A 223655-nucleotide genomic window follows, 5' to 3' on the forward strand; every position below is an offset into this window, starting at 1 on the left:
GGGCCAATGCCAAGGGTGTGGTTGTCGCCACCAGCGTGGCCGACCTGCACAGCGCCAACGCCAAGCTGGGCAAGGACACCTCGCTGACCGAGAAGGGCGAAGTCGTTTCGGGCTTTGGTGATCCGGTCAACCGCCACGACATCCTCACCGGCTCGCGCGCCGACGGCACGCTGGCCGTGGCCGAGCCCGGCAAGGACACCACCTGCGGCAATTGGACCAGGAGCGAGGGCGGCTCCGCCATGGTGGGACACCACGACCACAAGGGCACCAACCCCGACCCGGTTGCCAACGCTTCCTGGAACGCCTCGCATGGCACGCGCGGCTGCAGCCTCGACCAGCTCAAGATGAGCGGCAGCGCCGGCCTCATGTACTGCTTCGCGGCCAACTGAGCGGACTGAAGGCGGGGGCTGAACCATGGGGCGGGGGCCCTCGCCCGCAGATCCATGCCAATCATTGCTGGCGCAGGCAAAGGCGCGGTTGCACGGCTGAGTCACCACCAGGCAAAATTGCCGGCTCAATCACTGGAGCCTGCATGCTGTTTGCCGTCCTGTTCAATGATTTCCCTGGAATGGCCGAGGTTCGCGCGCAGAACCTGGCTGCCCATCTGGCGTGGCTGGAGAAACACCAGGCCGTCATCCCCGTGGGCGGCTCGCTAAGGCGTGAACTGAACGAAACGCCCAAAGGCGGACTCTGGATAGCGGACGCGCAAAGCAAGGAAGAGCTGGACGCATTGCTCAGGACTGATCCATTCTTCACGGCGGGCTTGCGAAAAGACTACGAAATACTCCATTGGTCAAAAGCAAACCCGGCGCGGAAAGCCTCCTTTTAAAGGCCGGATAACGGATCGATGGGTGCGTGGTGTCAGGCATGGCTCAACGGTAAGCCGGAAAAGAATGGCTGCTAGTCAATGACATACATCGGCCAAGAGCAGCCATGGAAATACTTTAATCGCCCTAGGCACCGCCCCTATTCAGGCTATTGATTGATGCTCGACTGCTCTGAAACCTAGGCTTTGTGTGAACCGTAGTAAATAGCCATCTGGATCAAGCACCAAGAAATTAAGCTCGCCGTGCAGGCGCTCATTGTCTCGATACCAACATTCTTCAATAGGCCTGCGCAATGCGATACCAGCGTCTCCGAGGGACTTGGCCAAGGCTTTGGAATCAGAGCATTGAATCGAGAGATTCATTCCTCGACCATATGGAGAGACCAGGGGGCCTACGCGCCATGGAGACTCTTCCTGGTCATCCTGTTCCAGCATCAATTGGCTCCCTTGAAAGGACAGAAAGGTGAATTTGTCTTCTGGGCGTTCGTATTCGATTTGAAATCCCAGGATCAGGCAGTAAAAATCCAAGCTTCGTTTTAAATCAGAAACAATCATCTCTGGAACCAAATTATTCATTTTCACAAACGGACTCCTTGTCGTTGATAACACACACGATAGCGGTGGGATTCTCTGATGATCTCTGCTTGGCAGGGATTTTTTTACCACGCCATTCACTCGCGGTCGCGATTTGCGCCTGTCTGCTATGGGTCGGGAGGAGACGTGCGTGAGGTCTGCGGAGACCACAAGCAGTCATCTTGAAACCGGAGGGTACCATGCAGTTTTTCCAACTGGAGACCACGTGCGCGAACTAGAGACAGAGAGGCTTTTGCTGCGTCAGTGGAAGGATGTCGACTATCCAGCCTTTGCGCTCATGAGCTCTGACGCCGAGACCATGCGTTATTTCCCAAGTGTTCTCACGGAAGAACAGAGTCGAGCCATAGCCGACCGTTGCCGCGCGCTGATCCATCAGCTTGGCTGGGGGTTTTGGGCGGTTGAAGTCAAAGCAAGCAATGAATTTGCGGGTTTCATAGGGCTGCATGTGCCTTCTGCTGATTTGCCATTCTCACCGTGCGTGGAAGTAGGCTGGAGGCTGGCGAGAGATTTCTGGGGGAAAGGGTTTGCCACCGAAGGGGCTCAAGCTGCACTGGATTTCGCTTTTCAGGAATTAGCCCTCGCAGAAGTGGTTTCCTTTACCGCGCTCAGCAACAAGCGCTCTGAAAAGGTCATGCAAAGGCTTGGCATGGTTCGTGATGAGAATACGTTTGACCATCCAGCGCTTCCTGAAGGCCATGCACTTCGACAGCACGTTCTCTACCGGAAAAAGCAGCCAGATAGATGAGTTGCTGTGCGTGGGCTGAATGTCAAAGATGGCATTCCGATCCAATGCGGCGCAGCAGGCAGTCGGATAGGTCCTGCTGCCCGGCAAACGAATCTTTCACGCGCTTGGGTCTTTAGTTCGACGCAACCCATTCCGGCCATTTTTCCGGGCCGTGAAAAAGCTCGAGCATGGTGGCCTTGACCTTTTGCACGGCGTTGCTCTGCAATGCCGTGTCGCGCCAGCATAGCGACAGGTCGCGCGAGAACAGGCGGTGGTCCACCCTGGCCAGCTTGAGCTTGCGCTCGCTGAGTTCGATGTGCGCGGCGCTCCAGGGCAGGATGGTCACGCCCAGCTGCGCCATCACGGCGGCAAACAGCAGCGCCGTTGAACTGGCCTCGAAGCGGATTTCACAGCGCAGGCCGGCTTCGCGCATCGCCCATTCGACATGGCTGCGAATTGTGTTCGGCGCGCTGGGCAGCAGCAGCGGCATGCGCGCCAGGTCTGCAATCGAGACCGGGCCGTCCGGCATGGGAAATTCCGGCCAGGCAATCAGGTGTAAGGCCTCGGTCAGCAAGTGCTGCCTGGCGATGCTGCGCGTTTCAACGGCGTCGACAATCACCGCGAGATCGACCCGCCCGCTGGTGAGCAGATTGGCGAGTTCCGCGCTGGGGGCTTCGACCAATTCCAGCGCGATGCCGGGGAAGCGGTCGCGCACCATGCGCGCCAGCGGAATGGCGACCATGCGCGCCGTGCTGGACGGCAGGGCCACCGACACCCGGCCTTGCGGCAGCTCGGCGTCCTGGCGCAGCAGTTCGCGCGTGCTGTCGGCCTGGCGCAGCAGCTCCAGCGCGTGGCGGTAAAGCGTCTGTCCGGCCGCGGTCGGGGCGACGCCATGCACGCTGCGCTCGAGCAGGCGCATTTCCAGGTCGCGCTCCAGATTGCGCATCTGCTGGCTCACGGCCGGCTGCGCGATGTGCAGTGCCTCGCTGGCGCGCGTGACATTGCCGCATTCCACCACCTTGACGAAATACCGCAGCTGGCGCAGATCCATGTTCGTTGCTCTTCATAAGTAAATCAGATCGAACAATAAAAATATCATATTTTTAAATTATTCCGACCCCTCCTACATTGGAAGCACAAAAAAGAAGCGTGCCCGGCACCGCTTCAAGAACTCCGGCGTCCAACAGCCGGAGACAAGGATGTTCAAGGCGATCGCTGCAGGGCGCTCGAGATTCAATCCAAGGAGACAAGACATGTTCAAGAAAGCATTGCTGGCCGCGCTGGCCGCTGCCGCAGGCACGGTGGCGCTGGCGGATACCTATCCATCGCGGCCCATCACGCTGGTCGTGGGTTTTCCGGCCGGCGGGGGGGCGGATGCCGTGGCCCGCATCGTGGGAGAAAAGCTCGGCCGCGTGCTGTCCCAGGCCGTGGTGGTCGACAACCGCCCGGGTGCGGGCACCACGCTGGCTTCGGAGCTGGTCTCGCGTGCCCAGCCCGACGGCTATACGCTGCTGCTGGGCACGGCCAACCTCTACGGCTCCGATCAGCTGCTTTACAAGAGTGCGCGCTACGACGGCGTGAAAAGTTTCACGCCGATTGCGCGCTGGAGCAATTCGCCCATGCTGCTGGCTGTCAGAAAGGAGTTTGCGGAAAAAAGCGTCAAGGGGCTGATGGAGCAGGCGCGCAGGAACCCGGGCAAGCTGACCTATGCGTCTTCGGGTGCCGGCGTGGTGACCCATCTGGCCGGCGCTGCCTTTGCCCACGCGGCGGCAATCGACATGCTGCATGTGCCGTACAAGGGCGGGGCGCCTTCCATCCAGGCGGTGGCCGCGGGCGATGTCGACATGACCTTCGGCACGCCGCCTTCGGTGATGCCCATGGTTCAGGCGGGCAAGCTTCGGCTGCTGGCGGTGACCACGGCCGAGCGCTCGCCGCTGTTTCCCGACCTGCCGGGAATGGGCGAGTCGGGCATCAAGGACTACGACTTCAACATCTGGTTCGGCATCTATGGTCCGGCCAAGCTGCCGCCGGAAGTGGTCGGCAAGCTGTTTGATGCCAGCGCCCAGGTGCTGCGCGATCCCGACGTCAAGGCCAGGCTGGAGAAACAGGGCAACGTGGCCTGGCCTTCGGCCTCGCCCGAGGAGTTCAGGGACTGGGCGATCAGCGACGGCGCCCGGCACAAGGCCAGCACCCAGCGCTCGGGCGCCGGCGCAGACAACAAGTGAAGGAATGAACACCGTGGAATTCACCACCGCATCCGTTGCGCAGCGGCTTGACGCGCTGTTTGACGCCGGCTCCCAGAGCCCGCTGCCGGCCGGCTCGGGCCTGCACCTGGCCCGCGCCACGGTTGGCGCTCGCCAGGTGCTGGCCGCCGCCACCGATCCGGCAAAGGACAAAGGGGTGCTCGGCAGCGCCGAATGCGCCGATCTTTGCCGCATCGTGCGCCTGGCGCGCATGACGCACACGCCGCTGGTGCTGCTGATCGACTCCGCAGGCGCAAGGCTGGACGCGGGGCTGGCCATCCAGGGCGCGCTGCGCGCGCTGATGACCGAGCTGCTGGATGCCAGCCTGGCGGGCCTGCCGATGATCGCCTTGCTCGGGCGCAATGTCTTTGGCGGGGCCAGCATGCTGGCTTTCGCCGCCGCACAGCGCTGCTACGCGCCCGACACCGTGCTGGCGATGTCGGGCCCGCGGGTGCTGGAAAGCGCGGGCGGCGGCTCGCTGGCAGCCGTGCGCGCCGCGATCGGCGGCGCTGCCCGCTGCCGCCATGGAGGCGGCGAGCGCCTCGTCGATGATGCCTTGCCGGCCTATGCGGCGGCGCTGCGCGAGTGGCTGCAGGCGCTGGCCGGCGGCCCCTTGCCCGATACCCTGGACGACGAGCGCCGCATGCTGGCGCTGCGCCTGGGGGCTGCAGCGCCGGCCGCTGCGGCCGCATCGGCGCGGTTTGCGCTGGGACCCGGCCCCGGCGGCCTGCGCTGCAGCGGACAGACCAGCATGGGCGCAGCCGATGCACTGGAATTCGCCACGCTGGCCGACCAGCTCGGCCCGCCCCTCGATCTGCTGATCGACTGCGCCGGCCATAGCCTGCACATGGGCGACGAGCGCCTGATCCTGAGCCAATACCTGGTGCACCTGGCGCGCACGCTGCGACGCCGCGTGCACCTGGGGCAGCAGGTGAGACTGCGCATTGGCGGCGCGACCTCGGGCGGAATCTATATCGCCACGGCGGGTGCGGCGTCCTCGGTGGACATCGCGCCCGGCGGCAGCGTGCGAACCCTGCCCCAGGCTTCGCTGAGCAGCATCCTGAGCCGCCCGGCGGCCGCGATTTCCAATGCCGGCGCCGAGTTTTCCCATTACGTCGAACTGGGCGTGGCGGACAGCGTCAGCGCGCTTTCCTGAGCCGCCCCCGGCAGCCACCTTTTCCATTCATGCCATGAACGCCAATATCTTTGCCACATTTGCAGCCATCGCACGCGAGGCCGGCGACGCGGCCTTTCTCGAAACCGACGACGGCCAGGTCATCAGCTATGCCCGCATGCTGGCCAGCACCGCGCGCTACGCCCATGCCCTGGTCAGCCTGGGCGTTCGCCCCGGCGACCGGGTGGCGGTGCAGGTCGACAAGTCGGCGCGCAACTATTGCCTTTACCTCGCAACGCTGCGCATGGGCGCCATCTACCTGCCGCTGAACACCGCCTATCGACCCGACGAGCTCGCGTATTTCCTGGCCGACGCCGAGCCCCGGGTTTTCGTCTGCGAGCCGGCCGACCTCGCGTCCCGCAGCGAGCTGGCGCGGGCCCATGGCGTGGCCCATGTGATGACGCTGACCGAGGAGGGCGGCGGAACGCTGGACCGGATGGCCGATGCGCAGCCGGAGACGTTCGCCACGGCGCAGGTGGCGGGCGAGGACGTGGCCCTCATCATCTATACCTCGGGCACCACCGGTCGCCCCAAGGGCGCCATGCTGACCCATGCCGGTCTGCTGAGCAACGGCCTGGCGCTGACAAAGCTCTGGGGTTTCGGCCGCAACGACGTGCTGCTGCATGCGCTGCCGCTGTTCCATGCGCATGGACTGTTCATTTCCGGGCACTGCGCCTTGCTTTCGGGCAGCAGGCTGCTGTTTCTGAAGAAATTCAACGCGCAGCAGGTGCTTTCCTTGCTGCCCAGGGCCACGGTGATGATGGGCGTGCCCACGTTCTACACCCGCCTGCTGGACGAGCCCGGCTTCACGGCCGCCCGCAGCGCCAACATGCGGCTGTTCGTTTCGGGATCGGCGCCGCTGCTGGCCGACACCAACCGCGATTTCCAGCAGCGCACCGGCCAGATCGTGCTCGAGCGCTATGGGATGACGGAGTCGGCAATCATCACTTCCAACCCCTTGGTGGGCGAGCGGCGCATAGGCTGCGTGGGCCAGGCGATAGACGGCGTCGAGGTGCGCATTGCCGACGACCATGACCAGCTGCTGCCCGCCGACCGGATCGGCGGCATCCAGATACGCGGCAGTGGCGTGATGAAGGGCTACTGGCGCAAGCCGGAAAAGACCGCCGAGGAGTTCACCGCCGATGGCTGGTTCCGCACGGGCGACCAGGGAATCCGCAGCAGCGACGGCTACCTGACCATTGTCGGCCGCGCCAAGGATCTGGTGATCTCGGGCGGCTACAACGTCTATCCCAAGGAGGTGGAGATGGCGATCGACGCCTTGGCGGGCGTGGGCGAGTCCGCCGTGATCGGCATTCCCGACAGGGACTTCGGCGAGGCGGTGACCGCCGTGGTGGTGCGCCAGGACCCGGGCCTCACCGGCGAGCAGATCATCCAGGCGCTCAAAGGCCGGATGGCGAACTACAAGGTGCCCAAGCATGTGCATTTCGTGCCTGAACTGCCGCGCAACGCCATGGGCAAGGTGATGAAGAACACATTGCGCGAGACCTATGCCAGGCCGCTGACCCTGGCCTGACGCGCTGCGCCGGCCCCGTCCCCGTCCCCTTCCCTGCAAGGCCGGTGTCAGCGGCTCAGCCCAGCACCGTCCTGGCAATCAAGCCCAGCTGCACCTCGGCCGCGCCGCCAAAAATGGTGAAGGCGCGGCTGTTGCAATACTCGGGCACCAGCACGCTGGGCCGCAGCGCGCTGTCCGCTGGATCGCTGCGCCAGCGCAAGCCCGCCTGGCCCAGCACATCGACACCGAGCTCGGCAATCGCCTGCTTGAGCCGGCTGGCGCGCAGCTTGAGAATCGACGACACCGGGCCGGGGTTGGCGCCGGGCGCCAGGCCGCCCATGGTGCGCAGTTCCAGCCATTCGAAGGTGTCGATGTCGGCAACGACTTCGCCCAGGCGGCGCAGCAGTTCGTCGGGCAGATCGGGCTGGACGGCAAAGGCGTCGACCACGCGCTTGAGCTGGGAGCGCAGGCGCGGGCTGAAGATGCCCGCGCCGCGTTCGAATTCCAGCAGGTACTTGGCGCATTCCCAGCCTGCGTTCTCCTCGCCTATGCGCTCGGCCTGGGGCACGCGCACGTTCTCGAAATGCACTTCGTTGACATCGTGGTCGCCGCCAATGGTCACTATGGGACGCACCGTGATGCCGGGCAGGGCCATGTCGATCAGCAGGAAACTGATGCCCTGCTGGCGCTTGCCTTCGCTGCTGGTGCGCACCAGCGCGAACATGCGGTTGGCGTGGTGGGCATGGGTGGTCCAGATCTTTGTGCCGTTGAGCACATAGTCGCTGCCGTCGGCCACGGCACGCAGCTGCAGCGCGGCGAGATCGGAGCCCGCGTTGGGCTCGGAAAAGCCCTGGCACCAGTAGTCGGCGCCCGACAGAATGCGCGGCAGATAAAAGTGCTTTTGCGCCTCGGTGCCGTAGCGCAGTATCACCGGGCCGACCAGGCGCGCGCCCATGGGGTGGACCAGCGGCGCGCCGGCAAGCGCGCATTCGGTCTCGAAGATGAAGCGCTGCAGCGCGCTCCAGCCGGTGCCGCCCCACTCGCGCGGCCACAGCGGCACCAGCCAGCCGCGCGCCTGCAGCGCCTGCTGCCAGGGGCCGGAGACTTCGGGTTCGGGGTACATGGCGCTGGTCGCGGCCTGGCCGGCGCGCAGCGCGTCGGTGAGGTGGGTGGCCAGAAAAGCGCGCACTTCGGCGCGAAAGGCCTGGTCGGCCGGGCTCAGTTCGAGGTTCATGCGACGGTCTCGGGTTCTTGGGTCGTGCGGCGAGCGGGCGCGGGTCCCAGCGTGCGGCTGTGCGCGAAGCGGCCATCGGCCAGCAGCGCGCGGCCCGCGGCCAGCGCGTGGCTGGCGCCGTCGCCGCCCCATTGGGCAAAGGCCATCAGCGCGCGAAACGCGCTGGCAATCGGCAACTCCTCGCATACGCCCATGGCGCCGTGCAGCTGCACGCCCTCCTGGGCCACATAGCGGGCGCAGCGGCCGACCTTGTTCTTGAGCAGGCCGGCAATGGCGCGGCACTGCGCGCCGTCGGCATCGGCCAGCGACAGCGCCGCGAGTTCGCAGGCCGCCTGGGCTTCGGCGCACAGCACGGCCATTTCAGCGAGCCGGTGCTGCACCACCTGAAAGCGCGCCAGCGGCTGGCCGAACTGCTGGCGCTGCTGCACGTACTCGCTGGTCTGCGCCAGCATGGCCTGCATGCAGCCCGTGGCCGACCAGCAGCGCGCGACCAGGCTTTCGGCGAGCACGCGCTGCAACGCCGACTGCGCGTCGCCGGCGTGCAGGCGGCTGGCGGCGTCCACTTGCACCGCGGCAAACGCGATGTCGGCGGCCCGAGCCCCGTCGCTGGTGTCGTAGGCGTCGATGCGTATGCCGGCGGCCTGCGGATCGAGCAGAAACAGTGCCGCCTGGCCGTCGTCCAGCGTTGCCGAAACCAGCCAGCGCGCCGCGCCGGGCGCCGAGGCAATGCAGCGCTTTTGGCCGTCCAGCAGCCAGCCCGTGCCCTGGGCGCGCGCGCGCAGCTGCGGCGCATCCCAGGGCAGGCGGCCGCCTTCGGCATGGGCCAGCGCCAGGCGCTGGGTGCCCGCGATCAGCCCGGGCAGCCATTGGGCCTGCTGCACGGCCGAGCCGGTGAGCGCCAGCAGCCGCCCGGCCTCGAGGCTGCTTTCCAACCATGGCTCGACCACCAGATGCCGGCCCAGCGCCTGGGCCAGCAGGCCGGCTTCCAGCGCGCCCAGCTCCATGCCGCCCGCATCGGCCGGCAGCACCAGGCCCAGCCAGCCGAGTTCGGCCATGGCCTGCCAGACGGCGGGGTTGCCGCCGTCGCGCTGCAGGCTGGCCGCGCGCTGGCGGAAATCGTAGTGGTGCGCCAGCCAGTCGTTGGCGCTGTCGGCGATCATCTGCTGCTCTTGGGTAAGTACAAACTCCATGCCGTGCTCAATCCGCCTTGATGTTGGCGCTCTTGATCACGCGGTCCCACTGGGCGATGTCCCTGCGCAGGAAGGTCGCGAACTCCGCGGGCGTGTTGCCTATGATGTCCAGCCCCCAGGTCTTGAACTTCTCCTGCATCTCGGGTTCCTTGAGGATTTCGGCGACTTCGCGGTGGATGCGGTTGACGACCGGCGCGGGCGTGCCGGCCGGCGCCATCAGGCCCAGCCAGGGCATGGCTTCGTAGCCTTTGAGGCCGGACTCGGCGACCGTGGGTAGATCGGGCAGGGCCGCCGAACGCTGGGCCGTGGTCACAGCCAGCGCGCGCAGCTTGCCCGACTTGACGAACGGGCCCGACGAGCCCCAGGCGTCAAACATCACATCGAGCTGGCCCGCGACCATGTCGATCAGCGCCGGGCCGCTGCCCTTGTACGGGATGTGCACCAGGAAGGCATTGCCCATGTTCTTGAACAATTCCATCTCCAGATGGGTCGAGGTACCCATGCCCGTGGAGCCGTAGTTGAGCTTGCCCGGGTTCTGGCGCGCATAGGCCAGCAGCTCGCCGACGTTCTTCACCGGCAGCTTGGGGTTCACCGCCAGGATGTGCACCACCGAAGCCACCTGGGTCACGGGCGCGAAGCTCTTGATGGCGTCGTAGTTGACCTTGTCGTAGAGCAGGGGCGCCGTGCCTATCGACGACGCCGCGAGCAGCAGCGTATGGCCGTCGGCCGGCGCGCGCGCCACCGTGTCGGAGGCCAGCACCGTGCCGGCGCCGGGGCGGTTGTCGACAATCACCGGCTGGCCCAGGCGAACCGCCATTTTCTCGGCCAGCGCGCGCGCCAGCAGGTCGGTCACGCCGCCCGGAGGAAAGGGCAGGACCATGCGCACCGGCTTGGTCGGATAGTCCTGGGCCAGTGCCAGGCCAGGCGCCAGGCTGGCGATGGTGGCCGTGGCCAGCATGGCGGTGACCAGGCGGCGGCTTGTCGAAACGGTGGTTTTCATGCTGTCTCCTCTTGTGGATGGGATTGTCCGGCCGGCGCGGCGGCCGGTTGGGGCTGTGGCTTCACCAGTACCAGCGCATCGAGCGCGTCGGCGCCCTCGCCCTGAGCGCGCACCTGCAGCGGGTTGATCTCGGCTTCGAGCACCTGCTCGCCCAGGGCCGTGACGGCGCCGGCCAGCGCGGCAACGGCCTGGCAGGCCGCGTCCACGTCGGCCACGGGCCGGCCGCGAAAGCCGTCAAGCAGCGGCCAGGCCTTGAGCGATGCCAGCATCTCGCCCACCATGGCCGCGTCCACGGGCAGCAGGCGGTGGGCGACATCGCGGTAGATTTCGGTCAGCACCCCGCCCAGGCCCACGGTCAGCGCGGCGCCAAACACCGGGTCGCGCGTGACGCCCGCAATCAGCTCGGCGACGCCGCCGCTTGCCATGGGCTGTACCAGCAGGCCGTCGATGTGCGCACTCGCGTCATAGGCCTGGGCCGATGCCAGAATGCCGGCGGCCGCAGCGCGCACCTGGGCCTCGTCCTGCAGCGCGAGACGCACCCCGCCGGCCTCGGTCTTGTGGGCGATGTCGGCGCTGAGGATCTTGAGTACCACCGGGTAGCCGATCTGCGCGGCGGCGGCCACGGCGGCGTCGGCATCGCGCGCCACCAGGCCCGTGAGCGCGGGCACGCCATGGCCGGCGAGCAGCTGCTTGGTGTCGAATTCGTTGAGGCGCGCGGGCAGGGCAGCGGCCGCGACGCTGGCTTGGGGCCGCTGGCGCATTGCGGCCCAGCGTGTCGTCGCCGCCTGGCGCGACAGCCAGAGGCAAAACGGCGCCAGCGCCTGGGTGCAGCGCGCGAGGTCGTCAAACACCGGCACGCCGGCGTCGGCCAGGCGCTGGCGGCATTGGGCCTCGCCGGTGTCGAGCGCGACAAACAGCCGCGGGTACTGCGCGCAGACTTCGAGCAGCGGCTCGGCCATGCGGTCCAGAAGATAACCGGGCGCGGCGACGACCACCGTGTCTATGCCTTCGCAGCGCGCCAGCGCCTCGAACACCGTGCGTACGAAGTCGGGGGCGTTGACGATGTTGCCGGTCACGTCCACCGGATTGCTGACCATGCCGTAGTCGGGCACGCCGGCGCGCAGCAGCGCCTGCAGATCGGCCGGCAGCGTGGGCACCTCGAGGCCTGCCAGCGTGAACTTGTCGGCGAGAATCGCGCCGACCGCGCCCGACATGGTGACAATCGCCACGCGCTTGCCGCCCTGGCGCTGGCGAAAGCCGCTCAGATAGCCGAGATCGGCCATATGGGCGAAGTCCTGGCCGCGGATCACGTTGAGCTGATCGAAGCCCGCGCGGTAGATGGCCAGATCGCCGGCCAGCGCCGACGTGTGCGACTGCACGGCTTCCGAGCCCTTGTCGGTTTCACCGGCCTTGTAGATGACCAGCGGCTTGCCCTGGGCGGCAAACGCCAGCGCGGCGTCGATGAAGCGCGCGCCATCGCGCAGCTGCTCCACATAGCCCAGCACGCAGTCGGTCTGCGGGTCCTGGGCCAGGTATTCGAGGTATTGCGCGTATTCCAGCGTGGCCTCGTTGCCGGTGTTGATGAAGTGGCTCACCGGCACGCCGCGCCGGCGCACCAGGCCAAACACCGCCGAGCAGACATTGCCGCTTTGCGTCAGTATGCTCACGCGCCCGGGCGCGGTCTGCGGCGGCACGTTGACGAAGATCGAGGCAAATGCCGTGTAGGCATGCAGGTTCAGATTGGCAAAGCCCATGCAGTTGGGCCCGGCCACCACCATTCCGCTGCGCCGCACAAAGGCTTCCAGCGTGCGCTGCAGCGCCGCGCCCTCGTCGCCGGCCTCGGCAAAGCCCGCGGCGTAGACAATGGCCGCGCCAATGCCGCGCGCATGGCAGCGCTCGAGCATGGGCACGACTTCCTGGGCACCGATGGCCAGCACCGCGAGATCGGGCGCTTCGGGCAGGGCCTCGACATCCGGGTAGCAGCGGTTGCCGAAGATCTCGCTGTATTTGGGGTTGATGGGAAACACCTTGCCCGCATAACCGAAGCGCTGCAGCAGATCGAGCGGCATGCCGCCGATGCGCCCGGCGTTGCTGCTGGCGCCTATCAGCGCGATCGAACGCGGCGCGAGAAGGGGAGTCAGGGCGTGGCTCATGCCTTGGCTCCCTGGATGGCGCTCGCCAGGCCGGCTTCCTTGGTGCGCCGGTATTCCTCGGTCACATGGCTCAGCTGGTGCACATCGAAATGCGCCGACAGCGCCTGGCGCATGCCTTGCACGTCCATCGAGCGGTTCAGCGATTTCTTCAGCAGCTGCATGGCAAACGGCGGCGCCTTGGCAATGCGCTGGGCCAGCGCCAGCGTGTCCTCGCCCAGCCTGTCGTTGGCCACGACACGGTTGACCATGCCGAACTCCCTGGCCTGCTGGGCGCTGATGCGCTCGCCCGTGAACAGCATTTCCTTGGCCTGGCGCAGGCCCAGCACCCAGGGATGTATCAGCACTTCGAGCGACGCCGCGCCCATGGTGTGCGTCACGGGGTCGGAGAAGAACGCGTCTTCTGAGGCGACGATCAGATCGCACATGTTGGCCAGCATCAGCCCGGCGGCAATGCAGCCGCCCTGGACCTGGGCAATCGTCGGCTTGGGGAAGTCCCAGATGCGCATGCAGTAGCCGAAGTAGCGCTGCTCTTCATAGGCCCAGCGCTCCTCGACCGTGAACTCGGCGCGCTCGGCCTGGGCCTGCTTGAGGTCATGGCCGGCCGAGAAATGCGGGCCGTTGGCCGCAAGCACCACCACGCGCGTGGCGCTGTCCAGGCGCGCGGCCTCGAACGCCGTGTCGAGTTCGTCAAGCATCTGCTGGCTCTGGGCGTTGCGCATCTCGGCGCGATTCAGGGTGATGCGGCGGACCGGGCCAATTTGTTCGGTCAAAAGGGTGGTGGTGCTCATTGCGGATCCTGCTAGTGGAGCCGCGATGATCTCGATAAGATGTCCACGTTGCGAGATTAATCACCAGGAAATCCTACATTGTGAGCAAAATCAGTGAAACCCCGGGGGCGCAGAACATGCGCCGCTCCCTGCTGGTGCTGCGCGTGCTGGGCCGGCATCAGGAAGACGGCATCAGCGTCACCGATGTCATTGCCGAAACGCAGCTCGAGCGCTCGACCGCCCACCGTCTGCTGACCTGCCTGGTCGAGGAGCGTTTTGCCGAGCGCGACCCGCTCACGCGCCGCTACCGGCTGGGAATCGACGCCATGCAGATGGGCCTGGCCTCGCTGCGGCGCGCGCCGCTGGTCGCCTCGTACCAGGCGCTGATGCAGCGCCTGGCGCGCACATCGGGCGACACCGTCTATCTGCTGGTGCGCCAGGGCGACTACACCATCTGCCTGCAGCGCGAAGACGGGCCGTATCCCGTGAAGGTGTTCAGCACGCGGGTCGGCGACGCGCGCGTGCTGGGCATAGGCGTGGGCGGCATGGCGATTCTCGCGGGCCTGGCCGATGAAGACGTGCAGCGCATCCATGGCCAGCATGCCGAAGCCTTTGAAGCCGCGGGCCTGGGGCCGGCAGCGTTTGCGCGCGCCGTGGCACGCACGCGGCGCAGCGGGTATTCGGAGCTGCTCGACACCATCACCGCGGGCGTGGGCGGCGTGGGCATGGCGATTCCCCACCCCGACGGCACGCCGTTCGCGGCGATATCGATTGCCTCGATACAGCCGCGCATGCTGCCCGCGCGGCGCGCCGAGCTGGCGGCGCTGCTGGCGCGCGAACTGCGTGCGGGCGGGGCGGGCTGAAGACCGGGCCAGCGGATACCAACGGTCACAAGCTTGCGCCGGAAGCTCGCTTGCGCGGGCTTAGACTTGGCAGCATGCAATTGGACTACAACCCCGCCGATATCGAGGTCAAGATATCCGAGCTGCTGGTGGCCACCAGCGACGGCGCGGACCCGGATCTTCCTGCGGCCGTGCTCGAAGTCTTGCGGCTGATCCGCACGAAACTGAGCATGGACGTGGCATTTGTTTCGGAGATCACCGATGGGCGTCGCATGTTCAAGTGCGTTGACAGTGCCGCGGGTTTCACGCCGCGGCTCGCCGCGGGCATGTCCGATCCGGTCGAAGAAAGCTGGTGCCAGCGCGTGGTCGAAGGCCGCCTGCCCCAGGTGATGCACGACGCCGCGCCATACATTGCGTCCGGCCAGGCGCCCGATCCGGGGTTTCCGATTGGCACGCACCTGAGCACGCCGGTGCGCCTGTCCGATGGATCGGTCTACGGCACCCTGTGCTGCTTCAGCAAGGGTGTTCAGCCCCAGGCGGATATCGAACTGCTGCGCCGCACGGCCAATTTGCTGGCCGCGAAGCTGGGCACGCCGCCCGCCGCGGCCAAGGCCTAGTTCAGAGCAGCGCGACCAGGGTCAGCCAGAAGTTCCAGCCTTCGGCGCGGTTCTTCGCGCCCCACTCCTTATAAGCCTTGGCGTTCACGTAGTACTTGAGCCCGCCGAATTCCAGAAAGCTGCCCGCTTGCGGGCCTATGGCGTTGATGCGCGACTTCGCATGACCCAGCGTGGCGCCGCTACCGGAATCGCCTTCGAGCTGGCGGTGCAGATAGCCCACGAGGCCTACGTGGGCGTAGGGCGTGACCAGATAGGAGGCGGTCCAGTCGAGGTGGGCGGTCTTGCCGGTGCGGAAATCGGTCGCCGGATTGCTGCCGTAATGCGTCACGCCGCCGACCAGCGAGAATTCGGCGCGCCGGGCCGCATTGAAGTAGGTGTAGCCGCCGCCCAGGTCGAGCCCGCGGCGGTTCTGGCTCACGTTGGCGAGCCGGCCCGCGTAGTAGGAGCCCGCGGGCAGCACGCCCGACGCATAGGCCATGGAATTGTGGACGCCGTTGTTCCACTTGAGGAAAGCGCTAGGGTAGATGTCGGCACCGCCCGAGTGCGCGTCACTGGCCGAGCCCGACGACGTGAAGCCGCCCGGCAGGGCGTAGCTCACGTCGATTGCCGAACGCGAGCGCCCCGCCCCCACGCCCAGCCGGATCGAGGGCTGGCCGCCCAGCAGAGGGCGCTCGAAGGTATAGGTGGGCATGAACAGCAGCACATTGGTCGCGCCTTTGGCCCGCGTGGTGAGGCGCGTGTCCGGCGCGAGTTCGCGCGTGTCCGTGGCATTGACGTCGAGGCGCACATAGACCAGCGGCAGGGTCCAGCCCGGCTCGCCGGGAACGGCCGCCATGCTGCCCATCTGGCCCGGCCGCCAGAAGCTCAGGCCTATTTCGTTGGCATGGGCGCAGGGGGCGATGGCCCCCAGGACGATGGTGCCCCAAAGGCAGGCACGTTGCTTCATGCAGATCTCCTTTTGCGATCGTGGATTGCGCCCGGCGCCTGTGGCGGCCCTTGGACGTTGGTTTTTACTGCCGCGCGACAGCGTAGCAGGGTTTGTAACGTCGAGATACAAGATGACGTAAAAGCCAACAAGTACCTCAGTCGCGCCTGGCGTCAGGCCGGCGGTGATTTCGCGAGCTGAGCGGGAGCGGCGCGGCACGCATGTGTGGGTCGGCGGCTGCCATGACATGTTCCACGTCAGCGGGCCCAACCGATGCACGGTCAGTGGGCGCGAGAGCCTGCGCTCTGGTGGTCAGGCGCTAGGACGGACATCCTTGGTCGGTGAAAGTGATCTGCAGTTTTGCCTTGTGCCGCGCACGCAGCTCTTTCTCGAACTGCATGATCCTGGCAGGGGGCACGGGAAGGCACACCACCAGCAGAACGGTCTTGGGATTGACGCGCACCGCCTCGTCGACGGCGGGCGTGGCAAGCGCCGACTTGACGGCGTTGACCTGGTACGCATCGGGCGTGATGCGCACTTCCAGTGTCTGATACCAATCGGAACAGCCCGAAAGCGCCAACAGTCCGACCAAGGCCAGGCTTGCGACCACTTTCATCGGTCTTTGATCGCCGCTGATCTGCAGGTTCAACGGCTGCCTTCGTTGCTCTGCTTTCCCATAGCGACGGACATCACCAGTTCAACCACGGTGGCCAAGGCCAGCACAAGGCCCGCTATTTTGCTGAAATCAGCGAACAGCAGACCGATCGCGACGATGACGCCGGTAAACGACAAATAGTGAACGATCTTCAAGGTGCAACTCGACTTTCAGGGGCGCAGCGCGCCGGCAGGTTGTTGTGGCGACCACATCGATCACGGCGCGGGCATAGGCAGGCGGCGACCGATAGCGTAATCGAAGTGAATGATAGCAATAAATTATTAATATTTAAAATCAATGTGCTATTGCTATTCTCTTGAAGGCTGCCGACTACGCCCATGATCACGAGAATAGCCGATGCCCGCCACCTGCTGGGGCACCGGCCTGAAGATGCACCAGCGCGGGCCTAGAACTGGCCGCGCAAGGTGAGCACCGCATTGCGCGGTGTGCCATACCAGTTGCCGCCCGACGCCGTACCCACGCGTTCGTAGTACACCTTATCGAGCAGATTGTTGAGGTTCAGCGACACCGTCCACTTGGGATCGATGCGGTACTGCACCAGGGCATTCAATACCGCGTAGCCGCCTTCGGCGAAGGCATAGGGCGAGGCATTGAAGTTGGCGTCATACAGCGCGCCATTGACCCATGTCTTGCTCTGGATATGGGTCGAGCCTCCGAGTTGCCAGCTCGACCATTCCCCCGGCAGACGATAGGCGGTCGACAGCTTGAGCAGATGCTTGGGCGTGATGGTGCTGTAGTTGGTGGCCGTGCTGCGGTCCTTGGTCTGGTTGAAGGTGTAGCCGGCCGCAAGCTGCCAGCCGGGCTGCACTTCGCCGCCGATTTCGGCGTCGAAGCCGCGGCTGCTCACCTTGCCCTGGGGCAGATAGCAGCAGTTGCCGGCCCAGGGATCGCTACTGGTGGGATAGCGCGCATCGACCACGCCCGTGCCCGTGCGCTCGACATTGAACACGCTGAACGTGGCGTTAAGACGGCCGTCGAGCAATTCTCCCTTGAAGCCGGCTTCATAGCTCTTGCCCTTGACTGGATCGAGTGAAGTGCCGGGCAGCGGGCCGGCCTTGAGCAGCGCCTGGGGCTTGAAGATCGACGCGTAGCTGACATAGGCCGACCAATGCGGGTTCAGGTCATAGATCACGCCTCCATAGGGCGAGACCTTGGTGGGTTCGGAAAATTCGGTGCGCGAGGTGACAGTGCGGTTGCCGGCTGCATCTGCGTTGGACACCTGCTGCAGGAAGTCATAGCGGCTGAGCCGGGCGCCGGCAATCACATGCAGGCGATCCGTGGGGTGCAGGCGCAGCACGCCGTAGGCGCCTTTTTGCTGCTGGTTCCAGGGAGCGTAGATGTAATTCAGCGGAACGTTCATGTCGGGATTCCAGGCATTGCCCGCGAACAGGTCGGCAGGAACCGACCAGTTGTCGACCGGCTTGCCCGTGGCCCAGGTGCCCTGGGCGCGCTGCCAGTCGGCCCCCAGCAGCAACTCATGGGTGCGGCCCAGAAGGCCGAAGGTGCCGCTCAGATTGACATCCACGAGGTCCTGGTGGTTGGACGTCGCATATCGGCCGCCGCCCCAGTACGCCCCTTCGCGTGTCTGCGGATCGACGGCGCCATCGACGAAGGCCGTAAGTGACTTGCCATCGGTTTTCACTTGCGTCAGGTTGGTCTTGAGCTTCCAGCCGTTGACAAAGCGGTGTTCAAGCTGGGCAAACAGTTCCGTGGTCTTGGTGTCGGAAAAGCCCCAAGGCTGCGTCAGGCTGGCGCTGCGCGGCAGGTCCAGCGCCTGCCCATTGGTGTAGCGGGGCATGCCATCGCCAATGCCGTTCTCATGCCGTTTGCCGAAACTGCCGCCCAAGGTCAGCAGCGTGTCTGGCGTGAGATCGGCTTCGAGCACGCCATAGATTGCGGGTTTTTCCTGGCTACGATCCTGCAGATGGAAGTCGCGGTTCTCGTATGCCGCGACCGCGCGCCCACGCAGGCGGCCGTCAAAGCCCAGCGCCCCGGTGGCGTCGAGCATGGTGCGCTGGCTGTCCCAGCGGCCCACGGATTGCTCGAACACCACCTGACGCTCGGCCAGAGGTTTCTTGCGCGCCAGATTGACCACGCCGCCCGGGTCGCCCATGCCTGCCAGCAGGCCGGAGGCTCCGCGCATCACTTCGACACGGTCATAGAACGCCATATCCTGCTGCGGTTCGTAGGTATAGGCGCCCAGGGCCAGCGGCGCGCCGCCGTCGATCTGCATGCTGGTCACCTGGAAGCCACGCGAGAAAAAGTTGAACGAGCCGAAGTTGGCGCGATTGACCGTGATGCCCGGCATCTGCTTGAGCGCGTCGTTGACGCTGAGCAGCAACTGGTCATCGAGCTGCTGGCGCGTGACCACCGACACCGACTGCGGAATTTCGCGAAACGATTGATCGGTCTTGGAGGCAATGCTGGTCACGCGGCTGGTGTAGGCGCCCGTGCCTTCGGTCGTGCCGTCGCCGGCGCGGCGCGCGGCGACGCGCACTTCGGCCAGCGAGGCCGCGGGACCGGCGCGCTCTACAACCAGCGTCGAACCATTGACATGGGCCGCAAGGCCGCTGCCTTGCAGCAGGCGTTGCACGGCCGCCGCCGGCGTGAGCGTGCCGCGCAGGGCCATTGCATTGCGGCCTTGGACCAGCTCGGCCGGGGCCAGCAATTGCAGGCCGGCCTGGCGCGCAAGTTCCGACAGCGCCGCATCGAGCGGCTGAGCGGCAATGTCGAAAGTGCGCGTTGCCGTCGCGGCGGGCGCGGCCACTGCTGGCTGGGCCCAGGCAGCGGGCGCGGCCAGGGCCAGGATGGCGGCGGCGATCAGGTGATGGCGGGCTTGGAGTGATGGCATAGGGAGAACAACCTTGGAAATGAAAGCGAAGCGGCTGCAGTGCGGCTTCCAAGGTAGAAACGAACGAGGGCGCGACTTCCCTCACGCTTTTTCAAATATCTTTGGCGTGGCCCGGCGACGCCGGCCCATTGCCTCAGCGCCGTGCGATCAGCAGCGCGCGCTCGGCGCCTTGTCCCTCTTCGCGCACCGTCACCGGCAGGCTGCGCGGCAGCAGCCTGAGCCAGGCGCCGGCCTCGGCGATGCGCACGCGGCCAAAGACCGTGAGATCCGCCGCGTCGGGCGCGACGCGCAGCGCGACCGGGCTGTAGCGCGCCAGGCGCTGCACCGCCTGCTGCAGCGGCACATGGCGAAAGTCCAGCCAGCCGCTGCGCCAGGGCGCGACTTCGCCCGAGGCCGGCACGCGCTGCGCGCCTGCGTCGGCCGACCAGCGCAGCGCATCGCCCGCATGCAGGTCGATCTGCGCCTCACCCGGCGGCTGCACCCGCACATGGCCTTGCTCCACCGCCACGCGCAGATCGCCGGCGTCGCCCACGGCCACTTCGAAGCGTGTGCCCACCACGGTGATGCGCGCGCCCAGCGCCTCGACGATGAAAGGTCGCGCGGCATCGGCGGCGACACTGAAGAAGGCCGAGCCCGCGCGCAGCGCGACCGCGCGCCGCGCCGCGTAGTAACGGATTTCGGCGCGGCCTTGGGCATCGAGCGCAATGTGGCTGCCATCGGGCAAGTCCTTATCCAACTGCTGGCCGCGCCGGGTCGCGAGCGCCATCTGCCATTCGGGAACGAACTGTCGCCAGGCCTGCCAGGCCACGCCGCCGGCCAGGCCCAGGCCGCCCACGCCCAGCAGCGTCGACAGCGCGCGCCGCCGGCCGCGCCGCTGCACTGCGGTATCGCCGCGCCAGCGCAGCAGCGCGGCTTCGACGGCGTCGAGCGCATGCCTGACTTCGCGCTCTATGGTCTTGACAGAAACGCCGTGCTGCCGGGCGAGTACCGCATGCGACGTGCCTTCAAGTCTGTCGGCCAGAAAGACCGTGCGGCAACGCTCGGGCAGGGCTGCGAGCGCTGCATCGACGGCGGCCAGCGCCTCGCGGTGCAGATGGCCGTCGGCGATATCGCGCACCGCGGCCGCGGCGGGCATGTCGATGTTGCCGCTGGCGTCGAAGCGCTCGGCCGTGCGCCCCGCGCGGCGCAGGTGATCGATGGCCAGGTTGTCGGCCACCGCATAGAGATAGGCGCGCGTCACGCCCTGATGGCTCTCATCCGCACTTGGCCCGCGCTCTGCCAGGCGCAGCCAGGCGTCATGCACCAGATCCTGCGCGGTCTGCCGATTGCCGGTGCGCCTGGCCACGAAGCCGATCAGCGCGGAGTAGCTGTCGCAAAAGACATCGGAGATCAGGGAGTGGGACATGGCGGGCAGGGAAAGGGAAGACAGGAGGCAGGCGGCTATTTTAGAGAATAGTTCTCATTACCATCAAAGCTAGCGCGAAATGACGGAAAGCAAGCCTCGCCTTGACCGACAAGCGCGCCGTGGGCACTCCATCAGACTCAAACTTTCGACCCAAGGAGTGTGTTGGATGAACCCCTTGAATGCCGTTTGCGCCCTGGTCGCCGCCTGTGGTCCCAAATACGGTGAACCGGCCTCGCCGGCCGCGGTGCAACACCCCGAGAATTCACTCAACGGTTCGATCCGCTGACGGTGATCATGGACGAGATGCTGCGGCCCTCTTGGGGGGCACCTGCGCGATTGCCGTCAGATGCGCGTCCTTGGGTATGCGCTGAAATGCCCATTTGCTGTTAGCCTGTCATGTGAGGCAAGGCTTGGCCCATGCCCGCCACCACCCGCATTCCCACGTCAAAGAGAACCCCCATGACCAGTCCGCTGTATACCGCTTCCGTTCCCGTCCTGCTGCAGATGCTGCGCGCCCTGTCCGATGTGCTCAAGAAGGCCGAAGAGCACGCTGCGCAAAAGAACATCGACCCCAACGCGCTGCTGCAGGCGCGGCTGTTCCCCGACATGTTCCCGCTGCTGCGCCAGGTGCAGATCGCTGCGGACTTCTCCAAGGGCATCACATCGCGCCTGGCGGGTGCCGAAGTGCCATCGTGGCCCGACACCGAGACGAGCTTCGCCGACCTGCAGGCGTTGATCGCCAAGGCCCTGGCCCATGTCGAATCGTTCCAGCCCGAACAATTCGACGCGAGCGAAAGCCGCGAGATCGTGCTGCGCCCGGGCACTCCCAAGGAAAAGAAGCTTGGCGCCAGCGCTTACCTGCTGCATTACGGTCTGCCGCAGTTCTTTTTCCACGTGACTACGGCCTATGCCATCCTGCGCCACAACGGCGTGGAAATCGGCAAGCGCGACTACATGGGCGCGTACTGAGACTGACACGGGTCGCCACGCGCTGCGGCGCCCCATCTCAGGCGTGGCGCACGACCACAAAGCCTTCCTGGTCCGTGGGCGCCACGAAATGGCGCGTGATCAAATCGAACTGGGCGTCGGAAGTCTCGAACGGATGTTCGCCCGAGGCATTTCTGGCGCGCAGGCGCGCCCTGCACAGCTCGTCGGAGATATCCAGGAAGTGCAGCCGGTGCGCTGCGCCGGCAGGCTCGAAAATGCCGCGCGCCCAACTGCGTGTATCCGGCGTGTTGGCCGGGAAGTCGAGCACCACCGAGACGCCGGATCGCAGCAGCGCGGTGATGTGCGGCGCCATGGCGGCGCGCAGCCGGGCAGCGCAGCGCGCGTAATCGGCCAGGGCGTGAATCTCGCCGGGGTAGAGGCTGGACAGCCAGTCGTCCTCGTTGATGCGCACCGTGCGCGGTGCGGCGGCAAGTTGCCGGGCCAGCGTCGATTTTCCGGCGGCGATCTTTCCGCACAGCATGTGCAGCACGGCGGGCGAGGTTTCCAATGGGTTCATGCGATCTCCTGGGAGCTGAAAACCCCGGAGACAGAAAAAACCCGCCTCCAGGGGCGGGTTGCTTGGTGCTGTTCAGTCCGTGCGCCAACCCACCATCCCATGGATGGTGCGAATAATGGACACGGTATGCGAGCAGGCCATACACCCAGCATAGCGGCATCGGGCAACGCAGGCAAGCGCCGTTGCGGCGTGTCCTGGCGCTAGCGCGCCACCGGTGGTCTTTGCAGATGCCAGTCCGTGGACGCCTGATAGAAACAGCCCATGTCGATCAGCCGCTGCTCCTGAAGATGCGGCGCTATCAGCTGCATTCCCAGGGGCAGTGCATTTTCGGGGCTGAAGCCCACCGGCAGCGTGAGCGTGGGCAGGCCCAGATTCGTGAACGGCAAATTGAACACCGGCGAGCCCGTGGCGCCTATGCCCGCGGGCGCCGTGCCCAGCGCCGTGGGCGTCACCAGGATGTCGGCTTCGGTGAAGGCCTGGGCAAACGCCATCCGGTAGTCGTTGCGCACCGACTGCGCCTGCAGATACTGGTCGGCGCTGATCTTCAGACCTTCGGCGATGAAGGCCTGCAGCGAAGGGTCGAACAGTTCGCCGCGCGTCCTGAAGGTTTCGGCGTGGTAGCTCGCGACTTCCGCCTGCATGGTCACATGCTGGGCCCTGGCCGATTCGGCCAGGCCGCGCGGCGCCTTCACCGCGACCACGCGCACGCCGCTGGCGCGCAGATGATCCAGTGCCTGCATCATCGCGGCGACGCCGGCTTGGTCCGCCGCGGCGAAATAGGCGTCCTCCAGAATGCCAAGGGTGTAGTCCTTGTGGCTGCGTATGCTCAGCGGCTGATAGGGCAGGTAGCGCGTGGCTTCATCCGTGGGGTCCGGGCCCGACAGGGCATTGAAGACCAGCGCGCTGTCTTCGACGCTGTGGGTGAAAGCGCCCACATGGTCCAGGCTGCGGCCGCAGGGGTAGACGCCGGTCTTGCTGATGCGGCCGAACGTGGCCTTGAGGGCGGTCACGCCATTGAAGGCCGCGGGGCGCGAGATCGAGCCCGCGGTCTGCGTTCCCAGCGTGAACAAGGCCATGCGCGCGCCCATGGCCGCGGCCGAGCCGCTGCTCGAGCCTCCCGGCGTGTGACCGGCGTTCCAGGCATTGGTCGTGGGCGGCGGGTTGCCGAGGTTGGCGAACTCGGTCGTGGTGGTCTTGCCCAGCAGCACGGCATCCTGGCCCTTCAGGATCTTGATGACCGTGGCGTCTTCATCAGGGATATGGCCCTGCAGGACCCTGGAGCCGGCTTCGGTGGGAATGCCCTGGGTGCAGATGATGTCCTTGGCGCCATACGGAATGCCAAACAGCAGCGGCAATTGCTGCAGCGTCGAGATCTTCCGGTCCAGGGCCCGGGCCTGCTCCCGGGCTTCGTCGAGCCGCAGGACCTTCCAGGCCTTGACCTGCGGCTCGGCGGCTTCGATGTTGCGCACGTATTCCTGCAGCAGCTCCGAAGGGCTGATGCTGCGGGATTCAAGCAATGCCCGGGCGGCCGTGAGCGTGTCGGGTGATGTCATGGGTGGATATTCCTTGGACTGGGCGCCGTGTTCACTTCGCTGCGATCACGCTTTGCGTGAAAGAGCCCTGGACGATGTCGGCGTAGTTCATGTCGGTCTTGATGTTGCCGACGAACTTCTGCATGTCGATCGCCGTCCTGAACGCCTTCTCGGTGATCTGCACGTTGGCCGGGTAGACGTTGCTGTCGAGCATGCGCTGCACGGCCGCATTGACGACTGCGCCGTCAAGCGCGGCAAACTCCTTGCGCGCCACGGCCTTGGCCTTGTCGGGATTGGCATGCATGAATTTCAGCGAGTCATTGATGGCCTGCACGAAGCGGCCGACCAGCGCCGGGTTCTTGTCTATCAGCTGCTGCGAGGTGTTGATGGTCGAGAACGCGTATTCGGGGTATTCGGTGGTGAACGCATGGACCACTTTCATGCCCTGGGCAATGCCTTGCTCGACCTGGGGCTGGTAGGCCACGCTGAAGTCGGATTGGCCGGCCAGCACCGGGCCCAGTTCGGAGCCGTTCTGGACTTCGGTGACGCTGACGTCGGTCTTGTCCTTGAGGTTGTTGGCCAGCAGGAACCGCTTGAGCAGCGTGTTGGAGGTGCCGGGCGCCAGGCCCACCGTGACCTTCTTGCCTTTCATGTCCGCAGGCTTGTCGTAGGCCACGTCCTTGCGCGCCAGTATCCATACCGGCGCGCTGTTGGCCACGGCGCTCACGGCCTTGGCCTTGCCGCCGCGCTCCTGCGCGAAGCCCACATGCTCGGGACCGTGCACCGAGAACTGGGCTTCGCCCGCGAGCACCGATGCCAGGGCCGTGGGGCCCGAGCCCGCGGAGCGCACGACCGGGACGTCGATGTTGTGTTTCTTGAACATGCCTTCGTGCTTGGCGACATAGACGGGCAGGTACAGCAGGCTGTGGAAGGCTTCGGTCACCAGCACCTTGTCCTGCGCCATTGCCGAATGGGAGATTCCAAAACCAATCAAGGAGCTGACGACGATTTTTGCCAGAGCTTTCATTTTCAACCTTTCAGTGCTTGTTTACTTGGAATTCCACGGAAGAATGCTTTTCTCGATTTTCGAGACGACCACGTAGAGCACCACGGCCACGACCATGAGCATCATGATTCCCACCCATACGGCATTGAGATTGAACAGGTTGCCGGAGACGAAAATCATGCGGCCCAGGCCCTTGTCCGACGCAATGAATTCACCGCCGATCTCGGCAATCAGCGCAAAGCCGATATTCAGACGGAAGGAGGCGATGATCCACGGCAAGGTCGACGGAATGACCAGCTTGAGGAAGATCAGGCGTTTGGTGGCGCCCAGCGAGCGCATCAGATTTACCAGGCTGGTGTCGATCTGGTGCGTGCCCTGATAGGCCGACAGCAGCGAGACGATGAAGGTGGCGACAAATGCCAGTGCCACCTTGGACAGCATTCCCGAGCCGAACCAGATGATGATCATTGGCGCCAGCGCGATTTTTGGCAGGCCGTTCAAGGCGACAAAGAACGGGTCCAGAATGCGTGCCACATAAGGGAAGCACCACAGCAGCAGGCCGCAGAATGCGCCCGACAGACTGCCCACCAGAAAACCAATGAGCGTCGCCTCCACGGTGGCGTAGCTGTCCTGCCAAAGCTGGCCTGTGCCTATGAGGCGCATGGCTTCCTGGTAGATCCCGGCGGGCGAGCCCATCAGAAAGGCGTTGATCGCGCCCTGGTCGGCGGCGATCTGCCAGGCCGCGAGCACGCCGGCAATCATGGCGATGCGCAGCAGATTGGCGATCCAGAAGCTGTTTTTCCAGTGAAAGGGCTTGCGTTTCCTGACCGGGGTTTTGACGACTTGCGCCTTGCCGGCTGGCGCTGCGGCGGGCAGGGCGACGGAGTGGGTGGCTGTTGACATCGAATCACCGTCCAATCTGAATGTCGAGATCGGCCCAGATCGCATCGAAGAATTTCGAGTACATGGGGTCGTTGCGTGCCTTGAGGCAGGAGCCGTGCTTGCGTGCCAGGCCCACGTCATAGACCTTCTTCACGGACGTGGGGCGCTGCGTCATGACGGCCACGCGGTCCGACATGGCAATGGCTTCGCCGATGTCGTGGGTGATCAGCACCACGGTCTTGCCCGATTCGCGCAATATCGAGACGATTTCCTCTTCGAGCACCAGCCGGGTCTGGTAATCCAGCGCGGAAAATGGCTCGTCCAGCAAAATGATGTCCGGGTCGGTGATCAAGGTCCGGATCAGCGCCACGCGTTGGCGCATGCCGCCCGACAGCGTATGCGGATAGGCCTTGGCGAAATCGGCAAGGCCGTATTTCTGCAGGTAATCCATGGCCTTCTGTTTGCGCAGATCTGCGGGTATGCCTTCGATTTCCAGGCCCAGCACCACGTTTTCCAGAATCGTGCGCCAGGGGAACAGAAGATCGCGCTGCAGCATGTAGCCGATATTCGTGCCCACGCGCTTGTAGTTCATCTTGCGGTGAACGATGTCGCCGCTGGTGGGTGGCAGCAGGTTGGAGATGATGTTGAACATCGTCGTTTTGCCGCAGCCACTGGGCCCAACGATGCTGATGAATTCCGATTCCCTGACATCTAAAGTGATGTCCTTGATGACTTCGACTTCATTGCCTTGCGCATCCTCGAAAGTCTTTTTGACTTTCTGCAACGAGAAGGCGACCGGCGCCTGTGCAAGCGCCACATCCTTGTCCAGAGTTTCCATGTGCTCTCCCGGGTAAGCGTCAGATTCACAATCAGCCCGGGAACATATGAGCAATTGACGTGCCAGTTGTTTTCCTGAAAATGCGCTGGATTCTCCTGGTGTTTGCACCAATTTCGCTCAGGACGGGATTGGTGTCGCTCGCATGTTGTGCAGAATCCGGGGCGAACGCCGCCCCGGCCTTTCATTGCCCAAGCACGGTGCCCAGCTGCGCCACCACCGGCTTCCACTTGGCGGCTTCGGCCTTGACATAGGCCGATGCCGCCGCGTCGCCGATATGCAGATCGGCGGAGATTCCCTGCTCGGCCAGCGTGGTTGCCATGGCCGGGGTGTTCATGACGGCCTTGGACGCATCGGCCAGGGCCTTCTTCACGGCAGGCGGCGTGCCGCGCGGCACGGCCACGACGTTCCACAGCATGGCGTCGAACGGCGCGGCCAGGTCGGCGGATTCGGCAATGGTGGGAATGTCGGGCGCCAATGCCAGGCGCTGCGCGGTGGCCACGCCGACGATATGCATGCGCCCGCTGCGGTGGAAGGGCAGCATCACGCCCAGCGTGCCCACGCACATTTCAATCGCGCCGCCCATCAGGTCCTGCATGGCCGGGCCCGCGCCCTTGTAGGGAATGTGCATCATGGGTGCGCCGGTCTGCTGCTTGAAGCGTTCCACGGACACATGCATCAAGGTGCCGGTGCCCGGCGAGCCGTAGTTGTATTTGCCGGGCTTGTGCCTGGCGGCAATGGCCAGCGTCTTGAGCGTCTTGGGCATGGACGGTCCCACGGCAAAGGCAATCGGCGCGCCGCCGAGCACGGCAATGTAGTCGAAGTCATCGGCGGCGCTGTAGCGCGGCTTGGCTTCGGTGAGGTTGTAGAGGGCGTGGGTCGAGGCCGTGGCAAACAGCAGCGAGTAGCCGTCGGCCGGGCTGTTCTTCACATCGAGGCTGCCAAGCGCGCCCGAGGCGCCGCCCTTGTTCTCGACAATCACGCTCTGGCCCAGCTGCTTGCCCAGGGCCTCGGCGTAGAAGCGCGCAAAGCTGTCGACCGGCCCGCCGGGCGGAAAGGGCACGACCAGGCGCAGCGTTCGGGCCGGGTAGGCCTGGGCGCGTGCCGGCAAGGTGGTGGCGATGGTCGCAGCGCTGCAAGCCTGCAGAAAGTGTCTACGTTGCATGGTGACTCCTCGGATCGCCAGCCGCCGGGCGCTGGTCGGGGTGGCAGGAAAAGGGCGTGGAATCAGCGCCCGCGTTCGCGCAGCGCCTGGTCCTGGCGCGCGATCAGGCGGCCGAGTTCGGCCAGGTCGATGGCGTTGAGCACCGGGCCGGGGCGGCGCACATAGGCCGAGCGGATCGCTCCGCGGCGCATCAGGGTTTCCTTGCGCAGCGCCAGGCCCAGGCCGTACTGGAATTCATGGCGCAGCAACGGCAGGTAGAGGTTGAACAGGTCTTCGGCTTCGTCGCCGCGGCCCTGCTCGAACAGCGCGCAGGCCTGGACCAGCATCTCGGGGTAGGCAAAGCCGGTCATCGCGCCGTCGGCGCCGCGCAGCATTTCCTGGGGCAGGAACAGCCCGCCATTGCCCACCAGCACGCTGATGCGCCGTATGCCGTCGGCCAGGCTTTGGCTGCGGACCTCGCTGAGCTTGCGCATGCCGGGGAAGTCCTCGTGCTTGAGCATCACGATCTGCGGGAAGTCATCGATGAGTTGCAGGATCACCGCCACCGACATGTGCACGCCGGTCACCTGCGGGAAGTCCTGCAGGCAGATCGGAATGTCCGGGCCCAGCAGCTGGGCCATGGCGGCGAAGTAGTTGTAGATCTGCTCGTCGGTCTTGAGATTGGCGACGGGCGCGAGCATCACGCCGGCCGCGCCCTGCTCCATGGCCGTCTTGGCCAGCCGCTCCACATGGCGGTTGGACGCATGGCTCACGCCGACCACCACCGGCACGCGGCCTTCGATGCGCCGCAGCACGCGGTCCATCACCGCCAGCGTTTCCTGCTCGGTGAGCTTGGGCGCCTCGCCCATCATGCCCAGGATGGTGAAGCCCGTGACGCCCTTTTCAAGGTAGAAGTCGGTCAGGCTGTCGGTGCTTTCAAGGTCGAGTGCGCCGTCGTCGGTGAACGGCGTGGCGGCAATGATGTAGACGCCCTTGGTGGTCTCGCTGATCTTTTCGGCAGTCATCGGTTTCCTTTGGAGAGAGGTTCTAGGAGGAGTGGTGCTCAGCGGCGCGCGCGGCGCTGCTCGAGCCGGCCCAGCCAGCGGGTCAGCGGCCACAGCAGCGCGAGGTACATCAGCGCGGCCAGCATCACGGGCGAGGGGTTGTAGACCAGCGACTGCGCGTCGCGCGCGGCGCGCATCAGCTCGGGCATGGCGACCACGCTGGCAATGCTGGTGAGCTTGACGATTTCGATGCCATTGCCCACCAGGTCGGGAAACACGTTGCGCACGGCCTGGGGAATCAGCACCAGGCGTATGGCCTGCAGCTGCGTGAGCCCGGTGCAGCGCGCGGCTTCCATCTGGCCCTTGGCCACGCCCTGCAGGCCGGCGCGAAACACTTCGGCGTAGTAGCTGGCGTTGTTGAGCACGAAGGCCAGCGCCACGGCCGTGACCTTGCCCAATTCGAGCCCCAGGAACGGGCCGCCGAAATACACCAGGATCAGCAGCACCAGCGGCGGAAACGCGCGAAAGAAGTCGATGTAGGCAATGATGGTCCAGCGCAGCCAGCGCCGGCGCGATTGCGTCAGCCCCAGCGCCAGCAGCAGCCCGGCGGCCGCGCCCAGCGGAATCACCAGCGCCGACAGCCAGATGGTGGTCCACAGGCCGGCCAGCAGGTGCGGCAGCACCGCGGCATAGACTTCGAGATTGAAGAAGTTTTGCATCAGGCTGTCCACGGTCTACCTCTGCTGCCAGTGTTGTTCGAGCCAGCGCGAGAAAACCACCAGCGGCAAGAAGACGACCAGGTAGGCAAACGCGGCCATCATCAGCGGCGTGGGGTTGCCCGAATGACTGCTTGCGCCCTGGGCGTTGTTGAGGATTTCGTTGAGCGCCACCACCGAGCCCAGCGCGGTGTTCTTGGTGATAGAGATCACGCGGTTGGTCAGCGGCGGCAGCGCGCGGCGCAGCGCCTGGGGCAGCACCACCAGGCGCATGGCCTGCCACCAGCGCATTCCCGTGGAGCGCGCGGCTTCAAGCTGGCCGCGCGGCACGGCCGAGATCCCGGCCCAGATGCTTTCCTCGGCATAGGCGGCCAGCACCAGCGACAGCGACAGCCAGGTGACGGCAAACGCCGACAGCGGCAGGCCCAGCGCGGGCAGGCCGAAATACAGCACGATCAGCACCACCAGCGGCGGCAGCGAACGCATGATGTCGGCAAAGGCAATGATGGGCAGCGTGAGCAGCCGGCTGCCCAGCGCGCGCGCCAGCGCCAGCAGCAGGCCCAGCAGCGTGCCGGTCACGACCACCGCCAGGCCCACACCCACGGTCATCAGCGCGCCCGAGGCAATGACCGGCCAGTACTGCCGGGCCACCTCCGCGTTGAAGAAGGTGAACAGGAAACCGCTGTCTGCGCCCGTCATGTGAGCCGGCTCCCGTAGCGCGCCAGAAAGCTCTGGGTGCGCGGCTCACGCGGATGCTCGAACATCTCGGCGGCCGTGCCTTGTTCCACCACCACGCCGCCGTCCATGAAGACCACGCGGTCGGCCGCCGCATGGGCAAAGGCCATCTCGTGGGTCACGACCAGCATGGTCATGCCGCGCCCGCGCAGGTCGCGCATCACGTTGAGCACGTCCTCGACAAGTTCGGGATCGAGCGCGCTGGTGGGCTCGTCAAACAGAATCACCTTGGGCTTGAGCGCCACGGCGCGCGCAATGCCCACGCGCTGCTGCTGTCCGCCCGAGAGTTCTCCGGGGAAGGCCTGGGCCTTGGCGCCCAGGCCCACCTGCTCCAGCGCCGCGCGCGCCAGTGCCTGGGCCTCGGCCTTGGTGCGGCGCTGCACATTGCGCAGCGCCAGCGCGACGTTGTCGAGCGCGTTGAGGTGCGGATACAGATTGAACTGCTGGAACACCATGCCCACGTCCTGGCGCAGGCGGTTGATGTCGACCAGGGCCGAGGTCACCTGGTGGCCGTTGGCCAGGATGGTGCCGCCGGTGGGTGTTTCCAGCAGGTTGCAGCAGCGCAGCATGGTGCTCTTGCCCGAGCCCGAAGGCCCGATCACGCAGACCAGCTCGCCGGCGTTGACTTCGAGGTCGACGCCGCGCAGCACCACGTTGTCGCCATAGGACTTGTGCAGCCCGGAAATTTCAAGAATCGGCATCAGGCGCACTTGGGGGTGACAGGGGTGGCGTCGTAGCCTTCGGTGCCGGGCACGCCCGTGCCCGGGGCGATCTTCACGGCCGCGTCGTCGGCGCCGGGCTGAAAGCCAAACCACTTCACGGCCAGCTTGGCGACGGTGCCGTCCTTCTTCATGCACTTGAGGGCGTTGGAGGCCGCGTCGCGCCCGGCCTTGTCGTCGGCGCGAAACGGCAGCGCCCAGACCAGGCCGGTCTTGATGGTGTAGCTGGTCTTGAGATTCGGGTTCTGCTTGGCGGCCCAGGCCACCACCGTGGTGCCGGCCAGGTTGTAGTCGGCGCGGCCCGACTGCACGGCCTGCACCGCGTCGGCATTGGCGCCATAGACGTCGAACTTGAAGCCGTATCTGGCGGCGTTGTCGCGCGCCCAGCCTTCGTAGTTCGAGCCCTTGTTGACCGCCACGGTCTTGCCCTTGAGGTCTTCGAGCTTGGCAATCGGCGGCGTGGCCTTGGTGCCCAGGAAGGTGTAGTCGGTGTCGAGATAGCCTTCGGTGAACAGCAGCGACTTGGCGCGTTCTGGCGTCACCGTGACGGGAGCGACCAGGAAGTCGTAGCGCTTGCTGTTGAGGCCGGGCACCAGGCCCGAGAACTCGGCGCCCTCGATCTCTATCTTGCGGCCCAGGCGCCTGGCGAGTTCCTCGCCCAGATCGACGTTGAAGCCCTGCACGCCGCCGCCGAGCTTGGCCATGGCGTGCGGTGCAAACGTGGCATCGACCGCGGTGCGCAGCGGTGCCTGCGCCATGGCGGCGGTGGCGGCCACGCTCAGCAGCGCGGCGGAAAGGGCGCGAAGGGCGCGAAGGCCCGAAAGAGGGGAAATGGACGGCATGGTGCTGCTCCTGGAGAAATCGAAGAAGGGAGAGGGAAGTGAAGCGTCAGTCGCGGCGCTGCAGGCCCACGAGTTCGCTGAAGCGCCCGCGTTCCAGCGACGGCGCGGGCCGGTTGGCCAGCGGGTCGGGCCGGCCGCGCGCGATGTACTGGCCGCTGCCGCGTTCCACCTGCAAGGCGTTGTCCCGCACCACGCAGCGGCCGCGGCTGAACACCGTCTCGGGCCAGCCCTGGATCTGGCGGCCTTCGTAGGGCGTGTAGCCCACGTTGTCGTGCAGCATTGCGCTGCAGACCTGCACGCTGCGCTCGGGGTTCCACAGCACGATGTCGGCGTCGGCGCCGACGGCAATCGATCCCTTGCGCGGCGCCAGGCCGTACATGCGCGCATGGTTGGTGGCGCTGAGCGCGACGAATTCCTCTATGCTGATGCGGCCCTGCATCACGCCTTCGGAAAACAGCAGCGGCAGGCGCAGCTCTATGCCCGGCACGCCGTTGGCCATCTCCTTGAACGTGGTGGCCTCGCCCTTGGGCAGCTTGCCGGTTGCGTCGAAGCGGTAGGGCGCGTGGTCCGACGAGTAGACGCCCAGCGTGCCGTCCTTCAGACCCTGCCACACCGCCTGCTGCGAATCGGCGTCGCGCGGCGGCGGGCTGCAGCAGAACTTCGCGCCTTCGACGCCCGGCAGATCGGCGTCGTCGGCTTCAAGAAACAGATACTGTGGGCAGCTTTCGGCATAGACCGCGGCGCCCAGCTGGCGCGCCTGGCGAATCACCTCGACGGTCTCGCGCCCGGCCACATGCACGATCAGCACCGGCACATCGGCCAGGCGGGCCAGCGCGATCGCGCGGTGCGTGGCTTCGGACTCGGCCAGCCTGTCGTGCGCCACCGCGTGGAACTTGGGCGCGACATGGCCGCGCTCGAGCAGGCGGTGGGCGATCCAGCGGATCATGTCGTGGTTCTCGGCGTGCATCATGATCAGCGCGCCTTGCTCGCCGGCGACGGCCATCACTTCAAGCAGCTGGTAGTCGTCTAGCTTGAGCTTGTCGTAGGTCATGTAGACCTTGAGCGAGGTGATGCCGTCCCTTATCACCTGGGGCAGGTGCTCGCGCAGCGCGGTCTCGTCGGGGTTGGTGAGAATCAGGTGAAAGCCGTAGTCGATCACCGCCTTCTCGCGCGCGAGCCGGGCATAGGCCTGCACCACTTCGGGGATGGAGTCGTTGCGGTGCTGGGCGGCAAACGACAAGATGGTGGTCGTGCCGCCAAACGCCGCCGAGACCGTGCCCGAATAGAAGTCGTCGGCGCACATCACGCCCATGCCCGAGAGCTGCTCGATGTGGCAGTGGCTGTCTATGCCGCCGGGCAGCACCCAGCGGCCGCTGGCGTCCACGTCCCGGGTGCCGGGCGGCAGATCGGGGGCGATGGCGACGATCACCCCGTCGCGCACGCCTATGTCGGCGTGGAAGCTGCGATCGGCATTGCTGATGCGGCCGTTGCGTATCGTGAGGTCGAAGGTATCTGGGGTCATGGCGTGCGGGCTAGAAAGTGCCGGGGTAGGAACCACCGTCAAGCAGCAAGTTCTGGGCCGTGATGAAGCCGGCCTGGGCGCTGCACAGGAACGCGCAGGCGTCGCCGAACTCCTGCGGCTGGCCGAAGCGCCCGGCCGGATTGGCCGCGCGGCGCTGCGCCAGCACCTGGGCTTCGGGCTGGCCGTTGTCCTTGGCCCACTGGCGCGCGGTCTCGAGCAGGCGGTCGGTCTCGAACGGGCCGGGCAGCAGGTTGTTGATGGTCACGTTGTGCGCCACGTTCTTGCGCGCGATGCCGGCGACAAAGCCGGTCAGGCCCGAACGCGCGCCGTTGGACAGCCCCAGGATGTCGATGGGCGCCTTCACGGCCGACGAGGTGATGTTGACGATGCGGCCAAAGCGCCGCGCAACCATGCCGTCCAGCGTGGCGCGGATCATCTCTATGGGAGCGAGCATGTTGGCGTCGAGCGCGGCAATCCAGGTGGCGCGGTCCCAGTCCTGGAAATGCCCGGGCTTGGGGCCGCCGGCGTTGTTCACCAGGATGTCGGGCGCGGGGTGGGCGGCGAGCGCCGCGGCGCGTCCTTCGGGCGTGGTGATGTCGGCCACCACCGCGTGCACGCGCACGCCATAGGTACGGCGGATATGTTCTGCCGTCTCTTCCAAAGTGTCACGGCCGCGCGCCAGCAGCGTGAGGCTGACACCCTCGGCGGCCAGGGATTCGGCGCAGGCCCGGCCCAGGCCCTTGCTGGACGCGCAGACCAGTGCGTGGCGGCCTTCGAGTCCGAGCTTCATGCGGCCACCTCGCGATGGCTGCCCAGGGTTTCAGCGGGGTGGGAAGCAGCGGCGCAAGGCGCGCTGTGAAGGCGGGGACAAAGCATGGGGAACGGCCTTGGATGCGTTGAAGTTGCATCCATTATTCCGAGCGCCCGCACGCATGTCGCGTGACACTTTGACCGTCGTCATTAACATCGTGTTAATGGTCGTCGGCAGAAACCCGGAAGCCCTCGCGCTCCATCACGCGCTGCAGCACCTCGACAAACGCCTGCGCGGGCTGCGACATCGGCTCGGTGCGCAGCCTCACCAGCGTGGCCTTGAGCACCGGCGCGTTGAGCACCGGGCGCACCACGAACTTGCTGGCCGTCCAGCTGTTGGCCGAGAACTCGTCGACCAGCGCAATGCCCGCGCCGGCCTGCACCAGCGCGCAGGCGTTCTGCGGCGAGCCGGCCTCGATGGCCGCGCGCGCGGTCTCGCCCTCGGCCGCAAACAGCGCATGCACCATGGCGCCAAACGGCGACTCGCGGTCGTAGCCGATCAGTGGAAACGGCAGCAGATCGGCCACCGATAGCGTGGCGCGCCGCGCCAGCGGGTGGTTGTACGGGCAGATGCAGACCAGGCGCCCGCTGCCCAGCTCCTCCATCTCGAGATTGGGGTGGTTCACGGGGAGAATCGTCAGCGCCAGATCGGCCTGGCGGTTGAGCAGGCGCTCGGTCAGCGGCGCATGGCCCAGGTACTGGAAGGTCAGCTTGACCTGCGGATTGCTGTGGCGGAACTCGGCCATGGCCAGCGGCACCAGCGCCTGGCCCACGCTGGGGCTGGCGACGAGATTCAGGATGCCTTCCTGGTGCTCGCCGAGTTCGCGCGCCAGTTCGTTGACGCGCTTGACGCCCGCATACACCAGCTCGACTTCATGGAACAGCTTCTTGGCCTCGGGCGTGGCGAACAGCCGTCCGCGAATGCGCTCGAACAGCGCAAAGCCCACGCGCGCCTCGGTATGCGACAGCAGCCGGCTGACCGCGGGCTGCGAAACGAACAGCAGCTGCGCCGCGCCGCGTATCGAGCCGGTGATCATGACGGCGCGGAAAACTTCGATCTGGCGGAGATTGAATGCCATGGGGAAATGCGCTGTTGAATAACAAGGTGTTAATGATGACGCATGAATTGGCAAGTGTTCAAGTGGCTTGGCGCTTCTACACTCGCAACAGTTTCTCCACGCTTGCACAAGGCAGCCCATGCGCGACACGCTTTACGTCATCAATCCCAACAGCAGCCAGGCGGTCACCGCTGGCATAGACATTGCGATGGCGCCGCTGCGCCGCGCGGGCGGGCCGCGCATCGAATGCGTGACGCTGGCCGACGGTCCGCCGGGCGTGCAGACCCAGCAGGACGTGGACCGCGCCGCGCTGTCGGTGCTGCGCTTCGCGCAGGAGCACCAGCAAAGCGCCGCGGGCTTCATCACCGCCTGCTTCAGCGACCCGGGACTGCACATGCTGCGCGAGCTGCCGCGCACGCTGGCGCTGGGCATCAGCGAATGCGGCGCGCTCACGGCCATGACGCTGGGCCAGCGCTTTGGCGTGATTGCCATCTTGCAGGGCTCGATTGCGCGCCACTGGCGCAACTGGGGCGCAATGGGCATCACGCAGCGCGTGGCCGGCGAAGTCGCCATAGGACGCGGCGTCACGGCGCTGGCCGACCATGACGCGACGCTGGCGGCGATGGTCGCCGCGGGCTTGCGGCTGCGCGACGAACACGGCGCGAACGTGCTGCTGATGGGCTGCGCCGGCATGGCCGCGTTTCGCGCGCCGCTGGAAGACGCCGTCGGCCTGCCCGTGGTCGAGCCCACGCAGGCGGCGGTTGCCATGGCGCTGGGCCGCATCCAGCTGGGCTGGTGAGCGCCATGGGCAATCTGCACCCCCAACTGCTGCGCCGCCTGCATGCGGCCGTCGGCGACGCCGGCCTGGTGGTCGACAGCGCGGCCAAGACCCCCTATGAAAGCGACTGGCTCGGCAAGTGGAGCGGGCGCAGCAGCATCGTCGTGCGCCCGGCCGACACCGCCCAGACCGCGGCCGTGATGTGCATCTGCCACGAGACGCATACGCCGGTCGTGACCCAGGGCGGCAACACCGGCATGAGCGGCGGCGCCACGCCCGATGCCAGCGGCGCCCAGGTGGTGCTGAGCATGGTGCGCATGAACGCCATCCGCGCCGTCGACCCGCTGAACAACACGCTCACTTGCGAGGCCGGCGCGCTGCTGGCCCATGTCCAGGCCGCGGCGCAGGAAGTCGATCGCTTTTTTCCGCTGAGCCTGGGCTCCGAAGGCAGCTGCACCATTGGCGGCAATCTCGCGACCAATGCCGGCGGCATTGCCGTGCTACGTTACGGCAATGCGCGCGCGCTGTGCCTGGGCCTGGAAGTCGTGCTGCCTGACGGGCGCGTCTGGCATGGCCTGCGCGCGCTGCGCAAGGACAACACCGGTTATGACCTGCGCGATCTGTTCATAGGCTCGGAAGGCACGCTGGGCGTGATCACCGCCGCCGTGCTCAAGCTCTCGCCGCGGCCCGTGGCGCGTGCCACGGCCTGGGTAGGCGCGCGCGATATCCAGGCGCTGGTGGGCTTGCTCGCGCAGCTGCAGGCGCGCTGCGGCGAGCGGCTGGTGGCCTTCGAGATGATCTCGGCGCCGTCGCTGGCGCTGATCCTGGAGCATGTCAGCGAGGTGCGCGCGCCGCTGGCGGGCGGGCACGCGTTTCACGCGCTGATCGAGCTGGCCGACACCCAGGGCGAAGGCCTGTCGGCGCTGCTGGAAACCAGCCTCGAGCAGGCGCTGGCCGAGGGCAGCGTGCAGGACGCGGTGCTGAGCGCCAGCGGCGCCCAGACCCAGGCCTTGTGGAAGATCCGCGAAGGCATCTCGCAGGCGCAGCTGCGCGCCGGCAAGGCCATCAAGCATGACATTGCGCTGCCGATCTCGGCGATTGCGGACTTCGTTCAGGCCGCCGACGCCGCGCTGCGCGCGCAGCAGCCCGCAGTGCGCATCATCAACTTCGGCCATCTGGGCGACGGCAATCTGCACTACAACGTGCTGCTGCCGCGGGACACGCCGGCCGAATCGCTGGCCGAGGCGACGGCGCAGTGCAATCGCCTCGTGCATGACCTGGTCGCGGCCGCCAATGGCTCCATCAGCGCCGAGCACGGCGTGGGCCAGCTGCGGCGCGACGAGATGCGCCACTACAAGTCGCCAGTCGAGTTCGATCTGATGATGCGCATCAAGCAGTCGCTGGACCCCAACCAGATCATGAATCCGGGCAAGTTGGTCTGAGCGCTGCGGGCCGCGGCCATCCGTTCTATCCTATGCGCTCAACTGAAGGAACAACGCATGGAACACAAGCCCGCCGAAAAGGTCTGGACCCCGCCGCCCGCACTGGGTGGACGCTTCGGCAACATCAACCGGCCCACGGCCGGCGCCCAGTTCACCCAGGAACTCGCGCGCGGCGACAAGCCCTTGCAGCTGTATTCGATGGAGACGCCCAACGGCGTCAAGGTGGCCATAATGCTGGAGGAGCTCGCGGCGCTGGGAGTTGCCGGCGCGGCCTACGATGCCCACCGCATCGACATCATGAAAGGCGAGCAGTTCGGCAGCGGCTTTGTCGCGATCAACCCCAACTCCAAGATTCCGGCGCTGGTCGACCAGAGCGAGACGCCCGCGCTGCCGATCTTCGAATCGGGCGCGATCCTGCTGTATCTGGCCGAGAAGTTCGGGCATTTCCTGCCCGCCGGCGCGCAGCGCGCGCAGTGCCTGTCGTGGCTGTTCTGGCAGATGGGCAGCGCGCCGTATCTGGGCGGCGGCTTCGGGCATTTCTATGTCTACGCACCCGAGAAGATCCAGTACGCGATCGACCGTTTCACCATGGAGACCAAGCGCCAGCTGAGCGTGCTCGACAACCAGTTGCAGGACAACGAGTACCTCTGCGGCAGCGAATACTCGATTGCCGACATCGCAATCTGGCCCTGGTATGCCGGGGTGGCGCTGGGCCGGGTCTACAACGCGGCCGAATTCCTCGACGCCCAGGCCTACCCCCATCTGTTGCGCTGGGCGCATCAGGTCGATGCGCGGCCCGCGGTGCAGGCCGGGCGCGCGCTGTTCAAGTAGGCGCAGCTGGCGGCGGCGCGCAGCGACAAGGCCGGAAGAACCTGGCGGCTTTGCGGCCGCCTGTGGGGATCAAAGCCCCAGCGCGCTCAGCCCCGGGTGGTCGTCGGGCCGGCGTCCCAGTGGCCAGTGGAATTTACGCTCCGATTCCAGGATGGGCAGGTCGTTGATGCAGGCGTAACGCCGGCGCATCAGGCCGTCGGCCGCAAACTCCCAGTTTTCGTTCCCATACGAGCGCGACCAGTTGCCGGCGTCGTCATGCCACTCATAGGCGTAGCGAACGGCTATGCGATTTTCTCCATGCAGCCAGAGCTCCTTGATGAGCCGGTAGTCCAGTTCCTTCTTCCACTTCCTCTCCAGCAGAGCCTGGGCTTCGGCTCGATTGTTGGCGAATTCGGCACGGTTGCGCCACTGCGTATCCAGGGTATAGGCCAGCGCGACCTTGGCCGCGTCGCGCGTGTTCCAGCCGTCTTCGGCCAGACGAACCTTCTGGATGGCGGTTTCAACAGTGAATGGGGGCAGGGGTGGGCGTGTTTCCATGATGAACCTCTATACAAGCATGTAGAACGATCTGTCTACATGACGGATGCTAGTCGATGTAGAACGATCTGTCTACAATGCCTGCATGAATTCCGACACACAATCTCTTGACTCACTGCCGCCGCGCGAGCGCATCCTGGTGGCGGCCCATGGGCTTTTTTACCGCGATGGAATACGGGCGACGGGTGTGGACCGAATCATCGATCGGTCGATGGTCAGCAAGGTCACGTTCTACCGGCAGTACGCCAGCAAAGACGAGTTGATCAAGGCTTACCTGGATTACCGGCACCAGGGCTGGATGTCCTGGTTCAACAGCAGCTTGATGCAACATTCCCGCGACGGCGCTGGCGCGGCCGCGGCGCTGGCGCGCACTCTCGGCGACTGGTTTGGGCAGTCGGGCTTTCGCGGCTGCGCTTTCCTCAATGCGGCGGCGGAATTGGGGTCTGCGGATCCTGCGATCCTGGAGATGGTGCGCAGGCACAAGAACGAGATGGCAGGCGTTCTGGATGCGTTGTTCGCGCGCGACGCGGTCTGCGCCGGCCAGCGGCTTTCACTGGCCGTGGACGGCGCCATCGTCCATGCACAGATGGGCCAGCCGCGGGATGAAGTGCTGGAGAACTTCAAGGCCGTAGTCGAAAGAATCGTCGGCAGTTAACGGTCTGCGGCGCCGTTGAGACAGGCTTGCTTGACCACTTCGCGCACCGCCGACTCCAGATCGGAGCCGGCAAAGCCGTCCTACAGCCCGACCAGCTGCGTCATCAGCGCTTAGGGCGCGGGCTGCTTGAGTCCGCGGCGGATGTAGATGTTGATGATCTCGCGGCGCTACTCGCGCGTGGCCAGGTCGACAAAGAACAGCTCGTCAAAGCGCCCGCGGCGCAGCAGCTCGGAGGCATCGTTGGCCGTGGCGACGACAAACACGCGTGCGCGCCTGCTGCAGCCAGCACAGGAACTGGCCCACCAGACGCGTCGACGTGCCGCCGTCGCAAGCCTGAAGTCGGACTTATTTGTCCTTTTCGTGGCCTGCGGGCGGGATAAACGCCGCTTGCCTGGCTCAGGCTATAGTGAATGTCGGCCGCCCGGCGGCCCCCACTCCATCCCGTCGCGCGACATCGGCGCAATACATCACCTCAGCCAATACCAGACATCATGCGGTTTGAAGGCATCATCAAGTCCTGGAACGACGACCGAGGCTTTGGCTTCATACAGCCCACGCAAGGCGGGCAGGAAATCTTCGTTCACATCAAGGCGTTCAGCGCATTGCGCGGCCGGCCGCAGCCCGCGCAGCGCGTGCGTTTTCAGGTCGAGGTTGGCCCTCAAGGCAAGAAGCGCGCGGTCCATGTGGAACTGCTCCAGGCGCCCAGCCAGGCCGCGCCCAGGACCCAGCGCGCCGCCCCCTGGGGCGCGGCCAGCGTGCTGGCAATCCCCTTTGGGCTGGTGGTGATGGCGGCCGGCTATCTTTGGGGTCAGCCGCCACGCTGGGCCCCGTGGCTCTATCTGGGCGCCAGCGTGGTGACGTTCATTGTCTATGCGTTGGACAAGTCAGCCGCCCGGCAAGGCGCCTGGCGCACCTCCGAAAACACGCTGCACCTGCTGGCCCTGGCCGGAGGCTGGCCCGGGGCGCTGCTGGCGCAGCAGTGGCTGCGGCACAAATCATCGAAGCCCGCGTTCCGTGCGCTGTTCTGGTGTACCGTGGTGCTCAATATCCTGGCCTTCATTTTTCTGGCAAGCCCTTATGGGCAGTCACTGGCAGGCAGCCCATGGCCCCAACTCTCCCGCTAGTTCCCAAATCCCGGCAGATCCGCATTGCCGCGCTGGGCGAGTCGGACGCGCTCAGCTACCGCGCATTGATGCTGCATGCCTACGAGGCGGCGGCCGATGCGTTCACCTCGACGCCGCAGGAGCGCGCGGCCGAGCCGCTGTCGTGGTGGGTCGCACGCCTCGCCGATCCCCAGGGCTTGAGCCATGCATTCGGTGCATTTCTTGGCGACGAATTGCTCGGCACGGTGACGCTGGAGTTCTCCGCCAAGCCCAAGACCCGGCACAAGGCGCATCTGATAGGCATGTTCGTGGCGCAAGCGGCGCGCGGCCAGGGCGCGGGCCGGGCGCTGCTGCAGGCCGCGATGCGCCTGGCCGGCGATAGGCCCGGCGTGCGCGTGGTGACGCTCACGGTCACCGAAGGCAATGCGCCCGCGATCGCCCTGTACGAAGCCTTGGGTTTTGAGCGCTTCGGCCTCGAGCCCATGGCCATTGCGACGCCGCAAGGCTTCAAGGCCAAGGTCCATATGTGGCGGGACATGCGGCCGGCCCCGGCGATCGGCGGCGCGGCCTAATCTGCGGTCTGCAGCGCTTGCGCCACGGCCTGATCCGCAGGCTGCGCCGGGTCCGGGCGAGCGGGCTGGGCGGATTCGATGCGGTTGCGTCCGCCGGCCTTGCCGCGGTAGAGCGCCGCATCGGCTTGCTGCATTGCGTCCTCCAGGGACTGCGCGCTCGTGAAGTGGAGCGACACTCCTATGGTGGCGGTCAGGCGCAGCGCATGGTCGCAGTCCGCGATGTCGATCGCCTGGGCTTCAATGGCCGCGCGCAGGCGCTGCGCAAGGCGCAGAATGCCCGCTGCGTCGGTGTCCAGGCAGATGGCCACGAACTCCTCGCCGCCTATGCGGCCCGCGAGATCGCCACGGCGCACCGTGGTGCGCAATACCTCGGCCACATGGCACAGCACGGCATCGCCGGCCTGGTGGCCATAGGTGTCGTTGATGCGCTTGAAATGGTCGATGTCCAGCAGCAGCAGGTAGGCAGGCGAGGCATGGCGCGCGTTGAAATGCAGCGCCAGCGCGTCGGACAGGCCGCGGCGGTTGAGCAGCTGCGTCATCGGGTCGCGCGCCGCCATGTTGCGCAGATCATCGGTCAGGCGGCGCAGCACCAGCCAGATGATGGACGGCGGCAGCACGGTGCCCAGGGACGACATGTAGATGTAGAACGCCAGCTGGAAGCTGCTGTCCATCTGCAGTGCGTCCAGACCGCCGGTGATGATCTTCACGAACTTGATCGCGTTGAGCACGCAGATGCCGCCTATCATCAGCGCGAAGAAAACCATCTCCCGGTGCAGGTCCTTGGCAAAGGTGCGCACGCCAAAGACCACCGTGAGTGTCATGACCAGAAACAGCAGCGCCGACATGCCCGAGAGCATGGCGTAGCGCGCCACCGGCCCCAGGCCCCATTGCACCAGTGCCTGGGCGGTGGCATAGGCCAGCGAAAACGCCAGCATCGGTCGCCACACCGGCACGGCCTGGCCAAAAAAGCGCATCGCACCCAGCCAATAGGCCACGGGCGCGGCCAAAGTGAGGGTGTGATTGAGCACACTCACCGCGCTCCACGCTGGTTGGCCCTCCGCCAGCTGCAGCACATAGGCCAGGCCCAGCAGGAAGTTGCCCAGCGCAAAAAGATCCATGCCCATCTTCTTGCCGGGCAGGCGTTTGCTGAAGAGCAGGAACATGACCGTGAAGCACAGCAGGTGTGCACACAGCATGCCGACAAGAATCGTTGCAACCATGGTGGCGAAAAAAATGAAAGGCGGCTGCGCGGCCGGGTCATCAAGATGAACGGCGCAGTCTAATGACTTTCTGCGGCGCGCGGCCTGGTGGATGGCCACGCCGGCCCAGGAGTGTGGAGCCTGCGCCACGCCGGCCGGCGCCTCGTGCCCGCTGGTTCCTGCCGTGCAGCTCCCTTGACTTGATCCAGCGCAAGGTTTTTGTCAGCCTGCAAGCACTCCGGGTAAACCCGTGGCAAAATACTTTGCATGCAAACTAATTCCCCGGTCAGTGCCTGCGACGCGCCTGAACTTTCTCAGGCGCGTTCGCGTTTCGGCCTGCTGATCGGCAGCGTCTACCGGCAGTGGCGCCGCCAGGTCGACTTGAGTTTCAAGGACCTGGGCCTGTCGGATGCCACGCGCGTCCCCTTGCTGGTGCTTTACGAGCAGGGCGGGCCGCTGCGGCAAAAGGATCTGGCCGATGCGCTGTATCTCGACAGCTCCTCGCTGGTGCGCGTGCTGGCGCAGTTGCGCGAGGCGCGGCTGGTGGACTGGGATTGCGACCCTGCGGACCGGCGCACCAAGTGCATTGCGCTGACCGACAAGGGCCGCGAGACCGCGGCGCTGATTCTCGCCAAGAGCCTGGACATAGAGCGCACGCTGCTCGCCGATCTGTCCGAGCAGGAGCAGCAGGTGACGCGCGCCGTGCTGGTGAAGATCTCGCAACGCTTCGCGTCGTTCTGACGCCTCTCGCATGCCAAGAACAAGGCCTGGGTTCTTACCCTCGACCAGGCCCAGCAGAAGAAAAACGGTAGAAAAATGAAATTGAAAGCATCGCCCTTTGCCTGGGTGAGTTTTGCGATGATCGTCGGCGTGATGGGCACGGCGCTGATCAGCCCGCTGTACGCACTCTACAAGGAAGCCTGGGATCTGCAGGCCAGCGACATTTCGCGCATCTATGTGATCTACATGGGCGGCGCGCTGTGCACGCTGCTGTTCCTCGGGCGCCTGCCCGACCGCGTGGGCTTCCGGCCGGTGATGATGTTCGGCCTGGGCATGGCCATCATCGGCACGTTCATCAGCCTGATTGCCTGGGATGTGACCAGCCTCAGCGTGGGCCGGTTGATCGTTGGGGTGGCGTCGAGCATGGTGACCACGAGCGCGACGCTGGGCCTGGCCAAGCTGTCGCCTCCGGGCAATGTGCAGCGCGTGGCGATGATGAGCGGTTTCCTGATCGCGCTGGGCTTTGGCGTGGGCCCGCTGGTCGGCGGCGTGATCGGCCAATGGGCGCCGTATCCGCTGGTGACCACCTATGTTCCTACGCTGGTGCTGGCCGCGCTGGGCCTGCTGGCGCTGGCCAAGCTCGAGCTGCCCGACAACGCTTCTCCCAAGGACCAGCAGCCGCTGCAGTGGAGTGATGTGCTGCCCAAGCTGACCTGGCCCACGGGTGAGGCGTCCAAGGCGTTCGCCTTGACCAGCAGCCTGCCGTTTCTCGCCTTCGGTGTGTTCGGCCTCTACGCCGCGATGTCGCCGCTGTTTCTCGACAAGCTCGTGCCCTGGCACGGCCCGGCCGTGAGCGGCACGGCGATTGCGCTGATCCTGCTGATGTCGGCCTGCACGCAGATTCTCGCCGGCCGCATGCCCACGCATTGGTGCGGGGCCCTGGGCCTGGTGGGCCTGGCGGTGAGCAACGCCCTGCTGATGATCAACCTCTGGGCCGGCTCGGCCACGCTGTTCGCGCTGGGCGTGCTGTTCACGGCTGCGGGCCACGGCATGAGCATGCTCGCGGGCATGAGCATGGTCAACCGCATCGCCACGCCGGCCAACCGCTCTGGCCTGCTGTCCACCTATCTGGTGATAGGCTACATCGGCAGCATGGTGCCCATGCTGGGCATTGGCTGGATCGCCGACAACTGGGGCATGGATGCGGCCGTGCGCATCTTCTGCGCCATCGTCATCGTTCTGGGCTCCACGGCCGCAGTGTTCTTCCAGCGCCACCCGCGCATGCAGCCCGTGCTGCTGCCTGCATGACCCAGCAGACCCGGGTTCCGCTGTGGCTGCTGGTACTGGTCACGCTCAGCGGCACCATGGCGATGCACATTTTCGTGCCGGCCCTGCCCGTGGCCGGCGAGGCGCTGGGTGCATCGCCCGCGAGCATGCAGCAGACCATCACGCTCTATGTGGTCGGGCTGGCGCTGGGTCAGCTTATCTATGGTCCGGTGTCCGACGCGCTGGGCCGGCGCCCCGCGCTGCTGCTGGGCCTGTCGATCTATTTCAGTGCGGGCCTGATGGCCTTGTTCGCACCTTCGCTTGAATGGTTGGTCGCCGCGCGACTGCTGCAGGCGCTGGGCGGCGCCGCGGGCATTGCGCTGGGCCGGGCGATCGTGCGCGACACGGCGCATCCCCTGCGCGTGACCAAGGACCTGGCGCTGCTCAATCTGCTGACGCTGGTCGGTCCCGGCCTGTCGCCGATTGTCGGTGCCTATCTTGCGGACCACTTCGGCTGGCGCGCGATCTATGTCTTTCTGGTGCTGGGCGGCAGTGCGATGCTGCTGTTCACCTACCGGCTGCTGCCCGAAACCAATCGGCATCTGCGCGCGCTCAAAATCGGCTCCATCCTGCGCGACTACCGCCAGCTTGTCACCCACCCGGGCTTTGCGGGCTATATGCTGGGCGGCGCCTGCATCACTTCGGCGCTCTATCCCTATCTGGCTTCGGTGCCCTACATAGTGCACGGCCAGATGGGGCTGCCGATCAGCGCGATCGGCTGGTTCGCGGCCAGCACCATTGTGGGCGCGAGCCTGGGCACGTTTCTCACGCGCCGGCTGTCTGGGCGCTGGCCGGCCGACCGCTTTTTGCTGCTGGGCGCGGGGCTGGGCCTGGTCATGGCGGCGACGCTGCTGATCTTCCATCTGCTCGGCTGGCTCACGCCCGCCTGGCTGCTGGCCATCACCGTCACCATGACGTTTGGCGCGGGCTTCGCCAGTCCCGCGGCGCTGGGCTGCGCGCTGTCGGCCGTGCCCGCGCTCGTGGGTTCGGGCGCCGGCCTTTACGGCTTCGGCCAGATGGCGATGGGTGCCCTGGGAACGCTGTTGGTGGGCCATGGCGACGACCCGGTGATCTCCTGCGCGGTGACCCAGATCTGCATCACCGCGCTGGCGCTGGCGAGCTTTCGCCTTGCCCGGGCGCACGGCATCTATTCGAGGCGCTAGGCCTGCGATCCTGGCCTGGGCGACATGCCGCGGCACATGCAGCAGGTTGGTGGATGTCCTACAAAATAAATAGCTTTTATCTATTTATATTTAAACAAACATAGTTAAAGTATTGCTTTTTGCCGCGCGAAGCAGGTTGGCGACACGCCGATGGCGGCCAGCGCGTTTGAGCCTTTGCGCAAAAGCTGGTTCCCTGATGCCGGCGGGCGCGAGCTCCGCCGGCCGGGTTCTCGCACTTTGTGTTCGTGGTAGCAAAGTGTGATTCAAAAGGTCGGTCCGTTCCTGGACCGGCCTTTCTTTTTGATGGACGACGCACGCGCTGCAGGAGGGCGTATGGACACACTCACTTTCATCGCCGAGATGATCAAGGCCGCGGCCTGGCCCTTGGCCGTCGTGGCGATGGCGCTGATCTTTCGCCAGCAGTTGGGTACCTTGCTCACGCGTCTGAGCAAAGGCAAGCTGGGGGCGGCCGAGTTCGAGTTCGAGCAGCAACTCAAGTTGCTGGCTGCGGGCATTCCCGCGGGCGCGGACAGCATGGCCGCCGCCGTGATGCCCGCGGCGGGCGCGTCGCGCCAGGCGATTTTGGCGGCCTGGCGCAATCTGGAGCACCGCACCCAGGCCGGCGGGCAGTCGCTGTGTGCCCAGGATCGTGCGCTCTATCAGCAGTTGCGCGGCTTGCGCGACCAGGCCAGTCATAGCGTGGAGTTCAACCCTTCGCCCGAAGCCGTGGGGCTCTTCTTGCAATTGGCCCGCGGCCTGCAGGCGCGCGTTGAGCAGGCGCCTGGCGCCTAGCGCCGGGGCCGGGCCGCGGCGGGCGCGCCCAGGCTCAGCTCGACCTGGCGCGCCGCGGCGCGCACGCGTTCCGAGATGCTGCGCACCCGGCCCGGCGGCATGCGCTGGCTCAGCGCGGCGACGCTGATCGCGCCTATGGGCTGGCCCATGGAGTTGCAAAAATGCGCGCCCACGGCCGTGACGCCCAGGCTCACGCGGTTCTGTATGACCGCGACGCCGGCTTCCACGGTCTGCGCGCAGGCCTCGGCCAGCGCCGTCGGCGTCAGCTTGCCGAACAGCGGCAAGGCGGGCGCGACGCGCTCGATGATCTGCTGGCGTTCGTCGCCCGCGATCGCCGCCAGAATGGCCAGACCGCCCGCGCCCACGCCCAGCGGCCGGCGGCTGCCGACCTCCAGCACCAGCGTGCGGATGGGAAACGAGCCTTCGCAGCGGTGCATGCACACCGCCTCGAAACTGCTGCGCAGCACCAGATAGACGGTGTCTTCGGTCGCGCGCTCGAGCTCGGCCATCGCGGGCTCGCACAGGTCGCGCACGTCATACATGGTCGAACCGGCAATGCCCAGCTCGAACGCCAGCGGTCCCAGCCGGTAGCGGTGGGTCTCGCGGTTGTGCGCGACCAGACGCTCGGCCATCAGCTGCTTGAGTATGCGGTGCGCCGAAGGATGGGGCATGCCCGACTTTTCAGACAGTTCGGTTAACGGACAGCCGCGTGCGCCCCCGGTCGCCAGCAGTTTGAGCAGGACCACGCCGCGCTTGAGCGAGCCGGCTTCGGTAGTGTTTTTCGTGTTCATTTAACGGACAGGCCTGGGACTGATGCCGCTTGATTAGAAAACAATCAAAGTCATTCAACAACCTGACATCCAACTATTGGACATGCCCATGTCGGAACACCAGCATTCCCCCCTGCGCGGCAAGATCGCGCTCGTCACCGGCGGCAGCAACGGCATAGGCGCGGCCACGGTGCGTGCATTGGCCGGCGCCGGCGCCACCGTGGTGATCGGCTACCACCAGAGCCTGGAGCGCGCGCAGGCGCTGTGCCGCGAGCTGCCCGGCGCGCACCATGCGCTGCGCATCGGGCTTGAAGACCAGGCCAGCCACGCCGCGGCCGCGCAATGGCTTGCGCAGACATTCGATCAAGTGGACATACTCGTGAACTCCGCGGGCTTCACGCAGCGCATTGCGCATGCCGACACCGACACGCTCGATCCCGACCTGTTCAACAGCATTCTCTGCGCCAATGTCGGCGGCACCTATGCGGTCACGCGCGCGCTGCTGCCGCTGCTGCGCCGGTCCGACAGCGCGGTCGTGGTCAACCTGTCCTCGGTCTCGGCGTTCACTGGCCTGGGCAGCAACCTGGCCTACTGCGCGGCCAAGGCGGGCCTGGACACGCTGACCATGTCGATGGCGCGCGCCTTTGCCCCGGTGCGCTTTCTGTGCGTGTCGCCGGCTTCGGTGGACACCGATTTCGTCGGCGGTCGCAGCCGCGCCGAGCTCGAGAAGAAAGCCGCGCAGACGCCGCTGGGCCGCGTGGTCGTGCCCGACGATGTGGCCCAGGCCGTGCTGGCCTGCGCCACGCATCTGCGCACCGCCACGGGCGCGCGCATCGTCATCGATGGAGGGCATTCGCTGTGAACCCTTCGCTGATCAATGCCACCCACGACCCCGCGCTGCGCAGCTGGGTCGAGAGCGCCAACCTGCCCGGCGCCGATTTCCCCATCCAGAACCTGCCGTTCGCGGTGTTCAGCATGCGCGGCGCTGCGGCCGCGCGGCGCTGCGGCGTGGGCATTGGCGACCGGATTCTCGATGTCGCGGCCTGCGCGCCGCTGCTCCACGGTCTGGCCGCCGAAGCCGCCCAGGCCTGCGCGGCGACTACGCTCAATGCGCTGATGGCGCTGGGCCAGGCCCATGCCGCGGCGCTGCGCGCCGAACTCTCGCGCCTGCTGAGCGCGGGCCAGTCGCAGCACCGCGACGCGATCGCCCAGGCGCTGCACCCGCTGGCCGATGTGGAGCTGCATCTGCCCGTGAAGGTCGGCGGCTACACCGATTTCTTTGCGTCGGTGCACCACGCGACGAATGCGGGCCGGCTGTTTCGCCCCGATGCGCCGCTGCTGCCGAACTACAAATATGTGCCCGTGGCCTATAGCGGCCGCGCCAACAGCGTGCGCGTGGGCGGCGCTCCGGTGCAGCGGCCCTGGGGCCAGCTCAAGGCCGCGGAGCAGGCTGCACCGGTGTTCGCGCCGGCCCAGCGCCTGGATTACGAAGTGGAGCTGGCCATCTACATTGGCGCGCCCTCGCAGACCGGGCGCCCGCTGGCCGTGGACAGTGCCTGGGAGCATGTGTTCGGCTTCTCGCTGCTCAATGACTGGTCGGCGCGCGATATCCAGGCCTGGGAATACCAGCCGCTGGGGCCGTTTCTCGCCAAGAGCTTTGCGACCAGCGTCGCGCCCTGGGTGGTGACGGCCCAGGCGCTGGCACCGTTTCGCCAGGCCATGGCGCAGCGCGCTCCCGGCGATCCCGCGCCCCTGCCGCATCTGTTCGATGCCGCCGACCAGGCGCTGGGCGGCGTGAATGTGGCGATCGAGGCCTTGCTGCGCAGTGCGCGCATGCGCGAGCAGCAGCTGCCCGCGCAGCGGCTGTCGCGCTCGAACGCCGCGACGCTCTACTGGAGCTTTGCGCAGATGCTTGCCCACCACACGAGCAACGGCAGCGCGCTCGATACCGGCGATCTGCTGGGCTCGGGAACGATCTCGGGCAGCAGCGCCGACGCGCTGGGCAGCCTGCTGGAGCTCACGCGCGGCGGCGCCCAGCCGCTGACGCTGGCCGCGACGCAGGAGCAGCGCACTTTCCTGCAGGATGGCGACGAAGTGAGCCTGCGCGCGCGCAGCGAGCGCCCGGGTTTTGTCGGCATAGGCTGGGGCGACTGCACGGCCACGCTGGGCGCGGCCACGGCCACGCCCCTGGGCTGAAGGAGAAACCCATGCTTGTCGAACAACGCACCTATACCGCCCACCCCGGCAAGTGGCGCGACTACCTCGCGCTGTACGAAGCCGAAGGTCTGGAGGTGCAGCAGCGCATCCTGGGCCGCATGGTCGGCTACTACACCACCGAATCCGGCCCGCTCAACCAGATCGTGCATCTGTGGGCCTATGTCGATCTCAACGAACGCGCGGCGCGGCGCGCGCGCCTGATGGCCGAGCCCCGCTGGCTGGCCTATGTGGCGCGCATGCTGCCGCTGCTGCAGAGCCAGGAATCGAAGTTCCTCACGCCCGCGCCGTTCTTCACGCCGCTGTGGCAAGCCCCTTGCGTCACCCCCATTCAACAGGAGACCCCCGATGCTATGTAAGAAACTCCACCATGCGGCCTTTCGCTGCAAGGACGCGGCCCAGACCGTGCAGTTCTATACCGAAGTGCTGGGCCTGAAGTTCGCCCACGCGATGGGCGAGGACCATGTGCCGTCCACGGGCAAGTACAGCCCGCACATCCATATCTTTTTCGAGATGGAGGACGGCAGCAACATTGCGTTCTTCGAATGCCCGCAGGATGCGGGCGAAGCCTCGGGGCGCGACGCGCATACGCCGGGCTGGATTCAGCATTTCGCGTTCGAAGTCGACAGCCTCGAGACGCTGGAGCAGGCGCGGCGCGACCTGCTGGCCAAGGGCCTGCAGGTCGTGGGCCCGACCAACCACGACGACTTCATCACCTCGATCTATTTCTTCGACCCCTCGGGCCACAGATTGGAGCTCACGGTGCGCACCTGCGATCCGCAGCGCTATGCGCAGTTCGAGGCGCAGGCGCCCGAAGTGCTGGCGCTGTGGAATGAGACCCACGACTGGTCGCAGCGCGAGAAGGTGTTCGGCGCCCAGACCGGCTACGTGCGCGCGCCGGCCTGAGACGCGGCGCGCCATTTTTCCAACCAAGAAGAGAAGGAGACAAAAAAATGACCGCCCCCATTTCCCGCCGCAGCGCGCTGCTTGCCGGCGCCGCTTCGCTGGCGCCGTTCACGTCCTGGGCCCAGGGCGCGTATCCCAACCGGCCCATACAGCTGATCCACGGTTTCGGCGCGGGCGGCAATGCCGATGTCGTCGCCCGCCTCGTGGGCCAGAAGCTGCAGGAAAGCCTCAAGCAGCCCGTGGTCGTGGAAATCAAGAGCGGCGCGGGCGGCTCCATTGCCAGCAACGCCGTGGCCAAGGCCGCGCCTGACGGCTACAGCCTGGTGATGCTCACGGGCGCGCACACCGTGTCGGCGGCGCTGCGCAAGTCCATGCCTTATGACGCGGTCAAGGACTTCGCTTTCCTGTCCACGGTGTCGTCGTTTCCCTTCGTTGTCGCGGTGCGCGCCGAGCATCCGGCGAAGAACCTGGCCGAACTGCTGGCCATGGCGCGCAAGGATTCGGACAAGATCAGCTTCACCTCGGTGGGCGTGGGCTCGACGCAGCACATGGTCGGTGAGCTGCTGGGCGCGAGCGCCCAGGTCAAGCTGCTGCACATACCCTATCGCGGCGGCGGCGCGCCGGTGCAGGCGGTGATCGCCGGCGACGTCGACGTGCTCACCGACACGCTCACCGTGGCCGCGCCGCACATCAAGTCGGGCCGGCTGCGCGCGCTGGCCGTGACCAGTGCCGAGGCCTGGCCGTCGGCGCCGGGCGTGCCCACGGTCGCCGCGGTGCTGCCGGGCTTCGAGGTGCGCTCCTGGCTGGGCCTGGCCGCGCCCGCGGGAACGCCCGCGGACGTGGTGCAAAAGCTCGCCGCCGAAATCCACAAGGCGCTCAAGGCGCCCGATCTGCAGCAGGCCCTGGCCCAGGCCGGCAGCGCCGCGACGCCGAGTTCGCCCGAGCAGATGCGCGCCATGGTCAGCAGCGAAATCGCGCGCTGGCGCGATGTCATCCAGCAGGTCGGCATTCCGCTGCAGACCTGATTTCACGCGACAATCGCGGGGCTGCGCCGCAGGCTTGCGGACGCAGCCCTTTTTTTGTGACCTTCAAGGAAATTTTCATGGACATCGTCGGAATCTGTGGCAGCCTGCGCGGCCAATCCATCAACCGCATGCTGCTCAATCTCGCGGGCGACTGCCTGCCCGAAGGCACGACCTTGGAGGTCTGCGAATGGGGTGACGTGCCGGCATTCAACTCCGACGTGATGGCCAAAGGGCTGCCCGCATCGGTGTCGGCGCTGCGCGAACGCATACGCAAGGCCGATGCCGTCATCATCGCCACGCCCGAGTACAACTTCTCGATTCCGGGAATGCTCAAGAATGCGATCGACTGGGTCTCGCGCGGCGACGACCAGCCGCTGCTCGACAAGCCCGTGGCCATTCTGTCGGCAACTCCCGGCCCGTTGGGCGGCGCACGCGTGCAGTATGACCTGCGCAAGGTGCTGCTGTTCATGAATGCCGCCGTGCTGGTCAAGCCCGAAGTGTTCGTCGGTTTCGCCAACCAGAAGTTCGACGCCGACGGCCAGTGCACCGACTCCACGACGCGCGGCTTCGTGCAGTCGCAGATGGACGCGCTGGTGCGCCATGCCAAGCGCCAGCAGCAGCTGCAGGCGCTGGGCTGAGCCCCGGGGGCGCGCGCGCCCTTTTTTTAGCCGCTAAAGTTTCAGGCGCGCGCGCAGCCAGGGCAGGGCGGTCTTGAATGGTCTGCGTGCTCGCCATGGGACAATGCTGCCTGTTCCAGGAGTGCGCCCCCTTGCAGATCACCCGCCGCGTCGATCCCTACAGCCTGCGCCTTTTTGTCGCCGCCGCCCAGGCCGGCTCCATCGTGCGCGCGGCGGCGCAAGAGCATATCGCGGCCTCGGCGCTGAGCCGGCGGCTTGCCGACCTGGAGCATGCGTTCGGCCGGCCGCTGCTGGTGCGCTCGACCCGCGGCGTGTCCTTGACCGATGCCGGGCGCGTGGTGCTCGCGCGCGGCCTGCAGATAGACGAAGACCTGCAGGCGCTGGTGCGCGAAGTGCAGTCCGAAGGCGACGAGGTGCGCGGCACGGTGCGGCTGTACGCCAACATGTCGTCGGTCATAGGCTTTCTGCCCGAGCGCCTCAAGCGCTTCATGGCGGCCTATCCGCAGGTGCGCGTGGCGCTGCATGAAATGGACACCTCAGACGTGCTGCGCGCCTGCCTCGACGACCGCGCCGATGTCGGCGTGGGCGTGCAGGTGGACGCGCCCGCGGGCCTGGACGCCTGGCATTTCGCGCAGGATCCCTTGTATGTGGTGGTGCCCGCTGCGCATGCGCTCGCGGCCCAGGCCAGCGTCGATTTCGGCCAGGCGCTGGACCATGCGCTGATAGGCATCCACCAGGGCGGGGCGCTGGACCGCGAACTCACGGCGCGTGCGCTCGCGCTGGGCCGGGTGTTCGCGCCCACGGTGTCGGTCAGCAGCTTCGATGCCGTATGCCGCATGGTCGAAGCCGGCATGGGCGTGGCGGTGGTGCCGCACAGCGCGGCCGCGGCCTATGCGGGTGCCGCGCATTTCGCGCGCCGTCCACTGGCTGCGTCCTGGGCCGCGCGCAGCCTGCACCTCTACGCCTTGCACCGTTCGCCGCAGCCGCGCGCCACGCAGGCGCTGATCGACAGCCTCAAGCAGCCAGCCCCGGGGTAAGTCCCGATCGCGCATTTCGCGCGACCCCCCTTGCCGTGTTGGCGCTTGGCCTGCAGGCCCCGGCGCGCCAGCATGGCGCATGGCTGACAAACCCCATTCCCCACCCATCCACACACCCGCCGCATTGCGCTTCAATGCGCGCATTCTGTTCCTGAGCCAGTCGCCGGCAGCGGTCGAGGCCGTGCTGCGCAGCGAAACCCGGGCGCTGGCCCAGGCCATGCCGCTGCGCGATGACGTATCGACCGACGAGATCACGCCGCTGCCGATTCTCACGCACTACGACGAGCAGCTGGGCCGCTACCCCTACACCGGCTTCAAGGCCGGCGACAGCCTGCCGATTGGCGCGGACGCGGTGCGCGCCGCGGGCATCGAAGTCGTGGTCGCGGGCAAGCGTTACGGCAAGGGCTCGTCGCGCGAGCACAGCCCCACGGCAGAGAAGCTGGCCGGCGTGCGACTGGTGATTGCCGAAAGCTTCGAGCGCATCTACCGGCAGAACGCCGACAACATCGGGCTGTTCACGTCCACCGATCTGGGCCTGGTCGAGCGCATTGCGGCGGGAGAAGCCATCCCGTTGGAGGAATTGCTCGCGGGGCGCGATGCGCTGGCCGCGGCCGTCCTGCGCAGCGGCGGGCTGCTGCGCTTTGGCCAGGCGCACATGCGCGCCATCAAGGAGAGCGCCTGTGACGCGGCGCCCGGTCCGCAGACGCTGTTCGAGAAGATCGTCGCGCGCCATGCGCTGGCGACGGCGCTGACGCCCGCGTCGCCGCTCGTGGGCGCAGGAATCTTCGTGCGCGCCGACTGGCGTTTCATTCACGAGTACTACACCGGCATGGCCGCGCACATGCTGCATGCCAGCCTGGGCCGGCCGCTGGCGCTGCAGGACCCGGGCTCGGTGATCGTCTTCGAGGACCATACCTCGTATGTCGAGGAAAGCCCGGCCCATGTGCGCGCCGGTCTGGTGCCCAACGTGCAGCGCATGGTCCAGGCCCAGCGCGCCTTCGTTGCCGAATACGGCCTGCGCTCGCACCGCACGCTGACCGAGGCCGAAGCCTTGGACGACCAGGCCAGCGATGCGGCCGGCATCTCGCATGCCATGGTCGCCGAGCACTACGCGCTGCCGGGCCAGCTGGTCGTGGGCACCGATTCGCATACGCCGCACAGCGGCGCGCTGGGCTGCGTGGCGTTCGGCGTGGGCACGACCGACATGGCCAATGCGCTGGTCACGGGCGCGGTGCGGCTCACGGTGCCGGCCTCGCTGCTGGTGCGCTGCAACGGCCGGCTGGCCGCGGGCGTCACCGCCAAGGACCTGGTGCTGCACCTGCTGGCCCAGCCGTTCATCCGCGCCGGCGGCGGCGTGGGCAAGGTGTTTGAATTTGTCGGCGAGGGCGTGCAGGCGCTGTCGATCGACGAGCGCGCGACGCTGACCAACATGACGGCCGAGCTCGGCGGCCTGACAGGAATCGTCGCGCCCGATCAGGAGACGCTGCGCTTTTTGCGCGAGCGCCGCGGCGTCGACTTCAGGCTCGAAGACTGGATGCAAAGCGATGCCGGCGCCGAGTACGCCCAGGTGCTGGAGATCGACTGCGCGGGTGTGCCGCCCATGGTCGCGGCGCCCGGCGATCCGGGCAACGGCCTGGCGCTGGCGGATGTCGCCGCGCCGCTGCGCATAGACATCGCCTACGGCGGCTCGTGCACCGCGGGCAAGCGCGAGGATTTCGTGCATTACCACGCCGTGCTGCGCTGGGCTGCGGACCGCGGGCTGCGCGTCGCTCCCGGCGTGGCGCTGTACCTGCAGTTCGGCACCACGGCGGTGCGCGATCACTGCATCGCCGCGGGCTACATGGACGCATTCGAGCGCGTGGGCGCGCGCATTCTGCAGCCCTCGTGCGGCGCCTGCGGCAACTGCGGGCCCGGGGGCTCGCAGCGCGCCGACCAGGTCACGGTCAGCGCGATCAACCGCAACTTCCCCGGCCGCGGCGGCCCCGGCAGCGTATGGCTCGCGAGCCCGCCGACGGTGGCGGCCAGCGCGATTGCCGGAGAACTGCTGTCGTTCGAGCAGCTGCAGGCGCGCCACCGCTGAGCGCAGCGCGCGCTCCATGGCGAGGGCCGGCGCAGACCGGCACCGTCCACCCATAAAACCAAGGAGACAAGACGATGAAACACACTACATTCATGGCGCGGCGCGCGCTGCTGGCCACGGCCTTGCTTGCGGCCTGCGCGGCGCCGGTCGGCGCATTGGCACAGCCAGTCAACAGCGCCCGGCCGATACGGCTGATCGTGCCGCTGGCCGCGGGCTCGACCGTGGACGCGATTGCGCGCGCGGCGGCGCCGGGCTTTGGCCGCGCCACCGGCCACGCCGTGGTGGTCGAGAACCTGACCGGCGCCGGCGGCATCACCGGCACGGCCCAACTGGTCAAGGCGCCCAGGGACGGCATGACGCTGGGAATGATCTCATCCAACCACGTGATCAATCCCGGCATCTACAAGTCGATTCCCTTTGACAGCCTCAAGGACATCACGCCGATCGCGGTGCTGGCAACGGTGCCGCTGGTGCTGGCCGTGAACCCGGCCCTGCCCGTGAAGTCGGTGGCCGAACTGCTGGCCCATGCCAAGGCCCACCCGGGAAGCCTCAACTTCGGCTCGGCAGGCAACGGCAGCACCTTGCACCTCGCGGGCGAATTGCTGGTCAGCGAAACCGGCATCGACATCAAGCATGTGCCCTACCGCGGCACCGGTCCGCTGATCACCGACCTGATAGGCGGTCAGGTGCAGCTGGGCTTTGTGTCGATCTCGCAGGTGGCGGCCCAGATCAAGGCCGGCACGCTGCGCGCGCTGGCCGTGAGCACCAGCCAGCGCTCGGCGGCCCTGCCCGACGTGCCCACGCTGGCCGAGGCCGGCGTGCCCAAATACGCGTTTGACGCCTGGGTCGCGCTGATCGCGCCCGCGGGCCTGCCCAGGGGCCAGGTCGATGGATATGCGGCGGCGATCGCCAAGGCCATGGCCTCGCCCGAAGCCCATGCGGCCGTGGTCGGCCAAGGGCTGTCGCTGCTGTCCATAGGCCCGGAAGCCGCGCCGGCCTTCTTCCAGGCCGAGCTGCTCAAGCACCAGAAGCTGGTGAAGCAATCGGGAGCCACGCTTGACTGACGGCGCGCCGACTCCCATTCTCCCGGGCGAAGCCACGGCCGATCTGTGCGATCGGCTGGGCGAGCAGGCCCGGGTCTGCCATCTGCCCTGGCGCTCCTATGGCGGTCTGCAGGCCGCGGGCGCGCCGATGGCCTGCGTGCAGGCGTTCGAGGACGCAGGTCCGCTGCGCGCGCTGCTCGACACGCCGGGCCAAGGACGCATTCTGGTGGCCGACGCCGACGCCGGCGGCGGCCTGCGCGTGGCGGTGCTGGGCGAACGCATGGCGCGGCTGGGCCTGGCCAACGGCTGGCGCGGAGTGATCGTGCACGGCGCGGTGCGCGACGTTGCGGCGCTGGCCGGGCTGGATTTCGCGGTGCTGGCGCTGGGCGCGGTGCCGCGGCGTGCGCCGGCCCAGTCGCACGCCGCAACGCGGCACGGCGCGCTGGCGCTGGGCGGCGTGGCGATCGCCGATGGCGATTGGGTGGCGCTGGACGCGGACGGCGTGGTGTTTGTGCGCTCGGCCTGATGCGGGCCGGCGGTCTGCGCCACAAGGGAGCTTCGCCCTGCAGCGCAACAGCAATCTCGGCGTGACGCTCGCGGACCCGGCCATCGCGTATCAAACGTCGCGCTGGCCGGCGGCGCGCAGTCATCGAATAAATTCATGAGCTTTGAATTTATCTAATGAAAAAGCTATTTATCGGTCTCCCACATTCACAGGGCCAGCTATCCTACATTTAAAATTTCATCCAGGGCAATAATGGAAAGTCAGTTTGAGCATATCAAGCGCTATCCGTTATTAAAAATGAAATTGATTATTGTCTCGAACCGGGTCTGTCATGACGAAAGTCCACAACCAGGCGGGCTCGCGACTGCGGTGCAGGATACGTTCGAGACGGTGCAGGGGACATGGATAGGCTGGAGCGGAGCGATATCAGCAGACTGCCAGAGGCAATCCGGCGCCGTTGGGAATATAGATTACAGTGTTTTCTCGCTGACCGAGCAGGAATATTCTGATTATTATCTGGGGTTTTCAAATTCCGTGATATGGCCTGTTTGCCATTCGCGTCCTGATTATCTGGATTTTTCCGAGAAATATTTTGCGGTCTACCGGCAGGTCAATCGCAGATTTGCCGATGAAGTGCTGGCCTGCGCCGTGGACGACGATTTCGTCTGGGTGCATGACTACCATCTGCTGCTGACCGCTCAGGCCATGCGCGACAGCGGCTTTTCGGGTGCAATCGGCTACTTTCACCATATTCCCATTGCGCCGCCCGACCTGCTGCGCGCGATTCCCCGCCATGCGGAGCTGTTTGCGGGGCTGCTGGACTATGACATCGTGGGCCTGCAAACCCGCAATGACCTGAAGAATCTGCTCGATTATTTCCAGGCGGCGCGCAGCCGCCAGGCGGAGATGCAGATCACCCTGGCGGGTGACGATTGCTTTCATGTGCATTGGCGCGGCCGCAGCAGCCAGTTCGGCGTCTACCCGATTTCCATCGACACGCAGCGCATCGAAGACGATGCGCCCACGGCCTTCGCCCAATCTTCGGTGCAGGAGCTGCGGCAGTCGCTGGGCACGCGGGCGCTGGTGCTGGGCGTGGACCGGCTCGATTACAGCAAGGGGCTGGAGCACAAGCTGCGTGCTTTCGACGCTTATCTAGGCGCCGGCGTCGATGCGGCATCGCCGGTGCTGCTGCAGATGGCCAGCCGCAGCCGCAGCGAACTGGCCAGCTATCAGCAGCTGTGCACGGCGCTCGAAGCCCGCACCTCGCAGATCAATGGCAGGCACGGCACTCCCAGCTATACGCCGGTGCGCTATGTCAACACCGTGTGCGACCAGGGCCTGCTCACGGGCTTCTACCGGCTCGCGCGCGTGGCGCTGGTCACACCGATGCGTGACGGAATGAACCTGGTGGCCAAGGAGTATGTGGCCGCGCAGGACCCCGATGATCCCGGCGTGCTGGTGCTGTCTGAGTTCGCCGGGGCGGCGCAGGAGCTGGGCGAAGCCTTGCTGGTCAACCCCTTCGACATTCGCGGCGTGGCCCAGGCGCTGGAACGCGCGCTGCAGATGCCGCTGCTCGAACGCGTTCAGCGCCACCGCGCCATGCTCAAGCGCCTGCGCAGCCACGACATCCAGTGGTGGCACCAGCGCTTTCTGTTCGATCTGTTCGCCTGCCATCGCCAGGCTTTCGAGAGAACCGGCTCATGAGCGCGCAGAGCAGCGCGCTGTTCCAGCGCGCACTGCACGCCACGCCGCAGCTGCCCGCACCCGGAGCAGCCGCGGGCGCGACGCTGCAGCGCTGGCGCGCGCTGGCCGCGCTGGCCGCGCAGGATCTCGCGGCCTGCAAGCTCGCCGAAGCCCATTGGGATGCGCTGACCATACTGCAGGAGCTGAAAGTCTCGCCGCCGCAGCAGGCGCGTACCTGGAGCGTCTGGGCCGCGGAAAACCCCAGGGCGCCGCTGCAGCTGCAGGGCAGCGGCGCCGAGCGCGTGCTGGTCGGCAGCAAGTCCTGGTGCTCGGGCGCCGACATCACCACCCACGCGCTGCTCACCTGCGAGGATGCGCAAGGCGAGCCCGGCTTCGCCATGGTCGACATGCGCGCGCCGGGCATCACGCTGCAAGGCCAGGACTGGCAGGCGCTGGGCATGCGCCATGTGGCGACGCCCACGGTGCAGTTCGAGCGCACGCCGGCCACCTGGATTGGCGCGCGCTGCGTCTATCTGCAGCGCCCGGGCTTCTGGCATGGCGGCGCGGGCATAGCGGCCTGCTGGTATGGCGCGGCCTGCGAGATCGCGCAGCTGCTGCGCCAGCGGCTGCACCCCGACCAGCCGCATGCGGCCGCGCATCTGGGCGCGATGTTCACCCAGCTGCGCGCGGCGCGCGCCATGCTGCACCAGCTCGCCCAGCGCATCGATGCCGCGCCGCAGCAGCCCTGGGTGGAGGAAGTCCAGGCGCTGCGCGCTTTCATGCGCGGCCTGGCGACGGAAATCATAGAGCGCAGCGCGCGCGCCATGGGCCCTGGCCCGCTGTGCAGCCACGCCGAACATGCGCAGCGCTGCGCCGATCTGGCGGTCTGGTGCACGCAGCAGCATGCCGAAAAGGACGAAGAGGGCCTGGGCCGGCTGTCACAGGCCGCGGCCGTGGTCTGGGAGCTCTAGCCATGCTGCCCGTGCCCGTTGAAATGCTGCTGCGCGGGTTTCGCACCCTCACCGTGCTGGCCCCCCATCCCGATGACGAGGTCTTCGGCTGCTTCGGCCTGATACGCTGCGCCCAGCGGCTGGGCCTGAGCGTCGAAGTGCATATCGTGACCGATGGCGAGCGCTGCTTTGGCGCCTTGCCGGTCGACGAAGAGCTGGCCTTGCGCGCCGCGCGCCAGCAGGAGTCGCTCCAGGCCGCGGCCCTGCTTGGCTATCCGCCGCCCACGTTCTGGGGCCTGGGCGATTCGCAGCTCATGGAGCAGCCGGCGCTGGTCGAGCGCGCGCTGCAAAACCATTGCCGCGCCGATGCGCTGTGCGTCGCCCCCTGGTGGAACGACGGCCATCCCGACCACGAAATGGTGGCCCACGGCCTGCGCCAGGTCAGTGCCGCGGGGCAAAGCATCTTCTACCCCGTCTGGGCGCTGATCGACCGCGCGCGCCGCACCCAGTTCTTTGCCCAGGAGGGCGTGGCCGCCATCACGCTGGCGCCCGCCGAACGCGCGTTGAAGCAGCGCGCCGCGGCGCTGTTCCAGACCCAGTTCAGCCGCGACGCCACGCCCGCCGGCGCCATCATCCGCGACGAATTCCTTGCCGAGTTCACCACCGACCACGAGTACTACGTCCATGGCCATTGACTTTGACGCGCCCCACGAGGAGCCCGATCCCTGGGGCTATGAGACGCACTGGTACGAAAAGCGCCGGCGCGCGCTGATTGCCGCGCTGCTGCCCGATGAAAAGCTCGGCCGGGTGCTGGAAATCGGCTGCTCCACCGGCCTGATCACGCAGATGCTGGCGCCGCGCGCGCGCCATGTGCTGGCCATCGACGTCTCGCCGAAAGCCGTTTCGCTGGCGCGTGAGCGCCTGCAGGGCCTGGCCCATGTCGAGATCGTGCAGGCCGACATCACCCAGGACTGGCCGGCGCGCAGCTTCGACCAGATCCTGCTGTGCGATGTCGCCTACTACCTGAGCGAGGCGCAGCTCAGCCAGCTGGCGCGCAATATCCGCATCCAGGCCTCGGCCGACTGCGTGCTGCTGCTGGCGCACTGGCGCCACCCCTTTGCCCAGGTCATCACGCCGGCGCCGGCTGCCCATGACTTGCTGGCCGAAGTCACGGGTTTTGCGCGCCTGGCCGGCTACCAGGACCATGATTTGTTGATTGACGTATTGAGCGCCAGCAGCGTCAGCGTGGCGCAGAAGGACGGACTTCTATGATGGGCATTGTCATTCCCGCGCACAACGAGGAGCAGCGCCTGCTGGCCTGCCTGCAGTCGGTGCGCGCCAGCATGCGGCATCTCGCAGGCCATGGCGTCGAATCGCTGCTGGTGGTGGTGCTCGATGCCTGCGATGACGGCTCGGCGCGCATCGCGCGCGCGCATGCCGACCAGGTACTGGAGATCGATGCGCGCGACGTCGGCCGGGCAAGGTGCGCGGGCGCGCAGCGCGCCCTCGAACGCGGCGCCGACTGGATTGCCTGCACCGACGCCGACACCCAGGTGCCCGAGGACTGGCTGCACGCGCAGTGGAACTGCGGCGCCGAGGTGTTCTGCGGCATTGTGCGCGTCGACGACTGGGGCGATTACGCACCCGAGGTGGTGCGCGCGTTTCACGCCACGGTGCCGCGCGACGGCCACCCGCATGTGCATGGCGCCAACCTGGGGCTGACGCGCCAGGCCTATCTGCAGGTCGGCGGTTTTCTTCCGGGCAAGGCGCACGAAGACGTGAGCCTGGTGCGGCGCTGCGAGCAGGCGGGACTGCGCATTGCGCGGCGCATCGCGCCCTGCGTGGTGACCAGCGCGCGGCGCGATCCGCGCGCGCGCGAAGGCTTTGGCGATTTCCTGCTGCAGCTCGAACGCGGCGTTCAGGAGACGCAGCGCGGCGCGGGGGCCGGCCTTGGCTGAGCCGATAGCGCTGTTTGTCGATTTCGACGGCACGCTGATCGATATCGCGCCCACGCCGGCCGCGGTGCAGGTCAGTGCGCTGCTGCTGCAGACCCTGGCCGCGCTGGCGCCGCGGCTCAACGGCGCTCTGGCCTGCATCAGCGGGCGGGCGTATGCCGACCTGGCGCCGCTGCTGCAAGGCGCGGGCATCGCGCTGGTCGGCAGCCACGGCGCCGAGATCCTGCAGGCCGCGCCGGCCGATGCCCGGCTGGCGGCGCTGGCGCAGCGCTGCCGCCAGGCACTGCAGCCCTGGCCCGGCGCCCTGGTCGAGGAAAAGCCTTGCGGCCTGGCGCTGCACTGGCGCCAGGCGCCCGCGGCCGAAGCCATGATTCGCGAACTCGGCGCGCAGCTGGCCGCTGCAATGCCCACCCATGGGCTGTGCGAAGGCAGAAAAGTGATTGAATGGCTGCCCGCGCATATCGACAAGGGGGCGGCCTTGCAGCAGCTGATGCAGCAGGCACCGTATTGCGGCAGGATGCCGGTGTTCATAGGCGACGACACCAGCGATATCAGCGCCATGCAGGCCGCGCGGGCGCTAGGGGGATTGGCGTTTGCGGTCGGCGAGCGCGTCGCGGACCATGCCGATGGGGTGTTTGCGCGGCCGGCCAATGTGCTAGCCTGGCTGCAGCTGCAGGTGCGCATACGCCCGGCCTGAGCCGGAAACATCCAGGCACTGAGCCGGCACTGAGCCGAAAATTCACCGGAAATGCGCCGGCGCAGGGCCGATGGCCAACCCTGCGCCGGGCATTTACCCGCTGCGCGTCAGGCGCGCTTCATCCAGTCGGACAGCTCGTCGGCGTGCTCCTGCTCCTGCTCCAGGATCTGCTCGATCAGGCGGCGCGTCGTGTGGTCCTTGTCGCCGATCAGCTCGATCATCTGCGTGTAGGCCTCGATGGCCACGCGCTCGGCAATCAGATTGGCGCGGATCATGGCGTGCAGGTCTTCCTGCTCGTCGTAGTCGGCGTGGCTGCGGCTGGTCAGCGTGTCGGGATTCAGATCGGGCTTGCCGCCCAGCTGCACGATGCGCTTGGCGATCTTGTCGGCATGCGCCTGCTCCTCGTTGGCGTGCACCAGGAACTCATCGGCAATGGCCGGCGATTCCAGGCCGGTGGCCGTGAAGTGGTGGCGCTTGTAGCGCAGCACGCAGACGATTTCGGTCGCCAGCGAATCATTGAGCAGCTTGATGATGGCTTCGCGCCATTGCTCGGCCTCGGGCGTCACCGCCCCCTGGTCCAGGCTTTGCTTTGCCGCTTCGAGTCGTTGGTTGTCGAGTGTCAGCTGACGTGGTTGTTGCTCGTTATTGTTCATTGCACACCTCGTGGGATTGGAATGGGATATCTGGCATGGGGAAACACCAGCACTTGCTACCGTAACGGATGAAATCCGGGCGCGGTGTGGGAGTGGAGCTTGTGTTGACATGGGCGGTTGGCGGCAAGCGCGCGTTGGCCGCCGCGTACACGCGCCAATGGCCTAGGACATACCCTTGATTGCGCATGCGGGTGCCGGGCTTTTGTGCCGCTCTCGCGGGTTCATCCCAGGCCCGCATGCATGCCCGCGCGGCACTTTTGCGCCGGCTTGAATGCCGGAAAAAACAGGAGCGCGGCCCGCAGCCGGCACGCGGATTTCCCGGTGTTCCCGCGCCCCGTCTTCAGCCTTTCACTGCACCCGCCCAGGTCTTCAAGACTGGCATTTGCGCCTGCAATTGAGCCCTTTGGTTTTGCTTACTTTTGTCTATAGACAAATAGAAGTCGTATTTGACAAAAGCAGCCAGCGGGAGAAAACTGCATTCAACCCCTCACTGACGTTGGATGCCGCCATGAAATCACTGACCGACTACCAGAGCTACGCCGATGCGCAGATCCAGTTTTCCCCCGAACGGCTCTGGGACCTGTTTGACGGAAACCGCGATGCGCTGAACATTGCCCATGAATGCGTGGACCGCCATGCGGCCTCGGGCCGGGACGCGCTGATCGTGGTCCAGGCCGGCGGCGGCGAGGAAGTCATCAGCTTTGCCCAGCTGTCCGAAGACTCGTCGCGGCTGGCGCACTGGCTGGAGGCCAGCGGCGTGCAGGCCGGCGACCGGGTGGCGATCATGCTCGAGCCTTCGCGCGCCTTCTACACCGCGATGTTCGGCGTGATCAAGCGCGGCGCGATTGCCGTGCCGCTGTTCACGCTGTTCGGCCCCGACGGCATACGGCTGCGGGTGCAGGACTGCCAGCCCGCGCTGCTGATCACCAATGCCGAGAAGCAGGACGCCGCGCGCTTTCCCGGCCACCCGCCGGTGCAGGTGTTCGACGCCGGGTTCGCGCAATCCCTCACGGCTTTTCCCGCCCGCTACCAGACGCAGTCCAGGGCAGCGGACCTGGCGGTGTTCCAGTACACCTCGGGCACGACACGCGAGCTGCCCGAAGCCGTCAAGCATTCGCACAAGGCGCTGGTGACGCTGATGGTGGCTGCGCTTTACGGCACGGGCATACGCCCGGGCGAGCGCTACTTCTGCCCGTCGTCGCCGGCCTGGGGCCATGGGCTGTGGCATGGCACGCTGGCGCCGCTGGCGCTGGGCCTCACGGTGGGCGCATACAGCGGGCGCTTCAACGCCGAGCGCCTGCTGCAGGGCCTGGCCGAGCACCGCTTCACCAACATGTCGGCGGCCGCCACCCACTACCGCATGATGAAGAACTGCGGCAAGGCCGGCGACTACCGCTTTGCGCTGCAGAAGCTGTCGTTCACCGGCGAGCCCATAGACGACGACACCGCCGACTTCGTGCGCGCCACCTTCGGCCTGGAAGTCTGCAGCATGTACGGCACGACCGAGATCGGCGTGGTGCTGGCCAGCTACCCCGGCGCGCCCGATTTTCCGGTCAAGAAAGGCGCGCTCGGCAAGGCCGTGCCGGGCACCGAGGTGCAGGTGCAGGGCGATGACGGCAAGCCCTGCGCGCCCGGCGTCACGGGTCAGCTGATGGTGCTGCGCCGCGGCCAGTGGCTGCCGACCAAGGATTTGGGCCGCATCGACGCCGACGGCTACTTCTATCACGGCGGCCGCGCCGACGACGTGATCATTTCCGCGGGCTGGACCATGAGCGCCGTCGAGATCGAGAATGTGATCCTGATGCACCCCGACGCGCTCGAGGCCGCGGTGATCGGTGTGCCCGACGCGCTGCGCGGCCAGGTCGTCAAGGCCTTCATCGTCAGCACCCGCCCGGCGGCTGACATCGCCGCCTTCACCGGCGAAATCCAGGAGCTGGTCAAGACCAAGCTGAGCCAGCACGAATACCCGCGCCATGTGGCCCTGGTCGACGAGCTGCCCAAGACGCCCGCCGGCAAGGTGCATCGCAAGGTGCTGCGCGAGCGCGAGCTGGCAGGGCAAGGCCGTTCATCCTTCGACGGGCTCAGGACGAACGGTTCGGCGCCCGGGCCCTTGCCCGTTCGCCCCGAGCCGCTTCCCGTTCGCCCTGAGCCGCCCCCCGTTCGCGCTGAGCCGCCCCCCGTTCGCCCTGAGCTTGTCGAAGGGCCGTCCAGCACTGCCGGCTGAATGCGTCACCGCGCCATTTCCCCATTCCCCATTTCTCAACCAGGAGCCATCACCATGGACATGAAAGCCCAGCGCAATTTCCCCAAGATCACCGAAAGCGGACTCGACGAATTGCGCCAGCGCATAGGCGTCAAGATAGGCCACACCGTCGAGCCCTGGTGTCACGAGGCAACGCGCGACAACATACGCCATTACGCCCATGGCATTGGCGACGACAACCCGCTGTGGTGCGACCCCGACTACGCGGCCAAGTCGCATTACGGTGGCATCGTCGCGCTGCCCAGCTTCCTGTTCTCGACCAGCCGCATCGTCTCGGGCTATGTCGGCGGCCTGCCGGGCGTGCATGCGATGTGGTCGGGTGCCGACTGGACCTGGCACAAGCCCGTGCGGCGCAACGACGAGATCCACACCGAGGCCTATCTCAAGGACCTGATCGAACACCAGACGCGTTTTGCCGGCCGCGCCGTGCAGCAGATCTACCACGTGGATTTCTTCAACCAGGACGGCGACAAGGTGGCCGAGGCCGACAGCTGGTGCTTTCGCACCGAGCGCGACCATGCGCGTGAAGTCGGCACCAAGTACGATGCGGCGCGCGAGCGCGGCCAGCGCAGCTACACCGACGAGGAGCTGGCCGCGGCCTTCGACCTCTACCGCAAGGAGGAAGTGCGCGGCGCCGTGCCGCGCTACTGGGAGGATGTGAAGGAGGGCGAGGCCCTGCCGACGATGTTCAAGGGTCCGATGACCGTGACCGGCTTCATTGCCTATGCCCAGGGCTGGGGCGGCCTCTACATCCGCGCCAACAAGCTGGCCTGGAAGCTGATCGACGCCCACCCGGGCGTGGGCATCAAGAACCGCTTCGGCATTCCCGACGTGCCCGAGCGCGTGCATTGGGAAGAGGACTTCGCGCTGGAAGTCGGCGCGCCCGGTGCCTACGACTACGGTCCCGAGCGCACCTCGTGGCTGACCCACCACCTGACCAACTGGATGGGCGACAGCGGCTTCCTGCACAAGGCCAGCTGCAAGATCCGCCGCCACAATCCCGAAGGCGACATGGTGTTCATCACCGGCAAGGTGGTGCGCAAGTTTGTCGAGGACGGCAAGCACATGGTCGAGATCGAGCAGATCGCGCACAACCAGGACAACGAGCTGTCGGTGCTTGGCGGCGGCGTCGTGGTCCTGCCCAGCCGCGGAGCCTGAGCCATGGAACGCGCAGGCGCCTTGCAGGGGCTCAGGGTCGTCGACCTGACCAGGGTCCTGGCCGGGCCCCTGTGTACGCAGATTCTCGCCGACCATGGCGCCGAGGTGACCAAGGTCGAGCCGCCCGCGGGCGACGAGACCCGCCGGCTGGGCCCGCCCTATACGCCCAGCCAGCAGGCCGCATACTTTTCCGCGCTCAACCGCGGCAAGCAGTCGATCAGCCTGGACCTGTCCACGCCCGACGGCCAGCAGGTGCTGCACGGCCTGCTGGCAAACGCCGACGTGCTGGTCGAGAACTTCGTTCCCGGCACGCTGGAGCGCTGGGGCCTGGGTTACGAGGAAGTGCTGGCCGCGCGCTACCCGCGGCTGGTGCTGTGCAGCATCAGCGGCTTTGGCGCCGACGGTCCGCTGGGCGGGCTGCCCGGCTACGACGCCGTGCTGCAGGCGGCCTGCGGCATCATGAGCATCAACGGCAGCGAAGGCAGCGGCGCGACCAAGGTGGGCATTCCCGTGGTCGATCACCTCACGGGCTATGTCGCGCTCAGCGGCATCCTGATGGCGCTGCAGGCGCGCGCGCGCGACGGCCTGGGCCAGCGCGTCGAGGCCACGCTCTACGACACCGCGATCAGCCTGCTGCTGCCGCATGGCGCGAACTGGCTTTGTTCGGGCGAAGTGCCCGCGCCGCTGGGCAGCGCCCACCCGAACATCGTGCCCTACGACAAGTTCCGCGCGGCCGACGGCGAGCTGTTCATAGGCATTCTCAACGACGCGCAGTTCGCGCGCTTTTGCGCCGCGCTGGGCGAGCCCGCGCTGGCCACCGACCCGCGCTTTGCCAGCAACGCCCAGCGCCTGGGCCAGCGCGACGCGCTGTACGCGGCCATCGAGGCGGCGATTTCCACCCGGCCGGCGCAAGTCTGGGCCGAGGCGCTGATGGCCCAGGGCGTTCCGGCCGCGGCCGTCAACAGCGTGGCCGCCGCGCTCGAGCATCCGCATACCCAGCATCGGCAGCTGCTGGTGCGGCGCGGCGACTACCAGGGCATACGCTCACCGGTGCGGCTCATGGGCACGCCCGGGGTGCCTGGAGCGGCGCCGCCGCGGCTCGACCAGGACCGGGCCGCCGTGCTGGCGCGCAGCCGGCAGGGGCAAGGTCAAGAGCAGGCCGAGGGTTTGGCACAGGCGCAGCCCCAGGCGCCGGCCCGCAGAATGCAGGAGGGCCATGCCACCCCCCAACACTGATCCACAGAAGAAAAGCCGCTGCGCGGGGCCAGGCCCCGCGCAGGAAAAACAGTTGGCATCACAAGGAGACAGACATGAAACGCATCGTATCGGGATGGGCCGCGATCATCGGCCTGGTGGCTTCGGCCGCGCTGCAGGCGCAGACCTATCCATCGAAACCCATCAAGATCATCGTCGCCTATCCGGCGGGCCAGGGCACGGACATCGCCACGCGCTATCTCGCCGACCAGATCTCGCGCGATCTGGGCCAGCCCATCATCATCGACAACCGCCCCGGCGCCGGCGGCAACGTGGGCACCGAGGCCACGGCCAAGGCCCATCCCGACGGCTATACGCTGACCATGGGCACCAACGCCACCCATGTGCTCAACGAGTTCCTCTACACCAAGATTCCTTTCAACGCCGGCCATGACTTCGAGCCGGTGGTCATGGTCGGCACCTTTCCCATGGTGCTGGCCGTGGCCAGCAGCTCGCCGCTGACCACGGCCAGGCAGCTGGTCGACGCGGTCAAGACCGCGCCGCGCAGCGCCGACATCGCCCTGCCCAGCACCAGCGCGCGCCTGGTCGTAGAGCTGCTCAAGGAGCGTTCGGCCGTGCCGCTGTTCGGCGTTCCCTACAAGGGCGCGAGCATTGCGATCACCGATCTGATCGGCGGCCAGCTCACGGCGATTGTCGACACCCCGACCAGCCTGCGTCCGCACCTGCAGTCGGGCAAGCTGCGGGCGATTGCCGTGACATCGCGCCAGCCGAGCTCGCTGGTGCCCGGCGTGTCGTCGGTGGCCGAGCAGGGCTTTCCCGACTTCGACGTGATTGCCTGGAATGCGCTGTACGCGCCCAGGGGCACGCCCGCGCAGATCATCCAGACGCTCAACACCGCGTTCAACAAGGCGCTGCAGCGCCCCGAAACGCGCCAGCGCCTGCTGGAGCTGGGCTTCGAGCCCGCGGGCGGCACGCCGGAATCCCTGCAGGCTTTTGGCCGCAGCGAACGCCAGAAGTGGCAGGTGGTGATTTCCACGGCGGGCTTGAAGGCTGATTGAGGGCGTAGCGATGCAAGCGCAGGCCCAAGGCTGGAAACCGCACGAACTGCCCGGCTTCATGGGCCTGGCCGGCCCGCTGTGGAGCCGGCGCGAGGGCGATGACTGGGCCTATGGCCTGCAGGTGCGGGCCGAGCACCTCAATCCGGCGCGCATGCTGCATGGCGGCGCCTTGCTGACGCTGGTCGACCATGCGCTGAGCACCGTTGCCTGGCAGGCCGCGGGCCGCGTGCCCTGCCTGACGCTGCAGCTCGACAGCCATTTCCTGGCCGGCGTGGCCGAAGGTGGCTTTGTCGAAGTGCGCGCCCGCATCACGCAGCGCACGCGCAGTCTGTTGTTCCTGCAGGGCCTGGCCAGCGTGGACGGCGCGCCGGTGCTGCAGGCCCAGGCCATCATGAAGGCCGCCCCACCCAGGAGCGCACCATGATTTCGCTGGACATGGCCTGGACGCCGTTGGCGCGCGCCGCATCGGGTAAGCTGGACAGCCCGACATTGCGTCGCAGCCCGCAGAAAACCCGCAGCATGGTCAGTGAACCGAGTCAACCCAAGGCCCAGCGCGTGCGGCCCGTGCCCGCCGTCAGCCGATCGATTGCCATCTTGCGCCTGCTGGGCGAAAGCCAGCCCGGGCTGGGCGTCAAGGCCATAGCCGACCAGCTGGGCCTGGTGCCCAGCACCTGCCTGCATATCCTGCGCGTGCTGGTCAGCGAGGATCTGGTGCAGATGGACAGCGCGACCAAGCGCTATACGCTGGCCGGCGGAATGATCAGCCTGGCGCGCAGCGTGCTCGAAGGCGGCAGCTTTGCCCAGCGCGTGCAGCCCGGCCTGGACCGGCTTGCGGCCGCGCATGGCGTCACCGCCATGGGTGTCGAAGTCACCCAGCACCAGAGCGTGGTGGTGCTGGCGCTGTCGAAGTCCAATCAGCCGTTTCGCCTGCACACCGATGTCGGCAGCCAGTTCTCCAGCCTGGTCAGCGCCACGGGCCGGCTGATTGCCGCCGAACTCGATGCCAGCCCGGCACAGCTCAAGAAGATCTATGCCGCCATTGCCTGGGACGACGCGCCCGGCTTCACCATCTGGCGCAACGAAGTCGATCTCGCCAAGCGCCAGGGCTGGGCGCTGGACCGCGACCATTTCGTGCGCGGCCTCACGGTGGTGGCGCTGCCGGTGTTCAATGCGCGCCGGCAGCTCACGCACACCGTCGTGGCCGTGGGCATGAGCAGCCTGCTGGACGGCGCCGCGGTGCAGCGCCTGGTGCAGGACATGCGCACGGAAGTCGATCTGCTGGACGGCCGGCCCTGATTCAGCAAGCCGCCGCAAGGGCCGCGCCCTGGGAGCGCAGCAGCTCGACAATGCGCTGCGCCGCGGGCGACAGCTCGCCCGCGCGGCGCACGGTCACGCCCAGCTTGCGCCGCAGCGTCGTGGCTTCCAGCCGCACTTCCTCGAGATGGTCGCCGCCGGGCAGTTCCAAGGTGTGGCGCGAGACAAAGCTCAGCAGATGGGTGCGCGCAATCATGCGCGGCAGCAGGGCAATGGAACTCGCCTCGATCTGCACGCTGGGCGGCGCCAGGCCCTGGTTCGCAAACGCCATGTCCAGCCACAGGCGGCTGGGAATGGCCGGCGCGGGCAGGGCCCAGGGGTAGGTCAGCAGCGCCTGCATGGTGATCTTCGGCGTGGCGAACACCGGGTGGCTGCGGCTCGCGGCCACGACCACCACGTCCTCGACTATCGGGTAGGAGATGGTGGTCGGGTCGCCGTCTATGGTCAGGCCTATCAGCAGATCGATCTTGCCTTCGCGCAGCTGCTCGCGCAGCTCCCAGCTCGGGCCGACAACGATGCTGATCGTGGTCTTGTGGCCGCCCTCCAGTGCCAGGCTGCAGACCTCGGGCAGCAGGTGATCGGCCGCGACCGGGCCGCTGCCTATGCGCACATGGCCGGCCAGGCCCTGGGCGAACTCCTGCACCTGGCGCACCACTTCCTCGGCGGTGTTGCGCAGCATGCGCGCCCGGCCCAGCAGCATCTGGCCCACGGGCGTGAGCCGTATGCCCCGGCCTTCGCGCTCGAACAGCGGGCTGCCGAACGCCTCTTCCAGCCGCTGAATGCACTTGGTCAGCGCCGGCTGGCTGCGCGCGAGCTGCTCGGCCGCCTGGCCGAAGTGGCCCATTTCAGCCGCGGCTTCAAAGTAGCGCAGATCGCGCAGATGCAGGTCCATGGGGCGCTTTCATCAATTACCAAAAGAAATGGGTCAATCACCATTATTCAATAGACCGAATGAATTGCGCTGCGCAGAATCCACTTCCAACAGGATTCACCTCCCCAACAAGAGACAACATGGCCTTCACGATTTTCATCACCGCGCCCAAGCTTGCCCCCGCGGGCCAGCGCATTCTCGAGGACGCGGGCTGCCGCCTGCTGTTCATGCGCGACGGCAACGACGCCGCCGAAGTCGCGCAGATCCTGGCCAGCGAGCCGGTGGACGCCGTCATCTCGCGCACCGTCGCGCTGTCGGGCGACGCCATCCGTTCCTGCCCGACGCTGAAAGTCATCTCCAAGCATGGCGTGGGCGTGCCCAACATCGACGTCGCCGCGGCCAGCGAGCGCGGCATTCCGGTCTATGTGACGCCGGGCGCGAACGCGCAGTCGGTGGCCGAACTCACGCTGGGCCTGATGCTGGCCGCGGCGCGCAAGGTCGCGCTGCTGGACGCCGAGCTGCGCGCCGGCCGCTGGACGCGCGCCCAGGACGGCGTGCAGCTCGCGGGCCGGCGCCTGGGCCTGGTCGGCTTTGGCCAGGTGGGCCAGCGCGTCGCCAAGGTGGCGCTGGCGCTGGGCATGGAAGTCGAAGCCTTCGATCCCGGACTGCGCGGCGCCAGCCCGGTCGAGGGTGTGGCGCTGCACGCCGCGCTGGACAGCCTGCTGCCGCGCGCCGATGTGCTGAGCCTGCACATTCCGCTGAACGCGCAAACGCGCGGCCTGTTTGACGCCGCGCGCCTGGCCCTGCTGCCGCGCGGCGCGATCGTGGTCAACACCGCGCGCGGCGAAGTCATTGACGAGCCGGCGCTGATCGCGGCGCTGCGCTCGGGCGCGCTGTTTGCCGCCGGCCTGGACACCATGGCCGTCGAGCCCCTGCCGGCCGGCAGCGCGCTGGCCGCCTTGCCCAACGTCGTGCTCACGCCCCATGTGGGCGGCTCGACCGCGGCGGCGCTCGAAGGCATGGCGACGGGGGCGGCGCGCAACGTGCTGGGCTTTCTCCGCGGCCAATCCCCCGATCTTTGCGCCTGCGTGAACCCGCAGGTGTTTTCCCAAGACCACCAGAGCATCCGATGAGCACTACCCCTTCGTGGCCCGCAGGCTACCGCATCAACCCCCGCGCCGCCGGCCCCGACGCCGAAACCGTGGCCGCGTTTCGCGACATGCCGGTGGCGGCGATTGGCGACTCCATGAGCCGCAACGTCGGCACCCTGGGCCTGCGCCAATACCACCGCCGGCTCGAGACCGTGCTGTGCGGCCCGGCCGTGACCGTGCGCGTGCGCCCCGGCGACAACCTGATGATCCACAAGGCGCTGATGATGGTCGAGCCCGGCGATGTGCTGGTCATCGACGGCGGCGGAGATGTCTCGCAGGCCCTGGTCGGCGGCCTGATGCGCACCACCTGCGTGGCCAAGCAGCTCGGCGGCCTGGTGATAGACGGCGCGGTGCGCGATCTGTGCGAATGGGCCGAAGACGGCATGCCTATCTTCGCCAAGGGCCATACCCACCGCGGCCCGAGCAAGGACGGCCCGGGCGAAGTCAATGTGCCGGTGTCCTGCGCCGGCCTGGTGGTCATGCCCGGCGATCTGATCATCGGCGACGCCGACGGCGTGATTGCCGTGCCGGCCGCTGAGGCCGCGAGCGTTCTCGCCAGGACCCGCGCCCATCTGCTCAAGGAAGCCAAGATCCGCGAGACCAACCGCACGGGCACGGCCGATCCCGAACGTTTCGACGCGGTGCTGCGCGAAAAGGGCTTGCCGATCTAAAGCGGCTTGCGGTCAATTTATGAGGATAGGGCGTTCATGGTTCGACAAGCTCACCACGAACGGGGAGGCGTCGCAGCGGCTTCTCTTGAAAGGCATGACGCCCTCCGGTCGTCCTGAGCTTGCCTCGCCGGCCGCGTCGAAGGATGAACGGCCCTTCGACAAGCTCAGGACGAACGGTTCTATCAGGAGTTGCGCCCGCTCCATAGTGGCCTGCGCATAGAAACAAGAAATAAACCAAAGGAGACAAACCATGCAACGACGTACTTTTCTTCACACCGGCGCGCTGGCGCTGGCCGCGGGCACGACGGGCGCTTTCGCCCAGAGCAGCTGGCCGGCCAAGCCCATCAAGCTGATCGTGCCGTTTCCCCCGGGCGGCGGCACCGATGCCACCTCGCGGCTGATTGCCGAGAAGTTCACCGTGCTCAACCAATGGACGGTGATTGTCGAGAACCGCCCCGGCGCGGCCGGCAACATCGGCCTGGACGCCGTGGCCAAGGCCCAGCCCGACGGCTACACCATAGGCATGGGCCAGGCCTCGAATCTGTCGATCAATCCCGCGCTCTACGCGAAGATGCCTTTCGATCCGCTCAAGGACTTCACGCCCATCGTCGAGATCGCGGTGCAACCCGTGGTGCTGGTGGTGCGCGCCGACTCGCCGTTTCGCACGCTGGCCGATTTCATCAAGGCCGCCAAGGCCAAGCCCGGCGAGTACAGCATTGCGCATGCGGGCAACGGCACGGTGGGCCATCTTGCGGGTGAGATGCTCACGCGCCGCGCGGGCATCCAGGTGCTGCAAGTGCCCTACAAGGGCGCGGGCCCGGCAATGAACGAGCTGCTCGGCGGCCAGGTGCAGCTGTATTTCGGCAACAGCGTCTCGGTGATGTCGCAGATGACGGCCGGCAAGGTGCGCGCGCTGGCCGTGAGCTCGGCCCAGCGCCTGCCGGTGATAGGCCAGGTGCCCACGGTGGCCGAGCAGGGCTATCCCGGTTTCGACGCCACCACCTGGCTGGGCCTGGTCGGCCCCGCGGGCCTGCCGGCCGAGGTCGTGGCGCGCGTCAACAAGGAAGTCGGTGCCATGCTGGCGCGCAAGGACGTGCAGGACAAGCTGGCCTTCGAAGGCAATATTCCGGTGACCGGCACGCCCCAGCAGTTTGCGGCCTTCATCAAGGCCGAACACACAAAGTGGGGCAATCTGATCCGCGAGGCCAACATCAAGCTCGAATGAAGCTTTGGGTCTGCAGCGAAAGACGCCGGCAGCGCTGCCGGCGTCTTGCCGTTCAGGGGCGCGAAAAGAGATGTTCACGGCCCAGCTCGGCCGGAGCGTTAACGCCTATCAGCGCCATGTTGCGCAGCATTTCCGAGGCCAGTATGCCTATCGCATGGCGCACGCCGGCTTCGCCGGCCACCGCGCCCGCGTAGTTGAAGGGCCGGCCGACAAACACGAACTTCGCGCCCAGCGCCAGCGCCAGCAGCACATCGTTGCCGCGGCGAAAGCCGCTGTCCATCATCACCGGGTAGTCGGGTCCCAGCGCCTGGACCACGCCCGGCAGCACCTGCAGCGGCGAGACCGCGCCGTCAAGCTGGCGCCCGCCGTGGTTGGAGAGAATGATGCCGTCGGCGCCATGCTCGCGCGCGCGCAGCGCGTCGTCCTGGTGCAGGATGCCCTTGAGCACCAGCTGGCCTTTCCAGCGGCGGCGAATCAGATCGAAATGCTCCCAGTTCAGATGGTCGCGCGCGCCGAAGTCGCGCGTCACCGTCGATGACAGGATGGGCGCGCCGCGAGTGGCCTGCGAGTTCTCGAAATGCGGCATGCCGTGCTGGACCAGCGTGCGCAGCGCCGTGCCGAACAGCCAGCCCGGATGCGTGATGCCGTCCCAGGCCAGGCGCAGGCTGGGGCGCAGCGGCGTCGAGAAGCCGGCGCGCAGATTGTTCTCGCGGTTGCCCGAGACCGGCGTGTCGGCCGTGACCACCAGCGTGCCGAAGCCCGCGCGCTCGACGCGCTCCAGCAGCAGCGCAATGCGTTCGGGCTCGCCGGGCACATAGGCCTGGAACCAGGCCCTGGGGTTGGCGCGCACCACCTCCTCCATGGGAATCAGCGAGGTGCCGCTGAGGATCATGGGAATGTTTGCCGCCGCCGCGGCCTGGGCCTGCACCAGATCGCCGCGGTAGGCCGACAGCGCGCTGATGCCCATGGGCGCGATGCCGAACGGCGCCGCCCAGTCCTCGCCCAGCAGCGTAGTGCCCAGCGTGCGCGCCGCGGTGTTCTTCAGGATGCGCGTCTGCCAGCCGTAGTCGGCGAAGGCGCTGCGGTTGCCCTGCAGCGAGCGGTTGGTCTCGCAGCCGCCCGAGACATAGGCAAAGATGGGGCGGGGCAGGAAGGCGCGCGCCGCGTGCTCGAAGTCGTCGAGCGACAGCATCTTGCGCAGGCGGCGCGGCAGCGCGGGCGTGCCCGCGCGCGCCGGCGATGCCGAGTTCGGCGCGGCAAAGTCTTCAAGGCGGAAAGTGGAGGTCATGGCCTGGCGAAATCGATTGAACAAGCCTGCATGCTAGAAGACAATGATCAATTGTTGTTTGATCATTCGTCGTTCGATACACGAGGAAAACTCATGAAAATGCAGTTGCTGGCGACCTTGTCCGCCGTTGTGCAGCAGGGCAGCTTTGCCCAGGCTGCCGAGCAGGTGAACCTCACGCCCAGCGCCGTGAGCCTGCAGATGAAGCAGCTCGAGCAGTACTTCGGCCAGCCGCTGTTCGACCGCTCGGCGCGCAATGCGCGGCCCACGCCGTTCGCGCTGCAGCTGGCGGCCGTCGTCAACCGCAGCCTGGCCGAGCTCGAGTCGCTGCGCCACACCGCCGATGCCGCGCCCGCGGGCCATGTGCGCCTGGGCATCACCGAGTCGGCGCTGACCACCTTGCTGCCCCAGGCCTTTGCCGCGCTGCAGCGCCAGGCGCCGAAAATCGCGCTGCAGATCGATCGCGGCACCACGCCCGATTTGCTGCAAAGCCTCAAGGCCGGGCGCGTCGACGCAGCCGTCGTGGTGCGGCCGGTCTCGGGCGGCTCGAGCCGGCTGCTGTGGACGCCGCTGCTGCGCGAGCCCTTTGTGCTGGTCGTACCCGCGAACATGGCGCCCGGCACCGTCAAGCAGATCCTGGGCCAATCGCCCTGGATACGGCTGGACCGCGGCGTCGTCGCCGGCCAGATGGCCGCGCGTTTCGTCAACCAGCTGCTGCCGCAGCGCCAGCCGCTGCTCGATGTGCCGGGCATGGATGCGATTGTCGCCATGGTGGCCGCGGGCATAGGCGTGTCGGTGCTGCCCAAGATCCGCTACCAGCTGCGCGATGCCTATGGCGTGCGCGAGATCGCGCTGGGCAGAAACGCACCCGTGCGCCAGATCTGCCTGGTGCGGCGCAGCGCGGACGCGGGCCTGCAGCGGCTCGATGCCGTGGAGCAGGCTTTCGTGGCGGCAGCCGCAATGCCGTGATCATCGGTGCCGACTGGCATGAAGTGCCGGCCCGCGTGGGCATACGGATGGCAGTGAAGTGGTGGTGTTTGCTGACATCCTGCCGGCGCCGGGCAGCGCATACTGACGCTAGCGCATGGGTCTTTCGGCCATCCAGCATGCGTTGCGCGAAGGTGTGCAGTCGCTGGCGCAGGAATTCTCCTTGTCATTCTGGTAGCCCACGACAACCATGATCAGACTTCAACTCCAAATCGAGTTGTCCTATACGGTGTTCGCACCGGGAGCCGATTTCTTTTTCTATATCCATGCCGCGCACACCGCCCACCAGGCAGTGTCCGGCGAAAAACTGGTGATCAGCCAGCCAGACGCTTACCGCGAGCTGCAGCAAAGTCCCGATATGGGACAGCGCTGCCTGCGGCTGAGCGCGCTGCCCGGCCCGCTCACCGTGCAATACGGTGCCACGGTGGACATCTCCCACCACACGGCGGACCCGGCGCAGATCGGCGAAGTGCCGGTGCGCCAGCTGCCGCTCGAGGTGCTGCCCTATATCTACCCCAGCCGCTATTGCCAGTCGGACCGGCTGTCGAATTTCGCCATGGGCCAGTTCGGCTATCTGCCGCAAGGCTATGCGCGCGTCCAGGCGATCTGCAACTGGGTGAGCCAGCATGTGACGTTTCGCTCGAACAGCTCCAGCGGCACGACATCGGCGGTGGACACGCTGATCGAACGCGTGGGCGTGTGCCGCGACTTCGCGCATCTGATGATCGCGCTGTGCCGCGCGCTCAATCTGCCGGCGCGCTTTGTCACCGGCACCGACTACGGCGCCGACCCGGCCCTGGGTCCGCCGGACTTCCATGCCTATGTCGAGGTCTACCTGGGCGATCGCTGGTACCAGTTCGATCCTTCGGGCACGGCGATTCCCATGGGCATGATGCGCCTGGCAACGGGACGCGACGCGGCCGACGTGGCGTTTGCGACCATCTTTGGCGGCGTGATGAGCGAGCAGCCGCATATCCATGTGGTGGCGCTCGAAGATGCGGCAGCCGGCTTGCAAATGCCGGTGCACACCTCACTGGCGCTGTCGACGGCCTAGGCGCAGCAGCGCCTGCGGCGCCCAGGTGGCGACACCGACGACGGCAAACGCACAGGCGCTGAGCAGCACCAGCCATAGCAGCGCGCCCATTCCGGGCCCCTGGCTCACGGTGCACAGCGCGAAGGCGGCCAGGGCCAGCAGCAGCGCTGCCATCTTGCATGTGGCCGGACGGGGCGCGGTATCGCCGAGTTTGCTGCGCGTTCCTGCGCTGGCGAAATACAGCAGCGTCCAGCCAGCGAACAGGCACAGCGCGGCCAGCAGTGTATTCATGTCGCCAATCCCCGCGCCTTCAGGCGGCGCGCGGCATAGATCGCGGTGGCGGCCAGCGCCAGCAGCGCCGCATCGACACCCCACACCGCCCAGGGCGTCGTGACCCGCGTGTAGGCATCGGTAGTCACGGCATTGAGCAGCAGCGCCGATGCCGCCAGCGCGGCAATCGCCCAGGCCTGTTCGCGCCAGGCCTGCATTGCGCGGCCCAGGCCATGCGCCAGGGCCAGGCTCCAGAGCACGAAGAACGCCAGCAGCTCGAGTCCGGGCCGGTCCGTCGCGCCCCATTGCGCGTGCTGTGGCAGCAGCCGGTTGGCGCACAGAAAGCCAAGCGTTGCCGCGATCAGTCCCGTGGTGCTGGCCACGGCCAAGGCCTCGACCAGGCGCCAGCGTGCATCCGGCGCCGCGGCCTTGCGCCGCGCCGCCAGCCAGAACACCTGGCCGGTGGCAATCAGCACGCAGCCCGACAAGCCCAAGGCAAAATACAGCCCGCGCAGCAGCGGGTGCTCGAACTGGATGAAATGCAGGCCGGAGAAAAAGCGCTGCACGGCCATCGCGGGCGCGGCCTGGAACTGGTGCAGGAACTGTCCGGTCGCGGCATCGAAATACAGCTGGTCCAGGTTCATCGAGACTTCGCTGGCGTAGGACCGGCGCAGCTCGACATAGCTGTCCGCCAGGCCCGGTTTCCAGACGCGCACGAAGTAGGGCTCGGCGCCAGGGCCCCAGCGCGCGCGCGCCTGATCGGCCATGGCGTCCAGCGAAGCCAGGGGCCGGCCCGGCGCGGCGGGCGCGGCGTTCGGGCGGAAGCGTCCATAGCCTTCGGCCTGTACCGCGGCCTTGGCCTTGGCGCCGCTGCCGTAGACGCCTTGGTGCGCCTGGGGAAAGTAGACCGCCCAGAAGATCACCAGCCCCGACAGCGTGATCAGGAAATGGAAAGGCAGGCCGAGCACGCCCGTGACATTGTGCAGATCGAGGCTGCTGCGCGGCAGGCGCTTGCGCGGGCGGAAGGTGAAGAAATCGGCAAACAGCTTGCGGTGTATGACCACGCCGCTGACCAGCAGCACCAGCATGGCCATGCCGGCCAGCCCCACCAGCCACTTGCCCAGGTCGTTCCAGGAGAGCATCAGGCCGTAGTGGAAGGGAAAGAAAAAGCCGCTGGCGCCCAGCGTGCCCGGATCGGCCATCGGCGCCAATGTCGCGGGGTCGAGGTAGCGCAGTTCGCGCTGCCCGTCCCGGGTCTGCCAGGACAGCCGCAGAACGGGCGTGCGCGGCGTGGCCCAGTCCACGCGCCACTGGCGCGCGCCCGCGGGCACCAGGCTTTGCGCCAGCGGCGCGATCGCGTCCAGCCGCGGCGGGCCGGCGGGCGACGCGAGCCGCGTCGGACCGGCAGGCGACGCGAGCCGCGTCGCGGGCATCATCCAGCGGTCGATCTCGCGATCGAACACGCTGAGCGTTCCCATCCAGAAGACCGCAAACAGCAAGCCGCCCAGCACAATGCCCACCCAGGTGTGGACTGGGCCCAGGCGCTGGCGCCAGGGTTTTGGCGGCGCGGCGCTCATGCCTTCGCTCCCAGCCAGCCCAGCAGTGCGAACACCAGGCAGCCCAGGCCCAGCACCCAGGCCAGGCGCGCGCCGCTGGGGCAGGCCAGGCCCCACAGCAGCACGCCGAGGTAAGCCGGAAAGCCCAGCATGGCCGCGCTCACCACCGCGTCCGAAGGCAGCTGCCCGGCGCGTGCGAGCAGCGCCGCAAGCGCATTGACGGCCAGCGCGACCAGCACATAGCCGCCGCCGGTCGCGACCAGCGCGCGCCAGGCGCCGGCGAGGGCAGGGTGGCGCATCAGAAGTCCAGCGAGTAGCCCACGGTCAGCGTGCGACCGCGTCCCGCGAAATAGCGCAGCGGCTCGACCAGCGCGCTTTGCGAGTAGTAGCTGATGTAGTCGCGGTTGAACACATTCGCCACGGCCAGGCGCAGCGTGCCCTGGGGCAGCTTGTAGTTGAGGCTCGCGTCGACCAGCGTATAGCCCTTGAAGCGCTTGGCCGGGTCGTCGAAATGCCGGCTGATCGCATGCTGCACCTGCACGAAGGACGACAGATTGCCGTTCCATTGCGCGTTCCAGCCGGCAATCACGCGGTCGGGCGCGACGTTGAGGCCGTCCAGGCGCGCGTCCAGGCTGCCGTTGCCGTCGCTGTCATACCGGCCCTTGGTGCGCGCATAGGACAGCTTGGCCTTGTGCGCGCGGTTGATTCGGTAGCCCAGGCTGGTTTCCACGCCTTCGATGCGGTTCTTCTCGCGCGCCAGCATGAAGGCGTCGTTGACGCGCACCACGCGCGTGCCGTAGTCGGAGCTGGAACGGAACCAGCTGGCTTCGGCGTCCCAGTCGCCGCGCTTGTAGCGCGTGCCCAGCTCCACGCTGTGGGTGACGATGGGGCTGAGGCTGCGCATCTCGTCGACGTTCTGGCCCGGCGTGTTGATCGCGCGCAGTACCCGGCCGACATCGGGCATGCCCAGGCCTTCGGAATAACTGCTGTAGATGTTCCAGTGCTCGGTGGGCGAGAACACCAGGCCCGCGTTGTAGAGCGTCTCGTCGAACTTGAGCGTGCCGCCGGCGACCGCGACGCGGTTGTAGCGCGCCAGGGTGCGGTAGCTGTCGATTTCCAGCTCGGCATGCTCCCGGCGCACCCCGGCGTGCAGCGCGAGCTTTTCATGCAGCTGGTAGTCGCCCTGCAGGAACAGCGACAGATTGCGGTAGGTGGACTCGGGCACATAGGTGCGGCCCGTGCCGTAGAGGTCCTGCTTGCCCTTGTCGGCCAGCGTGTCGAAGCCGCCGGTGAGCTTGAGCTTGCTGTCCAGCAGGTCGGACTTGGTCAGCGTGACCTTGCTGCCGAGCTTGGCCGAGGTGGCGCGCGACTGGTCGTAGAGCCGGCCCACGGGCGCGATGGCCGCGTCCTGGAAGGTGGCGGAGTTGTCCGCGCCGAACAGCGCCTCGAAGTCCTGGTGGAAGACCATGGCCGACAGCTCCATGCCGGCCAGGTCGTAGTGGTTGTAGCTGACGCTGGACGTCCAGACATCGTTCCACGGCGCCGTGCCTTCGGGCGTACCGCGCACCGAGGTGGTGGGCAGGCCCGTGGCGCGGTTGCCGGCCACGGCCAGGTAGTTGGCCTCGCCCTTGATGCGGTAGCGGTTCAGCGAGAACTGCAGGCGCTGCTCGTCGTCCAGCCAATAGCCTATCTTGCCCAGCATGTCGTAGCTGCGCGAGTCCATCAGATCGCCCTGGGTGGTGTCGGTGCCAATCGAGCGGCCGCGCGCGTCGCGGTACAGGCCCTGGTCCTCGGCGGCAATCGCAAACAGGTAGTCGAGCTGGTCCTTGCGGCCGCTGACGCGGTAGCTGGTCTTGTAGCCCATGGTCTCGCTGCCGGGGCTGGAGCCGGGCATGGTGGCCTGCACGTCCACATGCTGGTTGAACGCGCCGTTTTCCGGGCGCTTGGTGATGATATTGATCGTGCCGCCGGTCGCGCCCAGGCCGTTGATCGCATTGGCGCCATGCACGACTTCGATGCGCTCGACCATGGCGAAGTCAATGGTGTGCGATTCGCGGCCCGTGGGGCGGATAGGGTTGGACTGGGGCACGCCGTCAATCAGTATCAGCGGCGTGCGTCCGCGCAGCGTCTCGCCGCTGCCGTTCATCTTGCCGCGGCTGGGCGTGTACGAAGGAATCAGATTGCTCAGCACATCCGAGGAATTGGTCGACAGCGCCATCTGGCGTTCGATATCGGCCTGGCCAATGATCTGCACGCTTTGCGGCGCCTTCTGCGCGTCCATGTTGGAGCGCGATGCCTGGACGATCACGGCTTGCAGCGGCTGGTCCTGGCCGGCCTCGGGGACCGGTGCGGCTTCAGGCAAGGCATAGGCCGACTGCGCCGCAGGCGCTGTCGTCGCTGCGGCGACAGCCGCGGGCGTCAGCAGATAGCCGGCGTCCGATTTCTGTATGGCCTGGCCCGTGCCCTTGAGCAGTTGCGCAAATCCGTCCTGCACGCTGTAGCTGCCGTTGAGGCCTTGGGTGCGCAGGCCCGCAACGCGGCCCGCGTCCATGACCAGGGCCACGCCGGCTTGCTGGGCAAAGCGGTTGAGCGCGGGCGCGAGCGGGCCGGCCGCAATGCTGAAGCGCTGGGCCGATGGGCTGCTGGCTGCAGTCTGGGCCTGGGCGGTGGTGGCCAGGCTTGCCAGAGCCAGCGTCAGGGAAAGCGCCAGCGGCGAAAGGCAGCCGCGCGGGCTGGGGCGTTGTCCGTCACGCATGTGAAGAGTCCTTGTTGGTGGTGTTCACAGGCATTGACGGATGAGATCGGGAAAGTGGAACCTCAATGGCAAAATATTTGCACATGGTTTTTCTGCGGGCAGGGCGTTCATCCTTCGACGCGGCCGGCGAGGCAGGCTCAGGACGAACGGTCTACAGAAAGCGGCGCTGCCACTAATCCGTTCGTGGTGAGCCTCCCTGGCCGGGCGCGTCTAACCATGAACGGCCCGTCCTCATGACTTGAGCGCAGGCCGTTCATCCTTCGACAAGCTCAGGACGAACGGGGAGTTGAGGCCTGCTGTTTTTCCTAGTGCGTTGCGCGACCTTGGCTCGCTTACCCCGCTCAGGACGAACGGTCTACAGAAAGCGGCGCTGCCACTAATCCGTTCGTGGTGAGCCTCCCTGGCCGGGCGCGTCTAACCATGAATGCCCTGTCCTCAAGCCAAGTAACGCAACGTTCAGAACCCCACCGGCTGCAAATCCACCCACACCCAGCGCGAAGCCAAGAACCGCATGCGCAATTGAGGAAACGAGCGCTGCAGCAGCCGCAGCGTCTGCGCGGTGTCGTCCAGCGGCAGCACGCCCGAGACGCGGATGTCGGCCAGCGCCGCGCGGTCGAAGCGTATCGGGCCCGGGTGGTGGCGCGCGAGCTGGTCCAGCACTTCGGGCAGGGGCCGGTCCTGCACCACCAGCTCGTGGCGGCGCCAGCCTTGTTCCACGCCTTGCGCGTCCATGTCTTCGACCGCGGCCACGCCTTCGGCACCCAGGCGCAGGCGCTGGCCGGCCTGCACCACCAGGGCTGCATCGCTGCCGCTTTGCCACTGCTGCGGCGTCTGCACCGCCACGCGCGACTCGAGCATTTCCAGCGTCACCTGGCCGTTGTCATAGCTCACGGCAAAACGCGTGCCCAGCGCGCGAATGCGGCCCAGCGGCGTCTGCACATAGAACGGCCGCGCCGCGTCCCTGGCGACTTCGACCAGGATGCTGCCGCGCACCAGCTCCAGCACGCGGCTCTCGTCGCTGACCCGCCAGTTGACCGCGCTCACGCCGCTGAGCGTGAGCTGCGAGCCGTCGCTGAGCCGGCGCTCGCGCCATTGGCCGCTGCTGGCATGCATGTCGCTCCACAGCAGCGCGGGCGGGTGGTTGTGCAGCGTGAGCCAGGCGGGCAGGGCCAGCAGCACGACCAGGGCCAGCGCGCCGCCGACACGCGCCGTAAGGCGGCGGCGGGCGGCTGTCCGCTGCGTGTGCACGGCATCGAGCGCGGCCTGCGCAGCGCGCGCCTCGCCCGGGCCGCTGCCCAGCTGCTGCACCTGGGCGACAAAGGCCTGCAGCCGCGCCGCGGCCTGGGCATGGCGCGGATCCTGTGCCTGCCATTGCGCAAAGCCCTGCTGCGCCTGCCTGCGCTGCGCGGCGTCGTCGCTGCCGAGTTGCACTATCCAGGCCGCGGCCTCTCGCGCGATCTCCGCGCTGCTGGGTACCTCGCCCGACATCTCAGCCTTCGAGCGCCAGATGGCAATGCGTGAGCGCCTGGATCAGGTATTTCTGCACCATCTTGGTCGACACGCCCAGGTGCTGCGCGATCTGCGCCTGGGTCTGGCCTTCGAGATAGCACAGCAAGAACGCCTGGCGCGCCTTGGCCGACAGGCCGGCGAGCGCGGCTTCGATCTGCACCAGCGCCTGCACGGCTTCCAGCAGCTCCTGTGCCGAAGGCGCGCCCTGGTTCGCAGACATCGCCAGCGCGAGTTCCTGCAGATAGGCTTTTTCGATCAGCGCGCGCCGCGCCTGGTCGATCATCAGCCGCTTGGCCGTGGTCACGAGGTAAGCGCGCGGCTCCTGCACTCCCAGCAGGCCATTGCGCGAGGCGAGAATGCGCACAAAGGTGTCCTGGGCGACATCGGCCGCATGGTGGCCGCAGCCCAGCTTGCGGCGCAGCCAGCCGAATAGCCAGCCATGGTGCGCGCTGTAGAGCGCATGCATCTGCTGCTGAAAGGCCGTTTCCACGGCGGCGGGCGGACCTTCCTGTAGGCAATGCACGGTGAATGGATTCAATATATGAGAATGGTTCCCATTCTAATGCGTGCCTGCGCCGACCGCGCACGCGCACCGCAGGCACCGAAGGGCTTTGTGCTCAGGCGCGCTGCAGCAGCGGGTTCTGCGCGAAGAGTTCGGCGGCCCAGTCGACAAAGGCGCGCACCTTGGCGCTCAGATGGCGGTTGGGCGGATAGACCACGTAGACCGGCAGCGCGGGCTGGGGCCAGTCGGGCAGCAGTGCCACCAGCTCGCCGCGTTCCAGATGCGGCTGGGCCTGGAAGGTGGTGATCTGGCCCACGCCCTGGCCGGCAACGATGGCGAACACATAGGCATTGCTTTCGTTCACCGTGAGGTGGGGGTTGTTGGCAATCTCCACGACTTCGCCGTCGCGGTGGAATTCCAGCGGATAGCGGCGCTGCGAGACCGGCGAGAAATAGGTCACGATGCGGTGGCCCGATTCCAGGTCCAGCGGGTGGGCGGGCCTGCCGTGTTTCGCCACATAGCCGGGCGTGGCGACGGTGATGAACTCCAGGTTGCCTATGCGCCGCGCGACCAGCGACTGGTCGCTGAGTTCGCCGCCGCGTATCACGCAGTCGACGTTGTCGCTGATCAGATCGATGGTGCGGTCGCTGACACCCAGATCGATCTGGATGTCGGGGTAGCGCTGCTGGAATTCGGCCAGGCGCGGAATGATCAGCATGCGCGCCACCGAAGTGCCGATGTCTATGCGCAGCCGGCCGCGCGGGTTGGCGCGCGCCTGGGTCATGCTGGCTTCCATGTCGTCGAAATCGGCGAGCAGGCGCACGGCGCGGTCGTAGTAGGCGGCGCCGTCGGTGGTCACGGTGACGCGGCGCGTCGTGCGGTTGAGCAGCTTCACGCGCAGGCGCTCCTCGAGCGCCTGCACATGCTTGGTCACGGTGGCCTTGGGCAGCTGCAGCGAATCGGCTGCATGGGTGAAGGTGCCGGCCTCCACCACACGCGCAAACGTGCGCATGGCTTGTATCTGATCCATGGGCTCTCCTTGGGGCGTGGTGGTCGGTCAGTGGGGTGGCGAATTCTGACATGCGCGCTGCATGGCCATTGTTCAGGATTTGGAAACAGTGCGGCAACGTTTATCGGGTTTATGGGGGAGGCGCGAACGTTTACATTTGTGTCTCCACGGTTCCGCCCGGATCACACCATGACTTCACCTTCGTCAGACCGCCCATCGCCATCGCTCCATACCGACGCCGCCATTGCGCTGGCGTCCGGTGAGGAGGTGGTGGTGCGCACCTATGGCAGCAAGAAGGCCGGTGAGACCCTGCCACTGGTCGTGCATTTCCACGGCGGGGCCTTCATCTCCGGCACGCTGGACAACGGCTGCACCGTGGCCCATCTGCTTGAAGCGGCAGGCGCGCGCGTGGTGTCGGTGGCCTATCCGCTGTCGCCCCAACATCCGTTTCCGCGTCCGCTGGAGATCGGCTTCGAAGTGCTGCAGTGGGCGTTCAAGCACCGCACGCGGCTTGCAGGCAAGGGCGCCCAGGTCTACCTGGCGGGCGAGGAGGCCGGTGGCAATCTGGCGGCCGGCGTATGCATGATGGCGCGCGATCAGCGCCATCCGCCGCTGGCCGGACAGATCCTGCTGTCTCCCATGCTCGACCCCTGCGTGGGCACGCCTTCGCTGCGCGCCGCCACGGGCACGGCGACCGACTGCAAATGGGCCAGAGGCTGGCTGCAGTTCCTGCGCTCGGCCTGCGATGCGGTCCACCCCTATGCCGTGCCCAGCACCGCCCATCGGCTGGCCGGCCTGCCGCCCACCTTGATGCTGGTCGGCCAGGACGATCCCATGCGCGACGAAGCCCTGGCCTATGCGGCCCGGCTCGAAGCCGCGGGCCTGGCCGTGACGCGCCATGTGTTCGACAAGGCCCAGCAGTGGCCCGATGCGCTGCTCATTCCCGATCCCCGGCCATGCCCTTGTGCACAGGAAGTGCAGGACCAGTTCCAGCAGTTCTTCAGCACCACCCGATGTCGGCCGCCCGACCCGGCCTGATTCACTCTGAGCTCCTGACGCCTGCTGCCTGACAGCTGCGTGCCCTGGCCGACGCCGGGACGCGCTGGCGCAGCCGTTGCCGCACGGCCGCCCCCGATTTTCCTTTTGTTGTCCGACCTTTGCGCCGGAAGGGAGCGTTGCGCCCGCAAAACGCCGACTTCCAGCTTTCACCACCTTTCAAGACCAAGACCGACCATGAAGCAACAATTCTTCTCCTCCCTGCCCCAGCGCTGGCGCACCGCGGCGATTGCCGCCGCCGCGATTGCCGTCGTCGGCGGCGCGGCCTTCGGCCTGCAGGCTTCGGCCCAGGCTCCGGCAGAGCCCGCCGCGCCGCCAGCGATTCCCGTGTCCGTCGCCCAGGTGGTGCAGCAGGACGTCGCGCTGTGGGATGAATTCTCCGGCCGCCTCGAAGCCGTGCAGCGCGTGGACATCCGCCCGCGCGTCGCCGGCGCCGTGCAGGCCGTGCATTTCCGCGAAGGCGCGCTGATCAAGCAGGGCGACCTGCTGTTCACGCTGGACGCCGCGCCGTTCAACGCCGAGGTCGATCGCGCCCAGGCCCAGGTGGTCGCGGCCCAGGCCCGGCTGTCGTATACCCACAGCGAAATGGAGCGCTCCACCCGCCTGTGGGAAGAGCGCGCGATTGCCCAGCGCGAACACGACGAGCGCGTCAACGCCCAGCGCGAGGCCGACGCCAACCTGCGTGCCGTCCAGGCCGCGCTGCAGACCGCGCGCCTGAATCTGGGTTACACCCAGGTGCGCGCCCCGATTGCCGGGCGCGTGGGCCGCATCGAAGTCACGGTCGGCAACCTCGTGGCCTCGGGCGCGGGCGCGCCGGTGCTGACCACCATGGTCTCGGTCAGCCCGATCTACGCGAGCTTCGACAGCGACGAGCAGGTGGTGGTGCGCGCGCTGGGCAGCGAGAACGCTCGCGCGCGCCTGGAGCGCATTCCCGTGCAGATGGGCACGGGCACGGCCGGCGGCACGCCGCATGCCGGCCATCTGCAGCTGATCGACAACCAGGTCGATGCGCAAAGCGGCACGGTGCGCGTGCGCGCGGTGTTCGAGAACCAGGACGGCGCGCTGATGCCCGGCCAGTTCGCGCGCATCCGCATGGGCCAGTCCGGCGCCACCTCCGCGGTGCTGGTCAACGAGCGCGCGGTCGGCACCGACCAGAGCAAGAAATACGTGATGGTTGTCGGCGCCGGTGAAGTCGCCGAGTACCGCGAAGTGCAGCTGGGCGCGCCGGTCAACGGCCTGCGCATCGTCACTTCGGGCCTCAAGGCCGGCGAGCGCATTGTCGTCAACGGCCTGCAGCGCGTGCGCCCCGGCGCGCGCATCGAGGCCCAGGACGTGCCCATGGCGAACAAGCCAGAAATCGCGGCCAAGGACGCGAAACAGCCCGCCGCCTGAGCGAGCTGACTGAAAAGAACAATATATGAACCTCTCCCGCTTTTTCATTGACCGCCCGATCTTTGCCGGGGTGCTGTCGGTGCTGATCTTCCTGGCCGGCCTGATCGCCTTGCGCGCGCTGCCGATCTCGGAGTATCCCGACGTCGCTCCGCCCTCGGTCGTGGTGCGCGCCCAGTATCCTGGCGCCAATCCCAAGGTGATCGCCGAAACCGTGGCCACGCCGCTGGAGGAATCGATCAACGGCGTCGAAGGCATGCTCTACATGGGCAGCCAGGCGACGACCGACGGCGTGATGACGCTCACGGTGACTTTTGCGCTGGGCACCGACCCCGACAAGGCCCAGCAGCTGGTGCAAAACCGCGTCTCGCAGGCCGAGCCGCGCCTGCCCGAGGAAGTGCGCCGCCTGGGCATCACCACCATCAAGAGCGCGCCCGACCTGACCATGGTCGTGCACATGGTCTCGCCCAATGACCGCTACGACATCGACTACCTGCGCAACTACGCGGTGCTCAACGTCAAGGACCGACTGGCGCGCATCCAGGGCGTGGGCCAGGTGCAGATTTTCGGCGGCGGCGACTACGCCATGCGCGCCTGGCTCGACCCGCAGAAGGTCGCCCAGCGCGGCCTGTCGGCGGCCGACGTCGTGGCCGCGATCCGCGGCCAGAACGTGCAGGCCGCGGCCGGCGTGGTCGGCGCTTCGCCCGGCCTGCCCGGCGTCGACATGCAACTGTCGATCAACGCCCAGGGGCGTCTGCAGACCGAAGAAGAGTTCGGCGACATCATCGTCAAGTCGGGCGCCGACGGCGCGGTGACGCGGCTGCGCGATGTCGCGCGCCTGGAGCTGGGTGCGGCCGACTACGCGCTGCGCTCGCTGCTCAACAACGAGCCCGCCGTGGGCATGGGCGTGTTCCAGGCCCCGGGCTCGAACGCGCTTGACATCTCGGCCAATGTGCGCGCCACCATGGCCGAGCTGCAGAAGAACATGCCCGAAGGCGTGGAGTTCCGCATCGCCTACGACCCCACGCAGTTCGTGCGCGCCTCGATCAAGTCCGTGATCACCACGCTGCTTGAAGCCGTGGCGCTGGTGGTGCTGGTCGTGGTGCTGTTCCTGCAGACCTGGCGCGCGTCCATCATTCCGCTGCTGGCCGTGCCGGTCTCGGTGGTGGGCACGTTTGCCGTGCTGCACCTGCTGGGCTTCTCGATCAACGCGCTGAGCCTGTTCGGGCTGGTGCTGGCCATCGGTATCGTCGTTGATGACGCCATCGTGGTGGTGGAGAACGTGGAGCGCAACATCGAGATGGGGCTGTCGCCGCGCGAAGCCACGTATCGCGCGATGCGCGAAGTCTCGGGGCCCATCATCGCGATTGCGCTGGTGCTGGTCGCGGTGTTCGTGCCGCTGGCCTTCATCAGCGGGCTCACCGGCCAGTTCTACCGCCAGTTCGCGGTGACCATCGCGATCTCCACCGTGATCTCGGCGATCAACTCGCTGACGCTGGCGCCCGCGCTCAGCGCACTGCTGCTCAAGGGCCATGACGCGCCCAAGGATGCGCTGACGCGCGGCATGGATCGCGTGCTGGGCGGCTTTTTCCGCCGCTTCAACCGCCTGTTCCAGCGCGGCTCCGACGCCTACAGCGGCGGCGTGCAGCGCGTGATCGGCCGCAAGGCGCTGATGCTGGTCATCTACCTGGCGCTGGTCGGCGCGACCTGGGGCCTGTTCAAGATCGTTCCCGGCGGCTTCGTTCCCGCCCAGGACAAGCAGTATCTGGTGGGCTTTGCCCAGCTGCCCGACGGCGCGACGCTGGACCGCACCGACGAAGTGATTCGCCGCATGGGCGAGATCGTCAAGCAGAACCCCAACGTCGAGGACGCGCTGGCCTTCACCGGCCTGTCGATCAACGGCTTCACCAACAGCTCGAATTCGGGCGTGGTGTTCGTCACGCTCAAGCCGTTTGCCGAGCGCACCCGGGCCGACCAGAGCGGCGCGGCCGTGGCCGGCCAGCTCAACCAGGCGTTCGGCGGCATCCAGGAAGCCTTCATCGCGCTGTTCCCGCCGCCACCCGTGGCCGGCCTGGGAACGACCGGCGGCTTCAAGCTGCAGATCGAGGACCGCGCATCGCTGGGCTATGACGCCATGGACGCGGCCGTCAAGGCCTTCATGGCCAAGGCCTACCAGACGCCCGAACTTGCGGGACTGTTCACCAGCTGGCAGGTCAACGTGCCGCAGCTGTACGCCAACATCGACCGCACCAAGGCGCGCCAGCTGGGCGTTCCCGTCACCGACATCTTCGAGACGCTGCAGATCTATCTGGGCAGCCTGTACGCCAACGACTTCAACCAGTTCGGCCGGACCTACAGCGTGCGCGTGCAGGCCGACGCCGCCTACCGCGCGCGCGCCGAGGACGTGGGCCTGCTGCAGGTGCGCTCGACGACCGGCCAGATGGTGCCGCTGTCGGCGCTGATGAAGCTCGAGCCCAGCTTCGGTCCCGAGCGTGCGATGCGCTACAACGGCTTCCTGTCGGCCGATGTGAGCGGCGGGCCCGCGCCCGGCTTCTCGTCGGGCCAGGCCCAGGCGGCAATCGAGCGCGTGGCAGCCGAAACCCTGCCCCAGGGCATTGGCTTTGAGTGGACCGAGCTGACCTACCAGGAAATCCTGGCCGGCAATTCCGCGCTGCTGGTGTTTCCGCTGGCCATCCTGCTGGTGTTCCTGGTGCTGGCCGCGCAGTATGAAAGCCTCACGCTGCCCATTGCCATCATCCTGATCGTTCCCATGGGCCTGCTCGCGGCAATGACCGGTGTCTGGCTCAGCGGCGGCGACAACAACGTGTTCACGCAGATCGGGCTGATCGTGCTGGTCGGGCTGTCGGCGAAGAACGCCATCCTGATCGTGGAATTCGCGCGCGAGCTGGAGTTTGCCGGGCGCACGCCCATACAGGCCGCGATCGAGGCCAGCCGCCTGCGGCTGCGCCCCATTCTGATGACCTCGCTGGCTTTCGTCATGGGCGTGCTGCCCCTGGTGCTGGCCACGGGCGCAGGCGCCGAGATGCGCAGCGCCATGGGCGTGGCGGTGTTCTTCGGAATGATTGGCGTGACGGCCTTCGGCCTGTTCCTGACGCCGGTGTTCTATGTGGTGCTGCGCCGCATGGCGGGCAACCGGCCGCTGCTGCAGCACCCCAGCCCGGACGCTCCTGCCGCAGCTTCGGCTGCGCATGGTTCCGGCGCCGTGGCCCATCCCGTGCTGGCCGCGCCGCGCGCTCATGATGAATAAGAAGAGGAGTCACTCCATGAAAACCATTGCCTTGTTGACGCGACAACCCCTGGCGCGCCTGGCGCCGCTGTTTGCCGCGCTGGTGCTGGCCGGCTGCGCCAGCGCCTTGCCGCCCCCGGCCGAGCATGCAGGCATCGACCTGCCGACCACGTTCAGCAGCGCCGAAGGCGGCGAAGCGCCGGTCGGCACGGCGTCGGCCGTCCCCGCCGAATCCCAGCCGCGCGGCGCCTGGTGGCTGGCATTTGCCGACCCGCAACTGAGCGCACTGGTAGAGCGCGCGGGCGACGCCAACACCGATATCCAGGCCGCGGCCGCGCGCCTGGCCGAAGCGCGCTCGCTGCTGCGCTCGGCCGACGCCCAGCGCCTGCCGCAGATCGGCGCCTCGGCGGGCGTGGCGCGCCAGGCCGGCCTGCAGTCCACGGGCAGCAGCGCGCCGGCCACGGTGGGCACGGCGGGACTGAACCTGTCGTATGAAGTCGATCTGTTCGGCAAGCTGTCGCAGACCAGCGCCGCCGCGCTGCAGGACACGCAGGCGCGCGCCGCGCTGCTGCAGAGCACGCGGCTGATGGTCCAGGCCGATGTCGCCCAGACCTATCTGCAACTGCGCTCGGTGCAGACCGAGCGCGCGCTGGTGGTGCAAAGCCTGGACATCTACCGCGACAGCCTGCGGCTGACGACGCGGCGCTTCCAGGCCGGCGACGCGGCCGAGCTCGACGTGGCGCGCATGCAGACCGAAGTCTCGGCCACCGAGTTCGAAGTGCTGGCGCTCGAGCGCCAGCAGGCGCTGCTGGTGCATGCGCTGGCGGTGCTGACCGGCGAAGTCGCGGGCCGCTTCACGCTGGCCGACAGCCAGGCCCAGGCGACGCTGCCGGTGATTCCGGCCGGCGTGCCGGCCACGGTGCTGGCGCGCCGCCCCGATGTCTCGGCCGCCCAGGCCAATGTGCAGGCCGCGCTGGCGCGCGTGGGCGTGGCCCAGACCGCGTGGTTTCCCTCGATCATGCTGACCGCCAACGGCGGCTATGCCTCGCCCGAACTGGGCGACCTGCTGCGCTGGTCGGCGCGCTCCTGGGGCCTGAACGCCCTGCTGTCGCTGCCCATCTTCGACGGCGGCCAGCGCGCGGCGCAGGAAGAGGGCGCCAAGGCCAGGCTGGAAGCGGCCGTTGCCGCGCAGCGCGGCCAGGTGCTCACGGCGTTTCGCGATGTCGAGGACCAGCTGAGCACGCTGCGTCTGCTGGCGGGCCAGTCCGAAGTGCTGGCCCAGGCCGTGCAGTCGGCCGAGCGCGCCAGCCACCTGTCGGACGTGCGCTACCGCAACGGCTATGTGAGCCAGCTTGAACTGCTGGATGCGCGCCGCAACGCGCTGCGCCAGCGGCGCAATGCACTGCAGGTCAGCACCGCGCAGTACACCACGACGGTGATGCTGATTCGCGCCATTGGCGGGAGCTGGGAGCAGGGGGCGGTCTAGAGAAGGGCCCTTGGGTTCGGGCGGATTGTTGGATGAGGGCTATCCTTTCGCAGGTTCGTCCTGAGCGGGGGTAAGCAAGCCGAGGTCTCGCAAGGCGTTTTAAAGAAACAGCGGGCGTCACCCCCCGTTCGTCCTGAGCTTGTCGAAGGATGAACGGCCTGCGCTCAAGGCATGAGGACGGCCCGTTCATGGTGCGACGCGCCCTGCCAGGGAGGCTCACCACGAACGGTTTTAACCCGTTCGCCCTGAGCCTGCCTCGCCGGCCGCGCCGAAGGAGGAACGGCCTGACCTCAAGCAGCGCCATGGAAACGCCCTTCGGCAAGCTCGGGGCGAACGCCCCTGTGCCCCTCAATTCACCGTCGCCCCCGACGTGGCGACGATCTTCTTCCACTTCTGCGCCTCCTCGTCCATGAAGACGCGGAACTCGGCCGGACTGTTGGCTACGATTTCGGCGCCCAGGTCGATCAGCTTGGCCTGCATGTCGGGCTGGGCAATGACGGCCTTGATGTCCTGGCTGATGCGCTCGCCCAGCGGCGCGGCAATGCGCGCCGGTGCCAGCACGCCAAACCAGGTAGCGGCCTCGAACTTGTCGAGGCCGGCTTCGGCAAACGTCGGAATATGGGGCACCTTCTGCACGCGCTTGTCGTTGGCCAGCGCGATCGCGCGCAGCTTGCCCGAGGCGATGTAGGGCAGCACCACGGTGAGCGTCGCATACATGGCGTCCACGCTGCCGCCCAGCAGGTCGGTGATCGCGGGCGCGTCGCCGCGGTAGGGCACATGCGTGGTCCTGGCCTGCACGGCGGTGTTGAACATCTCGCCCGCGAGATGCTGGGCCGTGCCGTTGCCCGGCGAAGCAAACGACAGCGCGCTCTGTTCCTTCTTCGCCAGCGCGATGAACTCCTGGAGATTGGTGGCTGCCAGGCCGGGGCGCACCACCAGCACCAGCGGCACTTTGGCGACCAGCGAGATCGGCGAGAAGTCCTTGACCGGATCGAAGTCGAGCTTGCTGTAGATGCTGCCCGCAATGGTGTGGGCCGAAGTGGTCATGTAGAGCGTCTGGCCGTCGGCGGACATGCGCGCGAGCTGGCTTGCGGCCAGCGTGGTGCCGGCGCCGGGCTTGTTCTCTATGACCACGGGCTGGCCCCATTTGGCACCCAGCTTGTCGCCCAGCGTGCGCGCGATGATGTCGGTCGCGCCGCCCGCGGCGTAGGGCACGACCATCTTGACCGGGCCCTTGGGGTAGCCGGCCTGGGCCCAGGCCATTGCCGGGGCAAGCAGGGCGCCGGCCACACAGGCGGCGGTGAAGGTTCTGCGGGAAGTCATGGTGTTGTCTCCTTGGTTTTATGAATATCAGTGCTTGCCCGCGATCAGCTCGCTGATCACCGGGTGGTACTGGTCGCCGACGCCGGCCTCGATCGCCTGGTCGAACCACTGGCCTACCAACTGCGCGCCTTTCGCGGGTACGCCATGCTCCTGCGCGAGTTCCAGCGCGTAAAGCAGGTCCTTGCGCGCATAGCGCACCGAAAAGGTTCTTTCGGGAAAGGACTCGGGCAGCACGGCTTTCATGCCGTGGTTGCGCAGCGCGAAGCTGTCGGCCGAGCCCTTGGACAGCGTCTCGAACAGCACGCCGGCATCGACGCCGGCGCGCACCCCTATGGCCTTGGCTTCGCTGATCGCGACCACAGTCTCGAACAGCACCATGTTGTTGAGGATCTTGAGCACCTGGCCGCAGCCCACGGGGCCGCACAGCGCGATGTCGGAGGCAAAGGTGGCGATCAGCGGCTGCACGCGCGCGAAATCTTCCGGCGTGCCGCCGACCATCACGGCCAGCGTTCCGGCTTCGGCCGCGGCGCGGGTGCGCGCCACGGGAGCGTCCATGAAGCTCACGCCCAGGGCCGCGAAGTCGCGCGCGAGTTCGCGCGTGGTCGATACCGGCGAGGTGCTCAGGTCGATGATGGTCTGGCCGCTGCGCGCCAGAGCCAGCAGGCCTTGTGGCTGGCGGCACAGGCGCTCGACGATCTCACCCGAAGGCAGCGACAGGAAAACCGTGTCGCATTCGCGCATTATTTCCTCCAGCGCCGCGGACTGCACGCCCTCGGCGCGCAGGCGCGCCAGCGGCGTCGGGTCCAGGTCGGACGCCAGGATCTGGCGGCCCGACTTGCGCGCCAGATTGCGGCACATGGGCTCGCCCATCACGCCCAGGCCGATGAAACCCAGTTTGTTCTCAGTGGTCATGGTCATTGCTCGTTCTCACATTCCAAAAAAGATGCCCTTGGCCTGCTGGTACAGGCGCAGCCCCTGTATGCCTTTTTCGCGGCCTATGCCGCTGTCCTTGAAACCGCCAAACGGCGTGGCAATCGACAGCTGCTTGTAGGTGTTGATCCAGACCGTGCCGGCTTCCAGGGCGCGCGCCACGCGCCAGGCGCGCGGGTAGCTGCCGGTCCAGATGCCCGAGGCCAGGCCGAACACCGAGGCATTGGCCTGTTCGATCAGATCGGCCTCGTCGTCAAACGGCATCAGGCACAGCACCGGCCCGAAGATCTCCTGCTGGGCGATGGCATCGCTGTTGCGCATTCCGGTCAGGATCGTCGGCAGATAGAACGCCCCCGCGGCCAGCGCCGGGTCCTGCGGCACGCCGGCGCCGCATTCGGCGCGCGCGCCGTCGGCAATGGCCTGGGCCACCATGGACGCGACCTTGTCGCGGTGGGCAAAGCTGGCCATGGGGCCCATCTGGGCACCGGCCTGGTCGGGCAGCTTCACCGCGATGGCGCGCGCACGCGCCACGAGCTTGCGCAGTACCTGGTCATAGACGCCGCGCTGCACGAAGGCGCGCGAGCCCGCGACGCAGGACTGGCCGCTGCCTTCGAAAATCCCCCCCGCAATGCTTTCCACCGCGAGATCGAGGTCGGCGTCGTCAAACACGATGTGCGGCGACTTGCCGCCCAGCTCCAGCGCCACCGGCATCAGCTTGGCAGCGGCCACCTGGGCAATGCGCCGGCCGCTTTCGGTGCCGCCGGTGAACGACACCAGCCGCACCTGCGGATGCGCGACCAGCGCCGCGCCGACTTCATGGCCCCAGCCGGGCAAGACGTTGAGGATGCCCGGCGGCAGGCCGGCCTCGAGTGCAATCCTGCCCAGCAGCAGCCCGGTCGAAGGCGTGACTTCCGAAGGCTTGAGAATCACTGCATTGCCCGCGGCCAGCGCTGGCGCGATCTTCTGCGCCTCCATGGTCATGGGCGAATTCCAGGGCGTGATCGCCACCACCACGCCATAGGGCTCGTAGACAGCCAGCGACAGGTAGTTGCCGCGCGCCGGCGTGACCTCCGAGCACAGCGTCTCACAGACCCCCGCGTAGTAGCGGAACGTCGCGGCCGCGCTCCTGACCTGGGCCTGGCACTCTTTCCAGACCTTGCCGTTTTCCAGCATCTGCAGGCGCGACATCTCCTCGCTGTGCGCCTCCATGCCTTCGGCAATCCGGTACAGGATGCGCGCGCGCTCGGCGGGCAGCATGTTGCGCCAGCCGGGCTGCCTGCAGGCCCGGTGCGCGGACGCGACGGCGTGGTCAGCGAACTGCGCTCCGGCTGCCGCGACTTCATGGTTGAGCTGGCCGGTCGCGGGATTGGTCGAGAACAGCCGCTCGACGCCGGGCTCGCCGGCCATCCACTGACCGTCGATCAGCAGTTTCTTGATTTCCATCATTGTTCCACTCCACAGAATTTGCAGCGGATTCTATGGCGTAGATGTTCTGCAAATTGCAGTATTAAGGGTATGCACCAAGCTTGATGGTTCTGTTGTGCAGAATTCCTTTCATGAAGTTATTGAACTTCAAGGTGGTGCGTGCCGAATCCGTCACAATCGCCGCATGAACGACAAGGCAACGAATTACGAGGCGAACATGGCGGGCGTAGCCGCCGTCGACAAGGCGATGCGCGTGGTGGTCGCGCTCGAGGCCGCGCGCGCGCCGCTGCGGCTGTCGGAGATCGCCGCGGCCACGGGGCTGTACAAGAGCGCGGTGCTCAGGCTGCTGGCCAGCCTGGAGAAATGCGGCCTGGTCGTGCGGCGCTCCGACAGCGCCTATTGCCTGGGCAATCTGGCGTTCCGGCTGGGGCGGGCGTTCGATGCGAGTTTTCGCTTTCGCGCGCATCTGCTGCCGCTGATGCAAAAGCTCGTCGATGCGGGCGCGCCCAGCCCGTCATTCCATATCGTCCACGACGAGCTCCGCCGGTTTTGCGTGCTGCGTCTCGACTCCAATCATTCGACGCTGGACCGCGTGCGCGAAGGCGATCTGCTGCCGCTGGCCGCGGGCGCAGCGGGCAAGGTGTTGCGCAAGCAGCCATCGGACTTCCTCACCGACCAATGGCCGTGGATACACCAGTCGCGCGGCGAGCGCGACCCCAGCTGCGGAGCATTGTCGGCGCCCATCATCGGGCCCGGCGATACCTTGCTGGGGGCGCTGTCGCTGTCGGGCCCGCTGGCGCAGTTCACCGATGCGTCGGTGGAATTCATGGCGCCGCTGCTGATCGAGGCCTGCCAGCTGGGCTCGCTGGCGCTGGGCGGGCGCGCGCGGCACGGCGCACAGGACATCTAGGCCGCCCGCCGCAGGCCCAAGCTTCATTGCATGGCGTCGTAACTCTGCGCGACGACGCAGCCAGTGGGCTGCACGCCGCCCATTGCCTGCGGCGTTTCTTCAATGACCAGAACGGCCATCTCGTGCGCGCACCAGGATCCGTAGGTGTCGAATTCAAATGCTGTCAGTTCGTCGGGCATAGCCATGTCTTCCTGGACGGCAGGGTGCTCGCGCGCGGTCTTGGACGGTCGGTTGGGCGAGAAATGGACGTGCAGCTGCATGTTCTCCAGTGACAGGCCATTTTCCAGCTCCTGCATATCGCACTCCAGAGGACTGTCGTTCAGGCCGCTTTGATCAAATCCGTAGAACGATTTATCGAGCAAGCCAAGCTCCCCGGCATCGCGCTCTACGTGCCCGTCAAAAGTGATGTTGGCAAAATTGCCCCGGTTTTCATCCGCGCTGTCGGAACAACTCCAGCTCCATTGGCTCAAGCGATCGCTGTCTTCGCTCTCAGCTGCTTGCTGATGCTGCAATTCGGACTCATGGGGGGCCGCGTGAGCGCTAGGCGTATTTTCGCCAGTGGGGATGCTGGGCGCGGCAGCCGTGAAAGGCGCGCGCGCGTCCTCGGGCTGCTCGTTGGAGTTGCGGGTCGCGGTGTCGGAAGCTCTTAACATGGGGATTGTGGGTAACGATTCGGATTGGAGACGCTGCGCAGCCATCCAGCACCGCAGCGTCGAACTTCTGACTAGATAAATGAGGGAATCTACGATAGTCAATGACTATTGTATATTCTGTGTTGATTGTTTTGTATGAGTTTGCGAGTTTTGCGCTTGCAAGGGGCCGGGGTCCCAGGTCGGCTTCTCCTACGCTGCTGTCGGACCGGTGACTACCCCGGGCCCGACGCGCAGGCATTAGCCTTGGGCTTGAAGTCATCCTGCTTCGGCACATTGAGGAATCCGCATGAATACACCCAATACCGCATCGAGCGTCATTTCTTCCGACAAGGTCAATGGCACCAATGTCTACAACCCCGCTGGCGAAAAGCTGGGCACCATCGACTCGCTGATGATCGACAAGATTTCGGGCCGCGTGCGCTACGCAGTGATGGAGTTCGGCGGCTTCCTGGGCATGGGCACGGACCGCTATCCCCTGCCTTGGGACACACTCAAATACGAGCCTGAAATGGGCGGCTATGTGGTCGCCGTCGAGAAGGCCCAGCTCGAAGGCGCGCCGCGCTACACGCGCGAAACCTCGCCCGACTACACCGACGAATACGGCCGCCGCGTCAATGACTACTACGGCACGCCTTACTTCTAAGGCCTGGCACCAAGAAAAAAGGGAGCCTTGGCTCCCTTTTTTTTGTTCCGCCAGGGCTTCAATGCGCCCCGCCGGCATCCGCCGCCGGCCCGCCGCGCGCCGGCCGCCTGGTCAGCCAGATCATGGCGATCAACATCAGAAACAGCATCGACGAACCCAGGAAGATATCGTCGGCGGCGCGCGTGAACGCCTGCTGGTTGATCAGCTGGTTGATCTGCGCCAGCGCCTGTGCCTGGCTCATTCCCGCGGCCTGCAGGTTCTGCAGCGTCAGGGCGAACGTGCCCTGGCCTTGAATGAGTCCTTCGGTCAGGTGGGCATGGTGCATGGTCGCGCGGTTGTCCCACAGCGTGGTCGCAATCGAGGTGCCCATGGCGCCGGCCGTGATGCGCACGAAGTTGCTCAGGCCCGCAGCCGCGGGAATGCGCTCGGGCGGCAGTCCGGCCAGCGTCAGCGTGGTCAGGGGAATGAAGAAGAACGCCATTGCGCCGCCCTGCAGCAGCGTGGGGATCAGGATGTGGATGAAATCCGTCTCGGTGGTGAAATGCGAACGCAGCCACAGCACCAGCGCGAACACGATGAACGCGCCCGTGGCCATCTTGCGCGGATCCCATTGCCCGACCTTCTTGCCGACCAGGGGCGTGAGCAGGATGGCGAAAATCCCCACGGGAGCGAGGGCCATGCCGGCCGAGGTGGCCGTGTAGCCCATCCACTGCTGCAGCCACAGCGGCAGCAGCACCACGTTGCCGAAGAACAGGCCGTAGGCAATCGACAGCGCCAGAGACCCGGCCGCAAAGTTGCGTCTTGCGAATAACCGCAGGTCGACCACCGGGTGGGCGTCGGTCAGCTCCCAGACGATGAACACCGCCAGGCCCACGACAGCCGCCACGGCCAGCGCGATGATTTCTCCCGAGGCAAACCAGTCGAGCTCCTTGCCCTTGTCGAGCATCAGTTGCAGCGCCCCGACCCACAGCACCAGCAGCGTGAGACCAATGGTGTCTATCGGCAGCTTGCGCGTGGGCGTCTCGCGCTGGCGGTAGATGCCCCAGGTCAGCGCCGCGGCAAACAGCCCCACGGGCACGTTGATGTAGAAGATCCAGGGCCAGGAGATGTTGTCGGTGATCCAGCCCCCGAGCAGCGGCCCGACAACGGGAGCGACCAGCGTCGTCACCCCCCATAGTGCCAGCGCCGTTCCGGCCATGGCCGTGGGGTAGCTCGAAAGCAGCAGCGTCTGCGACAGCGGAATCATGGGCCCGGCCACCAGCCCTTGCAGCACGCGGAAGAACACCAGCATTTCCAGCGAAGTCGCGAAGCCGCAAAGCCAGGAGGTCAGCACGAACAGCAGCACGCTCACGGTGAACAGGCGCACGGCGCCGAAGCGCTGGGTGAGCCAGCCGGTCAGCGGCACGGAGATCGCGTTGGCCACGCCGAAGCTGGTGATCACCCACGTGCCCTGGGTCGGGCTCACGCCCAGATCGCCCGAGATCGCGGGAATCGCCACATTGGCAATCGACGAGTCGAGCACGTTCATGAACGTGGCCAGCGACAGCGCCATGGTGCCCAGCAGCAGCGCCGGGCCATGCAGCGGCGACAGCCGCAAGGGCTGGACAGGCGCGCCTGGCGCGCGCGGGGCCGCCCCAGGGGCGGCGGTGGAGGAGGTACTCATGCGAATACTTCTTGCGCGCGATTACAGGCGGGCCGCGGGTGCGGCCGCGGTGTCCGGTGCCGCGACCGCGGGCAAGGCCTTGAGCGCCGGCAGCACTTCGCCGGCCACGATGCGCGCAATGCGCTCATCGGCCTCGGCCATGCCGGTGTCATAGACGGTGGTCGAGGACACGGGCGTGGTGCGCGGCACGCTTGACAGCATGGCGCCGGGCGCGCCGTCCTGGGCGCTGACATCGACCTTGGCTTCCATCGACAGGCCCACGCGCAGCGGATGGGTGGCGAGATCGGCCGGGTCCAGCGCGATGCGCACCGGCACGCGCTGCACCACCTTGATCCAGTTGCCCGTGGCGTTCTGCGCCGGCAGCAGCGCGAACGCCGCGCCCGTGCCCGCGCCCAGGCCCAGCACCTTGCCGTGGTAGGTGACCTTGTCGCCGTAGACGTCGGCCGTGAGTTCCGCGGGCTGGCCTATGCGCAGCTCGGCCAGCTGGCTTTCCTTGAAGTTGGCGTCCACCCACAGGTCGTTGAGCGCCACCACGGTCATGACCGGCGCGCCCGCGGCAATGCGCTGGCCCAGCTGCACGCCGCGCTTGGCGACATGGCCTTCGACGGGCGACAGCAGGCGCGTGCGCTGCAGCGCCAGATACGACTCGCGCACCTTGGCCGCAGCGCGCACCACGTTGGGGTGGTCCTGCTGGGAGCTGCCTTCGGTCTGGGCCTGGGCGGCGGTGAGCTGGGCGCGCGCGGCGCGCACCGCGGCCTGGGCCGCGCCCACGGCGTTGCGGTTGGCCGTGACCTGGGTCTGGGCGTGGTCGAACTCTTCCTTGCCCACCGCGCCGCTGGCCAGCAGCGGACGGCGGCGTTCCACGTCCTGCTGGGAGCGCGCGGCATCGGCCTCGAGGCGCTGCAGTTCGGCTTCGCGCAGCGCGACCTGGGCCTGCAGCGGCGCGTTGTTGGCGTAAAGCGCGCGCACTTCGCGCACGGTCTGCGCGAGCTGGGCCTCGGCCTGGGCCAGCGCGACCAGCGCATCGGCGGCGTCGAGCTGCACCAGCAGCTGGCCGGGGCGCACGAAGTCGGTGTCGTCGGCGCCTATGCTGACCACGGTGCCGCCGAGCTGGGGCGTGATCTGCACCACATTGCCCGCGGCATAGGCGTTGTCGGTGGTCTGGAAGTTGCGGCCATGGGCCCAGTGCCAGCCGCCCCAGGCGATGGCGGCGATGGCCACGGCGGCGGCGATCACCGTGAGGCCCTTGCGGCGGGCAGGAGGATTGCCGGCGGGCGTGGCCGCAGCGGGAGCTTGTTTTGGATCGGTCATGAGAGTCGGCGCTTTGTTATACGGTTGGGTTTTGCGTCCGGGGCAGCTGGCTGCCCGCTGGGAGTAAAGAGGGGGTTAGCGTTGGCTGACCTGCAGGTTCGCGGTGTCGTCGCTCCAGCCGCCGCCCAGGGCTTTCATGAGGGCGATGCGCGTGTCGAGCTGGCGTGCCTGCAGGTCCACGCCCAGGCGGCGCTGGGTGATGACCTGGCTTTCGGCGTTGAGCATGGTGATCTGGTTGCTCAGTCCCGCGCGGTAGCGCTGCAGCGCGAAGTCATAGGCCTGCTCGGCCTTGGCCACGGATTCGCTTTGCAGCGCCTGCTGGCGGCCCAGCGACTGCACCGAGGCAATCGCGTCGCCGGCTTCCTTGACGGCGTCGAGCACCGCGCCGTTGTATTGGGCAATTGCGGTGTCGCGCTCGGCTTCGCGCCCGCGCAACTGGGCGCGCAGGCGCGTGCCTTCGAAGATCGGCAGGCGCAGCGCCGGTGTCACGCCCATCTGGCGCGAACTGCCTTGCAGCAGCTGATCGAGGCCTATGGCGTTCAGGCCGACAAAAGCGCTGAGGCTGATGTCGGGGTAGAAATCGGCGCGCGCGCGCGCGATGTCCTGGCCCGCGGCTTCGACGCGCCAGCGCGCGGCAACGATGTCCGGGCGCCGGCCCAGCAGGTCCAGGCCCAGGGCCTGGGGCACGTCCTGCAGCGCAAGCTGGGTAAGCTGCGGCGCCAGCGTCTGCTGGGCTTCGGGCGCCTGGCCGCTGAGCACCGCGAGCGTGCGGCGCGCCAGCGTGATCTGCTCGGCCAGCATTTCAATCTGGGTGCGCGCATCGGGCAGGCCGGCCTGGGCCTGGGTCAGCTCGACCTGGCTGTCGAGACCGGCCTGGGTGCGCTGGTGGCTCAGGTCCAGCAGCTGCTGGCGCTGGTCCAGCGTGCGCTGGGCGACATCGCGCTGGGCCAGCAGCCGGGCCAGTGCCACATAGCTGCGCGCGACCTGGGCGGCAAGCTGGTTGGCGGCCGCGGCGCTGTCGGCCTGGGCGGCGCGCGCCTGGCCCAGCGCCGATTCGAGTTCGGCCGCATGCCGGCCAAAGAAATCGGGCGCCCAGCTCAGGCCCACCTGGGCGTTGCCGCTGTTGTAGGTGTTGCCGGCAATCGGCGCGGGCACCAGGCCGTTGGCGCTGTAATGCTGGCGCGTGGCGTCCAGGCCCAGCGTGGCATGCGGCTGGCTGGCGGTGCTGCTGGCCGTGGCCAGTGCGGCCGCGCGTTCGAAGCGCGCGCGGCTGGCGGCCAGGCTGGGGCTGCCTTGCAAGGCCTGGTCGATCAGCGCGTTCAGCCGCGGATCGCCCAGCGCGGTCCACCAGGTTGCTGTGGGCAGGCCCTGGGCCGGCGCCTGCGCGCTCAGGCCTGTGCCTTCGGGCGTGATCTGCGTGAGCGCGGCGCGATCCGGTCCGGGCAGGGCGCAGCCCGCGAGGGCCAGCGCGGCACTCAGGGCCAGCAGACGCTTGCCCGGCAATGAAGAAAGGAGATGCATGGTTGGAGGGAGAGTGGGAATGGGGGAAGTGCAGAAATTCAGCCGGCCTTGGACGGGGCCTGAGCGGCGCGCAGCGCCTCGCCGTTGTGCAGCATGCGCTGCAGCATGTCGATCAGCAGTCGGCATTCGTCGTGGCTGAAACCGCTGAGGTGGGCGTTGAGCACGCTGCTGAGCGCTTGCGGAACCTTGGCGGCAATCGCGTCTCCGGCCTCGGTCAGCACCAGATGCACCACGCGCCGGTCGCCGGTCGAGCGTTCGCGGCGCAGCATGCCCTTGGCTTCGAGCCGGTCCAGGGCGCGCGTCACCGCCGCCGGATCTATGCCCAGGTCGCGCGCCAGGTTGGCGCTGGTGGTGTCACTGCAGACCCGCAGCTTGTACAGCGGCAGCCATTGCACATAGGTCAGGTCATGCACCGCCAGTTCGGCATCGGCCTGCTGCAGGATGGAGCTGAGTACCCGCCGCATCAGAAAACCCACGCTTTCCTGGGGCTGGTAGGCACCTGCCTGGTAGAAATCGGAGGGCAGAGGCGGAATGGAGGTCATTGACTGCGATTTAATTGACTAGGCAACTATTGTCGTCAAAATCATTGGCGTCTGCAGGCATATGCAGGTCCCCAGGAGCACAAGAGGGTTTTTGAGTGCGGGATCTACAATCAAGCCATCGCAGCCTACCGACCGTTAGGAAGGTCTGCGTTTTAACCTGTTCATCGGCCGCGTGCCGCATCTGCTTTCATGACTGCGAATCCTTCGACCCCACCCAGCCGCTTCGGCTGGCCGTTTCTGTTTCTGCTGGCGATGATCACGGCGCTGGACGCCATGGCCATCGACATGTACCTGCCGGCCTTTCCCGCCGTGGCCCAGGAGCTGGGCGCGTCGGCGGGCAAGATCCAGCAGACGCTGTCGGTGTTTCTCGTCGGCCTGGCGCTGGGCCAGGGGCTTTACGGGCCGCTGCTGGACCGCTTCGGGCGGCGCTGGCCGCTGCTGATCGGCCTGGGGGTGTTTGTGCTGGGCTCGGTGCTGGCCGCGCTCGCGCCCAGCGTCGAGTGGCTGCTGTTCGCGCGCTTCCTGCAGGCGCTGGGCGCTGCCGCGGGCCTGGTCGCGCCGCGCGCCATCGTCTCGGACGTCTGCAGCGTGCAGGAGTCGGCACGCGTGTTCTCGGTGCTGATGCAGGTGATGATGATCGCGCCCATTTTGGCGCCGGTGGTCGGCAGCTATCTGCTGACCCACGGCGGCTGGCGCATGGTGTTCTGGACGCTGGCCGTGGTTGGCGCGCTGGGCGCGGCCTGGGGCCTGCGGGCGATTCCCGAAACGCTGGCGCGCGACAGGCGCGCGCCGCTGCATGCGCGCGCCATCCTGCGCGCCTATGCGCAGCAGTGCCGCGCGCCGGCGTTCATGGCCTATACGCTGGCCGGAGGTTTCATCCTGGGCGCGCTGTTCGTCTACATCAGCGTCTCGCCATTCGTGCTGATCGAGCACTTCGGCATGAGCCCCCAGCATTTCAGTTATTTCTTTGCCTCGAACGCGGTGGGCGTGGTGGTCGCCGGTCAGCTGAGCCTGTGGCTGATACAGCGCCTGAGCGAGCAGCGCGTGCTGCTGGCCGGCATCGCGGTGCACGCGTTTGCAGGCCTGCTGCTGCTGGTGCTGGTGCTGCTGGGGTGGGCCGGCCTGGGCGTTTATCTGGCGCTGCTGGGCCTGTCGGTCTGGCCGCTGGGCCTGGTGTTCGGCAATCTCACGGCGCTGACCATGGCCCAGGCCGGCGAGCAGGCCGGCGTGGCCTCGGCGCTGATGGGCTTGCTGCAGTATCTGATGGGCGCTGCCATAGGCGCCCTGGTGACGCTGGCCGCGCCAGGCCTCGTGCCGCTGCCGGCGGCCATCCTGGTCTGCGGCGCGCTCGCGGCGCTGTGCTGCTGGTGGGGCGGGCGGCGCAGCGTCAGCCCTGCGCCGGCCGCGCTGCCGTAGCCGCTTCAAACACTGCCCAGACCGCCTGCAGCCGGCGCGCGAATTTCGCCGGTCCGGCATAGGTCAGCTCGACCTGAAGGCAGTCGATCAGGCCCAGGCAGGTCTTGGTCAAAACTTCGGCGCTCAGCCCCTGGGTGTTCGGCACGAGGCTGGATTGGGTGATCGCGGCCAGCACGATGGCTTCGAGATCGTCCATGAACACATGCATCAGCGCCATGACCTGGTCATGCAGATGACCGGGCGGGGTGTAGAGCGCACGCATCCAGAACTGCACGCGAAACGAATCGTCATAGCGGACCTGGATGCTTTGCAGATAGGCGTGGATCTGCGCGCGTATGGCGCTGCCGCCGACCAGCACGCTGCGCGCATAGTCCAGTTCGGCCGTGACCATCAACGGAATCAGGCTCAGATAAAGCGCATCCTTGTTGCGGAAATGCGCATAGATCGACGGTTTCTTGATGCCCACATCGGCGGCGATTTCCGCCATCGAGGTGGCGTCGAAGCCCTGGCGCGCAAAGCGTGCAAGGGCTGCGTCCTGCAGGCGGGAGGCGGTCAGGGCAATGGTTTCCATCGCCGGGATTTTACGGCGCTATGCCCTGCGGTCGTTTGGCGCAGCAGGCCAGTGCGTTCGGCTGCGCGCCGCGTCAAGGCGCTAGAAGAACCTCTGCGCCTTGACCCACAGCCGCGGTCGTTTGTCCGGTGCACTCGTGGCCGCCGCGCTGCCCACGCGCCAGGCCAGCGCGGTCTCCATGGACCAGTCCCTGCCACTGCGCTGCAGTCCCAGGCCTGCGCCGCTGAGGCGGCGGTGGTTACTGCCGGCGTTCCAGGGGCGGTGCTGCAGCCTGACCTTGCCGCTGTCGGCAAAGCCGCTGAGCTGCCAGTCGCCGCCCAGCGCGTAGCGCAGCTCCAGTGTGGCCAGCAGGCCATGGTCGCCCGGGGCTTCGCCTTGCGGATAGGCGCGCACGCCGTAGGCGCCGCCCAGGCTCATCTTTTCCGAGGAGTCGAGATTCCCATCGGCGCGCTGCCCGTTGACGCGGCCATGCAGGCTCCACGGACCGCCCAGTGCCTGCCAGCGCGCCAGACTGGCGGTGATCATCTGGAAGCTCCCGGCGCTGCGCGCGGTCTGGGCATCGCGCTGCTGCTGCGCCACGTTGCCCAGGCGCAGCTGCCCGTGGACCCAGGCCAGGCTCCATTGATTGGTGGCGCGCCCGCCGAGGCTGTCCTGCCAGTTGCCGTCCAGCCCCAGCGTGGTGAGCTGCGAGTGCTTGCGTTCCTGGGTGTCGTACATCCCGATGTGGTCGGTCAGGCGCTTCTGGTCATATTGCAGCCGCGCATTGACGTTCGCGCTGCGACTGCGCAGCAGCGGCTGGGTGGCGTGGACGCTGGCCACCTTGGCGCTGCCATAGGCGTCGAGCACGCCGAACTCTTGGTCCAACGCATAGTCCAGATGCGACAGGCTGGCGCCTATGCGCGTGCTCCACGGCCCCACGGGCATCTGGTAGCCCAGCCGGTAGTTGTACAAATCCTCATTGCTGGCCAGCAGCTGCAGCTGGATCTGCTCGCCCAGGCCCAGTGCGCCGTCGAGCTGCAGGCTGGCGGACCCGCGCCAGGCCCCGGTGTAGCGGTTGCCGAAATTGTCCATGCCCAGCGCAGCGCCGACTACAGGCCCATCGTCGACCCTGACGACCAGATCGGAGCTGCCGAACCGGGCGCCGGGCTGCAGCGTTGCCTCGGCGCGAATGCCGGCGACATCGGCCAGCAGCAGCAGGCTGCTTTCCAGCGCATCGGCGCGCAGCAGGGCGCCCGCGTGCAGACCGGCCAGCGGCGCTTGCAGTACTGCGGACCGTTGACGCGAAGCATTTTCCAGCCTCACCTCACCGAGCCGTCCTTCGATCACCGCCACCCGCAGCAGGCCCGACTCCACGGTCTGGGCCGGCAGATAGGCATAGGCAAACGGATAGCCCCGTTCACGGTAGCGCCGGGTGATGGCCGCTATGCCGGCCTCGATGTCGGCCAGGGTCAGCGACTGGCCGATCAGCGGTGACAGCAGGGCCTGCAGTTCGGCGCTGGCGATGGCGGTATTGCCTTCGATGGCAAAGCGTCTAACTTCGACGGGCGGGCCGCCGCCCTGCATGGCTGCGGGCACATCGGGCAGGTGCAGATCGATGGGCGCCGGCGCGGGCAGGGTGGGGCGGCGCTGCTCCAGGCTTTCGAGCGCCCGGCCGGCGTCGGGCAGCGCCTGGCTGCCGGCTGTCGGCGGCAAGCCCAGCAGTGCGGTGGCCAGGGCGGTGGCAAGCGCAATGCGCATAGGTGAAGGCATGGCAATCGTGTACATGGGATGTGGACTCAGAAAGGCGCAGCGGCGCAGGCGCGACCGACCCCGGTGAAGATGGTCACCGGGCGGCTGTCGCGCTGCGCGGCATCGATGGCCAGGCCTCCAAGGTTCATGACCTGGGCGGACATGGGATAGCCATCGCTGAAGCATCCACTCGAGGGCGTGCTGGCTTCGGCGCGGACAATTTCGACCCGACTGGGATGGACGCCCGCGTAGATGTTCGTCAGGGCCGGGCCGATGGTGGGCTTTGCGGGATGGATGGCGGCCCAAGTGGACGCATTGTGTTCCAGGCGGTAATTGCCGCCATCCTCGCCGCCCAGCGTGGCGCTGACCCGTACCTCCTTGGTCGCGCCTGCCGCCGGATCAAGGAAGCTGCCCTGGGTTTGCAGGAGCACGCGGTCGCCCGCCAGCACTCCCGTCAGTGCGCCATGCGTGGTGGCGAGGGTGGTGCCGTCATGGGGCTTGTCATCGGCCGTGATGCCGGCGCGGATGTCCAGCCGGTCGATGCTGGCGATGGTGGTGTCGTTATGCACCAGCCGGTAGTTGCCGGCGTCGGCACCTGACAGCGTGCCGTTCACCTCGACGGTCTTGCCAAGGCCTGCATTTTTGTCAATGAAGCTGCCGCTGGTCGCCAGCGTGACCTGGTCCTCTCCCAGCAGGCCACCGAGCTGGCCGTGGGTGATGGCGGTCGTGCTGGCGTCATACGTCTTGCCTTCGGCGGTGATGATGGCGTTGACGGCCCGCGGGTCGATATCGGCGGTGGCGCTTGTGTGGTACAGCAGCACGTAGTTGCCGGAATCGGCACCGCTGAGTTCGCCGGTGACGGCCACCGCCTTGCCCTGGCCCGCATTCTTGTCCGCAAAGCGGCCGCTGGTGACCAGCGTGACCTGATCCTTGCCCAGGACGGCATGGCCCAGGTTGCCCTGCGTGGTGGCGTTGGTCAGGCCGTCGTAGGTCTTGTTGTCTGCGGTGATGGTGCCCTGGATGGCCAACCGGGCGATATCGGCCGTGGTCGTCTCGTTGTGCACCAGGCGGTAGTTGCCGGCGTCGGCACCTGACAGCGTGCCGTTCAGCTTGACGGTCTTGCCAAGGCCTGCATTTTTGTCGCTAAAGCTGCCGCTGGTCGCCAGCGTGACCTGGTCCTTTCCCAGCAGGCCGCCCAACTGGCCATGGGTGATGGCGGCCGTGGTGGCGTCATAGATCTTGCCATCTGCGGTAATGCTGGCTTCGACGGCCAACTGGTGAATATTGGCTTTAGCCACTGCGGTCGTATCGGCCAGCGTGTAATTGCGCGCGTCGGCGCCGCCCAGCGTGATGCCGGTGATATCGACGCGCTTGCCAACGTCGGCATTCTTGTCAACGAAGCTGCCGCTGGCGTCTGTCACGGTCAATACGTCGCCGAGGATCTTGCCGTTGAACACGCTGTTCTGGGTATTCAAGGTGGCGCCGGTGGTTCCGTCATAGGTCCGGTCATCGGCCTTGATGCCGCTGACGCTGGCGATGGTGGCCTTGGCGATATTGGCGGTGGCGGTTGCGGTCGTATCGGCCAGCGTGTAATTGCGCGCGTCGGCGCCGCCCAGCGTGATGCCGGTGATGTCGACGCGCTTGCCATTGTCGGCATTCTTGTCAACGAAGCTGCCGCTGGCGTCTGTCACGGTCAATACGTCGCCAAGGATTTTTCCGTTGAACACGCCGTTCTGGGTATTCAAGGTGGCGCCGGTGGTTCCGTCATAGCTCCGGTCATCGGCCGTGATGCCGCTGACGCTGGCGATGGTGGCCTTGGCGATATTGGCGGTGGCTTCTGCGGTGGTGGTTGTGAGCGTGTAATTGCGCGCGTCGGCGCCGCCCAGCGTGATGCCGGTGATATCGACGCGCTTGCCATTGTCGGCATTCTTGTCAACGAAGCTGCCGCTGGCGTCTGTCACGGTCAACACATCGCCGAGGATCTTGCCGTTGAACGCGCTGTTCTGGGTGTTCAAGGTGGCCCCGGTCGTTCCGTCATAGGTCCGATCCCCGGCGGTGATGCCGGTGACCTGGCTGATCTCCTTGGGGATGATGCGCAGGTTTGCAGCGGGTGCATAGCTGATGTCATAGCCCTGCTGGGTGGAGTAAAGCCCATCGATGGACAGGTTTGCGCCGCTGTAGTTGCCGACATTTTTTTCCGCGGCGGTGTAGCGTAACTCTCCCAGAAGCTGAGCGCTGTCGCCGACTTCGGGCCTGGCGTAATCGGCGATTGCATGAACATTGGTGCCGTCATAGGTACTCGTGACGTCATGGCCTATGGTCACTGCCGTCAGAAAGCTGCGCAGCAAGGGCGCTGTCTCGCCTTCATAGATACGCCAGACGGCGTTGCTGCCGCCTTGGTCGCTGATGTCCCAGTTCGCATAAGTCGCGAGCTGTTTCATTTGTGCCGAAGTCTTACCCAGGCCGCCGGCGCTGGTTTGCTGTCCGGTGGTCTCGGTGTTCCAGTAGGCGTTGCTGATGCTGCCGTGGCCGTCACCGCCGCCGACCAGTCCGCCTCGGCGGTCATTGCTGCCCGTCACGCTTCCCGTCGCGTAGGCATTGGTGATTCGTCCACTGCCTAGATATCCGACCAGACCGCCTGTGTAAATGGTGTCGCCTGTTACGCTGCCCGCTGCGTAGGCATTGCTGATGCTGCCGCTGCTTAAGCCGACCAGGCCACCCGTGGAAAAGTTGCCCGTGACGCTGCCCGCCGCGTAGGCATTGCTGATGTCGCCACCGCTTTGAGCACCAACCAAGCCGCCCGTGCGGTCAATTCCCGTCACGCTGCCCGTAGCGTAGGCGTTGCTGATGCTGCCGCCGTTTTGATAGCCGACCAGTGCTCCCGTATGCAGGCGTCCGATGGTGCTGCCTTCCACCAGGCCCACATTGCGCAGCACTGCGTTCTCGGCGTAGCCGAAAAGGCCCACCGCTTCCTCGTTTTGACGATGGATGGTCAATCTGTTAATGGTGTGGCCCAGCCCGTCGAACACTCCCGTGAAAGTGGACTGCGATGTGCCGAGGGGCGCAAAGCCCTTGCCGCCATTCCACCCCGCCGTGGCGCCGGCATCGATGTCCTTGCCCAGCAGATAGCGCCCGGACAAATTGTTCTGCACCGCCTGCAACTGATTCACATCGAGCACGGCGGTGTAGAGCACCGGGCGATTGTCAATCGTGATGGTGCCCGTAGGCAGGTCGTTCTTGTTGAATACCTGGTTGCCCGCCATGTTCAGCAGATAGGGCGTGGTCTGGCCATTGGCATTGCCCCAGACCGTGACGAAATCAAAGCCAGCCCATTTGCTGGTGTCAAACATCTGTGCGGTGGTCAGGCGCGTGCCATCGCTGGTTTGCTGACCGGTGGTCTCGGTGTTCCAGTAGGCGTAGCTGACGCTGCCGCCAAGTCTCAAGCCGATCAGACCGCGGGCATTGCTGTTGCCCCTCACGTTGCCTGTTGCGTAGACGCTGTTGATATCACCGTTTGTTTGCAAGCCGATCAGACCGCCAACATTGCTGCTCCCGGTCACGCTGCCGGTTGCGTAGGCGTTGATGATGCGGCTGGCGCTGTTGTTGCCGACCAAGCCGCCCACTTCACTGTCGCCCGTCACGCTGCCCGTTGCATAGGCGTTGCTGATCATGCCGTCGCCTAGAGCGCCGAGCAGGCCGCCCACGTAGCGTGCACCCGACACGCCGGCCGTTGCATAGGCGTTGCTGATGCGGCTGCCCTGGCTGTGCCCGACCAGGCCGCCCGTAACGTTGGTGCCCTTCACGCTGCCCGTTGCGTAGGCATTGCTGATGCTGCCTCCGATGTTGTAGCCGACTAAAGCACCTGTAGTTGTTGCTCCGATGATGCTGCCGTCCACCAGGCCAATATTGCGCAGCACTGCGTTATTCGTGTAGCTCAAAAGACCGACCGGGTCGATGGCAAGTGGACGATTGATGGTCAGTCGGCTGATGGTGTGGCCCAGGCCGTCAAATACGCCAGTGAACGGGGTGTTCGCTCCACCGATGGGCGCAAAGCCTTGTGCGGTAGAGGCCGTGGGACTCGCGTCGATGTCGCTGCCCAGCGCATATTTGCCGCCCAGATTTTGGATGTCCGATAGCTCGGACAGTGTATTGATGACCGTATAGCCGTGGCCGTTGACGCTCAGTCGGTCGGCGCCGCCGTTCTCGAAATCCACGCGCCCGCCGCCATTGACATTGACATTGCTGCCGACGACGGCGCTGGTGCCGGCGTTGCCTTGGGTGTCGCCGTAATTCAAGGCCAGCTTGCCGCTGCCCTGGACCGACATCACTGCATTGACGTTGATGTTGCGTTGGGCGTTCAGGCGCAGCGTGCTTTGCGTCCAGGTGATGGCATCGTTGATATGGATATCGCCTTGGCCGCCGGCCGTGCCCATGACGGCGGTCTCTATCGTGAAGTCGTCGTTGTGGTTCAGCGCATCTGATACTTGCTGGCCCGTCATGTTGCCGCCACTGCGCGCCACGGTGAAGTCATTCGGGTCGATCAGCCAGCTGCCGCTGCGGCCGTTGGCGGCCAGGGTCGTGACCTTGGCGCCATCTTCGATTTCGACGTGGGCACCACTGGTCTCGATGAAGCCGCCGTTGCCGCCTGCGGGCGCGCTCGCATCCAGCGTGCCCGCAACCCGCGTCGTGCCGCCTTCGAAGCCGCCCAGCAGCACAATCTTGCCTGCGCGGTTTTCCACGCTGCGGGCCCGCACCGTGCCGGTGTTGTTGACCACGGTCTGCAGTATCGCGTCGGTGGCCTTGGCGGTCATCAGCACGCTGCCGCCATCGGCTTCGATCAGTTGATGGTTTTCGGCCAGCGCATTGAGCGACGCTTGCTGCACCTGGACATTGAGCAGGCCGTCGCCCGCGAAGTCCAGCTTGACCTGATTGCCCGCGGCCAGCGCCACCGAGCCCAGGCGCGCGGCAATCGTGCCCTGGTTGTTGACGCTGCCGCCGAGCAGCGCGACGCCACCACCATCGGCCGCGGTGATGCGGCCCTGATTGCGCAGCGCGGCACCTTGCATGGCGCTGCCCTGGCCGCTGAACTGATAGTGGCCCTGGAGGAAATCGTTGTCGGCAATGTTCAGCGTCGAGGCCACCAGGCCGCCCACGTTCACATTTGCACCGGCGCCAAACAGCATGCCATTGGGATTGACCAGGAACACCCGGCCATTGGCCTGCAGCGTGCCATGGATGGCCGACGCATCGGCGCCCACGACGCGGTTCAGGGCCACCGCCGAAGCATCGGGCTGCTGGAACGTGACCTGGTGGCCGGCGCCGATGTTGAAGCTTTGCCAGTTCAAAATGGTCTTGTCGCTGGCCTGCTGAATCGTCATCTGCGGGCCGGCCTGGGTGATGGCGGCGTTGCCGCTGACCACCTGCCCGCCCTGGGGCAAGGCGGCCTGGGACCAGGCCGCTGCACTCCAGGCCATTGCCACGCCGGCAGCCAGTGCGGCAAAGCCTGGCCGTCGGTTCGCGCCGCGGCCGCGGGCGCGGCGTGGGGTGGCGCGGCTGCGACTGCGGCCCCGTTCGCTGGTGACATAAAAACGTCCAAGTGCACTGTTCCAGAGCACGCTATAGATGTGGTTCATGGCAGGCGTGACACGGCAGCCCGGGGCTGCGCGCCATCAAGGTAGTTGTGTGCGATGTAGGTAACGCCCCACACAACTTCGTTGCATTTTTTATGCAATCCGCCTATGCCCCGCAAGGGGGCGATGGCCGGCCTGGCCTATGCTGCGGCCGCTGGCCGCGCGCGCGCCAGCAGGTACTCGATGCAGGTGCGCACGGCGCGCGTCTGGTGGCGCTGGGGCATGTAGAGCATGTACATCTGCGTGCCGAAGATGCTCAGCCGCCAGTCGTCCAGCGTGGTCAGCACTTCGCCGCTGGCGACCGCGTCCTCGACCACGTAATCGGGCACCAGGCCCACGCCCAGGCCGGCAAGAATGCCCTGGCGCAGGAAGGGGAAGTGCTCGGAAATCAGCGTGGGTTCGAGCATCACTTCCTCGCGCAGCGCTCCCTGGTAGGCGCTCAGGCGCAGCTGGCGACCGACCACGCCCGCGGTGATCAAAGGCGCGGTGCGCAACGCCTCGAGTTCGGTGGGCAGGCCGTGGGCCGCGACATAGCCGCGCGAAGCGCAGGCGATATAGCGCACCTGGCCCAGGTCGCGCGCGACCAGCGTGGGCGGCGGCTCGGGCATCACGCGGATGGCGATGTCGATGTCCTCGCGTATCAGATCGTCGACGCGGTTCTCGAAGCGCACGTCGAGCACGATGAACGGATACAGCCGCTTGAAGTCGATCAGCCAGTCTGACATCACCAGCTGGCCGTAGCCGCTGGGCACGCTCAGGCCCACGCGGCCTTGCAGGCCCTGGCCCAGCGTGGTGATGGTTTCGCGCGCGGCGCGCATTTCGTTCTGGATGGCGAGGCCGTGCGCATAAAGGCGCAGGCCCACTTCGGTGGGCTCGACGCGGCGCGTGGTGCGGCGCACCAGCTGCGCGCCCACGGATTTCTCGAGCTGGTTCAGGTGGTAGCTGACGTTGGCGCGCGTCATCTTGAGGTTGCGCGCGGCCTGGCTCAGGTTGCCGGCATCGAGAATATCCACCAGCAGGGTCAGGGATTGGAGTTCCATGGAAAGCTTGTCAAATATTATTTGACAGTCTGTCAACCATCCATGTAATTGTCAAGATTGTTTGGCGTACCCACAATGGAGGTATTACTGTCAATCCCGGAGAACGTCCATGGGCGCTGCCCCTCACGCTTTAGCTGTCAACACGGCCCTTCACGGCGCCATTCTGGTGGTGACGATAGACAATCCTCCGGTCAACGCGCTGGGCCAGGTCGTGCGCCAGGGGCTGGTGACTGCCATGCAGCAGGCCGAAACCGATGACGCGGTGCGCGCCGTGCTGCTGGTGGGTGCGGGCAAGGCCTTCATCGCCGGCGCGGATATCCGCGAATTCGGCAAGCCGCCCGTGCCTCCTTCGCTGCCCGAAGCCTGTGCGGCTATCGAGAACTGCAGCAAGCCGGTGATCGCCGCCATCCATGGCGCGGCGCTGGGCGGTGGCCTGGAAGTGGCGATGTCGGCGCATTATCGCCTGGCCCTGCCGGGCGCCAGCCTGGGCCTGCCCGAAGTGCTGCTGGGCCTGCTGCCCGGCTCGGGCGGCACGCAGCGCGCGCCGCGCCTGATGGGCATCAAGCCCGCGACCGAACTGATGCTCGGCGGCAAGCCCATGAATGCCAAGGCCGCGCTGAAGGCCGGACTGGTGGACCGCCTGGCCGAAGGCACAGACGCCGTTGCCGCGGGCCTGGCCTATGCCAATGAACTGCTGGCGCAGAACGCGCCAGTGCGCCGCACGCGCGATATCGTGATCGCCGATCCCGCCGCCGCGCTGGCCGAACTCGAAGTGCTCAAGGCCGAAACCGCGAAGAAAAGCCGCGGCCTGTTCTCGCCGCTGAAGATCATTGAATGCGTGCAGGCTGCGGTGCAAAAGCCGTTTGACGAAGCCCTGGCCTTCGAGCGCGCGCAGTTCATCGAATGCGTGGCCAGCCCGCAGCGCGCCGGTCTGGTGCATGCGTTCTTTGCCGAACGCGAAGTCGCCAAGGTGCCCGAGGCCAAGCTGGCCGCGCCGCGCGCCTTCTCCACCATCGCCATCATCGGCGGCGGCACCATGGGCGCGGGCATCACCGTGTCGGCGCTGGACGCCGGCTTCAGCGTGACGATGATTGAACGCGACGCCGAGTCGATCGCGCGCGGCCGCAAGAATGTCGAGAAGGTCTACGACGGCCTGATCGCCAAGGGCCGCATGACGGCCGAAGCCAAGGCCGCCATCATGGCGCGCTATACGCCGTCGACCAGCTATGACGACATCGCCCAGGTCGACCTGGTGATCGAAGCGGTGTTCGAGGACCTTGAAGTCAAGAAGGCCGTGTTCCGCGAGCTCGACCGCGTCTGCAAGCCCGGCGCGGTGCTGGCCACCAACACCTCCTACCTGGACATCGAGGCGATTGCCGATGCCACCCAGCGTCCGCAGGACGTGATCGGCCTGCACTTCTTCAGCCCGGCCAACATCATGAAGCTGCTGGAGATCGTCGTGCCGTCCAAGGTCAGCGCCGACGTGGTGGCCACGGCCTTCGAGCTGGCCAAGAAGATGAAAAAAGTGCCGGTGCGCGCCGGCGTCTGCGACGGCTTCATCGGCAACCGCATCCTGGCCGTGTACAAGCAGGCCGCCGACTACCTGATGGAAGACGGTGCCAGCCCCTACGAGATCGACGCCGCCGTGCGTTCGTTCGGCTACCCCATGGGCCCGTTCCAGGTGACGGATCTTGCCGGTGGCGACATCGGCTGGGCCACGCGCAAGCGCCGCGCGGCGACGCGCAACCCTGAGGCGCGCTACGTGGAAATTGCCGACCGCATCTGCGAGCGCGGCTGGTTCGGCCAGAAGACCGGCCGCGGCTTCTACCTCTACCCCGAGGGCGCGCGCGTGGGTCAGCCCGACCCCGAAGTGCTGGCCATCGTCGATGCCGAGCGCCAGAAGAAGGGCGTGACGCCGCGTTCGTTCACCCAGGAGGAAATCCTGCGCCGCTACATGGCGGCCATGGTCAACGAAGGCGCGAAGGTGGTGGAGGAGGGCATTGCGCTGCGTCCGCTGGATGTCGACGTGACCTTCATGTCGGGCTATGGTTTCCCGCGCCACCGCGGCGGCCCGATGAAGTGGGCCGACATGGAAGGCCTGCCCAAGATCCTGGCCGACATCGAGTCCTTTGCCAAGGAAGACCCGCTGTTCTGGCAGCCCGCGCCCTTGCTGGTGCGCTTGGTCAAAGAGGGCAAGGGCTTTGATAGTTTGAACCAGGCGCAGTGAGGGGGCTTTCACGCCCCTTCGCCCATCGCGCCCCCCGCCGTTCGCCCTGAGCCTGTCGAAGGGTGAACGTCCTGCGCTCATGGCATGAGGGCAGGCCGTTCATGGTTCGACCGGGCCGCGCAGGCAAGCTCACTACGAACGGTTGTCTATTCCAAATTAGAGCCAGCGCTGCGCCGCCCACCGGGCCCCGCGCAGACGCCAGCCAGCCAGCCAGCCAGCCAACTTAACAGAGACAACACCATGCGTGAAGCAGTCATCGTATCCACCGCCCGCACTCCGCTGGCCAAGTCGCATCGCGGCGAGTTCAATGTCACGCCGGCAGCGCAGCTGGCCGCGTTTTCGGTCCAGGCCGCCGTCGAGCGCTCGGGCGTAGATCCAGAAAGGTTCGAGGACCTGGTGCTGGGCTGCGGCAATCCCGACGGCTTCCAGGGCCGCAACCTGGGCCGTCAGACCGCGCTGCGCGCCGGCCTGCCGCTGTCGGTTGCCGGCATGACCGTGGCGCGCTACTGCGCCTCGGGCCTGCAGTCGATAGCGATTGCCGCCGGCCGCATCGTGGCCGAAGGCGTTCCGGCCATGATTGCCGGCGGCGTCGAGACCATTTCCGGCCTGCGTCCGGGCAACAACCTGGCCAGCGACATCGACCCCTGGCTGCTCGAGCACAAGCCCGATCTGTACATGGCGATGATAGACACCGCCGACATCGTTGCGCGGCGCTACGGCATCAGCCGCGAAGACCAGGATCTGTTTTCGCTGCAAAGCCAGCAGCGCACGGCAGCGGCCCAGGAAAAAGGCCTGTTTGCCGACGAGATCATTGCCTGCGCCACGCGCATGGCCGAGAAGAACAAGGAAACCGGCGAAGTCACGCTGCGCGATGTGATCGCGACCAAGGACAACTGCAACCGCCCGAGCACCACGCTCGAAGGCCTGGCCAAGCTCGAGCCCGTCAAGGGCCCGGGTCAGTTCGTCACCGCGGGCAACGCCTCGCAGCTGTCCGATGGCTCGTCGGCCAGCGTGCTGATGGAGGCCAGGGAGGCCGAGCGCCTGGGCCTGCAGCCGCTGGGCGCGTTCCGCGGCTTTGCGGTCGCGGGCTGCGAGCCCGATGAAATGGGCATTGGCCCGGTGTTTGCCGTGCCCAAGCTGCTGGCGCGCCACGGCCTCAAGGTCGAGGACATCGGTCTGTGGGAAATGAACGAAGCCTTTGCCTCGCAGGCGCTGTACTGCCAGCGCACGCTGGGCATTCCTTCCGAGCTGTTGAACGTCAACGGCGGCGCGATCTCCATCGGCCATCCGTTTGGCATGACGGGCGCACGCCTGGTCGGCCACCTGCTGCTCGAAGGCCGTCGCCGCAAGGCCAAGTACGGCGTGGTGACGATGTGCATTGCCGGCGGCATGGGCGCAGCAGGCCTGTTCGAAATTTACTGAGAAAACCAATGGATCTGAATTTCACCCCTGAAGAGCTGGCGTTTCGCACCGAAGTGCAGGAATTCCTGCGCGACAAGCTGCCCGCCGCGCTGGCGGCCAAGGTCAAGGCCGGCCAGCGCCTGAGCCGCGAAGACCAGTCCGAATGGCATGCGATCCTCAACGAGCGCGGCTGGTTTGCCAACCACTGGCCCGAGGAACATGGCGGCCCGGGCTGGACGCCGGTGCAGAAGTTCATCTTCGACCACGAGTGCGCGCTCGCCGGCGGCCCGCGCATCGTGCCCTTTGGCGTCAACATGCTGGGCCCGGTGCTGATCAAGTACGGCAACGAGGCGCAGAAGAACTACTGGCTGCCGCGCATCCTCAGCGGCGAGGACTGGTGGTGCCAGGGCTATTCGGAGCCCGGTGCGGGCTCCGATCTGGCGTCCGTCAAGACCACGGCCGAGGCCGGTGTCGACGCCCAGGGCGCGCATTACATCGTCAACGGCCAGAAGACCTGGACCACCCAGGGCCAGCACGCCAACATGATCTTCTGCCTGGTGCGCACCGACAAGCAGGCGCGGCCGCAGTCGGGCATCAGCTTCCTGCTGGTCGACATGAACACCCCGGGCGTCGAGATCCGCCCCATCCGCACGCTGGACGGCGACCGCGAAGTCAACGAAGTGTTCTTCACCAACGTGCGCGTTCCCGCCGAGAACCTGGTGGGCGAGGAAAACAAGGGCTGGACCTATGCCAAGTACCTGCTGACCTATGAGCGCACCGGCATTGCGGGCGTGGGCTTCTCGGTGGCCGGGCTGGAAAAGCTCAAGGCCATTGCCAGCCGCGTGCAGCGCAACGGCAAGCCGCTGGACCAGGACCCGCAGTTCGCCCAGCGTCTGGCCAAGGTCGAGATCGACCTGGAGAACATGAAGACCACCAACCTGCGCGTGATCGCGGCCGTGGCCGGCGGCGGTGTTCCGGGCGCGGAAAGCTCCATGCTCAAGATCCGCGGCACCGAGATCCGCCAGGAAATCCTGTCGCTGATACGCCGTGCCATGGGCCCGTACGCGCTGCCGTTCACCGAGGAGGCGCAGTACTCGGACTATGCGGGCGAGAGCGTGGGCCCCAAGGAAGCGGCCACGGCCGCGGCCAACTACTTCAACTACCGCAAGCTGTCGATCTTCGGCGGCTCCAATGAAATCCAGAAGAACATCATCTCCAAGATGATCCTGGGCCTGTGAGGCTGGCGCGATGAATTTTGAACATACCGAAGACCGCCGCATGCTGGCGGACACGCTCAACCGCTTTGTCTCCGAGCAATACGGTTTCGAGACCCGCAATGCGATTGCCTATGGCGACGTGGGCATGGCGCCCGCGCTGTGGAGCCAGTTCGCCGAACTCGGCGCGATTGGCGCGCTGTTCACCGAGGCCGATGGCGGATTTGGCGGCGCAGGCTTCGACATTGCCGTGGTGTTCGAGGCCCTGGGCCGCGGCCTGGTGGTCGAGCCTTTCCTGGGCGCGCTGATGGTCGGGCGCGCGCTGGCCGCCGCCGGCACGCCGGCGCAAAAGGCGCTGATTGCCAATCTGGTGGACGGCAGCACGGTTGCCGCGCTGGCGCACGACGAGCCGGCCAGCCATTACGAGTTGAACCGCGTCGCCACGCGCGCCGAGCGCAGCGCAGGCGGCTGGACGCTGTCGGGCGCCAAGGCCGTGGTGCTGCAGGGCGATCATGCGAACTTGCTGCTGGTGTCGGCGCGCACCGCCGGTGAAGTCGACAGCGAGAACGGCATTTCGCTGTTTCTCGTTCCCGCCGACGCCGCGGGCGTGGGCCGCCGCGGCATGGGCCGCATGGACGGCGGCCGCGTCGCCGAGATCACGCTCGACAAGGTGCAAGTCGGCGCCGACGCGCTGCTGGGCCAGGAGGGCCAGGGCCTGGCGACGCTGGAGATCGCCGTCGGCGCGGGCGTGCTGGCGCTGTGCGCCGAAGCCGTGGGCGCGATGGAAGTCGCCAAGCGCGACACGCTCGAATACCTGCAGACGCGCAAGCAGTTCGGCGTGGCCATCGGCAGCTTCCAGGCCTTGCAGCACCGCATGGCCGATCTGCTGCTGGAAATCGAGCAGTCGCGCTCGGCGGTGATCAATGCCGCGGCGGCGCTTGACGGCGACCGCCTGACGCGCGAACGCGCGCTGTCGGCCGCCAAGGTGACGATTGGCCGCATTGGCGCGCTGGTTGCCGAGGAAAGCATACAAATGCACGGCGGCATAGGCATGACCTGGGAATTGCCGTTGTCGCACTATGCCAAGCGCCTGGTGATGATCGATCACGAACTGGGCGACGAAGACCACCATCTGGCGCGCTTCATGGCGCTGGGCCGGGAGACTGCGCAATGAGCAACGAACAAAACACCGCGCTGATCACCCGCCGCGAAGGCGCGGTGCTGGTGCTGAGCAACAACAATCCGGCGGCGCGCAATGCGCTGTCGCCGGCGTTCTACCTGGCGCTGACGCAAGCGCTGCACGATGCGAAGAACGACCCCAGCGTGGGCGCCATCGTGCTGACCGGCGAAGGCGGGCATTTCTGCGCCGGCGGCGATCTGCGCCAGCTGGTCAAGCGGCGCGAACTGTCGGTGGCCGAGCGGCGCGAAAAGCTCGAAGGCCTGCATGACCTGATTCGCGCCGTGCGCGCCTGCCCCAAGCCGGTGATTGCCGCCGTCGAAGGCGCGGCCGCCGGTGCGGGCGTGTCGCTGGCCCTGGCCTGCGACATGCTGGTGGCGGCGCGCAATGCGGCGTTCTCCGTGGCCTATGTGAAGATCGGTCTCACGCCCGATGGCGGCGCGACGGCTTTTCTCGCGCAGTTCGTCTCGCGCCAGCTGCTGACCGAGCTGTGCCTCACGGGTGAGCGGGTGTCGGGCGAGCGCCTGCATGCGCTGGGTGCGGTCAACCGCCTGGCCGAGCCCGGCGAAGCGCTGGCCCAGGCGATTGCGCTGGCCCAGCAACTGGCCTCGGGGCCCGATGAAGCCATGGGCAACATCAAGGCGCTGTGCCACGCCGCCTACGACAACACGCTGGAGCAGCAGCTCGAGCAGGAAGCGCAGTTCATGGTGCACGCCCAGGCCAGCGAGGAGTCGCGCGAAGGCATGGCGGCCTTTCTCGAAAAACGCCCGGCCGATTACACGCAACTGCGCCAGCCGCGCGGCTAGCAGCAGCGGCAAGGAGACAACATTGAGCGACAACAACAACACCTCACCCGCCGACGACAGCACCGATTTCCCGCTCGAAGGCGTGCGCGTGCTCGATCTGTCGCGCGTGTTTGCAGGCCCTATGTGCGGCATGGTGCTGGCCGACTTCGGCGCTGAAGTCATCAAGGTCGAACACCCCGAGCGCGGCGACGACACGCGCGACTGGGGCATTCGCATCGGCAAGACCGAGACCACCTACTACAGCGCGATGAACCGCAACAAGCGCTCGGTCACGGTCGATCTGCAAAGCCCTGAAGGCATCAAGATCATCCATGATCTGCTGCCCCAGTGCGACGTGGTGCTGCACAACTTCAAGACCGGCGGCGCCGAGAAGCTGGGCCTGGGCTACGAGCAACTCAAGGCGCTCAAGCCCGGCCTGATCTACTGCGCGATTGCCGGCTACGACACCTCGGGCCCCGAGGCCAAGCGGCCCGGCTACGATCTGGTGATACAGGGCGAGGCCGGGCTGATGGCGCTCAACGGCGAAGCCCAGCAGCCGCCGCTCAAGTTCGGCGTGGCCGTGGTCGATCTGATGACCGGCATGTACGCGGCCCAGGCGGTGCTCGCCGCACTGTTCCGGCGCGAGCGCACGGGCAAGGGGCGGCTGATCGAGATGGCACTGTATGACTGCGGTCTCACGGTGACCGGCTACTACGGCCTTGACGCCATGCAGCTGGGCCGCGACCCGCAGCGCTATGGCAATTCGCACCCGTCGATCGTGCCCTACGGCATGTTCGAGGCCGCCGACGGTCCGTTGATCATTGCCGTGGGCAACAACCAGCAATTCGAGCGCTTTTGTCGCGATGTGGTGCAGCGCCCCGACATCCTTGAAGACGCGAAGTTCGCGACCAATGTCGAGCGTTCCAAGAACCGCCCGGCACTGCTGCCGCTGCTCACCGAGCTGATACGCGCCGAGACGCGCGATGTGCTGATCGAGCGCATGTCGCGCTTCGGAATTCCTTGCGGCCGGGTCTCGGGCCTGCACGAGGCATTGACCAGCGAGCGCACGCGCCGCGGCGGCCTGTTGCAGGAAATGCCCCATCCCGTGGCCGGCACCACCCATGTGTTTGCGCCGCCGTATCGGCTCGACGGCAAGCGCCTGCCGATACGCAATGCCCCGCCCACGTTGGGCGAGGGCACGAAGGACGTGCTGCAGCAACTGCTGCAGCTGTCCGAGCAAGAGCTGCAGGCGCTGCAGGCCAAGGGCGTGCTGACGCTGCCCGGCGCCTGAGACCATCCATCCCGCGGCCGGGTGCCGCGGGACACAGCTACAAAGAGACAGAGACACCATGAATACTTTTGCCACTACCCGCCGCGGCGTTCTGGCCCTCGCGGCCGCCCCCTTGTTTGCCGGCAGCGCGTTCGCGCAGCAGACGGCCTGGCCCAGCAAGATGGTCAAGCTGATCGTGCCGTTTCCCGCGGGCGGCCCCACCGACACCGCTTCGCGCATCCTCGGGCAGAAGCTGTCCGAACGCCTCAAGCAGACGGTGCTGGTGGAAAACCGCCCCGGCGCTTCGGGCTCGATTGCCGCGGCCCAGGTCGCCAAGAGCCCGGCCGACGGCTATACGCTGGTGATGCTGGCCACGCCCACGCTGCTGGCGCCGCATCTGTACAAGACCGCGGGCTACGACACCGTCAAGGACTTCGCGCCCGTGGCCACGGTCTATGACCTGCCCATCGTGATCGTGGTCAACCCCAAGCTGCTGCCCGAAGTCACCGACATCAAGAGCCTGATTGCCCACGCCAAGGCGCAGAAGACCGCGCTCAACTACACCAGCTCGGGCGCGGGCAGCTTCGGCCACCTGAGCATGGAGCTGCTCAAGCAGATGGCCGGCTTCGAGATGCAGCATGTGCCCTACAAGGGCGGCACGCCGGCGATCACCGATACCATTGGCGGCCAGGTGCCCATCATGTATGCCGATCTGGTTGCGGCGCTGCCGCATATCCAGGCGGGCAAGCTGCGCGCCATTGCCGTGGGCTCGCCCCAGCGCGTGGCCATGCTGCCCGATGTCAAGACCATTGCCGAGCAGGGCATCAAGGGCTATGACGCCGTGTCCTGGGGCGGCCTGCTCGCGCCCAAGGGCACGCCCGCGGTCGTGGTCGAGCGCATTGCCGGCGAAGTCAAGCAGATCCTGGCCGAGCCCGAGACCCAGAGCCGGCTGCTCAACGCCGGTGCGATTGCGTTCTACCAGTCGCCCGCCGAGATGGCCGGCCGCATCCAGCAGGATTACACCCGCTGGGGCCAGCTGATTCGCGACAAGCACATTGCTTCCGAGTGAGCCCGCAATGAAGACGCGCATCACCGAGCTGTTCGGCATCCAGCATCCCATCATCCAGGGCGGCATGCACCATGTGGGCCTGGCCGAGCTGGCCGCTGCGGTATCGAATGCCGGCGGCCTGGGAATCATCACCGGCCTGACGCAGCGCACGCCCGAACTGCTGGCCGCAGAGATCGCGCGCTGCCGCGCGCTGACGGACAAGCCGTTTGGCGTGAACCTGACTTTTCTGCCGTCGGTCAATCCGCCCGACTACCCGGGCTATGTCCAGGCCATCATTGACGGCGGGGTGAAGATTGTCGAGACCGCGGGCAACAACCCGCAGAAATGGATGGCGGCGCTCAAGGGCGCGGGCATCAAGGTGATCCACAAGTGCACCTCGGTGCGCCATGCGCTCAAGGCCGAGGCCATTGGCTGCGATGCGATCAGCGTCGACGGCTTCGAGTGCGGCGGCCATCCGGGCGAAGACGACGTGCCCAATTTCATCCTGCTGCCGCGCGCGGCGCAGGAACTGAAGATTCCGTTTGTCGCCTCGGGCGGCATGGCCGACGGCCGTTCGCTGGTGGCCGCGCTGGCCCTGGGCGCCGAAGGCATCAACATGGGAACGCGCTTCATTGCCACGCAGGAAGCGCCGGTGCACGACAACGTCAAGCAGGCGATTGTCGCCGCGAGCGAACTCGACACCCGGCTGGTGATGCGCCCGCTGCGCAATACCGAGCGGGTGCTGACCAATGCGGGCGTCGAACGCCTGCTGGCCAAGGAGCGCGAGCTGGGTGCGGCCATCACCTTTGCCGACATCGCGCCCGAAGTCGCGGGCATCTACCCGCGCGTCATGCAGCAGGGCGACATGCAGGCCGGCGCCTGGTCCTGCGGCATGGTTGCGGGCCTGATCGACGACATCCCCACGGTACAGCAATTGATAGACAGCATCATGGACCAGGCACAGGCGCTGATCAGCGCCCGCCTGGCGGGAATGCTGCAGCCCTCGGCCTAGTCCGCCCCTTTTTTCAAAACCTTTTGGAGACTCTCTCCCATGAAAATCATTGTTCCCGTCAAGCGCGTCGTCGACTACAACGTCAAGGTCCGCGTCAAGTCCGACGGCACGGGCGTCGATATCGCCAACGTCAAGATGAGCATGAACCCGTTTGACGAAATCGCCGTCGAAGAAGCCGTGCGCCTCAAGGAAAAAGGCGCTGCGACAGAAGTGATCGCTGTCTCCTGCGGCGTGGCCCAATGCCAGGAAACCCTGCGCACCGCCATGGCGATAGGCGCCGACCGCGCCATCCATGTGCTGACCGATGTCGAACTCCAGCCCCTGGCTGTTGCCAAGCTGCTCAAGGCCCTGGTCGACAAGGAGCAACCCGGCCTGATCATCCTGGGCAAGCAGGCGATCGATGACGACGCCAACCAGACCGGCCAGATGCTGGCTGCGCTGGCAAACCTGCCCCAGGCGACGTTTGCTTCCAAGGTCGAAGTCTCGGGCGACAACGTTGACGCGGGGCGCGTCAACGTCACCCGCGAAATCGATGGCGGCCTGGAAACCCTGTCGCTGGCTACGCCGGCCGTGATCACCACCGATCTGCGCCTGAACGAGCCGCGCTACGTGACGCTGCCCAACATCATGAAGGCCAAGAAGAAGCAGCTGGACTCGGTGACGCCTGAAGACCTGGGCGTGGACGTGACGCCGCGCCTCAAGACCCTCAAGGTCTCCGAGCCCGCCAAGCGCGGCGCCGGCGTCAAGGTCGCCGACGTGGCGGCGCTGGTGGACAAGCTCAAGAACGAAGCCAAGGTGATCTGAGCCGCCCGCCATCTTTTTTAGGCGAGGCCGTTCATCCTTCGACAGGCTCAGGACGAACGGGGGGGAGCGCTGTGCCCCATTTCCGTTCGCGCTGAGCTTGTCGAAGCCTAGGTATCCATACCCGAAAGAATTCCATGACCAATCTCGTTATTGCAGAACACGACAACGCTTCGATCAAGCCCGCCACCCTCAACACCGTCACGGCCGCCGTGGCCTGCGGTGGTGAGGTGCATGTGCTGGTGGCCGGCGAAGGCGCTGCCGCCGCTGCCGCCGCCGCGGCCCAGATCGCCGGCGTTTCCAAGGTGATACACGCCGATGGCGCAAGCCTGGCCCATGGACTGGCCGAGAACGTTGCCGCCCAGGTGCTGGCGCTGGCTTCCAGCTACAGCCATATCCTTTTCCCCGCCACGGCCGGCGGCAAGAACGTCGCGCCGCGCGTTGCCGCCACGCTCGATGTCGCGCAGATCAGCGACATCACCAAGGTGGTCTCGCCCGACACGTTCGAGCGACCCATCTACGCCGGCAACGCGATTGCCACCGTGCAGTCGGGCGACGCGACCAAGGTCATCACCGTGCGCACCACGGGCTTTGACGCCGCTGCCGCCAGCGGTGGTTCGGCCGCCGTGGAAACCATTGCTGCCGCCGCCGATGCGGGCAAGAGCAGCTTCGTGGGCAGCGAGATCGCCAAGAACGACCGCCCCGAACTCACTGCCGCGAAGATCATTGTCTCGGGCGGCCGCGCGCTGGGCTCGGCAGAGAAGTTCAACGAAGTGATCACGCCCCTGGCGGACAAGCTGGGCGCGGCCATCGGTGCTTCGCGCGCCGCGGTCGATGCGGGCTACGCGGCCAACGATCTGCAGGTCGGCCAGACCGGCAAGATCGTCGCGCCGCAGCTGTACATCGCGGCCGGCATCTCGGGTGCAATCCAGCATCTGGCCGGCATGAAGGACTCCAAGGTGATCGTGGCGATCAACAAGGACCCCGAAGCGCCTATCTTCTCGGTCGCCGACTACGGCCTCGAAGCCGATCTGTTCACGGCGGTGCCCGAACTGGCCGCGGCACTCTGAGCGCCTAGCGTTCCCACGCGCCTGTGCCGGCCAGCCGGAGACAACACAGGCGCGCTTTTCACGGCAATCGAGCAGAAAGAGAATAATCATGTCGCCATCGACTTCACGCCGTTCCTTCCTTCACACCGTGGCCGCGGGCACGGCCGCCGCCGCCGCGCCCGCCTGGTCCCAGTCCGCCTGGCCGAACAAGCCGATACGCATCATCGTGCCGTACACCGCCGGCGGCTTCACCGACCAGATGGCGCGCATGCTGCAGGTCGGCCTGCAAAAAGCGCTGGGCCAGCCCATCGTCATCGAGAACAAGCCCGGCGCCAACAGCATCATTGGCGTCGACCAGGTTGCCAAATCCGCGCCCGACGGCCTGACCTTTGGCGTGGTGATTGCGGCGTTTGCCGGCAACACCACGCTGTACGACAAGCTGCCTTACCACCCCACCAAGGACATCGTTGGCGTCTCGCTGATGGGCGTGTCGCCGCTGGTCGCGGCGGTGTCGCTGAATGCGCCGTTCAAGAACGCCCAGGAGCTGGTTGCCTATGCGCGCGCCAATCCGGGCAAGGTGAGTTTCGCCTCTTCGGGCAGCGGCTCCAGCGCCCACCTCACGACCGAGCTGCTCAAGCTGCTGACCAAGACCGACATGGTGCATGTGCCCTACAAGGGCGCCTCGCCGGCCCTGGTCGATCTGATGGGCGGACAGGTGCCGCTGTTTCTCGATCCGCCGCCCAATCTGATCCAGCCCGCCAAGGCCGGTCGCATCCGGCTGATAGGCGTGGCCAGCGAAAAGCGCATTCCGTCGCTGCCCGATGTGCCCACGTTCATAGAGCAGGGCATCGACGGCCTGGTGGGCAGCACCTGGGCCGCCATGGTCGCGCCCGCGGGCGTGCCGCGCGAAATCCTGCAGCGCATGTCGGCCGAAGTGCGCAAGATCCTCTACAGCGCCGAGGGCCAGGCGCGCCTCGAAGCCATGGGCACCGTGGCCGAAGGCTCGACGCCCGAGGAGTGCGATCGCTTCATTGCCGCCGAAACCAAGAAGTGGGGCCGCGTGATTCGCGACGCCAAAGTGACGCTTTGAGATGCACCGCGGCGTTGCGGTGAACCCGCCGCCGCGCGTGCTGCGGCCAGGCATTCATCTGCCGTGCAGCGTGAATGCTGGTCAACTTGGGATTTAGGGTAAATACTTATCAAGTTATTCGATGTGGGTAGTTACGCCTCGGTGCGCGCCAGGAAGTGCGTCAACTTCTATCCATCAGTAATTCAATAAAGAAAAAATCTATGTGTTGATGTATGTCAACACGTCATGCGCGCGGTCTAATGCTACAAATTGAATCAATGACTGCTAATTTGTAATTCTTGCGGCTTTCAGCGTTTTCATGCGCGACGTATTTCCTCGCACGGTCACAGACAGCCTTAGCGGGAGTCTTGGTCGTCCAGCCATGCAGTCGAGCATGCGTTGTTTATCTTGGAGTCCAGGAAACAATATCCGGCCTGAGACTTCTTCAATGGTCTATTTGATTTTTCACTCATAACGCCATACGAATGGCAGGGGAAGAAGCCATGCAGTCCTGGAGAAATCTATCGGTCAAGGCCAAGCTGGTTGGCACCTTTGGTCTATTGATTGCCCTGATCATAGGAATTACCGTGTATGCCATCCAGATGATGAAGGATGACAGCGCGGCATTCGGCAATTACATCCAGGGCATTCAGGCACGCGCCGATGCGGCCAACAAGGTGCGGCTTGCTGTCGACGAACGCGCGATTGCCGCGCGCAATCTGACGCTGGTGACTTCGCCCCAGGACATGGCCCAGGAAAAAGCCGCAGTCGAGCGCGCCGCAGGGGATGTGCGCAAATATCTTGCCGAACTCCAGGAGTTGGCGGGAAAACCCGGCGTGAATGCCGAAGTGCGTGCCATGGTCGACAATATCGCCCGCATAGAAAGCCAATACGAACCGGTGGCGATGGCCATTCTCGGCATGGTGCTGGACAATCAGCGCGAAGCCGCAGTGACCAAGATGAATGCAGAATGCCGCCCGCTGCTGGCCGCGCTGATGCGCGCCACCGCAGAATACAGCACCTTTACCGCCGGGCGTTCGCTGGAAATGATCAAGGAAGCCGAGGTTGCAACCCAGCAGCGGCAACTGGTGCTGATTGTCGGCGGCGTGCTGGTCACGGCCCTGGCCTGCTGGGCCGCACTGCTGATCGTGCGCGCCATCGTGCCGCCCTTGAACCAGGCCGTCGAACTGATAGGTGAAATCGCCCAGGGCGACATCAGCCGCGAGATCCGGGTCGAGACCAAGGACGAGTTCGGCCGCCTGCTGCTCGCGCTCTCGGGCATGCAGCAAAGTCTGGTGTCGCTGGTGTCTTCGGTACGCCAGGGCGCAGAGGGGGTGTCCACGGCCAGCGCCGAGATTGCCCAGGGCAACATGGACCTGTCGGCGCGCACCGAAAGCCAGGCCAGCGCGCTCGAGCAGACCGCTTCGTCGATGGAGGAGCTGGGCACGACGGTACGCCAGAACGCCGACAACGCCAGCCAGGCCAACCAGCTCGCCCAGAGCGCCAGCGGCGTGGCGCAGCAGGGAGGTCAGGTGGTCGAGCAGGTGGTGGAGACCATGCGCGGCATCAGCGATTCAAGCAAGCGCATCGCCGAGATCATCAGCGTCATCGACGGCATTGCGTTCCAGACCAATATCCTGGCCCTGAATGCCGCGGTCGAGGCCGCGCGCGCGGGCGAGCAGGGCCGGGGTTTTGCCGTGGTGGCCAGCGAAGTGCGCTCGCTCGCAGGGCGCAGCGCCGAGGCCGCCAAGGAAATCAAGCAGCTGATAGAGGAAAGCGTGCAGCGCGTGTCCGCGGGCTCGCAGCTGGCCGACCGCGCGGGCAGCACCATGCACAATGTGGTCAGCAGCATTCGCCGCGTGACCGATATCGTCGGCGAGATCAGCGCCGCCAGCTCCGAGCAGAGCGCGGGCGTGGGCCAGGTCGGCGAAGCCGTGACCAATATCGATCATGCCACGCAGCAGAACGCAGCGCTGGTCGAGCAGATGTCGGCGGCCGCCAGCAGCCTCAAGTCACAGGCCCAGGAACTGGTGCGCGCGGTGAGCATCTTCAAGCTCTCGGCATCGGCATCGGCGCCGCACCATGCCGATGGGGTGCCGGCCGCGCAGACCGTCGAATCGCGCCCGGTAGCGGCACGCGCCACGCCGGCCCGCCAGGTCGCGGCACGCCAGATGCGCAGGCCTGCGCCAGCACTGATGGCCAAGACGGCGTCGGACGGCTCGTGGGAGTCGTTCTGAGCTGGCATGCAGGTGACAGCGATGCGCCGCGGCGCCGCTGGCGGACGCTGCCAGCCGCTACAGTAGGGCGATGAACGCACTCCACGAACGAATCGCCGCCAGCTTTGGCGCCCAGGGCCTGATGCAGACATTGGGCGCCACGCTGACCTTGGTCGAAGACGGCGAGGTGCATATCGCGCTGCCTTTTTCCGCCCATCTTTCCCAGCAGCATGGCTATGTGCATGCGGGCGCGGTCACCAGCATCGTCGACAGCGCCTGCGGCTACGCGGCGCTGACGCGCGCCGCGCCCGGGCAGGAAATCGTCACCGCCGAATTCAAGATCAACTTTCTGCGCCCGGCGCTGGGCGAGCGCTTTGTCGCGGTTGGCCGGGTGGAAAGCGCGGGCCGGCTGCTGTCGGTCTGCAGCGGCGAAGTGCGTGCCTATCGCGCCGGCGAAGCCGGCTACAAGGTGGTGGCAATGATGCAGGCCACCATGGTCAGCGTCAGCGCCGCGACCTGACGATTCACCGCCCCAGCAGCGCCAGGGCCTGCTCGGCCAGTTCGCGCGTCAGCGCGCCCGCGCCGCGCTCGCGCCCCAGCGGCGCACCCTGGCCGGCCCACAGCGACATGAAATCGCCCGAGCCCCGGCTTTCGGCTGCGGCGCGCAGCGGCGTGAGCGCGCCGCCGGCCAGCGGAAACGCCGGCGCGATCTCAGCCAGCGGCCCGACTTCGCGCATCAGCCGGTTGACGATGCCGCGCGCGGGCCGGCCCGTGAACAGGTTGGTCAGCGCCGTGGTCTCGGCCGCCGGGCTGCGCAAGGCCGCATGGTGGGCCGGCGCAATCTTGGCCTCGGGCGTGAACAGATAGGCCGTGCCCAGCTGCACGGCAGAGGCGCCGAGCATGAATGCCGCCGCGATGCCGCGCGCGTCCATGATGCCGCCGGCGGCAATCACCGGCAGCTTCACCGCATCGACGACCTGGGGAACGAGGGCGAACGTGCCCAACTGGCTGTAGACCTCGTCCCGCAGGAACACGCCGCGGTGGCCGCCGGCTTCCGCTCCCTGGGCAATGATGGCATCGACGCCATGGGCCTCGAGCCAGCGCGCCTCCTCGACCGTGGTTGCCGACGACAGCACTTTGGCGCCCGTGGCCCGCACGCGCGCCAGCAACTCGGGCACCGGCAGGCCGAAATGAAAGCTCACCACAGCCGGGCGCAGTTCCTCGACCAGTTCGCACATCGCGGCATCGAACGGATTGCGGCTGGAGACCGGCACCGGCATCTCGGGGTCCAGCCCCATTTCGAGGTAGTAGGGCCGCAGGCGCGCGCGCCACGCGGCCTCGCGCGCCTCGTCGGGCGCGGCCGGCGTATGGCAAAAGAAGTTCAGGTTCAGCGGCGCGGCGCTGTGCGCGCGTATCAACGCGACTTCGCTGCGCACCTGCGCGGCGCCGAGCATGGCGCAGGGCAGGGCCGCGAGGCCGCCGGCCTGGCCCACGGCAATCGCCATTTCGTGCAGGCCGGGCCCGGCCATGGGTGCCTGCAAAATGGGCAGGGGGACGCCGAACAGATCGAGAAGGCGGGTGTCTGGCCAGGAGGACATGGAGTGCTCTATCAGGAGTGAAGCCCTGATGATGCCGCGTTTTTCGCGGTCGGGAAATGGTGAAGTTCAGTCCCAGTTTTCCAGCACCACCTTGCCGCGCGCCTGGCCCGACTCGAGCAGCGCATGGGCGCGCTGCAGATTGTGGGCGTTGATACTGCCGAAGCGCTCGGCCAAGGTGCTGCGTATCAGCCCGGAATCGACCAGCGCCGCGACTTCTTCCAGCAGCCGGTGCTGGCCAATCATGTCGGCGGTGCCGAACAGCGCGCGCGTGAACATCAGCTCCCAGTGCACCGATACCGACTTGCGCTTGAACGCGGTGATGTCCAGGGATTTCGGGTCATCGATCAGGCCGAACTTGCCCTGGGGCGCAATGGCTTCGACGATCTGCGCGAAGTGGGCTTCGGTCTGCGTGAGACTCACGATGTAGTCCACGCTGGCAAAGCCGGCGCGCCGCAGTTCCTCGGCGATGGGCCGGCTGTGGTCTATGACATGGTGGGCACCGAGTTCCTTGACCCAGGCCTGGGTCTCGGGGCGTGAGGCCGTGCCTATGACCGTGAGGTTGGTCAGCCGCGCCGCGAGCTGCGTGAGGATAGAGCCCACGCCGCCTGCCGCGCCGATGACCAGCAGCGTCTTGCCGCCGGGCTGCTTGCCGGGCGCGACGCCCAGCCGATCAAACAGCATTTCCCAGGCGGTGATGGTCGTCAGCGGCAGGGCCGCGGCCTGCGCGAAATCAAGCGACTTGGGCGCATGGCCCACGATGCGTTCGTCGACCAGGTGCAGTTCGCTGTTGCTGCCGGGCCGCGCAATCGAGCCTGCGTACCACACGCGGTCGCCGGGCTGAAACAGCGTGACTTGCGGACCCACGGCGCGCACGATGCCGCTCGCGTCCCAGCCCAGCACCTTGTATTCCTGGCCTTGCTCCGGCGCGGCGCTGTTGCGCACCTTGGTGTCTACCGGGTTGACCGACACGGCTTTCACTTCGACCAGCAGGTCGCGGCCCGTGGCCACGGGATCGGGCAGCGTGATGTCGAGCAGTGCGTCGGGCGCGGTGATGGCCTGGGGCCTGCGGTAGCCAATGGCTTTCATGGTGGTTCTTTCTTGATGGAGTGCAGTGCAAACGCTATCTTGCGGCGTTTGCGGGTGTGGAAAAACCGTCCTGGCCTTGAAGCCACTTTCAAAAAATAGTTGAAAATCCAAGGCTGTACCAGATGCTGATTTACTTTCAGGCATCAAGATTTTTTTGAAATGAATCCATGAAAGCGCTGGGCGATCTCGATATCTTCGTGCGCACTGCCGACAACGGCAGCCTGTCGGCGACGGCGCGCGCGCTCGATCTGACGCCCGCGGCGGCCAGCGCTGCGCTCAAGCGCCTCGAGGCCGAGCTGGGCGTGCAACTGTTCCTGCGCTCCACGCGCAGCCTGCGGCTCACGCCGCAGGGCGAGCGCTTTCTTGCGCAATGCCGGCCCGCGCTGGAGGCATTGCAGCAGGCGGGCGCGCAGCTCGCCGCGGGCGGGCAGGCCTTGAAAGGCCTGCTCAAGCTGTCGGCGCCTTCGGACCTGGGGCGCAATGTGCTGCTGCCCTGGCTCGATGCGTTTCAGGCACAGTACCCCGGGGTGGATATCCGCCTGCAGCTGTCGGACCGCATGGCCAATGTCTACAGCGATCCCGTGGACGCGGCGTTTCGCTATGGCAAGCCGCCCGACTCCAGCCTTGTCGCCTTGCCGCTGGCACTGGACAACCGGCGCGTGCTGTGCGCAGCGCCGGCGTATCTCGCGCGGCATGGCGCACCGGCCGCACCGCAGGACCTGGCCGACCATGCCTGCCTGTGCTTCATGCTGGGCGATGAAGTCAACGACCGCTGGCGCTTCACGCGTGCCGGCACCGCGCCGCTCAGCGTGCGCGTGCGCAGCGCCAATGTCGCCAACGACGGCGATGCCGTGCGGCGCTGGGCGCTGCTGGGCAAGGGCATAGCCTACAAGTCGGGCCTGGATGTTGCCGACGACCTGGCCGCAGGCCGGCTCCAGGCGCTGTGCGTCGACTGGGCGACCGAAGCCGTGCCGCTGTTTCTCGTGGTGCCCGGCCGGCGCCAGCTGACGCCGCTGGTGCGCTGCCTGCATGACTTCATGGCGCCACGTTGCCAGGAACTGGTCCGCAAGATCGGGCCTGGCGCCGCCGGCCTTCTATGATGGCGGCATGCGCCCCGGCAACCTGGGGTGGTCTGCACACCGCAACCGGAGACACCTTCCCCATGACCATCGCTTCCGCCGTCATCCAGGCCTTCACGCCCACGGGCGTTCTGCGCGCTGCCATCAACCTGGGCAATCCCATACTGGCCCATGCCGATCCCGTGAGCGGCGCACCCGGCGGCGTCTCGGTCGATCTGGCGCAGGCGTTTGCCCGGCGCCTGGGTGTCGAGCTGCAGCTGGTGGTGTTTGACGCCGCCGGCAAATCGGTGGATGCGGTGGGCAACGAGCAGGCCGACATCGGTTTCTTCGCCATCGATCCGCTGCGCGGCGCGCATATCGCATTCACCGCGCCCTATGTGCTGATCGAGGGCAGCTATCTGGTGCGCGCCGACTCGCCGCTGCAGCGCAACGACGAAGTCGACGCCAGCGGGCTGCGCGTGGTGGTCGGCAAGGGCAGTGCCTACGACCTCTATCTTTCGCGCGAACTGAAGAACGCGCAGATCCTGCGCGCGCCGACCTCGCCCACCGTGGTGCAGACTTTTCTCGCGGAAAACGCCGATGTCGCCGCAGGTGTCAAGCAGCAGCTGGAAGCTGATATTCGCGACCGCGCCGATCTGCGCCTGCTGCCCGGGCGCTTCATGGTCATTCAGCAGGCCATGGGCTGCCCCAAGTCGCGCGGCGAAGACGCGGCCCGGGTGCTGGGCGGCTTTGTCGAGGAAATGAAGGCCAGCGGCTTTGTGGCCCAGGCGCTGCAGCGCCATGGCATCCAGGGTGCGGGCGTGGCGCCGGCCGCAGACTGACGCAGCCGGCTTGCATGCTATTATTTTCAGGCCTGCGTGAGCTGCGCAGGCCTGGCCAAGGACGACCTTGGTGCTGATCACACAAGGGGACGGCCCTGTGCTTCCAAGGAAGTTTGCCATGGCCGTCTACCTGCCTGTCTCGCGCGCAACAGCGCCGTCGTGTTCCTGTTTTTCTGACCGGCCCGCCGGGGTCGGCGCTCGGTGGGGAGCTGCCACATGAGCACCGAGTCGACATCCACGCGCCTGATTCCTCGCGCAACCTGGGCCTTGCTGGCCTGTGCCTGGCTGGTGGTCGGGCTGTTCATGGCTTGGGGCGCGCAGTGGCTGGCCGCGCCCCTGCGCCCCTCGATGGCCGCAGGCGTGTTCGCGCTGCTGTTTGCCACCATACTTGCGGCCTCGTTTGGCGTGGTCAGGCAGGCCGACCACCTGGCCCACCAGCTGGGCGAGCCCTACGGCACCTTGATCCTCACGCTGTCCATCGTTGCCATCGAAGTGATACTGATCGCTTCGGTGCTGCTGGGCCCCGGCGACTTCCCGACCATAGGCCGGGACTCGATCTTTGCGGTGATGATGATCATCATGAACCTGGTGATGGGAATGTGCCTGCTCACGGGCTGGGCCAGGCATGGCGACCAGGAGTACAACGCCCAGGGCGCGGCGTCCTATCTTTCCATGATTGCGCTGCTGACCGGCACGGCGCTGGTGCTGCCCAACTACACCAGTGGCGCGGGCGAGTTCACGCGCGTGCAGGCCGCTGGCATGGCGGTGCTGACGGCGCTGCTGTATGGCGTCTTCCTATGGATGCAGATGCGCAGCTGCAAGCGCTTTTTCATCCAGCCGCCCGCAGGTGAAATGGCAAGCCCAGCGGATGCTGCCGCGCCCATGCCCGCGGTGGCCACGCACGCGCCTGCGGGGCGCAAGACGCTGCTGCTGCGCTCGGCCCTGCTGCTGGCCATGGTGCTGCCCATCGTGCTGCTCGCGCATTATCTGGCCATCGTCACCGATTACGGCATTGCTGCAGCCGGCGCGCCGCCCGCGATAGGCGGGGTGCTGATTGCCATCATCGTGTTCACGCCGGAGTCGATCACCGCGGTGCGCGCCGCGATGAACAATGAAATGCAGCGCGCCATCAACCTGTGCCTGGGCGCCTTTGTCTCCACCGTGGGACTGACCGTGCCGGCGGTGCTGGCCATTGGCCTGCTCACCGGCAAGCCTGTGGTGATGGGCATCTCGGCGACTGAAACGCTGCTGTTCGCCGTGACGCTGGTGCTGGCGCTGCTGAGCTTCAATGGCCAGCGCACCTCGCCGGTGCAGGGCTGGATGCATCTGATGCTTTTCGGGGTCTTTGGAATGCTGCTTTTCCAACCCTGAAGCACTCGCATGGTGCATTGATTGTTCAACAATGACAATTGAATCCTAGTGCAAGTACCTAGTGATTGCAGTGCATGACGGCCTGGATTGCCACTAACATCGACCTCCTTGGCCCGGTTCTTGCAATCGGCATTGCCGTCACTTATTACTGTTCACCATGCTTGCATCCTCTTTTTCCCGGCGCGCGCTTCTGGCCGCGGCTGCCGCGGTGTCCGTCACTCCGCTGTGGGCCCAGTCCACCTATCCCAACAAGCCCATCCGCCTGGTGATTGGCTACGCGCCCGGCGGCTCGGTCGACATGGTCGGGCGGGTGATTGCCGACATCCTCACCAAGCACCTCGATGCGACCGTGGTGGTGGAAAACCAGGCCGGTGCCGCCGGCGTGGTCGCGGCCCAGCGCGTGGTCAGCAGCAAGCCCGACGGCTACACGCTGCTGGCGGGCTCGAGCAATGAACTCGCAGGCACCAAGGCGGTCAACACCGCGCAGAAATACGATCCGTCCAAGGACCTGACACCCATAGGCCTGGCCGCGCTGGCGCCCAACATGTGGGTCGCGGGCGCGCATGTGCCGGTGAAGAACCTCGACGAGTTCGTGGCCCTGGTCAAGAAGAACCCGGGCAAGTACAGCTACGGCAGCCCGGGTATCGGCTCGACGCCGCATTTCTCGGCCGAGCTGATCAAGAAGCTTGCCGGCCTGTACATCACCCATGTGCCTTATCGCGGCTCGGCCACGATGACCACCGACCTGGGCGGGGGCAATGTCGATTTCGCCATCATCTCGCCGCTGGCCGCCGGTCCTTTTCTGCAGAACGGGCGCATGAAGGCGCTGGGCGTGACCACGGCCAACCGCCTGCCGGGCTTCAAGGATGTACCGGCGCTGGGCGAGCACCCGGCGCTCAAGGGCTATTCGCTGGCCGGCTGGTTTGCATTTGCCGCGCCCAAGGACCTGCCGCCCGAGATCCTCGCCAAGCTGCAGACCGCGCTGCGCGCCGGCCTGGCCGACCCGGCGATCCGCCAGCGTCTCGAAGCTTCGGGCGCCATTCCCGCCAAGGGCGACGAGAACCTGGCCCAGCTGATCCGCACCGACATGGACAAGTACGCGGATCTGGCGGCCTACGCCAAGATCGTGGAATAAGCGTTCCGCATTGACCAGGGCAGGAAGGCCCGTGAACTCGCGCAGGCGTTCGCTGCGGGCCGGCGCGGGGGCACGTAGTGCGTCTCCTCGCGACCTTCGGGGCGCCTGCGGGGTTAACCATCATTTGCCGCTGGCCAGGCACAGGGCAGACTGTTGGCGGAATTTCTCCAGTCATGGCCAGGCGTTGCAGCGGGCCTGTCGCAGTCCCCAGGCGAACATGGGGCATTCACTTCCCATTCACGCCGACACGCAATGGCATTGCATTCAGGAACACATGCCGACTTCCTGACAGGCTGGTGCTCGGCAACAGCGTGCAAGCGCTGTCGAACACATTTTCGTAATCAGCGCATGCGCGGATGTCGCTCTGATGCGTCTGGTGAACGACTACGGGCCGCACGCTACGGCTGCCTGGGGAGTGGTCAGCCAGTTGTCGGCGCGTTCAGTTTCCTGCCGCATCGATTGCCTTGGCGGCCGCCGTTTTTTCTGCCCAGGCCATCGGGCGCGGGCAGCCGGAAGGCAGATGCGTGGCGCCAAATGCCTGCTCGACCAGCGCGCTGTCCACCCGGTGGGTCAGATGCCGGTATGCACCGATGCGGTGGCCTGGCCCCATCCGCCGCGCCCCCGACGCGAAGTCCAGTTCCGCAATCTGCAGGAAAGATTGAGCGCGGCCCACCAGCGCGGGGATCACGGGTTTGAGCAAAATGCACAGCAACCGGAAGGCCTCCAGACAGGCTGTGCACACGGCCAGCAGCTGGGTCTCGCATTCGGGCTTTTTTGCGAGCTCCCAGGGCTTGTTCCTGTCGAAATAGGCGTTTACCTGGTCCGCCATGGCCATGGACTCGCGTATGCATCTGGCGTACTCACGGGCCTCGTAGCGGGCGCCGGCCTGCTCCACCAATGTCTGCAGATTTCCCAGCAGGGCCAGTCCCTCCTGATCCGGCAGGCCCATGGTGGCGTCGAATTTTTTCAGAATGAAGCCACTGCAGCGGCTGGCGATATTGACGAATTTCCCCACGAGATCGGCATTGACCCGGGCCACGAAGTCCTGGGGATTGAAATCCGTGTCGTCGATTCCGCCATTGAGCTTTGCCGCCAGATAGTATCGAATCCAATCGGCATCCAAGCCGAGGTCCAGATATCTGAGCGGATCAAGGCCGTTGCCCTTACTCTTGCTCATTTTCTCTCCCCTCACCGTCAGATGGCCATGGGCGTAAATCTTGGATGGCAGGCGCAGACCGGAAAAATGCAGCATGGCCGGCCAGAACAATGCATGGAAGTAGATGATGTCCTTGCCGATGAAATGAACCTGTTCCAGCAACGGGTCGCCGAGAAATTCGTCAAAGGTTTGAGCGGTGCGCGAAGGAACATGCCAATGGTTGCGTGCGCCGCCCTTGTCGAAATGGTTCTTCAGACTGGCGAGGTAACCCACGGGCGCATCCAGCCAGACATAGAAAAATTTTCCGATTTCGCCGGGAATCGGTATGCCGAAGTATGGGGCATCGCGGGATATATCCCAGTCCTGCAAGCCGTCGGCAAACCACTCGGAGACCTTTCTGGCGATTTCGGGTTGCAGCGTGGCATCGGCAGTCCACGAACGCAGGAATGCCTGAATCGCAGGGTCAGACAGGCGAAAGAAGAGATGCGTTGAATTTCTTAGCTCCGGCACCGCACCGCTCAGAATGGAGCGGGGCTGGCCCACATCGGTGGGTGCATAGACGGCCCCGCAGGCGTCGCACGAGTCGCCATGCTGTTCAGGCGCGCCGCAACGCGGACAGCTGCCTTTAACGTAGCGGTCGGGCAGGAACATGCCTGCTACGGGGTCGTAAAACTGTTCTATGTCCTTGCGTGCGATCAGATTGCGTGCTTGGAGCTTTCGATAGATATCCTGCGCCAATTGCTGGTTCTCGGTGCTGTGTGTCGAGTGCCAATTGTCAAAGCGGATGTGGAATCCGGCCAGATAAGGGGCGCGCGAACGCGCAATGTCGGCGATGTACTGCTGCGGCGTGACGCCCGCCTTTTGCGCAGCGATCATGATGGGCGCGCCATGCGCGTCGTCGGCGCAGACGAACTGCACTGCATGGCTGGCCATGCGTTGCGCGCGCACCCAGGTGTCCGCCTGTATGTATTCGAGCAGGTGACCCAGATGAAGAGGGCCGTTGGCGTAGGGCAGAGCAGTCGTGACGAAAAATTTGCGCGGGGCTAGGTTCAAAGGCATGGGCGTGAAGGCAATGGTGAGGGGCTGGGTCAGGGAAGGCAGGTCGAAGTGCGCAGCTCGGCGCGGGGTTGGTGGATGCCCAACAGGCGTGCGAATGCGTTGTCGAAGTTCAAGGAAGAATGGGGTAGTCCAAGCCTGTAATGACAGGCTTTTTCGTGATTGCCTTGAATGCAGCCGTCAGGCTCTGAGAAAACCCGCTGCCATGCGTTCGTTGCGCCGTCGAGGCTGCTGCCCGACAAAGATGACAAGGAGTGCGGGCTGCTGGAATACAAGTTCCGTCGATCAAGAAATTGCGTGCTACCAGATAGCAGGTAAGCATGGCGGAGTTATTCTGGTCCATTACCTGCTGCTGAACCCGTTGAATCAGCTTGGCCTCATATTTCGGCGTGTACAACACCACGGATTTGTTGCCTGCAATACTATTTGGATCGCGCGTGGAATTGCACTGCAGTCCTGTGAGAAATTCGATGTCTTCTGCCAGTGATTGGATTTCCTGAAGCCGGTCGTGAATCAGCCATATGCGATTGAAACGTCCCAAATCCTGATGTGCTTGCCGCAGCACGCCAATATCCGCAAGATATTTCAATGCGGCAGGCAGCTGTGCCTGTGGCCGGTCGACCAGGAGTCGTTCGAGCTCTTGCAAAGTGATGGTGCTGCCCCAACCCATGCCGCGCATTGCCAGCGCCGCCTGGTACATATCCGAGGAATCGAGGCGGACAATGCCTTGACCTGATGCAAGGAAGAATTTCCCAGTATCCAGCTCCATGCATTGAGAAGGACGGATGAGATATTTCACTTGTTCAGTTATGTCGCTGGCTTGGGCGGATGTCACGATGGATAATTTTCTATCTATCGGGATCGCTCTGGCGTTTTTGCAAACGGCTTAGTTGTTGCCGCCTGTGCCGCTATCGGCGCAGCCTTGCATGCGAACCGCTTCGATATTCAGCTTTGACAGGCGTTTCAAAGCGATAAAAGATCCGAATGGGCAATATTGCGTTTCCTGTTCGTTAGAATCTCGTGATTCGCAGGTAGCTGCAGCAGCCGAATCTGTGTCGGACATGAGTTGTGGGCTGTACTCTTTCACTATTACTCCTGTTTCGAAACCGAAGAAAATTCTTCGGCCTTGAGTCTAAAAAATTCGATAGTTAAAAACGATCAGTAGAATCCACTAGATTTAAATATTAAATGTAATCTTTCGTTTCCGGCGCCGCAAGGGATTGACAGCGGTATTCGACGGCTGGCGCTGGCCGTGATGTCGGCGAACAAGACGCATTGCCGGAATAGAAAAAAGTCCTGGAGCGTGCGCTCAGGACTTTTTGGCGGGCTGCGGTGCTTGCGACTGCCGAGGTCGGTGCCGGCTGGGAGCGGCAGTGAGATATGGCTCAGGTTGAGCCCGGTGGGCGGGCAATGGCTGGGAGTGCGCAGAGCCTTCAGCAGGAAATCCTGTTTGCAGGCCATCGTTGCGCTGTTCCGCGTCGGCCATTGTCGCTTGCCCGCCCGGCGCCGTCGGGCCGCAGGGCAGGCTTCTTCAGGCGCGGTCTCAGAACTGGTAGTTCGCGCTCACCAGGAAGCTGCGCGGCGCGCCTGGCATGGCGTTGGAGCGCCAGTATTCCTTGTCGAACAGATTCGATACCGCCAGGGTCACGGTCCACGGCGCCGCGCGCCAGCCGATCAGGGCATCCCAGCGCGTATAGCCGGGAACGACGGCGGTGTTGGCGGCATTCGTGTAGCGCTCGCTGGTATGCGTTGCGCCCAGCTCGCCATACCAGGCGCCGGCCGGCGCATAGCGCACGAACAGGCTGCCGTTGCGCCTGGCGGTATTGGGCAGTAACTTGTCCACGTTGGCCGGTGCGCTCACGTCGCTGGCGACCTTGGCATCCATGATGCCCACGCCGCCGCGCACATACCATGACGGCGCGACGCGGCCGGAGGCGCTGAATTCAATGCCGCGCGAACGCTCCTTGCCGCGTACCGCGAAAAGGTAGGGGTCAAGGTCGGGCTCGGGCCGGTAGCGGATGTTGTAGTGCTCCAGCTCATAGGCCGCAAGCTGGGTCGACAGCTTGCCGTCGAGCCAGTCGCTCTTGATGCCGACTTCGAACTGGCGCGAATGCTGGGGTTCTTCGTCCAGCACCGCCGTGGCGGCGGTATCGACGCTGAGCGTGCCGCGGCCGCCGTAGGGCGAGAAGCTCTTGTTCCACGATGCGTAGATGCTGTGCTCTTGCAGCGGCTGCCAGACCACGCCCACGCGCGGGCTCACGCTCCTGTCGCCGGTGTCGCGCTGAAAGCCATTGATGCGGTTGGTGCTCTCGAACGTGTAGTTGTCGTAGCGCGCCCCCAGCAGCACTTTCCACTGCGGCGCGAGATGGACCATGTCCTGCACGTAGAACGCGTGGCCCTTGCCCAGGTGCAGGTTGTGCTGCGTGGGCGCGCCCTGCGCCGGGCGCTGGGCATTGAGCACCGGGTTGAACGGATCGACGAAGCCGTTGCTGGCGGCGGTCGAGAACAGCCGCGGCGCGCGCTCTTCCTCGGTGTAATCCGCGCCCAGCAGCAGCTCGTGGCGCATGCCGCCGATGTCGATGCGGCCCGTCAGGTCCAGCGTGTTGGACGTCGTCTTGTTCGCGGTCTGCTGCCAGGCATAGCTCTGGCGCACCTGGCCGCGGTGGCTGCAGCTGGCGCCCGTCGACGTGCGGCCCTGGGCATTGCAGTAGGTGCCCAGGAAGTAGTGGTCGAAGTCCTGCGCGGCCTCGCGCCGGCTCGCGACCCAGCGCAGGCTCCAGGCCGGGTTGAAGTCGTAGCTCAGATCGGAGCGCAGCACGCGCAGCCGGTCCTCGACATAGTCGCCGGGCTGGGCGAAACCCTGGCGTATCGGCACGCCGGCCGGCAACTGGTCATAGGCCGGACTGCGGTCGGGAACGCGCCAGACGTTGTCATAGGTGTACTGGCCGATCCAGCGCAGGCCCTTGCGGTTATCCACCAGGATGCTTGACGAAATCATCTCGTTCTTGTTGCGTATGCCGCTGCGAAAGCTGTGCGCCTGCTCGCGGTCGGCGGTGAGGCGCACGGCGACGTTGGGGTTGATGACCTGGTTGATGTCTATGGTGGCGCCGACGTTGTCCCAGGAGCCGCCGCGCAGCGTGACGCTGCTCTTGGCGTCAAAACGCGCCTGCTTGCTGACCAGGTTGACGACGCCGCCACCGGCGCTGCGGCCGTAGAGCACCGAAGCCGGGCCCTTGAGGATCTCGATGCGCTCGACGTTGGCGGTGCTGCGGCGCACCTGGCCGCTCTCGCGCACGCCGTCGCGGTACATGTCGCCGGCATCTGCCTGGAAGCCGCGGATCATCACGCCCTCGCCGCGCATGTCGTAGCTGGTGTTGACGCCGGGCACGCCGTCGAGCATGGTCGCGAGATCATTGATGCCGTAGCTCTTGTACTTGTTGACTTCCAGCGTATCGATGGTCTGCGGGATGTCCCTGGGCGCCATGTAGGTCTTGGTGGCCGTGGTCACGCCTTCGGGGCGCACGTCGTCGGCGTCGTACTGGCTCGCGTTGACCTGCACCGTGGGCAGCGTCAGGACCTGCGCCGCGTTGTCCGCCTGCTGCGCGCCCGCGGCCGCACAGGCCAGCCCCGCCAATGCGGCCAGTGCGCGCAAACGCATGGGACACATGGCCCCGGTTCCCTCATTTTTGTTCGTCATCAATCAATTCGCTCAAAGGTAGCGAGCCGCTTATGTAAAGGGCTCATGTCTGAAAGTATTGGATTGTAATGACAACGAGAAGCATTCGCATTCAAATAAAATGACGCAGCGATGTATTGATGCCACGCAGCATCCGGAGCCATGGGAGCATGCAAGCCTGCAGCTTGGCTGGGCAGCCCAAGCCGGGGCGGCAGGCCGGCAAAAAAGCGTCATCGCGCATTTGCGCGCAACGCCGCGCGCATCTCAAGAGGAAGTCCCGTTCGCGGCAGTCATAAATCCGGTGCCAAACGGTCTGCTCAGGGTTTTCGCCGGGCATGCGCGGCGCGCGCCGGCGTGCGGAATCACGACAATGGCAGCATTGAACCCTGGCCTTTGTGGAATACCTGCATGCGAATCTTGTTGGCGGAAGACGAATCGGCGCTGGCCGACTGGCTGGTGCGCGCCCTGGCGCAAGGCGGGTTCCAGGTGGACTGGGTGGCTGACGGCCGGCTGGTGCGCCGGGCCCTGCGCTCCACGCGCTATGACGCACTGATTCTCGATCTGGGCCTGCCCGGGCTCGCGGGCGAGGAGGTGCTGCTGAGCCTGCGCGAAGAGGACGACCCGCTGCCCATCCTGGTCCTCACGGCGCGCGACACGCTGGCCCAGCGCGTGGCCACGCTGCGCGCCGGCGCCGATGATTTCCTGGCCAAGCCTTTCGAAGTCGAGGAGCTGGAAGCGCGGCTGCAGGCGTTGATACGCCGCGCCAAGGGCCGCGAGCCCACGCGCTTTCACTGCGGACAACTGGTCTACGAAGCCTCGACGCGGCGTTTCGAGTCCGGCCAGCAAGCCCTGGTGCTGACGCCGCGCGAACATGCGCTGCTGGCCACGCTGATCCAGGCCAGGGGCGCGCCGCTGGGTCGGCGCGAGCTGCTCGAGCGCGTGTTCGCTGGCGACAGCGAAGTCTCGCCCGAAGCCGTCGAGGTGCTGGTCCACCGGCTGCGCAAGCGGCTGGCGGGCACGGGCACGCAGATCGCCACGCTGCGCGGCCTGGGTTACGTGCTCGAGGCGGCGCCGTGAATCTCGACGCCCTGCACCGCGTGAGCCTGCGCCGCATGCTGATCGTGCTGCTGCTCGCTGGCGTGATGGTCGGCAGCCTGCTGCAGGTCTGGCTCACCTGGCATACCGCGCGCTCGGCGGTGAACGCCGCGTTCGATCGCTCGCTGTTCGGCGCCGTCAAGGCGATCGATGCCAATGTGTCCACCGAGAGCGGCGGGCTGGCGGTCGAACTGCCCTATGTGCTGTTCGAGTTCTTCGAGCTGACGGCCAACGGCTCGGTCTATTACCGTGTCGCGACCCAGGACGGTCTGGTCGAGATCGGCAGCCCCGACCTTCCCATGCCCGACGCCCCGCTGCAGGACCGGCAGCCGCATTTCGCCACGGTGGAGTACGCGGGCGCACAGATGCGCATCGCGACCTACCAGCGCTCCTTGCCGCAATCGGTGGGTGGCAGCAGCGATACGCGGCTGGTGATACAGGTTGCCGAGCCGTTTGCCTCACGCGACCAGTTCAGCCGGCGTTTCATCGCCGGGGCGCTGGTGCGCGATGCCCTGCTCGCAGCCCTGGCGGCAGCGGCGGTGGCCGCGGCCGTGGCCTGGGCGCTGCGGCCGCTGCGCCAGCTGCGCCAGGAAGTCGCCGCGCGCGCGCCCGAGGATCTTTCGCCCATGGACACCAGCCGCGTGCCGCGGGACGTACTGCCGCTGGTCGAAGCGATGAACCAGCATATCCTGCGCAACCGCGAACTGCTGGACAGCCAGCGCCGGTTTGTCGATGACGCCTCGCACCAGCTGCGCACGCCGCTGAGCACGCTGCAGACCCAGCTCGCGTTTGCCCAGCGCGCCAGCGATCTGCCCAGCGTGCAAGCCGCGCTGGCGGCGGTGCGTGAACAGCTGCGCCACACCATACGCCAGACCAACCAGATGCTCGCGCTGGCGCGCGCCGACAGCTGCGACGTCCAGGCCGAGGCCGTGGACCTTGCCGAGCTCGCCAGCGAAGTCACGCGCCGCTGGTGGCCGCAGGCGCGCGCTCGGCAAATCGACCTCGGGCTCGAGGCTGCGGCCCAGCCGGCCCGGGTGCTGGCCCAGCGCGAACTGCTGGAGGAGGCACTGGCCAATCTGCTGGACAACGCCTTGCGCTATACGCCCGCGGGCGGCCGGGTCACGGTCACGGTGGGCGTGGACGGCGACAGCGCGAGCCTGGGAGTGAGCGACAGCGGGCCTGGCATTCCGCCCGATGAACTGGGGCGCGCGACGCAGCGCTTCTTCCGTGCCAGCAACTCCCAGGGCACGGGCTCGGGCCTGGGCCTGGCCATCGTGGCGTCGATCGCCAAACGCCACCACGGCCGTTTCGACCTGCTGCAGGCATCGGACGAGGGCGGCCTGTGCGCGCGCATCACGCTCGCGCGGCGCTGACCTGTGCCTACCTCGCCAGCTGCAGGCCGAACTCCCTGACCAGCTCGCGGTAGTGCGCGACCTGCTGGTGCACATAGCGATCGAGGTCCTTGCCCACCAGCGCCATGGGAAACAGCCCGCGTTCGGCGCGCAACTGCTGAAAGCCGGGCGTGGCCAGCATCTTCGCAAAGGCTTCGGTCCAGATGGCATGGTCGCCGTCGGACACGCCCGGGCCCAGGTAGAAGCCGCGCACGATGGGCCAGGAGATCGCCGCGCCCGCCTCGCGCGCCGTCGGCACCTGGGACAACGGACCCGGCAGGCGCTGGTCGGACATCACGGCCAGTATGCGCAGCCGCGCACCTGCCTGTATCTGCTGGCGCGTCTCGGCGGCGTCGCCGGTGAACACATGGATGTGGCCGCCTTCGAGCGCGCGCATGGCTTCGCCGCCGCCCTCGAACGCGACAAAGCGCATGCGCTTGGGATTGGCGCCCGCGGCGCGCGCCAGCAGCGCGGCCTTCATCCAGTCCTGGCTGCCTATGGTGCCGCCCGCGCCCAGCACCACCTTGGCCGGTTCGGCTTTCATCGCGCGCATGACATCGGCCAGCGTCTGGTAGGGCGAGTCGTGCGCCACCACCACCGCGCCGTAGTCGGTGGCAATCGCTGCGAGCCAGCGCACATCGTGCTCGGTGTGGCGGCCGAACTTTCCCTGGGCCAGGTTCAGCAGCGAGCCGCCCGAAAAGGCGACGATGGCATTGGACTGGGGCGGGCTCTGGGCAATCATGCTGCTGTACGCCACGGCGCCTATGCCGCCGGGCAGATAGCGCAGGTGCATCGGGCTGGTGATGAGGCGTGCGTCGAGCAGGCCGCGCTGCACCAGCTTGCAGCTCAGGTCGAAGCCGCCGCCGGGCTTGGCCGGCGCAATGCATTCGGTCTGCTCCAGCGGACCGGCGGTGGCCGGCAGGCACAGCACAGCGGCGAGCAGCGCAAGATGAATTCGGTAAGGCATGGGCATGGAGCATATACAGGTCGAGAGCCCTGGCGCTGCCGGTGCGCCTAGGGTAAACACCTTGCGATTGAAAGCCGGCTGAAAGCTAGTCACAGGCAGCATCGGGGCTTCATAAGTATTTCGGAGACAGACATGCAACGCCTTGCCCACGCATCGGATCTTTCCGCGGCCCCCACGCGCCGCCAACTGCTGGCCGGAGGCGGCGCGCTGGCGCTGTCGGGCCTGCTGCCCGGCGCGGCCATGGCGCAAGCCGCCTGGCCGTCGAAGTCGGTGCGCTTTGTCGTGCCGTTCGCGCCCGGCGGCAGCTCGGAGATCGTTGCCCGCTCCACATCTGCCGAGCTGTCCAAGACGCTGGGCCAGAGCGTGTTCGTCGACAACAAGCCCGGCGCGGCCGGCAACATCGCCATGTCGGAAGTGGCGCGCGCCGATGACCAGCACACGCTGATCCTGGGCCACATCGGCACGCTGGCCGTGAACCCCTACATCTTCGACAAGCTGCCCTGGTCGCCCAAGGACTTCAAGCCCATCAGCCTGCTGGCCAAGGTGCCCAGCCTCTATGTGGTGCACCCCGACGTGCCGGCCAAGAACCTGCGCGAGTTCATCGCCTACGCCAAGAGCAAGCCCGGACGCCTGAGCTATGGCTCGGCCGGCAACGGCAGCGCGGGCCAGCTGGCGTTCGAATACCTGAAGATGTCGGCCGATGTGTTCATGCTGCATGTGCCCTATCGCGGCACCGGTCCCATGCTGACCGACCTGCTGTCGGGCCGCGTCGACGCGTCCGCTATCGGTGCCGCGGCCATCCTGCCGTTCATCAAGTCGGGCAAGGTGCGCTGCATCGCCACCGGCTCGTCGCAGCGCCTGGCGCAGCTGCCCGACGTGCCCACCGTGGCCGAGCAGGGCTTCCCGGGCTTCGAGATGACCCAGTGGTACGGCATGCTCGCGCCGGCCAGCATGCCCCAGGCCCACATCGACAAGCTGTCGGCCGAGACCATGAAGGCCGTCAAGGCGCCCGACGCGCTCAAGCGCCTGCATGGCGATGCGGCAGAAGTGATTGGCGACACGCCCGCGCAGTTCGCGCAGTTCATCGCCACCGAGCAGGAGCGCTGGAAGAAAGTGATCGCGCGCGCGAAGATCAAACCCGATTGAGTTCGGCTGCGCTGATCCACTGCGCGTCCCAGTCGCGCGCCAGCCGCTGGCAGCGCTGCAGCGCCACGGCCTCGGTTTCGAAGTCGACGATATGGCAGCTGTCGGCCAGCGGCGGGCGCGGGGGCAGGTCGCTGAAGCGTCCGTCCGTGAGCAGCCACAGCGACAGCAACTGCGCTGAGGATGCCTTGCGGCGGCGCTGCATCAGCGTCTGCGCGAGCTGCAGGGCCGAGGCCACGGGCGTGCCGCCGCCGCCGCGCAAGGGCGCGATCCATGCGGCATTGAAGGTCGCGACCTTGCCCGGCGCCTGCAGCAGTCGCGCCTCATTCCCCGAAAAACCGATCACAGCCAGGTGCTCGCGCCGGCGATAGAAGCTCTCGGTCAGGGCCAGCAGACAGCCCTTGGCCAGCGCGAGCTTTTCGCCGCGCAGCATCGATGCCGACATATCGAGCAGCACGCAGTGCAAGGTATTGCTGCCCAGGGGCTGCGGCCGATAGCGCAGATCGCGCGCGCGCAGCGGCGCACGGCCCTTGGCCGCCAAGGTCCTTACCCAATCGAGGCGCGTGCTGTCGGCGCCGCTGAGGCGCCCCTTGCGCGCGGTGTTCGCGCCGCGCCCTGCCTTGGCCTGACCGGCCAGCGCAGGACGCGTCAGGCTTTTTTTGCGGTGAACGCCTTCAGCGGTTTGACGGCCTGCAGCCCTGTGGCCTGGGGCGGGGGCAGAGCCCCCCAGTTGTCGGGCGGGGTATCGCTGCCTTGCGCTGCGGGCGCAGGCGGGGGCGGGGCGCTGTCAGGGGGCGTTGCGTTCGAGGGGCTTTCGGCCGGCGGCGGCGGCGTGCCCGCGCCGGCATCATGGCTGCGCCGGTGCGCGAGCGCCAACTCGGCGACGGCATCGACATCGGCCACGCTCACTTCAGCGCGCCCGGCCAGCGCCGCATGGGCACGCGCGGCGCGCAGCATCACCAGATCGGCGCGCACGCCTTCGACGCCGGCGGCCTGGCACAGCTGGGCCACATGGTCGAGCACGGCGTCGTTCCAGTCGAGCGCCGCCACGCAGTCGCGCGCGGCCGCGACGCGCGCGGCCAGCGCCTGCTGCGCAGCCGCGTAGCGCGCGGCAAAGGCCTCGTGGTCGGCGTCGTAGGCCATGCGTGTCTGGACGATCGCCTTGCGCGTCGCGACATCGGGCACATTGCCCAGCTGCACGAACAGGCCGAAGCGGTCGAGCAGCTGCGGGCGCAGCTGGCCTTCCTCGGGGTTCATGGTGCCTATCAGCGCAATGCGCGCCGCATGCTGGTGCGAGACGCCGTCGCGCTCCACGCGGTTGACGCCGCTGGCGCTGACGTCGAGCAGCAGATCGACCAGGCCGTCGGCCAGCAGATTGACTTCATCGACATACAGAATGCCCTGGTGGGCCTGGGCCAGCAGGCCGGGGCGGAACTGCACGCGGCTGTCCTGCAGCGCGGCCTCGAGATCGAGCGAGCCCACGAGCTGCTCCTCGGTCGCGCCCAGCGGCAGATTGACAAAGCGGCCCGCGGGCAGCAGCGCCGCGAGCGCGCGCGCGCTGGTCGACTTGGCCGTGCCGCGCGGGCCTTCGACCAGCACGCCGCCAAGCAGCGGGTCCACGGCCACCAGCAGCAGCGCGGTCTGCAGCTGCTGCTGGCCTTGCAGGGCGGTAAATGGAAAGGCCAGGGGATAGGTCATCGGTTCTCCAGAAGCTGTTCGGCTTCGAGCAGTTGTTGTTCCAGCAGCGGCTGGTAATCGCCGCTGTCCTGCCACAGGCCGCGCTGCACCGCTTCGAGCAGGCGCTCGCAGATGCCGTGGAAGGCCGCGGGATTGTGCTGCTGCAGGAAGGCGCGCGTGCCGGCATCGATGACGAAGGCATCGGTGACGCGCGCGTACTGGTCATCGCGCACCACGCGGGCCGTCGCGTCAAATGCAAACAGGTAGTCGACGGTGGCCGCGACTTCGGCCGCGCCCTTGTAGCCATGGCGCTTGATGCCCGCTATCCATTTGGGATTGGTCACGCGCGCGCGCAGCACGCGGCTGATCTCTTCCTGCAGCGTGCGCATGCGCGGCGCCTGCGGGTTGCTGTGGTCGCCGAAGTAGAGCTCGGGCTGCTGGCCGCTGTAGTGGCGCACGGCCGCTGCCATGCCGCCCTGGAACTGGTAGTAGTCGTCGGAGTCGAGCAGGTCATGCTCGCGGTTGTCCTGGTTGTGCACCACCAACTGCAGGGAACTCAGGCGCCGCACAAAGGTCTCGGGCAGCTGCGTGCCGTTGTCGTTCTGGCCGTAGGCGTAGGCGCCCCAGTTGCGGTAGGCCGTCGCCAGGTCGGCGTCGGTCTGCCAGTTCTTGCCGTCCATCAGGCCTTGCAGTCCCGCGCCATAGCTGCCGGGCTTGGCGCCGAACACGCGCAGGCCCGCCTGGTGGCGCGCATCCTTGGCGTCCATGCCTTGGCTTTGCAGCTGCGCGGCTTCCTGCAGCACGCGCGCGCGAATCGGATTCGTGTCCGCGTCCTCGTCTTCGAGGTCGGCGACCTTCTGCACCGCGGCGTCGAAAAGCCGGATCACATTGGTGAACGCATCGCGGAAAAAGCCCGAGACGCGCAGCGTCACATCGACGCGCGGGCGGCCGAGCACCGACATCGGCAGCACTTCGAAATCGACCACGCGCCAGCTGCCGTCGGCCCACTTGGGGCGCACGCCCAGCAGCGCGAACGCCTGGGCGATGTCGTCGCCGCCGGTGCGCATGGTCGCCGTGCCCCAGACCGACAGGCCCAGCGTGCGCGGGTAGTCGCCATGCTCCTGGGTGTATTTCTCTATCAGCAGGTTGGCCGACTGCAGGCCCAGCGTCCAGCTTGTGGGCGTGGGCACGGCGCGCGTGTCTATGGAGAAGAAGTTGCGGCCCGTGGGCAGCACGTCGGGCCGCCCGCGCGTGGGCGCGCCGCTGGGGCCCGCGGGCACGAAGCGGCCTTCGAGACCGCGGCTCAGTTGCAGGATTTCCTGCGGGCCGCAGGCTTGCAAGCGCGCACGCAGGTCAAGCTGCACGCGCGCCAGCACGGCCAGGGTCTGCACCATGGCGGGCGCGCTGGCGCTGATTTCCTCCAAGGGGCGTTCGAGCCAGTCCAGCGCGAGCAACTCGAGGCGTTCGCGCGTATCGCCCGTATGGCGCCAGGGCTGGGGATCGATCTGGGCCAGCAGTTCGGGGCGCGGGCCGGTCCAGGGCGCTTCCCAGGCCGCGTCCAGCGGGTTGAAATCCTGGCCCAGCAGCAGATCGCGCGCCAAGGCCTGGATCAAGCTGTTGTTCGCGCCCTGGCCATTGCCCACGGGGTGGCGCGCCAGCGCCAGCAGCGTGTCGCGCGCCAGCCGGCCCGTGGGCGACTGGCCGAAGATGTGCAGGCCGTCGCGGATCTGGCTTTCCTTGAGTTCGCACAGATAGGCGTCGGTCTTGTTGAGCAGCAACTGCTCCTCTTCTGCACTGCGCGGCTTGGCCACGCCCAGATCCTGGTGCAGGTCGTGGGCCAGGATGTGCTCGAGGATCTGCCGGCGCAGCAGTTCCGCGCGTCTGCGGTCCATGGTGACCGCGTCGTAGTACTCGTCGACCATGCGCTCGAGGTCGCGCGTCGCGCCATAGCTTTCGGCGCGCGTGAGCGGCGGCATCAAATGGTCGACGATCACCGCCTGGGCGCGGCGCTTGGCCTGCGTGCCTTCGCCCGGGTCGTTGACGATGAACGGATAGAGGTGGGGCATGGGGCCGAACACCAGATCGGGCCAGCAGGTGTTGGCCAGCGCCACGCTCTTGCCCGGCAGCCATTCGAGGTTGCCGTGCTTGCCCACATGCACCATGGCATCGGCGTTCCATTCGCTGCGCAGCCAGTGGTAGAACGCGAGGTAGTAGTGCGGCGGCACCAGATCGGGGTCGTGGTAGCTGGCCGCGGGGTCGAGGTGGTAGCCGCGCGCCGGCTGAATGCCCACGAAGATCCGGCCGCAACGCAGTCCGGCAATCATGAAGCGGCCATCGCGCAGCATGGGGTCGGCTGCGGGCGGGCCCCAGCGTTCCAGAATGGCCTGCTGGTTGCCTTGGGGCAGGCCGGCGAAGAACGCCTGGTAGCTTGCGAGCGCCAGGCTCTGCTGCGCGGGGCGCAGCGCCCAGGAGTCGGGGTCGTTGGTGATGCCTTGCTGCAATTGCACCATCAAGGCATCGCTGTCGGCAGGCAGATCGGTCAGCACATAGCCCTGCTCGCCCAGCGCGCGCAGGATATGCATCACCGAGGCTGGCGTATCCAGGCCCACGCCATTGCCCAGCCGGCCTTCCTTGGTCGGGTAGTTGGCCATAATCAGCGCCAGGCGCTTGTCGGCATTGGCTTTACCGCGCAGCCGGCACCAGCGCTGGGCGAGTTCCACCACGAAGCCCAGGCGTTCGGCATGCGGCTGGTACTGCACCACATCGGATTGCGTCAGCTCGCTGCGGTGCGAGCGGCCCTTGAAGCTGATGGCGCGCGTGATGATGCGGCCGTCGACTTCGGGCATGGCCACATGCATGGCGATGTCGCGCGGCTGCAGGCCATGGGCGTCGTCCAGCCAGCTTTGCTCGTTGGCACCCGACATGATGACCTGCAGCACGGGAATGTCGCCGGCCAGCGCATGGTCGCCCGGGGTTTCCAGCGACGACTGCGAGAACGAGGTGGTGTTGAGAATCAGCGCCACCTGGTGGTCGGCGCACAACTGGTGCAGCATGGCCATGCAGGCCGCGTCTTTCAGCGACAGCAGGGCCAGCGGCAGCGGGTTCATGCCGCGCGCCAGCAGCTGTTCGCTCAGCGCCTTGAACACCTGGGTGTTGCCCGATTGCAGGTGGGCGCGGTAGAACACGATCAGCACCACGGGCGCGCCGGCTATCCATTGCAGCGCTCCGGGCTGCTGCCAGCTGGCGCTGTCGGCGGCGTCATTCTCGGGGTGGAAGACCGCGACCGACGGCAGAGGCCGCGGCGGCAAGGCCGGCTGGGCGCCGCCCAGAAAACTGTGCCACAGATAGCGGAACATCTCGCGCGCGTTGGCCGCGCCGCCTTCGCGCAGATAGCGCCAGATGCTGCGGCACTGCTCCATCGTCGCTGTGCTTTTCTGCAGCAGGTTCAGGTCTTCGCTGGTGTCGCCCGAGAACATCACCAGCTCTATGCCCTTGAGGCGGCAGATTTCGCGAATGCGCTCCGTGCCATAGGGCCAGTAGCTTTCGCCGCCCAGGTGATCGATGACGATCACGCGCGCGTGCTGCAGCACTTCATCGACATAGAGATCGACCGACGCCGGCTGGCGCAGGTGCATCAGATTGGCCAGGCGCACCGTGGGCAGTCGCTCGCCGTCCAGGCCGCCGCGCAGCTGGGCATAGACTTCGGCGAGCAAGGCCAGCGTGGTGTCGGCCGCGCTGAGGAACACCACCTGTGCCGGGGTCTGGCCCATGCTGGCGACGAAAGCTTCGTCGTCGACAAAGCCGCCGGGCTGGACAGCGAGCAAATGCATCAGCGGGCTCCCAGCTGGTCGAGCTCGGCCGTGATCGCGGCCTGGTCCAGTTCATGGCCGATCAGCACCAGATGGGTCTGCGGCGTTTCGCCCGCGGCCCAGCGGCGATCGAAATAGCTGTCAAAGCGCGTGCCCACGCCATGCACCACCAGGCGCATGGGCTTGGCCGGCACGGCCACAAAGCCCTTGACGCGGTACACCGTGTGTTGGGAGACGATGCGCGCCAGCGCCGCGAGCAGCGCCTCGCGCTCGACTGCGGGCAGCTTGACGACAATCGAGTCGAACTCGTCGTGGTCGTGTTCGTCATGGTCATCGCCATGGCCGTGGTGGCCCTGGCGCTGGTCAATGGTTTCTTCCGAGGCGCTGGACAGGCCCAGCACCACGCCCAGGTCGATCCTGCCCTGGTCGGCGGCAACTATCTTCACCTGCGCCGGCACTTCCTCGCGCACGATGGCTTCGACCTTGGCGCGGTCTTCGCTGCTCGCCAGATCGAGCTTGGTCAGCACCACCAGATCGGCCGACATCAGCTGGTCTTCGAACAGCTCGTGCAGCGGCGATTCATGGTCGAGATTGGGGTCCTGGCGGCGCTGGGCGTCGACGGCGGCCGGATTGGCGGCGAACTGGCCGGCAGCCGTGGCGGGCACGTCGACCACGGTGATCACCGCGTCCACGGTGCAGGCGTTCTTGATCTCGGGCCAGTTGAAGGCCTGCACCAGGGGCTTGGGCAGGGCCAGGCCGCTGGTCTCGATCAGGATATGGTCGATGTCGGCGCGGCGCGCGATCAGCTCGCGCATCACGGGGTAGAACTCTTCCTGCACCGTGCAGCACATGCAGCCGTTGGCCAGCTCATAGAGCTGGCCCCGCTGCTCAACACCGTTCTCGTCGCAGCCAATGCCGCAGCTGCGCAGGATGTCGCCATCGATGCCCAGCTCGCCGAACTCGTTGACGATCACCGCGATGCGGCGGCCGTTGGCGTTCTCCAGGATATGGCGCAGCAGCGTGGTCTTGCCGCTGCCCAGAAAGCCGGTGACGATGGTGGCGGGAATCTTGGCGGTGGTGTTCATGGGAATCTCCAGTGGAATGCGTAAGGGAATTTCAAGGTGCTTCAAACGGCTGGCGGTGGCTGGCAGCGCCAGGGCACGACATAGCCCTGGCTTTCGTGCTCGCCATGCATGGCCTGCACCTGGTAGACGTTTTGCAGATGGGCCGGCGTGAGCACGCTGCGCGGTGCGCCGCAGGCCACGGCCCGTCCCTGATCGAGCAGCAGCACGCGGTCGCAAAAGCGGCTGGCCAGCGTCAGGTCGTGCAGCACCACGACGACGGCGCGCCCGGCGTTGCACTGCGCGCGCAGCAGCTCCATCACGCTGAGCTGATGGAAGGGGTCGAGCGCCGACACCGGCTCGTCGGCCAGCAGCAGCGGCGCCTCGACGGCCAGCGCGCGCGCCAGGCGCGCGCGGGCGCGCTCGCCGCCAGAGAGCTGGTCGAGCGAACGCTGCTGCATCGCGCTGAGATGCATGGCCGCCAGCGCGGCATCGATGGCGGCATTGTCTGCGGCGCCAAGCACGCGCGGACCCCAGCGGCGCTGGTGCGGAATGCGGCCCAGCGCGACGAAGTCGCGCACCGCCAGCGGCCAGGCGACGGCATCGCCCTGGGCCAGATAGGCCAGGCGGCGTGCGCGCTGCGCCGGCGCCATGGCCGCGAGGTCTTCGCCCTGCAGCAAGACCCGGCCCTGGTGGGGCAGCAGCTGGGCCAGGGCCTTGAGCGCCGAGCTCTTGCCTGCGCCGTTGGGGCCTATCAAGGCAAACAGCTCGCCGGCGCGCACGTCGAACGACAGCGCATGGATGCGCGACTGGACCTGGAGCGCGTCTATCGACAGCATCAGCGGCTGCTCCAGCGCTCGCGCAGCACGAGGTAGAAGAAGAACGGCGCGCCTATCAGCGCCGTGACCACGCCCAGCATCAGTTCCACGCGGCCGCTGAGCAGGCGCAGGGCGATGTCGGCGGCCAGCAGCAGCACCGCACCGCCCAGCGCGCTGGGCAGTATCAGCGCCGATGGCCGGTAGCCCACGGCGCGGCGAAACAGATGCGGCACGACCAGGCCTATGAAGCCAATGGTGCCGGTGACGGCGACGCTGGCGCCCACGCACAGCGCCGTGCCGGCGATGATCTGCGCGCGCAGCCGCGGCAGGCTCACGCCCATGCTTGCGGCTTCGTCTTCGCCCAGCGTCAGCGCGTCGAGCTGGCGGCCGCTGACGGCCAGGATCAGCAGGCCCAGGGCGATGAACGGCGCGCTCAGCCGCACTTCGTCGAAGCTGCGGTCGGCCAGCGAGCCCATGAGCCACAGCACGATGTCCTGCATGTCGGTGGGAGTGGGCGCGAGATTGATCGCCAGCGAAGTCAGCGCGCCCGTGAGCGCCGACAGCGCCACGCCCGCCAGTATCAAGGTCAGATTGCTCGCGCCGCGGCGCGCGATGCGGTAGAGAACAAAGGTCGCCAGGGCCGCGCTGGCCATGGCCACCGTGGGCAGCAGCCAGGGGTTCCAGTGCCACAGGCCGAAATAGATGCAGACCACGGCGCCCAGGCCCGCGCTGGAGCTCACGCCCAGGATGCCGGGCTCGGCCAGCGGATTGCGCAGCAGGCCCTGCAGCGCCGCGCCGCAAACGCCCAGCGACATGCCCACGAGCACGCCCAGCACCACGCGCGGCAGGCGAATCTCTTCGATGATGGCGCGCTGGCGCAGCGCGAGATCGCTGCCCGGCGCGCCCAGCGCCTGCCACCAGTCGCCTATGCCCAGCGGCACCGAACCAATGCCCAGCGACAGCGCGCTGAGCATCAGCAGCGCGGCGAGCAGGCCCGCATTGAGCAGCCACAGGCGCGGGGCCGTAACGGACGCCTTCATGGACGCTGCTCCGAAAACTTCAGCGCGTCGACCTGCGCCGCCACCGCTTCGGCGGCTTCTATCAGTTGCCAGTTGCTGCAGCCCCAGTCGTTTTGCTGCAGCGCAACCACGGGAATGCGTTCGAGCAAGGCCTTCATCTGCGGATGGCGCGACAGCCCCGAGCGCGCATAGGCCAGGTCGTTGACCAGGCCAGGCGTGATGAACACGTCGGGCGGATTGTTCAGAATGCGCTCCAGGTCCACGCGGCCCCAGCCCGCGAGGCCCAGCGCCGTCGCATGGTTGCGCAGGCCCGCGGCCTTGAGCACCGCATCGACATGGGTCCTGACTCCCGCGCTGCCGCCGTTCGGGCGCAGGTAGAGCGCATTGAACGGCCGCGGCCTGGCCTGCAGCCGCGCGCGCCGCGCCCGGGTGTCGGCCAGCAATTGCTGCGCCGCGGCCTCGCGGCCCATGGCCTGGCCCATCTGCAAGGTGCTGGCGTCTATGCCTTCCCAGTCGGTGGGAAACGGCACGGTGACGATGCGCACGCCCTGGCGCTTGAGCAGCGCCTGCTGGTGGCGCGCATTCCAGCGCCGCGAGGCCAGCACCAGATCGGGCTTGAGATGCACCACATCCTCGGCCGTCGCTTCGTTGGCCGGGAACTGGCGCGCCTTGGCGGCAAGCGAGAAACGCTGGTCGTCCTGGCTGTGGCGCGACAGCGAGACGATCTGCGCGGGGTCGGCAATACTCAGCGCAAGCACATCGGCGCAGATATTCGTCGACATCAGCCGCGGCAGCGGCGCGGCGGTCGTCGGCAGCGGCAGCGGCAGGGCGGCGGCCAGGGCCAGCGCCCCGCAGGTGGAAAGGCGCATCAGAAATCCAGGCCGGCCTGGGCCTTGATGCCGGCGCGAAACGCGTGGCGGGTGTCGGCGATCTCGCTCACGGTGTCGGCCAGTGCCAGCAGCACGGGCGGCGCGTTGCGCCCCGTGATCACCACGTTTTGCGTGGGCGGGCGCGCGCGCACGGCTGCGGCCACATCGCTGGCGTCCAGATAGCCGTATTCGAGCATGAACGTCAACTCATCGAGCAGCACCAGGCCCAGCGAGGCGTCGGCCAGCATGCGCTGCGCGGCCTGCCAGGCGATATCGGCCGCGGCCTTGTCGGCCGCCCAGTCCTGGCTGTTCCAGCTGCAGCCCGTGGCCATCGCATGGTAGGCGACGCGCGCGAACGCACCCTGGCCCAGCATGCCCTGCTGCAGCAAAAAGGTGACTTCGCCGTTGGCCTGGGTTCCGGTGATGAACTGCACCACGCCCGCGCGCTGGCCGTGGCCCAGCGCGCGGTACAGCGTGCCGAACGCCGAGCTGGTCTTGCCCTTGCCGTGGCCGGTCATGAGCACGACCACGCCTTGCAGCGCGCGCGAACGCTCCACGGCCGCATCCACCTGGGCTTTTTTGTGCTGCATGCGCTGGGCATGCGCCTGTTGGAACTGGTCGTCCATGCGCTCCGCGATCAAGTGGACCAGGGGCGAGGACTGCGTGCGAACGCCCAAGGCGACGGCGTGGCCCCGGGACGGTCAGCAAACGGCACACACCCCGTGGCTATGACTGAAATCGTACAGGTCGGTATTCTGGCTCGCCGTCATCCAGCGCACACCACCTTCCCGGGCCGCGGCCCAGTGGCATTGAAGTGTGTCTGTCAGGCTTACAGCAGCGGGGGCTGCGCCGGAATGCGCGGGCATATGCCCGAGGTCACCGGTCTTCCCGTTTCATCCCGGCCGCGGTGGCGGCATGGGACTCCTGTACGGGTGCGGCGATTATAGGAGTGGCAGTTGGCTGTTGGGCGCGCAGGGCATTAGAGCGTGCATTCCATATGAATGGTCTGCCATTCGGGGTCGGCGTCGCGGCACAGCACCTGGAAACCATGGCGCTGCCAGAATGCAAGCGCTCCTGGCAGGAAAGGGTGGGTGTGCAGATAAAGCACCTCCATGCCCTGTTCCCGCGCCTCTTGGCGCAGCGCGCGAAACAGCGCGTCGGCAATGCCTTGTCTGCGGCATTCGGGCGCGACAAACAGACGCACCACTTCGACCACGCGCCGGCCCGTGAAATCGAGCTGGGCAAAGCGCCCGTCATAGGCGCGCCAGGCAATGGTGCCCACCAGGCCATGCACATGGTCATGGGCGGCGAGCATGCGGCCGTTCTTGCCATAGACCTTCTCGAAGTCCCGCAGATCGGGCGCGAGGGCCGTGGTGTCGACGCGGCCGGCAAACATCTGGGCGCGGGCCTGCTGCAGGAAATCTAGCACCGCATGCCGGCTGGTTACGGCTTCGATGCGCAGGCCGGTGCTGCCGGCCACAGGCGCCGGGCTCTGGCTTACATCATTGGGCATGGATTCTGGCGTCGCTGAGGTGAGGGCGCTGGAGGATGTCATTTTTTTCGTGCATCCACGAAGTGCTTGGCGGCATTCCAGGCCTGGGTGCAGGCCATTTTCTGCTGAGCATCCTGCACGGAACCCAGCACCAGCTGCTTGCCCTGCGGGTCCAGAACGGTATAGACCGCGCGGTACATGCCTGCGACGGCGTCATCCGAAGTGTGCACGAAAATGCGGTACTTCCTGTAGTTCTTGTTGACGGCTTCCCGGGTGCATTCCCGGGCGAAATGCGGCTCGCCGGGCCCCGGTTCCTGCCACGGGGAAACGTCGCTCATCTGCTGTCTGGACACCTTTTCCTCCCAACCAGTTCAGTGAAGATGTGTTGTCCCGAGCGCCGCGGGCCCTGGCCTGGCGTCAATGGTCCACGCGCGGACACACCGAATTCTTACGCCGCGGCCGGCGGGCAAGAGTAAGGTGCATGGGTGAACTGTATAGCAGCGCCCCGTGCAGCGTGCCAATGCCCGCAAGCCGCAAGCGGGCGCATCCTGCAAGGCCTGGCGCCTTGCCCGCCCGCAAGACTCAGCCAGAAGGAGCAGCCATGGTCGACATGCATTCATTGCCCGAAACCCCGGTGAGCGACTGGGGGAGGATCGATGTGGAGCGTCTGGGAGGCCTGGCGGGATATGGCTCGCCCGGCGCGCGGCTAAGCAGCCGCGGCAGCGTTCTTGCCCATGAGTTGAAATGAACTCGTGCCGTCTTGAGCAGCGCAGCAAGGCGAGGCAATGACGCCTCGGGGCTTTTATCAGCCGCTCCAAGGGGCGGATATCAGTCCCTTGCCGATATCGACCAGTTTTGTATCGGGCACGAAGATATCGTTTTGGGCGCTGTACAGAATGCGCGGGGTGATGTTTCCGGTGTTCGGATGAATGCCCGAACGCTGCAAATGCTCATGCCACAAGGCGACGACGCCGGCGGCATGCGCGCAGGCGGTACTCGTTCCACTGAGGGTATGCAAGCCCCCTCCCGGCCAGGCCGAAGTCACATCGACACCGGGAGCCACCACGGTTGCCAGCGTATTGGAGAAACTCGCCATGGCGAATTTCTCGCCGGCGCGTTGCACTGCCGCTACCGAAATCACATCCACTGCCGCCGCGGGCAGCGTGGTGGCAATGCGGTATTGGGCATTGATCTGGCGCCGGCTTTCGTTGCCCGCGGCCGCGACCACGATGGGTGAAATACCGGAATCGGCTTGAAGCTTCATCAGCGCCATCATGGCGTCAAGCATGCGCAAATTCGCACCATAGGCCTCCAATGCAATCGAAGTCGACAGGTCGGCGGGCCAACCTTCGCCCATCATCTGCGCCACCATGCCGGGGAAATCGAAGCCCAGGGAGAGGGCAATGACATCCACGCGCTGCTCCACCGCCCACTTGAGCCCATGGAACATCATGTCTGACTGGCCTTTGCCGTCGTCGCCAAAGATCTTTCCTATGCGCGCTTCATTCACTCCCCTGGCAACCCCTATGCGTTGCCCCACATCTCGACCAAAGACGGTTCCGGCGCAATGCGTGCCATGGCCATGGCGATCGCCGTTTCCGGCGCCGCTGAAATCCATTTCCAGCAGATCCATGCCTGTAAACGCCGGATGGGTCCGGTCTATGCCGGTGTCCAGAATGGCGATCTTCACACCCGCACCGGTGTATCTGGAGATGTCGGCGCGAACCGCATCGATTCCCCAACTGTGGCCGCCCAAGGGGGCGGCGGCCTCCAGCGGGTGTACCAGGCAGGTGGGCATTACCAGCGCAATGGCCTGGACTTCCGGGTCGGCATGCAGTTCGTCAATCGCATGTTCGGGAATGAACTCCATGGAAATGGTGGGCAATCCATTGAGATCCTCGAAGGACCGGATGTCGAGGTAATGAAGGTTTCGCGCGCCTTCCTTTTTGACGCGCAGAATGACGTAGCGTTTCATTGCATTCTCCATTCGAATATTCGTGGATTTTCATGAGGCGGTTCCTTGCCGTGGTGTCTTAAATCCCACGCGTGCCTGAAACAGCGCTTGCCCTACTTGTGTGGCCTGTCGTGTCGGGGCAAGGATTGGCGCCATCGGCTGGCACGCAGCGGCCGCAGTCGCGGCGCGGCCGGGACAGGCCCATGGGGGCGGGAGTTTGCGCGCCGCGGCCCCAAGATCGGCTACAGTACGCCAGCTTCGGCTCCGCAAGGACCTGCGCCCGGCAATGCCGGCGCAAGAGGGAATCCAGTGGCGGCCAGACTGCAAGGTCTGGCTGCCCATGCAATGGAACTGCCCCCGCAACTGTAGGCAAAGAGCGAGCGCGCCACACGCCACTGAACGCAAGTTTGGGAAGGCGGCGCAGCCGTGATGACATGCCAGTCAGGAGACCTGCCGAAGCGTCAATCAATCATTGCCGGCGGGGTGTCCGGGAAGTGAACAATTTCTCGGAAATCCCGCTTTCGCCGCGCCGTTGCCTGCGCCGCGAAAGCGTGGCTTTGCGGTCTTGCTCTCTTCCAGAATACCGCTGCCCCTTCTGGAAAGACCTGTTTCGATGCCTGTCCGCCGCCTTGCGTTTTCCACACTTGCCGCCCTGCTGTGCTTCAGCGCCAGCGCCACCGAATATCCGCTGCAGCTGCACAACTGCGGCCATACGCTCAAGTTCGACAAGGCGCCCGCATCGGCCGTGACCATAGGCCAGGCGGGCACCGAAATGCTCTATGCGCTGGGCCTGGGCGACAAGGTCGCGGGCACCGCGCTGTGGTTCAATTCCGTGCTGCCGCAGTTCAAGGCCGTCAACGACAAGGTGACGCGCCTGGCCGACAACGACCCGAGCTTCGAGTCGGTGATAGGCAAGCGCCCGGCGCTGGTGGTCTCGCAGTTCGAATGGATGGTCGGCAAGGAAGGCGTGGTCGGCACGCGCGAGCAGTTCCATGACCTGCGCATCGCCACCTATGCCATGCCTTCTGATTGCGAAGGCAAGAACAACCTGAGCGGCTCCGACGGCACGCGCACCACGGCCTATGACGTCAATGCGCTGTACAAGAGCGTGCAGCAACTCGCGCAGATCTTCGATGTCGAAGCGCGCGGCAAGGCCCTGGTCGACGAACTGACGCAGCGCCAGGCCCAGGCCGTGGCCCAGCTCAAGTCATCGAAGCTGCAGAACGTCTCCGCCGCGCTGTGGTTCTCCAGCGCCGATCTGGCGATCGATCCCTACATGGCGGGCCAGAAAGGCGTGGCCGGCTACATGATGCAGACCCTGGGCCTGCGCAACATCGTGACTTCGGCCGAAGAATGGCCCACCGTGGGCTGGGAAACCATTGCCAAGGCCAATCCATCGATTCTCATCATCGCGCGCATGGACCGCCGGCGCTTTCCGGCCGACGACTACCGCAAGAAGCTCGAGTTCCTGAAGAACGACCCGGTGACCAGGCACATGGACGCGGTGAAGAACAACCGCATCGTGATCGTCGACGCCGACGCGCTGCAAGGCTCGATACGCATGGTCGACGGCATCGAACAGATCGCCCAGGCCGCGCTCAAGCTGCAGGCCGCGGCGCGCTGATCTACGTGACTGAGGCCCGCCCCAGCCCATGCTGCGCCTGATACTCCTGATCTCCGCGGCGCTGGCCGCTCTTGCCGTCGCCATCCTGCTGGGGGTGGCGATAGGCGAGACCCGCCTGTCGCCCAGCGTCGTCTGGCAGGTGCTGGCCAATCAGCTCGCGGGCGCGCAGTATCCGGTCGATCCCATTGACCAGGGCATTGTCTGGAACTACCGGCTGGCGCGCGCCCTGGTCGCTGCGAGCTGCGGTGCGGGGCTGGCGATTTCCGGCGTGATACTGCAATCGCTGCTGCGCAATGCGCTGGCCGAGCCCTATCTGCTGGGCATTTCGGCCGGGGCGTCCACGGGCGCGGTGCTGGTGTCGGTCGCGGGCCTGGGCGCGGGCGCGATCTCCATGACCACGGGAGCGTTCTTCGGCGCGGTCTGCGCGTTCGCGCTGGTGGCCCTGCTCGCGCATGCCGCGGGCAGCGGCGGCCTGCGCAACAGCGCGCAGATCGTGCTCGCCGGCATCGCGGGCTCGCAGCTGTTCAACGCCCTGACTTCGCTGATCATCACCAAGTCGGGCAGCGCCGAGCAGGCGCGCGGCATCATGTTCTGGATGCTGGGCAATCTGAGCGGCGTGCGCTGGAGCGACACCCTGCTGACCACATGCATTGCCGTTGCCGGCATGGCCGTGTGCCTGTGGCATGCGCGCGCGCTCGACGCGTTCACGTTCGGCAGCGAATCGGCGGCGGCGCTGGGCGTTGCCGTGCGCCGCGTGCAGCTGGTGCTGCTGCTGGTGGCGGCGCTGATCACCGCGGTGATGGTGTCGATTGTCGGCGCGATAGGCTTCGTGGGCCTGGTGATTCCGCATGCGGCGCGCTTCATGGTGGGGGTGCGGCATAGGCGGCTGATTCCGGCCAGCGCCTTGATCGGCGCGGTGTTCCTGATCGCCGCCGATGTGATCTCGCGCACGCTCATTCCCGGCCAGGTGCTGCCCATAGGTGTGATCACCGCCCTGGTCGGCGCGCCGGTGTTTGCCGGCATTCTGCTCAAGGGTCGCGGGGGCCGGGCATGAGTGCGCCGGCCGCGCTGCAGGCGCGCGACCTGGGCTGGGCCACGCGCGGCTTGCGGGCCACCAGTATCGTCGAGCGCGTCAGCCTCGAGGTGCGGCCCGGCGAGATGCTGGGGCTCATAGGCCCCAACGGCTCGGGCAAGTCGACGGTGTTGCGCTTGCTCTCGGGCATTCTCGTGCCCACGCAAGGCGAGGTGCTGCTCGACGGCCAGGCGCTGCGCGCCCTGCCGCGCAGGGCGCTGGCGCGCACGCTGGCGTTCGTCTCGCAGATGGCCGACACCCAGGATGCCATCGATGTCTGGGACGCGGTGGAGCTGGGGCGCACGCCCTGGCTGTCGGCGCTGCAGCCGCTGTCGGCCGAAGACGGCCGCATCGTGCGCGCAGCGCTGGCCGCGGTGGGCCTGGAGCACAAGCAGCGCAGCGCCTGGAGCACGCTGTCGGGCGGCGAGCGCCAGCGCGTGCACATTGCGCGCGCTCTGGCCCAGCAGCCGGGCGTGCTGCTGCTCGACGAACCCACCAACCACCTCGACATCCACCAGCAGCTGTCGCTGATGCAGCTGGTGCGCGGACTGCCCATCACCAAGGTGGTGGCGCTGCACGATCTCAACCAGGCGCTGGCCTGCGACCGGCTGGCCGTGATGTGCGCGGGCCGGCTCGTGGCCCAGGGCACACCGCGCGAGATTCTCACACCTGCGCTGCTGCACGACGTTTTCAGGGTACAGGTTGCCGAACTGGTCGATCCCCAGGACGGCGCGCTGGTACTGCGTTTCAAACCTCTGGATTCCTCTTCCCCATGAACCTATCCACGCTTGCCCGTCTGGGCGCTGTTTTCCTGAGCCTGTCGGCCGCCGGCGCGGCCTTCGCCGAAACCTATGAAGTCAGAATGCTCAACCGCGGCGCGCTCGGCCCCATGGTCTACGAGCCCGAGTTCATAAAGCTCAAGCCGGGCGACAAGCTCAAGTTTCTCGCCAGCAGCAGCGGCCACGACGCGGTCTCCATCGAAGGCATGCTGCCTGTCGGCGCCATGCCGTTCAAGGGCAAGATCAATGAAGAGATCGAAGTGACGTTCACCGAAGCCGGCATCTACGGCATCAAATGCCTGCCGCATTACGCCATGGGCATGGTGATGCTGGTGCAGGTCGGCGACGCGCCGCTGTCGGCGCTCGCTATCCCCGCCGCCGCGCCCGAGCGCGCGCAAAAACGCTTCCAGGAAATCGCCGCGCGCGCGGCGCGTTGAACACCATGCGCATTTCACCACTTCCTTTACGCGCGGCGCTGCTGTGCGTCTGCGGCCCGGCGCTGGCCGGCGCCCAGGACAGCGCCAGCGGCTTTGCGGCCGGTGCCAGCCTGCAGATGCAAAACCGCTATGTGTTCGAACAACTGGCCTACCGCAACGGCAGCAGCTTTCGCGCGACCAATGGCGAGCGCGGCAAGACCCGGGCGCGCGAATCGGGCTATGGGCTGATGCTCAACTACCAATCGGGCTACACGCAGGGCCTGATAGGCGTGGGTGTCGACGCCCATGCCTATGGCGGCATCAATCTGGGCACCCAGGCCGACGCCGCGCGCGCCACGCCGCGCTATGTCGCCAAGGACGGGCTGGACCTGGGAAGCAGCTTCGGCCGCGCCGGCGGCGCGCTCAAGCTGCGCGTGTCTTCGACCGAACTCAAGATCGGCGAGATGCGCACGAAGAATCCCATCTTCCACTCGTCCGATACCCGGCTGCTGCCCGAAACCAATCGCGGCTGGCAGATCACCAGCGCCGAGCTTCCCACGCTGGCGCTGCAGGCCGGGCGCTTCACGGCCTGGGCCGATCGCAACAGCCGCAAGAACGGCGGCGATCTGCTGGCGAACTACTCGGGCGCAAACGCCGATTCCTTCAGCTTCGCGGGCGGCGCCTGGACCACGCCCGTGAAGAACTGGAGCCTGAGCAGCTATATAGGCCAGTACGAAGACCACTGGAACACCTGGTATCTGGGCAGTGTCTACAAGCATGAGCTTGCGCCGCGGCAGTCTCTGGCATGGAGCTTCAATCTCTACCGCAACCGCGATACCGGCGCGGCGCGTGCCGGCGCAGTGAACAACACCACGTTCAGCCTGATGACGAGCTATGCGACGGGCATGCACAGGTTCGGCCTGGGCTACCAGAAAGTCAATGGCGACACGCCGTTTGACTATGTGAACCGCGGCTCGATCTGGCTGGAGAACGCGATGCAGCTGTCGGACTTCAACGGCGCGAACGAGGCATCATGGCAGGTGAAGTACGAGGTCGATCTCGCGACGCTGGTGACGCCGGGCCTGAGCGCGGGCCTGGCCTATACGCGCGGCACGGGCATCGATTACAGCCGCCTGACCAGCGTCTACCGCAAATACCTGGGTTACTCGGGCACCCAGGGCAAGCATTGGGAGCGCGACCTGCTGCTGCGCTACACCGTGCAGCAGGGCGCGGCCAAGGGCCTGGCGCTGCAGTTGCGCTATGGCGTGCACCGCGTGAACCCGGCCCAGGGCGAGGCCAATATCGACCAGATACGTCTGCTCGCGGAAATGCCCATTCAGCTGTTCTGATCGGGCGCAGCCGCCTTGCCCTGGGCCTCGCGCAGCAGCAGCGCACGCTTGCGCTCCAGGCCCCAGCGGTAGCCGGAAAGCGCGCCATCGCTGCGCAGCACGCGGTGGCAAGGGATCGCCACCGCCAGCGGATTGGCGCCGCAGGCGCTGCCCACGGCGCGCACCGCCTTGGGCGCGCCTATGCGCGCCGCGAGTTCGGCATAGCTCACGGTGCTGCCCGGCGGAATCTCGCGCAGCGCCTGCCATACGCGCTCCTGGAAGGCCGTGCCGCGCACGTCAAGCGGCAATTGCAGCCCCAGCGACGGCGCCTCGATCAGGCCCACGACCTGGGCGATCTGTTGCTCGAAGGCCGCGTCGGCGCCTATCAGCTGGGCCTTGGGAAAGCGGTCCTGCAGGTCCTGCAGCAGCGCCTCGGGGTCGTCGCCCAGCAAAATGGCGCAGATGCCGCGCGCGCTTTGCGCGACCAGGATGGCGCCCAGCGAACACTGGCCCAGCGCGAAGTGGATCTCTGTGCCCGCGCCGCCGTCGCGAAAGGAGCGCGCCGCCATTCCCAGGCGCTGACCTGCGGTTTCATAGAAGCGGCTGCTCGACTGAAAGCCCGCGCCGTAAATGGCGTCGGTCACGGACGCCTGGGGCGCGGCCAGCTGGGCGCGCAGCCGGCGCGCGCGCGCGGCCAGCGCATAGGCCTTGGGTGTGAGTCCGGTCTCGGCCTTGAACAGCCGGTGGAAATGAAAGGCGCTGAGCCCGGCCTGGGCGGCAAGCGCATCGAGCGTGGGCGCGGTGTCGGCGGCGTCCATCGCCGCGCAGGCCGCGGCCACGACGTCGGCGCGCGCTGCGGCGGCCAGCGTCTGGTCGCCCTGGGCGCGGCGGCTGGCGCGAAAGCCCGCGGCTTCGGCCTGCTGCGCGCTGTCGAAGAAGCGCACGTTCTCGCGCCGCGGCAGCCGCGTCGCGGCGCTGGGCCGGCAGTAGACGCCCGTGGTCTGCACCGCATAGACAAAATGCGCATCGGCGCGCACATCGCGCGCCTGCACCGCCTGCCAGCGCTGCGCTTCGCTGGCGTAGCGCGCTGTGTCGGGATGGATGGGATGCATACAGATTCCTTGAAGAACGGAGACTGGCTGCACGATAGCGCCGAATTCGGGCGCAAGCACTCCGTATCTTGCGGTGGAATTCTGGTCGTTTTGGTTTCTCCCTGTTGCGGGTGCGGGGCGGGGGTGACAAGCAAGCACATGTCGATTGAAAATCCTGCATGTCGTTTGTCGCGCGGCCTTTCGTCCTTCGACGCGGCCGACCAGGCAGGCTCGGCACGAACGGATGCTCCGTTCGTCCTCAGCGGGGTCAGCGAGCCGAGATCTCGCAAGGCGCTCAAAAGAAACAGTGGGCGTCAAAACCCCGTTCGTCCTGAGCCTGTCGAAGGATGAACGGCCTTCCCTCAAACCAGCGTTTCAGGAGCCCAAGCCATGACCCCCAAGACCACCATTTGTCTCTGGTATGACGGCACCGCCGAAGACGCCGCGAATTTCTATGCCAAGACCTTTCCCGACAGCGCGGTGCAGCGCGTGTACCGCGCGCCCAGCGACTATCCATCGGGCAAGAAAGGCGATGTGCTGACGGTGGACTTCACGGTGGCCGGCATCCCCTGCATGGGCCTCAACGGCGGCCCGGCATTCAAGCACAGCGAAGCTTTTTCGTTCCAGATAGCCACCGACGATCAGGATGAAACCGACAGGCTGTGGAATGCGATTGTCGGCAATGGCGGCCAGGAAAGCGAATGCGGCTGGTGCAAGGACCGCTGGGGCGTGTCCTGGCAGATCACGCCGCGCGTGCTGAGCGCGGCGATTGCCGACCCCGACCCGGCGGTGGCTCAGCGCGCGTTCGCGGCGATGATGACCATGCGCAAGATCGATATTGCCGCCATAGAGGCTGCGCGCCGCGGCTGACTCAGGGCTGCACCCGGTAGTGGTAGCCGTAGACCGGCGCAAAGCCCAGGCTTACATAGAGCTGGCGTGCGCGTGAATTCGCCGCGGCCACCTGCAGGTCGGTATGCGTCGCACCCTGCTGCGCTGCCCATTGCAGCAGGCCTTGCACCAGCTGCCGTCCCAGGCCCTGGCCGCGCTGGTCGGGGTGGACCAGCACTTCATACAGGCCGACCGCATCGCGTTCCAGCACCGCCAGGCCCCAGGCCAGCGCCCGACCGTCGCGCTGCAGCGACGCGTAGGCGCAGCGCATGCCTATGGACTCCAGAATCCGCCGGTGCGGCAACTGCTGTTCGGGCGGATGCACGCTGGCCGCGCAATAGCCTTCGAGCCAGGCTGCCTGCAGCTGTGCATCGAGCTGCAGATGGCCATCCGTGCCGGGCTGGCGATCATCGGCCTGCGTTGCGCGCTGCAGCAGCAGCGAGGGGTCGACAAGGCGATAGCCGCGCGCCTGCAGCAGCGCATCGACGCCGCCATCGGCCAGCGGGCTGAGCCGGAAAATGCTGGGCAGCTGCTGGCGCGCATAGTGCGCTTCTATGTGTTCCAGCAATTGCGGCGTGAGCGTGGCGCCGGGCTGCAGCGCATTCGCGGAATTGGCGCGCTTGGTATAGCCAGCGGCGCTGCGCAGCAGCCAGTCGCCGGCCACGGCATTGCGCGGCGCGGGCCAGGCGTTGAAGCTGCGCTGCTCGAGTTGCTGCACGCTGGCCGCGCCGGCGTGGGGCAGGGCGCTGATCAAGGGCAGCCCGGTGGCAGGGAAGGTGTGGTGCGAGAAGGCGTGGTCCATGGGCAGTGCGCCGCGCCACAGCAATCAGGCCGGGCAATGGCGTTTCAAAAAGGCCAGTACATTCTCATTGAATTCCTCGGGCTTCTCGAAATAGGCCGAGTGTCCGGCGCCCTCGACCACATGCAGCGTGCTGCCCTGCACCTGCTGCGCAAAGGCCTGCATCGCTTCGACCGGCACCAGCGGGTCTTCGCTGCCGACGACAAACAGCGTGGGGCAGGCAATGCCGGCCAGCGCTTCAAGTGGCAGCAGATTGCGCGGCGCCATTAGGCCCGTGACAGCCGCGCCCCAGGCTTCGCTGTCGAACGCATGGGCGCTGGGATTGAAATGGTTGATCTGCGCGTAGAGCGCGGCGCGCTCGGGGTGCTGTTCTATGAACCAGCGGCCCAGCGAACGCTGCTCCACGGTCAGCGCCTGCACCCGCGTCACGCGTTTCGCCATGGCTTCGAGCAGCGCGGGATGGTCGACGGTCAGCGAAGTGTCGCAGGCGACAAAGGCCCAGAGGCGCTGGGCATGCTGCAGCGCCAACCGCACCCCGACCATGCCGCCCAGCGACTGGCCGATCAGGGCCGCGCGCCCCACGCCTTCGGCGTCAAGCACGGCCAGCGCGTCGTCGACAAACAAGGAGAACTCGAACTCTTCAAGGGGTGCGACCGAGCGGCCAAAGCAGCGCAAGTCCATGGTGATGCAGCTGAAAGCGCGCGCGAACCGCGGCAACTGCTGCCACCAGGTCGCGGCATTCGAGCCCGCGCCGTGGCAAAACAGCAGGGCCGGCCCCTGGCCCTGGCGTTCGTAATAGATCTTGCGGCCGTGGGAAACAACAAAAGGCATGACAGTCAGAGGTGGTTGGAATCAGTGGGCCTTGATGTTCAGGCTCTTGGTGAGCTGTATCCAGCGCTGGGCGTCGCTGCGCACCAGCTCGCTGAACTGCACCGGGGTCATGGTCATCGGCGTCATGCCGTCGCCTTCGAGGCGCGCGCGCAGCGCGGGCCTGGCCAGGCTGGCCGCCATCGCCGCGTTGATCTTCTGCACGATCGTCGCCGGCGTGCCCTTGGGCGCCGACAGGCCCACCCAGGAACTGACGGTCATCTGCGCGAAGCCCAGTTCCTCGAACGTGGGCACATCGGGGTAGGCCGGGTTGCGCTGGGCCGTGGACACCGCGAGCAGCTTGAGCTTGCCGGCCTTGATATGCGGGATGGCAGTATTGGGCGGCACGACAATCACCGAGACCACGCCGCCGAGCACGTCCTGCAGCGCGGGCGCGCCGCCCTTGTAGGGCACATGCATGAGCTCGATGCCGGCACTGCGCTGCAGCAGCTCGACCAGCAGATGGCCGGTGCTGCCCGCGCCCGAGCTCGCGTAGTTGATCCTGCCGGGCTCGGCCCTGGCCTTGGCGATCAGCTCGCGCATCGAGCCAAAGCCGGCGTCGTTGCGCACCACCAGCCATTGCGCGGCGGCCCCGATGGCGCCTATATGGCTGAAGTCCTTGACGATGTCGAACGGCAGGTTGTCGTAGACGCCTGCGGCAATCGTATTGACCATTCCCGTCATGGTCAGCGTATAGCCGTCGGCCGCAGCCGCAGCCCCCGCCTGCGTGCCTATGATGTTGCCCGCGCCGGGCCGGTTCTCCACCACCACGGGCTGCTGGAGCAGCTGCGCCAGCTCCTGGGCCAGCGGTCGCATGGTCGCGTCATAGGCGCCGCCGGGCGGGGTCGGCACGATCACGCGGATAGGGCGCGCTGGCCAGTGGTCGGTTTGTGCCAGGGCGGGCGCGGCCAGGGCCAGGCCGGCAAGGGCCAGGCATGCATGGCGGCGGCTTAGGGGGTTCATGGTTGTCTCCTGTTTGTTGCACTTGGTCGTGCATTTCTATGAAGCCATCATCGGCGCCGGGCCCGGCCGCGCCAAATTACTTTTTCGCTCCATGCATTAGACTGACTAATACCATGCCCTTGACCGCCACCACGCTGCTCAACCGCCTGCTGGCGCGCGGCAAGTTCCGCCATGTCCAGATCCTGCTCAAGCTCGCCGAGCTGGGCAGCGTGCAGCGCACGGCCGACGCCATAGGCGTCACGCAGTCGTCGGTCACGCAGACCCTGGCCTATCTCGAAGCACTGCTGGAGACGGCGCTGTTCCAGCGCCACGCCAAGGGCGTGCATCCCACTGCAGCCTGTCTCGACCTGCTGCCGCTGGCGCGCCAGATGCTGATGGGAATCCGCGACACCGCCCAGGCTGTGGAAGCGCGCCAGCGCCAGGGCGAAGGCCAGGTGCGGCTTGCGGCGTCGATTTCCGCGACCAACGGGCTGCTGATAGAAACCCTGTCGGCCTTCCATGCGCGCTGGCCCGGCATACAGATACAGCTGCGCGAGGCCGAGAACGACGAGCAGTTGCAGGCAATCGCGCGCGGCGAAGTCGATCTCGTCGCCTGCAGGCGCCCGCCGGTCCACCCCGAAGGCTGGGAGTTCCATCCCTTGCTCGCCGATCGCTTCGCCATTGTCTGCCGCGCCCAGCACCCGCTGGCGGCGCGCGGCACGGCCGACCGCGACCAGCTCGAAAGCGCGGTCTGGATGGCTTTGCCTTCGGGCTCGGCCGCGCGCGAGCGGCTCGACAGCATTTCGGCGCGCTGCCGCGCGCCCTTGAAGATGCACCCGCTGGTCACGCGCACCTCGACCATGGTCTCGTGGCTGCTGCTCAACCATGACCTGCTCACCGTATTGCCGCTGACCATGCTGATGCCCTTGATGCGCACCGGGCAAATCGTCGAGCTCGACGTCGCGGGCACCGCGCCCATGGAGCCGCTGGGCCTGCTGCAGCCCGCGCAGCGGCTGGCGCCCGCGGCGCAGCAGCTCAGCGATTTCATGCGCGCGCATTTCACCGCCGCGGCGCAGCGGCATTAGGATAGCCATTTGCCTCGCATCAGGAGTTCCATGCCCGCCGAACACGCAGTGATCCAGACCGAAGACGGCCTTTGCCCCACCGATGTATTCACGCCCGCGGGCACAGGCCCCTGGCCGGCGGTGATTTTCTATGGCGACGCGGGCGGCATGCGGCCCGCGATGCGCGACATGGCGGCGCGGCTGGCCGATGCGGGCTATCTGGTGCTGCTGCCCGATCTCTACTACCGCTACGGCCCCTATGCGCCGCTGGTCCCGGCCGAAGTGTTCGCCGGCAATCCGGGCGCGATTCTGGGCCCGTTCATTGCGACCACGGGCACGGACAAGGCCGCGCGCGATACCGGTGCGTTGCTTTCGTATCTGGAAACGCGCGGCGATGTCGCGGGCACGCGAATCGGCGCCGTGGGTTTCTGCATGGGCGGGGGCATCGCCGTGGCCGCGGCCGCGACCTATCCCCAACGTTTTGCTGCGGTCGCGAGCTTCCACGGCGGGCGCCTGGCGACCGATGCGCCGCAGAGCCCGCACTGGCGGGTGGCCACGCTGCAGGCCGAAATCTATATCGCCAGCGCTGAAAACGACGACAGCTATCCACCCGCGATGGCCCAGCGTTTCGAAGCCGCGCTGACCGAAGCCGGCGTGCGCTATCAAAGCGAGCAATACCCCGCGCCCCATGGCTGGATGGTGCCCGATTTCCCGGTGCACGACGCGGCCCAGGCAGGGCGCGGCTGGGACGCCATGCGGGCGCTGTTCGCGCGCACGCTGGGCGCCTGAAGCCGGCGCGCCCGGGGCGGCGTTGTTTTTGGACTGATCTTGTATAATTGAGAAACATTCTCATTCAATACATTTCGTGTCCAGCTCTCCCATGCCGGCGGCGGATGCCGCTGCCGCCGCCGCCCTGTTCACCGCCCACCAGCCCTGGCTGCTCGAGCGCCTGCGCAAGCGCCTGCGCGACGTGGCAGAAGCCGAGGACGTGAGCTCGGAAACCTTCTTGCGCGTGATGGGCTACAAGCGCCTGCACGCCATGCACGAGCCGCGCGCCTATCTGACGACCATTGCCAAGAACATCCTCACCGAGACCTGGCGCCGGCGGGATCTGGAGCGCGCCTGGATAGATGCGCTCGCGGCCCTGCCCCAAGACTTAGCGCCGTCTCCCGAAGAGCGTGCGGTCTTGCGCGAGTCGCTGCAAGCCATCGCCGACGCGCTCGAAAGCCTGCCCGCCAAGGCGCGCACCGCATTCCTGCTGAGCCAGCTCGACGGCCTGACCTATGCCGAGATCGCGCTGCGCATAGACATGTCGGAGCGCATGGTGCGCCGCTACATGGCCGACGGACTGCGCTGCTGCATGCGCGCGCTGCAATCCTGATGGCGCGCGCCAACGCCGTCGATGCGCTCGATGCGCTCACCGAGCAGGCCATAGACTGGATGGTCGAGCTGCGTTCGGGCGCCGCGGACGAGGCCCAGCGCGCGGCCTTCCAGGCCTGGCTCGCGGCGGATGCGCGCCACCAGCAGGCATGGCACAGCCTGGGCGGGGCGCTGGACGCGACCTTTGGCCAGGCGCGTGCCGGCCAGGGCCGGGCCAGCGGCGCCCGAACCGACGCCGTTTCCCATGCCATCGAGCAGGTGGCAGTGCTGGGCGCGCGCCGGCGCCGCATGCTGCGCGCGGCGCTGGGCGTCGCCGGCCTGGGCCTGGGCAGCAGCTGGGTGGCGCGCAGCAGCGGCCTGCTGGCCGACTGGCGCGCCGATCTGCATACCGCCACCGGCGAGCGCAAGACCTTTACCCTGGCCGACGGCAGCCGCCTGCAGCTGGACGCGCGCTCGTCGGTCGATGTGCGCTTTGGCGACGGGCTGCGCCTGGTGCAGCTGCGCCAGGGCCAGCTGCGCGCCGAAGTCTTCGCCGACGCCGCCGCGCCGTTTGTCGTGCGCACCGAACATGCCAGCCTGCGCGCGCTGGGCGCGCAGTTCATGGTGCGCCAGGAGGAGTCGCGCACCCAGGCCGTGGCGCTGAGCGCGGGCCTGGAAGTGCGCACCCTGCTGGCCCAGCCGGAGCAGCGCGCGGTGCTGGCCCAGGGACAGGGGGCTTGGATCGATGGCATGCAGATCACGCGCCTGGCGCAGCCCGGGCTGGCCGCGGCGGCCAGCGCCTGGACGCACGGCGTGCTGCATGCCGAGGACCAGCGCCTCGATGAAGTGCTGGCGGCGCTCAGGCCCTACCGCCTCGGCTATATCCGCGTGTCGCCCGCGGCCGCGCGCCTGCGCGTGACCGGCATCTTCGGGCTCGACGACAGCGAGGCGGCGCTGCAGGCGCTGGCCGAGACCCTGCCCATCGACATCCATCGCCACTCGGGCGGCTGGCTGGTGCGCGTGGAGCGCAGGGCCTGAGGGCGATCGCCAGGCCGGGTGGAAGAAATTTGAAAAAGGACGGCCGCTTTTGCGCTGCCGTCGCTCATACAGAGGAAAGCCCAGTTTTTTCTGGTTCTGCATCCTCTCCTTCACCGCCCAACCATGCCCTCCAAGTCATTCTTCCGGCTTCACTTCCTGACCAGCGCCTGCCTGCTGGCCTGTGCCAGCGCCCAGGCCGCAAGCGGCGTGCCCCAATCCTATGACGTGCCCGCCCAGCCCCTGAGCGCCAGCCTGCTGCGCATTGCCGACGAAGGCGCAACGCCGCTGTCGCTGGACGCCGATCTGGTGCGCGGACTGCCTGCGCCCGCGGTGCGCGGCCAGCTCACGCCCGAGGCCGCGCTGCGCCAGGCGCTGGCCGGCTCTGGGCTCGATCTGCAGCGCACGGGCAGCGGCATTCTCACGGTGCGCAAGGCGCAGGCACAGGCCGCCGATGGGGCCGGGGATGGCGCGGCCGCGGGCCAGGCGCTGGCCACGGTCACCGTGAAGGCCGTGGCCGAAGGCGAGCGCGCGACCACCGAAGGCTCGGGCCGCTACACCCCGCGCGCCACCTCCGCGGCCACCGGCCTGGTGCTGGCGCCGCGCGAGACGCCGCAGTCGCTGGAAGTCGTCACGCGCCAGCGCATTGAAGACCAGGCCGTGCACAGCCTGTCCGAAGTGCTGCGCACCACCACGGGCGTGGCCGAGTCCAGCTACGACAGCGAGCGCTCGTCGTTCTCCTATCGCGGCTTCAATGTCGACAACTACCTCTACGACGGCGTGGCAACGACCTTCAGCTCGCCCTATGCCGCGGGCGAGAGCGAACTCGACGCCGCGATCTATGACCGCGTTGAAATCATCCGCGGCGCGACCGGCCTGCTGACCGGTTCGGGCAATCCCGGAGGCTCGGTCAACCTGGTGCGCAAGCGTGCGAGCAGCCGCCAGCTCACGGGCGAAGTCTCGGTCTCGGCCGGTTCCTGGGACAACTACCGCAGCGATGTCGATGTCTCGACTGCGCTCAACGCCGAAGGCAGCGTGCGCGGGCGCTTTGTCGCCGCGGGCCAGCGCGCCCATACCTTCCAGGACCGCCAGGAAAAGAACAAGCAGCTGTTCTTCGCCACCGTGGAAGCCGACCTCACGCCCGCTACCGTGCTGCGCGTGGGCGCCGACCATCAGGAGAACCGGCCCAAGGGCTCGTCCTGGGGCGGTGTGCCCATCTGGTTCACCAATGGCGAAGTCATCAACTGGGACCGTTCGACCAATCTGGCGCCCAGCTGGAACCACTGGAGCACCACCACCAAGACCGCGTTTGTTGCGCTCGACCATGCGCTGGACAACGGCTGGAAGACCCACATCGGCTTTGCGTCCAGCAAGCAGAGCTATGACGCCCAGCTGGCAATGGCGCTGGGCAACGTGGCGCCGGGCAGCTACCACGTCGATGGCCAGCCCTACAGCTACTGGTACCGCGGCCAGCGCGCGCAGGACGCGATGGACGCCAAGGCCGAAGGCAAGTTCACGCTGTTCGGCCGCGAGCACGAAGCGGTGTTCGGCGCCAGCGCGTCGCGGCAAAAGCAGCTGATCATAGGCGCGCGCGCGCTGGACATGCAGCGGTATGCGGGCAGCCTGCTTGACTGGAGCGGCGCGCTGCCCATGCCGGCCTGGGGCGAGCCCTATGTGGAGTCCGACATCGCGACGCGCGAGAACGGCCTGTATGGCGCCGTGCGCCTGTCGCTGACCGATCCGCTCAAGCTGATCGTCGGCGCGCGCTACAGCAGCTGGGAGCGCAAGGAGATCGACAAGTTCACCCACTTCACCCCTTATGCGGGCGCGGTGTATGACTTCGGCAACGGGCTGTCGGCCTATGCCAGCTATACCAATATCTTCAAGCCCCAGGACGCGCAGGACCGCAATGGCAGCTTCCTCGAGCCCATTGTCGGCAAGAGCCGCGAAGTCGGCGTCAAGGCGGCCTCGGCCGACAACCGCCTCAACGCCGCGTTCTCGGTGTTCAACATCCTCCAGGACAATCTGGCCCAGGCCGACACCGAGGCCATGACGCCCGACGGCCTCAACCAGGCCTATTACGGTGCCAAGGGCGCGAACAGCAAGGGCTTGGAGTTCGAGGTCTCGGGCGAAATCCTGCCGGGCTGGAACGCCAAGCTGGGCTACACCCACTACAACATCAAGGACCAGGCGGGCAAGGAGCTGAACACCACGCTGCCGCGCAGCATCTTCGATCTGTTCACCACCTACCGCGTCGCGGCCACGGGCGGCAAGCTGATCGTCGGCGGCGGCCTGCGCTACCAGGGCGATATCTGGGGCCTGGCCTGGGGCGCGGACGGCTCGGGCAGCGTGCTGCAGCGGCGCAGCGAACAGGCTAGCTACACGCTGGTGAACCTGATGGCACGCTATGAGTTCACGCCCCAGACCTCGCTGCAGGTCAACCTCAACAATGCGTTCGACAGGAACTATCTGACGCAGTTGAACTTCTACCAGACCAAATCGTACGGCACGCCGCGCAATCTGCTGCTGACGCTGGTGCACCGCTACTGAGCAGTGCCTGTCGCTCCCGCCAGATGCGGCGTGACCACTTCGGTGATCCAGTTCAGGCAGGCGGTCACGCGCGCGGGCAGCTGGCGGCGGTGGGGGTAGAGCAGCGACACCGGCATGGGCGGCGCGGTGAACTCCGGCAGCACCGCCACCAACAGGCCCTGGTCCAGCAGCAGCTGGGCGCCGCGCTGCGGTGCCTGGATCAGGCCCAGTCCGGCGACGCAGGCCGCCTGGTAGGCATCCGTGCCGTTGACCACGATGGCGCTGCGCATCGGGTGCAGCCTTGTCTGCTGGCCGTCCTGGTACTCCCAGCCCGCGCCCTGCATGCCCAGCTTGCCCGCGTAGTGAACGAGATGGTGCTGCGCCAGATCGGCCAGGCTGCGCGGCGTGCCGTGGCGCGCGAGGTAGGCGGGGCTGGCGAGATTGCACATCGCCATCTCGCCCAGCGGGCGCGCGATCAGCTCGGTCGCGGCCAGCGGGCCTATGCGCAGCACGCAGTCGAAGCCTTCGTGCACCAGGTCCACGCGCTGGTCGCTGGTGCTGATGCCGATTTCCAGCAGCGGGTGGGCGGCGAGAAACTCGGGCAGGCGCGGAATGATTAGGTCGCGCGCCAGCGCATTGGGCAGGTCTATGCGCAGCCGCCCGCGCAGGCCGCTGGCTCCGGCCTGGAACATGCCTTGCAGCTGCTCGGCATCGGCCAGCAGTTCCTCGCAGCGCGCGAGAAACTGCGCGCCATCGGTGCTCAGGCGTACCTGGCGCGTGGTGCGTTGCAGCAGCCGCGTGCCCAGCTGCAGCTCCAGGCGCTGCACCGCTGCCGAGACGCGGCTCTTGGTCAGGCCCAACTGCTCGGCGGCCTGGGTGAAGCTGCCCAGCGCGGCGACGCGCGAAAAAATGCGCAGTTCGTGGAGATCCATGCCTGGATTGTATTGTTGAGGTGGACAGTCTGGACTTGAATTTGCGGTTTATCCGATTACAGTGAACGCCTAAAGTCAGGTCTTCTTCCACCCCCAGCGAGACTCCCATGACGAATTCCACTCCCCGCATCGCATTGATCACCGGTGCCAGCCGCGGCCTGGGTCGCAGCGCGGCGCTGCACCTGGCGGCACAAGGCGTGCAGCTGATCATCACCTACAAGGACGGCGCGGCGGCTGCGCAGCAAGTCGTCGCGCAGATCGAGGCCCTGGGCAGCCGCGCCGTGGCGCTGCGCCTGGACGTGGGCGACAGCAAAAGCTATGCCGCGTTTGCCGAGAGCGTGAAGGCCGCGCTGGCCACCACCTGGCAGCGCGAGCAGTTCGACTATCTGGTCAACAACGCCGGCGTAGGCTTCAATGCGCCGTTTGCCGAGACCAGCGAAGAGCAGTTCGACATGCTGTTCAACGTCCACCTCAAGGGCACGTTCTTTCTGACGCAGAAGCTGTTGCCGTTGATCGCCGATGGCGGGCGCATCGTCAACACCTCGTCGGGCCTGGCGCGGTTCAGCCTGCCGGGCTATGCCGCGTATGCGGTGATGAAAGGCGGCGTCGAGGTGCTCACGCGCTATCTCGCCAAGGAACTGGGGCCGCGCGGCATCAGCGTCAATACCATCGCTCCGGGCGCGATTGAGACCGACTTCGGCGGCGGCACGGTGCGCGACAACGCGCAGGTGAACGCGCATATCAGCAGCGTGACGGCGCAAGGCCGAGTCGGGCTGCCCGACGACATCGGCGGCGCCGTGGCGGCGCTGCTGTCGCCGGGCAACGGCTGGGTCACGGGCCAGCGCATCGAGGTGTCGGGCGGCATGATGCTGTGAGCGTGGAACGCGCTAAACTAGCGGGTGTTACAGCATAACGTCCGCAAGCCATGTCGCCAGCCACCCCCACGCACCACCCCGAGCTGACCCGGCACCAGAGCCTGGTGCTGGGCGCACTGTCGCGCGAAGAAAGTCCGGCCAGCGCCTACACGCTGCTGGCCCATCTGCAGGCCGAAGGCCTGCGCGCGCCGCAGCAGGTGTACCGCGCGCTCGACAAGCTGATCGAGTACGGGCTGGTGCACCGCGTGGAGACCATGAACTCGTTTGTCGCCTGCGCCCACCCGCACGACCACCAGCATGGGCTGGTGGTGTTTGCCATCTGCGACCAGTGCGGCCATGTCGATGAGTTCTCCGACAGCGCAATCGAGCGCCGTCTCAAGGGCTGGTCCAAGGACAACGGTTTTCGCCTGGGCGCGGCCACGGTGGAGCTGCATGGCCAGTGCGCGCGCTGCGATGGCGCGGCCGACGTGCCTGCAGTGCACGCCGCGCCTGCGGAACCCGCGGTCAAGCCCGCGCGCCGCGCGCGCCAGGCGGCGGCAGCCGAACCGACGTAAAGCCTGGTCGCCCGCGCACTTCAATCGGGCTGAATTCCCGCTTCCTTGACGACCTTGCCCCACTTGGCGAGATCGGACTTGATCAGCGCCGCATACTCCTGCGGCGTTCCGCCTTGCACTTCTATACCCGCGGCCTCGAGCTTGGCGCGCACGTCGGGCAGCTTGAGCGCGGCGTTGATCTCGGCATTGAGCTTGGCGACTATGGCCTTGGGCGTGCCGGCCGGCGCCAGGAAGCCGCCGTTGGTGTTGGCGTCATAGTCCTTGAGCCCCTGTTCGCTCGCGGTGGGCACATCGGGCAGCGACATGCTGCGCTTGCGCGTAGATACGGCGATGGCGCGCACATTGCCGGCCTTGGCCTGGGCCTGGATGGCGCTGATGGTGTCGATGTACAGCGCGGTGCGCCCGGCCAGCAGGTCGGGGTGGGCGGCTGACGAGCCTTTGTAGGGCACCAGCAGCATGGGCGCGCCGCTGGCCATGCGGAACATTTCGGCCGCCATCTCCTGGGCGCTGCCGCGGCCCGAAGTCGCGACCTTGGCCTCGTTGGGGTTGGCCTTCATCCAGGCAATGAACTCGGGCAGTGTCTTGGCCGGAATCTGCGGGTAGATCGCGAACACCAGCGGCACTTCGTGCGTGTAGACAATCGGCTCGAAGCTTTTCTCCGGGTCCCAGCCCAGGTGCTTGAACAGGAACTTGTTGATGTTGTGGCTGCCGCCCACGATGCCTATGGTGTAGCCGTCGGGCGCGGCCTTGGCCAGGGCGTCGGTGCCGAGGTTGTTGGAAGCACCGGGCCGGTTGTCGACGACCACGGCCTGGCCCATGGAGGCGCCGAGCTTGTCGCCGACCACGCGTGCAATCGTGTCTATCGCCCCGCCGGGCGGCGCGGGAACGATGATCTTGATGGGCCGCGTGGGGTAGTTCTGCGCCGAAGCCAGCGTGGGCGCCAGCATCATGGTGGCCGAAATGGCAAGAATCCTGAACAGAGCGGTGCGTTGCATGATTGTCTCCTTTTGTGGTTTTCTCTATGGTTCTCTAGCGCCCGGCCCGGGGGCCAGGCAATGCCTGCCTTCGGGCGTTCAGCCACGCCCCACATAGGGCATGGCGCTGGCCATGATGGTCATGTTCAGGATGTTGGCTTCGAGCGGCAGCGCGGCCACATGGCGCACGGCGTCGGCCACATGGCGCGCGTCCATCATCGGTTCTGGGGCGGTCGTGCCATTGGCCTGCAGCACGCCGCGCGTCATGCGCTCGGACAGCTCGGTCAGCGCATTGCCGATGTCGATCTGGCTGGCGACGATGTCGAAAGCGCGCCCGTCGAGGGCCAGCGCCTTAGTCAGGCCCGCGACCGCGTGCTTGCTGACCGTGTAGGGCGCGGTGAACGGCCGCGGCGTGTGCGCCGAGATCGAGCCGTTGTTGATGATGCGCCCGCCCTGGGGCAACTGGCGGCGCATCAGGCCGAAGGCGGCGCGCGCGCACAGGAACATGCCCGTGACGTTGGTGTCGAGCACGCTGAACCATTTGTCCAGCGGCAGCTCGTCGATGGGCACGGCCGGGGCGTTGACGCCCGCGTTGTTGAACAGCACATCGAGGCGGCCGAAGCGCTGCGCTATCGCATCGAACAGCGCCTGCACGCTGTCGGGGTCGGTGACATCGGTGGGCACGGCCAGCGCGGTCTGGCCCAGTTCGGCGGCCTGCGCGGCCAGCGCCTGCAGCGGCTCGGCGCGGCGCCCGGCAAGCACAACGCTCCAGCCGTCTTCCAGCAATGCAACTGCGGTGGCGCGGCCTATGCCGCTGCCCGCGCCGGTGACCAGTGCGATCTTTGCGGGGGTGGTGTGGTTCAAAGTGAAAGCTCCTGTAGGGGGTGATCGGTGGGGTGGGCGACCCGGGGCGGCGCGCTGCCCACGGTCATGGAAAACTCGCCTATGCCGGTGACGCCGCCGGCAACTACATCGCCGGGCGAAAGCGGGCCCACGCCCGCGGGCGTGCCGGTGAAGATCAGATCGCCGGGCAGCAGCGTCACCGAGCGCGACAGCATGGCGACGAGTTCAGGGACAGACCACAGCAGCTCGGACACATAGGCGCGCTGGCGCTCGACGCCGTTGACCGTGAGCCAGACGGCGCCTGGCCCTCGGTGGCCGCAGTCCGCAGCCGGCACCAGCGGCGTGCAGGGTGCGGAGCGATCGAAAGCCTTGGCCGGCTCCCAGGGGCCGCCAGCCTGCTTGGCTTGCTGCTGCAGATCGCGGCGCGTCAAGTCCAGCCCCGCGGCGTAGCCCCATATGTGCGCTTCGGCCTGGGCCGCGGCTATGTTCCGGCCGCCGCGGCCCAGGGCCACGACCAGTTCGATCTCGTGGCAGAACTCGCGCGTCGCCGGCGGGAAGGCGAGCACGCCTTGCGCGGCGCAGACCGCGCTCGCGGGCTTCATGAACCAGGCGGGCATCTGCGTGGGCGCGGCTTCGTCTGCCGACCAGCGGTAATTGCGGCCTATGCAGAACACGCGGCCCAGCGGGAACCGGGCGCTGCTGCCCGCCACTGCCAAGGTGGCCGCAGCGGGCGCGGGAAAGACCAGTTCGGTCACGGCGTTCATTGGGTGGTGATCTTGCGGCTGCGGATGATCTCGGCGTAGCGCGTCCGGTCGGCGGCGATCAGCTTGCCGAAGTCTTTCGGCGAGTTGGCGCGCGCCACGCCGCCCAGCGCCGCAAAGCGGGCCTTGACGGCTTCGTCGGCGAGCACGGCGCGCAGGTCGGCCGAGATCTTGTCGACCGTGTCCTGCGGCGTGCCCGCGGGCGCGAGCAGACCTATCCATGAAATCGCGTTGAAGCCGGGCAGCGCGCCTTCGGCCAGCGTGGGCACGTCGGGCAACGCGGGCAGGCGCTTGTCGCTGGTCACCGCCAGCGCGCGCAGCTTGCCGGCCTTGATGTGGCCCGAGGCCTCGAGCGCGGTCATGAACGACAGATCGACATGGCCGGCGAGCAGATCGGCAATCGCCGGGCCGCCGCCGCGGTAGGGCACATGCACGATGAAGCTGCGCGTCTGGTCCTTGAACATCTCGGCCACCAGGTGCGGCGCGCCGCCCGCGCCCGAACTGCTGTACGACAGCTTGCCGGCCTGCGCCTTGGCCAGCGCGATGAACTCGGCTGGCGTCTGCGCGGCGACAGCCGGGTTGACCATCATCACCAGCGGCAGCTCGGCGACCAGCGACACCGGCGCAAACGCCTTGTCCGGGTCATAGGGCAGCTTGGCGTACAGCGAAGGGTTGATCGCCTGCGTGCCGATATTGCCCAGCAGCAAGGTATAGCCATCGGGCTTGGCCTTGGCCACCAGATCGGCGCCGATCTGGCCGGCCGCGCCGCCCTTGTTCTCTACGATCACGGTCTGGCCCCAGCGCCGGCTCAGCTGTTCGGCGATCACGCGCCCGCCGGTGTCGGTGCCGCCGCCGGGCGGGAAGGGCACGACCAGGGTCACGGGGCGCGAAGGATAGGACTGGGCCAGGGCCATGGGCGCGGCGGCGCTGGCGCCCAGTGCCAGGGCCAGGGTGAAGGCGAATCGGCGGGTGGTGCGGGTCATGGTGGTTGGTCTCCTGTTTGTTCTTTGAAAGGGATGGCGTGGCACGCCTAGGTCGTGAGGCTCATGCTGGGGCGCTGGCCCGCCAGCGCCTGGGCAATGCCGGCCAGCACCATTTCGCCCATTGCCGTGCGCGTCTCCCAGGTCGCGCTGGCGCGGTGCGCCTGCAGCGTCACCGCGTCCGACTGGCGCAGCGCCAGCGGCACGCGCGGCTCGTCGACAAACACATCGAGGCCCGCGCCCGCAATGCGCCCGGCGACCAGCGCCGCGGTCAGATCGGCCTCGTTGACCAGCCGGCCGCGCGCGACATTGACCAGAAAGCCGCGCGGACCCAGCGCGTCGAGCACGGCCGCGTCGACTATGCCTTCGGCCTTGTCTGCAGCAGCGCACAGCACCAGCGCATCGCTTGCGCGCGCCAGATCGATCAGATCGGGCACAAAAGCGTGGGCGACGTCGTCCATGGGGCGCAGGTCGGTATAGCGGATGCGGCAATCAAACGCCGCGGCGCGCTGGGCGACCGCGCGGCCCACGCGGCCCATGCCCACGATGCCCAGGCGCATGCCGCTGAAGCGGCGCGCCAGCGGAATCGCGCTGGGCTGGGGGTGGAGCTCCCACTGGCCTTCGCGCACGAAGCGGTCGCCCGCGCACAGATTGCGGCAGGCCGCGATCAGCAGGCCCATGGCCAGGTCGGCGACGTCTTCGGTCAGCGCGCCCAGCGTGGCCGTGACGGGCAGACCGCGGCTGCGACAGTAGGCGAGATCGACGGCATCGGTGCCCACGCCGTTGACGGCGACCACCTTGAGGCCGGGCAATTGTTCGAGCAGCGACTGCGAAATGCCGGTATGGCCGCCCGTGATCACGGCGGAGATCGACGCCCCATGTTCGGCCAGCCAGGCTTTCTGGTCGGCCAGCTCGTAGAACCGGTGCACGGTATAGAGCGTCGCGAGCTGTTCGTTGATCGCCGGAATCAGGATGGGGTTGAGCTGAAGGATGTGGGCTTTCATGGGCGGAAACCAGGTTTTTTGCAGGAATGTCTGCATCCTAGTTTTCACTTGATAAGCTGGTCAATATTGATGTATAAAATCAACATATATAAAGGATAGGTGTTTTCCCATGGCTTCCTGGATTTCGATGAACGAGGCCTGCGCGCTGCTTGGCGTGCGCGCGCAGACCGTGTATGCCTATGTGAGCCGCGGCAAGATCGAGGTCATGGCCGATCCGGCCGATACGCGCAAGAGCCTGTACCGCGCCGAGGATGTCGCCGGTCTCGCCAAGCGCAAGGAGGCCGGCCGCAAGCACGAGACCCTGGCCGCGAACACGCTGTTCGGTGCCGAGCCCAGCATTCCCACGGGACTGACAGCATTCGTTCGCGGCCGGCCTTATTACCGGGGACAGGATGTGATCGCGCTGGCGCGTACGGCGACGCTCGAAGAGGCGGCGCGGCTGCTGTGGGGCGCCGAGCAGGCCGTCGACTTCTCCTGCTGCGCACCACCCGCGCACGGGCATGCGGCCCCTCCCGGGCGGGTCGCGGCGTTCACCGCGCTGGCGGCGCTGTCGGCCACCGGGCATTCGACGCGCGGGCGGCGCACGCGCGTGCTGCACATCGAAGGCCAAAGCCTGGTCGGCCAGCTGGCCGACGCCTTTGGCGCCGCGCCCGGCAGCCTGCCTCTGCACCAGCGCTTTGCCAAAGGCTGGAAGCAATCGGCCAAGGTGGCCGATCTGCTGCGCACGGCCATGGTGCTGCTGGTCGATCATGAACTCACGAGTTCCGCCTTTGTCGCGCGCATCACGGCCTCGACCGGGGCTTCGCTGCCTGCCTGCCTGCTGGCCGGATTGACCACGCTGTCGGGCCCCTTGCACGGCGATGCCTCGGGCCGGGTGCAGGCGCTGTTCAGCGAAGTCGAGCGCGTGGGCGCGGACCAGGTGCTCGAACACCATCTGTCCACGGGCCTGCCGCTCGCGGGCTTCGGCCATCACATCTACCCCGACGGCGATCCGCGCGCCGCGGCGCTGCTGGCGCTGACCGAACCGCCGGAAGTGATTGCGCGTTTCATTGAAAAGGCCACCGAGCTCACCGGCCTGCAGCCCAATATCGATGTCGCCCTGGCCGCGCTGATGGCGCGCCACCGGCTGCCGCATGACGCGGCCTTCAGCCTGTTTGCCACGGCGCGCAGCATAGGCCTGCTGGCGCACAGCCTCGAACAACTCGAGGTGTCGCAGGTGATACGCCCGCGCGGGCGCTATGTGGGGGTGGCGGCGGAGCTGGGGTAAGGAGGTCGCGCAGGTTTCGTGCGCGGTGGTACTCCAGCTGCAATGGGCTTGCCTGGAAATCCCGCACCGCGTTTGCCCTGGGCCTGCCGCAGGGCGTTTGCAAGCGCTGGCGCCAGCACCTAGTCGTTCACCTTCAGCCTTCCCATTCCCCACAGGCCCCAGGCCGCGATGGCCCCGCCCAGCGCCAGCAGCACCCACAGCTGCGCGCCCCACGATACCGGGGCATGCGCCGGCGCGCTAAAGCGCGGCAGCCGGGCGAAGTCCGCGGCACCGAACCGGCGCTCATTGAACAGATACGGGTAGAAGAAGTGGCGCACTTCGGCATGGAATGCCGCGGTGCGATCCTGGTAGGCCAACTGGGCCTGCAGGTCGGTGTCGGCCGCGCGGTGCAGCACCGTTTGCGCGCCCACGCCGGGCAGCAGCCAGCCCAGGCGATGGGTCCATGCCTGGCGTGCGAGCAGGCCGGCGCGGTACTCGGCGACCGGTTGCGCCACGCTGTCGTCGCCCAGCTGGTGAAAGGCAAAGTACCACTTCCAGTGGAAGCCCGCGGGCAGGGGCGCGGTGTTCTTGAACTGCGGATGGCCGGCCAGGAAGCGCTGCATGGTCTGTTCGCGCGGCACTTCCCAGGCGCCATGCACGGCCTGGCGCTGGGCCAGCATCAGGTCCACTCCCTGGTGCACGGGCAGGGCACGCGTCAGCGCCACGTTGGCCAGCGCGGGCAGCACCAGCGTCAGCAGCACCCAGGCGCCCATCAGCGCCGTGGCGTTGGCCACCGAGCGCCAGCCGCGGCGCGCGACCCCGAGCGACAGGCCTGCCCAGAACGCCAGATAGCTGGCAATCACGGCCAGCACCACGCCAGCCGACAGCGGCGTGGCGCCAGAAAGCACCAGGCCGGCGAGCACCGGCAGCGCCAGGGCCGCCAACAGCAGCGCATAGCGCAGCAGCGCGCGCCGCCGCCACAGCCGCCCGCCTTCGGGCAGCGACAGCAGCAGGCGCAGCCGGCCCGACTGGCGCTCGCCCGACACCAGGTCGTGCAGCAAGGCAATGACGAACAGCGGGGCGAGATAGATCAGCACAAAGGCAAAGTCAAAGCGCCCGGGCAGGGCCAGCTCGGGGTTGAAGGTCTCGCCTTCGTACAGCTGGGCCTGCAGGCCCAGGGCGCGCACGCGCAGCGCCTGGGGCGCGACATCGCGCAGGCCCATGGCCAGAAAGGCGGTGGCCGAGGGTGGATCCCAGGTGCTGTGAAAGGCGTAGTAGGCCGGGTTGCCCGCGTCCGGGCTGTCGGCATAGCGCGCGGTCACCGCGGCCGCATCCTGCGCCTGCAGCGGCGCGAGCCGCGCAATCGTCTGCCGCTGGCGCGCGCTTTCGTGCAGGCCCGACCAGACGGCCAGCGCCGACAGTGCCAGCAGCAGCGCCAGGGTAGCGAGCGACAGCCGCGAGCGCGCGATCAGGCGCAGTTCATGGATCAGCCAGTTCATCGCACATTCCTTTCAAGACGGCGGCCCGCGCGCCAGGCCAGGCCGGCCAGCGCGGCCAGCCACAGCAGCAGGACCAGGGCCGCAGGTGCGGCACGGCCCAGTCTCAAGGCCAGGGGTTCGGCCTGGTAGTCAAAGGCCGGGAATTTCTGCCAATGCGTATGCGAAATGCGTTTGCTTCTGGCGGGGTTGGTTTCATCGGCGTAGCTCAGCGCCTCGGCGTGCAGCCGGTTGAGGCCCTGCACCAGGTCATAGCGGTATTGCTCGCCCTGCTCGATGAAGCGCTGGAAGCTCAGCAGGTCCGTGCCCGAGGCCGCCATCGACAGCCGGCGCAGCGCCAGTGTGGGCGCCAGCCAGGAAAAGCCGTCGACCAGCGCGTTCTGCTGGCGCTGGCGATCGAAGGCCGCGGCCGCATAGCGGTTGAACAGTTCGCTCGACTGGCGTTCGCCTTCCATGCTCACTGCGCCCTTGAAGTTGACCGGAAGGTCTTCGATGCGCGTCACGCGATGCTTGCTGAGCAATGCATCGCGGAACTCGGCGAACTTCGGGTCTTCGGGATTGTGCGCATCGCCCAGCGCCTGGTAGTCGCGCTCGACGTTGATCTGGGTCTCGAAGCGCGTGGGCAAGGCAATGGCGGTGTTTGCCAGATCGGGCACCCAGCGCGGCAGCAGTATGACCAGCACCGCCCAGGCAGCCAGCAATACCAGCAGCGCGTCGCGCCCGCGCGCGCACAGCGTGGAGATCCAGACCACGGCCAACGACCACAGCAGCAGCCAGGCCGCATAGCCGGCGGCCAGCAGCAGCGCCAACGACCAGGGCGCCTGGCCGCTGGCCGCGAACCAGGCAAGTGCCAGCAGCGCGGGCGCCAGCACCAGTCCGGTGAAGCCCGACAGCGCCAGCAGCTTGCCGCCCACGATCTGCGCGCCGGCCACGCCCTGGGCCAGCAGCAGGCGCAAGGTGCCCGACTCGCGTTCGCGCGCCACGCCCGCATGCCCGACAAAGACCAGCAGCAGCGGCGCCAGCACCTGCAGCACGAAGGCCGGCGTCAGCTGGCCAAAGCGCATCAGCAGCGACGACTGGCGCACATCGCCGAAGTTGGCGCTGTTTTGCCGGTGGCCCTCGAGGAACAAGGTGTTGCCGGTATAGGCGTCGATGCCGGGATCGAAGGCCGCCAGCGGATTGAGCGGGCGAAACAGGAAATGCCCGTAATGCACCACGCGGTGCGGGTGGCGGTCGGGCTGCTGCGCGAACTGTTCGTTGGCCTGGGCCTGGTAGCGCGCGCGTTCGGCATTGGCGTGGTGCTGGTGCTCATGCGCGGTCAGCGTGGCAACCAGCATCAGCACGCTCACCAGCAACAGTCCGAACAGCGCCACGCGGTCGCGAAACAGCGCGCGCCATTCCTCGCGCGCAATGCGGCGGACGGTGCTCATGCGCTGCGCTCCGCTGCGCCGGACTGGCCGGCCTGGCCGGCGTAGCGCCGGTGCAGCGCGCGCACATCAAAGCGCTCCTCGCCGGCGGCCGCGACTTCCTCGACCAGGCGCCCGCCATCGAGAAAGCCAATGCGGTCGGCGACATCGGCGGCGCCCAGCAGGTCGTGCGTGACCATCAGAATCGCCACGCCCTGGGCGCGCAGCAGTTGCAGCAGGCGGCTGAACTCGGCCGCGGCCTGCGGGTCCAGACCCGAGGTGGGCTCGTCAAGCAGCAGTGCCGGCACCTGGCGCGCGAGCGCCAGTGCAATCGCCACTTTCTGGCGCATGCCCTTGGAGAAGCCGCCCACGCGGCGATCGAAGGCCTGGGCCTGCAGGCCCGCGGCGGCCAGCGCGCGCGCGATGGCGTCCGCCCCGGCGTTCTGCCCGGCGAGATCAAGCAGGTAAGCGACGTTCTCGCGCGCCGTCAGGTGCTCGTAGAGCGCGACATTCTCGGGAATATAGGCAAGGTGGCGGCGGGCTTCGCCCGGCTGCGCCACGGGATCGACGCCGTGCACGCGCACCTGGCCTGCCGTGGGCGCGACAAAGCCCAGGAACAGGCTCAGCGCCGTGGTCTTGCCCGCGCCGTTGGCGCCCAGCAGCGCATAGATCTCGCCCGCGCGTATGCGCAGATCGAGCTGGTGCAGTATGGTCCTGCCGCCGTAGCCGGCAACGACGCCCAGGGCTTCGAGCGTCCAGGCGCGGGAAGCTTCGCGAATGTCTATCGTCATGAACTGTGCTGTGAATTTGCTTTTGAATGTTATATCGTAACATCCAAGCGGCATTTTCAGCCCAAGTCCGTGTCCGGCGACCGGATCATGGATATTCGCTCCCAGGGCCATGTCAGGCCCAAGCCCGGGCGCGCCTGCCTCAGTGCTCTGCGGGCTGCAGATGGGACAGCGGAACCCAGCCGGACAGCGACGTCAGCGGGTTCTCGCACCAGGCCCAGCCATTGAGCGTTCTGCCGCCGACCAGCATGTCGCCGGCGCGCACGTCCAGCTCTCTGGCCGTGTAGTTTTCGCGTGCCTGCGCGGTCTGGTCGTCGACGAAGTCCAGCAGCTGCACCGGCACCCAGCCGCCCACCTGGCCGACAATTTCACAGAAATACCAGTCGTCCCAGCCCTCGGGCCCGGCATATTTCTCACCGACGGCCAGCATGCTGCCTTTGGAGAATGTGATGGGCTCGGGGTATTCGCTGCGGTGGTCCCGGATGGCTCGATAGTTCTTGGCTTGCATGTTCTATGTCCGCTGCGCTGCGCCATGTCATGTGGCGTTTGCCATCTGGGACAATTTCGCGACAGTGTTGAGATTCCTGGCCGTGCCCAGCGCGGCCGCGGAAATCCTGAGCTTGGAGCACGCCATGCCGGCGCCATGGCGTGCTTGCGTTCAGCGCTGCGGCATGTCCTTGGTCGAGTAGCCGACGCTGATGGTCGCGTCGGCCGCAATTGCCGGCATGGTCGCGTTCCAGGTCTGCCAGGCGCTGCGCATCCGCTCCAGCCGCTCGGGCTCGCGGCCGGCCTGGTTGGCGCGCTCGCGTTCGTCGGCGGGAATGTTGAACAGATACTCGTTGCCGTCGACACGCAGGTATTTCCAGTCGCCGTCGCGCAGCGCCTGCTGTCCGCGGTGGTTCATGCGCCAGTGCAGCGGGCGCGCGAAGCTGTGGCTGGCGTCGCGCAGCACGGGCAGCAGCGAGACGCCGTCAAGCGCATAGCCCGGCGCAGCCGCCACGCCCGCGGCGTCGAGAACGGTAGCCGACCAGTCCATGGTCATGCACAGCTGACGGCTCTCGCTGCCCGGCGCGATCACGGCCGGCCAGTGGGCAATCCACGGAACGCGTATGCCGCCTTCGGTCAGGTCCATCTTGCCGCCCACCAGAGGCCAGCTGTCGGAGAAACGTTCGCCGCCGTTGTCGCTGGTGAAGATCACCAGCGTGTTCTCGGCCAGGCCGTGCTGTTCCAGCGCCGCCATCACGCGGCCTATGCCTTCATCCATGTGGTGGATCATGCGGCGGTAGGTGTGGATGTTGCCACCCGCGAGATCGAACAGGTTGTCCTTCACGGTGGGCGCGCGGCCCGCGTCGTCGCGGGTTTCCCAGGGCCAGTGCGGTGCGGTGTAATGCAGGCTCAGGAAGAACGGGGCGCTCTGCTGCGCCATGCGCGCCACGTAGTCGACGGCGCGCTCCGAGAGCAGGTCGGTGAGATAGCCTTCGGTCTGCGTGCTCTGCTCGCCGGTCCACAGGTCATGGCTGCCGCGCGAATCGCAATGCGTGAAGTAGTCGATGCCGCCCGACAGCTGGCCGAAGAACTCCTCGTAGCCCGAGCGCAGCGGGCCGAAATGCGGCGGATAGCCCAGGTGCCACTTGCCTATCAGCGCCGTGCGGTAGCCGCTGCCCTGCAGCAGCGAAGGCAGGGTGGGGTGCTCGGGCGGCATGCCCAGCGTGCTGCTGCCGCGGCTGTCGCTGCGAATCGGCTCCTCGGCCGCGCCGCGCAGCCGGTACTGGTAGCGGCCGGTGATCAGCGCGAAGCGCGTGGGCGAACACACGGGCGAGTTCGAATAGCCCTGGGTCAGCTTGAGGCCTTGGGCCGCGAGCCGGTCGAGCACCGGCGACACCGGGCCGAATTCCGCATCCCGGCCGCCGTAGCAGCCCAGGTCGGCGTAGCCGAGGTCGTCGGCAACGATGAAGATGATGTTGGGTCTTGTCATGTCTGTCTCTTGCGCCTCACATCAGGGCTGGTAGCCCGACTGCTGCACCACCGGCGCCCATTGCGCCTGGTAGGCCTTGAGCATGCTCGCGGTCTGCGCCTGGGTGCTGACGACGGGAACCATCATCGCGTCCTTGAAGCGGGCTGTGGTCTCCGGCTCCTGCATCACCGCATGGATGGCGCTGGCCAGGCGGGCCACTTTTTCCTTGGGCATGCTCGCCGGTGCGAAGAAAGTGTTCCAGCCCGTGGCGGCCAGATCGAGTCCGGCTTCCTTGAAGGTGGGAATGCCCGGCGCGAACACCGAGCGCTGGGCGCCCGAGATCGCCAGGATGCGCAGCTTGCCGGCTTCATGCTGGGCCAGCACCGTGTCCAGCGTGTCGACCGCGGCCGGCACCTGGTTGCCCAGCAGGTCGTTGAGCAGCGGCGCCGAGCCGCGGTAGCCCACCACCTGGGTGGGCACGCCGGCTTTCTCGCCGGCCATCAGCGCAAAGAAGTGCGGCAGGCTGCCCGTGGCCGGCACGCCGAAGTTCGCCTGTTTCGGATTGGCGCGCATCCAGGCAAGCAACTGGGTGAGGTCGCGCGTCGGCATCGAGGGCGATACCGCCAGCGCGAAGTCGTAGCTGTTGACATGGGAGACGGGAACGAAATCGCGCTCCACGTCGTAGCCGTTGTCCTTGAAGACCAGGGGCGCGACCACCATCACCGCGGGGTTGGCGAGCATCAGCACGTTCTGGTTTGCAGGCGTGGCCTTGGCCTGCTGCGCCGCGAGACGTCCGCCCGCGCCCGATTTGTTCTCGACAATCACCGGCACGCCCAGGCGCGCGGCCAGCTTGTCGCCGACAATGCGCGCCACGCGGTCGGTGGCGCCGCCCGGCGCATAGCCCACCAGGATGCGCAGCGGGCCATCGAGCTGCGGCGCGGGCTGGGCCTGGGCCATGGTTGGCAGAGCGGCGATCAGGCCCGTGAGGGCCAGTGCGCCGGCCGCGCCGCGCATGAAGCGGCGGCGTGAATGCGTAATGTGGTCAGCCATGCGGCGTCTCCTTTTTTGCAGCAGCGCACCAGCGGCGTTTGCTGCGTTTTGTCGGTGTTGTGGCGGGAGCAGCGTCAAGGGCTCCCATCGGCCAGCCAGGATACTAACCCGGGTAGGGGCACGAAAATCACGCCGCCGCCGCGGCCAGCCACCAGCAGGCGGCGGCCACCGCAGCGCTCGACAGCAGCAGCCCGGCCCAGGCGCGCACGGCGCTGCGCGCATGAAACGCCCACAGCAGTGCCGGCAGGTAAAAAAGTACGCCGATGTCCGAGCCCGCCATCACGGCCTGCGCGCGCTCGAAGGGCAACAACAAGGCCAGCAGGGTCGCCAGGGCCGAGGTCAGCAGATAGCCGCCCAGCGCCGCGGCCAGTACGCGCGCGGCCACGCTGCAGCGATAGTGCGGGGAGCCCGGCGTCATTTCGTGACCTGCCCCGCAATGCCGCCCGTGAAGTCACGCGCTTGCTCGGCGTAGAGCGCAGATGCGCAGCCCCAGCGGCGATGCAGCCGCCATGCAAGCACCCCCAGCAGCAGTCCCACCAGCGCCATGCCGATGTCTACCCCCGCCAGCCCCCAGTCGCCCGCGGGCAACGTGACTCCCAGATGGCGATCCGTGGTCAACGCATTGAGCAGCGGCAGCAGGCCGAAGGCCAGCGCCCCCAGGGCCAAGACCTCGACCCAGGCCCGTTTTTCGGGACGCCAGACGCAGTAGATTGCGAGCCAGAGCCAGGTTGCGAACAGCGCATGCATCTCCCATTGCGCGCGCTGCGCGATATTCAGCGGCAACAGTCGATTGGCCCAGAAAAATGCCGCCATTGCAGCGGGCAGGCCGGCAATCACCGCCACGTTCAGCCGCGCGACCAGCGTGATGTCGGCATGGGCCGACGCATGGCTGCCATGCCTTTGCCTGCGCTTGATCACCCACAGCGCCAGACCGGAGCCTGTCATCGCGCAGCCAACCAGGCCCAGCACCAGATAGATCCACAGCAGCCAGGCATCGGCGAACCAGGCGTCATGCAGGCTCAGCAGGAGCCAGCGATAGCGGATGCCAGGACCATACTCCGGGAAGGCCATGGGCGCCCCGGTCATGCCGTCGAATCGCAAGGTGTTCGATGGCGATTCGTAACGCGGCAGTTCGCTGCCGTAGGGCCGGCTCAGGTCGACCTGCAAGGGCCCGTGCTCGGGCCGGGTGATGACAATGCGCGCGACTTCGCCCTGGCCCAGCGCCTGCTCGGCGTGCTCGAGCATCCGTGCCACCGATGCCTGGGGGCGCGACGCGCCGCCCGAGGATTCGGGCTCGTTGGGCAGCTCGCCGTGGTATTGCTCATGCGCCCCCTGAGCGGTGCCGTAGATGGCGGCGATGGGCAGGGGCAAGGTCTCGCTGTTGTAGTACACCAGCCCGCTATAGATGATCATCACGAAGAACGGCAGCCCCATGACACCCATCACGTTGTGCGCATCCAGCCACGAGCGCTGGCCGCGGCCGGGACGAAAGAGGAAGAAGTCCTGGAAGATCCGGCGGTGCACGATCACGCCCGTGACAATTCCGAGCAAGGCCAGCAGCGCTGCGGCTGCGGCAATGCGTATGCCCAGCGCCGGACTCATGTAATGCAGCTCGCTGTGCAAGGCCATGAACGCCTTGCCCCCGTGGGTAGACCTGACGTCAGCGGGCGCGACGACCGCGCCGCTGATCGGGTGCAGATCGATCTGACCTGTCATGCTGCTTTGCCAGCCCACGGCCAGATAGGGCCGCATTTCCTGCTTGTGCCGGTGCTTTTCGTGCGTCAGGAAGATGTCCCAGCGCTTGGCGCCTGCCGCATGCTGCTCCAGGTAGCTCAGCGCGTGTTCAATCATCAGCGCGCGCGGTGCTGCCGCCACTGGAATGGCAAGTGCGCGCTCAGGCTGCATCCAGCGCGTGATCTCAAGGTGGAAAACCGTTGCCGTGCCACACGCAAAGATGAAAAACACCAGCCAGCCCGAGACCAGGCTGGCCCAGGTATGCAGCCAGGCCATGCTCTGGCGGAAATGCTCCTTCACGGCATCAGAATGCGTAGCGGAAATTCACCGCGACCTGACGCGGCGTGCCGTAGATGTTCTCCAGCTTGGTGCTGTAGCTGCCGATGGCGTCGTAGTATTTGCGGTCGAACAGGTTGTTGACCGTGATGCCGACCTCGGCCTGCGGATTGATCCGATACCTGGCCATCAGGCCCACGAGCGCATAGGCCTTTTGCTGGATGAAGAAGCTCTCGGTCTTGGTGAAGACCTTGCTTTGCAGGCGCAGGTTGGCGCCTACCGTCCAGCCGGAGTTCGGGATCTGGTAGGTGGTGTAGGCGCGCAGAATATGGTCTGGCGCGTAGCTGAGGTAAGGCAGGCCATTTTGGTCACCGCTGCGGTAATCGCTATCGACGTAGGTGTAGCCCGCGCCGATCTTCCAGCCCCTGGCCACATCGCCATTCACGCCCAAGTCTATGCCCTTGCTGACCACCAGGCCTGCGGGCAGGAAGCAGTTGCCGCGGCAGATATTGCTTTCGTCGTAAGGCACGCTGGGATCGACCTCGGCCAGATTGGTCTGCTCCAAGCGGAAAATGGCAGCTGTCGTGTTCAGGCGCTTTTGCAGAAACTCGCCCTTGAGGCCCAACTCGAAGTTCTTGCCGACCACTGGCTTGACCGTGCCGCCACTGGCCATGCGGCTGTTCTGGGGCTTGAAGATGTCGGCATAGCTGGCGTAGGCCGAGTAGTTCTCGCCCAGCTCGTACACCAGGCCGGTGTAGGGCGTGAACACCGCGGTTTCCTTCTGATCGCGCACGCCTGCGGCCCGGAACTCATACCAGCTCACGCGGCCGCCCAGAATCCACTTGAGCGAATCCGCGAGATTGAAGCGGGCCACGCCGTAGACCCCCTGCTGCTCGGTGGTGTCGCCTTCGGTCCACTCGGGGTAGGTGCCGGAAGGACGCGTGACGCTGGCGCGGTCGAAGTTGTAGAGGTTGAAGTCGGTAGACACATAGTCGGTCATCCGATTGCGGTACTTGAGCTTGGAGAGCGAGGCACCGAACGCCAGTTCATGCCGGCGGCCCAGCAGATCCACCGGGCCGTTGACATAGGCCTCGAACACATCGGCATCGGTTTCACGCTGCTGCAGTGCGTTGAAGATGCGCAGGCCCGCGCCGGTCGCCAGGTTCAGCGTGCCGCCAATGTTGCTGGGGACGTTGTCGACATCGGTGCGGCCATGCGTATAGGCGGTTTTCAGGCGCCATTCGCCAGGCAGGCGCTGGTCCAGAGTCAGCGTATAGCTGAGACTGTCGCGCGTGCTGTCGCCATTGGACACACCGAAGAAGCTCGAGCGCGGCAGGCCCAGGTTGGAGCCATCGGGTGCCATGGGCACGCCGTAGTGGCTGTTGAACTTGTTCTTCTGATAGGTCGCCATCGCCGACAACATGGTCGTGTCCGTCACATCGGCTTCGACGACGCCGTAAACGCCCTGGCGGTTGTCGAAGATGTAATCGGTGAACGAGTCGCTATGGTCCGTGAAAGCCACCACCCGCCCGCGGATCTTGCCCGACGCGGTCAGCGGCGTGGAGATATCGCCCACCAGGCGTCTTTGGTTCCAGGAGCCGATCTGCGCTTCTACATGGGCCTGGAATTGTTCAGTCGGGCGCTTGCGCACCAGATTGATCGTGCCGCCGGGTTCGCCCGCACCGCTGGTCAGGCCTGCCGCGCCCTGCAGTATCTCCACCCTGTCGAGAAAGGAGCTGTCGGGCGAAGGGCTGAAATTGTCTTCGCCAATGCCCAGCGGATTGGGCATGCCGTCGTACTGCGACTGCAGCCGGAAGCCCCGACTGAAGTATTGCGCGCCGTCGCCGCCCTGGCGCTGCACGAAGATCGCGCTGGTGCTCTCCAGAACCTCCTCGACGTTGCCGAGCGCAAAATCATCCATCTTCTGGCGCGTCACCACGGTCACCGTCTGCGGGGTTTCGCGCAGCGAAAGGTCCAGTCGGGTCGCCACGCCCGAAGAACGTGCCACATAGGAATCTGCACCTTCGGTCACCCCGCTGCGGTCCTGCGCGCCTACCACGGTGACCGCTGCCAGTGCCGCGCCTGAGTCCGCGGCCGCAGCCGGCTTGACGACGATGACCCGGCCTTGCGCCACACCCGTCAGCCCGCTGCCTGCGAGCAGCTGATCCAATGCCTGGCTGGGCGTGAGGTGCCCGGTCACCGCGCCAGCGCTTTTGCCTGCAACCAGCGCCGGAGGAAACAGCAACTGCAGATTGGCCTGGCGCGCGAGTTCGTTGAGCGCGCTGCCCAGCGGTTGGGCGGCAATGGTGATTGCCAGGGGACTAGCGGGTTGAGCCTGTGCCTTGCCGGCGAGGCCCCAGGCGAGCAAGGCGGACAGGGAGGCCAGAGCCAACGGTGCGAGAGCGAAATTCGGTTGCCGCATCAATGAAAACTCCTGAAAAGCAGTGGTGGAAATAAGAATCACTACCAATGGAGTCGCATGAGCGAGCCAAACCCTCACCCCCTTTTTCAAAAAAATCTGCGTTCAGCGCCTGGCGACGATTTCGATCTTGCCGTTGCGCGGCTCAAGCCGCACCGGCAGCAGCGACGGCAAGGCCTGGGTGAAGGTGGCGATCTGGCGCAGATCGACGCTGCCGCCCAGGCGCAGTGCGCCCACGGCGGGGTCGCTCAGCACCAGGCGCGTATCGCCGTAACGCTCGAGTTCGGCCAAGGCTTCGCGCAGCGGCGTGTCGTTGAAGCTGATGCGGCCCTGGCGCCAGCTGGCGACGCTGGCGGGCGCAAACCTGGTCACGGGCTGCAACTGCGCAGCGGCGTCGGCCGTGACGCGCTGGCCCGCGGTCAATTCGATCTGCGCCTGCTGCGCGCCGGGCGCGGCCGGTGCCACGCGCACGCGGCCGGACTCGACCGCGACCACGGTATGACCCGCATCCATGCCGGCCTGGGTGTGGCGCACGGAAAAGCGCGTGCCGACCACGGTCACCCGCATGGGCCCGGCGAACACCGAGAAGGGCTGGGCCGTATCGGCCTGTACCGCGAACATCGCCTGGCCCTCGGCCAGCCGCACTTCGCGCCGGTCGCGGTAGAGGCGCACATCGGCCTGCGTGGCCGCATCGAGCTGCAGCGTGCTGCCGTCGGGCAGGGCGATGTCCAGGCGCTGGCCGCGGTCGGTCGCGTAATGCTTTTCAAATGTCGGCTGGCCCGCATAGTGGTTCCAGCCCAGCCAGCCGCCAGCGACCAGGGCCACGGCGGCCATGGCAGTAGCTGCCTGCGGGAAGAAAGGCGCCAGGCCTGCAAGCCAGCCGCTGTGCTCCTTGGGCCGGTCGCGCTGCGCTGGCGCGGAGCGCCGCGGCAGACTGTTCCTGAGTGCCTGGATGCGGGCCGGCGGCAGGGCCTGTGCGGGCGTGGTGCTGTGCGCCATCTGATCGTAGGCCGTTGCGTGCTCGGGCGCCGCGCCCAGCCAGGCCTGGAACTGTGCTTCGGCGGCGGCGTCCATGGCCGCGCTGCGGCGCGTGGCCCACAGCGCGGCTTCCAGCAGCAACGGATCCTGGCCGCGCGCGAAGTCGTCGAACTCGCGCGCGTCCGCCGCGTCCTGCTTGGCCGCATGGGAAGGCGTGGTGGCGTGTCGGTTCATGGGCTCTTATAAGTGATGTCGCACGAGGCCTTCGAATCCTCACCCGGGTCTTTGAAAACAGTCATTTTTTCCGGCCCGCGGGTAGGGGCGGCGGCTGGCCCTGGATCTGCTGCTGGCAGGCACGGCAGGCCATGCGTGCGCGCGCAATGTGCTTTTCGACCATGCTGATCGACGCGCCCATGCGCTTGGCGATCTGCGCCTGTGGCAGGCCGTCGAACACATGCAGCACAAAGGCCTCGCGGCAGCGCGGGGGCAGGGCTTCGATGGTCGCGGCATAGGCTTCAAGCGCCTGGGACGAGGCGAATGCCGCATCGGGCTGCTGGTGGACGGGAGCGGGCGGGTGATCGGCTTCGGCCAGCGCCGCCAGATCATCGTGGCTGCGCAGCAGCTCGCGCCGGTGCTGGTCCACCATGACGTGGCGCGCGGTCTGATAGAGCAGGGCGCGTGGCTCGTGGATGGCAACTTCGGAGCGCTGGATGGCGAGCACGCGGGCATAGCTTTCCTGCACGACTTCGGCCGCCGCATCGCGGTCCTTGACCCTGCGGGAACAAAAATTCAGCAGTTCTCGGTAGTAGCGCTCAAGCACGGCAGCCCATGATCCAAGGTGGACACATTCCTGAAACAGTCTGGCGTAGAGACGTGGCGAGGGCTGGCCTGAGGAGCACGCAGATGGGAATGGCTCGTATTATGCCGGCAGTCGGCGCCGGCCATAATGCGCGCTGCACGATCAATGTGCCGGAGGGACAAAAATGAAGATTGCCGTACTCGATGACTACCAGAATGCCGTTGAAAAGCTGGGCTGCAATGCGCTGCTGAGCGCCCACGACGTCAGCGTTTTCACGCAGACCATGAACGAAGACCAGCTCGCGGCCGCGCTGCAGGACTTCGACGCGCTGGTGCTGATACGCGAACGCACGGAAATCACCGCGAGCCTGCTGGCGCGCCTGCCCAATCTGAAGTTGATCTCGCAGACCGGCAAGGTCAGCGGCCATATCGATGTGGCCGCCGCGACGGCGGCCGGCGTGGCGATTGCCGAAGGTGTGGGCGACCCGACGGCGCCGGCCGAGCTGACCTGGGCGCTGATCATGGCGGCCTACCGCAAGATTCCGCAGTATGTCGCGCATATGAAGGCAGGCCGCTGGCAGGCCGCGTCGCTGGACGCGCGCCACAACACGCCGGGCCGCGCGCTGCAGGGCGATACGCTGGGCATCTGGAGCTATGGCAAGCTGGGCAAGCGCGTCGCAGGCTATGGCAAGGCGTTCGGCATGGACGTTGTCGTCTGGGGCCGCGAAGCCAGCCGCGCGCAGGCGCAGGCCGACGGTTATCGCGTCGCCGAATCCAGGCAAAGCTTCTTTGCCCAGGCCGATATCGTGAGCCTGCACCTGCGGCTCAACGCCGCCACGCAGGGCATTGTGACCCTCGAAGACCTGCAGGCGATGAAGCCTTCGGCCCTGCTGGTCAATACCAGCCGCGCCGAACTGCTGGCGCCGGGCGCATTGCAGCAGGCGCTGGCCCAGGGACGTCCCGGCTACGCCGCGCTCGATGTGTTCGAGACCGAACCCGTGGCCGGCAATGAATGGTTTCTGTCGGCCGACAATGTCGTCGCCACGCCGCATCTGGGCTATGTCGAACAAAAGGGCTACGAGATCTACTTTCGCGCGGCCTTCGAGAACGTTGCCAGTTTCTTTGCGGGAACGCCGACCAATGTCTGCAATCCCGCGGCGCTGGCCCGCACGTGAAGGCATCGATGACCATGCCGCAAATGCCCGGCCCCCGCCTGCGCCACGGCGTCTGGGAGTTTCCCGTGCACCACATGCGCGGCGGCACCTCGACCGGCCTGGTGATCTGGGAGCCGGCCGCGCCTGCCGACGATGAACTGCGCGAGGAACTGCTGCGCCACCTGATGGGCGTGCCCCTGGAGCGCGAGCGCCCGGGCAACAAACAGACCACGGGCTTGGGCCGCGGCCCGGCCACCAGCAACAAGGTGTTTTTCGCCCGCATGGAGCAGGCCGACGCCGGCGCGCGCCTGGTCAGCACGCTGGCCCAGCTCGCGGCCGACCATGGCCGCATCGACTGGAGCGTCAACTGCGGCAATATGTCCTCGGCGCTGCAGCTGTGGGCGCTCGACAGCGAACTGGTGGAACACATCGCAACCGGCGCCCACGAACTCGCGATACGCAACACCAACACCGGCGTGCTGACCACGTCGCGCATGGTGCTGCAAGCCGATGGCGGGTTTGCCACGGCCGAGATTCCGGGCGTGATGGGCCGGCACCCGGCCGTGGACCTGTTCCTGCACCAGCCCGCGGGCGCCAAGACCGGCGCGCTGCTGCCCACGGGCAACGCGGTCGACACCATTGCCGGGGTGCGCGTGAGCTGTGTCGACGTGGCCGTGCCCATGGTCATCGTGCGCGCCACCGATCTGGGCAAGACCGGCCATGAATCGGTGGGCGAACTCGCAGCCGACGCCGACTTCCTGCAGCGGCTCAAGGCGATCTGGGTCGAAGCGGGCGTGAAGATGCAGCTGCGGCGCAAGAACGGCAGCCTGATGAGCGCCGCCGACATCGCGCAAAGCGAGACCCTTCCCAAGGTCTGCATCATCGGCGCGGCGCGCAGCGGGGCGGATCTCGCCGTGCGCTATTTCACGCCGCAGACCGTGCATGCTTCGCTGGCGGTCTCGGGCGGTTGCTGCCTGGCCGCGGCCACGCTGGTGGCGGGCTCGGTGGCGCACGAACTCGCGCCCAAGAGCGCGACATCGGTGCTGGGCGAAGTCAAGGTCGATATCGAGAACCCCGCGGGAATCCTGTCGACCACGGTGGTGGCTTCCATGCAGGGCGATGCCTTGCGCATCGCCTCGGCCGCGTACCAGCGCAGCGCCCAGGTGCTGCTCAAGGGCTATGTGCCGCTGTATGCGGCGTCGGCCGCATTGCGCGCGGCGCTGGCGCAGCGCGCCGGCTAGAGACGCCAGCGCTGCCTGCTCAGGGGCGCTTGCCCACTTCGGCGACTTCGCGCGTCCAGGCCAGGGCCTGCTCGCTCAGGCTCAAACCCAGGCCGGGGCGCGTGGGCACCAGCATGCGCCCGTCCTTGATTTCCAGACGCTCGTTGAACAGCGGCTCGAGCCAGTCGAAATGCTCGACCCAGGGTTCGGTCGCATAGACCGCGCCCAGATGCACATGCAGTTCCATCGCGAAATGCGGCCCCAGCGCCAGCCCGGCGTTCTCGGCCTGGGCGGCGATGCGCAGAAAAGGCGTGATGCCGCCGACGCGCGGCGCATCGGGCATCAGATAGTCGGCCGCGCGGTGGCGGATCAGCTCGGCATGCTCGGCCGCCGAGGTGAGCATCTCGCCGGTGGCAATCGGCGTATCGAACTGCGCGGCCAGCGCCGCATGGCCTTCGAAGTCATAGGCGTCCAGCGGCTCCTCGATCCAGACCAGATTGAACTGCTCGAAGATGCGGCACATGCGCTGCGCGGCGGGCCGGTCCCATTGCTGGTTGGCGTCGACCATCAGCGGCATGTCGTCGCCCAGGTGCCGGCGCACGGCTTCGACGCGCTGCACGTCGAGCGCCTGGTTGGGCTGGCCGACCTTGAGCTTGATGCCGCCTATGCCGCGCTCGCGCGAGGCCGCGGCATTGACCAGCAACTGGTCCAGCGGCGTGTGCAGAAAGCCGCCCGAAGTGTTGTAGCAGCGCACGGAGTCGCGCTGCGAACCCAGCAGCTTGGACAGCGACAGTCCCGCGCGCCGCGCCTTGAGGTCATAGAGCGCGACATCGAACGCACCTATCGCCTGCACCGCCATGCCGCTGCGGCCCACCGACGCGCCAGCCCACTGCAGCTTGGTCCACAGCCGCGAAATATCGCTGGGGTCTTCGCCTATGAGCGCCGGCGCGATTTCCTTGGCATGCGCAAACTGGCCGGGCCCGCCCGCGCGCTTCGAATAGCTCAAGCCCAGGCCCTGGTGGCCGTCCTTGGTTTCAATCTGCACGAACAGCATGGCGATCTCGGTCATGGGCTTCTGGCGACCGGTCAGCACCTTGGCATCGCTGATCGGGTTGGCCAGCGGCAGATAGCAGGACGACACACGCACCCAGGCAATGCTGTCGGCGGACAGTGGGGCGTTGGCGGAGGAGGGCATGGCGTTGGTCATGGTGTTTACGGGCGAAAAGATAACGTTGTCATTCATGCGCAAAAAAAGAGTGGGCTTGGTGGGCGTTTTGAAAAATACGTTTATTGGTTTGCAACGCATCGCAGTGATGGCACTTGATGGGTAATGATAACGTTGTCATTTTGCGGGTCAATGGCTGCACACACGGGTTTTCCCTGGTCGTTTGGGCCGCGTGCGGGCTGCCATCGCCTTGTCTCGCATCGCGGCGCTGGCCCAGGCCGTAAACTAGCCGGGTAGTCAGGCCGCTCATGCCGAGTCGGCCCATGTCCATGAACACTCCCGTCCCTTTCAAAGCCGCCACGCTGCACGATGTCGCCCGCACCGCGGGGGTCTCGCTGATCACCGCTTCGCGCGCGCTGACCAATCCCAAGCTGGTTTCCAGTGCGACGATTCTCAAGGTGCAGGCCGCGGCCGAGGCCGTGGGCTATATCCCCAACCTGCTGGCCGGCGGCCTGAAGTCCCGACGCAGCATGCTGGTCGCAGGACTGGTGCCGGCGATTTCGGTGGCCCAGTTCCTGCCCACGGTGCAGTCGCTGACCGATGTGCTGTCCCAGGCCGGCTACCAGCTGATACTGGGTCAGACGGGCTACGACCATGCGCATGAGGAAGCGCTGATCAACACCATGATCAGCCGGCGCCCCGACGGCATCGTCTTCACCGGCCTGGTGCATTCGGCCAGCGCGCGCGAGCGCCTGCAGCGCGTGGGCATTCCCGTGGTCGAGACCTGGGACCTGAGCGAGCGCCCGGTCGACATGCTGGTGGGCTTTTCGCATGTGAAGGTGGGCAGCGCCATTGCGGGCTATTTCCTGGGCCGGGGTTGGCAGCGCGTGGGCATTGCCACCGGCGACGACCACCGCGGCGGCCTGCGGCGCGAAGGCTTTCTCGCGGCCATGGGCCGAGACGTTCCCACGGCGGTCGTGCCTGCGCCCAGCAGCATGGGCCTGGGGCGCAGGGCGCTCACGGAACTGTTGACCAAGGACCCGGGCCTGCAGGCGATCTACTGCAGCTCGGACCAACTGGCCCAGGGCGTGCTGGCCGAAGCCCAGGCGCGCGGACTGCGCGTTCCCGAAGACCTGGCGGTTTGCGGCTTCGGCAACGCCGACTTCGCGGCCGACATGCAGCCGTCGCTGACCACGGTGCACGTGGACGGCGCGGCGATAGGCCGGCGCGCGGCCCAGCTGATCATCGACCGCAGCCACGGCAGGCCCATAGAGCAGCCGATTGTCGATCTGGGCTTTCGCATCATCGAGCGGCGCTCGACGTCACTGGAGCACGGCTAGCGCGCCTGGCCGGAATGGTCTCAGGACAGCGGCGTGATCTTGGTCACCGCGAAATTGATCATCTTGAGCTGGTCTTGCCTGTCGCTCTCGTCGCCATGGGACACCGCGCTTTCGTCGTGCTCCACCCACAGTCCTTTTTGATTCTTGATGCGGATCTCATAGCGTGAGTTGTTCCAGGTGATGGCTTGCTTGCCCGTCATGGTGATCGCCAGCTTTTGCCCGGTTTTCTGATCGGTGGCCTGCAGCGTGACCGTATCGTCGAGGTTGAACGTGACCAGCTTGGAAAGCCCGCCTTGCACGCTGATGGTGAGTCTTTTGAATTGCTCCGCATCGGGGATACGCACCTGCCTGATGACCTTGACCGCGGTGAGTGCTGCGTCGCCGGGCTTCCACTGGACCTGTGCTTCGTCTTGCGCATGCAGCAGATCGACAAGTTTTTGCAGGTTCAAGCGTGGCAAATCTTCTGGCTTGATACGTCCCAGATCGACCGGCTGGAACAGCTGGAAGCGGTTTTTTGCACGCTCCTGCGCGCGTTCCTGGCCTTGGTGCACATAGGTTTCCTGGACTTCGAACGACCAGCCGGGCAGGGTGTCGAGATGGAACAGTTCCGAGAGCAAGGGCAGAAATTTTTCCGGCTCCTTTTCGTCGGAGAACAGTTCCTGGTCGAGCTTGAATGCCCATTCGCCGGCCGCATTGCGCTGGTTGAACGGCGCGAGGTTTTGCAGGCTCTTGAGGAAGTCGGCGGTCCAAACCGAGCCGTGCTGCGAGTAGGCTTCGTCGATCAGCTTGATGAACTGGTCGGCGGCGCTGCGTTCCTCGGCGTTCTGGCTTGCGGCTTTGAAGCTTTCCAGATGACCGCGCAGTTCTTTCGCGCCGATGGCGCTGATCAGCAACTTGATGGACGCGCTGGCATAGCTTCGGCCCCATCCCGATATGAAGCCACCCATGTCGCGATCTTCGTATTGGTCGGGAATGGGCGGTTCTTGCGCGCTGCCGGCGCCTGTGAAGATGGTGACCTCGCGGCCCGAAATGGCGGACGGGCGCTGGATCGCCGTGCCGGCAGCGGTTTCATCGCCGCCACTGCCCGATCCGCCGCCGCATGCCGCGAGCAGGCCTGCGGCGACAATCATTGCGCCCCAACGGGGCTGACGGCTGTTCCTCATCTTGGTTCTCCTTGCTGGTGGAGCGCCGCGCAGCCTGGGCCCTGGGCGCGCTGCAAGCATCAAATGCCATGCCGGATGCGTCACCTCGATTGAACAGTGCCGGCCCGCCGGCCCATGCCGGAAGACGGCGCGCCGCGTCGGTTGCGCCGCAACCGTGCCCGCGTCGGCGCGCGCCGCAGGCAGGAGTCAGGTGCTTTCGCGCACCACCAGCTCGTAGCCCAGCTCTATGCTGCCGGGCGCGGCCGCGCTGCCGCGCATCATGCCCAGCAGCATGGCTGCGCCTTCGCGGCCGACTTCGCTGCGCGGCGTGCGCACGGTGGTAAGCGAAGGCACCATCTGGTCGCTGCCCGCGAGGTCGTTGAAGCCGGCCATGGCGATGCGCGCGGGCACCTGCACGCCCAGGCGATGGGCGGCAAGCAGCCCACCCTGGGCGATGTCGTCGTTGCAAAAGAAGATGGCGTCGATGTCGGGCATGCGCTGCAGCATTTCCTCGAACAGCCGCGCGCCCAGCGCGATCGATGAACGCTCGGGGCTCAGCATCTCGAGCCGCGGGTCGTAGATTCCGGCGGCGCGCAGGCAGCGGCGATAGCCTTCGGCGCGCTGCAGCACGCGCGGATCGAGCTGGGCGCCGCAAAATGCGATGCGCCGCCGGCCGCGGTCCAGCAGATGCTGGGTGATGGCCGCGCCGGCGTCGGTCTGCGAAAAACCCACGCAGGCCACGCCGGGCGCATCGCTGGTCTCCATCAGGTGCACGCAGGGCACGCCGCTTTGGGCGATCAGCCGGCGCGAGGTCTCGCTGCGGTCGAAGCCCGTGACCAGCAGGCCCGCAGGCCGGTGCGGCAGATAGGTGCGCAGCAGCAGTTCCTCCTCGGCGCTGTCGTAGTGTGTCACGCCTATCAGCGGCTGGAAGCCTTCGGGAAACAGCGTGCGGTGCACGGCTTCGAGCAGGTCGACAAACAGCGCGTTCGACAGCAGCGGCACCAGCACCAGCACCTGCGTGCTCTTTTGCGAGGCCAGGGCGCGCGCCGCGGGGTCGGGTACATAGCCCAGGCTGTCTGCAGCCTGCCGGACTTTGAGCACCAGCTGCGGATCGACGCCGCGCTCGCCGCGCAGCGCGCGCGAGACGGTGATCGGGCTCACGCCCGCGAGCCGGGCGACATCGGAAAGGGTGGTGCGACCGCTGGAGCGGCGCGAACGACGCGGTGCTTCTGTCAAGGGTTTGTCCTGATGACTGGAGAAAGTCGAAAAATCTATGATAGCGCTATCCGAGCGCGAAAACACCGCTATTTTCCCGCGATAATCCAACGCAAATTTTTCAGTACGAGGAATCATGCCCTCGTTTTTTTATGACCAACACGGATAGCGCTATCCAAAGTTTCCATCCGGCGGCGGCCCCTGTGCCGTGCCATGCCCATGCCCTGGTGGTGATGGGTGTTTCCGGCTGCGGCAAGTCCAGCGTGGCCCAGATGCTGGCCCAGACGCTGGGCTGGACGCTGCATGAAGGCGACGCCTACCATTCGCCCGAAAACGTGCGCAAGATGCAGGCCGGCATCGCCTTGACCGATGACGACCGCGCGAGCTGGCTTGCCGACCTGTGCGGCATCCTGGCCACGGCTAGCGCCAGCAGCGGCATCGTGCTGACCTGTTCGGCCTTGAAGCGCAAGTACCGCGATTGCCTGCGCCTGGCGCAGCCGCAGGGCGCGCTCGGCTTTGTGTTCCTGGACCTGGACTTCGCGACCGCCCTGCAGCGCGTGCAGCAGCGCCCCGGCCACTTCTTCTCGCCCGATCTCGTGGCAAATCAGTTCGCGACGCTGGAGCGCCCCGACGCCGAAGCCGGCGTGGTGGGCATTGACGCGACGCTGCCCCTGGCCGAGATCGTGCGCCGCGCCAACGCCTGGCACGCGCCGGCCGCGGCGTGACATATCCCGAAAACAAGGAAATACCCATGCATGCAGAAACAAGTCCAGTGAAGCCCAAGCCGCGCCTGCAGCGCGCGGCCGAGCTGTTCATGGTGGTGGCGCTGGCCGGAATGGTGGTGGCGGTGTTCGTCAACGTCGTGCTGCGCTACGTGTTCAACACCAGCATCGTCTCGTACGAGGAAATCTCGCGCCTGCTGTTCGTCTGGCTGGTCGCGGTCGGCTCCATCGTCGCTGCCTACGAGTGCAGCCACCTTGGCTTCGACATGGTGACTTCGCGCGTCAGCCCGCCGGTGCGCCGCGCGCTGTTCTGGCTCACGCAGTTGCTGGTCGTGGCCTGCATGCTGCTGCTGCTGTGGGGCTCATGGGCCCAGGTCCAGGCCGGGCTGAGCAGCTACAGCACGGTCATGGGCTACCCGCTGGCGCTGGGTGCGGCGGCAACGCTGGTGCTGGCCGTAGGCATGCTGGTGGTGGCGCTGCGCGACATGCGCCGCGGCCCGCACGATCCGGCGCGTGACGGCTCCATCCTTGAAGTCGAATAAGGAGCTGGCAACATGGTCGTGACTTTCATTTTCCTGTTCGTGCTGATCGGCGGCATGGTGATCGGCATGCCGATCGCGCATTCGCTGGTGCTCACCGGGGTGGCGCTGATGTGGCACCTCGACTTCTTCGACACCCAGCTGCTGGCGCAGAACCTGCAGGCGGGCTTCGACAACTTTCCGCTGCTGGCCGTGCCGTTCTTCATCCTGGCCGGCGAGCTGATGAACGCCGGCGGGCTGTCGCGGCGCATCATCGATCTGGCCAGCGCCTTCGTGGGCCATATCCGCGGCGGCCTGGGCTTCGTGACGATTGGCGCGGCCGTGCTGCTGGCGTCGATGAGCGGCTCGGCCATTGCCGACACCGCGGCGCTGGCCACCATCCTGCTCCCCATGATGCGCGACCAGAAGTATCCGGACAGCTACAGCTCGGGCCTGCTGGCCTCGGGCGGCATCATCGCGCCCATCATTCCGCCGTCGATGCCGTTCGTGATCTACGGCGTGACGACCAATACCTCGATCAGCAAGCTGTTTCTCTCGGGCATTGTTCCCGGTCTGATCATGGGCGTGTTCCTGATCGCGGCCTGGTGGACCATCGCGCGCAAGTTCCAGCTCGCCAGCGGCCCTCGCATGCCCTGGGGCACGCGCTTGAAGACGCTGGCCAAGAGCTTCTGGGCCATGATGATGCCGGTCATCATCCTGGGCGGTCTCAAGGGCGGCATCTTCACGCCGACCGAAGCCGCCGTGGTGGCCGCGGTCTATGCGCTGTTCGTGTCCATGGTGGTCTACCGCGAGATGAGCTGGAACAAGCTGTATGACGTGTTCCTGGCCGCGGCCAAGACCACGGCCGTGGTGATGTTCCTGTGCGGCGCGGCCACGGTCACCGCCTACATGATCACGCTGGCCGACCTGCCCAACCTGCTGGCCGAAAGCTTCTCGGGCCTGCTGGGCAACCCCATGCTGTTCATGGCGCTGATGATGCTGTTCCTGCTGGTCGTGGGCACGGCCATGGACCTGACGCCCACCATCCTGATCTTCGGCCCGGTCTGCGCGCCGCTGGCCGTGAAGGCCGGAATCGATCCGGTGTACTTCGGCTTCATGTTCATCTACGTGGGCTGTATCGGCCTGATCACTCCGCCCGTGGGAACGGTGCAGAACGTGGTTGCCGGGGTCGGCAGGCTGCGCATGGAAACCGTGATCAAGGGCACGACGCCGTTCCTGCTGGCCTATGTGCTGCTGGCCGTGCTGCTGGTGATCTTCCCGCAGATCGTGCTGGCGCCGCTGCGCTGGATGCATTGAAACCAAGTTTTTCCAAACCCGGGGGGCATGGTGCCCCCCATATCAACCAGGAGACAGACATGCGAATCAAATTTGCCCTCGGCGCATTGGCCGTACTGATGGCGGCCGGTGCCGTGCAGGCCCAGGACTTCAAGCCGCGCATCGTGCGCTTCGGCTACGGCCTGGTCGATGACTCGAACCAGGGCCGGGCCGTGCGCCTGTTTGCCAAGGAGGTGGAGAAAGCCACGGGCGGCAAGATGAAGGTGCGCGGCATAGGCAACGCGGCGCTGGGCTCCGACATGCAGATGCAGCAGGCGCTGATCGGCGGCGCCCAGGAGATGATGGTCGGCTCCACGGCCACGCTGGTCGGCGTCGCGCCGCAGATGGCGCTGTGGGACACGCCTTTCCTGATCAACAATGCCAAGGAAGCCGACGCGCTGCTCGACGGCCCGGTGGGCGACAAGGTGCGCGCCACGCTCGAGTCCAAGGGCATCGTCGGTCTGGTCTATTGGGAAAACGGTTTCCGCAACCTGACCAACAACAAGCACCCCGTGACCAAGCTCGAGGACATGAACGGCATCAAGCTGCGCGTGATGCAGAACAATGTCTTCCTCGACAGCTTCAAGGCCCTGGGCGCGAACGCCGTGCCGCTGCCGTTCTCGGAACTGTTCACGGCGCTGGAAACCAAGGCCGTGGACGGCCAGGAGAACCCGTACAACACCGTGGTGTCGAGCAAGTTCTACGAAGTGCAGAAGTACCTCACCGTGACCAACCATGTCTACAGCCCCTGGATGGTGTCGGTCAGCAAGAAGTGGTGGGATGGCCTGAGCAAGGACGAGCAGAAGGTCATCATGGACGCGGCCAAGAAGGCGCGTGATTTCGAGCGCAAGGACACGCGCGACGAAGCTGCCAAGGCCCTGGCCGATCTCAAGACCAAGGGCATGCAGGTCAACGAGCTGTCGGCCGCCGAAGCCGGCCGCATGCGCGACAAGCTGACCCAGGTCAATGCCTCGGTGGCGACCACCGTGGGCATGGACCTGTGGAAGCAGACCCAGGACGAGCTCGCCAAGCTGCGCGCCGCGAAATGAGCCTGGCCGCCGCACCGGATGCCGCCGCACGCCGCGTCGCCTGGGTCACGGGCGCGGGCACGGGCATAGGCCTGGCCGGCGCCCAGGCGCTGGCCGAGGGCGGCTGGCATGTGCTGCTGTCGGGCCGGCGCGAAGACGTGCTGGCCCAGGCCTGCGCGCAGATCGCCGCGCGCGGCGGCAGTTGCGAGGCGCTGGCGCTCGATGTGGTCGACGCCTCCGCGGCCGAGGCCGCGGCGCAGCAGATTGCCGCGCGCCATGGCCGCATCGATCTGCTGGTCAATGCCGCGGGCATCAACGTGCAGCGCCGCAGCTGGGCCGACTGCAGCGCGGCCGACTGGGAGCGCGTGCTGGACATCAATCTGAAAGGCACGGTGCACACCATGCGCGCCGTGCTGCCCGTGATGCGTGCCGCCGGGGGCGGCGCCATCATCAACGTGGCGTCGTGGGCCGGGCGCTTCACCGCGGCCATGCCCGGCGCGGCGTACACCGCGAGCAAGTCGGCCGTGGCCGCATTGACGCACGAATTCAACATCGAGGAATTCCGCCACGGCCTGCGCGCCTGCTGCCTGCTGCCCGCCGAAGTGGCGACTCCCATCCTGAAGCAGCGCCCCGTGCCGCCGTCCGACGAGGACATGGCGCGCATGCTCCAGCCCCAAGACCTGGGCCGCACCATTGCCTTCGTCGCGAACATGCCTGCGCATGTGTGCATGAACGAGATACTGATCAGCCCCACCTGGAACCGCATGTTCCTTTGAGAGAATTTTCCGCATGACACTGAACGCCACCGTCGAAGCGGTCACGCGCCGCATACGCGAGCGCAGCGCGCCCGAGCGCGGCGCCTATCTGCAGCGCCTGCAGGCCCTGGCCCGGCGCCCGCCGGGCGCGCAGCGCCTGGGCTGCGCCAATGTCGCCCATGCGTTTGCCGGCCTGCCCGGCAACGACAAGCTGCGCATCGTTGCCGAGCGCGCGCCTAACATAGGCATAGTCACCGCCTACAACGACGTGCTGTCGGCGCATGCGCCGCTGCAGCACTACCCCGAACTGCTCAAGGACGAAGCGCGCCGCAACGGCGCCACGGCCCAGGTCGCGGGCGGCGTGCCCGCGATGTGCGACGGCGTGACCCAAGGCACGCCGGGCATGGAGCTGAGCCTGTTCAGCCGCGACGTGATTGCCATGGCGACGGCGGTGTCGCTGAGCCACGATGTGTTTGATTCGGCGCTGCTGCTGGGCGTGTGCGACAAGATCGTTCCCGGCCTGCTGATAGGCGCGCTGCAGTTCGGCCATCTGCCCACGGTCTTCGTTCCCGCGGGGCCCATGACTTCGGGCCTGTCGAACAACGCCAAGGCCAAGGTGCGCGAGCAGGCGGCGCAAGGCCTGGTCGGGCGCGAGGAACTACTGGCCGCGGAATCGGCGGCCTACCACGGCGAAGGCACCTGCACCTTCTACGGCACGGCCAACAGCAACCAGATGCTGCTCGAAGCCATGGGCCTGCATGTGCCGGGAACGGCCTTTGTGAACCCCGGCCAGGCGCTGCGCCAGGAGCTCACGCGCGAAGCCGCGCGCACATTGTTGCAGCCGGGCTGCGCGCCGATAGGCGAAGTCGTCGACGAGCGCTGCATCGTCAACGCCATGGTCGCGCTGCTGGCCACGGGCGGCTCGACCAACCACCTGATCCACTGGGTCGCGGTGGCGCGCGCGGCCGGCATCACCATCGACTGGAATGATTTTTCCGAACTGTCGGGCGTGGTGCCGCTGCTGGCGCGCGTCTATCCGAACGGCAGCGCCGATGTCAACCATTTCCAGGCCGCGGGCGGTCCGGGCTATGTGATTCGCGAGCTGCTGGACGCGGGCCTGATGCATGACGACGTGCTGACCGTGCGCCCCGGCGGCATCCGCGAGTTCACGCGCCTGCCCCAGGGCGACGCGGATCACCGGCTGCACTGGGCCGAGATCGGCGCCAGCCTCGACGACAGCGTGCTGCGGCCGGTGGCCGCGCCGTTCAGCGCCACCGGCGGCCTGAAGCTGCTGCACGGCAATCTGGGGCGCAGCGTGATCAAGGTCTCGGCCGTGCCCGAGGAGCGCCATGTGATCGAGGCGCCGGCGCGGGTGTTCGGCTCGCAGGCCGAACTGCAGGCGGCTTTTCAGGCCGGCGAACTCGACCGCGACGTGGTCTGCGTGGTGCGCTGGCAGGGCCCGCAGGCCAACGGCATGCCCGAACTGCACAAGCTCACGCCGCCGCTGGCCGTGCTGCAGGGCAAGGGCTTTCAGGTGGCGCTGGTGACCGACGGCCGCATGAGCGGCGCCTCGGGCAAGGTGCCCGCGGCCATTCATGTGTCGCCCGAAGCCTGCGCGGGCGGCCCGCTGGCGCGCGTGCTTGACGGCGACATCGTGCGCCTTGATGCGGTGGCCGGAACGCTTGACGTGCTGGTCGACGCCGCCGAGTGGAATGCGCGCACGCCGGCGCAGATTCCCGCGGCCCAGGCGCTGGACAATACCTTCGGCTTCGGCCGTGAACTGTTTGCCGGTTTCCGGCGCAATGCGCTCAGCGCGGAAGAGGGAGCCTGCTCGTGGCTGTAGACAACACAATATTGAGCGCGCGCGCGGTGATGCGCGACGCGCCCGTGATTCCGGTGATCGTGCTGCATGACGTGGCGCATGCCGTGCCCATGGCGCGCGCGCTGGTCGCGGGCGGCATCCGCATGCTCGAAGTCACGCTGCGCACGCCGCAGGCGCTGGCCTGCATCGAGGCCATTGCGCGCGCCGTGCCTGAAGCCGTGGTCGGCGCGGGCACGGTGCGCAGTGCCGAGGACGCTGCCGCGGCAGCGAACGCAGGCGCGCGCTTTGCCGTCAGTCCCGGCTATACCCAGGCCGTGGGCGAAGCCTGCCGGGCCAACGGCTTGCCGCTGCTGCCCGGCGTGGCCACGGCCAGCGAGATCATGGCCGCGCAGGCCGATGGCTTCGATGCGCTCAAGTTCTTCCCCGCGCTGCAGTCGGGCGGCAGCGCTATGCTCAAGGCCTGGGCCGGCCCGTTTGGCGATGTGCTGTTCTGCCCCACGGGCGGCATACAGCCGGGCAATGCCGCGGAGTTCCTGGCGCTGGCCAACGTGGCCTGCGTGGGCGGCTCCTGGCTGGTGCCGGCCGATGCGCTGGCCCAGGGCGACTGGGCGCGCATCACCACGCTCGCACGGCAGGCAAGCCAGTTGAAAAACGGCTGAGGCGTTTTCCTGTCAACCGGGTAAACCTGGGGTTGGGGCGGTGCGGCGGCACTAGCAGCTATGCAAAAAACAGCGCCCTGCGGCATGCTGCGGGGCCTACGATTTGCGGCCCGCAACCCTTGAGGAAATCCCGTGACACCTACCCGCCGCCGCATCGGCCAATTCATCGCCCTCACGCCGCTGCTCGCCCTGCCTTTTGCCGCGCTGGCGCAGAACTATCCGAGCAAGCCGATTACCGTGGTCGTGCCCTACGCTCCCGGCGGCGGCGTCGACATCGTGACGCGCATCGTCGCCCAGGAACTGGGCGGCGCGCTGGGCCAGACCGTGATTGTCGACAACAAGCCCGGCGCCTCGACCAACATCGGCATGGCCGCCGTGGCCAAGGCGCCGGCCGACGGCTATACGCTGCTCACGGCCTCGCCCACGCTGGCCAGCAATGCCGCGCTGTTCAAGAAGCTCAGCTTCAATCCCGCCGAGGACTTCACGGCCATAGGCAAGATTGGCTATGCGCCGCTGGTCATCGTGGTGCCGGCAAACTCGCCGTTCAAGTCGCTCAAGGAGTTGATTGACGGCAGCAAGCGCGAAAAGAGCGAGCTGTCGTACGGCTCGGCCGGCAACGGCAGCTCGGGCCATCTGGCCAGCGAACTGCTGATCCAGCAAACCGGCCTCAAGGCCATCCATATTCCCTACAAGGGCGGCAGCCCGGCGATCACCGACCTGATAGGCGGGCGGGTCTCGTTCATGTCCATCAATCCGCTGGAAGTGATTTCCCACATCCAGTCGGGCTCGCTGCGGGCCCTGGCGGTCTACGGCAGCAAGCCCACGGACACGCTGCCGTCCCTGCCCACGACCCAGTCGCTGGGCTGGCCCAAGCTCGACGCCACGGTCTGGTGGGGCCTGGTCGGCCCGCGCAACCTGCCGCCCGAGGTGGTGCAGCGCCTCAACGGCGAACTGCAAAAAGTGCTGGCGCGCAAGGACGTGCAGGACAAGCTGGCCGCGCGCGGCGCGATTGTCGACAGCGGCTCGGCGCAGAAATTCGCCGACTTCAGCAAGTCGGAAATCGTCAAATGGGGCCAGGTCATCAAGGACGCCGGCATTCTGGCTGATTGATCTGCGCTGACTGAAGCCAGCGGCAAGGTCTGGCCTTGCCGTTTTTTTGCGCCGTCCGACAGAACAACAAGGAGACAGAAATGATATTGCGCCCCTGGATTGCCATTGCCCTCACCGCCGCGCTGCTGACGGGCTGCGCCGTCGCGCCCCAGCCGCCGCAGACCAGCGCCTCGGTCGCGCAGGCCCAGCCGATACTTGCGCCCACGGGAACGTTGCGCGTCGGCGTCTATCCCGGCAGCCCCACGTCCCTGATAGAAAAGCCCCAGGGTGGGCTGTCGGGCGTCTCCTATGAGATGGGAACGCTGCTGGCCGCGCAGCTGAACGTTCCGGTGCGCGTCGTGAAGTTCGAGCGCATCGCCCATGTGATCGATGCGATCAAGGCGGGCGAGGTCGACTTCACCGTCACCAACGCCTCTGCGGCCCGGGCCCAGGTGGTGGCATTCACCGCGCCCGTGATAGCGCTGGAACTGGGCTATCTCGCGGCGCGCGACGGCAAGATCCAAAGCATCGATGCGGTCGATGTGCCCGGCGCGGTGATTGGCGTGTCACGCGGCAGTTCTTCGCTGGCGGCATTGAGCGGGCAGTTGAAGCAGGCACGGCTGGTGCAGTTCGACGCGCTGGCCGCTGCCGCGGACGCATTGCGCCAGGGTCAGATCGATGCCTTTGCCACCAACAAGGGGATTTTGTTCGAGCTGGCCGAGAAAGTGCCCTCGGCAAGCGTGCTGCAAGGGCGCTGGGGCCTGGAGCACATGGCCGTGGCCGTCCCCAAGGGCCGCGAAGCCGCGCTGCCGTCCCTGGAGGCGTTCGCGAACCGTCTGCAGCAGGACGGCGGTCTGGCGCGCATCGTCGCGAACTCGGGACTGCGCGGGACGGTGGCGGTGAAGTGAAGGGCTGCGCCTGTCCCGGCCCCGGTATCAGGGCGTGGCGGGCGTGCGCGCCAGCCACCGCGGCCGCAGTTCGCTGGCAAGAATCCCGGCAACAATGAAGGCCGCGCCCAGCAGCGCCGTTGCCGGCAGGCGGTCGCCCGCAATGCGGCCTATGATTCCGGCCCAGATCGGGTCGGTGGCGTAGATCAGCGTGGCCCGGGTCGGCGACACCGATTGCTGGGCCCAGTTCATGGTCAGATGGATCAGTGCGCTGACCAGGCCCAGTCCGACGGCGCTGGCGACCAGCAGCCAGGAAAAGCCAGGAACGGCCTCGCCGGCCAGCGGCATGGCCGCCAACGCGCACAGCCCTGCGACCAGCAGCTGAATGGCCGTCACGCGCTGCACGTTGACCTGGCCGGCGTATTTGCCTATCAGCAGGATTTCCAGCGCAATCACCACCGCGCCCGCAATGGTCGCGGCCTCGCCCACGCCCAGCGCAAACCCCGCCGCCACGCCGGGATTGCTGACCAGCAGCAGCCCGATGAAGGCCAGGCCGATTCCCAGCCAGGCCATGGGATGGGGCGCGCGGCCCGTGAGCAGCCACTGCAGCAGCGGCACGGCTGGCACATACAGCGCCGTGAGAAACGCCGACTTGCTGGCCTCTATGCTCTGCAAGCCCTGGCCCAGCAGCGCGTAGGCAACGCAGATCGAGGCGCCGATCGCGCTGCCGGCAAGAATCTCGGCCTGGGTGATGCCGGCCATCAGCCGGCGAAAGACCAGCATCGTGACCAGGCCCGCGACCACAAAGCGCAGGCCGACAAAGAACAGCGGCCCGCTGTGCGCCATGGCCGCGTGCATCACGAAGAAGGTGCCGCCCCACAGCACAGTCACGCCCAGCAGCGCCGCTTCCTGGCGCGAAAAATGGCGGAAAAAGGCGTTCCGCGACCAGAAGTTGAGCAGCATAGTGGGCGCGATTGTAGGGGCGGCGCGAGGCCTTATCGCGCCGTCGATCGCGGTATCCCAGCGGGCGCCGGGGCCAATGCCCGGGCTGCCGGTTTTCAGTAGCGCCGCTGCTTGTCGACCCGCGCGGGCAGGGCGCCGGTTTCGCGGTAGCGGCGCACATTTGCCGCGACAATCGCCGCCGCTGTACGGCGGTTGGTCGGCGCCGAAATATGCGGCAGCACGCTCACCTGGGGGTGCTGCCACTGCCATTGCGCCGCGGGCAGGGGCTCCGCACGGAACACATCGAGCACGGCGTGCGCGAGCTTCCCCGAGTCCAGTGCCGCGCGCAAGGCGTTGTCGTCGATGATGGCGCCGCGCGCGAAGTTGATCAGCGCGGCCCCGGGTTTGAGCTGCGCGAGTGCGCGCGCGTCCAGCATGTCCCGGGTTTCGGGCGTCAGCGGCAGCAGGCACACCAGGATATCGGCGCCGGCCAGCAGCGCGGGCAGCTGCGCATCGCCCGCAAAGCACTGCACGCCCGGCACGGCCTTGCGGCTGCGGCTCCAGCCCGAGACCTGAAAGCCTGCGGCCAGCAGCCGCGCGGCGCTGGCCATGCCCAGTTCGCCCAGGCCCAGCAGCGCCACCGTCTTGTCCTGCGGGCGCACATAGTCGTGCTCCAGCCATTGGCTGGCGGCCTGCTGGCGCGCATAGCGCGGCATGTCGCGGTGCAGATAAAGCGTCCAGGCCAGCACGGCTTCGGCCATGGTCTCGGCGAGCTGTGGGTCCACCAGGCGCACGATCTCCACCGGGCTGTGCTGCAGGTCCTCGACCAGCCGCTCCACGCCGGCCCAGAGGCTGTGCACCCATTTCAATTGCGGCAGCATCGCGAGTTCACGCGGGTCGGGATTGGCGACGATCGCCAGTTCGCACTCCGCGCGCTGCGCGGCCTCGAGCGCATCGAGCGCCACGATGTGCTCCTGCGGCATCGCGGCCTGCAGCGCCGCCAGCCAGGGCGCGGCAAACGCGTAGTCAGGCGCGCAGATGAAGGGAATCGCGGAACTCACTGCGCGTAGACCTTGTCGAGGTCGCGAAAGCCCTTGACCTCGATGGGATTGCCGCAGGGGTCGAGAAAGAACATGGTGGCCTGCTCGCCGGGCTCGCCTTCGAAGCGGATATGCGGCTTGAGCACGAACGCCATGTTCTGCGCCGTCAGGCGCGCGGCCAGTGCCTGCCAGTCGTCCATGGCCATCACCAGGCCCAGATGCGGCATGGGCACCATGTGGTCGCCGACGCGGCCGGTATTGGTCACGGCAAACGGCTCGCCCAGATGCAGCGAGATCTGGTGGCCGAAGAAGTCGAAGTCGACCCAGGTGTCGGTGCTGCGGCCTTCCTCGCAGCCGAGCATGCCGCCGTAGAAGGCGCGCGCCTGGTCGAGGTCACGGACGTGGTAGGCAAGATGAAAGCAGGTACGCATGGGAAAACTCACTCTGTATGTGGGGCCGCCAAGGCGGGAATCGTCAGGCAAGCGAGCTTAGCGGGCATACTTCAAAAGACATAGCCAATAATGTTTTGCAGAGCAAAAGGATTTGTTTTGGAGATTCGTTATCTCAAGAGCCTGATCGCCGTGGTCGACAGTGGCTCGATTGCCGAAGCCGCGCGCAGCGAGCATCTGACGGCCGCGGCCATAGGCCAGCGCGTGCAGGTGCTCGAGCGCGAGCTGGGTTTCGCGCTGCTGTCACGCAGCGGCCACAGCGCCCAGCCCACCCAGGCCTGCACGCTGCTGCTGCCGCGCGCGCGCCGGCTGGTGCGCGAAGCCGCGCTGCTGCAAGCCGATGCCAGCGTGGACGGCCTGCGCGGCACTTTGCGCATAGGCGCGGTCTCGACCGTGCTCACGGGCCTGCTGCCGCGCGCGCTGCGCGCGTTCAGCCAGGCCGCGCCCGGCGCCAAGGCGCAGATCGTCCCCGGCACGTCACGCGAGCTGTTTCGCCTGCTGCAGACTGGCGAGATCGATGCGGCCCTGATTGTCGAGCCGCCTTTTGCACTGCCCAGGATGCTGCGCGCCGTGCATCTGCGCCAGGAACCGCTGGTGCTGCTCGCGCCGCCAGGCACGCGCGCCGGCCCCGAGACCTTGTTGCGCGAGCTGCCTTATATCCGCTACGACCCCAATGCCTGGGGCGGTCGCCATGCCGCGGCCTGGCTTGCCGACCATGCGATCGCGCCGACCGTGCTGTGCGATCTCGATGCGCTCGAAGCGATCGCCATGCTGGTCGCCGACGGCATGGGCGTGAGTCTGGTGCCGCAATGGATGGGAATAGAACGCTTTGCGGGGGCCTGTCTCAACGCTCCGATGGCAGGTGCGGCCTATGCGCGCCAGATCGTGATGGTCCGGGCCGTGGACGCCGACAGCGCGCAGATGCTGGCGGTGCTGGAGGCCGCACTCGGTGGGGCATAGGGGGTGGCGTTGCGCCCTTGAGGCCGCTAGAGTGGAATCTTGCCGTTCATGTTCCCGTCAAGGAGATCAACATGCGTTTCATGGTGATGGTCAAAGCAACGAAAGACAGCGAAGCCGGCGTGATGCCCACGCCCGAGGAGTTCGCGGCAATGGGTGCCTTCAACGAGCAGCTCATCAAGGCGGGCGTGATGGAGGCGGGCGAAGGCCTGCACCCGAGCGCGCGTGGCGCGCGTGTCGCGTTCTCGGGCCAGGACCGGCGGGTCATCCAGGGCCCGTTTGCCGCAACCAGCGAGCTGGTCGCGGGCTTCTGGATCTGGAATTGCGCTTCGCTGCAGGAGGCCGTGGAATGGGTCAGGAAATGTCCCAACCCTATGCGCAGCGATTCGGAAATCGAGATCCGGCAGATCTTCGCGCCCGAGGACTTCGGCGCAGCGCTCACGCCCGAGCTGCGCGCGCAGGAAGAGCGCCAGCGCCAGGCAATCGAATCACGCGCGCCCTGAGCCCGACGGTCAGGCGCGAAATTGCCGGCTGGAGACGCTGACCGAATTGCCGTCCGGGTCCTTGGTGTTGGCAAACGCGTAGCCGTTTGCCTGGTGGATGGCGCCGAAAGCCAGTCCTGCCGAGGCGGCGCTGGCGACGAACTGCGCTACATCCGGCACCGAAAAGCTCAGCTTGATGGCCGCGCTGCCCAGCTTGAGGCTCTTGGCGGCCTGGTGAATCAGTATTTCCGCGCCGCCCTGCGCGGGCTTGAGCTCGATCAGGCCTTCGCTGACTTCTCCCGTCGTCAGATAGCCGAAATGCGTGCGGTAGAAATGCGCGCTGCGCTGCATGTCTTTGGCGTAGAGGATGATGGTGGCAAGGGCGATGGTCATGGGAGCCGTAGCGATGTAAGAGTGCAGCCGCGAGTATGCCTGCGCATGGCCGCGGCAGAAGGCTCAGCCGTGCTATCGCCCGCCGGCGCGCAGACCCAGGGCCCGCGCCTGCGCGATCCAGCCGGCGCGGGCGGCCTCGCTGGAGCGCACCACGGGCCCGAAGCTGTGTACCCGCACCGGCCGTATGCCACTGAATTCAAGAATGGTCTTCTTCATCTGCCGGTGGCCCGGCTGGCGCTGCACCCAGCGGTAGTACCAGGGCGGTGAGTCCATGGTCACCAGCAGTTCGGCGCTGCGCCCGGCCAGCAGCCTGTCCCACAGCGCCGAGTGGGGGCGGTACTTGAACGCAAAGCCCGGCAGGAAGACGCGGTCCAGAAAGCCCTTGAGCAGCGCGGGCAGGCCGCCCCACCAGATGGGATAGACCCAGACCAGATGCCCGGCCCAGGCGATGTCGGCCTGCGCGGCCTGCAGCGCCGGCTCCAGCGGCTGGATCGCGCGGTAGCCCTGGTGCAGTATGGGATCGAAGTCCAGATCGCCCAGCGCGAGAAAGCGCACTTCGGCGCCGGCGGCGCTGGCGCCGTCGCGGTAGGCCTGGGCCATGGCGGCGCTCAGGCTGTGGGCGGACGGTTGTCCGAGAATGACGAGAATGCGTGGCGCCACGGGAAAATCCTTGCAGAAAGCGTTGGGGTCCGAAGACCAGGGCGCCATCTTCGATCTGCCCCGCGGGGCAGAGTCAAGCGGTCTGCAGGCAATCCGCGGCCAGCGCGGCGCTGTCGGCCGCACACAGCCGCAGCTCCTGCTGCAGATCCTGCAGCTGGGCGTCCAATGCCTGCAGGCGCTGCAGCTCGCGCGAGACCGCGGCGCGGCGCTCGCCGACCAGCGCGGCCACCGGCTCCCAGCCGCCCGGCGCATGCACCGCCTGCAAGGCGCCCAGCTGCGCGAGCTGAAAGCCCAGGGCCTGGGCCTGGCGTATCAGCAGCACCACGGCCAGATCGCGCTCGCCGTACTGCCGGTAGCTGCCGCTGCGCTCGACTGCGCCCAGCAGGCCGCGGCTTTCGTACAGCCGTACCGCCTTGGGGCTGCAGCCGGCGCGGCGCGCGAGTTCTCCTATACGCATATGCAATGGATGTCCGTTGATGAAGGTCGGCGATTATCGCCTTGCCCACCCGGGAGGCGCGAGAGAGCGCCGCAAGCCTGCTGCTCCGTCCTTGGGCGCGCAAACCCGGTTGGCGCCACCACGGCCGGCCATGGCCGCACGGCTCCCGGGTTTGACAAGACGTAAGCGGCGTCCCTTCTTACGCGCCCGCGGCGCCCGCATGGCCACACTGAAGGCCAAAGGATTTCACACCATGAGCCTGCACGCACAGACCATTCCCAACCAGCCGGCGATTGAGCCGCTGCCCGATCAGCCCGCGCAGCCAGAGCCACCGTCCTTGCCGCCCGAAATTCCCGTGCCCACCGACCCGCCCCTGGGCACGCCGCCGCTGGAAGTGCCGCCCGAACAGGCGCCGCAACATACCTGAATCAGGCATGGCGATGCGACTGCTTGGCCGGGAAAGATACCGCTGCCCTTGATGGTGAAGAAGCACGATTTCGCTGTCGATCAGGTGCGGCGCTTTCTCGAGCCCGGTCCCGTGGTGCTGCTGTCCTCGCGCTGGGGCGAGCAGACCGACATCATGACCATGGGCTGGCACACGGTGATGGAATTTTCGCCTTCGCTGGTCGGCTGCGTGATTGCCAGCGCCAACCACAGCCACGAACTGGTCAGGCAAAGCCGTGAATGCGTGATCAATCTGCCGACCACTAGGCTCACGGACGTGGTGGCGAAAATCGGCAACAGTTCGGGCGCCGAGATCGACAAGTTCCTGGAATTTGGCCTCACGGCCGAGCGCGCGCATGTGGTGTCTGCGCCCATGATTGGCGAATGCCATGCAAGCTTCGAGTGCCGGCTGTTTGACGATGCGCTGGTCGAGCGCTACGACTTCTTTGTTTTCGAGGTGGTCAAGGCCCATGTGGCGCGCTCGCCGCGGCATCCGCAGACCTTGCACTACACCGGTGACGGCGTCTTCATGCTGGCTGGCAAGACCATCAGCCGCAAGGCCTTGTTCACCAAGGTCAGCTGAGGCGCCACGGCGTGTCTGCCTGCACCGCGGCAGCAGGCGGGCTGCCGGGGACGTCTTTCAAAAGCACGATTGCTGGGTGATGCGCGCGCCCACCGCATACACCTTGCCGGTGGCGGGATCGAGGTTGAAGACCACATAGCGGCGCTGCGGGCAGATCAGTTCGGCCGAAGACTTGTTGCATTGCAGGATGTCGGTCTTGCGCACCACGCCATCCTTTTGCACCGAGCGGTTCCTGTCGGGCTGCTGCTCGCAGCTGTAGCCCTTTTGCATGGCCGCGGCCCTGGCCTCTTCCAGCGTGAAGCCCTCGGCATGCAGCTCCTGCGCCTCTTTGGCATGGTGTTTCTCGGAAACCCGGGTCAAAGCGCAGCCGCCGAGTGCCAAGGCGCTGCCCAGCAGCAGGCTGATGTGAAGAAGATGTCTTTTCATGCGATGAGGGTTTCGGCGGGAAGAACATGCACGCCGGCGCGGGCCTGCAGGGCGGCATCGAGCATGGCGCGCGCAATGGTCTGCGCCGGGCAGATGCGCCAGCGCCGCGGCAGCAGCGGCCCCAATGCCGTGAGCGCCGCGATGGCCGCGCGCTCGGCGGGCCGGCGTTCGTTGCGTTCGCCGCCTATCAGGCCGGGGCGAGCATAGGTGAGCGAGGCAAAACCCCGTTGCGCCAGCGCCAGCTCGAGTTCGCCCTTGACGCGGTTGTAGAAAAAGCGCGACTGCGCATTTGCGCCGCTCGCGGAATTCAGCACATAGGTGGGCGTGCCATGGGCGTGCGCGCAGCGCGCCACGGCCAGCGGGTAGTCGTGGTCCACCTTGCGAAACGCGGCCTGCGAGCCCGCGGCTTTCATCGTCGTGCCCAGCGCGCAGACCACGGCGTCGGCCTGCCACCAGGGGGCATCTTCGGGCAGCGCGTCATAGTCGACCACGGGTGCCAGCAGCTTGGGGTGCGCCGTGGACAGGGCGCGGCGCACGGGAGCGATCACCTGGGTGATGCGCGCGTCGGCCAGGGCCAGGCGCAGCAGATGGCTGCCGACCAGGCCGGTCGCGCCGGCAAGCAGAAGTTTCATTGGCTTTCCTTTGGAGCGGGCCATGGCTGGCCAGGATGCCATCATGCAACGTCCGCGCCGCATGCGGGGCCAAATGCGCTGTCAGGCGCGTTTAACTCTTGAGCCTGCGCGCCAGCCAGTCATGCACCAGGTCGGCGATGTCCAGCTGGTTGCGGTCCATCATCAGCATATGCGAATTGCCGCGCATGCCCAGATCGGGCAGCGACAGGATTTCGACCGACGCATGGCGCGCGGCAAAGGCTTCGATGCGCGCGCGCATCGCGGGCCAGCGCGCGTCGCCGTCGATGCGGTCGCCCAGGATGATCAGCGTGGGCACGCCATAGTCCTGGTCCTGGGCCGAAGGCGGCGGCACGGCCGCGGGCTCGAGCGCCACCACGGCGCGCACCCGGTCGGGCCGGCGCCGGGCCATGGTCAGGCCGAACATGCCGCCCTGCGAATGGCAGACCACGACACTGGGCGCAAGGCGCTCGAGCAGCGCCTGGTAGGCGTCGAGAATCACGGCGTCGGTATGCGCCCAGCGCGGCACCAGCTGGCGCACCAGCGCCTCGAAGGCCTCCGCCGGAAACTGGCTTTCGGCAAAGGCCTGGCACGCGGCGTCGGCCAGCGCCACGCCTTCGAGCGATTCCCCCAGGCGAAAGCGCGCAAACACCGCTTCGGCGGTCTGCGACAGCGGCGCGCCCCAGAGCTGGCGCGGCGCATAGCCCGCGCGCCCGCGCTCGGCCGCGTCGCACAGGTAGGTATCCCAGCCGCGGCGCACGAAGTAGTGCAGCCAGCCGGGGCGGCCGTCGGGCGTGGTCTCCCAGCAGGCGCCGGTCAGCCCGCCGCCATGCCACAGCTGCAGCGGCGTGGTGCTCGCCGGCGCCTGGGGCAGGAAGTACTGGGCGTACATCTGGCCCACCCAGTAGCTGCCGTTGGGGTCCAGCAGCACGGGCTCGCCGCCCGCGGCCAGCACTTCGCGCGTGCTGGCCTGCCCTTGCAATTGCACGGCCTGGCCGCCCACATGGAAAGCGCCCATGTCGCGCAGGTTCAGCGGGCCGGCGCGGCCGGGGCGGGTGTCGAAGTCGTGCGTCATTCGGGCTTGATCGCGTTCTTGCGTATCACTTCAGCCCAGGAGGTGGTCTCGGCTGCGAGAAAGCGCTTGAGCGCCGCGGGCGTGCCGGGCGCGGCAACCAGGCCCAGTTCCTCGAGGCGCTTGCCCAGCGCCGGGTCCTGCAGCGCCTGGTTGATCGCCTGGTTGAGCGTCTTGACCGCGCCCGCGGGCGTTCCGGCCGGCGCCAGCACGCCAAACCAGGGCGTGATCAGGAAATCGGGCAGGCCGGCTTCGGCAAAGGTGGGCACATCGGGCACGGCCGCGGCGCGTGCCTTGCTGGCCACGGCCAGCGCGCGCAGCTTGCCGGCGCGAATGCTTTGCAGCGAAGCGGGCAGGTTGTCGAAATACATGTCGACCTGGCCGCCCAGCAGGTCGGCCGCGACCTGGCCCGCGCCCTTGTACGGTACATGGGCGATGTCGATATGGGCGCGGTTGCGCAGCAGCACCAGCGCCAGATGCGCCGAGCCGCCCACGCCCGACGAGGCCGCGTTGAGCTTGTCGGGATGGGCCTTGGCGTAGGCAATCAGCTCCTTGAGGCTCCTGGCCGGAACGCCGGGGTGCACCACCAGCACGCTGGGCACGGTGCCCAGCATCGCCACCGGCTCGAAGTCGCGCGCCAGATCGAAAGGCGCGGGCGTGTAAAGCGACGGCGAGACCGCGCAGCTGAACGCGCAGACCAGCAGCGTATAGCCGTCGGCCGGCGACTTGGCGGCCGACTGCGCGCCGATGTTGCCGCCCGCGCCGGCGCGGTTCTCGACCAGCACGGGCTGGCCCAGCGACTTGCCCACATGCTCGCCGATGATGCGGCTGAGAATATCGGGCGTGCCGCCCGGTGGAAAGGGCACGACCAGCCGTATCGGCTTGGCGGGGTAGGTCTGGGCGGCGGCGGGCAGGGCGGTGAGCGTCGCCAGCGCGGTCAATGCGGCGCAGGACAGCTGGCGCAGGATGCGGGGAAGGGCCATTTGTTGTCTCCGTTATTCAAGCAAGGCCTGACTGTAGAAGCGCGGGCCTGCGCGCGTCCAATCATGATTTGCCAAGTTGCCCATATCATTTCGGGTATGGATGAAGAATTATCGGCGCTGCGCCGCCTGGACCTGAACCTGCTGCTGACCTTCGACACGCTGATGGCCACGCGCAGCGCCACGCAGACCGCGCACGCCTTGCACAAGACCCAGCCCGGCGTGAGCCGCGATCTGGCCAAGCTGCGCCATGTGCTGGGCGATGCGCTGCTGGTCGCGGTGCGCGGGCGCTTTGTGCCCACCGAGCGCGCGCTGGCGCTGCATGCGGCCGTGCGCCCCGCCTTGCTGAGCCTGGGCCAGGCGCTTGCCGTGGCCGAGACCTTCGATGCCGCCCAGGCCGAAGGCGTGGTCGACATCGGCATTGCCGCGCATTTCGAGCTGCTGCTTGCCGGCCCGCTGCTGCAGCGCCTGGCGCAGCGCGCGCCGCGCGTCGTGCCCAAGCTCCATCCCGTGCACGGCGAGTTCGATCCCGCGGATCTGGACGCCGAGCGCCAGGACATCGCCATCGGCCTGTTTGCCGAAGTGCCCGCGCGCTTCAGCGAAAAACCGCTGTTTCGCGACGAACGCGTGGCCGTGATGGGCCCGCAGCACCCGCTGGCCGGGCGCAGGCAGCTGTCGCTGGACGACCTGGAAAGCATTCGCTGGTTTGCCTATACGCAGATGCATGGCCGGCGCACCAACTTCGATCGCGCGCTCAAGGGCACGCAGCGGCGCATGGAGTTCTCGGCCTATATTTCGGGCTTCGGCCACAGCCCGCATGTGCTGATGGAAAGCGACTACGCCACCACCATGCCGGCGTTTGCCGCGGCGCTGCACCGGCGCCACTTTCCACTGGTCACCTGCCGCCTGCCCCAGCCGCTGCGCGAGATCACCTTCCGCATGGCCTGGCCCAGGCGCCAGGATGCGTCGCCGCTGCACCGCTGGGTGCGCGCCGAAATCAGCCAGCTGGTCGCCGGCCATATCGAAAGCGGCCTGCTCAAGCCGCCGCCGCGCGCCTGACGCCGGCTTCACACAAGGACACAGGCCATGGAAATCAGGCAACTGCGCTACTTCATCAAGATCTGCGAGCTCGGCAGCATGGGGCGCGCGGCGATCGAGCTCGATGTGGTGACCTCGGCGCTGAGCCAGCAGATCAGCCGGCTCGAAAGCGAGCTGTCGACACGGCTGCTGCAGCGCTCGCCCGCGGGCGTCATTCCCACCGAAGCCGGCACGGCCTTCATGCACCACGCCCAGCTGGCGCTGCGCAACATCGACAATGCCGCACAGGCGGCCAGGCACGCGCGGCTTTCGGGCCAGGTCAGCGTGGGCTTTGCGCCGACCACGGCCTCGGTGCTGGGTCTGCCGTTCCAGAAAGTGATGCGCGAGCGCTACCCCGACATCCGCCTGCACCTGGTCGAAGCGCTGTCGGGCAATCTCGCGGCCATGCTCAACGCGCGGCGAATCGACCTGGGCATCATCTTCAAGGCCGATGCCCACCGCCACTGGCATACGTCGCCGCTGCTCGAGGAAAAGCTGTTTCTCGTCGCCGCGCCCACGGTCAAGGGCCTGGCGCCCGGAGAGCGCATTTTTCTTTCCGAGCTCGCCGATGTGCCGCTGGTGCTGCCCAGCGCGCCGCACGGCCTGCGCGCGCTCGTGGACGCGGGCTTCATGCGCGCCAATGTGATTCCCGACATCGCGCTCGAAGTCGACGGCCTTGCAATGTTGATGGATACCGTCATGGACGGCCAGTTGGCGTCGATTCAACCCGGCGCCGCAACCACGCGCCATGCGGGCGCGGGACTGTTGCACATGGAGATCGCCGACGAAGGCATGGCCAGGCAGAACCTGCTGGCCAGCCTGTCCGACGAGGACCTGTCGCCCGCAGGCCTGGCGGCGCGCGTGGTGATTGCCGAAGTGGTGCGCACGACGGTGCGCGACGGGCGCTGGAAAGGCGCGCAGCTGTATCAGCCCTGAGCAGCCGGGCCCGGCGGAGCCTGCAACTGGCCCCGCGCATAGCGCCGCAGATTGTCCAGAAAGATCTTCACCACGCGCTGGGCATTGCCCGCCGAGAAGCCCGCGCTGTGGGGTGTGGCCAGCACCTGGGGCAGGGTCCACAGCGGCGAATCCTGGGCCAGCGGCTCATGGGCGAACACATCGAGATAGGCGCCCGCCAGATGGCCGCCCTGCAGCGCGGCGATCAGCGCGGCTTCGTCGACCACATCGCCGCGCGCCACATTGATCAGGCCCGCGCCCGCAGGCAGGGCGCGCAGCGCCGCGGCGTCGATCAGATGCTGGGTGCGCGGCGTCAGCGGGCAGGCCAGCACCAGCCAGTCGCTGCGCGGCAGCAGCCGGGCGATGTCTTCGTAGGCGCAGCAGGCAAAGCCCTGGGCCGTGGGCGCGGCGCTGCTGCGCACCACCTGGATCTGCAGGCCCACGGCCTGGAGAATGCGGGCGATGGCCTGGCCGATCTCGCCCCAGCCGACAATGGTCGCGGTCTGGCCGTGGATGTCGGGCGGCAGCGCCCGATGGATCAGCGGCGACCATTCGCCGCGGCGCTGGGCCGCGATCAGTTCGGGAAACCGGCGGCCCAGCGCCAGCAGTCCCGCGACCGCGGTTTGCGCCACCACTTCGGCATTGCTGCCCGCCGAGGTGCTGAGCATGACGCCCTTTTGCTGCAGCTGCATGTAGATCGCGCGGTCCATGCCGGCCGAATGCACCTGCACCCAGCGCAGACCCGGTGCCGCGGCCATCGCGTCGTAGAAGCGCTGGGTTTCGGCGAAGACCTCGTGCTTGGTCGACAGTCCGGTGACATCGCGCGAGACAAAGGCGATTTCCGCGGCCCGCGCCGCGCCGTCGTCGGGCGTGACCAGCACATGGGCGCGGCCGTCGAGCGCCTGGGCAATGTCCGCGCCATGCTGGGCGCGTGCCGCCGCCGAGACAAGAATGCAAAGGGGAGTCATGCGAAGTCTTCCATCAGTCCACCGAGGCGCCCGAGTCCCTGACGATCTTCTGCCACTTGACGAACTCGCGCTGGGT

212 protein-coding genes, 2 pseudogenes and 2 riboswitches (2 of these 216 cut by a window edge) are annotated in these 223655 nt (G+C 66.9%); of the genes and pseudogenes, 106 read left to right on the plus strand and 108 right to left on the minus strand.

From position 1 onward, the window contains the following. Positions 1–389, plus strand: the 3' portion of a protein-coding gene (locus ACSVDO_RS22770; RefSeq protein WP_489596495.1) for a hypothetical protein. Its footprint begins 292 nt before the window's first position; only the last 389 of its 681 coding nucleotides appear in the window; its start codon lies off the left edge, out of view; it ends in the stop codon at positions 387–389. 143 nt (positions 390–532) lie between these two features. Beyond that, on the plus strand, positions 533–829 hold the full coding sequence (locus ACSVDO_RS22775; RefSeq protein ID WP_489596497.1) for a YciI family protein: 297 nt from the start codon (positions 533–535) through the stop codon (positions 827–829). A gap of 141 nt (positions 830–970) precedes the next feature. On the opposite strand, the gene ACSVDO_RS22780 is transcribed toward ACSVDO_RS22775, so the two are convergent. Beyond that, positions 971–1402 carry a bleomycin resistance protein gene (locus ACSVDO_RS22780; RefSeq protein ID WP_489597387.1) on the minus strand — a complete coding sequence of 144 codons (432 nt, stop codon included), beginning with the start codon at positions 1400–1402 and terminating at the stop codon, positions 971–973. A gap of 223 nt (positions 1403–1625) precedes the next feature. Here ACSVDO_RS22780 and ACSVDO_RS22785 point away from each other — a divergent pair, with 223 nt between their 5' ends. After that, the gene (locus ACSVDO_RS22785; RefSeq protein WP_489596499.1) at positions 1626–2165 is read left to right on the plus strand and encodes a GNAT family N-acetyltransferase; all 540 of its coding nucleotides are present in this window, start codon (positions 1626–1628) and stop codon (positions 2163–2165) included. A 112-nt stretch (positions 2166–2277) separates the two neighbouring features. On the opposite strand, the gene ACSVDO_RS22790 is transcribed toward ACSVDO_RS22785, so the two are convergent. After that, complete coding sequence (locus tag ACSVDO_RS22790; protein WP_489596501.1) at positions 2278–3195, minus strand: LysR substrate-binding domain-containing protein; 918 nt, start codon at positions 3193–3195, stop codon at positions 2278–2280. Positions 3196–3397: 202 nt separating this feature from the next. Here ACSVDO_RS22790 and ACSVDO_RS22795 point away from each other — a divergent pair, with 202 nt between their 5' ends. From ACSVDO_RS22795 to ACSVDO_RS22805, 3 genes are read left to right on the plus strand one after another with little or no spacing between them, the layout of a single operon-like run. After that, positions 3398–4369, plus strand: a complete 972-nt coding sequence (locus tag ACSVDO_RS22795; RefSeq protein ID WP_332537453.1) for a Bug family tripartite tricarboxylate transporter substrate binding protein — start codon at positions 3398–3400, stop codon at positions 4367–4369. 13 nt (positions 4370–4382) lie between these two features. Next, complete coding sequence (locus tag ACSVDO_RS22800; RefSeq protein ID WP_489596503.1) at positions 4383–5543, plus strand: hypothetical protein; 1161 nt, start codon at positions 4383–4385, stop codon at positions 5541–5543. Between the two features lie 34 nt (positions 5544–5577). After that, complete coding sequence (locus ACSVDO_RS22805; protein ID WP_489596504.1) at positions 5578–7095, plus strand: AMP-binding protein; 1518 nt, start codon at positions 5578–5580, stop codon at positions 7093–7095. Positions 7096–7150: 55 nt separating this feature from the next. Here the strand turns inward: ACSVDO_RS22805 and ACSVDO_RS22810 are convergent, their stop codons facing one another. Genes ACSVDO_RS22810 through ACSVDO_RS22830 form a run of 5 tightly spaced genes read right to left on the minus strand, consistent with a single transcriptional unit; the run spans position 7151 to position 13439 of the window. Beyond that, positions 7151–8308, minus strand: a complete 1158-nt coding sequence (locus tag ACSVDO_RS22810) for an acyl-CoA dehydrogenase family protein (RefSeq protein WP_489596506.1) — start codon at positions 8306–8308, stop codon at positions 7151–7153. After that, positions 8305–9498 carry an acyl-CoA dehydrogenase family protein gene (locus ACSVDO_RS22815; RefSeq protein WP_489596508.1) on the minus strand — a complete coding sequence of 398 codons (1194 nt, stop codon included), beginning with the start codon at positions 9496–9498 and terminating at the stop codon, positions 8305–8307. Before ACSVDO_RS22815 ends, ACSVDO_RS22810 begins: the two co-directional genes overlap by 4 nt. A 7-nt stretch (positions 9499–9505) precedes the next feature. Beyond that, a complete protein-coding gene (locus ACSVDO_RS22820; RefSeq protein ID WP_489596509.1) occupies positions 9506–10498 on the minus strand; it encodes a Bug family tripartite tricarboxylate transporter substrate binding protein in 993 nt (330 codons plus the stop codon). Continuing rightward, positions 10495–12651 (minus strand): acetate--CoA ligase family protein, encoded by a 2157-nt coding sequence (locus ACSVDO_RS22825; RefSeq protein ID WP_489596511.1) that lies wholly within the window; start codon positions 12649–12651, stop codon positions 10495–10497. Before ACSVDO_RS22825 ends, ACSVDO_RS22820 begins: the two co-directional genes overlap by 4 nt. Continuing rightward, positions 12648–13439 carry an enoyl-CoA hydratase gene (locus ACSVDO_RS22830; RefSeq protein WP_332537461.1) on the minus strand — a complete coding sequence of 264 codons (792 nt, stop codon included), beginning with the start codon at positions 13437–13439 and terminating at the stop codon, positions 12648–12650. The genes ACSVDO_RS22825 and ACSVDO_RS22830 overlap by 4 nt, the downstream gene beginning before the upstream one ends. Before the next feature lie 80 nt (positions 13440–13519). On the opposite strand from ACSVDO_RS22830, the gene ACSVDO_RS22835 reads away from it, so the two are divergent. After that, positions 13520–14281 carry an IclR family transcriptional regulator gene (locus tag ACSVDO_RS22835; protein ID WP_332537463.1) on the plus strand — a complete coding sequence of 254 codons (762 nt, stop codon included), beginning with the start codon at positions 13520–13522 and terminating at the stop codon, positions 14279–14281. A 74-nt stretch (positions 14282–14355) separates the two neighbouring features. Then, a complete protein-coding gene (locus ACSVDO_RS22840) occupies positions 14356–14877 on the plus strand; it encodes a GAF domain-containing protein (protein ID WP_489596513.1) in 522 nt (173 codons plus the stop codon). A 1-nt stretch (position 14878) separates the two neighbouring features. Here the strand turns inward: ACSVDO_RS22840 and ACSVDO_RS22845 are convergent, their stop codons facing one another. From ACSVDO_RS22845 to ACSVDO_RS22865, 5 genes are all read right to left on the minus strand, one after another. Next, positions 14879–15823, minus strand: a complete 945-nt coding sequence (locus ACSVDO_RS22845; protein WP_489596514.1) for a SphA family protein — start codon at positions 15821–15823, stop codon at positions 14879–14881. A gap of 298 nt (positions 15824–16121) precedes the next feature. Beyond that, positions 16122–16451, minus strand: coding sequence for a hypothetical protein (locus ACSVDO_RS22850; protein WP_489596515.1), 330 nt, complete (start codon positions 16449–16451; stop codon positions 16122–16124). Further along, positions 16448–16612: a hypothetical protein gene (locus tag ACSVDO_RS22855; RefSeq protein ID WP_489596516.1), complete on the minus strand. Its 165-nt coding sequence runs from the start codon at positions 16610–16612 to the stop codon at positions 16448–16450. Before ACSVDO_RS22855 ends, ACSVDO_RS22850 begins: the two co-directional genes overlap by 4 nt. Before the next feature lie 251 nt (positions 16613–16863). Then, positions 16864–19329, minus strand: coding sequence for a TonB-dependent siderophore receptor (locus tag ACSVDO_RS22860; protein ID WP_489596517.1), 2466 nt, complete (start codon positions 19327–19329; stop codon positions 16864–16866). A 133-nt stretch (positions 19330–19462) separates the two neighbouring features. After that, complete coding sequence (locus ACSVDO_RS22865; protein ID WP_489596519.1) at positions 19463–20734, minus strand: sigma-70 family RNA polymerase sigma factor; 1272 nt, start codon at positions 20732–20734, stop codon at positions 19463–19465. Positions 20735–21193: 459 nt separating this feature from the next. Between ACSVDO_RS22865 and ACSVDO_RS22870 the strand changes: the two genes are divergently transcribed. Then, entirely contained in the window at positions 21194–21703 is a 510-nt protein-coding gene (locus tag ACSVDO_RS22870; RefSeq protein WP_332537469.1) for a DUF1993 domain-containing protein, read from the plus strand. 37 nt (positions 21704–21740) lie between these two features. Here the strand turns inward: ACSVDO_RS22870 and ACSVDO_RS22875 are convergent, their stop codons facing one another. The 14 genes from ACSVDO_RS22875 to ACSVDO_RS22940 all read right to left on the minus strand — a co-directional run bounded on the left by ACSVDO_RS22875 (position 21741) and on the right by ACSVDO_RS22940 (position 35064). Beyond that, on the minus strand, positions 21741–22238 hold the full coding sequence (locus ACSVDO_RS22875; protein ID WP_489596521.1) for a P-loop nucleotide/nucleoside kinase family protein: 498 nt from the start codon (positions 22236–22238) through the stop codon (positions 21741–21743). 200 nt (positions 22239–22438) lie between these two features. Next, entirely contained in the window at positions 22439–23791 is a 1353-nt protein-coding gene (locus ACSVDO_RS22880; RefSeq protein WP_489596523.1) for an amidase, read from the minus strand. Between the two features lie 31 nt (positions 23792–23822). Next, positions 23823–24797, minus strand: a complete 975-nt coding sequence (locus ACSVDO_RS22885; protein ID WP_489596524.1) for an ABC transporter substrate-binding protein — start codon at positions 24795–24797, stop codon at positions 23823–23825. A gap of 21 nt (positions 24798–24818) precedes the next feature. Then, positions 24819–25679, minus strand: coding sequence for an ABC transporter permease (locus ACSVDO_RS22890; protein ID WP_489596526.1), 861 nt, complete (start codon positions 25677–25679; stop codon positions 24819–24821). Positions 25680–25683: 4 nt separating this feature from the next. Next, positions 25684–26496: an ABC transporter ATP-binding protein gene (locus tag ACSVDO_RS22895; protein ID WP_332537480.1), complete on the minus strand. Its 813-nt coding sequence runs from the start codon at positions 26494–26496 to the stop codon at positions 25684–25686. A gap of 181 nt (positions 26497–26677) precedes the next feature. Continuing rightward, positions 26678–27658: a Bug family tripartite tricarboxylate transporter substrate binding protein gene (locus tag ACSVDO_RS22900; RefSeq protein ID WP_489596528.1), complete on the minus strand. Its 981-nt coding sequence runs from the start codon at positions 27656–27658 to the stop codon at positions 26678–26680. Positions 27659–27720: 62 nt separating this feature from the next. Beyond that, positions 27721–28662 (minus strand): dihydrodipicolinate synthase family protein, encoded by a 942-nt coding sequence (locus tag ACSVDO_RS22905; RefSeq protein WP_489596529.1) that lies wholly within the window; start codon positions 28660–28662, stop codon positions 27721–27723. Between the two features lie 38 nt (positions 28663–28700). After that, positions 28701–29372 carry an amino acid ABC transporter permease gene (locus ACSVDO_RS22910; protein ID WP_489596531.1) on the minus strand — a complete coding sequence of 224 codons (672 nt, stop codon included), beginning with the start codon at positions 29370–29372 and terminating at the stop codon, positions 28701–28703. A 3-nt stretch (positions 29373–29375) separates the two neighbouring features. Beyond that, on the minus strand, positions 29376–30056 hold the full coding sequence (locus ACSVDO_RS22915; protein WP_332547487.1) for an amino acid ABC transporter permease: 681 nt from the start codon (positions 30054–30056) through the stop codon (positions 29376–29378). Next, the gene (locus ACSVDO_RS22920) at positions 30053–30793 is read right to left on the minus strand and encodes an amino acid ABC transporter ATP-binding protein (protein WP_489596533.1); all 741 of its coding nucleotides are present in this window, start codon (positions 30791–30793) and stop codon (positions 30053–30055) included. Before ACSVDO_RS22920 ends, ACSVDO_RS22915 begins: the two co-directional genes overlap by 4 nt. Beyond that, positions 30793–31653 (minus strand): transporter substrate-binding domain-containing protein, encoded by an 861-nt coding sequence (locus ACSVDO_RS22925; protein WP_489596535.1) that lies wholly within the window; start codon positions 31651–31653, stop codon positions 30793–30795. The genes ACSVDO_RS22920 and ACSVDO_RS22925 overlap by 1 nt, the downstream gene beginning before the upstream one ends. 46 nt (positions 31654–31699) lie before the next feature. Next, on the minus strand, positions 31700–33175 hold the full coding sequence (hydA, locus tag ACSVDO_RS22930; protein ID WP_489596537.1) for a dihydropyrimidinase: 1476 nt from the start codon (positions 33173–33175) through the stop codon (positions 31700–31702). A 10-nt stretch (positions 33176–33185) separates the two neighbouring features. Next, the gene (locus ACSVDO_RS22935; protein WP_489596538.1) at positions 33186–33965 is read right to left on the minus strand and encodes an SDR family oxidoreductase; all 780 of its coding nucleotides are present in this window, start codon (positions 33963–33965) and stop codon (positions 33186–33188) included. Between the two features lie 181 nt (positions 33966–34146). Continuing rightward, positions 34147–35064, minus strand: coding sequence for a LysR substrate-binding domain-containing protein (locus ACSVDO_RS22940; protein WP_332537498.1), 918 nt, complete (start codon positions 35062–35064; stop codon positions 34147–34149). A gap of 118 nt (positions 35065–35182) precedes the next feature. Here ACSVDO_RS22940 and ACSVDO_RS22945 point away from each other — a divergent pair, with 118 nt between their 5' ends. The 3 genes from ACSVDO_RS22945 to yghU are packed head-to-tail and all read left to right on the plus strand — an operon-like array spanning position 35183 to position 38094. Beyond that, entirely contained in the window at positions 35183–35842 is a 660-nt protein-coding gene (locus ACSVDO_RS22945) for an aspartate/glutamate racemase family protein (protein ID WP_489596541.1), read from the plus strand. A 5-nt stretch (positions 35843–35847) separates the two neighbouring features. Further along, positions 35848–37263, plus strand: a complete 1416-nt coding sequence (locus ACSVDO_RS22950; RefSeq protein ID WP_489596543.1) for an FAD-binding oxidoreductase — start codon at positions 35848–35850, stop codon at positions 37261–37263. A gap of 57 nt (positions 37264–37320) precedes the next feature. Further along, on the plus strand, positions 37321–38094 hold the full coding sequence (yghU, locus tag ACSVDO_RS22955) for a glutathione-dependent disulfide-bond oxidoreductase (protein ID WP_489596544.1): 774 nt from the start codon (positions 37321–37323) through the stop codon (positions 38092–38094). 69 nt (positions 38095–38163) lie between these two features. Here yghU and ACSVDO_RS22960 read toward each other — a convergent pair whose 3' ends face one another. Beyond that, positions 38164–38631 carry a nuclear transport factor 2 family protein gene (locus ACSVDO_RS22960; RefSeq protein ID WP_332537503.1) on the minus strand — a complete coding sequence of 156 codons (468 nt, stop codon included), beginning with the start codon at positions 38629–38631 and terminating at the stop codon, positions 38164–38166. 85 nt (positions 38632–38716) lie between these two features. On the opposite strand from ACSVDO_RS22960, the gene ACSVDO_RS22965 reads away from it, so the two are divergent. Then, positions 38717–39286 (plus strand): TetR/AcrR family transcriptional regulator, encoded by a 570-nt coding sequence (locus ACSVDO_RS22965; protein WP_489596545.1) that lies wholly within the window; start codon positions 38717–38719, stop codon positions 39284–39286. A gap of 11 nt (positions 39287–39297) precedes the next feature. On the opposite strand, the pseudogene ACSVDO_RS22970 reads toward ACSVDO_RS22965, so the two are convergent. Further along, positions 39298–39613, minus strand: a pseudogene (locus ACSVDO_RS22970) (ATPase); the annotation flags it as partial. 83 nt (positions 39614–39696) lie between these two features. Between ACSVDO_RS22970 and ACSVDO_RS22975 the strand changes: the two are divergent. Next, a complete protein-coding gene (locus ACSVDO_RS22975; RefSeq protein WP_489596547.1) occupies positions 39697–40410 on the plus strand; it encodes a DUF1294 domain-containing protein in 714 nt (237 codons plus the stop codon). Next, on the plus strand, positions 40389–40961 hold the full coding sequence (locus tag ACSVDO_RS22980; RefSeq protein ID WP_489596549.1) for a GNAT family N-acetyltransferase: 573 nt from the start codon (positions 40389–40391) through the stop codon (positions 40959–40961). Before ACSVDO_RS22975 ends, ACSVDO_RS22980 begins: the two co-directional genes overlap by 22 nt. Here the strand turns inward: ACSVDO_RS22980 and ACSVDO_RS22985 are convergent. After that, positions 40958–42181, minus strand: coding sequence for a GGDEF domain-containing protein (locus ACSVDO_RS22985; protein WP_332547501.1), 1224 nt, complete (start codon positions 42179–42181; stop codon positions 40958–40960). The genes ACSVDO_RS22980 and ACSVDO_RS22985 overlap by 4 nt on opposite strands. 246 nt (positions 42182–42427) lie before the next feature. On the opposite strand from ACSVDO_RS22985, the gene ACSVDO_RS22990 reads away from it, so the two are divergent. The 4 genes from ACSVDO_RS22990 (at position 42428) to ACSVDO_RS23005 (ending at position 46161) form a co-directional block, all read left to right on the plus strand. Next, the gene (locus ACSVDO_RS22990) at positions 42428–42901 is read left to right on the plus strand and encodes a MarR family winged helix-turn-helix transcriptional regulator (protein WP_332539997.1); all 474 of its coding nucleotides are present in this window, start codon (positions 42428–42430) and stop codon (positions 42899–42901) included. 75 nt (positions 42902–42976) lie between these two features. Beyond that, positions 42977–44188 (plus strand): MFS transporter, encoded by a 1212-nt coding sequence (locus ACSVDO_RS22995; protein ID WP_332681556.1) that lies wholly within the window; start codon positions 42977–42979, stop codon positions 44186–44188. Next, positions 44185–45369: a multidrug effflux MFS transporter gene (locus ACSVDO_RS23000; RefSeq protein ID WP_489596551.1), complete on the plus strand. Its 1185-nt coding sequence runs from the start codon at positions 44185–44187 to the stop codon at positions 45367–45369. The genes ACSVDO_RS22995 and ACSVDO_RS23000 overlap by 4 nt, the downstream gene beginning before the upstream one ends. 333 nt (positions 45370–45702) lie before the next feature. Beyond that, the gene (locus tag ACSVDO_RS23005; RefSeq protein ID WP_489596552.1) at positions 45703–46161 is read left to right on the plus strand and encodes a hypothetical protein; all 459 of its coding nucleotides are present in this window, start codon (positions 45703–45705) and stop codon (positions 46159–46161) included. On the opposite strand, the gene ACSVDO_RS23010 is transcribed toward ACSVDO_RS23005, so the two are convergent. Beyond that, positions 46158–46952 (minus strand): IclR family transcriptional regulator, encoded by a 795-nt coding sequence (locus ACSVDO_RS23010; RefSeq protein ID WP_489596554.1) that lies wholly within the window; start codon positions 46950–46952, stop codon positions 46158–46160. The two genes, ACSVDO_RS23005 and ACSVDO_RS23010, sit on opposite strands and share 4 nt — an antisense overlap. 88 nt (positions 46953–47040) lie before the next feature. Between ACSVDO_RS23010 and ACSVDO_RS23015 the strand changes: the two genes are divergently transcribed. From ACSVDO_RS23015 to otsB, 16 genes are all read left to right on the plus strand, one after another. Then, positions 47041–47793: an SDR family NAD(P)-dependent oxidoreductase gene (locus tag ACSVDO_RS23015; RefSeq protein WP_332547508.1), complete on the plus strand. Its 753-nt coding sequence runs from the start codon at positions 47041–47043 to the stop codon at positions 47791–47793. Beyond that, the gene (gene fahA, locus ACSVDO_RS23020; RefSeq protein WP_489596556.1) at positions 47790–49127 is read left to right on the plus strand and encodes a fumarylacetoacetase; all 1338 of its coding nucleotides are present in this window, start codon (positions 47790–47792) and stop codon (positions 49125–49127) included. Before ACSVDO_RS23015 ends, fahA begins: the two co-directional genes overlap by 4 nt. Positions 49128–49138: 11 nt before the next feature. Further along, the gene (locus ACSVDO_RS23025) at positions 49139–49504 is read left to right on the plus strand and encodes an NIPSNAP family protein (RefSeq protein WP_332537900.1); all 366 of its coding nucleotides are present in this window, start codon (positions 49139–49141) and stop codon (positions 49502–49504) included. Continuing rightward, entirely contained in the window at positions 49494–50051 is a 558-nt protein-coding gene (locus tag ACSVDO_RS23030; RefSeq protein WP_332537901.1) for a VOC family protein, read from the plus strand. Before ACSVDO_RS23025 ends, ACSVDO_RS23030 begins: the two co-directional genes overlap by 11 nt. A gap of 47 nt (positions 50052–50098) precedes the next feature. Further along, on the plus strand, positions 50099–51076 hold the full coding sequence (locus ACSVDO_RS23035) for a tripartite tricarboxylate transporter substrate binding protein (protein ID WP_332537902.1): 978 nt from the start codon (positions 50099–50101) through the stop codon (positions 51074–51076). 77 nt (positions 51077–51153) lie between these two features. After that, entirely contained in the window at positions 51154–51714 is a 561-nt protein-coding gene (locus tag ACSVDO_RS23040; RefSeq protein WP_489596558.1) for an NADPH-dependent FMN reductase, read from the plus strand. A gap of 137 nt (positions 51715–51851) precedes the next feature. Next, positions 51852–52751 carry a LysR family transcriptional regulator gene (locus ACSVDO_RS23045; protein ID WP_489597389.1) on the plus strand — a complete coding sequence of 300 codons (900 nt, stop codon included), beginning with the start codon at positions 51852–51854 and terminating at the stop codon, positions 52749–52751. Positions 52752–52830: 79 nt separating this feature from the next. After that, entirely contained in the window at positions 52831–54831 is a 2001-nt protein-coding gene (locus ACSVDO_RS23050) for an aconitase family protein (RefSeq protein ID WP_489596560.1), read from the plus strand. 74 nt (positions 54832–54905) lie between these two features. After that, entirely contained in the window at positions 54906–55895 is a 990-nt protein-coding gene (locus ACSVDO_RS23055; protein WP_489596562.1) for a tripartite tricarboxylate transporter substrate binding protein, read from the plus strand. Further along, positions 55888–56400, plus strand: coding sequence for an RraA family protein (locus ACSVDO_RS23060; RefSeq protein WP_489596563.1), 513 nt, complete (start codon positions 55888–55890; stop codon positions 56398–56400). Before ACSVDO_RS23055 ends, ACSVDO_RS23060 begins: the two co-directional genes overlap by 8 nt. 231 nt (positions 56401–56631) lie before the next feature. Beyond that, complete coding sequence (locus tag ACSVDO_RS23065; protein ID WP_489596565.1) at positions 56632–58083, plus strand: alpha,alpha-trehalose-phosphate synthase (UDP-forming); 1452 nt, start codon at positions 56632–56634, stop codon at positions 58081–58083. Then, complete coding sequence (locus ACSVDO_RS23070; RefSeq protein WP_489596567.1) at positions 58080–59033, plus strand: acyl-CoA dehydrogenase; 954 nt, start codon at positions 58080–58082, stop codon at positions 59031–59033. Before ACSVDO_RS23065 ends, ACSVDO_RS23070 begins: the two co-directional genes overlap by 4 nt. Positions 59034–59035: 2 nt before the next feature. Next, the gene (locus ACSVDO_RS23075) at positions 59036–59707 is read left to right on the plus strand and encodes a PIG-L deacetylase family protein (RefSeq protein WP_332537910.1); all 672 of its coding nucleotides are present in this window, start codon (positions 59036–59038) and stop codon (positions 59705–59707) included. Beyond that, positions 59697–60284, plus strand: coding sequence for a class I SAM-dependent methyltransferase (locus tag ACSVDO_RS23080; protein WP_489596569.1), 588 nt, complete (start codon positions 59697–59699; stop codon positions 60282–60284). Before ACSVDO_RS23075 ends, ACSVDO_RS23080 begins: the two co-directional genes overlap by 11 nt. Beyond that, positions 60281–60970, plus strand: coding sequence for a glycosyltransferase family 2 protein (locus ACSVDO_RS23085; RefSeq protein ID WP_489596571.1), 690 nt, complete (start codon positions 60281–60283; stop codon positions 60968–60970). The genes ACSVDO_RS23080 and ACSVDO_RS23085 overlap by 4 nt, the downstream gene beginning before the upstream one ends. Continuing rightward, positions 60963–61664 (plus strand): trehalose-phosphatase, encoded by a 702-nt coding sequence (gene otsB / locus ACSVDO_RS23090; protein WP_489596572.1) that lies wholly within the window; start codon positions 60963–60965, stop codon positions 61662–61664. Before ACSVDO_RS23085 ends, otsB begins: the two co-directional genes overlap by 8 nt. Before the next feature lie 107 nt (positions 61665–61771). Here otsB and ACSVDO_RS23095 read toward each other — a convergent pair whose 3' ends face one another. After that, complete coding sequence (locus ACSVDO_RS23095; RefSeq protein WP_332537914.1) at positions 61772–62317, minus strand: ferritin-like domain-containing protein; 546 nt, start codon at positions 62315–62317, stop codon at positions 61772–61774. A 508-nt stretch (positions 62318–62825) separates the two neighbouring features. Between ACSVDO_RS23095 and ACSVDO_RS23100 the strand changes: the two genes are divergently transcribed. The 6 genes from ACSVDO_RS23100 (at position 62826) to ACSVDO_RS23125 (ending at position 69307) form a co-directional block, all read left to right on the plus strand. Beyond that, positions 62826–64541, plus strand: coding sequence for an acetate--CoA ligase (locus ACSVDO_RS23100; RefSeq protein ID WP_489596573.1), 1716 nt, complete (start codon positions 62826–62828; stop codon positions 64539–64541). Positions 64542–64595: 54 nt separating this feature from the next. After that, complete coding sequence (locus tag ACSVDO_RS23105; protein ID WP_332537916.1) at positions 64596–65738, plus strand: FAS1-like dehydratase domain-containing protein; 1143 nt, start codon at positions 64596–64598, stop codon at positions 65736–65738. Positions 65739–65741: 3 nt separating this feature from the next. Continuing rightward, entirely contained in the window at positions 65742–66974 is a 1233-nt protein-coding gene (locus ACSVDO_RS23110; protein WP_489596575.1) for a CaiB/BaiF CoA transferase family protein, read from the plus strand. Between the two features lie 74 nt (positions 66975–67048). Beyond that, positions 67049–68011 (plus strand): Bug family tripartite tricarboxylate transporter substrate binding protein, encoded by a 963-nt coding sequence (locus ACSVDO_RS23115; RefSeq protein WP_489596577.1) that lies wholly within the window; start codon positions 67049–67051, stop codon positions 68009–68011. A 10-nt stretch (positions 68012–68021) separates the two neighbouring features. Further along, positions 68022–68435: a PaaI family thioesterase gene (locus tag ACSVDO_RS23120; protein WP_332537919.1), complete on the plus strand. Its 414-nt coding sequence runs from the start codon at positions 68022–68024 to the stop codon at positions 68433–68435. Then, complete coding sequence (locus tag ACSVDO_RS23125) at positions 68432–69307, plus strand: IclR family transcriptional regulator (protein ID WP_489596579.1); 876 nt, start codon at positions 68432–68434, stop codon at positions 69305–69307. Before ACSVDO_RS23120 ends, ACSVDO_RS23125 begins: the two co-directional genes overlap by 4 nt. Position 69308: 1 nt before the next feature. Here the strand turns inward: ACSVDO_RS23125 and ACSVDO_RS23130 are convergent, their stop codons facing one another. Continuing rightward, positions 69309–70217, minus strand: a complete 909-nt coding sequence (locus ACSVDO_RS23130) for a LysR family transcriptional regulator (RefSeq protein ID WP_489596580.1) — start codon at positions 70215–70217, stop codon at positions 69309–69311. Positions 70218–70336: 119 nt separating this feature from the next. Between ACSVDO_RS23130 and ACSVDO_RS23135 the strand changes: the two genes are divergently transcribed. From ACSVDO_RS23135 to ACSVDO_RS23145, 3 genes are all read left to right on the plus strand, one after another. Further along, positions 70337–71329, plus strand: coding sequence for a hydroxyacid dehydrogenase (locus ACSVDO_RS23135; protein WP_489596582.1), 993 nt, complete (start codon positions 70337–70339; stop codon positions 71327–71329). Beyond that, complete coding sequence (locus tag ACSVDO_RS23140) at positions 71326–72018, plus strand: RraA family protein (RefSeq protein WP_489596584.1); 693 nt, start codon at positions 71326–71328, stop codon at positions 72016–72018. The genes ACSVDO_RS23135 and ACSVDO_RS23140 overlap by 4 nt, the downstream gene beginning before the upstream one ends. A 250-nt stretch (positions 72019–72268) precedes the next feature. Further along, complete coding sequence (locus ACSVDO_RS23145) at positions 72269–73243, plus strand: Bug family tripartite tricarboxylate transporter substrate binding protein (RefSeq protein ID WP_489596586.1); 975 nt, start codon at positions 72269–72271, stop codon at positions 73241–73243. Between the two features lie 52 nt (positions 73244–73295). Here ACSVDO_RS23145 and ACSVDO_RS23150 read toward each other — a convergent pair whose 3' ends face one another. After that, positions 73296–74531, minus strand: coding sequence for an alpha-hydroxy acid oxidase (locus ACSVDO_RS23150; protein WP_489596588.1), 1236 nt, complete (start codon positions 74529–74531; stop codon positions 73296–73298). Positions 74532–74624: 93 nt separating this feature from the next. On the opposite strand from ACSVDO_RS23150, the gene ACSVDO_RS23155 reads away from it, so the two are divergent. Both ACSVDO_RS23155 and ACSVDO_RS23160 read left to right on the plus strand, forming a co-directional pair. After that, a complete protein-coding gene (locus ACSVDO_RS23155; protein WP_332537925.1) occupies positions 74625–75497 on the plus strand; it encodes a LysR family transcriptional regulator in 873 nt (290 codons plus the stop codon). A gap of 208 nt (positions 75498–75705) precedes the next feature. Continuing rightward, positions 75706–76569, plus strand: coding sequence for a transglutaminase-like domain-containing protein (locus ACSVDO_RS23160; protein ID WP_332547524.1), 864 nt, complete (start codon positions 75706–75708; stop codon positions 76567–76569). Here ACSVDO_RS23160 and ACSVDO_RS23165 read toward each other — a convergent pair. The 7 genes from ACSVDO_RS23165 to ACSVDO_RS23195 form a co-directional block, all read right to left on the minus strand. Then, complete coding sequence (locus ACSVDO_RS23165; RefSeq protein ID WP_489596590.1) at positions 76546–76839, minus strand: DUF3325 family protein; 294 nt, start codon at positions 76837–76839, stop codon at positions 76546–76548. The genes ACSVDO_RS23160 and ACSVDO_RS23165 overlap by 24 nt on opposite strands. Further along, positions 76836–78395 carry a PepSY-associated TM helix domain-containing protein gene (locus ACSVDO_RS23170; RefSeq protein WP_489596592.1) on the minus strand — a complete coding sequence of 520 codons (1560 nt, stop codon included), beginning with the start codon at positions 78393–78395 and terminating at the stop codon, positions 76836–76838. Before ACSVDO_RS23170 ends, ACSVDO_RS23165 begins: the two co-directional genes overlap by 4 nt. Then, positions 78392–78673: a hypothetical protein gene (locus ACSVDO_RS23175; RefSeq protein WP_332537929.1), complete on the minus strand. Its 282-nt coding sequence runs from the start codon at positions 78671–78673 to the stop codon at positions 78392–78394. The genes ACSVDO_RS23170 and ACSVDO_RS23175 overlap by 4 nt, the downstream gene beginning before the upstream one ends. Next, positions 78673–81129, minus strand: coding sequence for a TonB-dependent receptor (locus ACSVDO_RS23180; RefSeq protein ID WP_489596594.1), 2457 nt, complete (start codon positions 81127–81129; stop codon positions 78673–78675). Before ACSVDO_RS23180 ends, ACSVDO_RS23175 begins: the two co-directional genes overlap by 1 nt. Positions 81130–81585: 456 nt before the next feature. Next, positions 81586–82617: a FecR family protein gene (locus ACSVDO_RS23185; protein WP_489596595.1), complete on the minus strand. Its 1032-nt coding sequence runs from the start codon at positions 82615–82617 to the stop codon at positions 81586–81588. A 1-nt stretch (position 82618) separates the two neighbouring features. After that, the gene (locus ACSVDO_RS23190; RefSeq protein WP_489597391.1) at positions 82619–83104 is read right to left on the minus strand and encodes a sigma-70 family RNA polymerase sigma factor; all 486 of its coding nucleotides are present in this window, start codon (positions 83102–83104) and stop codon (positions 82619–82621) included. A 151-nt stretch (positions 83105–83255) separates the two neighbouring features. Then, positions 83256–84170: a LysR family transcriptional regulator gene (locus ACSVDO_RS23195; RefSeq protein WP_332539441.1), complete on the minus strand. Its 915-nt coding sequence runs from the start codon at positions 84168–84170 to the stop codon at positions 83256–83258. 168 nt (positions 84171–84338) lie between these two features. Here ACSVDO_RS23195 and ACSVDO_RS23200 point away from each other — a divergent pair, with 168 nt between their 5' ends. The 4 genes from ACSVDO_RS23200 to ACSVDO_RS23215 all read left to right on the plus strand — a co-directional run bounded on the left by ACSVDO_RS23200 (position 84339) and on the right by ACSVDO_RS23215 (position 91327). After that, positions 84339–85187, plus strand: coding sequence for an alpha/beta hydrolase (locus ACSVDO_RS23200; protein ID WP_489596597.1), 849 nt, complete (start codon positions 84339–84341; stop codon positions 85185–85187). Positions 85188–85382: 195 nt separating this feature from the next. Continuing rightward, a complete protein-coding gene (locus tag ACSVDO_RS23205) occupies positions 85383–86597 on the plus strand; it encodes an efflux RND transporter periplasmic adaptor subunit (RefSeq protein WP_489596599.1) in 1215 nt (404 codons plus the stop codon). Positions 86598–86622: 25 nt separating this feature from the next. Then, on the plus strand, positions 86623–89862 hold the full coding sequence (locus tag ACSVDO_RS23210; RefSeq protein ID WP_332539446.1) for an efflux RND transporter permease subunit: 3240 nt from the start codon (positions 86623–86625) through the stop codon (positions 89860–89862). A 16-nt stretch (positions 89863–89878) separates the two neighbouring features. Continuing rightward, positions 89879–91327: an efflux transporter outer membrane subunit gene (locus ACSVDO_RS23215; RefSeq protein ID WP_489596601.1), complete on the plus strand. Its 1449-nt coding sequence runs from the start codon at positions 89879–89881 to the stop codon at positions 91325–91327. 348 nt (positions 91328–91675) lie between these two features. Here ACSVDO_RS23215 and ACSVDO_RS23220 read toward each other — a convergent pair whose 3' ends face one another. The 3 genes from ACSVDO_RS23220 to ACSVDO_RS23230 are packed head-to-tail and all read right to left on the minus strand — an operon-like array spanning position 91676 to position 95026. Further along, on the minus strand, positions 91676–92650 hold the full coding sequence (locus tag ACSVDO_RS23220; protein WP_489596603.1) for a tripartite tricarboxylate transporter substrate binding protein: 975 nt from the start codon (positions 92648–92650) through the stop codon (positions 91676–91678). A gap of 27 nt (positions 92651–92677) precedes the next feature. Next, positions 92678–93568, minus strand: coding sequence for an NAD(P)-dependent oxidoreductase (locus tag ACSVDO_RS23225; protein ID WP_489596605.1), 891 nt, complete (start codon positions 93566–93568; stop codon positions 92678–92680). 9 nt (positions 93569–93577) lie between these two features. Then, entirely contained in the window at positions 93578–95026 is a 1449-nt protein-coding gene (locus ACSVDO_RS23230) for an aldehyde dehydrogenase (protein ID WP_489596607.1), read from the minus strand. 163 nt (positions 95027–95189) lie between these two features. Between ACSVDO_RS23230 and ACSVDO_RS23235 the strand changes: the two genes are divergently transcribed. Next, positions 95190–95915 carry an IclR family transcriptional regulator gene (locus ACSVDO_RS23235; RefSeq protein WP_489596608.1) on the plus strand — a complete coding sequence of 242 codons (726 nt, stop codon included), beginning with the start codon at positions 95190–95192 and terminating at the stop codon, positions 95913–95915. 23 nt (positions 95916–95938) lie between these two features. On the opposite strand, the gene ACSVDO_RS23240 is transcribed toward ACSVDO_RS23235, so the two are convergent. Beyond that, a complete protein-coding gene (locus tag ACSVDO_RS23240) occupies positions 95939–96568 on the minus strand; it encodes a hypothetical protein (protein ID WP_489596609.1) in 630 nt (209 codons plus the stop codon). Positions 96569–96854: 286 nt separating this feature from the next. Between ACSVDO_RS23240 and ACSVDO_RS23245 the strand changes: the two genes are divergently transcribed. Beyond that, entirely contained in the window at positions 96855–97211 is a 357-nt protein-coding gene (locus ACSVDO_RS23245) for a PRC-barrel domain-containing protein (RefSeq protein ID WP_332547529.1), read from the plus strand. A 58-nt stretch (positions 97212–97269) separates the two neighbouring features. Here the strand turns inward: ACSVDO_RS23245 and ACSVDO_RS23250 are convergent, their stop codons facing one another. The 4 genes from ACSVDO_RS23250 to ACSVDO_RS23265 form a co-directional block, all read right to left on the minus strand. After that, positions 97270–98874, minus strand: coding sequence for a DHA2 family efflux MFS transporter permease subunit (locus ACSVDO_RS23250; protein ID WP_489596612.1), 1605 nt, complete (start codon positions 98872–98874; stop codon positions 97270–97272). A gap of 21 nt (positions 98875–98895) precedes the next feature. Further along, complete coding sequence (locus tag ACSVDO_RS23255; protein ID WP_489596613.1) at positions 98896–100185, minus strand: EmrA/EmrK family multidrug efflux transporter periplasmic adaptor subunit; 1290 nt, start codon at positions 100183–100185, stop codon at positions 98896–98898. Positions 100186–100260: 75 nt separating this feature from the next. After that, positions 100261–101706, minus strand: a complete 1446-nt coding sequence (locus tag ACSVDO_RS23260; RefSeq protein ID WP_489596615.1) for an efflux transporter outer membrane subunit — start codon at positions 101704–101706, stop codon at positions 100261–100263. Positions 101707–101744: 38 nt separating this feature from the next. Further along, entirely contained in the window at positions 101745–102248 is a 504-nt protein-coding gene (locus tag ACSVDO_RS23265; protein ID WP_489596617.1) for a MarR family winged helix-turn-helix transcriptional regulator, read from the minus strand. Positions 102249–102437: 189 nt separating this feature from the next. Here ACSVDO_RS23265 and ACSVDO_RS23270 point away from each other — a divergent pair, with 189 nt between their 5' ends. Next, positions 102438–103664 (plus strand): multidrug effflux MFS transporter, encoded by a 1227-nt coding sequence (locus ACSVDO_RS23270; protein WP_489596618.1) that lies wholly within the window; start codon positions 102438–102440, stop codon positions 103662–103664. Here ACSVDO_RS23270 and ACSVDO_RS23275 read toward each other — a convergent pair. The 4 genes from ACSVDO_RS23275 to ACSVDO_RS23290 all read right to left on the minus strand — a co-directional run bounded on the left by ACSVDO_RS23275 (position 103636) and on the right by ACSVDO_RS23290 (position 112633). Next, a complete protein-coding gene (locus tag ACSVDO_RS23275; RefSeq protein ID WP_489597392.1) occupies positions 103636–104220 on the minus strand; it encodes a TetR/AcrR family transcriptional regulator in 585 nt (194 codons plus the stop codon). The genes ACSVDO_RS23270 and ACSVDO_RS23275 overlap by 29 nt on opposite strands. Positions 104221–104316: 96 nt before the next feature. Beyond that, positions 104317–105999 (minus strand): ShlB/FhaC/HecB family hemolysin secretion/activation protein, encoded by a 1683-nt coding sequence (locus tag ACSVDO_RS23280; RefSeq protein WP_489596620.1) that lies wholly within the window; start codon positions 105997–105999, stop codon positions 104317–104319. A gap of 11 nt (positions 106000–106010) precedes the next feature. Then, positions 106011–111596: a YDG domain-containing protein gene (locus ACSVDO_RS23285; protein ID WP_489596622.1), complete on the minus strand. Its 5586-nt coding sequence runs from the start codon at positions 111594–111596 to the stop codon at positions 106011–106013. Between the two features lie 137 nt (positions 111597–111733). Next, positions 111734–112633: a LysR family transcriptional regulator gene (locus ACSVDO_RS23290; RefSeq protein WP_489596624.1), complete on the minus strand. Its 900-nt coding sequence runs from the start codon at positions 112631–112633 to the stop codon at positions 111734–111736. Between the two features lie 109 nt (positions 112634–112742). Between ACSVDO_RS23290 and ACSVDO_RS23295 the strand changes: the two genes are divergently transcribed. The 13 genes from ACSVDO_RS23295 (at position 112743) to ACSVDO_RS23355 (ending at position 128422) form a co-directional block, all read left to right on the plus strand. Beyond that, on the plus strand, positions 112743–114860 hold the full coding sequence (locus ACSVDO_RS23295; RefSeq protein ID WP_489596625.1) for a 3-hydroxyacyl-CoA dehydrogenase NAD-binding domain-containing protein: 2118 nt from the start codon (positions 112743–112745) through the stop codon (positions 114858–114860). 240 nt (positions 114861–115100) lie between these two features. Then, entirely contained in the window at positions 115101–116282 is a 1182-nt protein-coding gene (locus tag ACSVDO_RS23300; protein ID WP_489596627.1) for an acetyl-CoA C-acyltransferase, read from the plus strand. A gap of 8 nt (positions 116283–116290) precedes the next feature. After that, positions 116291–117499, plus strand: coding sequence for an acyl-CoA dehydrogenase family protein (locus ACSVDO_RS23305; RefSeq protein ID WP_489596628.1), 1209 nt, complete (start codon positions 116291–116293; stop codon positions 117497–117499). Positions 117500–117509: 10 nt separating this feature from the next. Continuing rightward, on the plus strand, positions 117510–118649 hold the full coding sequence (locus tag ACSVDO_RS23310; RefSeq protein WP_489596629.1) for an acyl-CoA dehydrogenase family protein: 1140 nt from the start codon (positions 117510–117512) through the stop codon (positions 118647–118649). Continuing rightward, positions 118646–119458: an oxepin-CoA hydrolase, alternative type gene (locus ACSVDO_RS23315; protein WP_489596631.1), complete on the plus strand. Its 813-nt coding sequence runs from the start codon at positions 118646–118648 to the stop codon at positions 119456–119458. The genes ACSVDO_RS23310 and ACSVDO_RS23315 overlap by 4 nt, the downstream gene beginning before the upstream one ends. 22 nt (positions 119459–119480) lie before the next feature. Further along, positions 119481–120728, plus strand: coding sequence for a CaiB/BaiF CoA transferase family protein (locus ACSVDO_RS23320; protein WP_332540215.1), 1248 nt, complete (start codon positions 119481–119483; stop codon positions 120726–120728). A 58-nt stretch (positions 120729–120786) separates the two neighbouring features. Further along, complete coding sequence (locus ACSVDO_RS23325) at positions 120787–121776, plus strand: Bug family tripartite tricarboxylate transporter substrate binding protein (protein WP_489596633.1); 990 nt, start codon at positions 120787–120789, stop codon at positions 121774–121776. A 7-nt stretch (positions 121777–121783) separates the two neighbouring features. Beyond that, a complete protein-coding gene (locus ACSVDO_RS23330) occupies positions 121784–122767 on the plus strand; it encodes an NAD(P)H-dependent flavin oxidoreductase (RefSeq protein ID WP_332540213.1) in 984 nt (327 codons plus the stop codon). Between the two features lie 39 nt (positions 122768–122806). Continuing rightward, a complete protein-coding gene (locus ACSVDO_RS23335) occupies positions 122807–123571 on the plus strand; it encodes an electron transfer flavoprotein subunit beta/FixA family protein (RefSeq protein ID WP_489596635.1) in 765 nt (254 codons plus the stop codon). Positions 123572–123705: 134 nt separating this feature from the next. Then, complete coding sequence (locus tag ACSVDO_RS23340; protein ID WP_489596637.1) at positions 123706–124638, plus strand: electron transfer flavoprotein subunit alpha/FixB family protein; 933 nt, start codon at positions 123706–123708, stop codon at positions 124636–124638. A gap of 88 nt (positions 124639–124726) precedes the next feature. After that, the gene (locus ACSVDO_RS23345) at positions 124727–125707 is read left to right on the plus strand and encodes a Bug family tripartite tricarboxylate transporter substrate binding protein (protein ID WP_332549890.1); all 981 of its coding nucleotides are present in this window, start codon (positions 124727–124729) and stop codon (positions 125705–125707) included. A 482-nt stretch (positions 125708–126189) separates the two neighbouring features. After that, positions 126190–127923: a methyl-accepting chemotaxis protein gene (locus ACSVDO_RS23350; protein WP_489596639.1), complete on the plus strand. Its 1734-nt coding sequence runs from the start codon at positions 126190–126192 to the stop codon at positions 127921–127923. A 70-nt stretch (positions 127924–127993) separates the two neighbouring features. Continuing rightward, on the plus strand, positions 127994–128422 hold the full coding sequence (locus ACSVDO_RS23355; RefSeq protein ID WP_489596641.1) for a PaaI family thioesterase: 429 nt from the start codon (positions 127994–127996) through the stop codon (positions 128420–128422). A gap of 4 nt (positions 128423–128426) precedes the next feature. On the opposite strand, the gene ACSVDO_RS23360 is transcribed toward ACSVDO_RS23355, so the two are convergent. Both ACSVDO_RS23360 and ACSVDO_RS23365 read right to left on the minus strand, forming a co-directional pair. After that, positions 128427–129500 (minus strand): NAD(P)H-dependent flavin oxidoreductase, encoded by a 1074-nt coding sequence (locus ACSVDO_RS23360; protein ID WP_489596642.1) that lies wholly within the window; start codon positions 129498–129500, stop codon positions 128427–128429. Positions 129501–129566: 66 nt separating this feature from the next. Beyond that, positions 129567–130586 carry a zinc-binding alcohol dehydrogenase family protein gene (locus tag ACSVDO_RS23365; protein ID WP_489596644.1) on the minus strand — a complete coding sequence of 340 codons (1020 nt, stop codon included), beginning with the start codon at positions 130584–130586 and terminating at the stop codon, positions 129567–129569. 167 nt (positions 130587–130753) lie between these two features. Here ACSVDO_RS23365 and ACSVDO_RS23370 point away from each other — a divergent pair, with 167 nt between their 5' ends. The 4 genes from ACSVDO_RS23370 (at position 130754) to ACSVDO_RS23385 (ending at position 134992) form a co-directional block, all read left to right on the plus strand. Further along, complete coding sequence (locus ACSVDO_RS23370) at positions 130754–131686, plus strand: LysR family transcriptional regulator (RefSeq protein WP_489596646.1); 933 nt, start codon at positions 130754–130756, stop codon at positions 131684–131686. 62 nt (positions 131687–131748) lie between these two features. Next, entirely contained in the window at positions 131749–132486 is a 738-nt protein-coding gene (locus ACSVDO_RS23375) for an ABC transporter substrate-binding protein (protein ID WP_489596648.1), read from the plus strand. Positions 132487–132702: 216 nt separating this feature from the next. After that, positions 132703–133857 carry a calcium:cation antiporter gene (locus ACSVDO_RS23380; protein ID WP_489596650.1) on the plus strand — a complete coding sequence of 385 codons (1155 nt, stop codon included), beginning with the start codon at positions 132703–132705 and terminating at the stop codon, positions 133855–133857. Positions 133858–134014: 157 nt separating this feature from the next. Further along, positions 134015–134992 carry a Bug family tripartite tricarboxylate transporter substrate binding protein gene (locus ACSVDO_RS23385; protein WP_332535375.1) on the plus strand — a complete coding sequence of 326 codons (978 nt, stop codon included), beginning with the start codon at positions 134015–134017 and terminating at the stop codon, positions 134990–134992. Between the two features lie 439 nt (positions 134993–135431). Here ACSVDO_RS23385 and metG read toward each other — a convergent pair whose 3' ends face one another. The 4 genes from metG to ACSVDO_RS23405 all read right to left on the minus strand — a co-directional run bounded on the left by metG (position 135432) and on the right by ACSVDO_RS23405 (position 140862). Then, positions 135432–137207, minus strand: coding sequence for a methionine--tRNA ligase (gene metG / locus ACSVDO_RS23390; RefSeq protein ID WP_489596652.1), 1776 nt, complete (start codon positions 137205–137207; stop codon positions 135432–135434). 109 nt (positions 137208–137316) lie between these two features. Beyond that, positions 137317–138039, minus strand: coding sequence for a hypothetical protein (locus ACSVDO_RS23395; protein ID WP_489596654.1), 723 nt, complete (start codon positions 138037–138039; stop codon positions 137317–137319). Between the two features lie 51 nt (positions 138040–138090). Continuing rightward, positions 138091–138267, minus strand: coding sequence for a hypothetical protein (locus ACSVDO_RS23400; RefSeq protein WP_489596656.1), 177 nt, complete (start codon positions 138265–138267; stop codon positions 138091–138093). Between the two features lie 480 nt (positions 138268–138747). Beyond that, a complete protein-coding gene (locus ACSVDO_RS23405; RefSeq protein ID WP_489596658.1) occupies positions 138748–140862 on the minus strand; it encodes a TonB-dependent receptor in 2115 nt (704 codons plus the stop codon). Positions 140863–141288: 426 nt separating this feature from the next. On the opposite strand from ACSVDO_RS23405, the gene ACSVDO_RS23410 reads away from it, so the two are divergent. Then, entirely contained in the window at positions 141289–141957 is a 669-nt protein-coding gene (locus tag ACSVDO_RS23410) for a response regulator (protein ID WP_489596660.1), read from the plus strand. Further along, a complete protein-coding gene (locus tag ACSVDO_RS23415; RefSeq protein WP_489596661.1) occupies positions 141954–143348 on the plus strand; it encodes a sensor histidine kinase in 1395 nt (464 codons plus the stop codon). The genes ACSVDO_RS23410 and ACSVDO_RS23415 overlap by 4 nt, the downstream gene beginning before the upstream one ends. A gap of 7 nt (positions 143349–143355) precedes the next feature. On the opposite strand, the gene ACSVDO_RS23420 is transcribed toward ACSVDO_RS23415, so the two are convergent. Further along, a complete protein-coding gene (locus ACSVDO_RS23420; protein ID WP_489596663.1) occupies positions 143356–144339 on the minus strand; it encodes a tripartite tricarboxylate transporter substrate binding protein in 984 nt (327 codons plus the stop codon). Positions 144340–144465: 126 nt separating this feature from the next. Between ACSVDO_RS23420 and ACSVDO_RS23425 the strand changes: the two genes are divergently transcribed. Then, positions 144466–145479, plus strand: coding sequence for a Bug family tripartite tricarboxylate transporter substrate binding protein (locus ACSVDO_RS23425; protein WP_332535390.1), 1014 nt, complete (start codon positions 144466–144468; stop codon positions 145477–145479). Here ACSVDO_RS23425 and ACSVDO_RS23430 read toward each other — a convergent pair. The 10 genes from ACSVDO_RS23430 to ACSVDO_RS23475 form a co-directional block, all read right to left on the minus strand. After that, on the minus strand, positions 145466–146017 hold the full coding sequence (locus tag ACSVDO_RS23430; protein WP_332547951.1) for a vWA domain-containing protein: 552 nt from the start codon (positions 146015–146017) through the stop codon (positions 145466–145468). The genes ACSVDO_RS23425 and ACSVDO_RS23430 overlap by 14 nt on opposite strands. A 107-nt stretch (positions 146018–146124) precedes the next feature. Next, positions 146125–147174 (minus strand): AAA family ATPase, encoded by a 1050-nt coding sequence (locus tag ACSVDO_RS23435; RefSeq protein ID WP_489596666.1) that lies wholly within the window; start codon positions 147172–147174, stop codon positions 146125–146127. Then, entirely contained in the window at positions 147171–150983 is a 3813-nt protein-coding gene (gene cobN / locus ACSVDO_RS23440; RefSeq protein WP_489596668.1) for a cobaltochelatase subunit CobN, read from the minus strand. The genes ACSVDO_RS23435 and cobN overlap by 4 nt, the downstream gene beginning before the upstream one ends. Then, positions 150983–152047 carry a cobalamin biosynthesis protein CobW gene (cobW, locus tag ACSVDO_RS23445; RefSeq protein WP_489596670.1) on the minus strand — a complete coding sequence of 355 codons (1065 nt, stop codon included), beginning with the start codon at positions 152045–152047 and terminating at the stop codon, positions 150983–150985. Before cobW ends, cobN begins: the two co-directional genes overlap by 1 nt. A 41-nt stretch (positions 152048–152088) precedes the next feature. Continuing rightward, complete coding sequence (locus ACSVDO_RS23450) at positions 152089–152862, minus strand: ABC transporter ATP-binding protein (protein WP_332547953.1); 774 nt, start codon at positions 152860–152862, stop codon at positions 152089–152091. After that, positions 152862–153881, minus strand: a complete 1020-nt coding sequence (locus ACSVDO_RS23455; RefSeq protein ID WP_489596672.1) for a FecCD family ABC transporter permease — start codon at positions 153879–153881, stop codon at positions 152862–152864. Before ACSVDO_RS23455 ends, ACSVDO_RS23450 begins: the two co-directional genes overlap by 1 nt. Next, positions 153878–154729: an ABC transporter substrate-binding protein gene (locus tag ACSVDO_RS23460; RefSeq protein WP_489596674.1), complete on the minus strand. Its 852-nt coding sequence runs from the start codon at positions 154727–154729 to the stop codon at positions 153878–153880. The genes ACSVDO_RS23455 and ACSVDO_RS23460 overlap by 4 nt, the downstream gene beginning before the upstream one ends. Further along, positions 154729–155355 carry a cob(I)yrinic acid a,c-diamide adenosyltransferase gene (cobO, locus tag ACSVDO_RS23465; RefSeq protein WP_489596676.1) on the minus strand — a complete coding sequence of 209 codons (627 nt, stop codon included), beginning with the start codon at positions 155353–155355 and terminating at the stop codon, positions 154729–154731. Before cobO ends, ACSVDO_RS23460 begins: the two co-directional genes overlap by 1 nt. Before the next feature lie 102 nt (positions 155356–155457). After that, positions 155458–155672, minus strand: a riboswitch (cobalamin riboswitch). 36 nt (positions 155673–155708) lie between these two features. Next, a complete protein-coding gene (locus ACSVDO_RS23470; protein WP_489596678.1) occupies positions 155709–156242 on the minus strand; it encodes a GNAT family N-acetyltransferase in 534 nt (177 codons plus the stop codon). A gap of 38 nt (positions 156243–156280) precedes the next feature. Continuing rightward, positions 156281–156559, minus strand: a complete 279-nt coding sequence (locus ACSVDO_RS23475) for a hypothetical protein (RefSeq protein ID WP_489596680.1) — start codon at positions 156557–156559, stop codon at positions 156281–156283. Positions 156560–156822: 263 nt separating this feature from the next. Here ACSVDO_RS23475 and ACSVDO_RS23480 point away from each other — a divergent pair, with 263 nt between their 5' ends. Then, positions 156823–156969, plus strand: coding sequence for a hypothetical protein (locus ACSVDO_RS23480; protein WP_489596682.1), 147 nt, complete (start codon positions 156823–156825; stop codon positions 156967–156969). A gap of 57 nt (positions 156970–157026) precedes the next feature. On the opposite strand, the gene ACSVDO_RS23485 is transcribed toward ACSVDO_RS23480, so the two are convergent. Next, the gene (locus tag ACSVDO_RS23485; RefSeq protein ID WP_489596683.1) at positions 157027–158196 is read right to left on the minus strand and encodes a S8 family peptidase; all 1170 of its coding nucleotides are present in this window, start codon (positions 158194–158196) and stop codon (positions 157027–157029) included. Positions 158197–158417: 221 nt separating this feature from the next. Next, a riboswitch (cobalamin riboswitch) is annotated at positions 158418–158647 on the plus strand. Positions 158648–158788: 141 nt separating this feature from the next. On the opposite strand from ACSVDO_RS23485, the gene ACSVDO_RS23490 reads away from it, so the two are divergent. The 5 genes from ACSVDO_RS23490 to ACSVDO_RS23510 are packed head-to-tail and all read left to right on the plus strand — an operon-like array spanning position 158789 to position 163415. Then, positions 158789–159799: an ABC transporter substrate-binding protein gene (locus ACSVDO_RS23490; RefSeq protein ID WP_489596685.1), complete on the plus strand. Its 1011-nt coding sequence runs from the start codon at positions 158789–158791 to the stop codon at positions 159797–159799. A 28-nt stretch (positions 159800–159827) separates the two neighbouring features. Further along, positions 159828–160853, plus strand: a complete 1026-nt coding sequence (locus ACSVDO_RS23495; protein ID WP_332547957.1) for a FecCD family ABC transporter permease — start codon at positions 159828–159830, stop codon at positions 160851–160853. Next, positions 160850–161647 carry an ABC transporter ATP-binding protein gene (locus ACSVDO_RS23500; RefSeq protein WP_489596687.1) on the plus strand — a complete coding sequence of 266 codons (798 nt, stop codon included), beginning with the start codon at positions 160850–160852 and terminating at the stop codon, positions 161645–161647. Before ACSVDO_RS23495 ends, ACSVDO_RS23500 begins: the two co-directional genes overlap by 4 nt. Next, a complete protein-coding gene (locus ACSVDO_RS23505) occupies positions 161644–162087 on the plus strand; it encodes a pseudoazurin (protein WP_489596689.1) in 444 nt (147 codons plus the stop codon). Before ACSVDO_RS23500 ends, ACSVDO_RS23505 begins: the two co-directional genes overlap by 4 nt. Before the next feature lie 5 nt (positions 162088–162092). Next, positions 162093–163415, plus strand: coding sequence for an OprD family outer membrane porin (locus ACSVDO_RS23510; protein WP_489596691.1), 1323 nt, complete (start codon positions 162093–162095; stop codon positions 163413–163415). Here ACSVDO_RS23510 and ada read toward each other — a convergent pair. Further along, positions 163403–164506: a bifunctional DNA-binding transcriptional regulator/O6-methylguanine-DNA methyltransferase Ada gene (gene ada / locus ACSVDO_RS23515; RefSeq protein ID WP_489596693.1), complete on the minus strand. Its 1104-nt coding sequence runs from the start codon at positions 164504–164506 to the stop codon at positions 163403–163405. The two genes, ACSVDO_RS23510 and ada, sit on opposite strands and share 13 nt — an antisense overlap. A 369-nt stretch (positions 164507–164875) precedes the next feature. On the opposite strand from ada, the gene ACSVDO_RS23520 reads away from it, so the two are divergent. Next, positions 164876–165355, plus strand: coding sequence for a VOC family protein (locus tag ACSVDO_RS23520; protein ID WP_489596694.1), 480 nt, complete (start codon positions 164876–164878; stop codon positions 165353–165355). A 1-nt stretch (position 165356) separates the two neighbouring features. Here the strand turns inward: ACSVDO_RS23520 and ACSVDO_RS23525 are convergent, their stop codons facing one another. The 3 genes from ACSVDO_RS23525 to ACSVDO_RS23535 are packed head-to-tail and all read right to left on the minus strand — an operon-like array spanning position 165357 to position 168002. Further along, complete coding sequence (locus tag ACSVDO_RS23525; protein WP_489596695.1) at positions 165357–166175, minus strand: GNAT family N-acetyltransferase; 819 nt, start codon at positions 166173–166175, stop codon at positions 165357–165359. 24 nt (positions 166176–166199) lie between these two features. Next, the gene (locus ACSVDO_RS23530) at positions 166200–167003 is read right to left on the minus strand and encodes an alpha/beta fold hydrolase (protein ID WP_489596697.1); all 804 of its coding nucleotides are present in this window, start codon (positions 167001–167003) and stop codon (positions 166200–166202) included. A 21-nt stretch (positions 167004–167024) separates the two neighbouring features. After that, positions 167025–168002, minus strand: coding sequence for a Bug family tripartite tricarboxylate transporter substrate binding protein (locus tag ACSVDO_RS23535; RefSeq protein ID WP_489596698.1), 978 nt, complete (start codon positions 168000–168002; stop codon positions 167025–167027). Positions 168003–168115: 113 nt separating this feature from the next. Between ACSVDO_RS23535 and ACSVDO_RS23540 the strand changes: the two genes are divergently transcribed. The 5 genes from ACSVDO_RS23540 (at position 168116) to ACSVDO_RS23560 (ending at position 173989) form a co-directional block, all read left to right on the plus strand. Next, the gene (locus ACSVDO_RS23540; RefSeq protein ID WP_489596699.1) at positions 168116–169066 is read left to right on the plus strand and encodes a LysR family transcriptional regulator; all 951 of its coding nucleotides are present in this window, start codon (positions 168116–168118) and stop codon (positions 169064–169066) included. A 30-nt stretch (positions 169067–169096) separates the two neighbouring features. Continuing rightward, entirely contained in the window at positions 169097–169834 is a 738-nt protein-coding gene (locus ACSVDO_RS23545; protein ID WP_489596701.1) for a dienelactone hydrolase family protein, read from the plus strand. A gap of 76 nt (positions 169835–169910) precedes the next feature. Beyond that, positions 169911–170426 (plus strand): sigma-70 family RNA polymerase sigma factor, encoded by a 516-nt coding sequence (locus tag ACSVDO_RS23550; RefSeq protein WP_332682789.1) that lies wholly within the window; start codon positions 169911–169913, stop codon positions 170424–170426. Next, positions 170426–171442 (plus strand): FecR domain-containing protein, encoded by a 1017-nt coding sequence (locus ACSVDO_RS23555; protein WP_489596703.1) that lies wholly within the window; start codon positions 170426–170428, stop codon positions 171440–171442. The genes ACSVDO_RS23550 and ACSVDO_RS23555 overlap by 1 nt, the downstream gene beginning before the upstream one ends. Positions 171443–171565: 123 nt before the next feature. Next, complete coding sequence (locus ACSVDO_RS23560) at positions 171566–173989, plus strand: TonB-dependent siderophore receptor (protein WP_489596704.1); 2424 nt, start codon at positions 171566–171568, stop codon at positions 173987–173989. Here the strand turns inward: ACSVDO_RS23560 and ACSVDO_RS23565 are convergent. Continuing rightward, positions 173983–174900: a LysR family transcriptional regulator gene (locus tag ACSVDO_RS23565; RefSeq protein ID WP_489596706.1), complete on the minus strand. Its 918-nt coding sequence runs from the start codon at positions 174898–174900 to the stop codon at positions 173983–173985. The two genes, ACSVDO_RS23560 and ACSVDO_RS23565, sit on opposite strands and share 7 nt — an antisense overlap. 107 nt (positions 174901–175007) lie before the next feature. Between ACSVDO_RS23565 and ACSVDO_RS23570 the strand changes: the two genes are divergently transcribed. Both ACSVDO_RS23570 and ACSVDO_RS23575 read left to right on the plus strand, forming a co-directional pair. Further along, complete coding sequence (locus ACSVDO_RS23570) at positions 175008–175775, plus strand: SDR family NAD(P)-dependent oxidoreductase (RefSeq protein ID WP_489596708.1); 768 nt, start codon at positions 175008–175010, stop codon at positions 175773–175775. Positions 175776–175825: 50 nt separating this feature from the next. Further along, positions 175826–176329 carry a Fur family transcriptional regulator gene (locus tag ACSVDO_RS23575; RefSeq protein ID WP_332535440.1) on the plus strand — a complete coding sequence of 168 codons (504 nt, stop codon included), beginning with the start codon at positions 175826–175828 and terminating at the stop codon, positions 176327–176329. Positions 176330–176349: 20 nt separating this feature from the next. Here the strand turns inward: ACSVDO_RS23575 and ACSVDO_RS23580 are convergent, their stop codons facing one another. From ACSVDO_RS23580 to ACSVDO_RS23600, 5 genes are all read right to left on the minus strand, one after another. Continuing rightward, positions 176350–177324 (minus strand): Bug family tripartite tricarboxylate transporter substrate binding protein, encoded by a 975-nt coding sequence (locus ACSVDO_RS23580; protein WP_332535441.1) that lies wholly within the window; start codon positions 177322–177324, stop codon positions 176350–176352. 78 nt (positions 177325–177402) lie between these two features. Beyond that, complete coding sequence (locus tag ACSVDO_RS23585; protein WP_489596710.1) at positions 177403–178167, minus strand: SDR family oxidoreductase; 765 nt, start codon at positions 178165–178167, stop codon at positions 177403–177405. Continuing rightward, positions 178164–178901 carry a fumarylacetoacetate hydrolase family protein gene (locus ACSVDO_RS23590; RefSeq protein WP_489597375.1) on the minus strand — a complete coding sequence of 246 codons (738 nt, stop codon included), beginning with the start codon at positions 178899–178901 and terminating at the stop codon, positions 178164–178166. Before ACSVDO_RS23590 ends, ACSVDO_RS23585 begins: the two co-directional genes overlap by 4 nt. Before the next feature lie 5 nt (positions 178902–178906). After that, positions 178907–179890: a Bug family tripartite tricarboxylate transporter substrate binding protein gene (locus ACSVDO_RS23595; protein WP_489596712.1), complete on the minus strand. Its 984-nt coding sequence runs from the start codon at positions 179888–179890 to the stop codon at positions 178907–178909. Between the two features lie 47 nt (positions 179891–179937). Continuing rightward, positions 179938–180891 carry a 2-hydroxyacid dehydrogenase gene (locus ACSVDO_RS23600; RefSeq protein ID WP_489596714.1) on the minus strand — a complete coding sequence of 318 codons (954 nt, stop codon included), beginning with the start codon at positions 180889–180891 and terminating at the stop codon, positions 179938–179940. A 109-nt stretch (positions 180892–181000) separates the two neighbouring features. Between ACSVDO_RS23600 and ACSVDO_RS23605 the strand changes: the two genes are divergently transcribed. Continuing rightward, a complete protein-coding gene (locus ACSVDO_RS23605) occupies positions 181001–182158 on the plus strand; it encodes a citrate synthase family protein (RefSeq protein WP_489596715.1) in 1158 nt (385 codons plus the stop codon). A 119-nt stretch (positions 182159–182277) separates the two neighbouring features. Here the strand turns inward: ACSVDO_RS23605 and ACSVDO_RS23610 are convergent, their stop codons facing one another. From ACSVDO_RS23610 to ACSVDO_RS23665, 12 genes and pseudogenes are all read right to left on the minus strand, one after another. Then, entirely contained in the window at positions 182278–183636 is a 1359-nt protein-coding gene (locus ACSVDO_RS23610) for a DUF3526 domain-containing protein (RefSeq protein WP_489596716.1), read from the minus strand. Continuing rightward, positions 183633–185063 (minus strand): ABC transporter permease, encoded by a 1431-nt coding sequence (locus tag ACSVDO_RS23615; RefSeq protein ID WP_489596717.1) that lies wholly within the window; start codon positions 185061–185063, stop codon positions 183633–183635. The genes ACSVDO_RS23610 and ACSVDO_RS23615 overlap by 4 nt, the downstream gene beginning before the upstream one ends. Next, entirely contained in the window at positions 185060–185830 is a 771-nt protein-coding gene (locus ACSVDO_RS23620) for an ABC transporter ATP-binding protein (protein WP_489596719.1), read from the minus strand. The genes ACSVDO_RS23615 and ACSVDO_RS23620 overlap by 4 nt, the downstream gene beginning before the upstream one ends. Positions 185831–185969: 139 nt before the next feature. Next, a complete protein-coding gene (locus tag ACSVDO_RS23625) occupies positions 185970–186335 on the minus strand; it encodes an SH3 domain-containing protein (RefSeq protein WP_489596721.1) in 366 nt (121 codons plus the stop codon). 27 nt (positions 186336–186362) lie between these two features. Further along, positions 186363–186473: pseudogene (locus ACSVDO_RS23630) on the minus strand (DUF1697 domain-containing protein); the annotation flags it as partial. A 12-nt stretch (positions 186474–186485) separates the two neighbouring features. Next, positions 186486–187802: a sulfatase family protein gene (locus ACSVDO_RS23635; protein WP_489596723.1), complete on the minus strand. Its 1317-nt coding sequence runs from the start codon at positions 187800–187802 to the stop codon at positions 186486–186488. Positions 187803–187823: 21 nt separating this feature from the next. Then, positions 187824–188831, minus strand: coding sequence for a Bug family tripartite tricarboxylate transporter substrate binding protein (locus ACSVDO_RS23640; RefSeq protein WP_489596724.1), 1008 nt, complete (start codon positions 188829–188831; stop codon positions 187824–187826). Positions 188832–188958: 127 nt separating this feature from the next. Next, on the minus strand, positions 188959–189249 hold the full coding sequence (locus tag ACSVDO_RS23645; protein WP_489596726.1) for a DUF3649 domain-containing protein: 291 nt from the start codon (positions 189247–189249) through the stop codon (positions 188959–188961). Continuing rightward, a complete protein-coding gene (locus ACSVDO_RS23650) occupies positions 189246–190865 on the minus strand; it encodes a PepSY-associated TM helix domain-containing protein (RefSeq protein WP_489596727.1) in 1620 nt (539 codons plus the stop codon). The genes ACSVDO_RS23645 and ACSVDO_RS23650 overlap by 4 nt, the downstream gene beginning before the upstream one ends. 4 nt (positions 190866–190869) lie before the next feature. After that, positions 190870–193233 carry a TonB-dependent siderophore receptor gene (locus ACSVDO_RS23655; protein ID WP_489596728.1) on the minus strand — a complete coding sequence of 788 codons (2364 nt, stop codon included), beginning with the start codon at positions 193231–193233 and terminating at the stop codon, positions 190870–190872. Positions 193234–193365: 132 nt separating this feature from the next. Next, the gene (locus ACSVDO_RS23660; RefSeq protein ID WP_489596729.1) at positions 193366–194472 is read right to left on the minus strand and encodes a FecR family protein; all 1107 of its coding nucleotides are present in this window, start codon (positions 194470–194472) and stop codon (positions 193366–193368) included. 61 nt (positions 194473–194533) lie between these two features. Further along, positions 194534–195058, minus strand: coding sequence for a sigma-70 family RNA polymerase sigma factor (locus tag ACSVDO_RS23665; RefSeq protein ID WP_489596731.1), 525 nt, complete (start codon positions 195056–195058; stop codon positions 194534–194536). A gap of 163 nt (positions 195059–195221) precedes the next feature. Here ACSVDO_RS23665 and ACSVDO_RS23670 point away from each other — a divergent pair, with 163 nt between their 5' ends. Then, a complete protein-coding gene (locus ACSVDO_RS23670) occupies positions 195222–196211 on the plus strand; it encodes a D-2-hydroxyacid dehydrogenase family protein (protein ID WP_489596733.1) in 990 nt (329 codons plus the stop codon). 8 nt (positions 196212–196219) lie between these two features. Beyond that, the gene (locus ACSVDO_RS23675; RefSeq protein WP_489596735.1) at positions 196220–197431 is read left to right on the plus strand and encodes a PrpF domain-containing protein; all 1212 of its coding nucleotides are present in this window, start codon (positions 196220–196222) and stop codon (positions 197429–197431) included. Between the two features lie 19 nt (positions 197432–197450). Here the strand turns inward: ACSVDO_RS23675 and ACSVDO_RS23680 are convergent, their stop codons facing one another. Next, positions 197451–198605 (minus strand): L-talarate/galactarate dehydratase, encoded by a 1155-nt coding sequence (locus ACSVDO_RS23680; protein WP_489596737.1) that lies wholly within the window; start codon positions 198603–198605, stop codon positions 197451–197453. Positions 198606–198645: 40 nt separating this feature from the next. Continuing rightward, positions 198646–198906, minus strand: a complete 261-nt coding sequence (locus tag ACSVDO_RS23685) for a hypothetical protein (protein WP_489596738.1) — start codon at positions 198904–198906, stop codon at positions 198646–198648. On the opposite strand from ACSVDO_RS23685, the gene ACSVDO_RS23690 reads away from it, so the two are divergent. Then, positions 198905–199915 carry a LacI family DNA-binding transcriptional regulator gene (locus ACSVDO_RS23690; protein ID WP_332536094.1) on the plus strand — a complete coding sequence of 337 codons (1011 nt, stop codon included), beginning with the start codon at positions 198905–198907 and terminating at the stop codon, positions 199913–199915. The genes ACSVDO_RS23685 and ACSVDO_RS23690 overlap by 2 nt on opposite strands. Before the next feature lie 20 nt (positions 199916–199935). Here the strand turns inward: ACSVDO_RS23690 and ACSVDO_RS23695 are convergent, their stop codons facing one another. Both ACSVDO_RS23695 and gntR read right to left on the minus strand, forming a co-directional pair. Beyond that, positions 199936–201138, minus strand: a complete 1203-nt coding sequence (locus ACSVDO_RS23695) for a hypothetical protein (protein ID WP_489596740.1) — start codon at positions 201136–201138, stop codon at positions 199936–199938. A gap of 126 nt (positions 201139–201264) precedes the next feature. After that, positions 201265–202293: an HTH-type transcriptional regulator GntR gene (gntR, locus tag ACSVDO_RS23700; RefSeq protein ID WP_332547869.1), complete on the minus strand. Its 1029-nt coding sequence runs from the start codon at positions 202291–202293 to the stop codon at positions 201265–201267. 212 nt (positions 202294–202505) lie between these two features. Between gntR and ACSVDO_RS23705 the strand changes: the two genes are divergently transcribed. From ACSVDO_RS23705 to ACSVDO_RS23745, 9 genes are all read left to right on the plus strand, one after another. Continuing rightward, complete coding sequence (locus ACSVDO_RS23705) at positions 202506–202997, plus strand: gluconokinase (RefSeq protein ID WP_489596743.1); 492 nt, start codon at positions 202506–202508, stop codon at positions 202995–202997. Between the two features lie 26 nt (positions 202998–203023). Beyond that, complete coding sequence (locus ACSVDO_RS23710) at positions 203024–203536, plus strand: TRAP transporter small permease (RefSeq protein WP_332547870.1); 513 nt, start codon at positions 203024–203026, stop codon at positions 203534–203536. A gap of 12 nt (positions 203537–203548) precedes the next feature. Beyond that, entirely contained in the window at positions 203549–204829 is a 1281-nt protein-coding gene (locus tag ACSVDO_RS23715; RefSeq protein WP_489596745.1) for a TRAP transporter large permease, read from the plus strand. A 59-nt stretch (positions 204830–204888) separates the two neighbouring features. Further along, positions 204889–205896, plus strand: a complete 1008-nt coding sequence (locus ACSVDO_RS23720) for a TRAP transporter substrate-binding protein (RefSeq protein WP_489596747.1) — start codon at positions 204889–204891, stop codon at positions 205894–205896. Continuing rightward, positions 205893–206651 (plus strand): SDR family oxidoreductase, encoded by a 759-nt coding sequence (locus tag ACSVDO_RS23725; RefSeq protein WP_489596749.1) that lies wholly within the window; start codon positions 205893–205895, stop codon positions 206649–206651. Before ACSVDO_RS23720 ends, ACSVDO_RS23725 begins: the two co-directional genes overlap by 4 nt. A 13-nt stretch (positions 206652–206664) precedes the next feature. Next, positions 206665–208473: a phosphogluconate dehydratase gene (gene edd / locus ACSVDO_RS23730; RefSeq protein WP_489596750.1), complete on the plus strand. Its 1809-nt coding sequence runs from the start codon at positions 206665–206667 to the stop codon at positions 208471–208473. Beyond that, positions 208464–209111 (plus strand): bifunctional 4-hydroxy-2-oxoglutarate aldolase/2-dehydro-3-deoxy-phosphogluconate aldolase, encoded by a 648-nt coding sequence (eda, locus tag ACSVDO_RS23735; RefSeq protein ID WP_332547871.1) that lies wholly within the window; start codon positions 208464–208466, stop codon positions 209109–209111. Before edd ends, eda begins: the two co-directional genes overlap by 10 nt. Positions 209112–209243: 132 nt before the next feature. Then, positions 209244–210221 (plus strand): Bug family tripartite tricarboxylate transporter substrate binding protein, encoded by a 978-nt coding sequence (locus tag ACSVDO_RS23740; RefSeq protein WP_489596752.1) that lies wholly within the window; start codon positions 209244–209246, stop codon positions 210219–210221. Positions 210222–210301: 80 nt separating this feature from the next. Then, positions 210302–211108, plus strand: a complete 807-nt coding sequence (locus ACSVDO_RS23745; protein WP_489596754.1) for a transporter substrate-binding domain-containing protein — start codon at positions 210302–210304, stop codon at positions 211106–211108. Between the two features lie 27 nt (positions 211109–211135). Here ACSVDO_RS23745 and ACSVDO_RS23750 read toward each other — a convergent pair whose 3' ends face one another. From ACSVDO_RS23750 to ACSVDO_RS23760, 3 genes are all read right to left on the minus strand, one after another. Further along, a complete protein-coding gene (locus ACSVDO_RS23750; RefSeq protein WP_489596755.1) occupies positions 211136–212050 on the minus strand; it encodes a DMT family transporter in 915 nt (304 codons plus the stop codon). A gap of 95 nt (positions 212051–212145) precedes the next feature. After that, entirely contained in the window at positions 212146–213090 is a 945-nt protein-coding gene (locus ACSVDO_RS23755) for a 2-hydroxyacid dehydrogenase (protein WP_489596756.1), read from the minus strand. Then, positions 213087–213500, minus strand: a complete 414-nt coding sequence (locus ACSVDO_RS23760; protein ID WP_332536115.1) for a VOC family protein — start codon at positions 213498–213500, stop codon at positions 213087–213089. The genes ACSVDO_RS23755 and ACSVDO_RS23760 overlap by 4 nt, the downstream gene beginning before the upstream one ends. 117 nt (positions 213501–213617) lie before the next feature. Here ACSVDO_RS23760 and ACSVDO_RS23765 point away from each other — a divergent pair, with 117 nt between their 5' ends. Then, positions 213618–214478 (plus strand): LysR substrate-binding domain-containing protein, encoded by an 861-nt coding sequence (locus ACSVDO_RS23765; RefSeq protein WP_489596757.1) that lies wholly within the window; start codon positions 213618–213620, stop codon positions 214476–214478. Positions 214479–214549: 71 nt separating this feature from the next. Then, entirely contained in the window at positions 214550–214978 is a 429-nt protein-coding gene (locus tag ACSVDO_RS23770) for a YciI family protein (protein ID WP_489596758.1), read from the plus strand. Between the two features lie 9 nt (positions 214979–214987). Here the strand turns inward: ACSVDO_RS23770 and ACSVDO_RS23775 are convergent, their stop codons facing one another. The 3 genes from ACSVDO_RS23775 to ACSVDO_RS23785 all read right to left on the minus strand — a co-directional run bounded on the left by ACSVDO_RS23775 (position 214988) and on the right by ACSVDO_RS23785 (position 216467). Continuing rightward, positions 214988–215350, minus strand: a complete 363-nt coding sequence (locus ACSVDO_RS23775) for a VOC family protein (RefSeq protein ID WP_332536121.1) — start codon at positions 215348–215350, stop codon at positions 214988–214990. 72 nt (positions 215351–215422) lie between these two features. Beyond that, positions 215423–216010 (minus strand): NAD(P)H-dependent oxidoreductase, encoded by a 588-nt coding sequence (locus ACSVDO_RS23780; protein ID WP_489596759.1) that lies wholly within the window; start codon positions 216008–216010, stop codon positions 215423–215425. Positions 216011–216083: 73 nt separating this feature from the next. Then, on the minus strand, positions 216084–216467 hold the full coding sequence (locus tag ACSVDO_RS23785; protein WP_489596760.1) for a MerR family transcriptional regulator: 384 nt from the start codon (positions 216465–216467) through the stop codon (positions 216084–216086). Between the two features lie 232 nt (positions 216468–216699). On the opposite strand from ACSVDO_RS23785, the gene ACSVDO_RS23790 reads away from it, so the two are divergent. Continuing rightward, complete coding sequence (locus ACSVDO_RS23790) at positions 216700–216873, plus strand: hypothetical protein (RefSeq protein ID WP_489596761.1); 174 nt, start codon at positions 216700–216702, stop codon at positions 216871–216873. Between the two features lie 51 nt (positions 216874–216924). Then, entirely contained in the window at positions 216925–217473 is a 549-nt protein-coding gene (locus ACSVDO_RS23795; protein WP_489596762.1) for a flavin reductase family protein, read from the plus strand. Positions 217474–217530: 57 nt separating this feature from the next. Here ACSVDO_RS23795 and ACSVDO_RS23800 read toward each other — a convergent pair whose 3' ends face one another. From ACSVDO_RS23800 to ACSVDO_RS23815, 4 genes are all read right to left on the minus strand, one after another. After that, positions 217531–217899 carry a hypothetical protein gene (locus ACSVDO_RS23800; RefSeq protein ID WP_332547876.1) on the minus strand — a complete coding sequence of 123 codons (369 nt, stop codon included), beginning with the start codon at positions 217897–217899 and terminating at the stop codon, positions 217531–217533. After that, positions 217896–218531, minus strand: a complete 636-nt coding sequence (locus ACSVDO_RS23805; protein WP_489596764.1) for an oxidoreductase — start codon at positions 218529–218531, stop codon at positions 217896–217898. Before ACSVDO_RS23805 ends, ACSVDO_RS23800 begins: the two co-directional genes overlap by 4 nt. 91 nt (positions 218532–218622) lie before the next feature. Further along, on the minus strand, positions 218623–219603 hold the full coding sequence (locus ACSVDO_RS23810; RefSeq protein ID WP_489596765.1) for an alpha/beta hydrolase: 981 nt from the start codon (positions 219601–219603) through the stop codon (positions 218623–218625). Further along, on the minus strand, positions 219600–220583 hold the full coding sequence (locus tag ACSVDO_RS23815; protein ID WP_332536131.1) for a Bug family tripartite tricarboxylate transporter substrate binding protein: 984 nt from the start codon (positions 220581–220583) through the stop codon (positions 219600–219602). The genes ACSVDO_RS23810 and ACSVDO_RS23815 overlap by 4 nt, the downstream gene beginning before the upstream one ends. A gap of 96 nt (positions 220584–220679) precedes the next feature. On the opposite strand from ACSVDO_RS23815, the gene ACSVDO_RS23820 reads away from it, so the two are divergent. Continuing rightward, the gene (locus ACSVDO_RS23820; RefSeq protein WP_489596767.1) at positions 220680–221639 is read left to right on the plus strand and encodes a LysR family transcriptional regulator; all 960 of its coding nucleotides are present in this window, start codon (positions 220680–220682) and stop codon (positions 221637–221639) included. Positions 221640–221666: 27 nt separating this feature from the next. Then, positions 221667–222593 (plus strand): LysR family transcriptional regulator, encoded by a 927-nt coding sequence (locus tag ACSVDO_RS23825; protein ID WP_489596768.1) that lies wholly within the window; start codon positions 221667–221669, stop codon positions 222591–222593. On the opposite strand, the gene ACSVDO_RS23830 is transcribed toward ACSVDO_RS23825, so the two are convergent. After that, a complete protein-coding gene (locus ACSVDO_RS23830; RefSeq protein ID WP_489596769.1) occupies positions 222584–223579 on the minus strand; it encodes a D-2-hydroxyacid dehydrogenase in 996 nt (331 codons plus the stop codon). The two genes, ACSVDO_RS23825 and ACSVDO_RS23830, sit on opposite strands and share 10 nt — an antisense overlap. Positions 223580–223592: 13 nt before the next feature. After that, positions 223593–223655, minus strand: the 3' portion of a protein-coding gene (locus ACSVDO_RS23835; RefSeq protein WP_442881460.1) for a Bug family tripartite tricarboxylate transporter substrate binding protein. The gene runs 951 nt beyond the window's last position; 63 of the gene's 1014 nt are visible here — the last part of the coding sequence; the start codon falls outside the window, past its right edge; the stop codon is at positions 223593–223595.

Source organism: Comamonas sp. DB36 (genome assembly GCF_057914905.1).

Coding starts and splice junctions, on each gene's coding strand:
- ACSVDO_RS22775 (WP_489596497.1), top strand. CDS start 533: ATGCTGTTTGCCGTCCTGTTCAATGATTTCCCTGGAATGGCCGAGGTT.
- ACSVDO_RS22780 (WP_489597387.1), bottom strand. CDS start 1,402: ATGAATAATTTGGTTCCAGAGATGATTGTTTCTGATTTAAAACGAAGC.
- ACSVDO_RS22790 (WP_489596501.1), bottom strand. CDS start 3,195: ATGGATCTGCGCCAGCTGCGGTATTTCGTCAAGGTGGTGGAATGCGGC.
- ACSVDO_RS22795 (WP_332537453.1), top strand. CDS start 3,398: ATGTTCAAGAAAGCATTGCTGGCCGCGCTGGCCGCTGCCGCAGGCACG.
- ACSVDO_RS22805 (WP_489596504.1), top strand. CDS start 5,578: ATGAACGCCAATATCTTTGCCACATTTGCAGCCATCGCACGCGAGGCC.
- ACSVDO_RS22810 (WP_489596506.1), bottom strand. CDS start 8,308: ATGAACCTCGAACTGAGCCCGGCCGACCAGGCCTTTCGCGCCGAAGTG.
- ACSVDO_RS22815 (WP_489596508.1), bottom strand. CDS start 9,498: ATGGAGTTTGTACTTACCCAAGAGCAGCAGATGATCGCCGACAGCGCC.
- ACSVDO_RS22820 (WP_489596509.1), bottom strand. CDS start 10,498: ATGAAAACCACCGTTTCGACAAGCCGCCGCCTGGTCACCGCCATGCTG.
- ACSVDO_RS22825 (WP_489596511.1), bottom strand. CDS start 12,651: ATGAGCCACGCCCTGACTCCCCTTCTCGCGCCGCGTTCGATCGCGCTG.
- ACSVDO_RS22830 (WP_332537461.1), bottom strand. CDS start 13,439: ATGAGCACCACCACCCTTTTGACCGAACAAATTGGCCCGGTCCGCCGC.
- ACSVDO_RS22840 (WP_489596513.1), top strand. CDS start 14,356: ATGCAATTGGACTACAACCCCGCCGATATCGAGGTCAAGATATCCGAG.
- ACSVDO_RS22845 (WP_489596514.1), bottom strand. CDS start 15,823: ATGAAGCAACGTGCCTGCCTTTGGGGCACCATCGTCCTGGGGGCCATC.
- ACSVDO_RS22860 (WP_489596517.1), bottom strand. CDS start 19,329: ATGCCATCACTCCAAGCCCGCCATCACCTGATCGCCGCCGCCATCCTG.
- ACSVDO_RS22865 (WP_489596519.1), bottom strand. CDS start 20,734: ATGTCCCACTCCCTGATCTCCGATGTCTTTTGCGACAGCTACTCCGCG.
- ACSVDO_RS22870 (WP_332537469.1), top strand. CDS start 21,194: ATGACCAGTCCGCTGTATACCGCTTCCGTTCCCGTCCTGCTGCAGATG.
- ACSVDO_RS22875 (WP_489596521.1), bottom strand. CDS start 22,238: ATGAACCCATTGGAAACCTCGCCCGCCGTGCTGCACATGCTGTGCGGA.
- ACSVDO_RS22880 (WP_489596523.1), bottom strand. CDS start 23,791: ATGACATCACCCGACACGCTCACGGCCGCCCGGGCATTGCTTGAATCC.
- ACSVDO_RS22885 (WP_489596524.1), bottom strand. CDS start 24,797: ATGAAAGCTCTGGCAAAAATCGTCGTCAGCTCCTTGATTGGTTTTGGA.
- ACSVDO_RS22890 (WP_489596526.1), bottom strand. CDS start 25,679: ATGTCAACAGCCACCCACTCCGTCGCCCTGCCCGCCGCAGCGCCAGCC.
- ACSVDO_RS22895 (WP_332537480.1), bottom strand. CDS start 26,496: ATGGAAACTCTGGACAAGGATGTGGCGCTTGCACAGGCGCCGGTCGCC.
- ACSVDO_RS22900 (WP_489596528.1), bottom strand. CDS start 27,658: ATGCAACGTAGACACTTTCTGCAGGCTTGCAGCGCTGCGACCATCGCC.
- ACSVDO_RS22905 (WP_489596529.1), bottom strand. CDS start 28,662: ATGACTGCCGAAAAGATCAGCGAGACCACCAAGGGCGTCTACATCATT.
- ACSVDO_RS22915 (WP_332547487.1), bottom strand. CDS start 30,056: ATGACGGGCGCAGACAGCGGTTTCCTGTTCACCTTCTTCAACGCGGAG.
- ACSVDO_RS22920 (WP_489596533.1), bottom strand. CDS start 30,793: ATGCCGATTCTTGAAATTTCCGGGCTGCACAAGTCCTATGGCGACAAC.
- ACSVDO_RS22925 (WP_489596535.1), bottom strand. CDS start 31,653: ATGCCGTCCATTTCCCCTCTTTCGGGCCTTCGCGCCCTTCGCGCCCTT.
- hydA (WP_489596537.1), bottom strand. CDS start 33,175: ATGACCCCAGATACCTTCGACCTCACGATACGCAACGGCCGCATCAGC.
- ACSVDO_RS22935 (WP_489596538.1), bottom strand. CDS start 33,965: ATGAAGCTCGGACTCGAAGGCCGCCACGCACTGGTCTGCGCGTCCAGC.
- ACSVDO_RS22940 (WP_332537498.1), bottom strand. CDS start 35,064: ATGGCATTCAATCTCCGCCAGATCGAAGTTTTCCGCGCCGTCATGATC.
- ACSVDO_RS22945 (WP_489596541.1), top strand. CDS start 35,183: ATGCGCGACACGCTTTACGTCATCAATCCCAACAGCAGCCAGGCGGTC.
- ACSVDO_RS22950 (WP_489596543.1), top strand. CDS start 35,848: ATGGGCAATCTGCACCCCCAACTGCTGCGCCGCCTGCATGCGGCCGTC.
- yghU (WP_489596544.1), top strand. CDS start 37,321: ATGGAACACAAGCCCGCCGAAAAGGTCTGGACCCCGCCGCCCGCACTG.
- ACSVDO_RS22960 (WP_332537503.1), bottom strand. CDS start 38,631: ATGGAAACACGCCCACCCCTGCCCCCATTCACTGTTGAAACCGCCATC.
- ACSVDO_RS22965 (WP_489596545.1), top strand. CDS start 38,717: ATGAATTCCGACACACAATCTCTTGACTCACTGCCGCCGCGCGAGCGC.
- ACSVDO_RS22975 (WP_489596547.1), top strand. CDS start 39,697: ATGTCGGCCGCCCGGCGGCCCCCACTCCATCCCGTCGCGCGACATCGG.
- ACSVDO_RS22980 (WP_489596549.1), top strand. CDS start 40,389: ATGGCCCCAACTCTCCCGCTAGTTCCCAAATCCCGGCAGATCCGCATT.
- ACSVDO_RS22985 (WP_332547501.1), bottom strand. CDS start 42,181: ATGGTTGCAACGATTCTTGTCGGCATGCTGTGTGCACACCTGCTGTGC.
- ACSVDO_RS22990 (WP_332539997.1), top strand. CDS start 42,428: ATGCAAACTAATTCCCCGGTCAGTGCCTGCGACGCGCCTGAACTTTCT.
- ACSVDO_RS22995 (WP_332681556.1), top strand. CDS start 42,977: ATGAAATTGAAAGCATCGCCCTTTGCCTGGGTGAGTTTTGCGATGATC.
- ACSVDO_RS23000 (WP_489596551.1), top strand. CDS start 44,185: ATGACCCAGCAGACCCGGGTTCCGCTGTGGCTGCTGGTACTGGTCACG.
- ACSVDO_RS23005 (WP_489596552.1), top strand. CDS start 45,703: ATGGACACACTCACTTTCATCGCCGAGATGATCAAGGCCGCGGCCTGG.
- ACSVDO_RS23010 (WP_489596554.1), bottom strand. CDS start 46,952: ATGAACACGAAAAACACTACCGAAGCCGGCTCGCTCAAGCGCGGCGTG.
- ACSVDO_RS23015 (WP_332547508.1), top strand. CDS start 47,041: ATGTCGGAACACCAGCATTCCCCCCTGCGCGGCAAGATCGCGCTCGTC.
- ACSVDO_RS23025 (WP_332537900.1), top strand. CDS start 49,139: ATGCTTGTCGAACAACGCACCTATACCGCCCACCCCGGCAAGTGGCGC.
- ACSVDO_RS23030 (WP_332537901.1), top strand. CDS start 49,494: ATGCTATGTAAGAAACTCCACCATGCGGCCTTTCGCTGCAAGGACGCG.
- ACSVDO_RS23035 (WP_332537902.1), top strand. CDS start 50,099: ATGACCGCCCCCATTTCCCGCCGCAGCGCGCTGCTTGCCGGCGCCGCT.
- ACSVDO_RS23040 (WP_489596558.1), top strand. CDS start 51,154: ATGGACATCGTCGGAATCTGTGGCAGCCTGCGCGGCCAATCCATCAAC.
- ACSVDO_RS23050 (WP_489596560.1), top strand. CDS start 52,831: ATGGCTGACAAACCCCATTCCCCACCCATCCACACACCCGCCGCATTG.
- ACSVDO_RS23055 (WP_489596562.1), top strand. CDS start 54,906: ATGAAACACACTACATTCATGGCGCGGCGCGCGCTGCTGGCCACGGCC.
- ACSVDO_RS23065 (WP_489596565.1), top strand. CDS start 56,632: ATGGAAAGTCAGTTTGAGCATATCAAGCGCTATCCGTTATTAAAAATG.
- ACSVDO_RS23070 (WP_489596567.1), top strand. CDS start 58,080: ATGAGCGCGCAGAGCAGCGCGCTGTTCCAGCGCGCACTGCACGCCACG.
- ACSVDO_RS23075 (WP_332537910.1), top strand. CDS start 59,036: ATGCTGCCCGTGCCCGTTGAAATGCTGCTGCGCGGGTTTCGCACCCTC.
- ACSVDO_RS23080 (WP_489596569.1), top strand. CDS start 59,697: ATGGCCATTGACTTTGACGCGCCCCACGAGGAGCCCGATCCCTGGGGC.
- ACSVDO_RS23085 (WP_489596571.1), top strand. CDS start 60,281: ATGATGGGCATTGTCATTCCCGCGCACAACGAGGAGCAGCGCCTGCTG.
- ACSVDO_RS23095 (WP_332537914.1), bottom strand. CDS start 62,317: ATGAACAATAACGAGCAACAACCACGTCAGCTGACACTCGACAACCAA.
- ACSVDO_RS23100 (WP_489596573.1), top strand. CDS start 62,826: ATGAAATCACTGACCGACTACCAGAGCTACGCCGATGCGCAGATCCAG.
- ACSVDO_RS23105 (WP_332537916.1), top strand. CDS start 64,596: ATGGACATGAAAGCCCAGCGCAATTTCCCCAAGATCACCGAAAGCGGA.
- ACSVDO_RS23110 (WP_489596575.1), top strand. CDS start 65,742: ATGGAACGCGCAGGCGCCTTGCAGGGGCTCAGGGTCGTCGACCTGACC.
- ACSVDO_RS23115 (WP_489596577.1), top strand. CDS start 67,049: ATGAAACGCATCGTATCGGGATGGGCCGCGATCATCGGCCTGGTGGCT.
- ACSVDO_RS23120 (WP_332537919.1), top strand. CDS start 68,022: ATGCAAGCGCAGGCCCAAGGCTGGAAACCGCACGAACTGCCCGGCTTC.
- ACSVDO_RS23125 (WP_489596579.1), top strand. CDS start 68,432: ATGATTTCGCTGGACATGGCCTGGACGCCGTTGGCGCGCGCCGCATCG.
- ACSVDO_RS23130 (WP_489596580.1), bottom strand. CDS start 70,217: ATGGACCTGCATCTGCGCGATCTGCGCTACTTTGAAGCCGCGGCTGAA.
- ACSVDO_RS23135 (WP_489596582.1), top strand. CDS start 70,337: ATGGCCTTCACGATTTTCATCACCGCGCCCAAGCTTGCCCCCGCGGGC.
- ACSVDO_RS23140 (WP_489596584.1), top strand. CDS start 71,326: ATGAGCACTACCCCTTCGTGGCCCGCAGGCTACCGCATCAACCCCCGC.
- ACSVDO_RS23145 (WP_489596586.1), top strand. CDS start 72,269: ATGCAACGACGTACTTTTCTTCACACCGGCGCGCTGGCGCTGGCCGCG.
- ACSVDO_RS23150 (WP_489596588.1), bottom strand. CDS start 74,531: ATGACCTCCACTTTCCGCCTTGAAGACTTTGCCGCGCCGAACTCGGCA.
- ACSVDO_RS23155 (WP_332537925.1), top strand. CDS start 74,625: ATGAAAATGCAGTTGCTGGCGACCTTGTCCGCCGTTGTGCAGCAGGGC.
- ACSVDO_RS23160 (WP_332547524.1), top strand. CDS start 75,706: ATGATCAGACTTCAACTCCAAATCGAGTTGTCCTATACGGTGTTCGCA.
- ACSVDO_RS23165 (WP_489596590.1), bottom strand. CDS start 76,839: ATGAATACACTGCTGGCCGCGCTGTGCCTGTTCGCTGGCTGGACGCTG.
- ACSVDO_RS23170 (WP_489596592.1), bottom strand. CDS start 78,395: ATGAGCGCCGCGCCGCCAAAACCCTGGCGCCAGCGCCTGGGCCCAGTC.
- ACSVDO_RS23175 (WP_332537929.1), bottom strand. CDS start 78,673: ATGCGCCACCCTGCCCTCGCCGGCGCCTGGCGCGCGCTGGTCGCGACC.
- ACSVDO_RS23180 (WP_489596594.1), bottom strand. CDS start 81,129: ATGCGTGACGGACAACGCCCCAGCCCGCGCGGCTGCCTTTCGCCGCTG.
- ACSVDO_RS23185 (WP_489596595.1), bottom strand. CDS start 82,617: ATGTCGGGCGAGGTACCCAGCAGCGCGGAGATCGCGCGAGAGGCCGCG.
- ACSVDO_RS23190 (WP_489597391.1), bottom strand. CDS start 83,104: ATGCATGCGCTCTACAGCGCGCACCATGGCTGGCTATTCGGCTGGCTG.
- ACSVDO_RS23195 (WP_332539441.1), bottom strand. CDS start 84,170: ATGGATCAGATACAAGCCATGCGCACGTTTGCGCGTGTGGTGGAGGCC.
- ACSVDO_RS23200 (WP_489596597.1), top strand. CDS start 84,339: ATGACTTCACCTTCGTCAGACCGCCCATCGCCATCGCTCCATACCGAC.
- ACSVDO_RS23205 (WP_489596599.1), top strand. CDS start 85,383: ATGAAGCAACAATTCTTCTCCTCCCTGCCCCAGCGCTGGCGCACCGCG.
- ACSVDO_RS23210 (WP_332539446.1), top strand. CDS start 86,623: ATGAACCTCTCCCGCTTTTTCATTGACCGCCCGATCTTTGCCGGGGTG.
- ACSVDO_RS23215 (WP_489596601.1), top strand. CDS start 89,879: ATGAAAACCATTGCCTTGTTGACGCGACAACCCCTGGCGCGCCTGGCG.
- ACSVDO_RS23220 (WP_489596603.1), bottom strand. CDS start 92,650: ATGACTTCCCGCAGAACCTTCACCGCCGCCTGTGTGGCCGGCGCCCTG.
- ACSVDO_RS23225 (WP_489596605.1), bottom strand. CDS start 93,568: ATGACCATGACCACTGAGAACAAACTGGGTTTCATCGGCCTGGGCGTG.
- ACSVDO_RS23230 (WP_489596607.1), bottom strand. CDS start 95,026: ATGATGGAAATCAAGAAACTGCTGATCGACGGTCAGTGGATGGCCGGC.
- ACSVDO_RS23235 (WP_489596608.1), top strand. CDS start 95,190: ATGAACGACAAGGCAACGAATTACGAGGCGAACATGGCGGGCGTAGCC.
- ACSVDO_RS23240 (WP_489596609.1), bottom strand. CDS start 96,568: ATGTTAAGAGCTTCCGACACCGCGACCCGCAACTCCAACGAGCAGCCC.
- ACSVDO_RS23245 (WP_332547529.1), top strand. CDS start 96,855: ATGAATACACCCAATACCGCATCGAGCGTCATTTCTTCCGACAAGGTC.
- ACSVDO_RS23250 (WP_489596612.1), bottom strand. CDS start 98,874: ATGAGTACCTCCTCCACCGCCGCCCCTGGGGCGGCCCCGCGCGCGCCA.
- ACSVDO_RS23255 (WP_489596613.1), bottom strand. CDS start 100,185: ATGACCGATCCAAAACAAGCTCCCGCTGCGGCCACGCCCGCCGGCAAT.
- ACSVDO_RS23260 (WP_489596615.1), bottom strand. CDS start 101,706: ATGCATCTCCTTTCTTCATTGCCGGGCAAGCGTCTGCTGGCCCTGAGT.
- ACSVDO_RS23265 (WP_489596617.1), bottom strand. CDS start 102,248: ATGACCTCCATTCCGCCTCTGCCCTCCGATTTCTACCAGGCAGGTGCC.
- ACSVDO_RS23270 (WP_489596618.1), top strand. CDS start 102,438: ATGACTGCGAATCCTTCGACCCCACCCAGCCGCTTCGGCTGGCCGTTT.
- ACSVDO_RS23280 (WP_489596620.1), bottom strand. CDS start 105,999: ATGTACACGATTGCCATGCCTTCACCTATGCGCATTGCGCTTGCCACC.
- ACSVDO_RS23285 (WP_489596622.1), bottom strand. CDS start 111,596: ATGAACCACATCTATAGCGTGCTCTGGAACAGTGCACTTGGACGTTTT.
- ACSVDO_RS23290 (WP_489596624.1), bottom strand. CDS start 112,633: ATGGAACTCCAATCCCTGACCCTGCTGGTGGATATTCTCGATGCCGGC.
- ACSVDO_RS23295 (WP_489596625.1), top strand. CDS start 112,743: ATGGGCGCTGCCCCTCACGCTTTAGCTGTCAACACGGCCCTTCACGGC.
- ACSVDO_RS23300 (WP_489596627.1), top strand. CDS start 115,101: ATGCGTGAAGCAGTCATCGTATCCACCGCCCGCACTCCGCTGGCCAAG.
- ACSVDO_RS23305 (WP_489596628.1), top strand. CDS start 116,291: ATGGATCTGAATTTCACCCCTGAAGAGCTGGCGTTTCGCACCGAAGTG.
- ACSVDO_RS23310 (WP_489596629.1), top strand. CDS start 117,510: ATGAATTTTGAACATACCGAAGACCGCCGCATGCTGGCGGACACGCTC.
- ACSVDO_RS23315 (WP_489596631.1), top strand. CDS start 118,646: ATGAGCAACGAACAAAACACCGCGCTGATCACCCGCCGCGAAGGCGCG.
- ACSVDO_RS23325 (WP_489596633.1), top strand. CDS start 120,787: ATGAATACTTTTGCCACTACCCGCCGCGGCGTTCTGGCCCTCGCGGCC.
- ACSVDO_RS23330 (WP_332540213.1), top strand. CDS start 121,784: ATGAAGACGCGCATCACCGAGCTGTTCGGCATCCAGCATCCCATCATC.
- ACSVDO_RS23335 (WP_489596635.1), top strand. CDS start 122,807: ATGAAAATCATTGTTCCCGTCAAGCGCGTCGTCGACTACAACGTCAAG.
- ACSVDO_RS23340 (WP_489596637.1), top strand. CDS start 123,706: ATGACCAATCTCGTTATTGCAGAACACGACAACGCTTCGATCAAGCCC.
- ACSVDO_RS23345 (WP_332549890.1), top strand. CDS start 124,727: ATGTCGCCATCGACTTCACGCCGTTCCTTCCTTCACACCGTGGCCGCG.
- ACSVDO_RS23350 (WP_489596639.1), top strand. CDS start 126,190: ATGCAGTCCTGGAGAAATCTATCGGTCAAGGCCAAGCTGGTTGGCACC.
- ACSVDO_RS23355 (WP_489596641.1), top strand. CDS start 127,994: ATGAACGCACTCCACGAACGAATCGCCGCCAGCTTTGGCGCCCAGGGC.
- ACSVDO_RS23360 (WP_489596642.1), bottom strand. CDS start 129,500: ATGTCCTCCTGGCCAGACACCCGCCTTCTCGATCTGTTCGGCGTCCCC.
- ACSVDO_RS23365 (WP_489596644.1), bottom strand. CDS start 130,586: ATGAAAGCCATTGGCTACCGCAGGCCCCAGGCCATCACCGCGCCCGAC.
- ACSVDO_RS23370 (WP_489596646.1), top strand. CDS start 130,754: ATGAAAGCGCTGGGCGATCTCGATATCTTCGTGCGCACTGCCGACAAC.
- ACSVDO_RS23375 (WP_489596648.1), top strand. CDS start 131,749: ATGACCATCGCTTCCGCCGTCATCCAGGCCTTCACGCCCACGGGCGTT.
- ACSVDO_RS23380 (WP_489596650.1), top strand. CDS start 132,703: ATGAGCACCGAGTCGACATCCACGCGCCTGATTCCTCGCGCAACCTGG.
- ACSVDO_RS23385 (WP_332535375.1), top strand. CDS start 134,015: ATGCTTGCATCCTCTTTTTCCCGGCGCGCGCTTCTGGCCGCGGCTGCC.
- metG (WP_489596652.1), bottom strand. CDS start 137,207: ATGCCTTTGAACCTAGCCCCGCGCAAATTTTTCGTCACGACTGCTCTG.
- ACSVDO_RS23400 (WP_489596656.1), bottom strand. CDS start 138,267: ATGTCCGACACAGATTCGGCTGCTGCAGCTACCTGCGAATCACGAGAT.
- ACSVDO_RS23405 (WP_489596658.1), bottom strand. CDS start 140,862: ATGCGTTTGCGCGCACTGGCCGCATTGGCGGGGCTGGCCTGTGCGGCC.
- ACSVDO_RS23410 (WP_489596660.1), top strand. CDS start 141,289: ATGCGAATCTTGTTGGCGGAAGACGAATCGGCGCTGGCCGACTGGCTG.
- ACSVDO_RS23420 (WP_489596663.1), bottom strand. CDS start 144,339: ATGCCCATGCCTTACCGAATTCATCTTGCGCTGCTCGCCGCTGTGCTG.
- ACSVDO_RS23425 (WP_332535390.1), top strand. CDS start 144,466: ATGCAACGCCTTGCCCACGCATCGGATCTTTCCGCGGCCCCCACGCGC.
- ACSVDO_RS23435 (WP_489596666.1), bottom strand. CDS start 147,174: ATGACCTATCCCCTGGCCTTTCCATTTACCGCCCTGCAAGGCCAGCAG.
- cobN (WP_489596668.1), bottom strand. CDS start 150,983: ATGCATTTGCTCGCTGTCCAGCCCGGCGGCTTTGTCGACGACGAAGCT.
- cobW (WP_489596670.1), bottom strand. CDS start 152,047: ATGAACACCACCGCCAAGATTCCCGCCACCATCGTCACCGGCTTTCTG.
- ACSVDO_RS23450 (WP_332547953.1), bottom strand. CDS start 152,862: ATGCTGTCGATAGACGCGCTCCAGGTCCAGTCGCGCATCCATGCGCTG.
- ACSVDO_RS23455 (WP_489596672.1), bottom strand. CDS start 153,881: ATGAAGGCGTCCGTTACGGCCCCGCGCCTGTGGCTGCTCAATGCGGGC.
- ACSVDO_RS23460 (WP_489596674.1), bottom strand. CDS start 154,729: ATGCGCCTTTCCACCTGCGGGGCGCTGGCCCTGGCCGCCGCCCTGCCG.
- cobO (WP_489596676.1), bottom strand. CDS start 155,355: ATGGACGACCAGTTCCAACAGGCGCATGCCCAGCGCATGCAGCACAAA.
- ACSVDO_RS23470 (WP_489596678.1), bottom strand. CDS start 156,242: ATGCCCAATGATGTAAGCCAGAGCCCGGCGCCTGTGGCCGGCAGCACC.
- ACSVDO_RS23475 (WP_489596680.1), bottom strand. CDS start 156,559: ATGAGCGACGTTTCCCCGTGGCAGGAACCGGGGCCCGGCGAGCCGCAT.
- ACSVDO_RS23480 (WP_489596682.1), top strand. CDS start 156,823: ATGGTCGACATGCATTCATTGCCCGAAACCCCGGTGAGCGACTGGGGG.
- ACSVDO_RS23485 (WP_489596683.1), bottom strand. CDS start 158,196: ATGAAACGCTACGTCATTCTGCGCGTCAAAAAGGAAGGCGCGCGAAAC.
- ACSVDO_RS23490 (WP_489596685.1), top strand. CDS start 158,789: ATGCCTGTCCGCCGCCTTGCGTTTTCCACACTTGCCGCCCTGCTGTGC.
- ACSVDO_RS23495 (WP_332547957.1), top strand. CDS start 159,828: ATGCTGCGCCTGATACTCCTGATCTCCGCGGCGCTGGCCGCTCTTGCC.
- ACSVDO_RS23500 (WP_489596687.1), top strand. CDS start 160,850: ATGAGTGCGCCGGCCGCGCTGCAGGCGCGCGACCTGGGCTGGGCCACG.
- ACSVDO_RS23505 (WP_489596689.1), top strand. CDS start 161,644: ATGAACCTATCCACGCTTGCCCGTCTGGGCGCTGTTTTCCTGAGCCTG.
- ACSVDO_RS23510 (WP_489596691.1), top strand. CDS start 162,093: ATGCGCATTTCACCACTTCCTTTACGCGCGGCGCTGCTGTGCGTCTGC.
- ada (WP_489596693.1), bottom strand. CDS start 164,506: ATGCATCCCATCCATCCCGACACAGCGCGCTACGCCAGCGAAGCGCAG.
- ACSVDO_RS23520 (WP_489596694.1), top strand. CDS start 164,876: ATGACCCCCAAGACCACCATTTGTCTCTGGTATGACGGCACCGCCGAA.
- ACSVDO_RS23525 (WP_489596695.1), bottom strand. CDS start 166,175: ATGGACCACGCCTTCTCGCACCACACCTTCCCTGCCACCGGGCTGCCC.
- ACSVDO_RS23530 (WP_489596697.1), bottom strand. CDS start 167,003: ATGCCTTTTGTTGTTTCCCACGGCCGCAAGATCTATTACGAACGCCAG.
- ACSVDO_RS23535 (WP_489596698.1), bottom strand. CDS start 168,002: ATGAACCCCCTAAGCCGCCGCCATGCATGCCTGGCCCTTGCCGGCCTG.
- ACSVDO_RS23540 (WP_489596699.1), top strand. CDS start 168,116: ATGCCCTTGACCGCCACCACGCTGCTCAACCGCCTGCTGGCGCGCGGC.
- ACSVDO_RS23545 (WP_489596701.1), top strand. CDS start 169,097: ATGCCCGCCGAACACGCAGTGATCCAGACCGAAGACGGCCTTTGCCCC.
- ACSVDO_RS23555 (WP_489596703.1), top strand. CDS start 170,426: ATGGCGCGCGCCAACGCCGTCGATGCGCTCGATGCGCTCACCGAGCAG.
- ACSVDO_RS23560 (WP_489596704.1), top strand. CDS start 171,566: ATGCCCTCCAAGTCATTCTTCCGGCTTCACTTCCTGACCAGCGCCTGC.
- ACSVDO_RS23565 (WP_489596706.1), bottom strand. CDS start 174,900: ATGGATCTCCACGAACTGCGCATTTTTTCGCGCGTCGCCGCGCTGGGC.
- ACSVDO_RS23570 (WP_489596708.1), top strand. CDS start 175,008: ATGACGAATTCCACTCCCCGCATCGCATTGATCACCGGTGCCAGCCGC.
- ACSVDO_RS23575 (WP_332535440.1), top strand. CDS start 175,826: ATGTCGCCAGCCACCCCCACGCACCACCCCGAGCTGACCCGGCACCAG.
- ACSVDO_RS23580 (WP_332535441.1), bottom strand. CDS start 177,324: ATGCAACGCACCGCTCTGTTCAGGATTCTTGCCATTTCGGCCACCATG.
- ACSVDO_RS23595 (WP_489596712.1), bottom strand. CDS start 179,890: ATGACCCGCACCACCCGCCGATTCGCCTTCACCCTGGCCCTGGCACTG.
- ACSVDO_RS23600 (WP_489596714.1), bottom strand. CDS start 180,891: ATGAAAGCCCACATCCTTCAGCTCAACCCCATCCTGATTCCGGCGATC.
- ACSVDO_RS23605 (WP_489596715.1), top strand. CDS start 181,001: ATGGCTTCCTGGATTTCGATGAACGAGGCCTGCGCGCTGCTTGGCGTG.
- ACSVDO_RS23610 (WP_489596716.1), bottom strand. CDS start 183,636: ATGAACTGGCTGATCCATGAACTGCGCCTGATCGCGCGCTCGCGGCTG.
- ACSVDO_RS23615 (WP_489596717.1), bottom strand. CDS start 185,063: ATGAGCACCGTCCGCCGCATTGCGCGCGAGGAATGGCGCGCGCTGTTT.
- ACSVDO_RS23620 (WP_489596719.1), bottom strand. CDS start 185,830: ATGACGATAGACATTCGCGAAGCTTCCCGCGCCTGGACGCTCGAAGCC.
- ACSVDO_RS23625 (WP_489596721.1), bottom strand. CDS start 186,335: ATGCAAGCCAAGAACTATCGAGCCATCCGGGACCACCGCAGCGAATAC.
- ACSVDO_RS23635 (WP_489596723.1), bottom strand. CDS start 187,802: ATGACAAGACCCAACATCATCTTCATCGTTGCCGACGACCTCGGCTAC.
- ACSVDO_RS23640 (WP_489596724.1), bottom strand. CDS start 188,831: ATGGCTGACCACATTACGCATTCACGCCGCCGCTTCATGCGCGGCGCG.
- ACSVDO_RS23645 (WP_489596726.1), bottom strand. CDS start 189,249: ATGACGCCGGGCTCCCCGCACTATCGCTGCAGCGTGGCCGCGCGCGTA.
- ACSVDO_RS23660 (WP_489596729.1), bottom strand. CDS start 194,472: ATGAACCGACACGCCACCACGCCTTCCCATGCGGCCAAGCAGGACGCG.
- ACSVDO_RS23670 (WP_489596733.1), top strand. CDS start 195,222: ATGAAGATTGCCGTACTCGATGACTACCAGAATGCCGTTGAAAAGCTG.
- ACSVDO_RS23675 (WP_489596735.1), top strand. CDS start 196,220: ATGACCATGCCGCAAATGCCCGGCCCCCGCCTGCGCCACGGCGTCTGG.
- ACSVDO_RS23680 (WP_489596737.1), bottom strand. CDS start 198,605: ATGCCCTCCTCCGCCAACGCCCCACTGTCCGCCGACAGCATTGCCTGG.
- ACSVDO_RS23690 (WP_332536094.1), top strand. CDS start 198,905: ATGAACACTCCCGTCCCTTTCAAAGCCGCCACGCTGCACGATGTCGCC.
- ACSVDO_RS23685 (WP_489596738.1), bottom strand. CDS start 198,906: ATGGACATGGGCCGACTCGGCATGAGCGGCCTGACTACCCGGCTAGTT.
- ACSVDO_RS23695 (WP_489596740.1), bottom strand. CDS start 201,138: ATGCTTGCAGCGCGCCCAGGGCCCAGGCTGCGCGGCGCTCCACCAGCA.
- ACSVDO_RS23705 (WP_489596743.1), top strand. CDS start 202,506: ATGGGTGTTTCCGGCTGCGGCAAGTCCAGCGTGGCCCAGATGCTGGCC.
- ACSVDO_RS23710 (WP_332547870.1), top strand. CDS start 203,024: ATGCATGCAGAAACAAGTCCAGTGAAGCCCAAGCCGCGCCTGCAGCGC.
- ACSVDO_RS23715 (WP_489596745.1), top strand. CDS start 203,549: ATGGTCGTGACTTTCATTTTCCTGTTCGTGCTGATCGGCGGCATGGTG.
- ACSVDO_RS23720 (WP_489596747.1), top strand. CDS start 204,889: ATGCGAATCAAATTTGCCCTCGGCGCATTGGCCGTACTGATGGCGGCC.
- ACSVDO_RS23725 (WP_489596749.1), top strand. CDS start 205,893: ATGAGCCTGGCCGCCGCACCGGATGCCGCCGCACGCCGCGTCGCCTGG.
- edd (WP_489596750.1), top strand. CDS start 206,665: ATGACACTGAACGCCACCGTCGAAGCGGTCACGCGCCGCATACGCGAG.
- ACSVDO_RS23745 (WP_489596754.1), top strand. CDS start 210,302: ATGATATTGCGCCCCTGGATTGCCATTGCCCTCACCGCCGCGCTGCTG.
- ACSVDO_RS23750 (WP_489596755.1), bottom strand. CDS start 212,050: ATGCTGCTCAACTTCTGGTCGCGGAACGCCTTTTTCCGCCATTTTTCG.
- ACSVDO_RS23760 (WP_332536115.1), bottom strand. CDS start 213,500: ATGCGTACCTGCTTTCATCTTGCCTACCACGTCCGTGACCTCGACCAG.
- ACSVDO_RS23770 (WP_489596758.1), top strand. CDS start 214,550: ATGCGTTTCATGGTGATGGTCAAAGCAACGAAAGACAGCGAAGCCGGC.
- ACSVDO_RS23775 (WP_332536121.1), bottom strand. CDS start 215,350: ATGACCATCGCCCTTGCCACCATCATCCTCTACGCCAAAGACATGCAG.
- ACSVDO_RS23785 (WP_489596760.1), bottom strand. CDS start 216,467: ATGCGTATAGGAGAACTCGCGCGCCGCGCCGGCTGCAGCCCCAAGGCG.
- ACSVDO_RS23790 (WP_489596761.1), top strand. CDS start 216,700: ATGAGCCTGCACGCACAGACCATTCCCAACCAGCCGGCGATTGAGCCG.
- ACSVDO_RS23795 (WP_489596762.1), top strand. CDS start 216,925: ATGGTGAAGAAGCACGATTTCGCTGTCGATCAGGTGCGGCGCTTTCTC.
- ACSVDO_RS23800 (WP_332547876.1), bottom strand. CDS start 217,899: ATGAAAAGACATCTTCTTCACATCAGCCTGCTGCTGGGCAGCGCCTTG.
- ACSVDO_RS23805 (WP_489596764.1), bottom strand. CDS start 218,531: ATGAAACTTCTGCTTGCCGGCGCGACCGGCCTGGTCGGCAGCCATCTG.
- ACSVDO_RS23810 (WP_489596765.1), bottom strand. CDS start 219,603: ATGACGCACGACTTCGACACCCGCCCCGGCCGCGCCGGCCCGCTGAAC.
- ACSVDO_RS23815 (WP_332536131.1), bottom strand. CDS start 220,583: ATGGCCCTTCCCCGCATCCTGCGCCAGCTGTCCTGCGCCGCATTGACC.
- ACSVDO_RS23820 (WP_489596767.1), top strand. CDS start 220,680: ATGGATGAAGAATTATCGGCGCTGCGCCGCCTGGACCTGAACCTGCTG.
- ACSVDO_RS23825 (WP_489596768.1), top strand. CDS start 221,667: ATGGAAATCAGGCAACTGCGCTACTTCATCAAGATCTGCGAGCTCGGC.
- ACSVDO_RS23830 (WP_489596769.1), bottom strand. CDS start 223,579: ATGACTCCCCTTTGCATTCTTGTCTCGGCGGCGGCACGCGCCCAGCAT.